We start from the raw sequence: 227,977 nt of genomic DNA, 5'->3' as shown, positions 1-227,977 counted from the left end.
TTGGGGCCAAGACCCTGATCAACGGCTATGGTCCGACCGAGACGATCATGACGCCGATGGTCTGGAAAGTGCCTGCAGGCACACGGTTTACCGGCACCTATGCGCCTTTGGGCCGTGCGGTGGGCGACAGGCGGGCCTATGTGCTTGATGCCGAGATGATGCCCTGTCCTGCGGGCGTGGTGGGCGAGATCTATCTGGGCGGCACGGGGGTCGCACGTGGCTATGTGGGCAAGCCCGATGTCACGGCGGACCGCTTTGTACCCGACCCGTTCGGGCCGGATCTGGATGGCAGTTCGGGCGGGCGGCTTTACCGCACCGGCGATCTGGGGCGCTGGCGCGAGGATGGCACGATCGATTTTCTGGGCCGTGTCGATCTGCAGGTGAAGATCAATGGCTACCGGATCGAACCAGGCGAGATCGAGGCCGCCCTTCTGGCCGAGCCCGAGGTGTCGGAGGCGCTGGTGCTTTTGCGCGAAGACGGCGGGCAGAAACGGCTGATCGGCTATGTGACGGGGCCTGCCACCGGCGCGGCCTCCGAGGAGCGTCTTGCGGCGGCGCTGGCGGCAAAACTCCCCGCCCACATGCTGCCCGAGGTGGTGATGGTGCTGGAACGGATGCCCACCAATCCCAATGCCAAGCTTGACCGCGCCGCCCTCCCGCTGCCCGAGGCGCGGGGACGGCCCTGTCTGGGCGTGGCCGCCGAGACAGAGGCCGAGGCACTGCTGCTGCCGCTCTGGCGCGATCTTCTGGGCCAACCCGAGATGGGCGTTACGGATGATTTCTTTGCGATGGGGGGCAAGTCGCTGCTGGCGCTCAAGGCGTTGGCAGGCATGCGCAGGCTCTGGCCCGAGACGGTGTTGACGATTGCCGATCTGTTCGACGCCCCCACGGTGCGCGCCCTCACCGCGCGGATCGGGGCGCGGGGGACCGGACGGCGGGCGATCGCCCTGCGGGCGGGCGGCACACGTCCGCGGCTCTATTGCTTCCCCGGTCTTCTGGTCTCGACCCGCGAATACCAGCGGCTGACCGATTATCTTGGCCCTGATCAGCCGGTGACGGGCTTCCTGTGCCAGTCGCTCAACGAGGAAAAGCGGCTCAATGTCTCGGTCGAGGAGGTGGTGGCCGAATATGCCGCCCATATCCGTGCCGAGGCACAGGGCCAGCCTGTGGCCTTCCTTGGCTGGTCATGGGGCGGGCTTCTGGCATGGGAGGCCGCGCGGCAATTGCAGGGCGCGGTCGATCTACGGCTGATCGGCATGGTCGATGTCTGCGATCTGGGGCCGGAATTCACTCCCGGCGTCGCGCCGCAATTCGGGGCGGGCGAGCGCGAGGCGCTCGAGGCCGATCTGGCCGCATGGCTCGCGCGCACGAAGATGCGGGCGCAATGGGACCGGCTGATCGGGGCGATGGATGCCGAATGCTACGCCCAGTTCCTGCGCTTTATCGGCAATGAGGCCGAGCCCTTGCCCTTTGACGGGCCTGAAATCTCGAGCCGCGAGCACACCTTCTGGGTGCTGATCGACAATGCGCTGGTATTCCGCAGACACCGCCAGCAACCGCTCGATGTGCCGGTGGCGTCCTTTAGTGCGGGCGACAGCCTCTCGCGCGGGCTGAACCTGCTGGATTGGCGCAGGCTTAGCCCGCAGGCCACGGCGGCGCAGGTGATCGCGGGGACCAACCATCTGCGCATCATCGGCGAGACGGCTTTCCATACGCGCCTCAAGGCGCGGCTGGATCAGGCTTTCGCGGGGCTCTAGCCGCGCGTGTTGCGGGCCGGAGACACTGACGCAAAGGCAGTCCGGTCCGCAATGCTCTCGGGTGGTTGACATACCCGTGAGGCTGGATATGGTCCGCGCATCCTAGGTTGTCCCCAGGCGAGCGCTGACCTCCATGTCAGTTCCGGCGCGGTTGCGCCCTTGCTTTTGGGACATTCTTGATGACTTCTCCTCTCCATACCCCATCGCGCATGGTCCGGCCTATGGCGATTGCAGCCCTCATGGCCAGCACGGCGCTGACCCTTCTGCCGGTGCATCCGGCGATGGCGCAAGACAGCGCCGACGGGCAGAGCGCGGGCAGTGACACCTACGCCCTGCCGCCGATCATCGTGCGCGAGAACCTTGCCTATTCGGGCGCGGTCACAGGCTATCTGGCACCGGCCACCGAGACGGGCGTCAAATCCGGCGTGCCGCTGGCGGAGGTGCCGCAATCGATCACCGTTGTCACCTCGACCGAGCTCGAGGCCCGCAAGCCGCGTCAGGTCGAGGATGCGATCGCCTATTCGGCGGGAGTGAATGCCTCTACATGGGGCACCGATGACCGCTATGACCAGTTCTCGATCCGTGGCTTCGATATGGGGCCGAATGCGCTTTACCGTGACGGGTTGCCGCAGAAGGCGCTGAATTTCTCGGGCTTTACGTCAGACCCCTATATGATCGAGCGGGTCGATGTGCTGCGCGGTCCTGCGGGCGTGCTCTATGGCTCCAACGACGCAGGCGGCATGGTCAATCTGGTAACCAAGCGCCCTGTCTTCGGGCCACTGGCCGAGGTGGAGGCCAGCTATAACAGCAATGACACCGCGTCTGTCGGCTTCGATCTGGGCAATGTGCTCAACGAGAGCGGCACGCTTGCGGGGCGGCTGACGGGGCTTGTGCGTCGGGGCGAAACCGATGTGGAGGACTCGGCCAATGACCGCCAGTTCGTGGCCGGATCGCTGACCTGGGCGCCCACTGACGCCACCTCGCTCACCGTGCTGGGCCATGTACAGCATGACAGTCTGACGCCGATCCTTATGGGGCCGATCAATGGCGAAGATATCGATCCGAGCTGGGGCAGCCTGCCGGATGACTGGCTGTTGCACGAGCCCGATTACAACGAGATGAAGACCACCCAGCAATCCATCGGTTGGGATTTCACCCATGATTTCGGCGGCGGGCTGCGGCTCAACCAGCGCCTGCGCTATGCCCATCAGGACACCGATTACCGTCAGCTCGATTATTCCTACGCGGCAGAGGAAGGGGTCTATTACTACCCGTTCCACAATGTCGAGGACGCGCGCTCGCTGGGCTTCGATACCAATCTCGAATACGGTTCGACCGTGTTTGGCGCCGAGAACAGTCTGACGTTTGGCGCCGATTACCAGCTCAGCCGTTACAAGGTGACCCAATATCTCGATGATAGCACCTATCTCGTGAGCTATGATGATCCGAGCTATGATTTCGATGTGACCGAACCGGGGCTCTCGTCGGTGACGCACTCGCGCTACGAGGAGCGCGGGCTCTATCTGCAGGACCATATGAAGTTCGATCAGGGCACCACGCTGACCTTCGGCCTGCGCCATAGCTGGTTCGAGACCAAGCAGACCGATGATCTTGCAGGCACGAGCGATACCCAGAAAGATCAGGCCACGACCTACATGATCGGGGTGACGCATGAGCTGGCCAACGGGCTGACCCCCTATGCCAGCTATACCGAGGGCTTCACCCAGAATATCGGCAAGACGATCACCGGTGCCGCGCTTGATCCGTCCAAGAGCCGCCAGTTCGAGGCAGGGCTGCGCTATGCACCAAGTGCCGATCTGATGCTGAGCGGCGCGGTGTTCGACCTGCGCAAGACCAATGTGAAGGATTACGACACCACCGATCCGACATGGTCGAGCTTCTCGCAGGCCGGCGAGATCCGCTCGCGCGGGATCGAACTGGAGGCGCGGGGGCGTCTGACCCCGACGCTGCAGGGTGTGGCCAGCTATACCTATCTCGATACCGAGATCACTAAAAATGGCGATGCGAGCCTGATCGGCAATGAAAACGCGATGGCCCCGCATCACCAGATCTCGCTCTGGCTCGATCAGGACCTGTCCTCGTGGGTGGAAGGGCTATCGGTGGGCGCGGGCGCACGCTTCGTATCCTCTTCGTATTCGACGCAGGACAATCTGCGCAAGACGCCCGGACATACGCTGCTCGATCTGGCCGTCCATTACGAGGCGGAGCCGCTTTCGGTCGATTTCGGGGTCACCAACCTTCTGGACCGCGACTATTACGGCGTCTGCTATGACGGTTATGGCTGCGCTTTGGGCGAAGGTCGCGTGGCCACGCTGACCCTGAGCCGCACCTTCTGATCGACGACCGCCCCCAAGCCAGCCCGATTGCCAGCAAGGGACGCCGTAGCGGATATCGCCATGCGTTCTGTCTTACCTCTCCTTTTTTCCCTTTGCGCGGTCCTGATCGTGGCCGCGCTCTCGCTGTCGCTGGGGGCGCGTGTCATTCCCGTGGCCGATATCTGGCGCGCTCTGACCGATTTTGATCCCGCGCGCCCCGCCGATCTTATCGTGCAGGGGCTGCGTCTGGGGCGGACGCTGACAGGGTTCACCTGTGGCGCCGCGCTCGCCGTTGCAGGGCTGCTGATGCAACAGATCAGCCGCAATCCGCTGGCCGATCCGGGGCTTTTGGGCGTCAATGGCGGCGCGTCTCTGGCGGTGGTGCTGTGTCTGTGGACGGGAGTGGCGGGCGGGCCGGTCGCGCTGGGGCTTGTGGCCATGGCAGGGGCGGGGCTGGCGGCGCTTCTTGTCTTTGCCATCGGTGGCGGCAAGGCGGCGGACAGGGCCGCGATCTTGCGGCTGACCCTTGCAGGGGTGGCTATTTCGGCGCTGGCGCTGGCGCTTGTCTCGGCCATCGTGCTGCTTGATCAGGGCACACGCGACCAGTTCCGATTCTGGACCATCGGCTCGTTGGGGGGCGCCAATCCCGAGCGGTTCAATGTCCTGTGCTGGCCAGTGATCGCAGGTGTGGGGCTGGCGCTTTTGCTGTCACGCAAGCTCGATGCGCTGGCTCTTGGACATGCGGGGGCACGGGCCGTGGGCGTGCGGGCAGGGCCTGTCCTGCTGCTGGGTCTTGGGGCCGTAGCCCTTCTGTCGGGGGCCTCGGTGGCAATGATCGGACCGGTGGGCTTTATCGGGCTGGTGGTACCGCATCTGGTGCGCCGGTTGGTGGGGCCGCAGGTCATGGCGGGCGTGCTGGTGGCGGTCCCGCTGGGCGGGGCGGTGCTGCTGGCCTGCGACACGCTGGGGCGGGTGCTGGTCCGGCCCGCCGAGATCCAGACCGGTCTGATCCTCGCGCTGGCGGGTGGACCCTGTTTCCTCCTGCTGATCGGGAGGCTCGCGCGATGAGGGCGAAGGCGGTTTTTTCGCTGGCGCTTCTGGGGCTGGCGCTGGCGGATCTCTCGCTGGGGCGGTTCCTGTTCTCGCCCGGCGATCTGCGGGCCATTCTGGCGGCGGGGCCTGCGGGGGAGATGTGGGTGCTGCTGATCGATCTCCGCCTGCCGCGGGTCATGCTTGCGATCGGGGCGGGTATGGCACTGGGCCTCTCGGGGGCGCTCTGCCAGTCGCTCTTTCGTAATCCGCTGGCCGCGCCCGAGATGCTGGGAGTGACGGCAGGCGCCACATTCGGGGCGGTGCTGGTCATTCTGGCAGGGGCGCAGGGGATGGCGGTGACGCTCGGTGCGGGAGCAGGGGCGTTTGGCGGATTGCTGGGGCTTGTGGTTCTGGCAGGGCGGGCCTGTGGACTGAGCCGCCTGATCCTCACAGGCGTCGGGCTCACGCTGACGCTGGGCGGTCTCACGGGACTTCTGGTGGCGCAGGCCGACGACCGGCTGGCGGGAGATGCGATCTTGTGGATGACCGGATCGCTCAACGGCAGCTACTGGGCCCGCACCGCACTTGTCTGGGCTGTGGTGCTGCCGCTGTGCGGGGCAGCGCTCTGGGCGCGTGGCGTTCTTTTGCGCCTTGAAATGGGTGACGAGCTGGCGCGTGCGCTGGGGCTCAGGGTCGCACCTGCACGGCTGGGGGTGCTTCTGATCGCCGCCATAGCGGTGGCCTCGGCGGTCGCTGTTGTGGGGCCGGTGGGCTTTGTCGGGCTGATGGCCGGACCTCTGTCCCGTGCGCTCTCGCGGCAGATGGGCGTGCGCACGAGCGGCCCCGATCTGGCAGGGGCGGCGCTGTGCGGCGCGCTGGTTCTGGTCGTAGCCGATCTGATGGTCACCGCCACGGCCCCTTGGGCACTGATGCCTGCGGGGGTGTTCACAGGCATCTTGGGCGCGCCGCTTCTGGTGGTGCTGGTCGGGCGATCCGGCCGGAAAGGAGACGGAGCATGGGCATAACTGTCGAAAATCTTGCCATTTCCTATGAGCGGCACCGGGTGCTCGACGGGATCGACCTGACGCTGCCCAAGGGCTGCGTCACCGCGATCATCGGCCCCAATGGCTGCGGGAAATCCACGTTGTTGCGCGCGATCGGCGGCCATTTGCGGCCCGAGCGGGGACGTGTGAGGATCGAGGGCGATGATCTGGTGTCACTGCCGCCCAAGGCTCTGGCGCGGCGGCTGGGGCTTTTGCCGCAGGCCCCGCTTGCGCCCGAGGGGCTGCGCGTGGGGGAGCTGGTCGCGCGCGGTCGTCTGCCGTGGCTCAGGCCGTTCCGCCCGCTTGGTCCGCTCGATCAGGCGGTGATTGCCCGTGCCATGGAGGCCACCGATATTGTCGCGCTGCGCGACAGGCCGGTCGAGGCGCTCTCGGGCGGGCAGCGCCAGCGGGTCTGGATCGCGATGGTGCTGGCGCAGGATACAGGCTGGCAGCTTTTTGACGAGCCGACCACATGGCTCGATCTGCCCCATCAGCTGGAAGTGCTGAAACTGGTGCAGGCGCTCAACCGTGCCGAGGGACGCTCGGTGGTGATGAGCCTGCATGATATCTCGCTCGCGGCCCGTTTTGCCGATCATATCGTGGCTTTGCGCGCGGGAAAGCTTGTGGCCGAAGGGCCTGCGGCGGAGGTAATCACCCCCGACACGCTGAAGCGCGTCTTCGATCTTGAAGCGGATGTGATCCCCGATCCGCGCCATGGCACACCCCTTGTCCTGCCCTATTGAGAGGTGGTTATGCTCCGTCTTGTCCTGACCGTGCTGATCTGCCTGCTGCCCCTATGCGGGCAGGCGCAGGACTATCCGCGCGAGGTGACCCACAGGCTCGGCGTCACCCGCATCGATCACGCCCCCGAGCGCATCGTGACGATCGGCTATCACGAGCAGGATTTTCTCTATGCGCTGGGGATCGCGCCGGTGGGCGTGCATGAATGGTTCGGCAACAAGCCCTATGCCAGCTGGGTCTGGGCCGATGAGCCGCGCCGCGCGCTTGGCGGGCGGCCTGCGGTGCAATATGGCTACGAAATCGATATCGAATGGGTCTATGCCCAGAAACCCGACCTGATCATCGCAAGTTTCTATAACCTGAGCCCCTCGCTCTATCACGCGCTGTCGCAGATCGCGCCGGTCATCACGGGGCCTGCGGGCGAGGATGTGTGGAGCGTGCCATGGACCGACGAACTGCGTCTGATCGCGCGGGCTACAGCGCGCGAGCCGCAGGCGGAGGCGGTGATCGCGCGGATCGAAAACCGGATCAGCCGCATGGCGCAGGCCAATCCCGCCTTCCGTGGGCAGCAGGCCACGACCGGTTTCTATGCCTCCGACCATTTTGTGGGCTATGACGGGCGATCGGGCGCGAATGCCCTTCTCCAGCAGCTCGGCTTCGTGCAGCCGCCTGTTTTCGACGCGCTGGCACAGTCGACCGGCCAGTTCTCGGTGAGCCGCGAGCGTATCGATCTGTTCGATCGTGATGTGGTGCTGTGGCTGGTGGATCCGGCAAGTGCGGACGCGATCCGGCAGATGCCGCTCTACCGTGCGACACGTCTGGCCCGCGACGGGCGCGCGATCTGGGCCGATCCGGATCTGGCAGCGGCGCTCTCGTTCATGACGCCGCTCTCCATACCCTATGCGCTCGATCGGCTGGAACCGCTTTTGCAGGCGGCCACAAGGCAGCGCGACCCGGGGCCTTGAAGGCAAATCCTCCTTGTCCGGCGGCTCCGCCCGGCCGCCCTGCTCTATCTGCTCGATACCGATTCTTTACAGGTGACATATAGAGAGGACTGCAGCGCTTTCGGGAGGCGCGTGCGTGCATTTGGAGGAATGCTATGTCGTTGACGAGGAATCTGAGTATATCGGTCAAGCTGCCACTCATCATAATGGCGCTCGTGTTACTATCGGTTTCCTTTGTCTCAGTGCTTACGGGGCAGATCGTTCTTCAAAGATTGGGGGACGAGGCGACAGAGCGGTTGACCGCGGATGTAAAAGACCGTGCCAACCGTCTCGAGGTGTTTTTCGACCGGGCAGCGCTGGATATCGCCACAGCTGCCGCGGCGAACGAGACCACGCTGAGCCTGACGGATTTCAGTATGGTCTGGGGAATGATGGCCGCGAACGAGGAGATGGATCCGGCGCAGATCCTGACCAAGGCTTTCGTAACCGATAATCCCTATCCGGCGGGTGAGCGTGACAAGCTCGATACACCCACCGAGCGGGTGAATGATTTCAGCTATTCCGGACTTCACGAGCTCCATCATCCCGGTTTCCGCTCGATGATCGAGGTCTATGGCTATTACGATGTTTTCCTGGTCGATATGCAAGGGAATGTCATCTATTCCGTTGCAAAAGAAACCGATTTTGCCACAAACCTCGAAAGCGGGCCCTATAGCGAGACGGGGCTTGCGGAAGTGTTCCGTGCCGCGAGAGATCTCGAACAGGGCAGCGTTGCGTTCTCGGATTATTCCTTCTACGCCCCCTCGAACGGGATGCCTGCCGCTTTTATCGGCTCTCCGGTCATCGATCCGGGCGGAAACAGGCTCGGTGCCATCATATACCAGCTTCCGACGGATCAGATCGAAGCAATTGTAAATAATCCCAACGGGTTGGAGGAGACGGGGCAGGCCTATATCGTCGCGCCTGACGGGATATTGCGCTCGGAGCTGCGGTTCTCGGATACACCTGCATTGCTGACGCGCCGGGTCGATAGCATTCCGGTTCAGGATGCGTTGGCGGGCCAGACGGGCGCGATCGAGAGCGGAGCGCTCGATGGTCATCCAGCCTTTATCGCCTTTACCCCCGTGCAGGTCTTTGGGCAGACATGGGCAATTGTTGTCGAGAAGGGCGCGGACGAGGTTCTGGCAACCCAGCGCTACGCGGAGAAGATCCAGCTCATCCTCGTGCTGTGCGTATTGCTTGTCTCGGTGGTCGTGGCCATGCTCGTCTCCCGTAGCGTGACCAGACCACTTGGCCGTGCCTCCACCGCGATGCAGGCGATCAGCCTGGGGAATTATGCGACCGAAGTCCCCGATACCCGACGCGGCGACGAGATCGGCAAGATGGCCTGCGCGCTCGAGCAGTTCCGCACGGAGCTTGCAGCGGCGCAAGCGGCCAATGTGGAGAACCGGTATCGCAGTGCCGCGTTTCAGGCCTCCGCATCGGCCATGATGGTCGTCGATCATGATCTCAAGGTGTTTTTTGCCAATGCCGAGATCCACAACCTGCTGCGGTGCTCGGCAGGAGCCATCGCCGGGCATGGGGACGCGTTCGACCCCGACGACATTATCGGCACGCCGATCGGGATGTTTTTCTCGGAAGAGGAGCGCAAGACCGTTCTGGCCGCGCTTTCGGATCCATCGCAACTCCCATGCCAGCTGCAAGTAAAGTTGGGCGAGAGCCGTTTGCAGGTCAAGCTGTCGACTGTCGAGGACGGGCAAGGCGAGACGATCGGGTTCATTGTCGAATGGGCGGATGTGACAGAGTCCTATCTGAATGCCGCAGTTCTGGGCGCGCTGGACAAAAGCCAGGTCGTAGCCAGTTTTTCTCCCGATGGTGTGCTGACATCAGGCAACGCGCAAATGTTGCGATCCTATGGCATAACCGAGGCGGATATACCGGCCATGCCGCGATTGCAGGACGCCGCGCCGGAGCTTGCAGAGGCCTACCGGAAGCTACAATCAGGCGAGCCGGTGCTCGATGTCTTCCCCGGTCCGCCCGGACCCAATGGTAAATCGGTCCTGATCGAGGGGATATTTGCGCCGGTGCAGGACGAGACCGGGAATATCATGCGTCTGATGTTGATCGGCAAGGATATCACAGAGGCCCGGCATGCCCTGACGCAGGCGACGGCCGCGCGGGCGCAGATGCAGGCGGCACAGGAGAATGTCGTCCATGCACTCCGTAACGGGTTGAAAACGCTTGCGGATGGCGATCTAACCACCCGTATAGAGCAGTCTTTCGATATGGAATACGAGGGACTGCGTTCGGATTTTAACGAGGCGCTGCGCAAGCTGGAAACCGCCATGCAGGTCGTGCGCGAAAATTCGGTCCGCATCACCGGCGATGCGGCTGAGATCTATTCGGCGGCGAATGATCTTTCGCAACGCAGCGAACGGCAGGCGGCAACGCTCGAAGAGACCGCCACGGCGCTCGACGAGCTGACGATCTCGGTCCGGTCTTCGGCCGAGGGGGCAAAGCACACCAGCCAACTGGTTGAGGGCGCGCGCGATCATGCCGAGAAATCCGGCGCCGTGGTGCAGGAGGCGGTCGAGGCGATGGGCGAGATCGAGCACTCGTCCGAGCAGATCAACAAGATCACCGGAATGATCGACGATATCGCGTTCCAGACAAACCTCCTCGCGCTGAATGCCGGGGTCGAGGCTGCGCGGGCAGGTGATGCCGGTCGAGGTTTTGCGGTGGTGGCCTCGGAAGTCCGGGCACTGGCGCAAAGATCGTCGGAGGCCGCGCGGGATATCAAAGGCTTGATCTCGTCTTCGGAGCTACAGGTGAAACGTGGTGTCGAACTTGTCTCGCAGGCGGGGGCCGCTCTGGAGAAAATCGTGTCGAGCGTGGCGGAGATCAGCGTCAATGTAAGTGCCATCGCAACATCTTCGGGCGAACAATCGGTAGGGCTCGCCGAGGTGAACGAGGCGGTCAACCAGCTGGATCAGGTCACACAGGAAAATGCCGCACGGTTCGAGGAAACAACCGCCGCAACCCATGCGCTGACACAAGAGACCGAAACTCTGTCCCAGACGATCGCGATGTTCAAAGCCGGCCCGAAAACCGCCGCCGGGGGAGTGATGCAGCAGCCTAAACCGGTAGATGCCACACATCGTGAACCCGTCCCGACAGTTCCCCGACGGGTCCGGCCTGCCGAAGCCCGTCGCGCAGCTGCAGCATCCGTCAAGATGGCTGACGGTTGGGATGAGTTCTAGTCCGGTGGCGAGATCGGCAAGGTCCTCTGCACCATTACGAAGCGAGAAGAAACGGAGCACCTATGACCGGTCCACGTGATGGCCGCCCCCAGCCGGAAGCGTCCCGTGCCCTGCATCAAGGCGGGATAGAAGCACAAGCGCTTCGGCGGTATCATGCCAGAACTCGAGATATGTCGGCGCAAAAGCGGAAATATCGGGCTTCCGGCCATCTGTCGCGATGCGCGATTTATGGATTTTTATCGAAGAGCGGAGGATGAGAGGGATCACTCGACAGCCAGCACTTCCCATGAAGGCTTAAACTTTTCGGAAGGTGGGCTTGCGCATGCCGGATCATGATGAGCCCGCGCTGGGGCTCACTGCGCGCCATTCGCCGCATGGGACATGCCGCCAATATCTTCGATATTCACCCTAACGTCATCCAAAGCCTCGAGCAGTGGGGCCGCCCGTGTAGCCCCCCAGGTCACGGGGCGCGGGGGGGGGGCGTAACGGAACGACGTCCCGAATTTGCGTTGATTGATAATCCGGAGAGTTGCGACGGCGGCACCCGATGATCTCGCCAAGCATGCTTGCGGCAAAAGAGCGACGGGTCGGCCCGGACCTTGCGCGGGACACCGATCGCTCGGGCCAGCCTGACAAGAGGAGGTGTTTGGCGAGACCTTTGCTGGCGATTGCCCACCCACGATCAGACCGGGCCGCAGCAGCTCCGGCCCAAATGCGGCAGCAGGGCGGACCGGTATTACCCTGCTCTGGAACAGGGGACAACCTGCACAGGTTGGCCGGAGAAGGCTCCGAGATCTATACATCCAACGCCACATAGGCGCCATGCCGAAGGGGTCTTGCCGGAGGCGGCAAGGACCAGCGCGGGCACCGGTGGCAGATCGGGCGTCCAGACCCACCAGCCCTCCTCGAAATGCCCTCCATCGCCCGGTTCCATGCCGGCGCCCGAGCCTTTGACCGCCGCCTGTGCCAGATGCAGGCGGTGGTCCGCGGTGATCTCCCATGTCTCGCGCCAGTCCTCGCGCTCGACCGAATGGGTCCATTCCAGGGTAAAGCTGCCGCCGGAGCCAAGGGCGATCATCATCGCCCCCGCCATCAGACAGCCGCTCATGCCGACACCGGAGCCTTGCGCCGCCACAGGAGCAGCCCGAAGAGGGCGGCGAGGGCAAAGCCCGCCTCATCGGTCACGGGCAGGGCCGCCACCAGCGTGAAGGCCGCAGCCACCGCGATCAGCCGCTCCCAGAGCGCCAGCCGCCGCCCCAGCCAGCCGATAACGCAGGCCCCCCAGAGCGCCAGCGCGATCAGCGCCTTGAGCACGATATAGGCGACCGCGGGCCAGTAGCCGATGGTTCCCGCCAGCGCACCGCCATCCTGCAGCATCAGCGCGGGCGTATAGACGGCCATGAACGGCACCACGAAGCCCGCAGCCGCCACCTTGATCGCCTCGAAGCTGATCTTCAGCCCGCTTTCCTTGGCAATCGGCGAGGCGGCAAAGCAGGCCAGCGCGACCGGCGGCGTCAGATCGGCCAGAATGCCGAAATAGAAGACGAACATATGGCTCACGATCAGCGGCACGCCCAGATCGAGAAGCGCGGGGCCGGCGATCGAGGAGGTGATGATGTAATTGGGGATCGTAGGGATGCCCATGCCGAGGATGATGCAGGTGATCATGGTCAGCACGAGGCTGAGAAAGAGACTGTTCTGCCCGACCGAGACGATGAACTGGCCGAACGTATTGGCCGCCCCCGTCAGGGTCATCACCCCGATGATCACCCCCACCAGTGCGCAGGCGATCCCTACGGGCAGGGCGGTCTTGGCCCCGTCGGCGAGGCTGTCGCGACAGACCGCCAGCGTCTCGCGCCCGCCCTTGAAGGCCGCGCAGGCCGCGATCAGCACCGCCAGAACCAGCAGGAGCGCATGGATGCCGAAGCTGAAGAAGGCCGAGGCCGCAAGCCCGAGCACGATCCAGAAAATCACCCGGATCCCCGTTGACCCCATGCCCATGGCGATGGCCGCGCCGAGGATCAGCATACCGGTCAGCGCAAGCCCGATGGTGCCCGCAAATAACGGCGTGTAGCCCGAGAAGAGCAGCCACACCAGAACGGCGAGCGGAAGGATCAGATACCAGCCCTCTTTCAGCGCCTTGCGGGCCGAGGGCATCTCCTCGGGCGAGAGGCCGCGCAGGTCGCGCTTTCCGGCCTCCAGATGGACCATCCAGAATGCTCCTGCAAAATAGAGGATGGCAGGCACCAGCGCGGCCTTGACGACCTCGACATATTGCACGCCGAGCGTCTCGGCCATGATGAAGGCCACAGCGCCCATGACCGGTGGCATGATCTGCCCGCCCATCGAAGCGGTGGCCTCGACGCCTCCGGCAAAGGCCGCACGGTAGCCGAAGCGCTTCATCAGCGGGATGGTGAACTGGCCAGTGGTCACCACATTGGCAACGCCCGAGCCCGAGATCGTGCCCATGAGCCCCGAGGACAGCACCGAGACCTTGGCCGCGCCTCCCATCCTGTGGCCGACCAGCCCCAGAGAGACATCGGTGAAGAGTTTGATCATGCCCGCTTTTTCAAGGAACGAACCAAAGAGGATGAAAAGGAAGATATAAGTCGCAGAGACATAGGTGGGGATGCCGTAGATCCCTTCGGTGCCATAGGCGATCTGCTCGACCACCTGCTCGAAGGCATAGCCGCGATGGTTGAAGGGCGAAGGCAGATGCTGGCCGAACAGCGCATAGGCCAAAAATAGCCCGCAGATGACCGGCAGGGCCGGTCCCATCAGCATCCATGCGGCAATGAAAACGGTGAGCACCGCCATGCAGCCGAAGACGAGATCGGCGGGCAGGGGATCGCCCGCGCGCATGAGGAGCGGCGTATATTCGACCCATTGATAGGCTGCGACCGCAACACCGGCTGCGGCAAGAAGCCAGCAGAGCCCGCGAAGCGGCGCGCCCCAGCCGCGCCCGAGCGCCAGAAGCGGAAATCCGAGCGCCATCAGGAAGCCCACATGCACCGCCCGCATCACCTGGCTCGGCAGGTCGATGATATGGGCCGCGATGGAGATCTGGTAGAGCGAGAAGGCCACCGCCAACCAGAAGAGGAAACGTCCCGTCCGCCCCGGCGGAAAGCGAGACGCCAGCGGGTTATGCAATTCGGCCATAGCTTCGGCCCGGCCCTGTTCGGCCGTCATCTGTCCGGTCATGTTGTCCTCCCGTCCTGCGGACAGCCCGACAGGTGTCGGACCGCCGCAAGGGTCCGCTTAGAGCAGGCCCTGTTCCCTGTAGTATTTCTCGGCGCCCGGATGCAGCGGGATCGGGGAGTTCTTGATGGCGTTCTGGATATCGATGCCACCGGCCGCGGCATGTGCCGCCTTCAGCTGGTCGAGATTCTCGAACAGGAGTTTGGTCATCTGATAGGCCAACTCGTCCGACACATTGGTGCTGGTGACGAGAATATTGGTGATCGCCAGCGTCGGAATATCCGCGTCCTGACCCGGATAGGTGCCTGCGGGGATCACACCTGCCGCATAGGGCGCCCCCAGCGTATCGGCCACCTCGGCGGGGATCGAGACATAGGTCACATCCTGCGTCGAAGACAGATCCTTGAGCGCCGCCGAGCCAAGCCCCGAGCTTTGCAGGGTCGCGTCAAGCTGGCGGTTCTTCATCAGTTCTACCGATTCCGCGAAGGGCAGATACTCTACCTTGCCAAGATCGTCATAGCTCATGCCAAGCGCGCCGAGGATCTTGCGGGCATTGACCTCCGTGCCCGATTTGGCCGCGCCCACCGACACGGATTTGCCAGCCAGATCCTTGACCGTGGTCGCGCCGGCTTCCGCCGCTGCGGCGATCTGGATATAGTTGGGATAGATCGCCGCGATGGCGCGCAGCTTGTCGAGCGGCTTGTCAAAGCCGACATCGGCATTGCCGTCATAGGCATCCTTCACGGAATCGCCGAGCGCGAAGCCGATCTCGCCGCGGCCCTGCTGCAGCAGGTTCAGGTTCTCGACCGAGGCTTTGGTCGATTGCACCTGCGCGCGCGCGTCGGGGATGTTCTTGGCGTAGATATCGGCCATGGCCACGCCAAGCGGATAATAGACACCCGAAGTGCCGCCCGTCAGCACATTGATGAATTCCGTGGCCATAACGGCAGGCGCGGAAATAGCGAGGCTCCCGGCGATCAGCGCGCCGAGCCCGAAGGTCTTGATCATGATGGTCCTCCCAAAGACATATCCGCAACAGAGCACCCTCCCGTGATGCCGCGAATGGAGGAACTATGGGCAAGCGATCCGCGCGGGGCAAGTGGCTATGGCCGTTCCTTGGCAAACTAATTCTTCCAGGCTTGTGGCATATCTGTGCCGGGGCGCCCGCAAGGCGGCCTGTGGCCGGTGACGCGCGGAGTTGACAGCGCAGCGTCAATGGCGTCACTCTTTTGCACGACAGTCATGCAAAAGTGGAATGATATGCGACGGCGGCGGTTTCTTCCCTCCCTGAAAACCCTGACCGCCTTTGATGCGGTCCTGCGCCACCGGAGCGTAACCCATGCCGCAGAAGAGCTGAACCTGACGCAAAGCTCGGTCAGCCGGCTTGTCTTCTCGCTCGAGGAGCAGCTCGGCAAGGAATTGTTCACCCGCGAAAGACGCCGCCTGATCCCCAATGCCGTGGCGCTGGCCTATCATAAGGATGTCGCGCGTGTACTCGATATCCTCGAACGTGCCAGTATGGCGGTGGTGGCCAATCCGCATGGCGGCACGCTGTCACTGGCGGTGCTGCCGACCTTCGCGACCCGCTGGCTCGGGCCGCGTCTGGGCGAGTTTCTCGCCGCGCATCCCGGCATATCGGTCAATCTTTCCACGCGGATAGGGCGCGTGGACTTTGCAGGGGAAGCCTTTGATGCAGCTATTTATTTCGGTTCGCCCGAAGGGGCGGGCACGCGCTGTCTGAAGCTTCTGGACGAAAGAATGACGGCCTGTGTCTCGCCCGAATTTGCCGCGCGGCACCCCCTCGTGCGGGCCGAAGATCTTGGCCGCCTGCCGCTTCTCAAACTCGAATCGCGACCCCATGCGTGGGCGGACTGGTTCATGGCGCAGGGCGCCGCCCCGCAGGAAGGCGAGGGAATGCTGATGGACCAGTTCTCGATGATGATCCAGGCCGCGATCTCGGGGCTGGGGGTTGCACTTTTGCCCGACTATCTGGCGCGCGCCGAGATCGAGAGCGGGCGGCTCGAAGCGGTCCTGAAACCGGCGGTTCCGGTCCGGGGCGCCTATTGGCTGACTTGGCCCGAAAGCCGCAACGAAACTCCGCCGCTTACAGCTTTCCGCGCATGGCTCAGCTCTCTTTGAGAGATATTATCATGCAGTGCCTGCATGGATATATGCGCAAATTCCGTTTTGCCAGCAACAGACCGCCTGCTAGCCTCCTCCGGACGTTCCTTCTTGCTTCCATCCGGAGACATCTCATGGCCGCTTCCCACAAGGGTATTCCCTATAACTGGTCCGATCCGTTCCTCTTCGACGAACAGCTGGGTGAGGAGGAACGGATGATCAGCGCGGCCGCACGGGCCTTCTGTCAGGACCGTCTGGCGCCCCGCGTGGAACAGGCCTATCTGGACGAGCACACCGATCCCGAGATCTTCCGCGAGATGGGCGAAAGCGGACTTCTGGGGGTCACGGTGCCTGAGGAATATGGCGGCGTGGGGGCCTCCTATGTGGCCTACGGGCTTGTGGCCCGCGAGGTGGAGCGCATCGATAGTGGCTATCGCTCGATGATGTCGGTGCAATCCTCGCTCGTGATGTTTCCGATCCTTGCCTATGGTTCTGAAGCGCAGAAGCGCAAATACCTGCCGCACCTCGCCGCCGGCACGATGATCGGCTGTTTCGGCCTGACCGAACCCGATGCGGGATCGGACCCGGCAGGCATGAAGACCCGCGCCATCAGGACCGAGGGCGGCTACCGGCTCACCGGCTCCAAGATGTGGATCTCGAACAGTCCGATCGCCGATATCTTCGTGGTCTGGGCCAAATCCGAGGCCCATGGCGGCAAGGTGCGCGGCTTTATTCTCGAAAAAGGCATGAAGGGCCTCTCGGCCCCCAAGATCGCGGGCAAGCTGAGCCTGCGCGCCTCGATCACCGGCGAGATCGTGATGGAGAATGTGGAGGTGGGCGAGGAAGCACTCCTTCCGGGGGTCGAGGGGATGGGCGGGCCGTTTGGCTGCCTCAACCGTGCGCGCTACGGCATTGCATGGGGGGTGATGGGCGCAGCCGAGGACTGTTTCATCCGCGCGCGCCAATACGGGCTCGACCGGCACCAGTTCGGCCGCCCGCTCGCCGCGACCCAGCTCTACCAGAAAAAACTCGCCGATATGCACAGCGAGATCACACTGGGGCTTCAGTCTTGCCTGCGTGTAGGCCAGCTGTTCGACGAGGGCCGTTTTGCCCCCGAGATGATCTCGCTGATCAAACGCAATAATTGCGGCAAGGCGCTGGATATCGCCCGTATGGCCCGCGACATGCATGGCGGCAACGGTATCCAGATCGGCTATCATGTGATGCGCCACGCCCAGAATCTCGAGACGGTGAATACCTATGAGGGAACGCATGACGTGCATGCCCTCATCCTCGGGCGGGCGATCACCGGTCTTCAGGCCTTCAGCTGAGGGGGCGTCATGCCACAGGATGCGCCACTCAAGGGGCTCGAGGTCGTCGAACTGGCGCGGATTCTGGCCGGTCCGTGGATCGGCCAGACGCTTGCCGATCTGGGCGCGGAGGTGATCAAGGTCGAGGCGCCCGAGGGCGATGACACCCGCCGCTGGGGCCCGCCCTTTGTGGAGCGGCCCGACGGGGCAGGGGGCACCGAAGTGACGGCTGCCTATTTCCATGCCGCCAACCGTGGCAAGCGCTCGGTCACCTGCGATTTTACCGATGCGGGGGATCTGGCGCGGCTCAAGGCGCTGATTGCCGGAGCCGACGTCGTGATCGAGAACTTCAAGGTTGGCGGGCTTGCGAAATTCGGGCTTGATTATCCCAGCCTGAGCGCGATGAACCCGCGCCTCGTTTATGCCTCGATAACGGGGTTTGGCCAGACCGGACCACGCGCGGCGCAGCCCGGATATGATTTCCTCGTTCAGGGCATGTGCGGGATCATGGACCTGACCGGCGCGCCCGAGGGCGAGCCGCAAAAGGTAGGGGTGGCTTGGATCGATATCTTTACAGGCCTTTATGGCGTGATCGGCATTCAGGCGGCGCTGGCCGAGCGCGCGCGCTCGGGGCTTGGCCAGCATGTCGATCTGTCGCTTCTCGATTGCGGCGTAGGGGTTCTGGCCAATCAGGCGACGAATTTTCTCCTTGGAGGCGTCACGCCCACACGGCTTGGCAATGCCCATCCCAATATCGTGCCCTATCAGGTCTTTCCCGCATCCGACGGGCATCTGATCATTGCCTGTGGCAATGACCGGCAATTCGCCGCGCTCTGCCGAGCGCTCGATCTCGGGCCGCTCGGGACCGACCCGCGCTATGGCAGCAATGCCCAGAGGGTGGCGCATCGCGAGACGCTCTGTGCGCTGATCGCGGATCGAACGGCACAGGCGGAGAAAGCGCACTGGATCTCGGCTCTCGAAGGGGCCGGCGTGCCTGCTGGCCCGATCAACAGCGTGCCGGAGGCGCTTGATGAGCCGCAGATCCTCCAGCGGGGGATGCGGATTGCGCCCGAGGGCATAGCGGGCCTGCGCACGCCCATCTGCTTCTCGCGCAGCACGCTCTCATTGAGCCATGCGGCCCCGAAGCTCGGGTCGGGCGACGGGGCGTTCGGGTGTGGGCTGACGGAGGTTTCGGAAGACAGCAAATAAGATCCGCCTCGCCCTAACCGGTAGCCGCTCCACCGCCCTGTCTCATTCTGACAGGAGACAAGGGCTCATATATCTCAAACTTTAGATGAAGACTGCCGTCCGTGTGCCTGATCTTCATACTTTATTCGACTTTGCGCCCTTAATCGTGAGCAAGGCGACTATGTATTTGAGAGTGAAATGAGAGATAAGTTCCGGACCGTATCTGGTAAGCTCCTGTTGGCAGCGGGGGCTGCTATCTCCGCTATTTTGTTGGCATATACCGCCTTCAATGGCTGGCAGACCTCCGCACGCGTCAAAAGTCAGGTGATGGATCTTGCAATCCATAAAGCCGCATGGGCGGCAGAGCAGGTCGGAGGCTCCCTCACGCAGGCGACCTCCGCAGCGACAGCCCTCTCGGGGCTGCTCGAGGGCTATTTCGACCATGGCGGGGGCGAGACGACGCAGGTGATCGACATGCTGCAGGACGTCTCGCTACAATATGAAAACCTCTATTCCTCTTGGATGTCGGGGATGCCGGACGGGTCGACAGATGCGTTCGTGACAGGCGGCGAAGGCCGAAACGAGGCGGGGATCTTCACCCCCTACTGGACGAAAAACGAACAGGGCACGGTCGATCTGATCACCTTCCCCGTCGATACGGATGCGGAATGGTTCAAGGCGCCGGTCGAGGAGAACCGCCCCATTGCAACAGAACCCTACAGGGCTGTGGATGGAACTCTGATGACGTCGATTGCCGTGCCGGTCCATCATGATGGCCGGACGATCGGGGTGGCGGGTGTCGATATCACTTTGGGCAAGCTGGATGCGCTTCTACGCCAGATGAAGACCTTCGAGGGCGGCCGGATGATGCTGGTCGATGCCGGTACCAAATGGGTGGTTGGCGAGGACGAGAGCCAGCTGATGTCGGTCTATGACGCGCCGGGCAGTGACCTTGTCCGCGATGCACTCTCGGATGGCCAGCCGCGTGTCATCACGGGGTTCGAGGACGGGCGCACCCGCCTTGTCATGCCTTTTACCGCCCCGGGTATGAACCGGACTTGGGCGACCATCCTCGATGTGCCCAAGGCCGTCTTCGCGGCGCCGGTGATCAGCCAGCTGCTGTCTGCCGCATTGGGTGGGGCGCTTATCTTGCTTCTGGCGTTGGGAGTGATCGGCGCGGCCGCATCGCGTCTGGTGCGCCGGCCGCTTGCCGGGATGCTGGCCTCGGTCGATGATCTGGCGGCGGGGCACTATAGCGCACCCGTTCCGGGCACGCGCGGGCGTGACGAGATCGGCGCGATGGCACGTTCGGTCGAGACCCTGCGACTGGGTCTGATCGAAAAAACGGAGCTGGAGGCCGAGCAGGCCCGCATGCGCGAGGAGGCCGAGGCGGCCCAACAGGCGCGGCTCGCGGAAGAGGCGCGCCAGCGGGAAGAAGCCGAGGCCCTTCGTCTTGCGCAGGCCGAAGCCGAAGCCCGTGCCGAGGCGGAAGCCCGCAAAGCGCGTGAGCGCGCCGAAGCGGAGAAATCCGCCCGTGCACGGGAATTGTCGCAGGTCGTGGATAGTCTGGCAGGCGGGCTGCGTGCCCTCTCCAAGGGCAATCTCGATGTCACCCTTCAGGAGCGCTTTGCCGAGATCTACGACCCGCTGCGGATCGATTTCAATGACACGGTCCGGCATCTGACCGAGCTGGTCTCCTCGATCAGCCATGCGACACAGGAGATCAATGGCGGATCGCACGAGATCGCCCGCGCGACGAGCGATCTGTCCCAACAGACCGAGACGAGCGCCGCCACGCTGGAGCAGACCGCTGCAGCGCTCAACGAACTGACGGTGTCCGTGCGCTCGGCGGCCGAGAGCTCGCATCATGCCGACGGATTGGTGCGCGATGTCTCGCAAAAGGCCAGCGCCTCGATGTCGGTGGTCGAGAATACGGTCCTCGCGATGGAACAGATCAGCGCCTCGTCCTCGCAGGTGTCCAAAATCATCGATGTTATCGACGACATCGCGTTCCAGACCAACCTTCTGGCCCTGAATGCCGGTGTGGAAGCCGCCCGTGCGGGCGATGCCGGACGGGGCTTTGCGGTGGTGGCCTCCGAGGTGCGCGAACTGGCGCAGCGCTCGGCCAATGCGGCCCGCGAGATAAACGATCTGATCATGAAATCAGGCGATCAGGTGACCAACGGCGTGACGCTTGTCAGCCAGACCGGCGAAGCCCTGCGTGACATACTCGAGAGCATCAAGGTCGTCTCGGTCAATGTCGGGGATATCGCGGCGTCGGCAGATGAGCAGTCCTCGACCATTGGCGAGATCAATACCGCAGTCAACCAGCTCGATCGCGCCCAGCAGCGCAATGCCGCAGCCTTCGAGGAAACCACCGCCGCCTGCACCGCGCTGAACCGGCAGGCTCATGATCTGGCAGGGCTGGTCGGCCAGTTCCGCCTGTCCGAGGAGCACCGCCGCGTCGCCTGACGGTGCAGGGGCACAGGGGCGCGGCTGTTGGGACGGCCGCGCCATTATCCCCGCGCTTTCCGCTTCGGGGACCGGATCGCCTTGTTCATGCAGTGCTCGTGCATGATGCTGTCCGAGGGGATCTGGCTATCGGAAGGGGGGCAGGCAAAAGCCCGCCCCAGCTTCTGCTTGCCCTCACAAACCCACGGGCTAGCTGCCGACAAGCGACGGATGCGGGGGGAGATGACACGAGAAGAGATCATGGTGGCCTATCGGGGCTATATCGCGTGCCTGAACGGGCGGGACTGGCAGGATCTCCACCAGTTTGTTGGCAAGGACGTGATCTATAACGGAACCCGCATCGGGCTGGAGGGCTATGCAGGGATGCTCGCTGCGGATGTTCGCGCGATCCCCGACCTTCAGTTCACGATCGCCGCGCTCGTCTGCGACCCACCCGTCATCGCTGTTCGGCTCGCCTTTGACTGCTCTCCGGTGGGGGATCTCTTCGGGCTGGCAGTGAATGGAAAGCAGGTGCGCTTCGACGAGCATGTCTTTTACGAATTTCACGATGGCCGGATCCAGAAAGTCTGGTCGCTGATCGACAAGGCCGCCATCGCCGAACAGATATGACACAGCGCGGGTGGGCCTCCCGCGCGCACCATCCCTGACAGATCGAGGACACCGCCATGACGACAGACGTTCTACACATCCCTGAAGATAACGAGATATTCCAAAACTATCGTGCCGCTTTCGAGACATACGGGTTTTCGCCGGCGGTCAGATCCGGCGGGTTCCTGTTCATCTCGGGACAGGTAGGTGTCCGGCCCGATGGCAGCGCCCCCGCGGACATCGCGGGCCAGACCGAATGCGCCCTGCAAAGGATCGGCGAGCTGTTACGGATCGCGGGCCTCGGGTTTGCCGACCTCGTCGATGTTACCAGTTATCATGTGGATATCGCGGACACATTGCCGGCGTTCATCGAGGTCAAACAGCGCTTCATCAAAAGCCCGTTCCCCGCTTGGTCGATCATCGGCATCTCCGGCCTGAGCCGACCCGAGCTGAAGATCGAGATCAAGGCCGTTGCCGCTTTGCGTGAATGAGCCGCTTCGGGAACGGAAACGTTATGACCGATGCTCTTCGCGCATAGGCCATGCAGGATACGCATTAGACATCCGGCACGAGGCGGAGCTTGGTGGGGTCATCGACCGCCCGCGAGGGGCGGAGAGGCCAGTCACAGGACACCGGATACACCCATGTCGGATCAAAAATTCTTTGCCAATATCGAACGTTTCATCGGTAATACCACGCCGCATCTGGACCTGACCGACGGTCTGGCCGAGCGCATCACCCAGTGCAACTCGACCTACGCCGTGCGTTTCGGGGTCAAGCTGCGCGGGCGGATCTACAGCTTCGAGGGCTGGCGTTCGGTGCATAGCGAGCATATCGAGCCGGCCAAGGGCGGTATCCGCTATGCGCCTGATGCAACGATGGACGAGGTCGAGGCGTTGGCGGCGCTGATGAGCCTGAAATGCGCGCTGGTCAATGTGCCTTTCGGCGGCTCCAAGGGCGCGCTGCGGATCAACCCGTCGGACTGGACCGAGGACGAGCTCGAGCGTATCACTCGCCGCTTCACGCAAGAGCTCGCCCGCCGAGACCTGATCCATCCGGGCCGTAACGTGCCTGCACCCGATATGGGCACGGGCGAGCGCGAGATGGCATGGATCGCCGATGAATACCGCAAGACCGGCCGTGCCGATGCGATCAATGTCAGCGCCTGTGTGACCGGGAAGCCGGTCGCGCGCGGCGGGATCGAGGGGCGGGTCGAGGCCACGGGCCGCGGGGTGCAATATGCCGTGCGCGCCTATCTTGCCCATCCCGACATGCCGGCGGTTTCTGGGCAGAAACAGATCAGGGGGCTCTCGGTGGTGGTGCAGGGTTTTGGCAATGTGGGCTATCACAGCGCCAAATTCCTCGCCGAGGATGGCGCACAGATCGTGGGGATCGTCGAGCATGATGTGGCGATCTTCGATCCGAAGGGCCTCGATATCGAGGCGGTGGCCGCTCATCGCCGCGCGACAGGCTCGATTGGCGGGTTTGCGGGGGCCGAGACAGTGCCGAGCGCCGAGGGCCTGACCCATATGGCCGCCGATATCCTGATCCCAGCCGCCAAGGAGGCCGCGATCACCGAAGGCAATTGCAACGAAATCGACTACCAGCTGATCGTCGAGGCGGCCAATGGTCCGGTGACCGCCGCCGCCGAAGAGGTGCTGGGGGCGCGCGGTATCCGCATCCTGCCCGATCTCTTCGTCAATGCGGGCGGGGTTGTGGTGAGCTATTTCGAATGGGTCAAGAACATCACCCATATCCCCTTCGGCCTGATGGAACGCCGCCAGCAGATCGCCACCGGCATGTCGATGGTGAGCGCGCTCGAGCAGATGTCGGGGCGGTCGATGACCGATGATCTGCGTGCCTCCATCGCGCGTGACACGCAAGAGATCGACCTCGTGCGCTCGGGCCTCGAGGAGATCATGACGCGGGCCTTCGGCGAGATCGCGGCGCAGCATGCCCGTATGCCCCAAGTCAATCTGCGCACCGCCGCCTATGCCGTTTCCATTGCGCGGATTGCGGATTACTATCGCGCGATTGGCCTGTGACGGGCCGCTGGAACGGATGACGTGAATGGATATACGCTGGCTCGAGGACTTCCTTGCCCTCGTCGAGATGCGCAATTTCACCCGCGCGGCGGAGTTCCGCAATGTCTCGCAGGCCGCTTTCAGCCGGCGGATCCAGTCGCTCGAACATTGGGTCGGCACTGCCCTTATCGTCAAGGGGGCGGTGCCGGTCCGGCTGACCGATGCGGGCGAGGATTTCCGCGCCGAGGCCGCGGCTTCGGTCGAGCGGCTTCTGGGGGCGCGCGCCAAGATCCGCTCGAGCCAGTTCGCGCTGATGTCGCAGGTGCGTATCGCCACGCCCAACTGCCTTGCACGATCGGATTTCAAGCGGGTGCTGAAGATGCTCAAGGGGCGGGTCAAGTGCTCCTTCTCCGTCATCGTCGGCAATACGCAGGATGTCACCGCGCGTTATATGGCGGGGGATGCCGATATCCTGCTGTGCCATGACAATCCCGCGCTTCCGAGCCCCATCCATACCGATGCGCAAGAGCGGCTGGTGGTGCGGCGCGACCGCTTCCTGCCCTATGCCGTCCTCAACCGGCACAAACGCGAGGCCTTCGGCTTTCCGGGCACCGAGAAAGCGCCGTTCCCGCTGATCGCCTATTCGCACAAGGCCTATTTCATGCGGCTCTTCGAGCATGTGCTCGAACGCGCGCCCGTCGATCCGGCCTACAGGATCAGCGTGCAATGCGATATGTCGGACGTCCTCAAGGAGATCATCATGGAGGGCCACGGGGTCGGCTGGCTGCCGGTCAGCGCGGTCGATGATGCGGCGGCGGGGGTCATCGGCCCGATCGGCGGGCCGGAATGGGCGCTCGATGTCGAGATCTGCGCCTATCGCCCGATCCGGAAGCTGGCTCCCGAGGTCGAGGCGCTCTGGGCGGCCCTCAAGGAGGAAATCCGTAATGGACATTGATGCGGCAGAGCTTCAGTCCTTTCTGACCGATCTGGATGCCGATATCCGTGCCCGCGCCGATTGGGGCGAGGTGGCCGATTATATCCCCGAGCTGGCCAAGGTGGACCCTGCGCAATTCGGCGTGGCTGTCGCGCTGGCCGACGGGCAGGTGCTGCAAGCGGGAGCCGCCGATACGCGCTTCTCGATCCAGAGCGTCTCGAAGGTCTTCACGCTCGCTTGCGTGCTCGGGCGCAGCGGCGAGCAAATCTGGACACGGGTCGGGCGCGAGCCCTCGGGGACGCGGTTCGACTCGATCCTGCTTCTCGAGCAGGAAAAGGGCCGCCCGCGCAACCCGTTCATCAATGCGGGCGCGCTGGTGACCACCGATGCGCTTCTGGCAGGGCGTGCCCCGCGCGAGGCGCTGAGCGAGGTGCTGGCCTTCTTGCGTCTGGCCGCGGGGGATGAGGATATCCATATCGACCGCGCTGTGGCGCTTTCGGAGGAGCGCACCGGTTTTCGCAATATCGCGCTCGCCAATTATCTGAAGTCCTTCAATAATATGACCAACCCGCCCGAGATGACCTTGGGCACCTACTTTCACCAATGCGCCATCGAGATGACGGCCACGCAGCTTGCACGGGCTGGGCGGATGATTGCGCAGCTGCCACGGGCGCCCGCGATCCTTGCCCCCGAGAAAGCGCGTCGTCTCAATGCCTTGATGATGACCTGTGGCCATTATGACGGCTCGGGCGATTTCGCCTTCCGCGTAGGGCTGCCGGGCAAGAGCGGCGTGGGCGGCGGCATTCTGGTCATCGCGCCAGGAGTGGCCTCGATCGCGGTCTGGTCGCCTGGGCTGAACCTCTATGGCAACTCCCATATGGGAACATTCGCCGCCGAACAGATCGCCCGTTTCACCGGCTGGTCGGTTTTCGGATAAGAGGTCGACGATGGAATGAAGCAGGGGTGAGCGGCCTGCATGGCCTAATGCAGGGCAGTTTCTAAATGTCGATGCCATCCGCCGCCGTGTCGTAACTCACGCTAGCGGGAATGATACTGGGGGGCGCTACGATGTCTGGATATCACCCGAACGCTGTGATGTTCACAGCGATCACGGTTTCTAGCGGAAAGCTGAAACGACCTGCCCATTGCCGGGATGCCGCACCGGCCCAGCGTTTTCCCGCGGACCATCTCACCGATGCCTCGGCACCCGCGACATTTTAAGTGACGAAGGCTGTATGGGCCGCAGCTGCCAAGGCCAACTCGGCAGCAAGCGGACGCAGAGTAATGTGCTGAAGGGTCGCAGATCCGCGTCCGCGCTCTGAAAAACGTCATACAGGCTATAACCTCTCTAGGCCATCAAAGGCTTGTTCGCCAAGCAAATTGGCCCAAGGAAAGCCCGCGCATTTGCGCGATCAGCGACAAAGGATCCAAGCGGCGCTGGAAGATCGGATACAGCCCTTGATAATTTGAAACTGCACCAAACTGCCCACAAGGAAAGTCTACCCGCATTGCAAACTATGCTTTGTATCCTGACCGGGTAGACTGCAGGTTCTTGTACAGGCGTCCAGATCGCAACGCCGCTTAGATTAATGTACGTAGTTTTGTAAAATGGGCGTTACAGAACACATATTCCATTATAGCCATGGTTACATAATGTTGATTATGACGTTAATCGGGCTTAAAAGACATAGACACAATTGGTAAAAATGATGTGGCCCGCGAAACTCGGACAGTGTCGAATCTGGATCTGAACGATCTGGAGTTTGACGTGATGAGTAACTTGTTCTGGCTGACCGAGGCGCAGATGAAGCGTATTGGCCCCTATTTTCCGAAAAGCCGTGGGCGACCTCGCGTCGATGATCTGCGTGTGTTGGGCGGGTTATCTTCATTAATCGCAATGGGTGGAGGTGGCGTGATGCGCCCAAGGAATACGGCCCGCCCAAAACGCTCTACAATCGTGGGAGCCGAATGGGTGTCTTCGCTCGGATCATGGAAGGCCTGGCCTCCGAAAATTCCGACACTCGAACCGTGATGATCGATGCGACATATCTGAAAGCGCATCGCACGGCGTCAAGCCTGCGGGTGAAAAGGGGGGCGTGGACGCCTGATCGGCCGCACGAAGGGCGGGATGAACACGAAGCTCCACGCCATCGCCGACATGAAAGGCTGCCCGATCCGACTGTTCATGACAGCAGGTCAGCTCAGCGACTTCACCGGTGCGCAGGCGTTGCTCGACAGCCTGCCACAGGTGAAATGGATGCTGGGCGATCGGGGATATGATGTGGATTGGTTCAGAGAAGCGTAGAAAGACAAGGGGATGAAAGTGTGAATCCCGAGTCGGAAGTCCCGCAAGGCACCCATCGGATCTGACAGGCGCCGCTACAAGCGACGCAATCGCATCGAGATCATGTTCGGACGACTGACGGACTGAAGGACTGGCAGCGGGTGGCTACTCGATATGACTGATGCCCTATCACCTATCTCTTGACGATCGCACTCGCTGCTACTGGCTTATTCTGGCTCTGGATGGAAATGAGCGCTGACCCTAGATCTTTCCGCATATCCTACCCGCAGGGCTCCCAGCCGAATTGCAGGCCCATACGACCGGCATCGAACGCTACATCGGCGTGCGCTACCGTCTCCTCGACGGAATACTAGAACATATTTGACGAATAGGCCCGCATCCGGTCACAATAGGCCCCGCAGAGCACTTTGCCCTTGATGTCGCAATGTCGCGGTGATGCCCGCATCGATGGAGATCTTTACGATCCGCGCATTCTGCGAGCTATCGGGGCGGGCTTCGATTTCGGGTAGTCGCGAGCAGGTCGCCGCGTGAGAAGACCTCGCCCGCGCGAGCCTGTGTCTCCAGATCAGTTACAGCCTCGCGCAACAGCCCACGCTCGTCAGTGACGTAGAGCATGGGGCGGCTATCCACGTGACCGCTGCCGATGGAGGTCGGCGGCACGTTGAACGAACCGTTCTGGTAGGTGGGCCTCATGGCGAGGGGCTCCACGGGGAAGACATCGAGCACCGCGTCCCCGAATGCGCCCTCACGCTGGGCGGCCACGAGGGCCATATGATCGATTACCCTCGCGCGCCCCACGCTGACCACCCCTGCCCCGCGTGGCAGAAGGCCCAGACGGGAGGCAGAGACGAGGTTCTTGGTCTCGGGGGTCAGCGGCAGGCTGGAGAAGAGGATATCCGTGCGGGGCAGCACATCGTCGAGCGTGCCGACGGGCAGGCAGGCATCGAGAGCGGCGGTGGAGCGGCTACTGCGGGTCACGCCGGTGACCACCGCGCCCAATCCGCGCAAGAGCGGCACCGCAGCCGAGCCGATCCCGCCCACGCACAGAAGTGTCCAAAGACGGATGCCCATGTTCACGCCGTCTTGTAGCTGGCGAATTGCGGGGTGGCATAGTTGGGCATCAAGGCCGCCGTCAGGAGGAACACGCCACCTTTCGCGCCATGCACACCCGAGGCATTGGTCAGCGCCACACCCTCGGGCAGATAGGGGTCAGGGTCTCGATGCCCGCCGAGATCACCTGGATCCAGTCGAGCTTCGGCGCCTTAACACGCAGCTCGCGCAGGTCGGGTTTGCAGCAGGCAAAGAGGATATCGGCCTGTGCCACGGCGGTCTCAAACGCCGCAGAATCGGCGTTTTTGGAGATCTCCATCCCGGTGATCCCCGCCTGATCCAAAGCCGCGCGCAGACGGTCGGCGCAGAGCGACAGGGGACCGCCATCAGTTTCAATATGGATATGCATCACGCCTGACGCTCCATCGCGATCGCATCCATCTCGACCAGAAGGCGCGGATCGTTGAGGCGGATGCCCACCGTGGCGCGCGCCGAGAATGGCGCATCGAAATACTCGGCATAGACAGCGTTCATCGCGGCGAAATCATCGCCATTCACCGGAAAGATCCCGACCTTCATCACATCGGCCATGCTCAGCCCGCCCGCCTCGACGAGCGATTTCATGTTCTCGAGAACCTGCCACGTCTGGCTGGTGATGTCGGCACCCGCCAGTGCCCCGCTCACTGGATCGATCCTGACCTGCCCCGACACAAACAGCATAGGACCGTTGCGCCGCTCGGCAGAGAGCGGCGCGGGCCCCATCGGGCGATCGGATTGGGTGAGACCGGGATGAGCGATTATGATCGTTTACGGTCAGGAACAGTTTTAAATTTGCCGCAGGTTTTCAGGGGGACATTGCCGCTGGCAGTGTCCTTCAGGCGGAGCGCATATAGATTATGACCGCCAGAACGAATAGCATGCTTGTAATGTGATGCAGATCAAGAAAGCCGCAAAGGAACCCAGCGTTCAAATGCAGCCCACGCGGAACCGGAGGCCAATACGCACAGCGGCGCGTATGAAAACTCCCGCCCCTGCGCTGGCACGGGCGGGATGGACGGCACGAACGCCCCGGGTGCTTACGGGGTGGTTTCAGCCTTTACCTGCGCCACCTCTTCGGGCGACATCGTGCCGGTCGTCTCGACAGTTCCATCGGTGATCTTCCACAGGCGGAACGGGCCGGTGATATCGCCATACTGATCGAAGGCGACAGGGCCGATCACCCCCTCGTAACGGATTTTCTTACCTTCCTTGATCAGCTCCAGCGCCTTCTTGAACTCGGCAGGACCTGCATAGATCGGTTCGCCCTCGGTGCCGGTCACCTCGGGGATGGCGGCGCGGATCTTGTCAGGCGTTGGTTCGCCTGCTTCGGCAATCGCCAGCGCCACGATCGCCCCCGCATCATAGGAGCGGTCGGCGGCGGGCGCATCAGGGGCGATCCCGCCCGAGAAGCTCTCGAAATTATCGTAGAAATATTTGGTCGAGGGGCTCTCGGACGTGCCCGAGGAGGTGCCATAGGCCGCCTCGAGATATTGCGCCCCGACAGCTTTGATAAAATCGGAGGAGTTCATCCCGTCATTGAGAAGGAATTTCTGCGGCCCGCCCGAGGAAATCCATGCCCGCGCGATGGTCGCGCCATCGACCGGATAGGAGATCAGGTAAAGCCCCTCGGGATCCCCTTGCAGCGCGGCGGTCGCCTCGGAGGAATAATTGGCCTGTTTCTCGTTATAGGGGGTGACGGAGGTGATCTCGCCGCCGAGCGCGGTATAGGCGGTCGTGAACTCGCGCATCATATTGACGCCGAAATCATTGTTCACATGAATGATGGCAAGCTTTTTCATGCCCTGATCGATGGCATATTTGGCCGCAGCCGTCCCTTGCAGCGCATCCGAGGTAATGGTGCGGAAGAAATAGCCGCCCGTCTTGCCCTCCTGCCCCAGCTGGGTGAGTGTGGGCGAGGAGGAAGCGGGCGAGACCTGCACGACCTTGGCGGGCGCGGTCACCGAGGTGAGGATCGGCAGCGTTACCGAGGAGATGATCCCGCCGATCACGACCGGCACCTTCTTGATATTGACGAGCTGTGTGGCCTGATCGACGGCCACATTGCCCTGGCTCTGGCTGTCGCGGATCTCCGACGCGATCTGGCAGCCCCCCGCGCCACCTGCCTCGTTGAAATCGCGAAACGCCATATCCACGGCCTTGGCACCGGCCTGACCATAGACACCGGCGGGACCAGTCAATTCCATGACCATCCCTACGTCGATCTTGCAATCCTGGGCCATCGCGGCGGAGCCAAAGGCGGCGCTGGCCGCTCCGGCAAGCAGTAATTCCTTCATATCAGTCAACTCCTGTTGGAAATGCCCTTTGTCGGGCGGGGATCGGAGGCTCAGGCCTCTTCTTTATTGAGATTGTATTTCATGATGGCGCCGTGGCGGCCGTGACGGTCCCGCTCGAGTTCGTAGACATCTCCCTTGAGCGGGACGGATTGCGCCAGCACCGCCTCGATCGCGGCCAGATCCTCGGGCAAGAGCGCCAGCGTCCCGATCCGCAGATTGGCCGCCAGATGCGCACGGTTGCGCGCGCCCACGATGACCCCTGCCACCTGCGGGCGGGTCAGCATCACCGCCGAGGCCACGGTCGCGATATCGCTCCGGTGACGGTCGGCAACGGTGCGCAGACATCCGAGCAGGCTCTGGAACAGATCCCAGCCGCCGAAATCCTCGATGATCAGATGGTATTTCGTGAGCGAGCGGTTCTCCATCTCGCCCTTGGGATCGGGCCGGCCCAGCCAGCGGTCCGACAGGAATCCGCCCGCCACGGTGCCATAGCACAAAAACTGCATCCCCTCGCGCGCGGCCAGAGCGGCCATCCGCTTTTCGGGGCGCAGGTCGAGGAGCGAATACTGGGTCTGGAGCGTGGCCAGACGGATCCCCGCCCCGAACATCGCTGCCACCTGATCGGTGCCGAAATTGGTCCCCGATAGAAGATGGATCAGCCCCTCGTCCTGAAACTCCCTGAGCCAAGATGCCGCTTCGAGCCAGTCGCCCTGTGCGTAATCCCACCAATGGAACTGCACCAGGTCGAGTCGCTCGACCCCGAGCCGCTGCGCCGAACGCGCCACAGTTTCCCGCAGCATCGGGCGGGTGAGGCGGGCAAGCTTGTCGAGATCGGGCACGCATTTGGTATGGACGCGGATCTGGCCAAGCGCCTCTGCCCCGAACCGGCTGGCATAGGTGCGGCGGAAGGCGCCGATGATCTCCTCGACGCCGGTATAGATATCGGCGCAATCGAAGGTGGTGATGCCGGCCTGCGCGGTGGCGACCAGATCCTCCACCGCCTCTGCCTGATCGATCGCGCCATGTCCGCCCGCCAGCTGCCAGCCGCCACGGATCACGCGGGAAATCTCGTAGCCTGGGCCGAGTGTGGCGCGGGGGAGGGTCATGTCAGTCATCCTTTGTCAGAGATACGGCGGTGGTCTGGGCATGGCTGAAGCGCCGTTTGCCCAAACGGGTAATCCGGAAACGGGTGGAACAGTTCGGGTCGGGACAGGCCACCTCGGCATCGGTGCTCATCCAGTCATTGGGATGGGTCTGGCGCTGTTTGGCCGCCAGCAGCGGCAGCACGGCAGACAGCGAGTAGATCGAGAACCCCTGTCCGGGCGGCAGATGGAGCATCTCGCCGCGCAGCTCGAAATAATCGCCGCGCTTGGCGTTGCAATAGATCGCGCCGCCCTCGGGAGCCGTCACCTCGACCCGCAGGTCCCAGAGCTCGAATGTATCATCCATCGCCTGCCGCCTTTCGCATATCATCGCGGATCAGCGCGAAGGACTGGGTGATATCGGCATGGAGCGCACGCACCGCGGCCTCGGCATCGCGTGCCTCCAGCGCCTCGATCAGCGCCCAATGGTGATGCACCGCCGTCAACGAGGGGTTGCGCCCGTAAATGATGGCCGAGGCGCGCACACAGGGGCCCGACTGCATCCACAGGCTGCGCACGATCGGCAGCAACACATCGGAGCCCGCCGCCCCGTAAATGGTGAAATGGAACTGGTGATTGAGCTGCGAAGTCTGGCTGGCATGTTCCTCGTCGAGACGGTTGAAGGCGGTCTCGCATTCGGCAGTCTGGGCGCGCAGCACGGCCCAGTCCTCGGGGGTCAGCCTAGGGACGGCCATCCGCACCAGTTCGCCCTCCACCAGACAGCGCGCCCGCGCCAGATCGGTCAACCGCTCCTCGGTGATCAGCGGCACACGCGCCGAGCGGTTGGGCATGATCTCGAGTGCGCGCTCGGTGGCCAGCCGCCCCAACGCCTCGCGCACCGGCATGATCGAGACACCCATCGTGTCGGCCAGCGCCTGCATCCTGAGCACCTGCCCCGCCGCGAAGGCACCATGGGTCAGCGATCGGGTCAGCTCGTCATAGACGCGGGTCTGCAGCGAGGCGCGGCCGACCCGCGCAAGGCCCGGCACGGCGGTGTCGGGTGGCCCCGCAATGGGCGAAGTGCTGTCCATTTAATCTCCCGCATCATCAACCAAGGATATTTCACCTTTTTGACTTGCCATGGCGAAATCTGTCAATGATCTTTGATCAAAGATACAATGAAACCGGAACCCCTGCCTAAATGCGCGGCGATTCCGGCAGCAACAGGGAAGAGGGAATGGACCAGACCCGAGAGGCGGTGCTTGCCGCCCATGGTCTCAGCCGGAGCTTTCAGGGGGTGCGCGCCGTGGACAATATGTCCCTGTCGCTCCATCCCGGCGAGTTGCTCGGCCTGATCGGCCCTAACGGGGCCGGAAAGACCACGATGTTCAATATGCTGGCGGGCGCGCTGCCGCCCTCTTCGGGGCGGATCGAGCTTGCGGGACATGACGTAACCCGCGAAGGGGCCGAGAAGCGGCTGGGCCGCGGCCTGGGCCGCAGCTTCCAGATCCCGCGCCCTTTCCCCGAGATGACGGTGCTGGAAAATGTTCTGTGCGGGGCGCAAAGACAGAGTGGCGAAAGCGTCTGGGGGGCGGCCTTCCGGCTGGGGGCCGCGCGCCGTGACGAGACCCGCGCGCTGGAGAAAGCCCGCCAGATCATCGAGTTCCTGCTGCTGGGCCATCTGGTGGATCAGCCCGCGCGGGTGCTTTCGGGCGGGCAGCGCAAGCTGCTGGAACTCGCGCGCCTGTTGATGGCCGATCCCAAGGTGATCCTGCTCGACGAGCCCGCCGCCGGAGTGAACCCGAGCCTTCTCGAGGAGATCATGGGCCGGATCGTCGTGCTGAATGCGCAGGGCGTCTCGATCCTGCTGATCGAGCACAATATGGATATGGTGGCGCGGCTATGCTCGCGCGTAGTGGTGATGGCGCAGGGTGCCGAGCTGGCACAGGGCGCCCCCGACGCGGTGATCCGCGAGCCACAGGTCATCCGCGCCTATCTGGGAGATGCCGCATGAAAGATGTGTTGCGTATCCGTGGCCTGCACGCCGGCTACCAGCCCGATCTGCCGATCCTCAAAGGCGTGGATCTGGTTGTGGGCGAAGGCGAGTTCGTGGTGCTGCTTGGCCCCAACGGGGCGGGAAAATCGACGCTGGTCAAGACCATCGCGGGGCTGGTGCCCGTCCATGAGGGCGCGATCAAGCTCTACGGCGAGGAGATCTCCAGACTGCCCGCCCATCTGCGGTTGCGCCACGGGCTGGCCTTCGTGCCGCAGACCGAGAACATCTTCGCCCAGATGAGCATACGCGAGAACCTGCAGCTTGCCGCGCAGATCCTTCCAAAGGCAGAGCGGGCGGAACGGATGGCCGCGATGATGGAGACCTTCCCCGATCTGGCCCGTCGCCCCGCCACCCGCGCGGGTAGCCTCTCGGGCGGGCAACGCCAGATGCTGGCCGTGGCGCGCGCGATGATCGTGGACCCGCAGGTGCTGATCCTCGACGAGCCCTCGGCAGGGCTCTCGCCCCTGATGGTGGCGGATGTGTTCGACCGCCTGCGCGCGATCAACCAGACCGGCATCACCATCCTTCTGGTCGAGCAGAATGTCCGCGCGGGGCTGGGAATTGCCAGCCGCGGGGTCATTCTGGTCGAGGGTCGTGTGGCCCATGATGCGCCATCGGCCATCTTGGCCAATGATCCGGTGGTGGCCGATCTTTATCTGGGTGGCCATGCCGCCGCCCCCGCGAGGGAGGGCGCGCTATGATATTGCAACCTGTCATGGACGGCCTCGTGAACGGGGCAATCATCGGCCTTGGCGCGATCGGCGTCACACTCACCTATTCCATCCTGCGCTTTGCCAATTTCGCCCATGGCGAACTCCTCAGCTGGGGTGCCTATCTGGCGCTCACCATCAGCGCGGCGCTTGGCGCGATGCTGCCCGCACTCGGCACGCCTATCGGGCCGTTCAGCTTCGGCTGGTCGGTGCCTATTGCCATGGCCGGATCGATCCTCGCCACCGCCGCGCTGACATTGGCCACCGACTGGCTGCTGTTCGAGCGGCTCCGGCGCTCGGGAGCGGCCACGATCATTCTGGTCATGGCCTCTTTCGGTGCGGCGCTCGCCCTGCGCAACCTCATCGAATTCGCCTATACCTCGAGCCCGCAATATTTCACCAATGCGCTGCAGATCAGCCGCGAGATCCTGCCGGGCCTCAGGGCCACGCCCGACCAGATGCTTGTGGTGGGGCTGGGCGTTGTGCTGGTGATCGCGGTGCACCTGGTGCTCACGCGCAGCGCCGCAGGGCGCGCCATGCGCGCCGTGTCGGAAAATCCGCAGCTGGCCGCTCTTGTCGGCATTGATGCGCGCGGGGTCATCCGCATGGTCTGGATCCTCGGTGCGGGGCTTGCCGCCATCGGGGGGATCATGTCGGGGGTCGTCGTGCAGATCCGGCCCACCATGGGCCATGACCTGCTGCTGCCGCTCTTTGCCGCCGCCATTCTGGGCGGGATAGGCTCTGTGCCAGGCGCCATGCTGGCAGGCCTCATCGTCGGGCTGGCCGAGGCCTTCACCGTGCAGATCATCGGTGCCGAATGGCGGGCGGCGGTCTCCTTTGTCATCCTTGTTGCGGTGCTTCTCCTGCGCCCGCAGGGTATTTTCGGAAAGGCAATGGCCTGATGGATCTTCTGATATACGCCGCCTTCTTCCTGACCATGGCGCTGACCTATGCCGTCATCTGTCTGGGGCTGAACCTGCAATGGGGGCAGACGGGGCTGTTCAACGTGGGGATCGCGGGCTTTGTGGCCGTGGGTGCTTATGTCTCGGCGCTGCTGACCACCCCCGCCATCGACGGACGGCTCGGCGGCTTCGGCCTGCCGATCCTGATCGGCTGGCTGGGCGGCGGGCTGGCAGCGGGTGTTTTATGCTTCCTCCTCGGAGCGCTGACACTGCGTCTGCGGGCCGACTATCTGGCGATTGCCACATTCGGTGCCGCCGTTGTCATCCAGCTGGCGCTTCTCAATCTGGAGGGGGTCACCGGCGGGCCCTTCGGCATCGGCTTCATCCCCCGTCCCTTCAGCATCCTGCAAAGTCACGCCAACCTTTTCACACTGGCCAATCTTGGCGTAATGCTAGCGACGGTGCTTCTGAGCTATCTGGTGCTCGAGCATCTGGTGCGCTCGCCCTGGGGCCGCGTGCTGCGGGCGCTGCGCGAGGACGAGACCGCCGCGCGTGCGCTCGGCAAGGACCCCGTGACCTACCGCCTGCAGGCCTTTGCCATCGGCGGCTTCTTCATGGGGCTAGGCGGTGCGGCACAGGCCCATTTCATCGGCTTCATCGCGCCTGACAACTATCTGCCCATCCTGACCTTCCAGGTCTGGACCATGCTCATCGTAGGTGGCTCCGGCAATATGCGCGGCGCCATTCTGGGCGCAGTGCTCGTCTGGGCGATCTGGGCGCTCTCGGGATCAGCGGTCAGTGCGCTGTTTCCGCCCGAGGCGCAGGCCCGCGCCGCCTCGCTGCAGATCGTCATGATCGGGGTGGCGCTCTGTGCCGTGCTCCTGCTGCGTCCGCGCGGGCTCCTGGGCGAGGCGGGGACTTTGCGCGCGCGTCGTCCTGCCCTGTTTTCCAAAGCCTCGCTCTCCAAAGGCACTCACTCCAAAGGATCCAAAACCAATGCCTGACAGCTCTTTCTCCACCCCCCTGCCACGCATCGATCTGGCGCCGGGATTGAATATTGCGCGGCTTGTCTGCGGCTTATGGCAGGTGGCCGATCTGGAAAAGGACGGCACGACGCTTGACCCGGTGCTGGCGGCCCACCAGCTTGAGGCCTATGCCAAAGCGGGGTTCGACACATTCGATATGGCCGACCATTATGGTAGCGCCGAGATCATCACGGGCGAATTGACCAATCGGGCCGGCATGGGCGGCGTGCGTGCCTTCACCAAATGGTGCCCCGAACCGGGCCCGATGACGCCCGAGATCGTGCGGGCGGGGATTGTCGAACGGCTCGAGCGGATGCGGACCTCGCGTATCGACCTCCTGCAATTCCACTGGTGGAGCTTCGAGGACCCGCGCTGGCTCGATGCGCTGCGCGAGATCGAGGCGCTGCGGCAGGAGGGGCTGATCGGCGCGATCGGTGTGACCAATTTCGATGCGACCCATCTGGAGCTGGCGCTGGCCGAGGGGATCGAGATCGTCTCCAATCAGGTGAGTTTCTCGCTCGTCGACCGCCGTGCGGCAGGGGCACTGACCGATCTTTGCGCCCGCTATGATGTGAAGCTTCTGGCCTATGGCACGCTTTGCGGCGGGTTTATCTCGGAGAAATGGCTGGGCCAGCCCGAACCCACCGAGATCACCGACTGGAGCCGGATGAAATACAAGCGTTTCATCGATGCGGCGGGAGGATGGCCGACATTTCAGGACCTTCTGGCGGCGGCCCACGAGATCGGGCGCAAACACGGGGTCTCTCTTTCGAATGTCGCCTCTGCCTGGGTGCTGGAAACGCCTTCGGTTGCCGCGACCATCATCGGCGCCCGCATTACAGAGGCCGAGCATCGCGCGGATAACCTGCAGATCTTCGGCTTTGCCCTCGATGACGAAGATCGCGCCCGCCTCGAAGCGGTGTTTGCGCGGATGAAGATGGTGCCGGGCGATTGCGGCGACGAATACCGTAAGCCGCCGTTCCTGACTGCGTCCGGCGATCTTTCCCATCATCTCAATTCCATCGCCCCCCTCCATCCGGCGCTGCCCGACCCTATTCTGCCCGACCGTGCGCGGGTCTTCTCGGGGTCCAGATGGGAGCCTATCGCGGGCTATTGCCGCGCGGTGAGGATCGGCGAGCGTATTCTGGTGTCGGGCACTACGGCCACGCATGGCGCCGATCATGCGATCGCGCCCGACAATGCGGGCGCACAGACGACCTATATCCTCGACAAGATCGTCGCGGCGCTGCGCGCGCATGGCGCAGGTCCCGAACATGTAGTGCGCACGCGCATCTATCTGACCGATGCGGAAGATTGCGAGGCGGTCTCGCGCGCCCATGGCCGCTTCTTTGCCCAACACCCTCCCGCCAACACCCTGTTGCAGGTCGCCAGACTCATCGGGCCCTACCGCGTGGAGATCGAAGCCGAGGCCATGCTGTCCGCCTGACCTCCCTATAAGATGCCCAGACGCGCGCCCCCGAACGGGGCGCGTTTTTGCGTTGACAAAGGGCGATGCAGGATACAGCTTCACGTTGTGCCCTTGGGAGGGGGTGCAGGAACAGGTTCGGGGAGGACCCTGTTTCGCTTTCAGATTTCGGCATCCGACGTAAGCGCCGGACAAACCATCTTTATCGCGCGGGGGACCATCCCCTTGCGCAAGAAGCATTTTTACGGGTCCCCCCGACAGGCCACGCCAGATCATGCCCCTACACGGCGATCGGGCCATGTCATTTTCAGGAGGAACCCGATGCAAAATCCGCTCTCACACTGGACCCGTCCGCTCACGATCATGAGCCTGCTCATGGCGTCCTTCCTACCAACCCAGACCATCGCCCAGAGCGTGAGCCCCGCCCCGATCGATTATGGCGCAAAGGCCGGTGCGCCCCTGACCGAGGTCGGGACCTATCCGTGGCTCGCCAATGCCGCGGCGCTCACCAGTGACGGCACGATCTTTCTCGGTCTGCCGCGCTGGCCCGGCTACGAGGCGACACCCGGTATCGCGGTTCTCGACCCGCAGACCGATACGCTACGCGCCTTTCCGGGAGGCGCGTGGAACAGCTGGACCCCCGACGCGCCCACCGGCGAGGCGCTGGTAAATGTCAACACGATCCATATTTTCGATGACGACACGCTCTGGGCGGTCGATCAGGGGACACCGTTCTTCGGGCCGAAGGTCGATGAGGCCGCCGCCAAGGTGCTGCAATTCGACACCAAGACCGGCAAGCTCCTGCGCAAGATCGTGCTCGGCCCCGATATCCTGCCGGAGGGCGGCTCGCTCAATGATCTGCGCCTCGATGCGGAAAATGCCTATTTCACCGATTCCGGTCTGGGCGGCATCGTGATCGTCAACCTCGAGACCGGCAAGGCGCTGCGCAGGCTCGACGGGCATGTCTCGGTCACCGCAAATCCCCAGCGCCCGCCCATCGGCGAGAAAGGCCAGATCCTGACCAATCCGCAGGGCGCGCAGATACAGGTCCATTCCGATCCGATCGAGATCTCCCCGGACGGGCAATGGCTCTATTACCAACCGCTGAGCGGCCCGCTCTACCGTGTGCCCACCAAGGCGCTGCGCGATGAGACCCTGTCCGAGGCGGATCTCGAGAAACAGGTGGAATTTGTCTATGACACGCCACCGCTCGTGGGCACCGCGATGGATAGCAAGGGCAATCTCTATATGGCCGAGATGGACCGCCCCCGGATCACGGTGCTCTCGCCCGACGGAACCTTGCGCGTTCTGGCACAGGATGACCGGCTTTGGGGTCCGGATGCGATGGTAATCAGCGATGACCGCGCGCTTTATGTTCCGATCCCGCAGACCGGACGACTGGCCGCCAATCGCGGGCCCGACGGCAAGAACATGATCGAGCCGCCCTTCCACCTGTTCAGGATGGCCCTGCCCGACTGGGCCGGCGACCGCGAGCGCGTGCCGCCGGTTTTCAGGTAAACGCGGCTAGAACCGAGCCCGTCCCTCCGCCGCTTATACAGGGCATAGGGGCGGCCACTCCTTCCCTAGGGGAAATCCGTGCGACACCCGGAACAACACCAGATCACACATCAAAATGACGTATTTTTTCTGACGTGAGAACAACAACTTGAAGAAATCCGTTCCTATCCTCACGCCCCTGTGAGTTGCGCGACGGAGATGTGGGCATAGCTGGATCTTCATTAGCTTGCTTAGTTAACGTTCCCATTTCGGAACGGGCCAAGCACGCAGCCAGCAATGGAAAGCGAGCCCATGAGCCTGAAGCCCCCCTTATTGACCCGCAGACGGCTGCTTGCCAGCGCCGCCGCGGGCCTCAGCCTGATATCTACCGGCGCCTATGCGCGTGTTCTTGATGGGACCGCACCGTGGCAGCCCTTTGCAGCCAATCCGCCCGAACAGGGTTGGACCGGCACATGGCGGTTTTTCAACGAGGCCGAGGCCCGCACCATTGGCGCGATGGCCGATAGGATGATCCCGGCCGACGATCTGTCGGTCTCGGGGCGCGAGGCGGGCTGCGCCGAGTTCATCGATGGCCAGCTGGCCGGAAGCTATGGCACGGGCGAGAAGCTCTATATGCAGGGCCCGTTCAAGGAAGGCACGCCCGAACAGGGCGACCAGCTCCCCTGGACCATGGCCGAGCGCTACCGGATGGGGCTCGCCTCGCTCTCGGAATATTGCCGCAAGACCTATTCCAACGAGTTCGCCGATCTGGACGGAGAGACGCAGGACGAGGTGCTGAGCGGGCTCGAGACGGGCGATATCGCCCTCAGCCCGATCCCGTCCAAGACTCTGTTCTCCGATATCCTGAACAATGTGATGGAGGGCTTCTTTGCCGATCCGCTTTATGGCGGCAATCGCGATATGGCCTCTTGGAAGATGCTGGGCTTTCCGGGCGCGCGCTATGATTACCGCCCCTACCTTATGAAATACAACGAGAAACTCGACCTAGAGCCGGTCTCCATGGCAGGCCGCGCAGCATGGCAAACGGAGGCGACCCAATGACCGGACCAGCAAAAAGACTTCCCCATACGGATGCCGTTGTCATTGGCCTTGGCTGGGCCGGATCGATTATCGCCAAGGAAATGGTGGATGCGGGGCTCGAGGTCGTGGGGCTCGAACGCGGCGCGTGGATCGAGACGGGGGTGGATTTCAACATCAATACCGCGCCCGACGAGCTGCGCTATGCCCGCCGTCAGGAGCTGATGCTGCAGACTGTGCAAAACACCGTAACCGCGCGCAACAACAGTGCGCAGGAGGCGCTGCCGATGCGCAAATGGGGCTCGTTCCATCCCGGCAATGGCACGGGCGGCGCGGGGCTGCACTGGGCAGGCATCACATGGCGCTTCCAGCCCGAGGAGTTCCGCCTCGCCTCGTATCTGAGCGAGAAATATGGCGATGAGGTCGACCCGAACCTAACGTTACAGGACTGGGGCACGGACTGGTCGGAGATGGAACCGGCCTATGACTATTTCGAGCGCATCGCAGGCGTCTCGGGCAAGGCCGGCAATATCAATGGCGCGATCCTCGCGGGCGGCAACCCGTTCGAGGGCGCGCGCACCCGCGATTATCCCACCGGACCAACGATCCCCACCTATGCGCCCAAGCTCTTCGCGCAGGTGGCCGAGGATCTGGGTTACAAGCCTTTCCACACGCCCTCCTCTATCCTCTCGGAAGCCTATACCAATATCTACGGCATGCAGATGGGCCCCTGCACTTATTGCGGCTTCTGCACCAATTACGGCTGCGCGAACCTGTCCAAAGCCTCGGCCATTACCTGCGTGCTGCCTGCGCTTGTGCGCCAACAGGGCTTCACCGCCCGCACCCGCTCGGAAGTGCTGAAAATCGAGACCGATAGCACCGGCACCAAAGCCACTGGCGTGACTTTCGTCGACTCCGACGGGCAGGAATGGTTCCAGCCCGCCGATATCGTGGTCTCCGCAGCATTCACCTTCGAGAACGTCCGGCTGATGCTCCTGTCGGGGATCGGCACGCCCTATGATCCGGCCACGGGCAAAGGCCAGACAGGGCGCAACTACTGCTACCAGACCGCCAATAATGTGCGGCTCTTTTTCGACGACAAGGAATTCAACAGTTTCATCGGCGGCGGCGCCATCGGCATGGCCATCGACGAGACGAATAATGACAATTTCGACCATTCGGGCTTGGGCTTCGTAGGCGGCGGCTCGACCCGCGTGGGGCCGATCGGCGCGCCGCCCATCGGATCGCGTCCCGTCCCCGAGGGCACACCGAAATGGGGCAGCAAATGGAAACGGGCCACGACCGAGAACTATAACCGCTCCATGTCGATCGGCTGCGAGAGTTCCTCCTATGCGCAGCGCGGCAATTACCTTTCGCTCGATCCCAATTACAAGGACCGGCTGGGCAGACCGTTGCTGCGCGTCACTTTCGACTTCCCCGAGAACGATCTGAAGATGTCGCAATATGTCACCGACAGGATCGAGGAGATCGGGCGCGCGATGAACCCGCGCTCGATCGAGCGTAACGCGATGACGGGCCATTGGAACACCGTGCCCTACCAGTCCTCGCATGTGGTGGGTGGCTTCGTGATGGGGGCCGATCCCGAGACCTCGGGGACCAACAAATACCTCCAGAGCTGGCAGGTGCCCAATCTCTTCGTGGTCGGCGCCAATGCCTTCCCGCAAAACCCGGGCTACAACCCCACGGGCACGGTAGGCGCGCTGGCGGTGAAAGCCGCATGGGCCATCACCCGCGACTATCTGAAAGCCCCCCATCAACCGCTGGTGCAGGCATGAGGAGCGCGCTGATGAAACCCGTTCTGATCGCCGCGCTTCTGGCAGGCACCGCCGCCCACGCGCAGGATTTCAACGCCGTCGAGAAAGGTCGCAAACTGGCGATCACTGCCGATTGCGCCGCCTGCCATACGGGAGATGCGGGAGAATTCGCAGGAGGTGTGCCGCTCGAGACGCCCTTCGGAACGCTTGTGGGCTCGAACATCACCCCCGATCAGGCCACGGGCATCGGGCGCTGGACCAAGGAAGAGTTCCGCCGCGCGGTGAAATCGGGCAAGGCCGCCGACGGACATCTCCTCTATCCGGCCATGCCCTATACCGATTACGCCAATATGACCGATGCCGATGTCGATGCGATCTACGATTATCTGCAGACGGTGCCTGCGGTCCATAACGAGGTCGAGGAGAACCAGCTGCCCTTCCCGCTCAATATGCGGGTGGCGCTATATGGCTGGAACCTCGTCAACCAGACCGATGCGACCTACGAGACAAACCCCGACAAATCTGAGGAGTGGAACAGGGGGCGCTATATCGTCATGGGCCCGGGCCATTGTGCCGCCTGCCACAGCCCGCGCAATCTGACGGGCGGCGAGAAGACGGGCGATGATTTCCTGACCGGCGCGACGCTCGAGAACTGGCATGCGCCCGATATCACTGCCGATCCGCGTCTGGGCGTGGGCGGATGGTCGGAAGACGAGATCATTGCCTATCTCAAGACCGGCCATAACGCCTATGATACCGCGTCGGGACCGATGGCCGAGGAAGTGGCGCTGTCTTCGTCGAAATGGAGCGATAGCGATCTTGCCTCGGTGGCGGCCTATCTCAAGGAAGGCGAGGTGGACGCGCCCGCCTCTGCCAAAGCGCCCGACCCGCTCGATGCGCAAAGCGCCAGTATGCAGGCGGGGGCCGCGATCTATGGTGACCGGTGCTCGGCCTGCCATGCGGCGGATGGCGAAGGTGTGGCGGGGCTCTACCCGAAGCTTTCAGGCGCGCCTCTGGTGATGGCCGATGATCCGACCAGTCTGGGTCGTGTCGTGCTCGCGGGGTCGCAGGCGGGGGCGACGGCTGCGGCGCCTACAGGCCCCGTGATGCCCAGCTTCGGTGCAACGCTCGATAATGCCCAGGTGGCCGCCGTGCTGGATTATATCCGCAACTCGTGGGGCAATGCCGCGCCTGCAGTGGATACGGGCGACATGGCCAGCCTGCGTAAGGATCTGCAAACGCAGTAGCACCGGAGGGCGTGGCCGGTCTGCAGTGCGAGGATGGGGCGCACAGGGGTGAGCAGCGCGACACGCCCGGTCAGCGAGGCGTCATGCAGGTGGAAATCCACCAGCATGGACAGCCCCGTGCCGGTCGGCAGCGCAGTGCCTTCGGTCGCCATCGGACCCGACCTGCCGCCCCTGCCGGTGTTCGGGGTCTGTGCTGCGCTATGGGCCAGCCCCAGCCCCAGCGCAACGCCAAGGGCCTCCTTGCCGTTAATCCCGCCCTCGGCGGGACGCCTATGAAACCGCTAAGGAATTATCCTCGTTCAGCATTTGGATGGCATCATCGGTCAGAGACGGGCTCTGCCGAGAGCCGGCTTTCGCGATGGACCAATCCACATGGCAGCCCTCGGCCCCCATGATCCCCTTGTCAGATGGCTAGACCGGCAGGCTCTGCGGGACGCGCCCTGCCCCCAGATCCGGGGCGGGGGTCACTACCGCGCCTGTGCGGAAGTAGCTCTGCAAATTGCGCAGCACCAGCGCCTCCATATCACGCCGTGTCTCTTTGGTGCCTGACCCGATATGCGGCAGGAGCACCACATTCTCGAGCGCAAGGAATGCCTCGGGCACATGCGGCTCGTCGGCGAAAACATCGAGCGCCGCTCCCGCGATCCCGCCTCCGGCCAGCGCCCCGAGAAGGGCCGCCTCGTCCACCACCGAACCGCGCGCCACATTGATCAGATACCCCCGCGGCCCCAGCGCCTCGAGCACCTCGGCCGAGACCATCCCTTCGGTCGAAGCCCCGCCCGAGACCGTAAGCACCAGCATATCCGCCCATGCCGCCAACTCGACCAGAGAGTCCTCATAAGCCCATGGTTGGCCGATCTTCTCCATCCGTCCGGTATAGCGGATCTCCATGTCGAATGCGGCCGCGCGGCGGGCCACCGCCTGCCCGATCTGCCCGAGCCCCACGATCCCCAGCCGCTGTCCGCTGATCCGCGTGGCGAGCGGGAATTTCTCGCGGCTCCAGCGTCCGGCCCGCACGAAGCGCTCCGCCTCGCTGATCCGGCGCGCGGCGTCGATCATCAGCCCGAGGGCCAGATCGGCCACGCAATCGCTGAGCACACCGAAGGTGCCCGCCACCTGAATGCCGCGTGCACGGCAGCTGGCAAGATCGATCCGGTCAAGCCCGACCCCGCGGCACGAGATCACCTCCAGATCGGGCAAAGCCGCCAGTAGGTCATCGGGGACGCCCACCGGCGCCGAGGTCGCGATCCCGCGAACCGGAGCGCCGGACTCCGCAAGCGCGGCAAGCGGTGTATCGCATTCCCATAGTCTGAGCACATCGAACTCTTCGGCCAGTCGGGCATCAAGACCCGGCGACAGCGCACCGGTCTGCAATATTCTGGGTTTCATAGCGGCTGTTCCGTCTGTGAAGTAAAAGGGGATGGTCGGAAAGCCCGCCCGCATCCAGCGCATGGATGCGGACACGCCCAGGCACTCACGCCTCGCGGCGGCGCGCCTCGGCTGCCGCCTGCGCACGCTTGTGTCGGCGCAGACCCAGCTGTGCCCAGAGCGTGTAGATCACCACGATAAGCGTCATAACAAGGATCGTGCCCGAGATCGGCTCGGTGAGGAAGGGCAGGAAACTGTCCTGGCTTTTCTGCAGGCCACGACGCAGGTTGGTCTCGATGATCGGGGCCAGAATGAAGCCCAGAAGCAACGGGGTCGTGGGTAGCCGCGCCTTTTTCATCGCATAGCCCACCAGACCGAAGGCCAGCATGGTCCAGACATCGAACATGCGGTTGTTGATCTCATAGGCGCCGATCACACAGAGCGAGACGATCACCGGCAACAGGATATTGCGCGGCACCGCCAGCACCTTCACGAAGAAGGGCAGCCCGAAGAACAGCGCCCCCAGCATCGCCACATTGGCCACCACCAGCGCGGTGAAGATGCCATAGACCAGCACCGCATCATTATCGAACAGAAGCGGTCCGGGGGTAATGCCATGGATCATGAACCCCGCCAGAAGGATCGCGGTGGTATTGTCGCCCGGTATGCCCAGCGTCATCAGCGGCACCATCGCCCCGCCCGTCGAGGCATTGTTCGAGCTTTCCGAGGCCACGATGCCGTCGATAATGCCGGTGCCGAATTTCTCGGGCGTTTTCGAAGCTTTCCGCGCCGCACCATAGGCGATGATATTGCAGACGGCGGCGCCCAGACCCGGCAGGATGCCAATGGCCACCCCGATGGCCGAGGAACGCAGCGCGTTCCATGTCTGGCCCAATGTTTCCTGCAGCGACAGCCCGAAACCCCTGATCGGATGGCGTTTGAGATCCTCGGCACTGACCGCGCCATCGGTATCGCCCTCGGCATAATCGAGCACCTGCGAGATCGCGAACAGCCCGATCAGCGCCGGCAGGAGCGAGATCCCCGCATCCAGCTCGCTGATCCCGAAGGTCAGGCGCGGGAAACCGGTGATCGGCGCCATGCCCACCAGCGCGACCGAGACCCCGAGCACGGCGGCAATCGTGCCACGCAGGAGCGAATTGCCCGACAGCCCCGCCACCAGCGTGAGCGAGAAGAGCGCGATGGAGAAATACTCGAAAGGCCCGAATTGCAGCGCCACATCCGCAAGGAAGGGCGAGAGGGTAAAGAGCACCACAAGGCTCAGCATGCCCCCGATGAAGGAGAACACGATCCCGATGCCGAGCGCCCGCCCCGCCTCGCCGCGCGCCGCCATCGGCGCCCCGTCGAAAGTGGTGGCGATCGAGGCGGGCGTGCCGGGGATCTTGAGCAGGATCGCCGAGATCAGCCCCCCCGAGGTGCCGCCGATATAGAGCGCCATGAGCAGGGACAGCCCCTCGACGGGGCTCATTCCGAAGGTGATCGGCAAGAACAGCGCCACGCCCATCGTCACCGTCAGCCCCGGAACGGAGCCCACGATAATGCCGACGATCGTGCCGCCAAGGATCATCAGAAGGGTTTTCAACGTCAGGACGGAAAGAATACCGGTAAGTATCATCGTTGGGTTCCTTTCGGCTCAGCCGAGCAATCCGGCGGGGATGGTGACCTGAAAGACAAGCACGAACAGCGCATAGCTGCCCGCAGCCACCGCCACGGAAATCCCCAGATAGAGCGGCAGACGCGCGCGTCGGAAGGGCGAGATGATCAGGATCTGGACGAAGATATAGAGGGCCGAGCACAGGATATAGCCAAGCACCGGCAGCGCCGCGACATAGGCCAGCATCAGCACCAGCGACACGATCACCGCAAGGCCGCCACCGATGAGCGGGCGGTCCTCTTTGGGGGTAGGCGCATCGCCCTCAATCGGGCGGGGGCGGAATGGCGCTGCTTTCGGCCTGCGGACATCGCCCAGCAGCAAAAGCGCGCCCAAGGCCACGAGAAGCACCGCACAGAGCTTGGGCATGAAGTCAGCGCCCACGGCGGAGCGACCGAATTCCATGATATCGAGGCTCGAAAGATACAGGCCGATCCCGAGCAGGATCATAGCGCCGCCTGTCAGCGCGTTATGGTAACGGAACATGGTGGATCTCTCCCGATCCGTGAACATGCGCTCGCGGCTATGTCACAGCAGGCACCGGCCGGACGCAGAGGCTCCGGCCGGTGGGGCTATCGGGGGCGCTCAGTTGCCCTGCTTGAGAAGGTCAGCGTATTTCGCGTAGATCTCGCGCTGGCCTGCGGCATAGGCCGCGCTGTCTGCGGGGCTCATCCATGTGGGCGTCACGAAGATCTTTTCCGCCTCGGCCTGGTAGTCTGGGTTTTCCACGACACGTTTCATCGCGGCAGAGAAGATCTCGACGGTCTCCTCGGGCGTGCCTTCGGGCATCGCGTAGAAGAAGAACTTGTTGAAGGCGAGCGGATAACCCTCCTCCGCGGTGGTGACCACATCGGGGATCAGCGGATTGCGCTCGGGCGAGAGCAGGCCGAGGCTCACGAAATCACCCGAGGCAAAATAATCGCGCGCAAGACCATACTGGATGTTGATCATATCGGTCTTCTTGCCCTTGAGCGCGACCATCTTTGCCGAGTTGCCGCCAACATCGACCATATTCAGCTTGATCCCCATCGCCTCTTCCAGCGCAAGCCCCACCAGATGCGGATAACCGCCCGTCAGGATCGCGAATTCGACCTCGCCCGGATGGGCTTTGGCATAGGTGGAGAAATCGGCAAGACTTTTGTAGGGCGCGTCGTTACTGACGGCCAGAACTGTCGTATTGTCCAGCACACCGATCCCCGCCATCTCGAAATCCGAGAGCGTGATGTCGGACATGCCCATCAGCTCGGGGATCATCGATTCATTGTGGTAAAACAGAACCGTCTGGCCATCCGGATCGGCATCGCGCACGCGTTTCATGCCGATCGTGCCGCCTGCGCCCTTCACATTGACGATAACGAAGGACTGACCCAGCTCCTTCTCCATATACCGGCTGAAGAGCCGCGCATTGAGATCGGTATCGCCGCCCGCGCCGACCGGCACGATGACTTGGACGGGTTTGGACGGATAGCCTTCCGCGTAGGTGGCCGAAGACAGGGCAAAGCTGCCCGCCAAGCCGATCACCAGCTTGGCAGCGAATGTTTTCAAAGACATGTTTTTCCTCCTCTAACGCGCCGGACCAACCCTCGCCGACAGTTTCCTCCCTCTGTCGGCATGGGCCCGCGCGACGGTAATCTCCGTCGGGCGATACGGCGCTACCCGCAAGACTACCAGCGTCGCGGAGATTTTACCTTCCAAGAATGGATCGACGTGATACATTTTTTGTATCGAATTCATGGAGGGAACAATGGCCTCGGAAAAATTCTAATTCTTCCAGCTGCGCTGCTTCGTGGCGGTGGCGGAGGAGCTGAATTTCCGGCGAGCGGCGGAGCGGCTGAACATGACCCAGCCGCCTTTGTCGCGCCAGATCCGGCTTTTGGAACATGCGATGGGGGTGACGCTGTTCGACCGCAGCAAACGGCAGGTGATGCTGACCCCTGCTGGTGCCAATCTTCTGGTCAGCGCCACCGAGATCCTGCAGCGCGCCGAGTTCGCGCTGCTCTCGGCGCGACAGGCCGAGCGGGGCGAGTTGGGCGCGGTAACGATGGGCTTTGTGCCTTCGGCGGGGGTGGGATTCGTGCCCGACATCGCCGCGGCGCTCACCCGCGAGATGCCCGATGTGCGGTTCCGGCCCGCCGAGATGATGAGTTACGAGATCGTCGAGGCACTGATCAGCGGCCAGCTCGATCTGGGGCTGACCCGAAGCCCCGGGCGTCGCGGCGAACTGAATGCGCAGCTCGCCGTCAGCGAACCTTTTGTCCTTGCCCTGCCTGCAGGACACCGCCTTCTGACGCGTGACGAGATCACGCTGTTCGATCTGGATAGTACCGATTTCATCGCCTATTCCTCCGAGCGCGGTGGCGCGCTGCGCAAGATACAGGATGCGCTCTTCGCCAATGAAGGGATCAGCCCGAGGATCCGCTTCGAGTTGAGCCAGACCCATTCGATCCTGCATTTCGTCAATCGTGGCCTCGGGATTGCACTGGTCCCGCGCAGTTCGATGCAGTTGTCCCTCGACGGGCTGCGCTACCGCCCGATCGCCATCGGAGACAGGTTCCGCTCCAAGATCTACCTGTGCAGCGGCCCGAAAACCCCCTCTGTTCTGCTGGCAAGGGTGGTCGAGGTCATGATGCGGGCCCTGACCCACCCGAATGGACATCTCTGGAGTGATCCACCTGAGTGAGCAGCTCGCGACAGGCGCGCGCCGCATGTCCAGCTTGTGTGATAATAGTTGGAAAAAGACGAGATATTTGCCCTTTTTCGAGGCATATCTGAATATTCACACCTAATTTTCCTGAATTGATCTGTATATGCGTGGAAATGTGTGGAGAACTATTGCAATGAAGGCGGGCAGCAGGACCGCTTATCCCCACCGCTCGCGCCGGAGACACCCGCCATGACCCAGCCCTCCCCGCCCAGATCCGCACTCCCCTCACCTATCCTGATCGTCTGCGCCGCGGCCATGTCGCTGGCACTGGCCATGGGGATCGGGCGCTTTGCTTTTACCGCGATCCTGCCGGTGATGATCGCGCAGAACGCGCTTGATCTGAAGCTGGGCAGCACCCTCGCCTCCGCCAATTATCTGGGCTATCTCGTGGGAGCGTTGGGATGTATGGCCATCCCCTCCCGCCAGTCCAGCGCGCGTATCCTGCGGCTGGGGCTGCTGGCGACCGTGCTGGCATCGCTGGCCATGATCATCCCCTCCCCCACATTATGGATCGCCCTGCGCTTTGCGGCAGGGGTGATCAGCGCGGTAACCATGGTGCAGACGGCGCGCTGGTGCTTCCTGTCGCTTGCCCATCTGCAGCATGCGAAACTCGGCAGTGCGATGTTCACCGGCGTGGGGCTCGGCATCGGGATCTCGGGGCTGATCTGTATGGCGATGATCGCAGCCGATCTCGACTGGCAGAGCCTCTGGGTCAGCTTCGCACTGATCGGCTGTCTGATGGCGGGGTTTGTATGGTCTGTCGCCACGCCCGCGCGCGAGGCCCTGTGCACACCCGCCTCGGCCCGTGCACAGCCCGCCGCACAGGCTACCGCGCCGCGCCCGCAGGCCAGCCGTGCAAGGCTTGCGCTCTTCGTGTTGGCCTACGGGCTTGCAGGCTTTGGCTATATCATCACCGCCACCTATCTACCGCTGATCGCCCGGATCGAACTGCCCGGATCGGCGCTTGTCGATTTCTTCTGGCCGCTCTTCGGTTTTGCCGCAGCCCTCGGCTCGTTCCTGGCTACACGCCTGCATGACAGGCTGCCGCCACAGAACATCCTGATCCTGTGCTACCTGATGCAGAGCGCGGGCGTGATGTGGACCACATTCCGCCCCGATGCGACGGGGCTGGCGGTGGGCGCGCTTCTGGCGGGCCTGCCCTTCACGGCAATCAATTTCTTCGCGATGGATGTGGCACAGCGCCTCTATCCCAACCGCGTCTCCCAACTGATCGGACTGTTGACGGCGGCCTATGCGATCGGGCAGATCCTCGGCCCCGCAACGGTGCAGCTGGTGCTGCACCATGTCAGCGATCTGCAATCGGGGTTCAACCTGTCTCTGCATATCGCGGGTGGAGCGCTGCTGGCGGGGGCTTTGGGCTTTGTGGCTCTGGGCGTTCTGCGCCGCGTCTATGGCCCCGTCAACGCTACGCTCACCCGTAATTGAGCCGATCTGAGGGAAATCCCCACCCGCGCCCTTGCGTTTTGGCGCGCGGGCACCGAGCATCGGCTTGATCCGAGATGTTCGAGTGGAAGGACCGTCCATGCCCCGCAACCGGTATTACAATGGCCCGACCTCCGCCCATTTCGACGGGCTGCGCTTCCACTCCGCGGGCCTGCGCACCGACCGGAGCCTGCGCGAGATCCTTCGATGGAAGCGCAACGGCCAGCGCGCACAATGGCCAGCCCATGTGCCTGTCACCCCGGTGCAGCCTCCCGCGCGCAGCAATCAGGCGCGGATCACCATGGTCGGCCACTCCTCGACCCTGATCCAGATCGCAGGCCTCAATATCCTCACCGATCCGGTCTGGTCGCATCGTGCGAGCCCGGTGCGCTTTGCCGGCCCCAAACGCGTCATCCAGCCCGGCATCCGTTTCGAGGATCTGCCGGAGATCGACATCGTCCTGATCAGCCATAACCATTACGACCATCTCGATATTGCCACGCTGCGCCGTATCGAGGCGGTCCATCAACCTCTTTTCATCCTGCCTCTGGGGACCGATGCAACACTTGCGCCTGTGGTGCCGCGCGCACGCCTGCGCAGTGGCGACTGGCATGACAGGATAGAGGCAACGCCGGAATGCCGCATCATCCTGACCCCCGCCCATCACTGGTCGGCCCGTGGTCTGGGCGACCGGCGTATGGCGCTCTGGTGCGGGTTCTGGATCGAGACGGCAGCGGGCCGAATCTGGTTTGCCGGAGATACGGGCTATGGCGACGGGGCAATCTTCCGCCAGATCCATACCGATCACGGCGCCCCCGACATCGCGCTGATCCCGATCGGAGCCTATGCGCCGCGCTGGTTCATGGCGGAACAGCATGTGGGCCCCGAAGAGGCTGTGCGGATCTTTCAGGATGTGGGCACGGCCCATGGTCTGGGCATCCACTGGGGGACTTTCCAGCTCACCGACGAGCCCCGTGAGGAGCCCGTCACCCTATTGGCGCAGCATATGGATGCCGCAGGCATAGCGCAGGAGCGATTCCGTGCCTTCGCGCCTGCAGATGTCTTCATCAAGCCTTGAACGCGGCAAAGCTCAGCCCAGCACGGCAGTGGCAATCCATAGGCACAGGCCGAAGGACAGATGCGCCGAGAGGGTCTTTGCGAAACTCGCCCAAGGGTCGGGCGCATTGCGCCCGCAGATCCCTCCACCCATTGCGGGCTTCATGAACAGAAGCGGTGCCGCCAGTGTAAGGATACCGTAAATCGCCCCCGCAAGCGCCGAATTGGGCAGACCAGCCAGCGCCAGAATGGCCAGATAAATCACCGCATAGGCGATGCCGATCACATAGTGGAAAGCCCAGCCAAGCGCGTTCTCGTGCCGCACCGCCGGACGTTTACCGATAGCCGCATCGATCACGCGGCCCTCGCGGGCGATGCCCACGACCCAGCGGCCCACCTTGCCCCAATGCGGACGGGAGCCATCGAAATAGCGCAGGAATCCGTATTGCCACAGATCCGCAAGGGCTGTGGCAACAAGGCCGATCAACAGGGTGGTCACAATCATCATCCGCTCTCTCTAGCGCAGGTGCTCACACATGCGCCAGTGCCCATTCCCAATCGGGTGACAGCATCTGCCGCCGTGCGCGCATCAGAAGCGTGCGCGAGTATTTGGCGAAATCAAAGGCGATGGGGGAGTTCAGGCTCTGATGCACGGCCCACAGCCCCCAGCGGGTGATAGCGATCCCGATATAGAGATAGGTGCGTGCCAGAGCCTCGGGACGGACCTTCCCCTCATACATCTCGAGAATGGAGGAAATCCCGTGCAGATCATCGAAGAAGATCTCGAAGCTGAACATCGCCACATCCCAATAGGGATCGTTGGCGGCGGCATATTCCAGATCGATCAGACGGATCTCGCCCGCCTCGTTGCGCATGTAGTTCGAGATATAGGCATCGTTGAGGCAGCCCACGAGATCGATCCCCGAAGCCTTGATCGCAGCGCCCGCGCGGCGCGCCTGCCAGAGCATCTGCTCCAGATCGCGCGGCAGGAGGGGCGAGTCATTCGTGCTCTCGCGGGTCACGGTGCGGGCAAAGCTCTCGAACTGCTCGAGGCCGGTATTGGCCTTCTCGAGCATCAGATCGTCATGGATGTCCTTATAGGCCGTCATGATCTTGGCGCGGATCTCGGCATCCTGCGCATCGAGCACAGAGCAGCTGCGGAAGCCCTGAAGGAACTCGTGGACCTCCAGCCCCTCGTCATCATCATGATAGATGACCTGCGGACCTACCCCTTTGGCGGCGGCGATCTTGGCCGCACTCAGCGCGGTATGACGGTCGATATAGGCACTCGTGCCCGGACCGTGCTGCTTGACAAAGAACATCTCGCCCGAGGTGTTATCGCGCACGCGCCAGTTGATATTGGTGATGCCGCCATTGATGCGGAAGGGCGTGAGATCGCGGCCCTCGAAATGGGGAACCTTGGCAAGCGCCTGAGTGATATCGATCATGCTTGGGCCTCCCGCAGCAATCGGGCCATGTCATTGGCAGAGATCTGGGTGCGCAGCCGGACCAGCCGGTTGGCCGCATATTTGTAAAGCTCGGGGCCCTGACGTTCGGGGAAAACCTCGCCCAGCATCAGCTGCATGGCCCAAAGTGCATCATCGAGCATGCCGTAAAGCTTCAGCCGCGCCATCTGCGGGGCGGTGGCAGGCGCGCCGGTATAGGCCGCGATAAAGGCCTCGCGGTCCTCGTCATCGGCGCAGATCTCCTGCGCCATCGCCCCGAGATCGCGCCAGATATCGCCCATTGTCGCCCGGTCGAAATCGATCAACTGCACCGATTTCTCCGGCCCGATCATGATATTCGAGAGCGCGTTCTCCCCATGGCAGGCGCCCGGCTGCATGGGCGTTTCGCAGGCTTCAATGATCCGCTCGACCCAATCGGTAATCTGGTCCCATCCCATACGGATGGTCACCGGCGGGACAAGAACCGGATGACGGCGGATCTCCTCAAGAAGCCGCGCGAACTCCTCGCGCAGCGGGATCGCACCGGACAGCGTCGCCCCCTCATGGAACCGTTTCTTGGCGGCCAGCACTGCCGAGAAGATTTCGGGATCGAGCATATCGATCAGACCCGCTGGACGCCAGTCTTCGCCCAAGCGGACAAAGCCCATCGTCTGCGAGACATCATCCGCGCCCAGAAGGTCCGGCGTCACCCCGAGGGCCGCCGCGGCCCGAGTGGCCTCCACCGCGCCTGCAAACCCGTGCGGCAGGAAGATCCCCTGATAGAAGCTCTTCACCAGCGCGGCCTGCCCCCCGATGATGGCAGGACGGGTCAGCCCGTCGAGCCCCTGATGCATCGGATTGGCAATGGCCGGCAGGCTGTCACCCGCAGGTTCGGCACGCAGTGCCGCAAGCCCCGCGATTTCCCTGTCTGACAAGGGAGGCAGGGGGGCGCCGTTTTGCGTAAGACTGGCTTGCGTCATGCACGATCACTCCCCGACGGTTTGCGGAAACGGCTTGAGCGGACCGCGGGCTGCCTCATAGGCGAGGCAGGCGCTCAGGATCGCCGCATCCTCGCCTTTCGCCCCGATCACCTGAAGCCCGACGGGCGAGGTGCCGGCAAAGCCGCAGGCGACCGTCGCCGCAGGCTGGCCCGTCTGGTTGAAAAGCGCGGTGAAGCCAACGCCCCGATGCGGAAACTCGGGATCGGCCGATGTAAATTCGGCGGGATAATTGGCGACAGGCATTGTGGGTGCCAGCACCAGATCATAGGCATCGGTTGCCCGATTGACCGCGAGCGCGGCCTTTTCCACTGTCGACAGCGCCTTGGCGAAGTCCCGCGCGCTCATCGCATCCCCCTTGTCGCAGCAGCGCGTCAGGATCGGCAGCATATCGCCGCGACGGTCTTCGGGCAGGCCAGCGCGCTCGGACGCCGCCTTGACCGCGAAATAGCTCGTCAATGCCTCGAGGAACGGGAAAGGCACGGGGTTGTCCATCTCCGTCACATCGGCGCCCAGCCCTTTGAAGACCTCCGCCGCCTTGCGGATCAGCGCCCCCACCTCCGGTGCGGGGGCATCGCTATCGCCGATAGAGAGCATAAGGCCGATACGCTTGCCCTTGAGATCAGCCGGCGTCAGCGTCGCGGGAATGTCCATACCCGGCTCGTAGGCTTCGGCATCGGGTAGACCCAGCACCGACATCATCAGGATCGCGTCACTGACATCGCGGGTGATCGGACCCGCGGCACGGTCACGGCTATAGGGCAGATGCGGGATCGCACCAGCCGTGGGCTTGAGGGCAAACAGGCCGCAATGGGTCGCGGGAAGACGGACCGAACCGCCGACATCCGAACCTACTGAAATCGGGGCAAGCCCTGCGGCCACGGCTGCGGCCGGACCCGCCGAGGACCCGCCGGTATTGAGCGACAGATCCCATGGGTTACGGGTCACCCCATTTGCAGAATTCACACCCGCACCGAGGAAGCCCATATCGGGCATCGTGCCCTTGGCGAAGATGATCGCACCGGCCTCGCGCAAGCGGGCCACGGGCGGGCAGTCCTTGGTGTCGGGAGCTACATCGCGGCGCGCCTTCAACCCGCGCAGCATGACCATACCTTTCACGGCAAAACTGTCTTTGATCACGCAGGGCACGCCGTCGAGCGGTCCCATCGGTGCGCCCGCTTTCCAGCGCGCCTCCGATGCTTCGGCCTGTGCCATCGCGCCTGCCGCATCGACCTCATAGAGCGCGTTGATCTTCGGATTGACCTCATCAATGCGCGTCAGAAGCGCCGTCATGACCTCCACGGGCGAAAGCACGCCGCTTTTATACTGCTCGATAAGTTTGGTGGCGGAGAAATCCCACATAGAGATTGGCCTTTCTTATACGCTCCGGACCGGCCTCTGTGGCGGTCGGCAAACGGCCCACTGGGGGCCGGTGGAATTTGGCGGGGCCTGCCACGGGGACGGGCAGGCCCCATAGGACGCCCTCAGGCGGGTTGGCGACAAGCCGCGATGCGCGCGAGCATGGCCGCGTGCAGCTCGGGCGTGGCCGAAGCCAGCACATCGCCCTTGGACGTAAGGCCCAGCGGCGCGCCGCTCCAATCGGTGATCACACCGCCCGCGCCCTCGATGATCTGCACCGTGGGCAGATAATCATAGGGCTGCAGGCCGATCTCGAGAACCATATCGCAATAGCCCGAGGCAAGCAGGCCGTAATTGTAGCAATCACCACCGAAGCGTAGGAGATGGACCGCCTCGCGCAGCGCCTCGTAGACCGGACGGGTCTCGCCGAAGAACAGCTCGGGATCGGTCGTGTAGGCACGCGCCTCGGCCAGATCGGTGCAGCCGCTGGTCTTACAGACCTGGCCGTTGAACGTGCTGGGCTGGCCTTTCTGCCCCTGCCAGCGATCACCGAGGGCCGGCATGTCGATCTGGCCCAGATAGGGCGCGCCGTCGCGCAGGCGGGCAATCAGGTTGCCGAAGAGCGGGTGACCGGAGACGAAGGATTTGGTGCCGTCGATCGGATCGACAACCCAGATATCGCGGGCATCGAGCTGCGTTGCCGCCTGTTCTTCACCGAAGATACCGTCTTCGGGGAAGCGCTTGGCGATCTCTTGGCGCATGAAGGCCTCGATCTCGCGATCGGCGACGGTCACGGGCGAGCTGTCGGCCTTGTCATCGACCTTGAGGTCACTACGGAAGTAATGCAGCGCCTGCTCGCGCACGGCATCTGCGACAGAGGCGGCAAAGGAGAGTTCGGGCGAGGAGGTCATGGTAAGTGTCTTTCGTTGCGTTCATGTGGAGTTTTTAGGATTATTTGTGGAATCGCAAGAACAGACTTGGAAAAAATGGTGATTTTCCTCATCTGCTAAAATTACAGGCAGTTTATACTGTGCCAGACACTGCTTTATGGGCTGCAGTGATGCAATTTAGGTGAGAACGCCGCCAGAAGACGCTCCTGCCACATGCAATTTGTGGACTTCCTGCGGCAAACGCCCTTATGAGTCGGTTAAGTAAGGAGATGCCAAATGTGGTCCCATGAAAGACACTCGAAAATCCTGCAACTGCTTGAGCAGGAGGGTAAGGTTGCCACCAATCTTCTGGCGGACCGCTTCGATGTCTCGCGCGAGACGGTGCGGCGCGACCTTCTGGAAATGGAACGCAGCGGTGTTCTGAAACGGGTCCATGGCGGGGCTGTCACCCAGGAACAGGTCGAACCCGAGCCCGCCTTCGAATCGCGCGTCTCGCAATTCACCGACCAGAAACAGGCCATCGGCGAGCTGGCGGCGTCTTTGATCCCGCAAGGGTCCACCTGCTTCATCGACGCCGGCAGCACGACCACCGCATTCGCTCAAACCCTTGCCAGAAAAGGCGATTATAGGGTCATAACCAACTCCTTCGACATAGCGCGGCAAATGACGAAGGGGCGCAATTGCGACACGCTTCTGCTGGGCGGCACGCCTCATGTGGATGTGCCCGCCACCTATGGCGAGTTGACACTTTCAGAGATCGACCGCTTCCGTGCCGATTTCGCGATCATCTCGCCGGTGGCCATCGACCAGCTTCGCGGATTGACCAGCTATGAGCTTCATGAAGCTGAGGTCGCCCGCAAGATGATCCGCAACGCGCATAGCTGCATCGTGCTGAGCCATTCGGCCAAGCTGAACACCGAAAGCCGTGTGGGAATCTGCCGCCTCGACGAGGTCGAGCATCTGGTGACCGACAGCCATGCCGCACCGTTCAAACTCCCTCGCGGCGAGACCCATTACGCCGAACTCGGCTGAAATTATCCCGATTTGCACATTTGGCGCGGAATTCTGTTATGAATTCCGCGCCTTTTTCATGCCAGACATCCTCATTCAATAAACTTCTTGATTGAATATTAGACAGAAGCCTCGCAATCGCCTAATTTTCCAACACACAGGGCAATCGGTCTGGCAATTCTCGCACTACGCCCGAGAATCTCTTGACCGTTTTGTGGATCAATGTGGAAATGAAAGGCATCTGGAGTGTGGATTAGCAAATTGCCACAATCCAGCACATCATAAAAAACCGGAGACGACCGCGGTCCGATCTACCCGCGCACACCCATCTCCGGCATGAACAGGGAACGGATCTTATGGCTCTCAATCGCAGAACCTTTCTGAAGTCCACCGCGGCCTTGCCGCTGGTTTATGCCATTCCGGGCACCGCGGCATTTGCGGCCGAACCCGGCCATGTGCGCTGGCTCAGCCCCGAAAACACCACCGGTAACTGGGATCCCTCGGGCAACACGACCCAGGCCAATATCCGTTGCGAATTCCTGACCTATGACTCGCTGCTGCGCTATCCGATGGTGCCGGGCGATGATGTCCTCAAGCCCGAACTGCTTCTGGTCGAGAGCTATGACATGACCGACGGGCACACCGTCGATTTCGTCCTCAAGAAAGGCGTTAAGTTCCACGACGGCTCCGAGCTGACCGCCAATGACGTGAAGGCCTCGCTCGAATATTACAGCCGCCCGGGCATCGCGCGGGCCTTCTATCCGGGACCCGTAGGCGTCACCGTTAAGGATGATTACACCTTCACCGTCTCGGTTCCCGATTTCCCTGCCCACTCCTTCCTCTTCCTGCAGGTATATTCGCCGATCCTGCGCGCCGCCGACATCGCCGAGCCCGCCAAACTGCAATCGGGCATGAACGGCACCGGTGCCTACCGCTATATCGGCAGCTCTGCCGATGGCCACAGCTTCGAGCGCTTCGCCGATTACTGGGGGCCGCTGAACGAGGACGTCCAGAAGATCACCGTGCGCTACGTGCCCGATGGCAACGCCCGCATGCTCGCCCTGATGTCGGGCGAGGCGGAGATCATCGAACGTCTGGAGCCCGAACAGTTCGCGAGCCTCTCGGCGGAATCCAATGTCGCCACCCAGAAAGTGAACTCGGTCGAGAACCGCTACCTGCATTTCCGCTGCAACAAGCCGCCCTTCGATGATTATCGCGTGCGTCGTGCCGCCGCTGCGGCCATCGACCGCGAGGGTCTGCTGTCGCTTGTGGGAGATGCGGGCTATGCCGCAGATAGCGTTCTGCCGCCGATGAAGCTGGGCTATACCCATCAGGAAGATTACGGCAAGTTCGACCCCGAGCTGACCCAGAAGCTGCTGGCCGAGGCGGGCTATCCGAACGGTCAGGGCCTGCCGCCGATCGAATATATCACCTCCACCGGCTTCTACCCCAAGAGCAAGGAAGTCTCCGAGGCGATTGCCGCGATGTTGCAGGCGCAGGGCTTCCCCGTCACGCTGACCGTGATGGAAGTCGCCGCATGGAATGATAAATATTACAACGTCAATGCCGGCAACATGATCGACGGTGGCTGGGCGCCCGACAGCCCCGAGCCGAATATCCAGATCATGCTGCAATACTACTCCAAGATCGGTCTGGTCACGGGCGTAAACGAGCCCGAGCTGGATGCGGTCCTGCTCAAGCAAGTGTCCGAGACCGATATGGACAAGCGCGCCAAGATCATCAGCGACGAAGTGCTGCCGATGGTCGCGGAGAAGATGCCCAATCTGGTGCTCTACAACTCCAACATGATGATCGCCACTTCGGCCGCGCTCAAAGGCGTGCGGATGACCGCGGCAGGCGATCTGGATATGACGCAAGCGACCCTCGCCTGAGGTCCTTTTTCCCCGAGGCCATCCTCCCGCGAGGGTGGCCACTCTGACAGCGACTGCGAGGAGTTCCATGATAGCTATCGTCTCGTTTCTCACCCGACGCCTTTCACAAGGTGTTGCCATCATCCTCCTCGCAGCACTGATCGTTTTCACGCTCCTGCGCATCGGTCCGGGCGATCCCGCACGGATGCTGGCGGGCGGCCTCTCCGATCAGGCCAGCGTCGACGCGCTTGCCAAGGAAATGGGGCTTGATGACCCCTTCCTCGTGCAGTTCGGAAAATATGTCGGTGGCATTGTCCTGCATGGCGATTTCGGAAAATCCTATGTCCGTTCGGAATCCGGTCTGGCAGGAAGTGGCGGCGACAATCCGACCGCCGGTAAGGCCGATGTGATCGGTCTGATCGCGGCACGCCTTCCGCTGAGCCTCGAGCTTGCCGCGCTCGGCATGGGGCTGGCGCTGGTGATCTCGGCTCCAATCGGGATCTGGGCAGGGCTCAACGCGGGCCGCATGCCCGAAGCACTGACCCTGATGGGCTCCTCGATCCTCGTCTCGATGCCCAGCTTCTGGATCGCGGGGCTTCTGGTTCTCCTTGTCTCGATCAAGCTGCAATGGCTTCCACCAGTGGGCTATAACGGCTTCAGCTATATGATCCTTCCGGCCATTGTGCTGGCCATCGAAATGGCCCCCATCTTCATCCGCACATGGTCCTCCGCCATCTCGTCGATGACGCGTCGCGATTTCATTCAGGTAGCGCCTGCCCGCGGTCTCGACCGTCGCACCATCTTCACCCGCCATATCCTCCGCGGCGCGGCCGTGCCTTTCATCAACACGCTCGGCGTAATGCTGACCGGCCTGATCGGCAGCCTTCTGGTGATCGAATTCGTCTTCGACTTCCCCGGACTGGGCAAACTGACCGTCGAGGCTGTGCTGCAGCGCGACTTCCCGCTGGTGCAGGCCATCGCCATCATCATCAGCGCCTTCTTCGTGGCGGTCAATATTGCCGTCGATTTCGTAAGCGGCCTGTTCGACCCGAGGCTTGAATACTGATGACACTCGAAACCACCAATATGACCCCCGCCAAGCCCAAGACCAAAGAACTCGCCATGGGTCGCCGTATCTGGCTGGCCACACGGTCCTCGCCGTGGTTCCTGGGCGGTGCAATCCTCTTCGCTGCCCTGCTGGTTCTCGCCTTCGTTTCGGTCTTCGTCTTCAATGTCGACCCGACCAAGATGAATTTCGTGGCGAAATTCAGCGCGCCTTGGGGCTTCGAGGGCTCAAACCCCGACTTCCCGCTCGGCACCGACCAGCTGGGACGTGACATGCTCTCGCGTGCCCTGGTGGGCCTGCAGATCACCTTCGTGATCGGCGTGGCCGCAACCTTCCTGTCCTTCGTCATCGGTTCGGCCGTAGGGCTCTATGCCGGCTTTGTGGGCGGCAAGATCGACCAGCTCCTGATGCGCGTCGTCGATATCCAGCTCTCGATCCCGCCGATCATCCTGGCGATCACCATCCTGGGTCTGGCTCGGGCCACACCCGCGCTGATCATCTCGGTTCTGGTGCTGGCGACATGGCCTAACTATGCCCGCCTGACCCGTGCCAGCGCGCTGGCCGAGCGCTCGCAGGAATATGTCCGTGCCGCCCGTGTGCTGGGCGCAGGCGATATCCGCATCATCCTGCTGATGGTCGCCCCTGTCGCGCTGCCGCCCATGGCCTTTGCCGCCGTGTTCGACCTTGCCCGCATCATGATTTTCGAATGCGTGCTCGATTTCCTCGGCATCGGCCTGCAGCCGCCAATCCCGACGCTTGGCTCGATCATCGCCGATGGCCGCAAATACCTGATGAACGCATGGTGGGTCACCGTCCTGCCGGGCCTGTTCCTGATGCTGCTCCTGCTGTCGCTCAACATGATGGGTGTCGCGCTTGAACGCGCCCGTAACGCCGTCTTCGAAGGAGAGAAATAATGTCCGATCCCCTTCTCAAAGTCTCCGGTCTGAGCATTACCAACACCGCCAACCCTGCCCTACCGCCGATCCTCGACAACCTCTCGCTCGAAGTCTCCAGAGGTGAGGCCGTGGCCATCGTCGGTCGCTCGGGCGCGGGTAAAAGCGTGCTGGGCCGCGCTTTGGTCGGCTGGATCGAGCGCCCTCTGGGCCTGCAATCGGGCCGTATCGAGATCGCGGGCGAGGACATCCTTGCCGCCCGCGGCGGTGATCTGCAGCGTCTGCGCGGCACCGGCATCGGCTATGTCGGGGCGGACCCGACCCGTGTGTTCGACCCGACGCTGAGCGTCGGCACCCAGATCGCCGAGAAATACCGTATGCTGCGGCCCGATGTCTCGATGAAGGAGGCGCTCGAACGTGTGCATGAACTCTTCGATCTGGTACGGATCCCGGAGGCGCGCCACCGGATGGACGAACTCCCCTCGAAATATTCGGGCGGCATGATCCAGCGCGCGGCGATCGTGGATGCGATCATCGGCGAGACCAAGGTCGTGGTGGCCGACAACGTCACCCAGCCGCTCGATGTGACGGTGGCCGCCCAGATCATCCGGCTCTTCCAGGATCTGCGAGAACGTCTTGGCACGGCATTTGTGTTCATCACCTCCTCTGTGCCGGTCATCAAGGATTTCGCCGACCGGATCATCGTCATGGATGAAGGCCGCGTGGTCGAGGAAGGCCCGACCCAACAGCTGATCGATGCGCCCAAGACCCAGCAGGCAGAAACCATGATCGCGCAGAGCCCGCGTATCTGGGGAGCACAGGCGCCCGAGAGCCTGTCGGCGGCCGATGTGATGAACCGCCCGCCCGCGCTGGCCATTACCGGCCTCAAGCGCAGCTATAAGGTCCGACGCAAGGACAGGCTCTTTGGCAAGGTCGAGGTGCAGGCCGTGCGCGGCGCCGATTTCGATGTCTATCCGGGCGAAAGCCTTGCGATCGTGGGGGAATCCGGTTGCGGAAAATCCACGCTGATGCGGCTTCTGACCTGGCTTGAGGCCCCTGACGAAGGTTCGGTCTCCTTCGAGGGGCGCAATGTCGGAGCCTTCACCACCAAGGAACGGTTTGATCTGCGCGCACAGTTGCAGCTGGTGCTGCAAGACCCCTATGGCTCGATCCCCGCGCATTGGACCATTGGCCGCACGATTTCGGAATCGCTCAGGCTCCACTCAAAGCTCGGGGGTAAAGAGCGCCGCGCCAAGGTCGAGGCCACGATGGCCGAGGTCGGGCTGGACCCGTCACTGCATGACAAACTGCCCAGCGGGTTGTCGGCAGGTCAGCGCCAGCGGATCAACGTGGCCCGTGCCATCGTTCTAGAACCCAAGGTGCTGCTTCTCGACGAGACCTTCTCGGCGCTCGACCCGATGGAACAAACGCCCCTCATCGAGCTCTTCCGCCAGCTGCAACGCGACCGCGCGATCACTTGCATCTTCATCAGCCACGATCTGGCACTGGTGCGGCGCGTGGCTTCACGGGTGGCGGTGATGTATCTCGGGCGGATCGTGGAAGCGGGCCCCAATGACGAGCTGTTCCTGAATCCGCGCCACCCCTATACGCGCGCGCTTCTGTCGGCGGCACCCACGCTTGAGGCCTCGCCCTACGATCCTGCGGAATGTCTGGTCGATGGCGAACCGCCCTCGCCGATCCGCCTGCCCCCCGGATGTGCCTTTGCCGAACGCTGCCCGGCCGCACAGGCGAAATGCCGCGAGAGTGACCCGCACCTGCATACGGCCGGAGAGCGCATCCGCGTGGCGTGCCATTTCCCGCTCGCGCCCGATAAGGTCGTCAAATCCGAGGCTATACCGGCAGAATAATACCACAGGACGCCGCCCGCGGGCGGCGTCCTGACCCCGGAGGATTATACCCAACCGGTGGCGTAGAAGAGCGCGATAACAAGGAAGGAGGCCAACGTCTTCAGAACTGTCATCACGAAGATCGGACCATAAGCCTCGCGGTGGGTCATCCCCGTGACCGCCAGCAATGTAATGATCGCTCCGTTATGCGGAAGGGTATCCATACCCCCCGCAGCCATCGCGGCGACCCGGTGCAGAACCTCCATCGGGATGCCCGAGGCATTGGCCGCCGCCACGAACTGGTCGGCCATCGATCCGAGTGCAATGCTCAGACCCGCCGCTGCAGAGCCCGTGATCCCCGACAGGATATTGATCGTCACCGCCTCGTTCAGAAGCGGATTGGGAATCGCGCCAAGTGCGTTGGCCACCACCACAAAGCCCGGAAGCGCTGCGATGATCGCTCCGAAGCCGAATTCGGACGCCGTGTTCATCGTTGCCAGAAGCGCGCCCGCGATGGCCGGTTTGCTTGTTTCGGTGAAACGCCCCGCAAGCGGGCGGCGGGCGACCACCAGCACGAAGAGGATCGCCACGATCATTCCTGCCATCACCGACCAGATGCCGAGGTTTGACTTGACCGCGACCTCTGTGGCCTTCGCCATACCCGGAAGCTGGAGACTGAAGTTCTCGCCGTAAATCACCGGTAGCCAGCGCGTCAGGACGAAATTCACAACACCCACCAGCACCAGAGGCGCGATCGCGATCAACGGATGGAACAATGCCGTATCGTGAGACGCAGCCGGATCGGCATCGTCATGTGCGCCGTAGCCCTCGCCCGCCGCCTGCGCCTTGCGGCGGAGATGTTCCAGATATTGCCAGCCCAGCAGGAAGATGAACGCAGCTCCCAAGAGCCCCAGCACCGGTGCCGCCCAGCTGGTAGTGCCGAAAAAGGTGGTGGGGATGATGTTCTGGATCTGCGGCGAGCCGGGGAGTGCATCGATGGGATAGGTCATTGCGCCAAGCGCGATGGTTGCGGGCAAAAGCCGCTTGGGGATGCCCGCCGCACGGAAGGCCGCCGCGCCGAACGGGTAGATCGCGAAGACCACCACAAAGACCGATACACCGCCATAGGTCAGCAGTGTCGCCGTCAGCGCGATCACCGCAATCGAACGCTGCGCGCCGAAAAGCCGGATCATTGCCTGCACGATGGAGTGTGCGAAGCCCGATACTTCCATGAGTTTGCCGAAGATCGCGCCGAGCAGGAAGACCGGAAAATAGCTCTGCACGAAGCCCGCCATCTTTGCCATGAAGAGGCTCGAATAGGCGGGGGCCACGGCGGCAGGCAGGGTCAGAACAACCGCCGCCATCGCGAAGATAGGTGCAAACAGGATGACGCTATGGCCGCGATAGGCCGTGATGATCAGTCCGGCCAGGGCCGCCAATACGATCAGGACGCTCATGAGGGGATCCCTTATAGGATGGCTTTACAGGAGAGGCGCCCGGAAATGGCGCGTAAAAATATTCCCTCCGCCCGGAGGCGGCGGAGGGTCAGGGCAAGGTTTGGCCTGCGGCCGCGTAGAAGATCAGAATTCCTCGTAGGCGCGCATCACGTCGATGCTCTTGGTATAGGCGGAGCCGATCCCGATCAGCATGGCGGTGCCGGCAGCTGCCGCAACCTCCTCGGCTGTCGCACCCGCGCGCTTGGCCTGATAGACATGCGAGGCGATGCAGCCCTCGCAATGCAGCGCCACCGCCACGCCGATCGCGATCAGTTCGCGGGTCTTGGCGTCGATCGCGTCATTCTTGTGGCCTGCCTCGCGCACGGCGTTGAAGGCCTCGATGATTGTCGGATTGGCGTCCTTCAGAAGCGCCGAGTCTTTCTGGATGCCCTTGAGCATATCGGTCCATTGCGACATGTCTTGCTCTCTTTTCTATAGGTTATTCGGTTTCGGCCGGAAGATCGGGATGACTGCTCCACTCGCTCCACGAGCCAGGGTAAAGCCGCACGCCCTTCAGGCCCGCAAGTTCCAGCGACAGGAAGTTATGCGCCGCACTCACCCCCGAACCGCAGCTCGCAACCACCTGCGCCATCGGGCGATCGCCCAACACGGCCTGCCATTCCTCCCGCAGCGCCTCGGGCGATTTGAAAAGCCCCGAAGCATCGGTATTTTGCGAGAACGGCCGGTTCAGCGCCCCCGGAATATGCCCGCCACGCGGATCGGTGGTCTCATTGATCCCGTGATATTTCTCGGCCCCGCGCGCATCAACGGTGACAAAATCACCGCTTTCGAGGCTGGCTTTCACCGCCTCAAGATCGACAATGCGGGTGTTATCGGGTTGCGCGCTTACCGTGGTCGGCGCGAATTCCGGCACCTCGGAGGTCAGAGGGAGCCCCGCCGCCTGCCATGCCTGCATCCCGCCATCCAGCACGGCAACCCTCTCGAAGCCGATCCAGCGCAGCATCCACCACATGCGGGCGGCGGCGGCATTGCCGCCACGGTCATAGCAGACCACCTGATCATCGCTGCGCAGCCCCGCCTGCCCCAGCCAATCCGCAAAAACATGCGGGTCGGGCAAAGGGTTGCGGCCATTGCTCCCGCTCCGCGGCCCCGACAGAACGGTCTCCATCTGCGCATGCAGCGCATTGGGGATGTGGCTCTCGAGATAGGCGGCGTGGCCGGCTTGCGGGTCGCTCATCGAATGGGTGCAATCGAAGACGCGCCATTCGGGATGGGCGGCAAGCTCCTCCACCGATACAATCGTATTGCTCATTGCACCTCTCCCTTCACGGCAACCGGCAGATCATGGTTGCGGCCCCATTCGTCCCAGCTGCCGTCATAGACCTGCCAGTCATCGCGGCCCAGACGGTGCAGAGCGAGCGCCAGAATGCAGGCGGTCAACCCCGAGCCGCAGGAAATCGTGACCGGCTGATCCAGATCCAGCCCCGCCTCGCGGAACTTCGCGTCAATCTCTGCGTCAGGCAGGAAAGTGCGCGCCTGCGGGTCCAGAAGATTGGCCCAGTAGAGATTGAGGCTATTGGGGATATGGCCCGCCCGTGCGCCCGGATAGCGGTCGGTCTCGGTGCCGGCCCATCGCCCTGCGGTGCGGGCATCGATGATCTGCTGGCCCGCGTTGGACCGCTCAAGAACATCGGGCGCCAGTGCCAGAAGGTCGCGGCTCTCCCCCGGTGCGAAGACCGTCGCGGAGCGTTCGACCACGTCCGTCTCGAGCGCGCCGCCTGCGGCCTTCCATGCCACCATGCCGCCATCGAGCACCGAGACATTGTCATAGCCGAACTGGCGGAACAGCCACCACACACGCGCTGCGCTATAGAGCCCGGGCACATCGTAGACGACGATATGCTGGCCCGCGGCTATGCCCAGCTTGCCGACCTCGTCGATGAAGCGCGCACGGCTCGGGATCTTGCGCGGGCGCGGATTATCGGGATCGGCAATGATATCGAGATCGAAGAACAGCGCACCGGGAATATGCGCGGCGGCATATTCCTCCTTGGCGTTGCGACCGGTATCGGCCAGATGCACGGTGCCATCGACGATCACCACATTCGGATCGGCAAGATGGTCTTTCAGCCAGTCCGCACTGACCACGGGGCCGGGATATGTCATTGTCAAACCTCTCCTTCCGTGGCGCTTAGCGCAGGGATTTGATGATGGCCGAGAAATCCTCGCCACCAAATCCGGCTTCGACGAATTTCTCGTAGATTTCGGTCACATGCGTCCCCAGCGGGGTGTTGGCCGAGACCGACCCTGCCGCCTCCTGGGCCAGACGCAGATCCTTGAGCAACATGGTCGCCGCAGCCCCAGGTTTGTAATCGTTGTTCGACGGCGCGGTCGGCACGATGCCCGGCACGGGGCAATAGCTCGTCAGCGCCCAGCACTGGCCCGTCGATCCCGAAGCCACATCGAACATCGCCTGTGCCGAAAGACCCAGCTTCTCGGCCAGCGCGAAGGCTTCGGAGACGGCGACGATATTCACACCCAAGATCATGTTGTTGCAGATCTTGGCCGCCTGCCCCGAGCCCGCCTCGCCGCAGCGCACCGATTTCTGGCCCATAACGGCCAGCACCGGCTCGATCCGCGCGAGCGCCTCCTCGGAGCCGCCCAGCATGAAGGTCAGCTTGGCCGCCTGTGCACCGGCAACACCGCCCGAGACCGGCGCATCGACGCTTTGCAGACCCGCCTGAGCCGCCATCTGGTGGATCTCGCGTGCGCTCATCACGTCGATAGTCGAGCTATCGGCGATCAGCGCACCCTTCTTGGCATGGGGCAGGATCTCGGCCCAGACGTCGCGCACGAAAGAGGCATCGGGCAACATGGTCAGGATGATGTCGGCACCAGCCACCGCCTCGACTGCGCTGTCAGCCAGAGCCACGCCATTCGCTTCGGCCTGTGCCCGCGCGCCTTGTGCGGGATCGTAGCCCGTTACCTTGTAGCCGGCCTTCACCAGATTGGATGACATCGCGCCGCCCATATTCCCCAGACCGATGAATGCGATAGTTTGATCTTCCATGATGCCTCCGGTCGTAACCTTTTAAATGCGGGCCTAAGCTGCCCGAACCACCCTTGCGTGGCCTCGCGCGCTGTGCCGTTCTCCCATTCAAGTAAAGTATTGAATGAAGCATGGTCAATGTAATCGGGGCTCGACTTGACCTCGACCGGACAAATTAAGAAAATGCTCCCGTGTTTGGCTCGGAGAGTAGGAGATCGTCATGACGAAGGTCCATCCGCGGAATATGGTGTTCCACCGCATGGCGGAGATTTCCCGTGCCTTGGGCAATCCGCACCGGCTGGTGCTGTTGCAACTGGTCTCGCAAGGAGAGCGCAGCGTGGAAAGGCTGGCCGAACTGACGGGCCTGTCTATCGCCAATACCTCCCAGCATCTGCAATCGCTCAAGCGTAACGCTCTGGTCGTTGGGCAGCGCAAGGGCAAGCATGTGCATTACCGCCTGGCCAGCGACCAGATCCTGACCGTGCTGCAATCGCTCTCGGTGCTGGCCGAGCAAAGCAGCGCGACCCTGCGCGAAGTTTTGTCGGATTACTTCCGCAATCTGGATGCGCTGGAACCCGTCTCGCGCGATGAATTGCAGATGCGGCTGCAGGACGGGGCGGTGACGGTGCTCGATGCCCGTCCGGAAGACGAATACGCCCTCGGTCATCTGCCCGGCGCGCTGAGCGTGCCCGATGAGACAATCGAGGCAATACTGGCAAAGCTGCCCCGCGATCAGGAAATCGTCGCCTATTGCCGCGGCACCTATTGCGTGTCGTCGTTCCGGCTGGTGGCGAAGCTCAGGGCGATGGGGTATAATATCCGCCGTCTCGAGGAAGGCTTTGCCGAATGGCAGGCCGCAGGCTTCGATGTGGAGCGCCACGCCACGTCCTAGGCCCGCTCCGCCGCAGCGGCGACAGGGCAGCCATTCAGACCAGCCCCTTCAGCCGCGCGGTCATCGCCGTGGCGATACTGTCGAGAATGCGAACCGGCACCTCCTCGGGCAGAGCGTCATAGCTGCGCGCGATGGCACCCTCGGCCCTGTCCCGCAGCTCTTCGCATAGCTGCGCGATCATCTCGCGCGAGAGGCCCGAGGCCAGCCCCGTCTCGATGATATGGCGTCCGGCGATATCCTGGACGCGATAATTGTTGGACCCGCCCCAGCGCATGGCCAGCCGGAACTCCTTGCGCTCGATCTGGCGGCTGTCCACACCCGGCTGCACGCTCAACACATCATAGAGCGGGGTCATCCGGAAGCGCCCGCCCGGTGCCAGCGCGAGGCTAAAATTCTTGGCATGCCCATCGGTCGCGCCCATCAGCCAGAAGAGCACATTGGCCCTGAAGAAATCCAGCCGGTCCTGTAGCGGCTGGTCGCTGCCGCGCAAAAGCGCCATGATCTCGGCGATGCCCGGCCCGCCCTCGTTCTGGTATTTGCGCGAGGGCGGGATGGACAGCGCCTGGCACATATCCTCCTGCGGCAGCCGCAACAGCCGCCCGTCCCGCGCCCAACGCCTGTCGAAACGCTCGACCACCAGCACCTTCTGGTCCTCGAACCGCGCGATCCGCGTCTGGGCCACCGACAGCCCGAAAGCCTCCAGAAGGGTCAGGCACAGATGCTCGTTCTCGACGCTGTCCGACAGGTCCATTCCGTTGGGCAGGCGTCCGATCTGGGGCTTGAGGATATGGGTCGTGGGTGTGGTGCCATCGGGCTCGATCCATTGTCCGTTCTGGTACAGGAGCGCCGTCTTTTCCTGCGCACCCGCAATCGAGATGCGGAAGCCGCTTTCAGCGCGCAGCCCCAGTGGGGCGAGATCCAGATCGCGCAGACGGGCGGCGATCTGCGCCTCGTCCAGCACGGTGCCGCTGAGCCGGTCGAGCGCCTGCGGCGCCTCGCCCTCGGGCAGAAACTGCAACGCCCCTACGCAATCGCGCCCGATGGCCGACAAAAGCCCGTAGGTATCGGCGCCCTGCGCCCCCACCCGCTCGGCCACACGGCGACGGATCGGCTCGTAATCGGGCAGCAGGTTGTCGAACACCGCCAGCACCACCGCACCACTATAGCGGCCCTCGCGGAGCGGCAGCGAGAGCGAGACCGGAAAGCTATGCTCCCAATCGAGCCAGTCACGGCCATAGGCAAAATACACCGCTCCGCTTGCGGCGCGGGCAAGCTGACCCACCTGACGCCCGTTGAGATAGACATCGAGCGGCACGAAATGGCGTTTGCGCCCCATCAGAACAGGTCCTCGAGATCGCCCGAGCGGCTACGGGGGGTGACATGCAGCTCCAGATCCAGCACCGCCAGAATATCGAAAACCGTCTCCAGCGTCGGCACCACCGCCCCGCTTTCCAGCTTGGAGATCGTGGCCTGTCCGACATTGCTCAGAGTTGCGAGCTGGGTTTGTGTCAGGCCGCGCGCCTTGCGGGCAGCGCGGATCGCATGACCGATATCGGCGGGCGTGCGGGCCAATAGGGGACCGGGATGGGGCATCAGGCTCTCCTTCGGTCGAGAATATGCCCCAAAAGATATAAAATTTCAATATGTCCTCTAGCGTATAAAATGGAAATATATACCAGAGGCCATATTTTGGAGTCCATTGGCCCGCTTGTTCCCCCTCAGTCGACAAGCGCCTCTTCGACAGGGGCGGGGGCCGCGGCGCAGGCCTGCACAAGGCGGGCCTCGGCGGCCTCGAGTTCCGCCACCCAATGCGCCAGCATCCAGTCCATCCGCCCCGTCGGCGCCTCATCGGCAAAGACCGTCTCGCAGAGCGAGGCCCCGAGCCGGAACCGTGCGGTCACGAGCTTGGCCAACGTCTCGGCTCCGCGCCCGTAATTGTTGGGCGCACCGCCGCGCGGGCTGCACATGCCGGAGAAATAGAGATTGTCCAGATTGGCCGCCAGAAGCCCGCCCACCTTACGGGCCGGGAAATCGCCGATATAGTCCAGAAGCCCTTCGGGCAGGAAGGGCACGGGGGCCAGATAGCCGGTCGCCCAGATCAGCGTGTCGACCTGCAGCGTGCTACCATCGACGAAGGTCACCTGTCTGCCCTCGAACCGCGCGATCTTGGGCACAGGCTTCACCCGCCCACGCTGCGCCCAATAGGGAACCAGCGTGGAGAAGGTCGGGGGCCGCGCGCTCCAGTCCTCGTCGGCGGGCTGCGGGAAGCCGTAGGATTGCGGCTCGCCCACCGACATTTTCACCATCAGATGGTTCATCTCGTCGCCCGAGGCACCGGGGAAATGCGCGGGGAAGGTCAGATCGGCGCGCGGCGTGCCGAAGAAGGATTGCGGCACGAACCATGTGGGCCGGTTGAGCGACATATAGGCCTGCCGCCCCGAGGCGATGGCATCGGTGACCATATCACAGGCCGAATTGCCCGAGCCCACCACCAGCACGCTCTCGCCCTCCATATCCTGCGGGCTGCGATACTGCGAGGTATGCATCATCTTGCCGGTAAAACGGCCCTCTACCTGCGGGATGCGCGGCGACCACAGATGGCCATGCGCCGCCACCACCGCATCGAAATGCTGGCGTGTGCCATCACCCAGCGTGATCTGCCAGCCTTTAGCGCCCTTCTCGACCGGCTCGGCCGAGACGACCTCGCAATTGAAGCGGATATGCGGCAACAGGCCGGCCTTCTTGGCGACCGAGCGGATATAGTCGCGATATTGCTGGCCTGTAGGGAATTGCGCCGTGTCCTCGGGCATCGGATAGCCCTTGAAGGCGGTGGCCTTGCGCGAGGTCAGCAACTGCACAGAGTCGTAGACATTCGCCCAGACCCCTATCACATCGCCCGATTTCTCGAACGCCTGCACCTCGTAGCCCTCGGCCAGCAGCTCGCGGATCGCCACGAGACCGGTCACGCCAGAGCCGATCACACAGATACGTTGCGGTTTCTTGTCCATCATCTTCTCCAATCCGTAAAATGTTGCACCAAGGCTCAGCTCATCAGCTCGCCGCCGGTGACCTTGATCGTTTCGCCCGTGACGAAGGGAGCGCCCTCGCGGCTGGCCAGAGTCCAGACCCATTGGCCGATCTCGTCGGGCTGGGCCACGCGCCCGAGCGGGATATGTTTCTCCGCCCCCACCATCCGACCGGTCGCGGCATTGCCGGGGGTATTGACCCAACCCGGCGCGATCCCGTTGACGGTGATATCCGAGGCCGCCACAGTTGCCGCCAGAACCCGCGTCAGCGACACTACCGCGGCCTTGGAGGCGCTATAGACCAGCTGCCCGGTCGAGGCGGTAAACGCATCCGCCGAACTGATGGTGACGATCGCCCCTTTCGTGCCATGGGACTGCATTACCGAAATCGCTTCGGCCGCCACGTTCAATGTCCCCAATACATTGACACTCATGATCTTTGTGAATTTCTCTTCGGTGTAATCCGCCAGCGTGGTGGGCGGGAAGATCCCGGCGGCGGTCACGGCGGCATGCAGATCGGGCCCGATGCCTGCCTCCTTGATCGCCCGCGCCACTGCGGCACGATCGGCCACATCGACGACGGCGGTGATCAGACCGTCCTGCGGGGAGAGCGCGGCCAGACCCTCGGGTGAGAGGTCCATCGCCAGAACCCCCCAACCCGCCGCGATAAAGCGCCGCGCAAAGGCCTGCCCCATGCCACTGCCCGCGCCTGTGACGATAGTCCACTTCTTACCCATAGGCTTAACTCCGTTTTCCAAGATAGGCTTCGGTCATCATCGGGGCATCCGCCACGACCGAAGGGGCGCCTTCCAGCACGACATTTCCTGCGGCCAGCACATAGGCGTAATCGGCGACCTTCAGCGCCGCGCGGGCATTCTGTTCGACGATAAAGACCGCTACCCCGCGGGCACGGATCTCCTCGATAATCTCGAAGACACGTTTGACCAGCGCGGGCGCCAGCCCCATGGAGGGCTCGTCCATGATCACCAGCTCGGGGTTGCGGATCAGCGCGCGCCCGAAGGCCACCATCTGCTGCTCGCCGCCCGAGAGCACTCCCGAGGGGCGGTGCAGGAGCTTGGCAAGCGGCGGAAACAGCTCGACCACCTTCTCGATATCGCGGGTCGAGGCGCCGCGTTTTGCGCCCGCCCATGCACCCAACTGGAGGTTTTCCAGCACGGTGAGCGAGGCGAACATCCGCCGGCCCTCGGGCACAACGCCGATCCCGCGTGACATACGTTTTGGGGTCTTGTCGGCGGTCACCGCCTCGCCCTTCCACAGGATGCGCCCCTCGGTCACATCGGTGGTGCCCGAGATAGTTTTCATGGAGGTGGATTTTCCGGAGGCATTGCCCCCCAGAAGCGCCACGATCTGACCGGGATAGATGCGGTAGCCGACATTGCTCAGCGCGCGGAAGCGGCCATAATTCACGCTGACATTGTCAAGCTCGAGTAGCGGCACGTCCGAGACGGCCTCTGCAGTCTGGAAATTAGCCAAGGAATGCCTCCACCACGCGTTCATCTGCTTGGATCCGGGCCACCGGCCCATGGGTGATGATCTTGCCGCTGCTGAGCACATAGGTGCTGTCGCAGAGCTCGCTGATCACCTGCATCTTGTGCTCGACGAGGAGCATCGAGATTTTTCGGGTGTCATTGAGCGCACGCAGCTGGTCGGTCAGCTCCTCGGTCTCATGCGGATTCATCCCCGCCATCGGCTCATCGAGCAGGAGAAGTTCGGGCGCCGACATCAGCGCTCGCGCGATCTCGACCCGCCGGCGATTGGCGTAGGAGAGTGACAGAACCTGCTGGCCCGCGCGTGGCAAGAGCCGGTCCCCGAAAAGCGCCATGATCTCGTAGGCGCGCTCGCGCTGGCGGGCCAGTTCGCGCCGTGCCTGCGGGGTGCGCAGGATGCTGCCAGCAAAGCCCGAACCGTAATGGATATGGCCGCCCAGCAGGATATTCTGCTCGATCGTCAGGGTATCGAAGAGCCGGATCCCCTGAAAGATGCGCCCCAGCCCCGCCTTGGCGCGGCGATTGGCGGGGATGCCGCGCATCTCGCGCCCGCCGATCCGCACCTCACCCTCATAGGCGCCCTGATAGGCCCCTGAAATCACGTTGATAAAAGACGATTTCCCCGAGCCGTTCGGTCCGATCAACCCGATGATACGGCCTTCGGGCACCGTCACGCTCACATCCTCGAGCGCCTTCACCCCGCCATAGGAGAGCGAGAGACCGGAGACGCTCAGCGCAGGGGTGTCGGTGGGAGTAGTATCAAACATCACTGCCTCATTTCTTGATCAGATTGGTGATCTTGGTCTTGCCCAGCAGCCCTTCGGGGCGGGTGGCCATGAGGATCACGATGAAGAGCCCCGCCAGAAGCTGGCGATATTCCTGCAAGGGACGCAGCACTTCGGGCACAAGGATGATGATGCACACCCCCAGGATCGAGCCGCTGATGCGCCCGAGCCCGCCGATCACCGCCATCTGGAAGATCAGCAGACTCGCCGAAACGTCAAAGCTCTTGAAGCCGACATAGCCCAGATTATAGCCCAGAAGCGCCCCCGAGAGCCCCGCAAGTGCCGAGCCTATGGCGAAGAAACAGATCTTGGGCGCAGCAGTGTTGATGCCCACCGAGGCGGCGGCCAGCTCGTCATCGCGGATCGCTTCCATCGTCAGGCCGAAACGGCTCGAGACGATCCGCTGCGTGGCCAGCAGGCTCAGAAGCACGATCCCCACCGTCCCGAAATAGAAGGCCGGACCGATCCCCAGATCATAGCCGAAGAGGCGCATGGTCGGCACGCCGGTCAGCCCCGTGGCCCCGCCCGTGACGCTGCCCCATTGCAAGATCACGTCGATGACGATCAGGTTGAAACCCAGCGAGACAATGAAGAGATAGTCACCGCTGATCCGTAGCGCCGGAAAGCCCACCAGCGCACCGACCCCGCCCGAAATGACGATCGCCGCCAGAATGGTGATCGAGGCATCAAGGTTATAACGCACCGCCAGCACCGAGGAAGCGTAGGCGCCCACGCCCACAAAGGCCGCCTGACCCATCGCCAGAAGCCCCGCATTGCCGATGATCAGGTTCTGGCCCACCGCTGCGGGCACATAGATCACCGTCAGAAGCGCGGCCGCCTGCCAGATGGGCGAGAGCCCGAGCAGCGGGATCGCCAGCACGATGGCAAGCCCGATCACCCAGCCCGCGACCAGCGCGATGCGGCCCCTGGGCCAGGGCAGACTCCTCCCCTGCCCGATTGCTCCCGTATTTTCCATATTCGACACATTGCTCATGATGGCCTCCTCAGGGACGTTGCGCGATCTGCACACCCGCGATCCCCGTGGGACGCAGGAGCAGGAACAGGATCAGCAGCGAGAAGGTGACGGTATTGAGGAGCGCCGAGCTGACATAGCCCGTGACCATCGCCTGCACGACGCCCAGCAACAGCCCGCCCGCAAAGGCCCCCCAGACGCTCCCGATGCCGCCGATCACCGTGGCGGTGAAGGCATTGAGTGTGCCGGTAAAGCCCATCGTGATGGAGAGGGTGTTGTAATAGGCGCCATAGAGAATGCCGCCCACCACGCCGAAGATCGCGCCCACCACATAGACGGTGACCACCACCCGATCGACCGGCACCCCCATCAGCTCGGCGGTCGCCAGATCATCCTTCACCGCGCGCATGGCGCGACCCAGATCGGTTTTGGTCGTGAGGAACCACAAGAGCCCGGCCATGGCCAGCCCGACCACTGCGACGACCAGCTGCAGCGGGCTCAGCACCACGGGACCGAGATGGAAGATGTCATCCTGCATCGGGAAGGGCATCGGGCGGATGCGCGAGGACCAGATCAACTGGGCGACATTCTCGATGATGAGCCCGATCCCCACGGCCGTAACCGTGGGCGCCATGCGGTTGCCGCGCACGGGCCGGTAGGCGAAGCGCTCGATGGCAATGGCCATTACCGCCCCCGTCAGGAGCCCAGCCACGATTGCCAGCCACAAGGGCGCGCCCCCCGCAATCAGCGAGGCGGTCACGAAGGTGCCGAACATATAGACATAGCCATGGGCGAAATTGATCTGCTGCAGAATGCCGTAGACCAGCGAATAGCCCACCGCGAGCATCGCATAGACGACACCGGCGGTCAGACCGTTCAGCATCTGGGTTGCAAGGAATTGCATCGGAAAACACCTCTCTGGGATGCGCGTCCATCGCGCATGGCAAAGCCGCTGGCCGGAAGCGGCCCGATTGGGGAAACTGGAGAAGATGCGCGGGACGGCACCCGCGCATATCGGGCGTCAGTCGGCGTGAAGCTCTTCGGTGCGGGTCTCATCGAAATCCCACGACCCGTCCTTGAGCTGCAGCACAACGAGCGCGCCACCGGTATTGTCGCCCGTCTCGTCGAAACGGATCGGACCCATCGCACCGTCATATTTCGAGGCGAGAATTGCCGGCATCAGATCGGAGGTCTCGCCACCATTATCCTCGATCGCCTGTTTGAGCACATAGATATTGTCATAACCGGCCGCCGCCTGAACGCCGGGCGTAGCATCGAAAGTCGCTTCATAGACGCTCACAAAGGCCTGGTTCTGCGGGCTAGGATTGTGGACATCATAGACATTGGTCACCCAAGTGCCCTCGGCGGCCTTGCCTGCCAGATCGACATATTCGGGCACCTGTGTCTGAGCATTGGCCAGAAGCGGGATCTTCTCGCCGCCAAAGGCCCGCACAGACTGGCTGACCGCAGCACCCATATCGGCATAATAGCCCGCAAGGAACAGGGCATCGGGTTTGGCGGCCGCGACATTGGCCAGCAGCGAGGAGAAGTCATTGGTCGAGCCCGAGACATAGGTCTCGGAGGCCACGATCTCGCCGCCCGTTTTGGCCGCCGTATCCTTGGCGATATCAAGCAAGACCTGTCCGTAATCATCGCTGGGATAGAGCACGGCGAGCTTCTTGTATCCCAGCACATCGGTGCCGAGCTCGACACTGCCCGCGCCTTGCAGATCGTCATTGGGAATGATGCGCGCGAAATTGGCGAAGCCCTTTTTCGACAGGGCAGGTGAGCTGGCGGTCGCGGCAATGACCGGTAGCTTGACCCGTCCGAAGATCGGCATCTGTGCCAGCGTCGCCGAGCTGCAGACATTGCCTACCACCGCCACGATGGAGCGGTCCGAGATGATACGATTGGCCGCCGTGGCCGCCTGTGTGGGATCGCATTGGTCATCCAGCTCGGTCAGCTCGATCTGCTTGCCACCGATCCCGCCCGCCTTGTTGATCTCGTCGATGGCCAGATGCAGCCCGTTCATCGTTTCGATCCCGTAGGCCGCGGCCGGTCCGGTCAGGGGGGCGCTCGAGGCGATATGGATCGTGTCGGTATCGGCGGCGAACGCCTGACCCGTTGCCCAGACCACCATGACAGCGCCAAGCGCCGCGCGGGCCGAGGCTGTGGAACTGTGTCGCGTGAGTATCGGCAAAGAAATGTGGGACATCTTGTTTGCTTGCTCCTGTTGGGACATGGGCGGGATTATGACAACCATGTGCAAATTGAATTTTGAATCAGTAAATTGTCAGCCGCCTCATAATTTTATAGGTAACATCAGGCAAATAATGCACGATGCAGGACAAGTAAGCAGAAGCATAAACAGGCCTGTCAATAGTTTTGAAACTGACGAATTACTGGAGAAAATCCGACAATATCTATTTTTCATGCGATTTTTAGTCTTTAAAACAAGGAAATTTTCCAGCTTGCGCCGGATTGATCAGAAGTGTTTTATTCATTGACTAAATATCTTTTGCTGATTTATGGGGCGATACCACCCCGCTCCAGAGAGGGAAGCCCGCAAAATGAGCAAGATGCTTTTTGGTACTGACACCCAACCATCGGCAGAAATGGCCGTCGCGCTGGTCAATTCGTTGCCCGAACGCGGCGGGCAGGAAGGGCTGCCCGATAGCGAGTCGCTGCTGAGAATGGGGCGCGCGCTACAAATCTTCTATCAGCCCGATGGCTCACAGGCCGAGCTACTGGCCATGCGCAATCTGCGCCAGCGGCTCAATGAAATTATCCGCACCCCAGAGCTGCAACCGCGCATGGATATGCTCAACGAACTGTTCTTCTCGGCCTCGGCGATCCCGCAGATCGTGACCCACCCCGAGGATCCGACCCCGCATTTCCATTATACGCTGGAGGATGCGAGCTATATCGACCATATCAAGGCGATCACCACCTACGCACTGTCGCGCCTCATCATCATAGGGGAATGGGGACGGCTGCGCACCTGCGAAGGCCATGATTGCAACCGGCTGTTTCTGGATACGACCCGCAATGGCAAGCGGCTCTATTGCAACAGCAAGACCTGCGGCAACCGTATCCATTCGGCCCGCTATCGCAACCGTGCGGCCTCCTGACAAGGCCGCCAGCGAATAAGCGCGCCACCCCGGAAGGTGGCGCGACACGTCCTAGCGGAAGGGCGCGAAGAACAGATCCTTGACCTGATCGGGATTACAACTGGTGGCCACCTCGATCGGAGGACGCCCTGCCCCACGCCGCGTAGCGCCTGCCTCGGGCCCCTCCAGCGTCACCGCCAGAGGTGTCACTGTCAGCCCCAGAAGATCCGGCATCACCGCCGACATCACTGTCAACGGATCATGAAGCCCGCATCCGATCTGGCCACGGGATTTGTAGAACTCCAGATAGAAATGGCTCATCTCGCGCAGGAAGGCCCCATGGGTGGGGTTGATCCCTTCGAGCGCCGCGAAATCAGCGGCATCGAGCAGCACCTTATTGGTCACATCCAGCCCGACCATGCGGATCTTCGCGCCGCTCTGCACCACGACATCCAGCGCATGGGGATCGTGATAGGTATTGGCCTCGGCCACGGGCGAGACATTGCCCGGCACATCGAGCGCCCCGCCCATGAATACGATCTCCGCCAGATTGCCGGCAAAACCGGGATCGAGCGCGATCGCATGGGCGATATTGGTGATCGGCCCGACAGGGCACAGGACCAGCTCGCCACGATATTCGCGCGCCATCCTGACCAGAAACTCCGGCGCGCTCTCGGAGATCGCTTTGCGCGACACGGTGATATCGGTAATATCGCCAAACCCTTCCGGCCCGTGCACATGGTGACTGGGCTCGATCGGCCCGTTCACCAACGGCTTGGAGGCCCCCTGCGCCACCGGTATATCGAGGCCCGCCCGCTCGACCAGATGCAGCGCGTTGCGGGTGGCCTGCTCGACCGTCACATTGCCAAAGACCGTTGTCAGCCCCAGCAACTCGATCCCGGGGTGCGCAGCGGCGTAAAGGATCGCCATCGCGTCATCAACGCCCGGGTCCGTATCGATAATCATCTTCATGTCTTCAATCCACATCCAGCATGTCGGGCCGAAGCCCGCTGTCATCATCCAGCGCATAGTCTAGGCGATACCGCGGCCATTGGAAATCGCGGCGCGAAAAACGGGTCCTCTGGAGACCGGTGAGCGGGAGCGCAGGCCCGCCACGCACCGGAGTCTACGGTGTTCTGCAGCACGTTACCGGCAAGCGCCCATCTGTTCGCCCCCGTATCGACAGAAGCAACAGGCCTGCGCATCCGCCGCGGGTCGTCGACTGGCCGCACGGCATCACGAGGCATTCGGAGACAACCCTGCGGCTTCGCTCCCGCTCGAACACGGGTTATAGTTGCAATAATGTATACCGAAATGACCAGCACAGCGCATAACCAACCCCGCACAACACGCGCAAAAGACAGGCACAGCACAAATATAACGCTTAAAATTCGGATAACATTGCAAATACTATGTAAATTTTCATATTCGTGAATATCGGATATGGAACGCCTTTTCCAACTAGGTATACTGAAACCAAAAGAGGTTTTCATGACTCCCCAGACCCAGCCCGAAAAACATCAACCACAGACGCGCGGATCGGAAATCTATGAAGGGCTGAAGGCGCGGCTCATCAGCCATGAGTTCCGGATGGGCGATCCCCTGCGCGAGGAGGATGTCGCAACATGGTTCGGCGCGAGCCGGGTTCCGGCACGGGATGCGCTCAAACGGCTCGAGAGCGAAGGGCTGGTCGAGCGCGTGGGGCGCAAATATGCCGTGCGCAACTACAGCTATGACGAGGTCGAGGTGACCTACCGGATCAGGGCGGCGCTCGAACATCTGGCAGTCGACCGGCTGGTGAAATCCGCGCGCGACGAGGACCTTGACCGGATCGCCCATGTTCTGGACCGGCAATCGGGAGCCCTCGCCAGCAGTTCGCGCGCCGAATTCAGTGTACTCGATGCCGATTTCCACATGCTGATTGCGGAGCTTTCGCAAAATAGCATGCTCGTCGCCGAGACCCGCCGCGTGCTCGACAGGGTCCGTCTGATCCGTTCGAACGAGCTCGAACGCGATAACGGTCCGGCTGCAGCCCTTGCCGACCACCAGCGGATCTTTGCAGCACTCGCCCGCCGCGATGGCGCCACCGCCAAGGCCGAGCTCGACTTCCATTATGCAACCACGCTGAGGTTGCACGAAATCACCCCAACTCCCAAGGCCTGACCGGCACCGAGGTATCGAATGTCTTCCCCTTCCACCCCGCAGCCCGCAAACCGGCCGGATTGCAGCGTCAAGTTTCCAGCCTATTGGGGCGATGTCGCGCAGGAATCCGCACTGGGCGCGGCCCCTCTCGCGGGCGAGGTCCGTTGCGATGTGGCGGTGATCGGTGCGGGCTATAGCGGGCTGACGGCTGCGATCGCGCTGGCCGAGCGCGGGCTCGATGTGCGCCTTCTCGAGGCGGGCCATGTCGGCTGGGGCGGATCGGGGCGCAATTCCGGCTCTGTCATCCGCGGCTTCAAGACCAGCCGCACGGGGTTGATCGCCCAATATGGACGTGAGCGCGGTGGCGCGATGGCAGCATTCGGCGACGGGACCGTGCAGCAGGTCTTCGATCTGATCGCGCGCTTCGATATCAGATGCGATCTGCGCAAGAACGGCTGGATCCTGCCCGCCCATAATGCGGCGGGGCTTGCGCGCACCAGGGAACGTTGCGAGAGCTGGACGGCCGATGGCACGAAGGGCCTCGCGATGCTCGACCGCGCCCAGACGGCGGAGCATCTGGGCACCGAGACCTATATGGGGGCGATGATCGACCACGAATGTGGTGCGCTCAACCCGCTGGCCTATGCGCGCGGCCTTGCCCGTGCGGCGCAGGGCCTTGGCGTCATCCTCCATGAAAACAGCCCTGTCACCGGCCTCGAGCATGGTCCGGACGGCACAAGGGTGCGGACCGCACAGGGCGTAGTCCGGGCCGGACAGGTGCTGATCACCACCAATGCCTATGGCAATGGGCTCGACCGTGAAAGCGGCGCGCAGCTGGCCACCATCCACACCCATATGGTCGCCACCGACCCGATCCCCGAGGAGATCGCGGCACGGATCATGCGTCACGGCCAGTCGGCCTCCGACAGCCGCCGCATCCTGCATTACTGGCACATGGAAAGCGACCGGCGGATGCTGTTCGGCACCCGCGGCTTGCTGGACGGGCCGCGCAAGAATGGCGATTTCGCCCATGTCATCGCCTCCCTGCACCGCATCTATCCCGAGCTGAAAAACATCGGCATCAGCCATCGCTGGGCCGGACGGGTCGGGATGACGCGGGACTTCATGCCCCGTATCGACCAGCCCCGCCCCAACATCTGGACGGCCTATGGCTATTGCGGCCGCGGCGTGGCGATGGCCAGCTCCTATGGCACCCTCGTGGGCAAGGTCATGGCCGAAAAAGGAAATCTGGCGCAGATCGAGGTTCCCAACGGTCCCGCACCGAAGCTGCCCGCATTGCCGCTACGCCGGATGGGAATCGTCTCGGTCACCCAGCTCTACCGGATGATGGATATGGTCGCCTGAGGGCGGCCTTCCTTGACAAGCCCATGATGGCAGGTACATCTAGCCGCGATTATACATCCGGCCCCTGATGTGCCTGCGCGCTCGGGGCCCTGCATTTCCAGGACCATCGCCATGACGACAGACAGCCTCCGCAGCTTCGGTGAACGCCTTGCAGAACTTGCCGCCGCACGGGGCGAGGCGCTGGCACTGGTCTATATCGCGGCCGATGATCGCGAGACGCGGTTCTCCTGGGCCGAGATGGATGCGCAGGTCAACCGCTATGCCCGCGTGCTGATGGAAGAGGGCGTGACGCCGCGCGATGTGGTGGCCTTCGGGCTGCGCAACTCGCCCGCCCATCTGTTCACGACGCTGGCGATCTGGCGCCTCGGCGCGACGACGATGGGGTTCGATCCGAACCTGCCCCCCGAGACGCGTGACGCGCTTCTGTCGCGGGTCGAGGGCAAGCTGTGCATTCAGGAAACGCCCGATCCCGATTGTCTGGACCGCGCGACACTCGAGGCACGGGCCGCGGCCCAGAGCGCCGATCCCGTGCCCAATGTCACCTCGCATCCGGGCAAGATCCTGATGTCGGGCGGCTCGACCGGCCTGCCCAAACTGATGGCCGATGACCAGCCCTATCTGCGCGCGCCCGGCAAGACCTGGGGCGATGTGGCGCCGGCGCTCGGGTTCCGCACCGATCAGGTGCAGCTGACCTGTGCGGCGATGTCGCATAACGCGCCCCTGACATGGACCCAGAACGGCATCTTCGAGGGCAACACCACCATCCTGATGGAGCGGTTCGACGCGGCAAAGGTGATCGCGGCCGTCGACCGGTTCAAGGTAGGCTTCCTGCTGACAGTGCCCACCATGCTGGTCAGGATACTCGATCTCTGGCCCACCGCCAATGCCAGCTTCGCCTCGCTCCATGCGCTCTACCACACGGCGGCCCCCTGCCCTGTATGGCTGAAGAAGGCATGGATGGATATTCTTGGCCCCGAGCGTGTCTACGAGATGTATGGCTCGGGCGAGAATACCGGACAGACCGTCATTACCGGCCCCGAATGGCTGGAGCATGTGGGATCTGTCGGGCGGGGCTTCGAGACCCAGATCCGTATCCGCGATGCCCAAGGCGCGCTCCTTGGACCCGACGAGGTGGGCGAGGTCTTCATGCGCCCCGATGATCTTTCGGGCCGCTCGCGCTATCTGGGCAAGGATGCGCCGCAACCGCGTGCGGATGAGGACGGGTTCTATTCGGTGGGCGATGCCGGATGGCTCGACAAGGATGGCTACCTCTACCTGTCCGGACGGCGCGATGACGTGATCAATACCGGCGGCCATAAGGTCCATCCCGAGCGGGTCGAAGCAGCCCTCCTGCGCCATCCGCAGATCAACGACGCCGTCTGTTTCGGGGTGGAGGATCGCGACTGGGGACAATCGGTGATGGCGCTCGTCTCGGGCCCCGATGCGCTGGATCTTGACGAGGTGCGCACCTTCCTGCGCGCGCATCTGGAGCCGGGCGATATTCCGAAAACGCTGCGTCAGGAAGCGGCCCTGCCCCGCGACGGGTTCGGCAAGATTCGCCGCAAGGCGCTGCAGGCGCAGGAAAACGCTGCCCGCGCGCTTATGGAACCCTGATCCCGCGCGAGGCGATCTCGGCCTTGGCATGGCGCAGGAATGACTGGATCATTATGTAATTCAATCGGTTATGCTGGGTGATCGCAGAGAGCGTAATGTTGACCCGCGGCTCTAGCGCCACCGCGCGCAGATGCCGGAAGCGCGAGGATGTGGCCGTCAGCGCATCCATGATCGTAATGCCCAAGCCTTCCTCGACCATATGCCCCGCCACATTCATGAAGCGCACATCCATATCGGGCACCAGCCGCGCACCCTCCTTGCGGAAGGCCGCCTCGATCAGCGAGGCGATCCGGCTGGAGGTGCGCGCATTGATCATCACCTGATCCTCCAGATCGCGCGGGTTGACCGTGATCCGCCGCGCCAGCGGATTGGCCTCGTGCACCGCCACGACCATCTCCATTTCGGCCAGCGGCTCGAAATCGAGCGTGCTGCGCGGATGCGGCTCCATCGCCAGCCCGATATCGACAACGCCCTGCTCGACCTCTTCCATGATCACATCGAGCCGCTGCGTCTCGAGCGAGATCTCCACACCGCGATGCTCGGCCCAGAACCGCGCGAGCACACGCGGCAGGAGTGTTTCCGACAGCTCGGAAGTCGCCACGATCCTCAGGCGCCCTTTCTTGCCCGATTTCAGATGCGCCGCCGTCTGGTTGATCGCCTCGGCCATGCGGAATAGCAGCTCCGCCTCGCCCAGCAGGATCAGCGCCTCCTGCGTGGGGTTCATCCGCTTCTGCGAGCGCTCGAACAGCGCAAAGCCCAACGTTCCTTCCATCGCCTTCACCGCGTTACTGACGGCGGGTTGCGACATGCCCAATGTCTCGGCGGCGGAGACGGTCGAACGGGTGCGCACCACGGCACGCAGAATCTCGAGCTGACGGAGGTTCATGTAAGCCTTTCAGGAGGAACCGGTTAGATGACCGAAGTTTATCCATAAAATTCCGAATCATCAATAATTTTAAGATATCCATGAGCATCAATAAATAATCCATAGTGATATTGCCGGAACCCCGATGCTGCCGGATAGTGGTCCAATGGTCACCAACCCCCTTCAGCACTCCGGTGACGTGGATCGGGCCCGACAAAAGGGCAAGAGTATCAAGGATTAAGAGTATGGATTTGTTGGCAGGCGTTCGCGTCCTCAGCTTCAATCACTATCTAGCAGGGCCGCTTGCAGCCCAGACACTGGGCGATCTTGGCGCTGACGTGATCTGCATCGAACCTCCGGGCGGCGCCTTCCAGCGCAACTGGGCGGTGGCCAATAAATTCGTGGGCTCCGATAGCGTCAACCATCTGGCGACAGGGCGGAACAAACGCTCGATCGTGGTCGATCTGAAATCGCCCGCGGGTGTGGAGGCCGTGAAGAAACTGGCCGCCACCGCCGATGTGGTGATGGAGAATTTCCGCCCCGGCACGATGGAAAAGCTCGGCATCGGCTACGAGACCCTGCGCGAGATCAATCCGCGCCTGATCTATGCGGTCTCGTCGGGCTTCGGCACCACCGGCCCGTGGAAGGACTGTCCCGGACAGGATCTGCTGTTGCAGGCGCTTTCGGGCCTTGCCGCCCGCACGGGTCAGGCCGACGGGGCTCCCACCGCCGTGGGCACCGTGCTCGTTGATCAACATGCCGCCTCGCTCTATGCCATGTCCATTCTGGCGGCGCTCTATGCCCGCACACAAACCGGCAAGGGCCGTCTGGTCGAGGTGAACCTCTATCAGGCCGCCATCGACCTGCAGGGTGAATCGCTCACCGCCTTCCTCAACGGCGCGCAATCGGACAGCCCGCGCGGCCCCTCGGGGATTGCCTCGTGGTTCAGCCCCGGCCCCTATGGCATCCACGCAACCGCCGATGGTTTCCTTGCCATCTCGATGGCGGCCCCTTCGGCGCTGGCCAAAGGGCTCGAGGCGCCCGAGCTCGCGCAATTCGGCGATGACGAGAGCTTCACCAAGCGCGAGGAGATCACCCGCGCGGTGAGTGCGCGTCTGGCGCAGCATCCCACCGCGTATTGGTTGCCGATGCTGGAGGCCGCCAAGGTGTGGCACGCGCCGGTGCAGGATTACCCCGACCTGATGGACGATCCGCAGCTCTCCCATCTGGGCGCTTTTGAAACCACCACGAATGCCTCGGGCGAAGAGATCACCATGGTGATGCACCCTGCCCGCTATGATGGCCAATCCCCCAAAGCCCGCCTGATCCCGCAACCGCTCGGCGCCCAGACCCGCGAGGTTCTGGCCGAGCTGGGGCTGAGCCCCGACGAGATCGAGGCCCTGATCGAAACCGGCGCGGTTCGCGCTGCCTGACTTGACGCGCCGCCTCGCGCGGCCCCTCCGGAAGAAGAACATGATCGATTTCTCCATCCCCGAAGAAACCCGTATGCTGGTCGACACCGTGCGCCGCTTCGTCGAGACCGAAGTGCAGCCGCTCGAGGCCGAGGTCGAGGAAACCGCCCGCGTGCCCGCCGACAAGCTCGCGGTCATCAAGGCCAAAGCACAAGAGCTGGGCCTATATGCCATGAATATGCCCGAGGATGTGGGCGGCGGCGGCCTGAGCTGTGTGGACCACTGCTTTGTCGAGGAAGAGCTGGGCAAGACCTCGGATGCGCTGATCCGCCGCGTCTTCGGTCAGGTCTATCCGATGCTTCTCGAGTGCAAGGGCGAGCAGCGCGAGAAATATCTCCTGCCCACCGTGCGTGGCGAGAAGATCTGCGCCATGGCGATCACCGAACCGGGCGCGGGCTCGGATGCGGCCTCGATCTCGACCAATGCGGTGCTCGAGGGCGACGAATGGCTGATCAACGGCACCAAGCATTTCATCTCGGATGGCGATATCGCCGATTACGTCATCGTCATGGCCCTGACCGATAAGGATAAGCGCGCCCGTGGCGGCATCACGCTGTTCCTTGTGGACAAGGGCACCGCGGGCTTCAAGGTCTCGCGCACCCAGCCGATGATGGGCCATCGCGGCTATGGCCATGCGGAACTGGTATTCGACAATGTACGCATCCCCAAAGACGCGGTGCTGGGCGAGGTCGGTCAGGGCTTCAAGCTGATCATGACCTCGGTCGAGGAAATCCGGTTGGCCCATATCGGCGCGCGCGCCGTGGGCATGGCCACGCGCGCGCTCGATCTGATGCGCGACTATGCCGCCGACCGCAAACAGTTCGGCCAGCCCATCGGCGAGTTCCAGATGGTCCAGAAACTGATCGCAGATAGCGCGACCGAGATCTTCGGCGTGAAGATGATGGTGCTGAACACCGCTTGGGACATCGATCAGGGCCGCGATGTGCGCACCAAGGTTTCGGCGGTCAAGGTTGCTGCCTCCGAGATGCAGGGCCGCGTGGTGGACCGCGCCATCCAGGTCTTCGGCGGGATGGGCTTCACCAAGGAGATGCCGCTCGAACGGATGTATCGCGACGCCCGCGTCACCCGCATCTATGACGGCACCTCCGAGATCCACCGCATGCTGATCGCCCGCGGCGTGATCAAAAAAGGTTTCGATATTCTGGGGGTATGAGCATGAGCACTCTGAAAACCGGCGACAGCTTCGCCTTCCGCAAAACCATTACCGTGGCCGAACAGGCGATGTTCACCGGCATCAGCGGCAACTTGGGCGGTCTTTACGTCGATGCCACCCGCGCCCGCGCCTTGGGGGCCCCAGCACAGGTGGCTTTCGAATTGATCGCTGGCGCCATGGCGTCCACGGCCCTCAATCGCCTGGCCGGTCCCGAGTGGCGCATCATAGGCGTGGCCTTCGACTTCCCCGCGCCCGTCCATATCGGCAATTCGGTTGAGGCCCGCGCCGAGGTCACCGCCCTGACAGAGACCGAAATCACCTGCGCGATCACCTGCACGCTGAACCCCGAGGGCACCGTTGTGGCCACCGGCACAGCACAACTTGTGCCCTACGCAGCCTGAGCGGAGGCCGATATGTATGATCCCAAATCCTTCGACGATCTGGAGGTTGGCGACAAGGTCACCCTGAACAAGACCGTCACCGAAGCCGATGGCGCGCTCTATATTGCCGCAACCGGCGATTTCGGCCCCGTCCATGTCGATGAGGCCTATGCCGCCGACACCCGCTTTGGCAAACGTCTGGCACCGGGCATCATGGTGGCGGGGCTGTGCACCTCGGTGCTGACCGCCGAGCTTGTCGGGACCATTGGCGTCTCCATCGAGGACCGTTTCTGGTTCACCGGCCCCGTTTTCTATGGCGATACGATCTCGTTCTCGGTCTGGATTGCCGAGAAGGTCGAGGAGAACCGGACCATCATCTGGGAAGCCAGCGCCACTAACGAGACCGGACTCGAGGTTCTCAAGGCCCGCGCCACGCTGAAATTCCCCCGCCGCAAACCTGCCGCCTGAGGAGCACATCATGAGCAAACTGACAGGCAAGGATCTGCATGGCCTCACGGTCGCGACCGTTCTGCCGTTCCTTGAGGATATGTCCATCGACTGGGCGGGCTATGACCGCGTGCTGGACCATTGCGCCTGCCCTGCGGGGATCACGGCGGTGCTGGTCAATGGCCATGCGGGCGAGGGCGGCGCGCTCAGCGATGCCGAGCGCGTCGAGGTAATCCACCGCACCCGCGCCAAGATCGGCACCAAACCGCTTCTGGCAGGCGTGATCGCCCATGCGACCGATGTGGCCATCGATCAGGCGCGTCAGGCCGAGGCCGCAGGCGCCGATTGTATCGTGGTCTTTCCCGCCATTCCGCTGGGAGGGGGCGCCTCGCTGACCGCCCGCGCCCCCGGAGCCTATGTCGAGGCCATCGCGCGGGCCGTCTCGCTACCAGTGTCGATCTTCCAGTATCCGCTCGGGTCGGGCATGGGCTATGCGCCAAAGGTGCTGGCCGAGATCGCCTCTGTGCCGGGTGTGATCGCGGTGAAGGAAGGCTGTGACAGCATCCTCGCCTATGACGAGAACCTGCGCGCCCTGCGCGCATCGGCCCCCGATGTGGCGGTGCTCGCCTCGAATTTCAACTGGTTCCTGCCGCAGCTGGCCATCGGGTGCGACGGGATCCTGTCGGGGCTCATCAGCCTTGTGCCGGATCTGTTCATCGATCTGTGGGCCGCCGCAAATACGAATGATCTCGTTGCCTTACGCGCAGCCAATGACCGTCTCTATCCTGTGATCCGTGCCATCTACCATGAGCAGCCGGTTATGGATATGCACACGCGAATGAAGACCGGACTGAAAGAGATGGGCATCATCGCCAATGACGCGCCCCGTGCGCCCCTGATGCCGGTGCTGCCCGAGCAAAGGGCCAAGATCGTCGCCGCCCTGCGCGCGACCGGACAGTTGGCCGAACATGTCTGAGGACCCCATGGACGACGCCCCCTTCACCCATATCGTGCGCGTGGATATCGACCCCGAACACGAGGACGCCTTTGCCGAATGGTATGTCAGCCAGCATTTCCCCGATCTGCTCGCCTGCCCCGGCTGGTTGAGCGCCCAACGCTATATCACTGTGGGCGAGGGCCAGAAATATGCCGCCGTCTACGAGGTCGCAGGCAAATGGGCCTTCGACACGCCGGAATTCCATAAGGTGAAAGGCTTTGGTCCCTTCACCCCCCATGTCAGAAATTTCGCCCGCGTCCAGATCCGCGCGATCACCGAGAAATTCTGATAAGACCGGCCGGGGAGGCATGGTGCCTGCCCGGTTTCTGATAGCGGCCATGAAGACGCCGCGTCGACCAACAAGGGAACTCCCAGATGTTCAAACTCCCCAAGATTGCCGCATTGAGCGTCGCACTCGTGGCGCCGCTGGCCGCCCATGCCCAGTGCACGCCCGCCATTGCCGATGCCGACCTGATCGATGCGGGCAAGCTGCAACTCTCGATCAACCCCACCAACCCGCCGCAGCAATTCGTCGACAAGGACGGCAAGCTGCAGGGTCTGAATGTGGATCTGGCCGACGAGATCTCCAAACGCGTCTGTGTCGATGTGGAGCTCGTGCGCATGGACTTTCCCGCGATGATCCCCGCCATGAAGGGCGGCCGGATCGACGGGATGAACACCGGCATGTTCTGGACCGAGGAGCGCTCCAAGATGATGTGGACCGTTCCCTATTCGGAACAGTCGATCGCGGTCATCGCGAAACCGGGCAGCGATGCGACGCTGGCCTCGGAGACCGATCTCCAGGGCAAGACCGTGGGCGTCGAGACCAACAGCTACCAGCAGAACTGGCTGAAGAAGCTCAACGAGACCAATGTCGCGGCGGGCAAGAAAGAGATCGACATCCGCGGCTTCGCCACCGCCAGCGCCGTTGTGGCCGCGCTACAGGCCGGTCAGGTCGATAACGCGCTGGTCGTCGACAGCGTTGGCGCGGATCTGGTCAAGCGCGAGAAGGCGAAAGAGGTGCTGACGGGCCTTGGCAAGACCCGCACCACGATGGCATTCGCCAACAAGAACGTGGCCGATGCTGTCGTGAAGGCGATGGACGAGATGCAGGATGACGGCACCTATCAGGCGCTCTTCGACAAATGGAAGCTCTCGCCGCTGCCCGAGGGCGAGAAAGTGTCCATCGCGGGTCCCGGCCCCTCGAACTGAGGGCGTAAGCTGAGCCACTGAGTGCATAAAAAAGGATCACGCCAATGACCGTATTCGATCCCGAAGCCTTTTTCGGCTATCTGGTCAACAGCTTCCTGATCGGCGGCGTTGGCGTGACCATCGCCCTGACCGTGGCCTCCGTGATCGGGGGCCTCATCCTTGGGACAGCCATCGCGATGGCGCGTATGTCTCCGCAACGCCTGATCAGCCTGCCCGCCCGCGCCTATATCTGGTTCTTCCGCGGCACGCCTTTGCTGATCCAGCTGGTCGTCATCTATACCGGCCTGCCGCAATTGGGGCTGAAGCTCGATGTGATCACCTGTGCCCTTGTCGGGCTGATCCTGCACGAGGCCGCGTATATGGCCGAAATCGTGCGCTCGGGCTTCATGTCGGTGCCCAAAGGCCAGACCGAGGCAGGCTGGTCGCTCAACCTCTCGCCCTTTACCATCTTCTGGCGGGTGACCCTACCGCAGGCTTTCCGCCTGATGGTGCCGCCTCTGGGCAACTCGATCAACAGCCTCCTCAAGGCCACCTCGCTGGCCTCGGTCATCTCGGTCGAAGAGATCATGCGCCGTTCCGACGAGCTGATGCAGCAGGATTTCCAGACGCTCGAGGTTTATGCCGCGGCCGCCTGCTATTACCTCTTGCTGACCACGCTCTGGGATCTTGCCCAACGCCGGATCGAGGCGCATTTCGCCCGCTCCTTCACCCAGACTGCGGCCAGAAAGCCCAATCCCAAAGCCGCCTGAACCGAGGGAAACGCTATGCCCGATTTCACCCCAGCCAAGACCCATGGCACCCCGATCCCCGCCGTCCGCATGGCCGCTGTCTATAAATACTATGGCGAGTTCCGCGCGCTGACCAATGTGAATATGGTGGTCAGTCCCGGCGAGCGGGTGGTGGTCTGCGGCCCCTCGGGATCCGGCAAATCCACCCTGATCCGCTGCATCAACCATATCGAGAAACATGATGATGGCATGATCTCGGTCAATGGCACCGATCTCAACGGCACCCGCGCCAATATCGCCAAGGTGCGCTCGCTCACGGGGATGGTGTTCCAGGGGTTCAACCTCTTCCCCCATATGACCATTCTCGAGAACTGCGTGCTGGCACCGATGTCTTCGCTCGGGCTCGGGCGACCGGAGGCGGAGGCCCGTGCCATGGCCTATCTGGCGAAGGTCCGCATCGCCGAACAGGCACATAAATATCCCATCCAGCTGTCGGGCGGCCAGCAGCAGCGCGTGGCCATTGCCCGCTCGCTCTGCATGGAACCCGAGATCATGCTCTTTGACGAACCGACCTCGGCGCTTGACCCCGAGATGGTCAAGGAGGTGCTGGAGACGATGGAGGTGCTCGCGAAAGACGGCATGACCATGATCTGCGTGACCCACGAGATGGGCTTTGCGCGTCAGGTCGCGGACCGCGTGGTGTTCATGGATCGTGGCGAGATCATCGAGGAAGGCCCGCCCGCGGAGTTTTTCGACAGGCCGCAAAGCGCGCGCGCCAAGGAGTTCCTGGCCCAGATCCTGCATTGAGCCGGACCCGATTATCCCCGACTGGCCGTATCCTTCCGGATGCGGCCTTCTTTTATGGCTCCTGCGGTTCGGTGCCATACAGGCAGACAGGAAAATGGCGGGCCCCAACACACGGGGCCCGCCATCCACACACGCTACTCGTTATGCAACCAACACACTCGTTACATACATAGGCTGGACCCTATTTCGGGCCCATAACCAGATCGGGCAACCACAGAGTGATCTGCGGGAAGCTTGCGATCAGGATCAGGACGATGATCGGGGGGATCATCAAAGGGAGGATGGCGACCGAAAGGCGCTCGAATTTCACGCCCGAGACCGCCGACATCAGATAGAGGCCGACGCCCAGCGGTGGCGTGGCGATACCCAGCAGCAGGGCCAACGTGATCACCATCCCGAATTGCACGCGGTCGATCCCGAAGGCATCAGCGGCAGGCAGCAGGAGCGGCAACAGAATGATCTTGGCGGGCGAGGCTTCCATGAAACAGCCGATGATCACCAGAAGCACGATGGTGAACACCATGAAGACCCAACGCTGGTTGATCGCCTCGAGAAGCCCCGAGGCGAAGGCCTGCGGCACCTGCTCGAAGGCGAAGAGCCAGCCCATGATCTGCGAGAAACCGATGATCATCATGATCAGCGCCGAGAGCCGTGCCGAGGAGGCCAGCGCGTCCCAAATGCCGCGCGCCGTGAGCGAGCGGTAGAACAGGCCGATCAGGATCGAATAGCCGCAGGCAATGACGCCGGCTTCGGTCGCGGTGGCAAAGCCGAAGACGATGGCGCCAAGGATGATCCCCGGTGCAATCAGCGCGGGAATCCCTTCCATGGCGCTGGTGCCCACCTGCCGCAGGGTGGCGCGGTTTTCACGCGGCATCGGGGTCCATGTCGAGACCACGCGGATATAGAGAATGAACGACAGCGCCACCAGAATGCCCGGCACGATCCCTGCAAGGAAGAGCCGCGCGACCGATTCATTGGCAAGCCACGCATAGACAATGAGCGAGATCGACGGCGGCACGATCGGCCCCACCAGCGAGGTGGCCACGGTCAGTGCTGCCGAGAATTCCGGCGAGTAGCCGCGCTCGCGCATGGCGCGGACCTCGAGCTGTCCGAGCCCCGCGATATCGGCCGTGGCCGCCCCCGACACACCCGCAAAAAGGAGCGAGGCGATGACGTTGACATAGGCCAGACCCGCCCGGAAATGCCCCACCAGCGCGAGGCAGAAATTGAAGATCCGGTCGGTCAGCCCGACCGCATTCATCAGGTTACCGGCCAGAATGAAGAAGGGGATCGACAAGAGCGCGGGCTTGGCCGCCCCATCGAGGATCTGCTGCGGCACAACCAGAGCCATATCGCCGAAACCGGCAAAATAGAGCCCCGCAATGGAGCTGGCGCCGATGGCGATGGTGACCGGAACACCCAGTAGCATAAGCAGGATAAACCCGCCGATGACGATGAACCCAAGTGTCATTCGGGCGCTCCCTCGACTGTGTCATTGCGGACGAAGGCCTCGCCCTGCCCCGTCAGGATACGCAGGAAATCCAGCGCGAAATGCGCAAAAACCAGAATGGACGAGATAAACAGCGGCCCCGAGCGGACATAGATCGGCAGGTCGATGGCCTCCATCGGCTTGGATTGCAGCTTCAGGAGTTCGGGCGCCCCGCGCAGGATTGCGGCCATCGTCAGCATCCCGATCACACAGACCAGAAGCCCGCCCAGCTTGCGCACGGGGCGCGGCAATCGCGTCATGACGATATCCACGACCACGTCATGACGCAGCCGGATATAGACGAAAAGCCCCAAAAGCAGCATCCAGATGAACAGAAGCATCGTCCAGTTGAAGATCCAGCCATAGGCCACCCCGAGGAACGAGCGGGAGAGCACGTTATAGAGGTTGAGCCCGACCATTACCGCAAGGATTACGGCACAGATCACGCCAAACACCATCGCAATGGCATCCAGCACGCTGTCGCAGGCGCGCACCAGCCCCTTCGGGCTGGTAGCTGGGGAATTTCCGCCGGAGACCGCCATGATTACTTGTCACGCGCGGCGTCGACCGCGTCCAGAAGACCTTCGGGCAGTTTGCCCTCCTTGTCATATTCGGCGTAGAAATCTTTCATCTTGGCCACCAGCGGTGCGGTGTCGAACTCGAAATTCACATTCACGCCGTCATGCGCCTCGAGATCGGCCTTGAGCGTGGCCGACTGTTTGGCCAGAAGGTCACGGCCATAGGCTGCTGCTTCCTTATGTGCGCGCAAAAGCGCCTGCTGATCGGCCTCGGGGAGCTTTTCCCATGCCTTCTCGCTCATCATGAATGCCACTGCCTGCGGATATTCATCGGTGCGGATGATATTCGGCGCGACCTCGTAAAAGCGCATCGATTCAATCGATTCAGCAGGTGCGGTCACCGCGTCGACGATCCCGCGATTGATGCCGTCATAGACCTCGCCCCACGGCAATACGCGCACTTCGGCGCCCAGATAGGTCCAGGCATCGATCATCAGGTCGCTCTGGTACTGGCGGATCTTCAGGCCTTTGATGTCATCTGCGGTCTCGATCGGCTTGGTGGTCAAGAGCGTGCGGAACGACCCGCGCGGCATCGCCGGAATATCGCCCAGCACGGAGATGCCCGCCTCGTCCTTGACCTCGTTCAGCCAGCCCTGGAACAGATCGCCATCGATGAAGCGCGCCCAATGGTCATAATCGTCGAACAGGAAGGGGGAGGCCGCGAATTTGATACCCGGCTCCCAGCGCGACATGAAGCCCACAGCCGAAGGCGCCAGCTGGATCACACCTGCCGAAAGCTGTTCGACCACCGAGTCCATCGAGCCGATCTGCTCGTTGGGATAGATCTTGATCGTCAGATCACCATTCGAATACTCGTCGACCAGATCCGCGAATTTCTGATAGGTCTGCCCCTCGAAACTGTCCGGCGTCATCATCGACGACAGCCGCCATGTTTCGGCATGGGCGGGCAGAGCAAGACCGGCGGCCATCAGCGCACCAGCGATACGGAACATCATCGACATCGTGTAACTCCTGTTGATCAGACAGCTCATGAACTGGTCTCACGGCTGATTATAATTTGCAAGCATTCTTGACTTGTCACTATATATAATTCGGATGATAGTAGGGCAATGATGTCAAGCGCGATTGATAAAATGATGGATGTTCGGGCCCTCGAGGCCTTCGAGGCGGCCATGTCCTGCGGCTCGATGACGGCCGCCGCAAAGCAGCTGAATATCGCGCAACCGACGGTGACCCGTCTGGTAAAAGAGCTCGAGGCCGAGGTCGGGTTCGATCTGTTCCACCGTAATGGCCCGCGGATCACGCCTACCGATAAAGGACTGAAATTTCACGAAGAAGCCCGCCGCGTGCTGGGCGGCCTCAAACTGATCCGCGACCGCGCCGAAGCGATCCGCAGCGAACGGCAGGAAGCTCTGGACATTGCCGCCACGCCCACGATGGCGGGCGGTCTGGTGGCGCCTGCGCTGCAGCTTCTGGCCGAAGACCTGCCGCAGGATGTCGATCTGCAGACCATGACTGCCGATCATGTGGTCGAGGCGCTTCGCAACCGCACCGCCGATCTGGGCATCGCGGGCTTTCCGCTCGATGCCACGGGCCTCGTGGCCCATGTGCTGTGCGAGAGCACGCTTGTGGTGGCCCTGTCCGACAGGGCGGCCCGCGCCTATCCCGATGGCCGGTTCCCGCTACGCGATCTTGCAGGCAAGCGGTTGATATCCGCCGGAAACCGCTACCGGCTACGCCCCCTTATCGACGCCGCGATGCAGGCCGCCGGTATCCGCCCCTCGGGCTCGATCACTTCCAATTCCTCGCTCAATGCGATCATGGCCGCGCGGGCCGAACTGGGCGTGGCCATCATCGATCCGGTCACCGCCTACGGCATTCCGGTCAAGGGCACGACGATCCTGCCGCTCGACACACCGATTCCCTATCTCTGGGGCCTGTTCAGCGACAGCCATCGCGTGACCACCCCCGCCCAGACGCGCTTTGCCGAGATGTTCCGGCAGGTATGCGCCGATCTCATCCCCGATTGCCGCTTTCCCGACCCTTCCGAAAACGACGCCATCGCCCAGACCTCCAGGATGTTGCCATGACCTCCCCCATCGGGCTGCCCGCCCTCGAAGCCGATCTTGCCCGCCAGAAGACGCTGCTGAACCTTCCGCCCAGGGCATGGATGCCGCGGACGGATGGCGTTCTGGATGTGGCGATTATCGGGGCGGGGCTTTGCGGGCTGGTGGCCAATCTGGCGCTCTCGATGGAGGGTATTTCCAATGTGCGCCTGTTCGACCGCGCGCCCGCACATCTCGAAGGGCCGTGGATAACCTATGCCCGCATGGAAACCCTGCGCACCGTCAAGGAGGCTGCAGGCCCCGCGATGGGCATTCCGGCGCTGACATTTCGCGCGTGGTTCGAGGCACAATGGGGCTTCGACGCGTGGGAGGCCATGCATCTTGCCCCGCGCGGGATGTGGATGGATTACCTGATCTGGTATCGCAAGATGACCGGCGCGGATGTGCTCAATGACTGCGATGTCACGGCGATCACCCCCGAGGGCGATCTGTTCCGTCTGACCACCTCGCAGGGCACATTCATGGCACGCCGCGTGGTGCTGGCAACAGGGCTCGATGCGCTTGGCGCGCCCCGTCTGCCTGCCGTCGCGCAGGGGCTCCCCAACGGCAAGGTCTATCACTCTGCGGATGTGTTCGACACCAGGAGCCTGAAGGGCAAGCGGGTGATCGTGGTCGGCGCTGGTGCCTCGGCCATGGATAATGCCGCAACCGCTCTCGAGGAAGGCTGTGCAAGGATGGACCTTCTGGTCCGCCGCCCCGCCATTCCGGTGATCGACAAATTTACCGGCACCGGATCGCGTGGCATGACCGCAGGCTATGTCGGCCTGCCCGATGATGTGAAATGGCAGATCATGGACGAGGGAGACCGCTTCCCTGTGCCGCCGCCCAAACATTCGGTCGAGCGGGTCGCGCGCCATCCGAACGCGCATCTGCATGTGGGCGCGGCCGTGCTGGCTGTGGAGGAGACCGCAGAGGGCATCCGTGTCACCACCCCCAATGGTGCGATCGAGGCGGATGTCGCGATCTTTGCCACAGGCTTCACCATCGATCTCGACGCCCGTCCCGAGCTGGCGGCCTTCGCCGGCCGGTATAGGACATGGGGCGATGTGGTGGGGCCCGAGCGCGCCGCTACCAATCAGGGCCTTGCCTCGCATCCCTATCTGGCGCGTGATTTCTCCTTTATCGAGAAGGCTGGGGGCAGCTGCCCCTCGCTCAAGCGCCTGACCTGCTTTGCCTATCCGGCGGTGCCCAGCCACGGCAAGGTCACCTCGGGCGTGCCCTCGGCCTCCGAGGGCGCGCGGCGTCTGGCCTCGGGGCTCGTGCAATCGCTCTTTGCCGAGGATGCCCAGATCCATCTCGACCGTTTCCGCGATTACGACACGCCCGACATGACGGGCGAAGAATGGCTGCCCGCCGATCTTACACCGACTGCCTGAGAGGATACCCAAGTGACCGATACGTCCCTCCATTCCCGTTCCATCGTCATCGACGCCCTGCAATGCTCCGATTTCAATCGCGAGATCCTGCTCGAGGCGCAAAAGGGGGGCGTGACCGCAATCTCGGCCTCTTCCGTTTTGTGGGAAGATTTCCGCGGCGGCATGGACTATGTCATCATGTGGAAGCAGAAACTGGCAGAGAATGCCGATATCGCCATGCCCATCAAGACACTGGCCGATATCGAACGTGCCAAGGCCGACGGCAAGGTCGGCATCATCTTTGGCTGGCAAAACACCTCTCCGGTGGAAGACAGGCTGGACTATTTCGGGATCTTCAAAGATCTCGGCGTCAATATCATGCAGCTGACCTATAACACGCAGAACTTTTTCGGCGCGGGCTATCTGGAAGAGAAAGACAGCGGGCTGACCGGCTTTGGCCGCGAGGCGGTGGATGCGATGAACGAGGCAGGGATCATGATCGATCTCAGCCATGTGGGCATCCAGACGTCGCTTGATACCATCGCCTATTCCAAAAAGCCGGTCGCGGTGACCCATTGCCTGCCGCGCGGCCTGCGTGATGTGCCGCGCAACAAGCCCGACGAGGTCTTCAAGGCCTGCGCCGATAAGGGCGGTGTCATCGGCACCTCGCTCTTTGCGCCGGGTCTGGCCGCGGGCAATGATGCGAGCGTCAAGGATGTGATCGACGCGATGGAATATACGATGGATCTGGTGGGCGAGGACCATGTCGCCATCGGCACCGATTTCAACCATAACCGCGCCCGTCCCGGCCCGTGGCTTCTCTGGGCCAACAAGGACAAGGGCACAGGGCGCACCCTGACCGAATTCGGCTCGGCTAAGATCACCAAGCCCGAAGGCATCCGCCGCAACGACGAGTTCCCCAACCTCACCGCCGAGATGCAATCGCGCGGCTGGTCGGAAGAGCGCATCACCAAGATCCTCGGGGCCAACTGGCTGCGGATGTTCGCCCAGACCTGGGGCTGAGACCCTGAGACAAAAACGGCGGGAGATATCTCCCGCCGTTTGTCATCCCACCTCTGCTCACCCCTCGAGCGGCACGAACCTAGCGGTCGCCGGATCGGCGCTATAGCGCGCGACCATCGAAGCCGCGTCCTTTGACAGCTGCGTCACCGCATCGATGATGCGGGTCAGATCCTCCTCGTCATGGCACCAGCTCAGATCGAGCCGCGTCCAGCCGGGCTTGGCCAGTTCCTCGCCCGCCTGTAGCCGTGCCAGCAGCGCCTCGGAGGCCGCGCGGTCGATCTCCAGCAGACGGTGCGCATAGGGGCCCGCGCAGGCACAGCCGCCCCGCGCCTGAATGCCGAACCGGTCCGACAGCATCCGCGTGATCAGCTGCGGGTGGATCTGCTTGCCAGCCTCATCGAACATCTGGAAAGAGAAGATCGGCAGCGCAGCCGCCTCCGGTTTGCCAAGGATCTTCAGCCCCTTCAGATCGCGCCACGCTTCCAGCGCACGCGCCCGCAGCACCACCTCGCGGTCATGCAGCCGCTCGGTGCCGATGGCCGTTTTCACCATCAGCGCGAGGGCCGCGCGGATATCGCCGATCACATTGGGCGTGCCCGCTTCCTCACGCGCCTCGACGCGCCCCGAATAGACCTGCGTCCAGGGCGAAACGAAAGATACCGTGCCACCCCCCGGCGCGGCAGGCACCTGACGTGCCACGATGGTGTCGCGGATCAGCGCGACGCCGGTGCCGCCCGGACCGCCGGCGAATTTATGCGGCGAGAAGATGATCGCATCGATCGGCGCGCCTTCCAGATCCATCCGCATCGCCAGATGCGGCGCACCACAGGCATAATCCCAGATCGACAGCGCACCATGCGCCTTGAGGAGTTTGGTCACCGCCGTCACATCGGTGAGCTGGCCTGTCACATTCGACGCCGCCGAGAAACTGCCAACGATCAGATCGGTCCCTTTGGCCGCCACAAGACGCGCCTCCAGATCGTCCATATCGACCCCGCCACAGACGGCCTCCCCGATCTCGATCACCTCCGCCCCGCTTTCGCGCCAGGGCAGGATATTCGAGTGATGCTCGTAAGGCCCGATCAGCACCGTCACCTTCTCGCCCGCCGCGCGCCGTGCAGGGATGTCCAACAGCCCGATCACACGGGTGATTGCCCCCGTGGCCCCCGATCCGGCAAAGAGCACATGACAATCGGGGCCACAGCCACAGGTTTGCGCGATGATCTCGCGCGCCTCGGCCCGCATCCGTGTGATCACGCGACCGCAATGCGAGGCCTCGGTATGGGAGTTGGAATAGATCGGCAGGATCTCGGTCATCACAAACGCCTCCACCTGACGCAACGCGCGACCGGACGCGATATGATCGGCATAGAGCATCGATTGCGTGCCAAAGGCCGTCTCGAACGCCATGCCCCGCCCGATCAGCCCCTCACGGAGCCATTCGATGATATCGGGACGGTCGAGTGAGGCCTGGAAACGCTGGAGCGCGGTAAGAGCAGTCATGGGGAGGATCCGTTGTTGATTTCCCTAACCCTACGCCGCGACTTTCGCGGATTTTCACCAAATTGATTGCTTGGCAGTATATAGTTTGGGTCATATGATCGAAAAATGGAAAAGAATCTCGATCATATCGACCGTCGCATCCTTGCCGCGCTCCAGCGTAACTCGAACCGTTCGCAGCGCGAGCTGGCCGATGAGGTCGGTCTGTCGCAAAACGCGCTCTGGCGGCGGCTGAAGCTGCTGGAAGAGGCCGAGGTCATCACCGGATACACCGCCCGCATCGACCGCGCGGCGGTGGGCATGGGGCTGGTGACCTTCTCGATGATCCGCACACGGCACCATTCGGGGGACTGGCTCAAACGCTTCCGCCAGCATCTGCACACCATCCCCGAGGTCGTGGGCTTCTACCGCATCAGCGGCGATTACGACTATATGCTGAAGATCGTGAGCGAGGATATCCGCGCGTTCGACGCCGTCTACCAGCGCATCACCGAGAAAATCGAGCTCGATACCGTCACCTCCTATTTCTCGATGGAGGCAATCATAGATGACGGGCCCCTACCGCTGTAAGGGCCCGTTCTGTCGTGAAAAAATCAGTCGATATCGAAGACGACGCCCTGCGCCAGAGGCAGCTCCTTGGAGTAGTTGATCGTATTGGTGGCGCGGCGCATATAGGCGCGCCACGCATCCGAGCCGCTCTCGCGCCCGCCGCCGGTTTCCTTCTCGCCCCCGAAAGCGCCCCCGATCTCGGCCCCCGAGGTGCCGATATTCACATTGGCGATGCCACAATCCGAGCCCCGTGCCGAGAGGAACATCTCCATCTCGCGCAGATCGGTGGTGAAGATCGACGAGGACAGCCCGCCCCCCACATCGTTATGCGTCTCGAGCACCTCGTCGAAATCGCTGTATTTCATGACATAGAGGATCGGCGCGAAGGTCTCGCGTTTGACCGGACCCGCCTGCTCGGGCATCTCGACCAGCGCGGGTTTCACATAATAGGCCGCATCCGGCCCCACCTGTTCACGCGAGCCGCCATGCACCACGCCGCCCATCTGGCGGGCTTCCTCCAGAGCGGCAACCATACCGTCATAGGCGGCCTTGTCGATCAGAGGCCCGACAAGGGCGGCCGTCTCCAGCGGGTTACCCACGGTGACCGAGGCATAGGCCTTTTTCAGCGCGGGCACGAGCTGGTCATAGATGCTCTCATGCACGAAAAGACGGCGCATCGTGGTGCAGCGCTGGCCTGCCGTGCCCATCGCACCAAAGGCAATCGCGCGCAGCGCCATGTCCAGATCCGCCGAGGGGCAGACGATGCCCGCGTTATTCCCGCCAAGTTCGAGGATACATTTGCCAAAGCGCGCCGCCACTTTCGGCCCCACGATCCGGCCCATACGGGTCGATCCGGTGGCCGAGATCAGCGCGACCTTCTCGTGATCCACGATCACCTCGCCCAGTTCCGGTCCGCCCACCAGCACCTGCGACAGCCCCTCGGGCGCATCGGCGCCGAAGCGGGCCAATGCACGCTCGAATACGGCCTGACAGGCAAGGGCCGTCAGCGGGGTCTTTTCGGAGGGTTTCCAGATGACGGGATCGCCGCAGACAATCGCCAGCGCGGTGTTCCAGCACCACGGCGCACAGGGGAAGTTGAAGGCGGTAATCACACCCACCACGCCCAGCGGATGCCATGTCTCCATCATCCGGTGGCCGGGACGTTCGGTGGCGATGGTCAGACCGTAAAGCTGGCGCGAGAGACCCACGGCGAAATCGCAGATATCGATCATCTCCTGCACTTCGCCCAAGCCTTCGGAAGGCGATTTGCCCGCCTCGATCGAGACCATGCGCCCGAGATCGGCCTTGGCCTTGCGCAGTTCCTCGCCGTAGAGCCGGATCAGCTCGCCACGGCGCGGAGCGGGCACCATGCGCCATTTGCGGAAGGCTGCCTGCGCTCCGGCCACCATCGCCTGCGCCTCGTCCACCGTATGGGCATTCAGGGTGGCCACCACCTCACCCGTCACTGGCGAGATCACATCCATTCCTGCGGCATCGAGCGCGACCTGCGCGCCGCAGGCCTCCATGGTCTCGCGGGTGATGGTCGAAAGGGGTTTGCTCAGCATGGTCATGTCCTTCGCGTTGGCTCCGAAAGCCCGATTTGCCAGAACCCTAGCGGCTTGCCCCAGCCCTGCCCAGCAAACAATCGGACTACCCCCATTCCGCCCGCGCATGGCGCCTTGAGGGAAGACCTTCGCCCGCAGAGCTGCTAGATCTGGCCCGAGACCGGAGGAATCCCCTATGATCGAGCGCCGCAACCTGCCGGATATGAAGATGCTTCAGACCTTCGAGGCCGCCGCCCGCCACGGCAATTTCACCCGTGCCGCCGAGGAGCTTGCCCTGACCCAGAGCGCGGTCAGCCGGCAGATCCGCGAGCTGGAGGCGCAGATCGGGTTCGGGCTCTTCGAGCGGGTGCCCGGACGGGTGGTGACCACACAAGAGGGACGCCGTTTCCTCCATGATGTGGAGCGGCTTCTGGCCATGGCGGAGACCACCATGCGCCACGCGCGCGCGGGCCTTCCCGACCACCAGATCCTTGCCATCAATGCACTGCCCACCTTTGCCGAACGCTGGCTCCTGCCGCGGCTCGACGGCTATCTGGCGACCCATCCGCAGACCCGTTTCGACATCACGACCCGCCGCGGCATTTTCGATTTCACAACCACGCAATGCGATCTGGCCATCCATTACGGCCAGCCGCTCTGGCCTGGGGCGGTCTGCACCTATCTGTGTAGCGAGATCGTTCTGCCTGTCGCGGGCGGGGCGCTGCGCAAGGGCGGCCACGTCACAGTCGGCGATCTGGCCTCCGCGCCCAAGCTGCATGTCAGCGAGCGACCGAGCCTTTGGGCGGACTGGTTTGCCACGATGGGCTCGGACGAAAAACCGCAGAACGGGCACTGGTTCGACCAGTTCTCGCTGACAATCGAGGCGGCAAAAGCCGGTCTGGGCTACGCGCTCCTGCCGCGCTACCTGATCGAGGCCGAGCTTGCCTCGGGCGAATTGACAGTGGTGCTCGAGGCTCCACATTCGACCGACCAGGGCTATTATATCGTGACACCCGAGGGCCGCAGCCAAGCGGTGGAGACCTTCCGCGACTGGCTTCTGTCACAGGTCAGCTTCCGGCCGCTGGCCCGCGATGGTCAATCTTCAATCATAGGATGAACTACGCCCGATATCCCTCTGGTATTATGCACTAACCTTCCCGTCTCAGATCGGCCAGAACCTCTCTCACCGCGGCCCGTCCCGCCCGGGTCGCGCCCACGGTCGAGGCACTCGGACCATAGCCCAGAAGATGCAGGCGCGGATGTCCCTCCACCTGCGTAGCCAGCCGTCCCGTCATGGTAATACCGCCTTGCGCGTTGAACAGCCCGAGCCCAGCCAGATGCCCGAGCGCGTTGCCGAACCCCGTCGACCAGATCACCGCATCCGCCCTATGGGCCGTTCCATCGGGCAGGATCACCGCCTCTTCCGTCATCTCGGTGAACATGGGCTTCGGGTCCAGCACCCCGCGGCTCCGCGCGCGTTCGAGCACCTCCGAGGGCGGCAGGCCGGTAGCCGAGACCAGCGATCCGGGCGGCAGCCCTGCCCGCACCCGTGCCTCGACCCGGGCCACCGCCGCGCGGCCATGTTCGGGCAGGAACGAGCCCTCATGGTAGCGCGGCGCGCTTCGGGTCGCCCAGTAGCAATGTGCTACCTGCGAGACCTCCTCAAGGATCTGGATCGCCGAGATCCCGGCCCCGACCACCACCACCTCCATCCCGCGAAACGGCGCCGCGTCGCGATAGCCCTGCGCATGGATCTGCAGACCCGTAAACCGCTCCGCCCCCGTGATCGCGGGCCTGTAGGGCGCGTCCCATGTGCCTGTCGCATTCAACACCGCCCGCGCTGAAATCCGCCCCCGATCCGTCTCCACGAGATAGCGCCCGCCTCGCAAGCTGACCTGCCGGACAGAGACGGGCCGATGCACCGGCAGGCCGAACCGCGCCTCATACTGGTGGAAATACTGCGGCACGGCATGCGCCGCCTTGATTTCGGGGCTGTTCTCCAGCCCGAGGCTCTCGGCCAGACCGAACCCGCCCGGCAAGTCATGCACCCCGTTGACCGTGCTGAGTGTCAGCGAGGGCCAGCGGAACTGCCACGCCCCGCCCGCTTCCGGTGCATGATCGAGGATCGTGAAATCGCGATCGGGCCGGAGCCCCGCCTCGCGCAGATAATAGCCCGCCGACAGCCCCGCCTGCCCGCCGCCGATCACGACGACGTCGAGTCTGGGAATGGCGCGCGGCTGGGTTGGGCGTATGCTTTCCATATCCGGACTATGGGCCGGATCCGCCGCTGCACCAATCCGGCAGGCAAACAGAGCGTGCTTGGCCCAAACGCACAGGCGCCAGACATTCTGCGGACGCGAACATGCCCCTGTCTTGCCAAAGCCGGTGGCCATCCGCTGCGGTTTTCTCTAGCGTCGCGACTGTCTGATCAGGAGCCCCGTCATGAGTTTTGCCCCCGATGCCTTCCGCCACCATCCGGGATTGGCCGACAAGATCCGCGATCCGGCGGTGAGTTTCTTCCGCGATCTCGATATGGCCGAGATCGACCGGATCTGGGCCGAAGCCGGAGAGCAATCCAACCCGCGCTATGACGATGCGACCCGCGAGGCGATGCGCCACGAGGCACTGGCGCCCTATCGCGGCAAGGATCTGTGGGTCTTTGCCTATGGCTCGTTGATGTGGGATCCGGCGGTCTATTTTGCCGAGGTCCGGCGAGCGCGGCTCGAGGGATACCGGCGCAGCTTCTGTCTGGTGGACCGCTCTGGCGCGCGCGGCACGGCGGAGGCACCGGGTCTGATGGCCGCGCTGGATCACGGGCCCTATTGCGACGGTCTGGTGTTCCGTCTGGCCGCCGAGACGGCGGATCGCGAATCCGAGATCATCTGGCGGCGCGAAATGATGGCGCCATGCTACAAGGCGGTCTTTGCCCCTGTGGAGACCGCGCAGGGTCAGGTGGAGGCGCTTTGTTTTGTGGCCGATCCCGAGGCCGCCATGATCGAGACCGGCATCTCGCATCACGACCAGCTGCGCTATCTGGTAACCGGCACGGGGCGGCTCGGTAGCAGCCGCGAGTATCTGGCCAATGTGCTGGCGGGATGTCACGAGCTGGGCATTGCCGATCCGGCCCTCGAGGCGCTCCTGCGCGAGGTGGACGGACTGCGCGAGATGCGGCCCTAAGGGGCGGCAGATCCCAATCCGGCAGTAGCACCGTGATTTGCCCTATTGGCCACACCCTCTGCGCCTCCGCATCGATGCCAGTATCAACCTAATCCTGAAAGACGATCTGCGGCACCCGATGCGCGGAACGGAAAGGCTGCGTGCAGGTGGCGCCCGCTCCCCACAAGAGCCCGTAGAAAACGCCGACTGAACATTGCCTTGTGACATCAAGCCCGATGAACAGGCCCTCCCGCATCCGGTCTCTCTCCCGTTCCCAAATCTCGGCGCCAGATCATCGGTCGCGCCCCCCGCAAACAGAAATCCGTCGAAAAGACCGCAGGATCAGTCACATGGCAACCCGCTCAGGCGCGTCCGGGCATAGATCGCTCGCCCGTAACGCCGCCATAAGCGCCTCGGCATCGATGGCCTTGCAGGTGCCGCCCCCTTCAGGGCGGGCAATCGCCACATCCTCGGCGGCCAGCATCGCGTTAAGCACCGCCTCCTCCACCGCCTCTACCGCGGCCAGATAGACCGGATCGAGGAGCTCGTCATTGAGGCTCACCATCTGCCGCCACGGGCCCGAGAGCTGCGGCAGATCCATCTCGTTGGCGGTCGAGAAGGCAAGGAAAATATCGCCGGAATTGTTACCCCCCGGGGTGCCGCCGCGCCCGATGCCAATCGACGCCCGCCGCGCGATCCGCTCAAGCTGCCCCGATTGCAGCGGGATATCGGTGGCCAGCACCACGATGATGGAGCCCCGCTCCGCAGTCATTCCGGGGATACGGTGTTCGGAGAACTGTCCCCCCACCTTCTGGCCCGCGACCGTCAGCCACGGGCGTAACCCGTGATTGGCCTGCACCAATGCGCCCAATGTAAAGCTCTGCCCGTCCAGCATGATCCGCCGCGACGAGGTGCCGGTGCCGCCCTTGAATTCGTAGCAGATCATCCCTGCCCCGCCGCCGGTATTGCCCTCGGCCACAGGGCCCGTGCGGGCGGCATCGATTGCCTGACGGGCATGCGCTTCGGTGACGTGCATCCCGTTGATATCGTTGAGAACACCGTCATAGGTCTCGCCCACCACCGGCAGCGCCCAGAGGTGGTTGTGTTCCCAAATATCGGCATAGGTCTCGATCATCCAGCGGGTCGCGGCCTGATGGGCCGCACCCACCGCATGGGAATTGGTGATCAGGATCGGCCCGCAAAGCCAGCCGCCATCGCGCACCCAATGCGCGCCCGTCATCTCGCCATTGCCATTGAGGCTGAACTGCCCCGCCCAGACCGGTTTCGGCTGCGCATCCCGCCCGCGGGGCAGGATCGCGGTAACGCCGGTCTGCACCGGAATGCCGCGCGTGGCCAGCGACGGATCTCGTGACGAAAGGAGCTCCATCGTCCCCACCTCGACCCCTGCCACATCGGTAATAGCATTGAGCGGGCCGGTCTCTCCCCCAAGGGCGATCCCGAGATCGCGGGCGCGTTTCTTGTCAGTCATGGGTCAGGTCTTTCGGGAGCGGATATAGAGGCCGATGCCCGCCACGATCACCGTGAACAGGAGCATCATGGTCGCGATGGCGTTGATCTCGGGTTTGATCCCGCGCCGCAGCATGCCCCAGATATGGATCGGCAGGGTGGTATTACCGGTGCCGGCGATGAAATAGGTGATCACCAGATCATCCATCGAGATGATGAAGGCCAGAAGCCCGCCGCCCATCACACCGGGCGCAATGGCCGGCAAGGTCACCTTGCGGAAGGTCTGGGCGGGGGTGGCGCCCAGATCGGCCGAGGCCTCCTCGATGGCCGGATCATATTGCGCAAGCCGCGCCGAGACGGTCACGAAGACGTAGGAGATCAGGAAGGTGCACTGGCCAAGGATGATCGTCACGACCGAGAGATTGATCCCGATAATGATGAAGAAGATCAAAAGCGCGATGCCCAGCACGATATCGGGCATAACCATCGGCACCATCATCAGCATCCGGTAGAACCCCGCCAGCCGGAACCGGTAGCGCGCCACCGCCAGCGCAAGCGCCGTGCCGAAGACGGTCGAGATCACGGAGGTCGAGAAGGCGACGATCAGCGAGGTGCGAATCGAGGCATAGAGCTGGTCGGTGCTGTCGATATAGGTGGAGCTGTCCGAGAGCGCGGTCTTGATGCCGAAGAGCTCGCGATACCAGTCAAGCGTGAAGCCGCTCCAGATCATCATATTGACCGGATTGGCGTTGAAGGAAAACACCACGACCAGCAGGATCGGCGCATAGATGAAGACGAAGAAGGCGATGCCGTAAAGCGTCAGATAGGGGCGTTTCATGCGCGGCCCTCCCTGCGGCCAAGCCGTAACTGCACGACCAGAAGCACCAGCACGGCGGCCATCACCAGCATTGCCAGCGCCGAGCCGAAAGGCCAGTTGCGCGCCGACAGGAACTGCTGCTCGATCAGGTTGCCGATCATCACGACCTTCGCGCCGCCCAGAACCGAGGGCACGATGAAATTGCCCATGGCAGGGATGAAGACAAGGATCGCCCCGCCCAATATCCCGGGGAATGTGGCAGGCAGGATCACCTTGCGGAAGGTTTGCAGGCGCGTGGCCCCCAGATCGGCAGAAGCCTCGATCTGGGCGGGGTCCAGCCGTTCAAGCGCGCCGTAAAGCGGCAGAAACATGAAGGGGATGAACACATAGGTCATGCCAAGGATCACCGCGAAATCGGTATAGAGCAGCTCGAGGGGCGCATCGATCAGCCCCAGTGCCATCATGCCCTGATTGAGAAATCCGGTAGGTCGCAGGATCAGCACCCATGCAAAGAGTCGCACGATCAGGCTGACGAAAAACGGCAGCGTGACCAGAAACATCGCCAGATTGCGCGTGGTGGGGCGCATTCGCGAGATCCAGAACGCCGCCGGATAACTGACAACCAGTGTCGAGAGCACCGTCAGCGCCGCCAGTTCCAGCGAGCGGGCGAAGATCTGCAGATAGACGGGGTCGAATTTCTCGTATTTCGTATCGGCCCAGCCGAGGATGCGCCCGTAATTGAGATGGAAGAAGCTCCATTCCACCCCGCCATAAAGACCGGGCATCAGGAAACTGTAGACGAGCATGATGACGAGCGGACAGAAGAAGAAAAACAGCAGGAAGGCGGTGGGCACCGACAGGAGCCCGAAAAGCTGGACACGCTTGCGCAGGGCCAGTTTCATCGCGCCACCTCATCGATCAGATGCAGATCGCTCAGAGAAGCATAAAGCCGGATTGTGGCGCCCTGTTCGGGCACCCAACCGCCCGCGCGCAGGAGTGCGTGCAGCGGGCCGAAAGACGCGGTCTCCAGCGTGATCTGGCGATCCTTGCCGGTATAGGCCTCCGCGGTCACAATGCCATCGAAGGTCAGATGCGGGCCCTCGGGCGGGGTCAGATGCAGCGCCTCGGGGCGCAGCATGGCGGTTGCCTCGGCCCCTTTATGCGGGCTGGCAAAGCGCTGGCCATCCGCCAGCTCCGCTTGCCCGCCCGCGACACGCACGGGCATCAGGTTGCTCTCGCCAAGGAAGCGCGCGGTGAAGAGGTTCTCGGGGCGGCGGTAGAGTGCGGCAGGCGTGCCCAGCTGCTGGATCTGCCCGCCTGCCAGAACGGCGATCCGGTCGGACATGGTCAGCGCCTCTTCCTGATCATGGGTGACAAAGATGAACCCGATCCCCAGCTCGCGCTGGATCGATTTCAGCTCCTGCTGCATCTTCTGGCGCAAGTTCTTGTCAAGCGCCGAGAGCGGCTCGTCGAGCAAAAGCAGCTTGGGCTTGCCCGCCAAGGCACGCGCTAGAGCCACCCGCTGCTGCTGGCCGCCCGACAGCTGCGAGATCGACCGTTTCTCCAGCCCCGAAAGGCCTACCAGATCAAGCATCTCGCCCACACGCCTCTTGATCGTGGCGCGGTTTTCACCTGCGATTTCCAGCGCATAGCCAACATTTCGGCCCACCGACATATGCTCGAACAGCGCGTATTTCTGGAACACGGTATTGACGGGGCGCTGATAGGCGGGCCAGTCCGTCATCGCGGTGCCATCGATCAGGATATCGCCCGCATCAAGGCTCTCGAAGCCCGAGACTATCCGCAAAAGCGTGGTCTTGCCACAGCCCGAGGGACCCAGAAGCGTGACAAATTCGGCCGAGGCGAGTTTGAGAGACACCTTGTCAAGCGCGATCAGCGTGCCGCCTTCGGGTGTGCGGAAGCTCTTGCTGGCGTTGAAGATTTCCAGAGGTGCAGCCATGGTCGTCCAGTCTTTCCGGCCCGTAAAAACAAAAAGGGGCCGTCAGGTATTAGGGGGTGGGGGAGGCCCCGAAGGGCCTCCCCCGTCACTCGTTACTGTGCGGTTTTGATCCGCGTCCACTCACTATTATACAGCTGCAGGTCGCGCCCCAGATCCTCGAAGATCTGGAGTTTGTCCAGGACGTCCTGCGGCGGGTAGATGGTCTTGTTATCGGCGATCTCCTTGGGGATCAGCGCCTGTGCCGGTGTGTTGGGCGTGCCGTTCATCTGCTGCTCGACATTGAGCGCGGCAATCTCGGGCTTGAGGTAGAATTTCAGGAATTTCACGGCATTGTCGAAATTGGGCGCCGTTTTCAGCACGCAGATATCTTCCTGATACATGGTCGCGCCTTCTTCGGGGATGATATAGCCCAGCGTGTCGGGATGCTCGTTCACGAAGATATTCGCCCCCACATACCATTGGGCTGCCGCCACATCGCCCGAGGTGACCAGCGGGATCGAGTCATAGGAGAAGGCCGAAATGCCCTTCTTATGCGCAATAATATAATCGGCGGCTTTCTCGACCTCGGCCTCGTCGGTGGAGTTGACCGAGGTGCCGTTCATGATGTGACCGACACCGATCACCTCACGCAGATCGTCGAGCATGATGATCTTCTTGCCCGCATCGCCGAGCGCGAAGAAATCCTTCCAGCCGGTGATATCGCCTGCCAGCGCCTTGTTATAGACGATGCCCACATTGCCAAAGGCATAGGGCAGGCAGAATTTGCCCTCGGGGTCGGTCTTGGCGCGCAGGAATTGCGGATCGATATTGGCGAAGGCGGGATCCTCGTTGATATCGGTCTCGGCCAGAAGATCCAGGTGGGACATGATGTCCTGCATATGGACCGAGGGGAAGACGATGTCATAGCCCGTAGCCCCCGCCTGGATTTTGGCCAGCATCTCCTCGTTCGAGCCATAGGTATCGAGGCTGACCTCGATCCCCGTCTCTTCGGTGAATTTCTCCAGAACCGCCGGATTAATGTAATCGCCCCAGTTATAGAGCGCGAGTTTCCCTTCGGCCTGCGCGCCCAGCGGGGTCAGGGCAAGCACGGCCCCGAGCGCAAGATATTTCATCGTCATTCATTTCTCCCCGTCAGGCATGACGTGTTTTTCTTGTGCTCTCAGGGTGGTTGTTTACTGTCATTTTCGTCAAACGTTAGTTTTCTGTCATGCAGAGGTTCTCCATGCCAATCGGGTTTTCCTCCTTTTCCGATGCCCCTCTCGACGAGTTGGCGCGCAAAATTGAAGCAGGCATGGCCGATCTGCCCAAACAGGAAGCAAAAGTTGCACAATATATCCTCCTGAACCTCGCCTCGATTCCCCTCGAGACGGGGCAATCCATCGCCTCCAAGGCCGGCGTTGCCGAAATTACCGTGGGGCGGATGCTGCGCCGGTTCGATTGCGCGGGGATGAAAGAGTTCAAGGCGCTGTTGCGCCAGCGCTATTCGGTCAGTGGCGAGGTGATGGGCCGCAAGAAGACAGAACTCTCGCGCGACTGGCAGGAGCAGCTGACCGTCGAGATGCACGGGGTGCAGATGGTCTATGACCAGATGGAGACCCCCGCTTTCACGCAGGCGCGCGATCTTCTTGCGGGATCGGGAGAGGTCTATGTGACCGGTTTCCAGACCATCCGCGGTCTGGCCGAGGATTGCGCCCGCAGGCTGGCTCTGGCGCGCGACAATGTACGGTTTCTTTCGGGACATGACTCGATGCTGTCGGAATGGATCGCGCCGGTTCCGGAGGCCGGAAGCTGTCTGATGATGTTCGATGTAATCCCCTATGCCGCCGAGGCCGAAATGATCGCGCGGATTGCCAAGGATCGGGGGGCGGGCGTGGTTCTGATCACCGATGAATACTGCCATTGGGCACAGGGACTAGCCGATGCGGTGATCAATGCGCCCTCGAAAACGGGGCTGTTTCTGGAATCCACGCTCGGGCTGCATGCGGCGGCGAGCCTTCTAGTCCATGCCACCGCCGAGGCGGGAGGGGCGGATGTCGCCGGACGGATGCAGGCATGGAAACGGATGTCGCACCGGCTGAAGCTGTTCTAGCGCCGCGTTCAGGGTTAAAATACAGCGCATTTTACCGATCAGGCCGATTATCCACGCGACAGAAGAGATCCTTAACAGACGCTCCCTAGCATCGGTCCCGATAAATACATGGGTAGGCAAGGGCGCTGTTATGGCAAAACCATCCTCTGGGCGGCATTCGAACGAGCTGCACGACATCTTCGGTCCGGCGCGCTCCGCCTTATGGGTCGTCGGGATTTTCTCGGTGGCCATCAACCTGCTTTTGCTGACCGGACCACTCTTCATGCTGCAAGTCTATGACAGGGTGATCGGGTCGCGCTCCACCTCGACATTGCTGGTGCTGTTCCTGATCGTGGGCTTCCTGTTCACGATGATGGGGCTCCTCGATTATTTCCGCGGTCGCATTCTGTCCCGGATCGGCGCGCAACTTGTGGAACGGCTCGACAGCCGGATCATGCGCGCCACCATGGACCGCACCGCTTCGGGCGGGTTGCGCGGCACACCCGCCACCGGCGCCGCCGAACTCAGCCGGATCAACGCGCTCTTCGGCTCCTCCGCGCTTGGTGCGGTGTTCGATCTGCCGTTCACGCCGCTTTTCGTGGCGCTGCTCTTCCTCTTCCATCCCCTGATGGGATGGTTCGCGATCGCCTCTTCGCTCGTCGTCTTTACGCTCGCGGTGCTCAATCAGCGCCTGACCCATGCCGCCCATGGCGAGGCCAATCGCGCCGCAGCCGAAGCCGAAATGCGCAGCACTACCATGCGGACCGGCATCGAAACCCTGCGCGGATTGGGAATGAGCAACGAGCTGATGGCCCGCTGGCAAGACGCGCGCGAGCGTGCACTGCATCACGCCATGCAAGCCGCCGACCGCAGCGGCGGCTTCACACAAGCCACCAAAGCCTTCCGGATGTTCATACAATCGGCCATACTGGCACTGGGCGCATGGCTGGTGCTGCAAGGTATGCTGACGGCGGGCGCAATGATCGCGGGCTCCGTGCTGCTGGGCCGCGCGCTGGCGCCGGTCGAACAGACGGTGGGTCAGTGGTCGGCCATCCAGAATGCGTGGATGGCGCGGAAATCCCTGACAAAACTGCTCGAGGAGACCCCCGAGAAACCGGTACCGATGGCGCTGCCGCGCCCTGCCGTGGCCTTGAGCGTGAGCGAGATCCTCGTCGCGCCGCCGGGCACCCGCACCCCCACCCTGCACCAGCTGAGCTTCGAGGCCAGTGCGGGCGATGCGATTGCAGTGATCGGTGTGTCTGCCTCCGGAAAATCGACATTGGCGCGGGCGCTTGTCGGGCTCTGGCCTCCACTTCATGGCGAGATCCGGCTTGGCGGGGCAACACTCGGACAGTTCGACCGTGAGGGTCTCGGACGGCTCCTTGGTTACCTGCCGCAGGAAGTGATGCTGTTTGCGGGCACTGTGTCGGAGAATATCGCGCGGTTTACCGAAGGGGCGAATCCGGAAGACGTGGTCCGTGCGGCGCAGACGGCTGCCGCCCATGAGCTGATCCTGTCCCTGCCCCAAGGCTATGACACGCAACTGAGCGATGGCGCCCCCGAACTCTCGGGCGGTCAGCGCCAGCGTATCGGGCTGGCGCGTGCGCTCTTTGGCGATCCGATCCTTCTGGTGCTCGACGAGCCCAATTCCAGCCTTGATGACGCGGGCACCAAGGCGCTCAACCAGTCCATCGCCATGGCCCGCAAACTGGGACAGATCACGCTGGTCATGTCGCACCGCCCCTCGGCACTGGCGCATTGCAACAAGGTGATGCTGCTCGACAAGGGCCAGATCCGCGCCTTCGGCCCACGCGACGAGGTTCTGCGGACACATGTGAAGAATGCGGGCAATTTCACCCGCCCCCGTGCCGTAGGAGAGAACTGAGATGAGCCGCTATTCCACCCGCATGCCTGTCATCGCTGGTCTGACGGTGCTCGCCCTCGGCTGTGGCGGCTTCATGGCCTGGGCGGTTGCGACCGAGATCGATGGGGCCGTGGTTACACAGGGTCGCGTCGAGGTCGAGGCACGGCGCCAGACCCTGCAACATCCCGATGGCGGCCTCGTGTCCGAAATCCTGGTGCGCGACGGCCAGACGGTCGAGGCCAATGCGCCGCTTTTGCGTCTGGATGAGGCCGAATTGCTGGCCCAACGCAGCCTGCTTCAGGCCAACCTCACCGAAACGCTCGCCCGCATCAACCGGTTGCAGGCGGAGGTTGCCGATTTCGCCCAGATCAGCTTCGATCCGGTTCTCCTGGAGGAGGCCGCACGCGATCCGCAGACCGACCGGCTGTTGCGCTCGGAGATCGCACTCTTCGAATCGCGGCGCGACACACAGGCCCGCACCCTTGAACAACTCGTCGAGCGCAAGAAACAGACCCAGGCCCTCATCGGTGGCTATCAGCGGCAGGTACAGGCGGGCGAGCGTCAGCTGAATCTGATCCGGCAGGAACTGGCCGATCAGGCGAGCCTGCTAGATCGGGGGCTGACGCAGGCCAGCCGTGTCTCGGCGCTCTACCGGCAGGAGGCGGAATTGCAGGGCAATATCGGTCAGCTGGAGGCCTCGATTGCCGAAGCCCGCAGCTCTATTGCAGGGTTCGAGATCGAGGGATTGCGCACGCAAGCCTCGCGTCGCGAGGAAAGTCAGGATGCGCTGCGCGCCGAACAGCCGCGCGAACTGGAGATCCGGGAACAACTGGGCGTGGTCGAGACCCGGCTGAGCCGTCTCGTTCTACGCGCGCCGATGTCGGGTCGCGTTCTGGGGCTGAAAATACATACCGTCGGGGGCGTCATCACCCCCGGCCAAGAAGTCGTTTCCATCGTGCCACAAGACGTGCCACTGATCTTTACCGTGCGTATCGATCCGGTCCAGATCGACCGCATTCATGCCGGGCAGCTGGCGATGGTCCGCTTCCCCAATTTCAACAGTCGCACCACGCCAAGCTTTGCCGCGACGCTGCGCACGGTCTCGCCCGACACGATCACCGATCCGGCCACGCAGGCGACTTATTATACGGCCGAACTGGAACTGACGGAGGAGGCGCAAACGGAGTTAGGGGATCTGCCTTTGCAACCTGGCATGCCGCTCGAGGCCTTTATCCGCACCGGCGCGCGCTCGCCCGCATCGGTTCTGGTAAAGCCCCTCGCCGATTATATGGCCTATGCTCTGCGCGAGGACTGAAATATAGAAGTCCGGGCCTTACAGCCCGGACTTCCGGTCGGCCGAGGACCGACTTAATTGGCCGCTTTGGTCTCTTCCAGAGCCCCCGCAGCCGCTTTCGCAATCGGGATATCCAGATTGCCATCAGGCGTGCTGACCCCAACGCCACCAACCACGACACCATCGACTTTGATGGGTGAGCCACCCGGCATCGGTGCCAGATCCGGCACGGCCAGAAGGTTGGTCACGCCGTCCTTATTGAGCATATTCATGAACGTATCGGTATCGGTCTGGAACATCGATGCCGTATGGGCTTTGACCAGCGCGGAAGAATTGCAGTTGGTATAGGCGCCCTGCTCACGTTCGAAATAGATCAACGAGCCCTCGGCATTGGAGATTGCGATGCAGCCTTTGACATCGCGATCTTCCATGCCTTTCTTGGCCGCGGCCACGATTTTCGCAACATCTGCGTCTTCGAGAACCGGCTGCATGGTGACCGCGCCTGCCTGAGTGGCAGCGGCGGCGGCAAAGGCCAGGCTGAGTGCGAACATCTTCATAATCAAAATCCTACTTCTTGTCACGGGCAGACCCGTGGGGAGGTTTGACCGTCACAGGCAGCTGTCTGTGACGGTCGTGAACGCCGCGCGCAAAACCATGCGCGCGGCAGGATGCCGTTGGAGGCGGACACCGGACTTTGCGGTCAGGCCGTTTTACGGCTGCGTTTGACCACCCAGAAAATCAGCGCGATGATCACCAGTGCTCCAATGACAAAGCCGATAATCGCCAGAGCCGCCGCATTCTTCAGCAGGAAGGGCAACGGTGCACCGGCACGGATCGATGCAACCTTGGAACCCGTCAGGCCCGCATCGCCACGGCCGAACTGCGCCGTAACAAAGTTGCTGACCGCGGCGATCTGGTCGTTATCGAGACCCGTATGGATTACCTGCGTTTCGGGCGCGAAGGCGGGCATGACGGCATTGCCATCAGCACTCTCGCGGTGGATCCCGTCGACAATCGCCATCACGAGGTTGTCCGGCGTCTCGGCACCGACGGCGGTGTTATGGGTCAGCGAGGGGAAATGCCCGTCATCGCTGCCTTCGCCATTGATGCCGTGGCAGGCCGCGCAGTTCACGTTATACAGAAGCGGACCATCGGTGGTGCTGGTATCGGTATAATCCTTGGTATCGGACGCCCCCTCGCCCGGCTCGTATTGCGTCCAGTCAACCGGCGAGACCTTGCCATAGGAATAGGCGGGCTGCGCCGTTTTCGAGGTCGCAATTGCAGGGATCGTTTTCAGATAGGCTGCGATCGCATGGGTATCCTCATCGGTCAGATGCTGGAAGCTGTGTTCCACCGCATCCGCCATCGGGCCACCGGCCTGCGCCTTGCCTTCGACATGACCGGTTTTCAGATAGGTCGCGATCTCGTCCTCGGACCAGCCACCAATACCGCTATTCTTGTCGGGCGTGATATTTGAGGCCATCCAGCCATCGACCACGGCGCCCGAAAGGAACTTGTCGCTCTCTTCGGCCATCATCGAGTTGCGCGGCGTGTGGCAGGTCGAGCAATGCGCCAGACCATCCACCAGATATTTCCCGCGGTTCTGCTGGTCATTCAGCTTCGGATCGGGGGTGAAGGGTTTGCCATTGGCATAAAGCAGATCCCATGCCGCCATCTCGCCCGGCAGGTTGAAGGGGAAATCCAGCTCCGTCTTGCGGACAGGATCGGCGTCCACCGGCTTCACAGCCTGTTGGAAATAGGCATAAAGCGCCTTCATGTCGTCATCGGTGATATTCGAATAGGACGTGTAGGGCATCGCCGGATAAAGCCTACGACCATCGGCGCTGACCCCCTCACGCAAGGCACGCGCGAACTGTTCCTCGGTCCAGTTGCCGATACCCTTGGTCTTGGAGGGCGTGATATTGGAGGAGATGATCGTCCCCATCGGCATTTTGAAGACATAGCCACCGGCCATGGCCTCACCGCCTTTGGTGGTGTGGCAGGCCGTGCAATCGCCAGCCTTCGCCAGATATTCGCCCCGTGCCACCAGATCGTCCTGCGCAAGCGCGGGAGCGGCAAAAGCCCCCAGCAGCAGCGCTCCTGCAAGGCCGGCTTTCAAGCGAGCATGCAACATCTCAGACCTCCTTCGCGATGATATCGGCCGAACGGATGCCAAGGGCCACCGCGGTCAGCGTCGGGTTGACAACGCCTGCAGCCGGAATGATCCCGACGGAGGCAATAAAGAGGTTCTCGTGATCGTGGCTGCGGCCCTCATGGTTGACGACCGAGTTTTTCGCATCATCCCCCATGATCATCGTGCCCATCAGGTGGTCGTGGTTCTCGAAGCCGTTGATACGCAGGATTTCTCCGCCCATCTTGTTATTGATGTCGTGATACATCTCGCGCGCCTTCACGGCCCCCGCTTTCACATAATCATCAACGTCGAAATGGATCTTGATCCCCGGCAGGCCGATGCTGTCTTTCCAGTTCGGGTTCGGCTGGATGCGGTTGGCCGGATCGGGCAGCATCTCGAAGAAGGAATAGACATACATATAGCGCGAGGACTGATCCATGATGCGCTCGTCCAGCTCCTTGCCCATCAGGCCCGCCTTGATGGCGGCATCGGCCAGACCGATCTGCGGGTTGCCGTTGGCGAGCGCCGATTTATTGGCCGAATGCTCGGACCGGAAATCGCCATCGCGCCAGTTCATGATGGTGGCCTGCTGCACCGGACCACGGCCGGACCACATGGTATCCTTGGCAAGGAATTCCATCGAGATCCCGATATGGTCCATCAGGTTACGACCCACCATATCGGAAGAGTTGCCGATATCGTTCATCATCATCAGCTTGGCGGTCTCGAAACTATGGGCGGCCAGCACGAAGGCCTTTGCGGTCAGGCGGTGCTCCTCACCCTCGGGGGTCAGGTAGCGCACGGCGGTGATCTTGCCGCCCTCGCCGGTCTCGATCTTGTGGACCACCGCTTCGGTGATCAGTTTCGCGCCCTTCTTGGTGGCGCGGTCGGCATGGATCGAGCCGTTATAAAGCGTGCCGATCGGGCAGACCTGATCGCAGTTATTGTTGCCCTGACAGGCCGGACGGCCATCCCATGGCTTATGGATCCGCACGGTCGGCTCGTGGCAGGTCTTGTAGCCAGCCTCCACCAGACGGTCGTTCAGGACCTGCGCGTTATAGGAATATTTCTCGTTATCGATCGGATAGGGCTTGGAGCGCGGCGGGAAGGCCTCGCCTGCATGGTTGCCCGACTGGTCCTCGGTATCCGAGCCCGCAATCCCCAGCTGGTATTCGGCGCGGGTGTAATAGGGTTCGAGATCGTCATAGCTGATCGGCCAGTCGCGGCCCTTGCCATAAAGCGAGTTCAGCTTGAAATCATTGGGAACATAGCGCCATGTCGCGCCGCCCCAGTGCCAAGTGGTGCCGCCCACCAGCTTGAGCATACCGGGCATCATGTTGAAACTGCCCGAGTTTTCCAGATAACCCGGCTGGTAGCTCGTCGGCGCCCAAGGGTTGTTCGGATAGGGGTCGTTATGGTCGTAATGACGCCCCGAATTGCGGAAATTCATGAGGATTTTCCAGCGCGGCACCGACGGGCCCGCCTCGAGGATGATCACCGATTTGCCTTGATCGACGAGCTCGTTGGCAACGTTGGAACCAACCGCCCCCGAGCCGACCACGATCACATCTGCATCGTATTCTTGAGCCAAAATGGGTATTCCTTATTAGATTTGAAGACGTGGGTGAGCGGTGGCTCAGTTGGTCTTCGGAAGCTCGACCCAATAATCCGTGCCCCAGCGCGAATAGCTCGGGATCGGCGTATAGTCATGGGTCAGCTGGAATGTGAGGGCCTCGGTAAAGGTCACGAATTTCACGTCATCCACGGCGCTCTGCCCCTTGGGCGTGCCGACATAGCCGAGATAGAGTGCCGAGATCATGTCCTGCGCGGTCTGACGGATGCTGCCTTCGAAACCGGGCATATCTTTCAGTGCTTCGATATCGGTCGCACCGCTTTGCGCCACGAATTCCTGCAACGCGTCCATATCCGCGGGGAAGTCGGGGTTGTTCTCGGTGAGTGCTGCCTGCGCGCGCATGGCAAGTGCGGCATTTACGTCCTTGCCGGTCAGCAGGCTGGCCAGATTGGCGACATCGGTCTGCGCGGGTGCGGTCTTTGCAAAGGCGCGGCTGGCAACGGGGGTCACAGCCAGAAGCGCTGCGGTCGTACCAAGAAACTTGCGCCGAGACATCACGCCAGCAGTCTGGCGCGTCGCGGCGCCTCCCGCTTTGATGAAATAATCCATGACTAGGGCTCCAAAAATGTTGCGCGGGACGAATCCCTTCGGATCGAGCGGCGGAATACCGCCGTATACCGAGCCGATTATGCGCGACACTTAGCCTGCGAACATAAATCCGCAATACATCTAAGCATGGCTATTATAACCGAGTTAATTACTCGAAATTACTGATGTATCACAAGTTCGGCAACGATTTGAGCAAATCTGCTACCGCTTCGTGATCATCAAAATCGAGAATACATCTTTGGCGTGTATATCGCATCAGGATGATGCTTTCGCCTCAGCAGCATATACGCCATCTGATGCGCCTCTCGAGAGTCGAAATCACAATGATTTCACTGGAAAGTCAGTGGGCGAGATCCAGCGACAGCCGCACAAGCGCCAGCTCGACCGTCTCGGTCCCGCCGCTGGTGCAGCCGCTTTGCCAGAACTGCGCTCCGGCGGCATAGAGTCCCGGAGCCAGACCGCCCGTCAGGCATTGGCTGACCACACGGATGAGCATGCCTCGCGCCGTGGCATCGGCCACGGCCTGAACCAGATCCGCGCGCTCGGGGAAGGTCCCCGCACCATAGATCCGCAAGACAACCGCGTCGAAACATCCCAGCTGCGCCGCAAGCGCCTTTGCCGATAGACCGGGGGCGAGCGTGAGAACGCCGATATCCACATCCTCGCGGAACCGCTTACCCTGATCGCCCACGCGCGCGGCCGCCTGCGGGACCGAAATGAAAGCTTGGGGCGCATGGCTGTCAGTCTTTGTCACGCCTGCGCCCGCGAGGATGGCGCCATTCACCGCCACCGTCACGCCGGCGGCGCCGGTGACCAGATGCCCCATCGCGACCCGCAGGCTGTCCTCGGCATCCGCCTTCTGACCCAGAGGCTGCATCGCGGCGCAGAGCACGACCGAGCGCTCGGGCGCGATCACCTGCGAGAGCGCCGCCGCCGTATAGCCCAGCGTATCAGTGCCATGAGTGATCAGCACCGGCCCGTCATGGGCCTCGACCAGATCGGCCAGCCGGTTCCAGTCGGAGGGCATGATATTGGCGCTGTCGATCAGCGGATCGAAGGTCACCACATCCAGCGTCACGCCTTCGGGCAGGATTGCGCGCAGATAGGTCTCGACCACCCCCTCACCCGGCACGAGCCCCTGCTCTGAGGGCACCATACCGATCGTGCCGCCGGTGTCGATCAGACGCAGGTTAGTCATGTGGGTCTCCGTTCGCGTGGCCTCCGGTGCATCTGGCAAATGGACCGGCTTTTGACAACCATGTTTAACGTCGCACCAGCCCGTATCGGTGCATCTGGCGGTGGATCGTGGAGCGGTTCACCCCGAGCCTGCGGGCCGCCTCGGAGATATTACCCCCCGTCTGGCGCAAGATATGGGCCAGCAAGGCGGCGTGGCTTTCCTCCGGCGGAGCGGCTTCGGGGAGGGGCAGCGCCAGATCGGCACAGTCAAGACACAGCCTCTGCTCCAGCCCGCGCCGCGACAGATCCACCGTTGTCTGGCGGGCAAAATCGCGCAGTTCCGACATATTGCCCGACCATGGCTGCTGCGTGACCCATCGTGCAGCATCGGGAGCCAGCGTGACGGGCTGGCGCATTGCCTCGGAGAGCGCCATTTCCGCCAACCAGACCAGATCGCGCCGGTCCCTCACCGCAGGGAGCGCCAATGTATTCTGGTGCAAGGAAAAATATAGATCGCGGCGCAACAGCCCCTTGGTGAAGGCCTCCTCTGTGGGCATCCCAAGCGAGGCGAAAATCCGCATCCGCGCCTTGCGGGGCCTCACCGCCCCGACCGGACGCCATTGCCCCTCCGCCACCAGCGATACCAGCCGCGCCTGCGCTTTGGGCGGCAATTCCTCCAGCCGGTCGAGATAGAGCGCGCCCCCTTGCGCCTCCTCGATCAGCCCTGGCTCAAAACCCTGCCGCGTCTCGCGCCCGAAAATCGCGGGCTCCTCCTCGGCCAGAAACTCGCCACAGCGCAGAGGAATGAATTTCGCCACCTGTCCCGCCTCGCAGATCGCCCGCGCCAGATGGCGTTTGCCCGCCCCCTGCGGCCCCGTTAGCAGGACAGGCCCCTGCGCGAAGGCCAGCTCGCTGGCCCGCGCGATCACGCGGGTCATCGCCGGATCGTCGCGCACAAGGGCTCTGAGCGATTGCGGCATGGGCCGCGCGGGGCGGGAATGTCGGGCAGGCTCGCGGCGCGGCTCGATCGCATGGGCAAAGAGGCGGTGGCCGTCGCGGGTTTCGACGATCCGCTCGCGGGCGGGGGTGTGGCGGGTCAGCTCCTCGATCCGCGTGGGGTCCAGATGCAGGATCTCCGAGATCGGACGTCCCAGCAGCAGATCCGGCCTGCGCCAGTCCTGCCCGAGAGCCTGCGCGATCATCCGCGCCGCGCCATGCGTCATGCCGGTCACACGGCCCGCCGCATCCAGACGCAGCGCCGCCTCGGGATCGGTATCCAGAAACTCGGCGCTGGTGCCCAGCCGCAAGACCCAATCGCGGCGGCTCTCGGCCATGATATTGGCCATCTCTATCCGCCGCGCCGTCTGTTTGACCAGATTGAGCGCCAGCGACTGGCTGACCCGCGCCCGCGGTGAGGACAGCAGCGAGATGTCGAGCACCGCGCTCAGCCGCCCCGAGAGATCATGGATCGGCGCAGCCGTGCAGCTGAGACCGGTATGGGTGCTATCGAAATGGTCGCTCTGATGCACGATGATCGGCTCGCCGCCCATGATACAGGCCCCGAGCGCACAGGTCCCCGCCCGTGCCTCGGACCATTCGGCGCCCAGATAGAGCCCCGATTGCTGCAGGTCCGCGCGGCGGTTCTCCTGCCCCAGAAACTCGACCGTGACACCGGCCGCATCGGCCAGAAGCAGAACATAGTCCTGACCCGCCACCAGCTTGTAGAGATCTTCGATCCCCGAGCGCGCGATGGAGATCAGATCGCCCGAGCGCTCGCGATGCTGGCGCAGCACGCGGTTTGGCACGATATAGGCCTCGGAGCGGCGGGCGGGGTCGAGCTTGTGCTCGCTCAGGCAGCGGCGCCAGCTGGCGGCAATCGCCGGATCGCGTCCGATGGCGGCCCCGTGCGAGACGGCCTCGATTTCGCGGATATGCTCCCTGATCCTGTGCATACGTCCCCCATCCCCCTGCCGCGCCCTGTGGCAGAGCAAAGCCTAGTCCACATCTGCCTATCAGGGAACGGGGTCGTCTGCATGGCGCAGCATTTGTGCGGCAATGCAGCGTAACTGTTGCGCAGAGATGCAACAGCTGCCGCGGGGCCTGCAACAGGTTGCCGCAATAACTCCCTGAAAAGACAGCTTAACATAAGCTGAGCTATTTTGTCGCAGCCAGTGGCGCATCATGGGAGACGTAAAAGTTAAGGAGAAGCGTCAATGAAAGCGCTACGGTTTCACGCGGCCAAAGACCTGCGTGTAGAGAATATCGAAGAGATCGCCAAACCCGGCCCCGGCCAAGTGGCGGTGAAGAATCGTTTCGCCGGTATCTGCGGCACCGACCTGCATGAATATGTTGCCGGCCCGATCTTTGTGCCCTCCGAGCCCCATCCCTTCACCAAGGCGGTTCTGCCGCAGGTTCTGGGCCACGAGTTCGGCGGCACGGTCACGGCTGTGGGCGAAGGCGTGACCCATGTGAAAGTGGGCGACCGGATCTCGTGCCAGCCGCTGGTCATGCCGCGCTCGGGCGATTACTTCTCGGATCGCGGGCTGTTCCACCTGTCCGAAGATCTGGCGCTTGTCGGCCTGAGCTGGAATGGCGGCGGCTTTGCCGAAGGCTGCGTGATCAACGACTATAATGCGGTCAAGATCCCCGACAGCATGTCGGATGAGGAAGCAGCCCTTGTGGAACCCACCGCCGTGGCCGTCTATGCCGCAGAGCGTGGCGAGATCACTGCAGGCGATAGCGTGCTGATTACCGGCGCAGGCCCGATCGGGATGCTGGCGCTTCTGGCCGCCAAAGCTTACGGCGCAACCAAGGTTTTCCTGTCGGATGTCAACGAGACGCGCCTGAAAATGGCCCGCGATATCCTGCCCGAGGTGATCACGCTGAACCCGATGAAGGATGATGTCGTGGCCCGCATCCGCGAGGCGACCGAGGGTGGCGTGGGCTGCGACAAGGTGATTGAGGCCTCTGGTAACGAGGCTGCTCTCAACACCGGCCTGCAGGCTGTGCGCAAACAGGGCACCATCGTTCAGGTGGGGCTCCATACCAAGGACAGCAAGCTGCATTGGCATGACGTGACCTTCAAGGATGTCGATGTGCGCGGCGCATGGGCCTATCCCACCTATTACTGGCCCAAGGTCATCGACCTGATCGCCACCGGCGCGGTCCCTGCGGCCAAGATTGTCACCAAGAAGATCAAGCTCGACGATGCGGTCAAGGAAGGCTTTGACGCGCTGCTTGATCCGGCGGGCAACCACCTCAAGATCCTGATCGATCTGGAGGCATAAAATCCCGCATCGGCGCGCATCAGGGGTTTGAGGAGGCCCCGCGCGCCGATGCTTCACCAGAGCTAAGGGAGGAGAAACCTATGCTCGATACGTCCCAACACGGCGCTTTGCAGGCGCTCGTGAATGACCTTGAACGCGCAATGATCGCCTGTGACGCGCAGGCGGTGGCCGATCTGTTTCTGGAAGACAGCTATTGGCGCGATCTGGCGGCCTTCACATGGAACCTGAAGACGCTTGAGGGGCGTCCGGCAATTGCCGATATGGCGGCCGCACAGCTACCGGTGATCCGCGCACAGGCGCTACATCTGGACCCGTCGGAGGCGGTGACAGAGGCCGATGGCGTGACCGAAGGCTGGCTCCGGCTCGAGACCTCGCTGGGGCACGGCGTGGGGTATATCCGGATGAAAGAGGGCAAGATCTGGACCCTGCTGACGACACTTCATGAGCTGAAAGGCCATGAGGAGCCGCGCAAACTGCGCCGTCCGATGGGGGCCGAGCACGGCCATGACCCGAACCGCCTCTCGTGGAAGGAACAGCGCGAGCAGGAGGCCGCCAGCCTTGGCATCGAGACCCAGCCCTATGTGCTGATTATCGGCGGCGGTCAGGGTGGCATCGCCTTGGGTGCGCGGCTGCGGCAGCTGGATGTGCCGACCATCGTGGTGGATGCGCATGAGCGGCCCGGTGACCAATGGCGGCAGCGCTATAAATCGCTCTGCCTGCATGATCCGGTCTGGTATGACCACCTGCCCTATATCCCCTTCCCCGATAACTGGCCGGTCTTTGCGCCCAAAGACAAGATCGGGGACTGGCTCGAGATGTATACCCGCGTGATGGAGCTGAATTACTGGTCCTCCACCCGCGCGACATCGGCGCAATATGACGCGGCCAAGGGCGAATGGACCGTGGTGCTCGACCGCGCGGGCGAAGAGATCACCCTGCACCCCAAGCAATTGGTGATGGCCACCGGCATGTCGGGCAAGGCGAATGTCCCGCAGATCAAGGGGCAGGATGTCTTCAAGGGCGAGCAGCAACATTCCAGCCAGCATCCCGGGCCCGATGCCTATCGCGGCAAAAAGGTGGTGGTGATCGGGGCGAATAACTCGGCCCATGATATCTGCGCCGCCCTTTGGGAAAACGGCGCGGATGTGACGATGGTGCAGCGGTCCTCGACCCATATCGTCAAATCCGACAGCCTGCGCGAGGTCTGTCTGGGCGCGCTTTACTCCGAAGAGGCGGTGGCCAATGGCATTACCACCGATAAGGCCGATATGATCTTCGCCTCATTGCCCTATAAGATCATGCATGAATGGCATGTCCCGCAATATGCCGAGATCAAGGTCCGCGACGCAGATTTCTATGCGGCGCTGGAAAAGGTGGGCTTCATGCTCGATTTCGGCGATGACGAGTCGGGTCTGTTCATGAAATACCTGCGCCGCGGCTCGGGCTATTATATCGATGTGGGCGCCTGCGATCTGGTGATTGACGGTTCGATCAAGCTGCAATCAGGCAAGGGGATCAGCCATCTGACCGAAACTTCCGTGGTGCTGGAGGATGGCACAGACCTCCCCGCCGATCTGGTGGTCTATGCGACGGGCTATGGCTCGATGAATGGCTGGGCCGCCGATCTCATCTCCCAGGAAGTCGCCGACAAGGTCGGTAAATGCTGGGGCCTGGGCTCCGACACCACCAAAGACCCCGGTCCATGGGAGGGCGAGCAGCGCAATATGTGGAAACCCACCATGCAGGACGGCCTATGGTTCCACGGCGGTAACCTGCACCAGTCACGCCATTATTCGCGCTATCTGGCGCTGCAGCTGAAGGCACGTCATGCGGGGATCGACACGCCCGTTTACGGCCTCGCGCCGCCCCATCACCTGAGCTGACAAAAGGGGCGCTACGCGCCCCTTAAATCCCTTCGGTGAGGAAGATCTCGGCGCGGCAAGCGCCTGCGCGGGCCTCTCGGGCCGCGCGATATTCAGGCGAGGTGTAACAGGCTTTGGCTGTGGCCAGATCGGCAAATTCGATCACCACATGGCGCTCCCAGTCGGGGCCCTCCATCGCCTCGGTCACGCCGCCACGCGCCAGAAACACCGCGCCGTATTTCTGGAAGGCCGCAGGTGCCAGCGCCTGATAGCCGCTATAGGCGTCGGGGTCGGTCACCGTCACCCGCGCGATCCAGTAGGCTTTGGGCATGTCAGCTCTCCTCGCGTTTCAGAAGCGTTTCGGCAATCGCGGAGGCGTCTTTCAGATGCGCCTCGACCGCCAGACGGGCCGCCTGCGCATCATGGGCGGCAATCGCCTCGCAGATCGCGCGCATATGGCCCGGGCCGGACACATCCCGGTCGGCGCTGGTCAGCGTCATGATCCGGAGCCGCGAAATCCGGCTGTTCAACCGGCTCACGATTTCCCAAGCGATAGTGTGGCCCGCGCCCTCGAAGATCACCTCGTAGAACCGTGTTGTGGCCTTGAAGAGCGCCGAGCTTTCATGTTGCAGCGCCGCCGATTCCAGCTCGTTCAGGGCCTTGCGCAGGCGGCGCTCCTGTGCGGGCGTCATATTGCGCGCGCAGGCCTCTGCCGCATCACATTCCAGCTTGCGCCGGATGTCGTAAATCTGGCGGGCATCGGCCCATGTCATCCGTGCGACAATCGGCCCGCGATTGGGCACATGCTCCACCAGCCCCTCGGCATCGAGATAGCGCAGGCTCTCGCGCACGACCGTGCGGCTGACGCCTAGCTGTTCGCACAGAACCCGCTCGATCAGCCGCTCGCCGGGCTTGAACACGTCATTGATGATCGCATCACGCAGGCGGTCAAGCACCACCTCGCGCAGGGTGATCGGCTGCTGGTCGATCTTATTGAGGCCAAGAGTTGTCATGTCATTTTCCTATCAGATCCGCCCTCATACGACAAGCTTGATTGTAGGATTGTATTACGGTATTCCATGAGTCCATAATACTAAAAAATAGATCCAACCGGGAGCGTTCAATGCCTGCTGAGATTCGCAAGACATTGCTGCATATCGAAGACACGCTGATCGAAGGCGGCAAAGTGGCCGAGACCCCTTTGCGCATGATCGCGGCCATCGCCGTTATCCGTAACCCTTGGGCGGGAAAGGGCTTTGTAGAAGACCTCCGTCCCGAGATCCTTGATTGCGCACCGGGCCTTGGCGCGCTGCTGACCAAGATGATCCTTGATGCCGCAGGGGGCGGCGACAAGGTCGAGGGCTATGGCAAATCTGCGATTGTGGGTCTCAATGGCGAGGTCGAACATGCCTCGGCCCTTATCCACACCCTGCGCTTTGGCAACCATTACCGCGAAGCGGTCGGTGCCAAATCCTATCTGGCCTTCTGCAACACCCGCGGTCCGGCCAATGCCCCCCTCTATATCCCGCTGATGGACAAGAATGATGGCGGCCGTCGCAGTCATTATCTGACCATGCAGCTATCGGTGGCCGATGCCCCCGCCGCAGATGAAATTGTCATCGCGCTCGGGGCCTCGATCGGTGGGCGCCCGCATCACCGCATCGGTGACCGCTATCAGGATCTGAAGGAGATGGGTGGCGATGTCGACAACCCTGCATCTGTCTGAGCGTCTGGGGACGCTCGGGGGGATTGACGCAGGCAAGGGCGCGCCACTGGTGCTGATCCATGGGGTGGGGATGAACTCCGCCGCATGGGGGCCGCAGATCGAGGCGCTCTCGGACCGCTATCGGGTGATCGCGCTCGATATGCCCGGCCATGGGCAGAGCGCCCCCCTGCCCGAAACCGCTCGCCTGCCCGATTATGTCGGCTGGCTGCATCAGGCGCTCGAGGCGCTCGATCTGGGGCCGGTCAGTCTGGCGGGCCATTCGATGGGGGCGCTGGTGGCCGGCGGCATGGCGGTCGAGCATCCCGATCAGGTCACTCGCGTGGCGCTGCTGAACGGAGTGTTCCGCCGCGATCCCGCCGCCCGCGAGGCGGTCAAGGCCCGTGCGGCCCTCATCGCGCAGGGCGTGTTCGATCTGACCACACCGCTCACGCGCTGGTTTGCAGAGACCCCCGAGGAGCAATCCGCACGCGAGAAAGTGACCGGGTGGCTGAAGGCGGTGGACCCGAATGGCTATGCCACCGCCTATCGGGCCTTTGCCGAAGGGGACGCCACCTATGCTGACAGGTTTGCCCAGATCACCTGCCCGCTTCTGGCACTGACAGGATCGGGTGACCCCAACTCGACCCCCGCAATGGCCGAAGCTATGGCACGAGCCGCTCCTCGCGGCCGCACGCTCATAATCGAAGACCAGCGCCACATGGTGAATCTGACGGCCCCCGCGCGGGTGAATGCCGCGCTGGAGGAATGGCTTGCGATACCGGCGCTTGCACCGGTTACGGGAGGAGGTGCCCCATGACCCAGCTCGATCCACGCGCGCTCCGCGATGCGTTCGGGTCATTCCTGACCGGTGTGACCGTGGTCACCACCCATGACGAGACTGGCAAGCCCGTAGGCTTTACAGCAAATTCCTTTACGTCCGTTTCCCTTGATCCGCCGCTTCTTCTTGTCTGCCTCGCCAATGGCTCGCGCAATTACCGCGCCTTTACCGAGAGCTGCGGCTTTGCAGTGAATATCCTCTCCGAAGACCAGAAAGACATCTCCAATACCTTCGCGCGGCCCTCAGAGGACCGCTTCCGCGACCTGCATTGGTGGCCGGGTCCCCATGGCGCACCGGTGATCGGTGATGTCTCGGCATGGTTCGACTGCGTTCCCCACCAGATCGTCGAGGCGGGTGACCATGTGATCCTGATCGGGCGCGTGGAGGCGTTCGGCACCAGCCCTGCCGCAGGCCTGGGCTATGCACGCGGGGCCTATCTGCGCCCCGCAACCGAGGCCCGTGCGCTTGACCGGATCGATTCAGGCGTGGAGGTCAGGGTCTCGGCCCTGATCCGCCACGAGGACCGCGTCCTTCTGGTGAGCGACCGCAACGGGGGCCTTGCCCTGCCCGAGACGAAGGTCGGGCGTGACGGGGTCTCGGCCGCACTCGACCGGCTTCTGGAGGCCACGGGGCTCGATGCCCGCAAGGGGTTTCTCTATGCCGTCTATGAAGATACGCGCCGCAACTGTCAGCATATTACCTTTCACTGTGATGCCGCAGGTGGGGTGCCGCAAACCGGCGCTTTCACCGAACTCGTCCCGTCGACATTGATGGATCTTGCCGATCCAGCCACCTGCCAGATGCTGAAGCGTTTCATGGAGGAAACGCGCATCGGCAGCTTCGGGGTTTATTACGGAACGCAGACCAGCGGCGAGGTCCGCACGGTCTCTGCCGGGAGTTAACGGTATGAAATTCTCGCTTTTCGCGCATATGGAGCGCATCTCTTCCGAAGATAATCAAAAACAGCTTTACGACGAATTCATCGAATTGTGTAAGATCGCCGATGAAGGCGGCATGCACGCCGTCTGGACGGGCGAGCATCACGGGATGAATTTCACCATCGCGCCCAATCCGCTTCTCAGCCTCGTGGATGTCGCGCGTCACACCAAACATGTGCGCCTTGGCACCGGCACGGTGATCGCGCCCTTCTGGCATCCGATCCGGCTGGCGGGCGAGGCGGCGATGGCCGATATCATCACCGACGGGCGCCTTGATCTCGGCATTGCCCGCGGGGCCTATACGTTCGAATATGACCGGATGATGCCGGGGCTCGACGCATGGGGCGCGGGCCAGCGCCTGCGCGAGCTGGTCCCTGCGGTAAAGGCGCTCTGGAAGGGGGATTACGCCCATGAGGGCGAATTCTACCAGTTCCCCAAAACCACTTCGGCACCGCTACCGCTGCAAGAGAACGGCCCGCCGATCTGGGTCGCCGCCCGCGACCCCAACAGCCATGAATTTGCCGTGGCCAATGGCTGCAACGTGCAGGTCGCGCCGCTGTGGAAGGGCGAGCCAGAGGTGCAGCATCTGATTGACACGTTCAACGATGCCTGCGCCAGACACCCCGAAATCCCGCGCCCCAAGATCATGCTTCTGATGCATAGCTATGTGGCCGAGGACGCGGCGGATGCCAAGGAAGCGGCCCGCGAGTTCAACCGCTTCTACAACTATTTCGGCGCGTGGTTCATGAACAAGCGCGAGATCACCCAAGGTCTGATAGCTCCTCTCTCGGACGAGGAGATCGCGGCCCATCCGTTCTACACGCCCGAGGCCATGCAGCGCGATCTGGTGATCGGCACGCCCGAGGAAGTCATCGCCCGCCTCCGCACCTATGAAACGCAGGGCTATGACGAATATTCCTTCTGGATCGACTCGAGCCAGAGTTTCGAGCGCAAGAAGGCCTCGCTCTTGCGGTTCATCAACGAGGTGATGCCCGCCTTCAAGAAGGAGGATGCCGATGCAGAGCTTTCAGCAGTATATTGACGGCACTTTTGACGCTGGATCGGTGCAGTTCGAAAGCCTCGACCCCGCAACGGGCGCGCCCTGGGCACTGATGCCCGAGGCGAAATCCGCCGATGTGGACCGCGCGGTGGAGGCCGCCCATCGTGCCTTCCTCTCGCCCGAATGGGCGGGGATGACCGCGAGCGCACGCGGCAAACTGCTCTACCGGCTGGCCGACCTGATTGCCGAAAACGCGCAGGCGCTGGCCGAGATCGAGACCCGCGACACCGGCAAGATCATCCGCGAGACCCGCGCCCAGATCGCCTATGTGGCCGAGTATTACCGCTATTATGCGGGGCTTGCCGATAAGATCGAGGGCGCGCATCTGCCCATCGACAAGCCCGATATGGAGGTCTGGCTCCGGCGCGAGCCGATTGGCGTAGTGGCCGCCATCGTGCCGTGGAACTCGCAGCTGTTTCTTTCGGCGGTCAAGATCGGGCCGGCACTGGCGGCGGGCTGCACGGTCGTGCTCAAAGCGTCAGAGGACGGCCCCGCGCCGATGCTGGAATTCGCCAAGATCTTTGATCAGGCGGGCTTCCCCAAAGGGGTCCTCAACATCGTCACGGGCTTCGGGGCGGAATGTGGCGCGGTGCTGACCCGCCATCCCAAAGTGGCGCATGTGGCCTTTACCGGCGGGCCGGAGACCGCGCGCCAGATCATCCGCAATTCGGCCGAGAACCTCGCCTCGACCTCGCTGGAACTGGGGGGCAAATCGCCCTTCATCGTCTTTGACGATGCCGATCTGGACAGCGCGGCCAATGCGCAGGTCTCGGGGATCTTTGCCGCCACCGGCCAGAGCTGTGTGGCGGGCTCGCGGCTACTGGTCCAGAACGGGGTGAAGGACGCATTTCTGGCAAGGCTGAAGGCCAAGGCCGAAGCCTGCATCATCGGCCCGCCCGATGATATGGGCACCGAGATCGGCCCCCTTTGCACCGCCCGCCAGCGCGCGCATGCACAGGAGCTGATCGCTCGCTCGCTGGATCAGGGGGCGACGCTGGTCACGGGTGGCACAGTGCCGGACCGTGCGGGCTACTATTTCCCGCCCACCATCCTCGATTGCACCCATGCCCGCGAGGCCGATTGCATCACGCAGGAATTCTTCGGGCCCGTGCTGTCGGTCGTGGCGTTCGACACCGAGGACGAGGCCATCGCTCTGGCCAATGACACGGCCTTCGGCCTGGCCTCGGGGGTATTCACCCAAAACCTCACCCGCGCGCACCGGATGATCCGCGCGATCCGCGCAGGCATCGTCTGGGTGAACACCTATCGCGCGGTCAGCCCGATGGCGCCTTTCGGCGGGCACGGGATGTCGGGGCATGGGCGCGAGGGCGGGCTGGCCGCCGCACTCGATTACACCACCGTCAAAACGGTCTGGCTGCGCACCAGCGACGATCCCATTCCCGATCCATTCGTGATGCGGTAAGGACAACTGCCCATTCGGGTGGCGCGGGAGTAATCCTGCGCCACTAGCCCGAAAAAACCTGAGCCTGCCTATGGCTAAGCCACTTTTCCAGTGGCATGGTCTGCACGTGTAATCCGTGCATGAGGCCCGCCATGACTTCCCGCCAGACGCTTTCCCATTGGGGCACCTATGATATTGTCGAAGGCCCCAAAGGGGTGCGGCTGAAGAGCAATGCGCTCGATCCCGACCCTAACCCGATCGGGCTGCACCAGCTTTCGCCCGAGGTGGCACGCACGCGGGTCTTGCGGCCCGCCATCCGCAAGAGCTGGCTCGAACAGGGTCCGGGTGCGCGCCCCGATCTGCGCGGACGCGAAGCTTTCGTCGAGGTCAGCTGGGACAAGGCCGCCGAACTGGCAGGGGCCGAGCTGGACCGCATCCGCCAGACCTATGGAAACAAAGCGATTTTCGGCGGCTCCTACGGCTGGGCTTCGGCGGGGCGCTTCCATCACGCGCAATCGCAGGTTCACCGTTTCCTCAACACGATCGGCGGCTATGTCGCCCATCGCGACAGCTATTCCCTCGCCGCCGCACGGGTGGTTCTGCCGCATGTAGTGGCACCAATGGCTTGGCTGATGAACAACCACAACACATGGGACGATCTGGCCGCGCATTGCGATCTCTTCCTGACCCTTGGCGGGGTGCCGCTGAAAAACGCACAGATCTCGCAGGCGGGTGTCGCGCGTCACCGCGTGCGCGAGGGGCTGCGCCAGATGGCGGGTGCCGGGGTCGAATGTATCAATGTCTCGCCGCTGCGCGACAATATGGAGACCGGCGCACCCGTCGAGTGGCTGCCAATCCGCCCCGGAAGTGACACCGCCTTCCTTCTGGCACTGGCCCATGAAATCCGCGCGATGGGCGCGCATGACCGCGCCTTCCTTGACCGCTATTGCACCGGTTGGGAAAAATTCGAGCCCTATCTGACGGGGCGCAACGATGGCCAGCCCAAAGATGCCGACTGGGCCGCCCCCCTGTGCGGGATCGAGGCCCCCACGATCCGCGCCCTTGCGCGCAAGATGGCCGGCAAGCGGGTGATGATCAATATCGCGTGGGCGCTGCAACGGGCCGAACATGGCGAGCAGCCTTTCTGGATGGTCGTTACACTGGCCGCGATGCTGGGCCAGATCGGGCTGCCCGGTGGCGGCTTCGGCGTGGGCTACGGCGCCGAGAACCTGATGGGTAGCCCGCATGCCGAGCTGCGCGGGGCCTCGCTGCCGCAGGGGATCAATCCGGTGAAGGAGTTCATCCCCGTAGCGCGGATCGCGGATATGCTTCTCACTCCGGGCGCGCCTTTCACCTATGATGGCGAAACCTATAGCTACCCCGATATCCGGCTGGTCTACTGGGCCGGCGGCAACCCCTATCACCACCATCAGGACCTCAACCGGCTGGAGCGGGCCTGGCAGAAGCCCGATACGATCATCGTGCATGAGCAGGCATGGACCGCCACCGCGCGACGCGCCGATATCGTGCTACCGGTCTCGATGGCGCATGAGCGCGAGGATCTGGGCTATGCCACGATGGAGGGGGTGGTGATGCATACCCATAAGGCGGCCGAGCCCCCCGGACTGGCCGAGAGCGATTATGCCATCTTCACCCGCATCGCCCGGGTGATGGGCGTTGAGGAGAAATTCACCGAGAACCGCAGCGAGGCCGAATGGATCGAGAGCCTCTACGGCCGTATGCGCAAGATGTGGGCGCGCGAGGGGGTCGACCTGCCCGATTATGCCGCCTTCCGCGAGGCCGGCGTGATCGATCTGCAGCCCCATGATCCGCCCGAGCAACGCGTGATGCTGAGTGCCTTCCGCGCAGATCCCGAAGGCGCACCGCTCGAGACGCCCTCGGGCCGGATCGAGATCTTCAGCGATGCAATCCATGCGATGGGGCTCCCAGATTGTTTCGGCCATCCCACCTGGCTGCCGCCCGGAGAATGGGCGGGAGAGGCCGCCCCCGACCAGTTCCACCTGATCTCGGACCAGCCCGCCCGCAAGCTCCACAGCCAGCTCGATGCCTCGCCCCATAGTCTGGCAGGCAAGATCCACGGGCGCGAGCCCGCCCATCTCAACGACCGCGACGCCGCGCGTCTGGGTCTGGCCTATGGCGATCTGGTCGAGATCCATAATGCGCGCGGGCGCTGTCTGGCCTCTGCGGTGCCCGATGCGGGTGTGGCGCCCAATGTGCTAAGGCTCTCGACGGGCGCTTGGTTCGACCCCTGTCCCGAGACGGGGCTCGAGCGCCATGGCAACCCCAATGTGCTGACACAGGACCGCCCCGCCTCCCAGCTCTCGCAGGGATGTGCGGCCCATAGCTGTCTGGTGCGCATCGTGAAAGCCACACAGGCCTCAGCGCCCGCTCCCTTCACGCCGCCCGAGCTGGCATAGGCCGTTCAATCGCCCAAGGTCAGCAGCGCCTTGCGGAAGCCGGGTTCGCTCAGCACCACCTCGCCCGCGCCCAGATCACGGGCGTGGGCCAAGCCGACAGAGACCAGATCCTGCGCACGGGCCACCGCTTGCTGTAAGGTCATTCCGCGCCCGAGGCAGGCCACGATCAGCCCCGCGAAAAGGTCGCCGGTCCCGGGCAGAGCAATCGGTAGATGGGTGACCGGATGGCGGCTGGGCACGCCCTCGCCCAAGATGATGCTCTCGATCTTGCCCGCAGGCGTATCGTTCAACACACATCCCGTCACCACGAGCCGCGCCCCGGGCGCCAGACGCAGATCGGCCCTCGCGTCCTCCAGACCGGCCAGCGTGTCGATCTTGCGCCCCGTCAGCCATCCCAGCTCGAAAGGGTTGGGCGTGGCCAGATCGGCCATCGGCAAAAGACGCTCGCGCATTACATCGGCAATGGTTTCGGGCACATAGAGACCCGGCCCCTGATCGCCCATCACCGGATCGCACAGATAGATCAGATCGGGATTCTGCGCCTTGGCATCAGCGATAAAATCAGCGGTTTGCTGGGCCACCTCGAGCGAGCCGATATAGCCCGTCACGATGTAGTCGGCCCGCCGTGGCAGATCGCGTTCCTGCGCCCCTAGGAGAAGATCGGCAAAGAAACCGGGCGGCAGCGCCTGGCCCCGGAGCGTCGGATAATCAGGGGTATTGGAGAAGATCACCGTCGGGATCACCGCCACCTCCAGCCCCGCTGCCTGCATCGGGAAAGCAGCCGCCGAATTTCCCACATGGCCGAAGACGACCTGACTCTGGATCGAGATCACGAAGGGCGGTCGGGTCATGGCGGGCTCCGGCGATGGGTGACGATCATAGGCGATACGCCCCGATCGGGGGCGGGTCAATATTTCGGGCCGCCAATTCGGGCATCCGGTTCCGGCATCCAGTTCCCGGCAGCAGTTCTGGCCCCCTCGTCCGGCCAAACCGCGCATAGGAAAAAAGGGCCGATCCGGAGATCGGCCCAGTCTGGGGGAGAGGCAGTCTAAGAGAGACAGGTTATGCCCAAAGGATATCGGTCCCGCCTCATTCGGCGGGGCTGGCAATCGGGCGATCCTTGCCCTGCGCCTTGGCGATCACCAGTCCCAGCGCGATGAGGAGCGCGGGATAGACGAGCCCCTCGCCCCCGCGCCCGATAAAGAGCGCGGCGACCAGCGCCAGACACAGGAGCGACAGCGCACGGTAAAGCGCCTTGCGCTCGAGGCGCAGAAGGCTTGCCGCCGCACCGGTATAGAGCAGGAGAAAATTCTGCCCCGCCGCCGCCAGAAGCTGCGCCATATCGAGGAGACCGCTGCCCACCAGCGTCACCACGCCCAGAAGCACCGCCACCGTCAGCATCACCGCATTGAGCGGCACGTCATTGCGGATACGGGCGATGGGCGCAGGCAGAAGCCCGTCACGGGCTGCCGAATAGACCATGCGCGAGACCGCCCAGACCGCCGCCGAGAGATTGGCGAAGATCAGCAGGACCGCCAGCGCCGAGATTGCGACGCTCCCGCCGATCCCGAAGGACTGGCCGAAGATCTGCGCGAAGGGCGCAGGCCCCGCCCCCAACACACCGGCCTTGGCCACGACCTGCGAGAGCACGAGATAGAGCACGACGGCCACCGCGAAAGACAGCGCCATGGCCCGCGGCAGATCGCGCTTGGGATTGCGGAACTCGCCGCCCAGATTGGCGCTGACCTCCCAGCCGGTAAAGGCGAAGAAGACCATCATGAAGGCCATGCCCATATGGCTCAGGCTCGGCACCTCCTGCAGGGGCGCGGTTACCGGAGCAGGCGCAGGCGCGACCGCAAGATAGCCCACGATTGCCAGCCCGAGGATAAACACCAGCACCAGCGAGGCGATAAAGGTATTGACCCGTCCGGCGGTTTCCGCCGAGAGGAAATTCACGCCCAGTGCGGCCAACAGGATGATGGCGGCATAGAGCGCCGCGGGCCCGCCGAATGTGGCCGCTACATAATGCCCGCCGGTCAGTGCGATGGCCGGAAGCCCCACCGAGACAGCACCCAGAAACAGCAGCGTCGCGCAGATGCGCCCCTGCCGCCCGAACGCATGGCCCATGATCGCCGCTATCCCGCCCGCGTCGGGATAGCGTCTGCCCAGAATGCCGAAGACCCACAGGAGTGGGGCTGCGGCCACGGCACAGGCGATCCAGATCAGCGTGGCGCTCGCGCCCACTTCCTGCAGCGCCAGACCCGGCAGCGTCAGCAGACCGGCGCCGAGGACGATATTGAGCATCATCGCCGTGCCACGGGTGACGCCGAGAGATTTTTTCAGCTCAGCCATTATCCGCTCCAAACTGGGACAGATCGACCGCCTGGAAGGCGATGAGATAGCGCACGCCATCTTCCATCGCGATGGAGCCGTGGCGCACGCCTGCGGGCAGCGAGATCACCGAGCCCGGCCCGCAGATCTGATCGCCGCCCTCCCAGTAGAATTTCGCATGCCCCTCGAGCACCACCAGGGTCTCGTCATTGTCATGCACATGCCAGGCATGCTCCTTGCCGGGCTGGTCCTGCTGTACCTCGATACAGCCCTGCACGGGCATGAGCGCCTCGACGATCGACCAGTAATCGGCTCTGGTTGCGGAGATCTGGCGCACGCTCGGGGATTTGGGGCTCAGGTTAAGGTCTTTCATGGGATCATCCTTCCTTGACGAGTTTGAGAGGCGGCTTGCCCAGCTGGTGGTAGGGGCAGGCGGGGGTCTCGTTGGTGTCGTCGATAAAATACTGCTGGTATTCGCGATTGGCGGGATCGCCGTAATGGCCGAGCGTCGGCGAGGGGGCGAGCATGTCATATTCGGACAGAAGCTCGCGCACACGGTCCAGCGAACGGGTGATGCTGGGGGCCTTGCTATCGGTGATGCCGTTGAACACCCAACGCGGCTGGAAGGTGATCATGAAGCTGCTCGAGCGGCGGCTCTGGCGCAGCACATGGGCGGGGGTATTGCACACGACAAAGATCGGCTCCCCGCCAAAGGAGAATTCCCATGTCGGATCGTCGAGATTGCGCGAGACACCTTCGGGCTGCGGGCTGTCATCAAGGGCCACCAGACCGTCGAGCAGATCCCAGAACTGGTCGCGATAGGCTTCGAGCGTGTCGACCGGCGTGGGGCGCGCGAAGATCACCAGCGAGGTCATTGCCCCGATCCCGCGGGCCTGCGCCAGATAGCTGCGCAGAATCGGCGCCAGCGTCTCGGGGGTCAACGGCTCGGGGAAGGCAAAGCGCAGCCGGTCCGTCTTGAACCCCGCCACGCCGAAGACACAGGGGAAGGGGCGGCTTTTGCTGGTGAGTGCCGCATCGAATTCGGAAAACACGACCCGCTGCCAATCCTGGCCGCCATACCTTCCGGCCACATCGTTCCGCGTGAGGACTAAATCCATGAATCATGATCCTTGACTGAGTGTTTAAGTGAGTTTGGCCGCGCTGACGTCGCGCCGCATACAGTGCAAAATGCAATTCTCTCTTCGATTCGGAGAAAAATCCCCTATCCTTGTCAGGAATTAAGGAATCGCCATGCAATTGAGCCCGACCGATAATCTGATCCTGGAACTCTTGCGCGAAAACAGTCGTCGCTCGCTGACCGAGATTGCGGATATCATCGGGCTGTCGCGGCCTACGGTGAAGTATCATGTCGACAAGCTGATCGAGACGAAAGTGATCAGCCGCTTCACCATCGAGATGGACCAGACCCATGCGGCCTCGGTCACCACAACGCGCGCGATGTTCGATCTGCGGCTCAAGCGCAATACCTGCTCGGTGGTCTATGCTTCGATCCAACGCTGGAGCGAAGTGGTATCTTGCTGGTCGCTGACCGGCGATATCGACATGCGTATCCTGCTGGAGGCGGCCAATCTCGATGTGCTCGAGGAGCTGCGCGACCGGCTTTCGCGCCATCCGGAGGTGATCGATGTGACCACCTCCATCGTGCTGAAATCGTGGCGCGAGAAGGCCTAACGACCAATCGGGCCGCCATATCAGGCCCCTCTGCCAGACCGCCGCCCCTCCCCCTTTGCCGGTATTTTCTCCGTTCCGGAGGATGTCACCTTGCACCCGCGGCGCGCTTGACGCTTTACGAACCCGCCCTGCGGGCTACCTGCCTGTCAGACGTGACACAGTTTATTGATCACCAGTGAGATCCCTGCCCGGGACTCGGCCCCGAGATCACCCCGATGACCGGCAGGACACCCGCTCGATAATTTCGGGGGCGGCAGCCATCCATATTTGCGCCTCCGGAACCCGTTTCCCGCACTGCCCTGTTGCCATCTTGCGAAAGGGTAAGGGGCCTGCCGCATCCAGCCGCTGCGCAAGGCCCGCGACGGGCGATCCGCCCGCCGCATCCAGCCAAAAGGAACCCGTCACATGGAATCCGTCCAGACCCATATCACCACATTGGATATTGCCGTGATCATCGCCTATCTCGTCGTGGTGCTGGCGATCGGGATATGGGTCTCGATGCGAACCAAGACCGGCGATGACCTCTTTCTGGGCGGGCGGTCGCTGGCATGGGGGGCAATCGGCCTGTCGCTTTTCGCTTCCAATATCTCGACCACAACGATCATCGGGCTGACGGGCTCGGCCTATGCGACCGGCATCGCCAGCTCGGCCTTCGAGTGGATGTCGGGGATCCCGTTGATCTTTCTCGCGCTCATTTTCGCGCCGCTTTATCTCAAGGCAAAGGTCACGACGACGCCCGAATGGCTGGATCAGCGCTATTCGCGCAAGGTGCGGCTCTATTTCTCGGCGCTGACCATTTTCTTCACTGTGGTGGTCGAGACAGCGGGCGGGCTCTATGCGGGGGGCGTGGTGCTGACCACCTTCTTCCCCGATCTGCCGCTCTGGCTCAGCTGTATCGCCATCGGGGCCTTCGCGGGTGGCTATGCCGCCACGGGCGGGCTGAAGGCGGTGGTCTATACCGATGTGATCCAGGCGGTGATCCTGCTGGTGGGATGTTCGATCGTCGCCTTCCTGATGTTCCAATCGCTCGATTTCTCGTGGGACCGCGTGCGCGAGGCGTTGCCCGAAGGACATCTCGATATCGTCAAGCCGATCGACGATCCCGGACTGCCATGGCCGGGGCTGTTTCTGGGGGTGTGGATGCTGGGCTTCTGGTACTGGGTGACCAACCAGTATGTGGTTCAGCGGGTGCTTGGCGCGCGCAGCCTGCCCGATGCGCAGCGCGGTGCGCTTTTCGGCGGCATCCTCAAATGCGTACCGCTCTTCATCATGGTCCTGCCGGGGGCGATGGCGGTGCCGCTTCTGCCCGATCTGCCGACGCAGGATATGGTCTTCCCGACGATGATCACCCAGATCCTACCACCCGGACTGACGGGGCTGGTGCTGGCGGGGCTGGTGGCCGCGATCATGTCGACGGTGGATTCCACGCTCAACAGCTCCTCCACGCTTGTCGTGCATGATTTCCTCACCCGCCCCGATCGCGCGGTCGCGCCCGAGGCCGCGCGCAGATATGGCAGCCTGTGCACGGTGCTCTTCATGCTGATCGCCGTGCTGGTGGCGCCGCTGATCCAGTATGCGGACGGGATCTGGTCCTATCTCCAGCAGGCGTTCTCCATCCTCGTGCCGCCAGTGGTGGCCGTATTCTTCCTCGGGGCGGTGTCCTCGCGGGTGGGCGAGACATCAGCGCTTGTCACGCTGGTCTCGATGCATCTCCTTGGGATCATCCTCTTCGTGCTCGGGCAGGTCGGGCTCTGGCCGCTGCACTACACGATCACGGTGGCGCTGATGACGATTGCCTCCTGCCTGCTGCATCTGGGGCTCTCGGCCACTATCCTGCCACAGCATGCGGCTCCCGACGACCATCTGATCTGGACACCCTCCGACCTTGTTACCGAATTCCGCGGCAGCCGGATTGGGCTGATGGATGTGCGGCTCTGGGCCGTTGCTCTGGTGCTCTGTATGGCCGCGATCCTGATCGCATTCTGGTAGGGGCCTCAACGATAGTCCGAGGGGCTCTGCCCGAACTGCCTGCGGAAGGCCGTAGCAAAGGCCGTGGGGCTGGCATAGCCCGCACGCCCTGCCGCCTGCGCGACAGAGTGCCCCTGCCGCAACGCCTGTGCCGCAGCCTCCAGCCGGATCTGGCGCAGACGGTCATGGACGGTGAGGCCATAGCGACGGCGGAACAGCCTGCGCAGGGTCGAGACGCTCACACCTCCCTCTTCGGCCAATGCCCCGAGCGCGGGCAGCGGTCCGGCCGCCTGCGCCATCCGCTCGACCCGCGCAAGACGCGCCTCCTCGACAGGGCTGAGCCTCGCAACTGCATCCCGCCCCCCCGCGAGACCCTGCACCAAAAGGCTATGGGCCAGCCTCTCGGCCTCCAGGAGCGCACGCCCCTGCAGATCCTGTGGCGGACAGGCCAGAAGGGCGCGGACAGCAAGGATATCCTCGGCCAGAGCGGGCCGCACGGCCTGACGATGAGGCTGACCGTTGAGGATCAAGGGCTGCGCAAAGCCGCGCGCCGCGAGCCACTCCCATGACACCAGAAGCGCCAGCTTACGCACCACCTGACCCGCCCTCACCTTGCGCCGGAAGGCCATCGGGACACCCAGAGCGCTCAGATGCAGCTCGGCGCCCTGCCCGTCCTGTGGACCGATGCTCAACGCCTCCTGCCCCAACATGCCCTCGACCCGTCCTTCGAGCACGAGATGCACCATCACGCCGGGTTGGCGGGTAACATAGGTCACAAGATCCCGCGCGATCACGGTATCCTGCAGCTGCAGCTGTATCCCCGAAGGCAGATCGCGCCGCCCGCGCCCGCCCCGCAGAACCACCTGCGTAGCGGGCAGATTCGCGCCAAAGCCCTCACGGTCGCTGCGTAGACCCGCAGCAATGTCATCCAATGTGATCTCGGTCATGGAAGTCTCCCGATTTTGACGCTCTGGAAGAGCCGATTGGCGGTATCGCAAAGCCCGCCTGCTGTCTTTGTGCGTCATTGCGCTCTATTAGTCGAGTGAAATACTCGGTTATTCAAGGATTGCCCGATGTCCGCGCCCCGCCCCGCCTTTGTCAGACCCGCCCCTCTCAGATCCGGCCTTCTCGCCTCCACGGCCCTTGCTGCCATGACCGCGCTGCCTGTCATGGCGCAGGATGTGGTCGACCTCGACCCGATCACCGTCGAGGGCTCGAGCTACGAGACGGAAGGCGCACAGAGCTATGCTACCGACCTCATCTCGGTCGGCGAGAAAGCCGCGATCAGCCCTCGCGAGGTGCCGCAATCGACCTCTGTCGTGACCCATAAACAGATCGAGGACGGCGGGTATAACACGCTCGACGAGGCGATGGCCGATGTGCCGGGCATCATGGTGCTCAACAATGATGCGGGACGCTCGTCGATCTATTCGCGGGGCTACGAGTTCGACTATCTCTATTTTGACGGTCTGCCTGCCCCCGTCAGCTCGATCTATGGCACACAGCCCGATCTTTCGATCGTGGACCATGTGGAGGTGCTCAAGGGCCCCGCGGGCCTGTTCATCTCGACGGGCGAACCGGCGGGCTCGGTCAATATGCGCCTCAAACAGGCCACCGCCACCGAGTTTACCGGCTATGTGGAGGGATCGACCGATAGCAATGGCCAGTATCGTGGCGAGCTGGATGTTTCCAACAAGCTCAATGCCGACGGCACGCTGCGCGGACGGTTCGTGGCGGCCTATGGAGATGGCGACACGTTCATCGACAATGGCTCGAACGGAGTGCAGAGCTATTATGGCACGCTGGCATGGGATGTGGACCCCGACACACAGCTGACCTTCTCGCTCAGCCATATGGAGCGCGATATCGCGCCCTTCAACGGCCTGCCCACCTATGAGGACGGATCGCTGATCTGGACCGATGCAGGCGCGGGCGTTGTGCCTGACTGGAACGATTTCGATAATACCACCACCGATGCGGTGCTCGCGGCCACCCATACATTCGATAATGGCGGGCGGGTGAAATTCTCGCTGCGCAAATCGTGGCAGGATGCGGATTTCCTCTATGGCTATGCCGGATCGACCGCCGATGCCGAGAACAATATCTCTTCCATCGCCTATCTGGGCCGCGATTTCAGTCAGGACAGCACGGCGCTCGATCTCCATGCCGATTTGCCCTTCACGCTGGGCCAGATGGAGGGCAATGCGATCATCGGGGCCGACTGGCAGAAAGTGACCTCGACCACCTATACCGCGCGCGGCAAGATCGCGGGCAGCTGGAACCTGAATGATTTCGACGCGTCATCCGTGGCCAGACCCGATGCGGCCTATTCGACCCGCGAGGACAGCGATACGACCTCGACGGGGATCTATTCGCAACTCCGCCTGAAACCCGTTGACCGGCTGACCCTGATCGGCGGCGCGCGGCTCAGCTGGTATGAGGGCACGATCGATACGACGACCCTTTCGAGCGGTGCCGTGGCCCATGAGGATTATGACGTGGATGCCCATGTCACGCCCTTTGCCGGTACCACCTACGACATCACGCCCGATGCGGCGCTCTACGCCAGCTATTCCGAGATCTTCATCCCGCAATCCGATCTGGACAGTTCGGGCGATCTTCTGGACCCGGTCGAGGGCCGGCAATACGAGCTGGGCGTAAAAGCCCGCGTGGCCGGCACGCTGGATGTGACGGCGGCCTATTTCAACCTGCGCGAGGACAACCGCCCCGTGGCCGTGACGGGGACCGATTACTACGTTGCGCAGGAAGAGGTGCAATCGCAAGGGATCGAACTGACCGTTGCGGGCGAGTTACGGGAGAACCTGCATCTCTCGGCCGGTTACACCTACACCTATACCGAATATCTCAATGGCAGCTCCGAGGGCGAGGCATTTTCCACCTATACGCCCAAGAACATGCTCAAGCTGCAGGCGATGTATGACATCACCGAAGGCGCGCTGCGGGACTGGAGCGTTGGCGGGCGGCTGACCATGATGTCGGGATTCTCCTCCAAGGGTATCGAGGCACCGGGCTATGGCGTGGTCGATCTGATGGCGGTGAAACGGTTCGACAATGACCTGACCCTGCGCATGGGCGTCGATAACGTCTTCGACAAGGACTATTATTCGCGCGTGGGCAGCACAACGGTGTTCAATTTCCGTGGCGCACCGCGGACCTTCAATGTCTCGCTGACCAAACGCTTCTGACAGACGGGACGTGAAAGACCAAAGGGGTCGGTCCACTGGACCGGCCCCTTTCCCATGCGCATCTTCTGCACTGGCCATGAAAAAGGCCGGGACATAAAGTCCCGGCCTTTCGGATACCGGTGCGGGCGCGTATCGCCCCCGCACTCTGCGCTCAGAGCGCCGCGTCGAGCGCTGCGATGATCGCGTCGCCCATTTCGGCGGTCGAGACCGGCGAGCCGCCTTCGGGGCCCAGAAGGTCTGCGGTGCGCACGCCATCGGCAAGCACTTTTTCCACAGCGGCTTCCAGACGGTCGGCTTCCGCGCCCAGATCGAAGCTGTAACGCAGCGCCATCGAGAACGACAGGATACAGGCGATCGGGTTCGCCTTGCCCTGACCCGCGATATCGGGGGCCGAGCCATGCACGGGCTCGTACATCGCTTTCGGGCGGCCATTCGCCATCGGCGCACCGAGCGAGGCCGAAGGCAGCATGCCAAGCGAGCCGGTCAGCATCGCGGCCGCATCCGACAACAGATCGCCGAAGAGGTTATCGGTCACGATCACGTCGAACTGCTTGGGCCAACGGCAGAGCTGCATGGCGCCGGCATCGGCATACATGTGGCTCAGCTCGACATCGGCATAGTCTTCGTCATGCACGCGCTGCACGACTTCGCGCCACAGGATGCCCGATTCCATCACATTGGCCTTCTCCATCGAGCAGACCTTGTTGCCACGGCGGCGGGCCAGCTCGAAGGCCGAACGGGCCACGCGCTCGATCTCGCTCTCGGTGTAACGCTGGGTATTGATGCCCACCCGCTCGTTGTTCTCAGTGATAATGCCGCGCGGCTCGCCGAAATAGATGCCCGAGGTCAGCTCGCGCACGATCATGATATCGAGGCCCGCAACCACGTCTTTTTTCAGCGACGAGAAATCGGCCAGCGCGTCGAAGCACTGGGCCGGACGCAGATTGGAATAAAGGTCCATTTCCTTACGCAGGCGCAGAAGACCACGCTCCGGCTTGACCGAGAAATCGAGCACGTCGTATTTCGGGCCACCCACGGCGCCCAGCAGGACCGCGTCCACCTCTTGGGCCTTGGCCATCGTCGCATCCGACAGCGGCACGCCATGCACGTCATAGGCCGCGCCGCCGACGAGATCCTCGGAGACATCGAAGGCCACATCGCGCTTGGCGCCGAACCAATTGATGACTTTCTTGACCTCGGTCATGACCTCGGGGCCGATACCGTCGCCCGCAAGAATGAGGATCGAAGGGTTTGCCATGGTAATTCCTCCCGCATGTAACGGCCCAACTGGCCAATAAGACAAGGTTGCGCGAGGGCGTAGCCAATGCCCGTGGCGGGGTCAAGTTCTGAACGCAAAAGAAGATGCAAGCAGGCTTTCTAAAAATTGCGCAGACTGCTGTTGAAACTTTCGGCGACCCGCCCATTGACGCAGCGTCATAGGCAATGTTTCGCAGTCGTGAGAATCCGCGCCTCGCGGAATCCCGCCCGTTTCTGCATGATAGCGCAAAAGAGCAGAACGGACATAACGCATGACTCGAAGAATCCTGATTCTCGGGATGGAGGGGCTTTTCGAAGCTGCTGCCGCCCGTGCCTTTCGCGCCGCCGGATGGGATGTCGACCGTTACCAACGCGGCTCGGACATCTCGATTGCAGCGCGTGGCGCGCGCTGGATCCTGAATGCCGCGAACCCGGACCAGACCACAGATCTGGAGCGCGAGCTGCCCGAGCTGACCAAGAAAGTGATTGCGGCGGCGCAGAATTCAGGCGCTGCGGTGATGGTCCCCGGTAATTTCCAAGTCTATGGGCGAAGCGGCAGCGCATGGGGTCCCGATTGCCCACATGCGCCGGTGACCCGCCGCGCCAAGGCACGCTCGGAGGCCGAGAAGCGCTATCGGGAGGCTGCCGATAGCAGCCACAGCATGGTGATGCTGCGGGCCGGCGATTTCATCATGCCGGGCGCACAGTCTACGGTGATGAATTCCGTGATCCTCAACCGGCTGGCCAAACACGAGATTGCAGCCCTCGGTCCCGCCGAGAAAATGCACATCCACGCCGATCTGGAGGATCTGACCCGCGTCACGGTGGCGCTGGCCGAGACCGCGGATATGGGCGGCGGCTTTCTCGATATCCCCTTCCCCGGCACGCGCTTCTCGCCGCGCCAGCTGGCCGAGAGCTTGTCGGCGCAGCTGGATCGCAAGGTGCGGCTGACCGCCTATCCGTGGTGGCGCAAGGGCTTTGGCACTGCAGGCCGCCGGATCGCCCCGACACGCTACATGTATCAGGCCGACCAGATCATCGACGAAGGTCCCTTCCGCATGCTTTTCCCCGATTACGAGACGAAATCGCTGGAGCGGATCGCCTTCGAGCATCTCTATATGCGCGGCATGAAGGTCAAGCCAGAGGGGCGCGCCGCCGCTCAGTCGCCACGGCTGCAGGCACATGGCCAGGCGATGTCGACCCAGACCATCCTGTAACGCGCGCCTTGGGTTGCGGGCAGCACGCCCGCGCCGGTGACCTCCAGCAGATGGTCCGGCAGGATATAATCCAGCCGCAGGTGTTTTCCGCCGAGATCGGCTGTGGGGAGATCGGGCAATGGGTCCTGCAGCCGCGGTGAGGACAGAAGCGTCTCGAGTGCGGCCTTGCGCCCCTCTTTCTGCGCCGGATCAAGATTGGCACGGCCCAGCATAACCAGTGGCGGATCTGCGGGAAGGGTTGCGAGATAGGGCAGCCAGAATGCGGTCTCGTCATGGTTGCGCCGACCGTTACGGTCCTCGGGGCCGTCAAAGATCGGCGGCGTGGCCGACCAGATCAACAGCTCGAGCCCCTCCAGCCGGACGATCCAGTGCACGCTCGAGGACAGACGCTGGACGGCCAGCGCCCCGGGCGAGAGCTCCGCGCCATCTGCCAGCCCTCCGGCCAGATCGCGCCAGAGCATCGCCGACAGATCCTCGACCGCGATCACCGGCAGCTTGGAGAGCAGGAGCACCCCGCCCGCACCCGTGAACCGGCCATAGCCCTGCGCATCGCGGGCCTCGCCATACACCCCGTTCCCGTCCAGATCCTCGCCGGAGGGCAGGCCGCTATTGGGCTGCCGGTGGACGAGATAGGGGTAGTGCGCATCACGCGCGGCCAGCGCCTCGCGCAGGGCATGTGCCGCAGCCTGCTGCCCGTCCCAATCCACGCCGATCAGCAACAGGACATCGGGCGCGAGCTGGACTATCTGCGCAAGGCTCGCGTCGATCCGGGCATTCTTGCCCGACAGAACATCACGATAGAGTAGCCCCGGCCCTTCGCCGCCCAGTTCCGGCCCCCAGATCGCCAGCCGCAAGTCTTGCGCGCCCGCAGCCCCCGCAGCACATAGCAGCCATGCCAGAAACAGGATCAGGCTGTTTGATACTGTCCATCCTCTTCGCCTGCCGCGCGCGCCGACCGGCGGCGCTGTGCGATCAGGGCGGAGACGCGGCCCAGAGCGACACCGCGCATGACAAGAAGTGCAGGCAGGAAAGCCCATGCTGTAACGACCCAGATCAGGGCATGCTGGCTCGCGGGCATCATCGACGGGAAGGCGATCGAGACGAGTTTCAGCGCAACCGGCATGAGGAAAGGACAAACCAGACCGAGACTCGTATTCACCCACGCATCACGGCGCAGGCGCTCCACAACGTCACCGCCCATCGTGGGATCGAAGGTCGGCAGATTGATCCATATATTGAAACGTTCCTGTCCGCCCGGCCAGCCCATAACCCGAAAAACGAGCAGGAAAATGGCCACACCGATCAGGCTGATCCCCAATGCCAGACCGGCAAGCGCGCCCACAAGCCGCTGTGTCTCCGGCGCGGCATGGGCCGGAAGCGACTGCATCATCAGATGGAGCGGGCTATAGGAGAAGTCGAGCTCCCCTGCGATGGCCTGTCCCAGCGCGACCAGCAGCCGGTTGAGAACCGTCGGCTCGAAGGGGGCGATCGCGGCAAGCGAGAGGCTCAGCACCAGCGTGGCCAGCAACAGAAACCGGATACGGTTATAGGGCGCGGCATCCCGGAATTCGACGAGGGAGGGATAGACGGAGCTGTATTCGAACACGGTCAGCGCGGCACAGGCCAGCGCGACGAGGCCGACTATCTGCATCGTGTCGGCCCCTGTTCCGGGCAGGAAGACCGCCGGACTACAGATGATTGCTGCCAACATGAGCGCCCGTAATATGGCGTTTATGAACCGTAAAACCACTGCCCTGCCCTCTGGTCCGCCGGGCGCGATACATGCCGCGCCCTTATACCGGATCTAAGATGTCTGCCTTAATCTTGCCACGATTTTGCCCAGTTTCGCCATCTTTGGCAATCCGGCGCGGGATGGACCGGCGCATTTGGCAGCAAGGGGGCCATTTCTATCACAGGTGACCGGCTGAGGAAGGTCTTTAGTCTAGAAGAAATCCGCTCAATATGTAGTCACATCGCACAACTGAACGGCAGAAAGGAAAGAATGACCCCGCTGGTGCGGCCCTTCCGCGATACATGACGCTCCCCTTGGCTAGGTTTTATGCGCATATCCGCCATGCATTTTATGCAAATATTTTACGCAACAGCCCCGAATTGCGGGTGTTTTTCGATCACCCGATCAAAATATCCCTACGCGCTTTGCTTGACATTCCCGTTATCCCCCTCCGATTTGCGGCAAAGAGTATTGAAAAGAGACAGGTCATGACAGCGGACACATTTGAAAGTTTCCTCGGAACCGTGGGGGGGATCGTCTGGGGCCCCTACCTACTGATCCCCCTTCTGCTGGGCACCGGTATCTACCTGACCCTGCGTTTGGGTGCGCTGCAATTCCTGCGTCTGGGGGCTGCCCTGCGCCTTGGCCTGTGGCGGCGCCATGATGACGGGGCCGAGGGCGATATCTCGCAATTCCAGGCGCTGACCACCGCGATGGCCGCGACCGTCGGCACCGGCAATATCGTGGGGGTGGCCACCGCCATCAGCGTCGGCGGGCCGGGCGCGCTGTTCTGGATGTGGGTGACGGCGCTTCTGGGGATGGCGTCGAAATATTCCGAGGCCTTCTGCGGGGTGCGCTTCCGTGTGACCGACGCGGCGGGCGAGAAATCGGGCGGGCCGCAATACTATCTCGAGCGCGGCATCCCGAACGGGTTCGGCAAATTCCTCGCCATCGCCTTCTCGATCTTCGCCATCTGCGCAAGCTTCGGCATCGGCAACATGACGCAGGGCAATTCGATCGCCTCCAATCTTGAACAGAGCTTCCATGTGCCGGCTGCCGTCTCGGGCGGCATTCTGGCGATCCTGACGCTGATCGTGCTGGTGGGCGGGATCAAATCCATCGGGCGGGTCACCGCAGGCTTGGTGCCGGCTATGATCGTGTTCTATGTGCTGGGCGCGCTCTATATCCTGCTGGCCAATCTCACCGCCATTCCTGCGGCACTGGGCGAGATCTTCTCGGATGCCTTCACCGGCACGGCGGCCTCGGGCGGATTTTTGGGCTCGACCATCATGATCGCGGTTCAGTTCGGTGTGGCGCGCGGGATCTTCTCGAACGAATCCGGCATGGGCTCTGCAGCCATTGCCGCAGCCTCGGCCAAGACCAGCCACCCTGTCCGTCAGGGGCTGGTCTCGATGACCCAGACCTTCATCGACACGATCATCGTGGTCACCTGCACCGGCCTCGTGATCGTCACGACCGGCGTCTGGAACCAGATCGATCCCGAAACGGGCAGCCAGATTTCGGCCGCTATCATGACGGCGCGCGCCTTCTCCTATGGTCTGCCGGGCGCCTGGGGTGACTGGATCGTGACCATCGGTCTCGTGCTCTTTGCCTATTCGACGATCCTCGGCTGGGCCTATTATGGCGAGCGCAACATCGAGCGGCTCTTCGGGCGCGGTCTCGTGATGCCGTTCCGCGTGTTCTTTGCCGCCATCGTCTATATCGGCTGCACGATGCAGCTGGGCGTGGTGTGGAACTTCTCGGATGTGATGAACGGTCTGATGGCGATCCCGAACCTGATCGGCCTCCTGATCTTGTCGGGGCTGATCGCCCGCGAGACGCGCCACTATCTGCTCCACGACCCGAAACTCGAGGCGAATGCGCGCGAGATCGAGGCCTTCATGGACGGCCAGCCCGGCTGGGACGACTGGAAAGCCTCCGACCATACGGTGCATCGCTGAAACGCGCATCACCAAGGAAAAAGGGGGCCAAAGGCCCCCTTTTTCATCTCCGGGTAATACCGCTCATGGGGGCGATCTTCGATCCATCCGAGAAGCGCGAGAGCCGGAAAGGGGTTGGGTCCACGATCGGCGCATGGCCCGTCATCAGATCTGCGGCCAGCCGCCCCGCCCCCGGACCCAGCCCGAACCCGTGCCCCGAGAAACCGGTGGAGACAAACAGCCCCTTCACCCCGTTCTTCACGCTTTCGGTATCGGAGATCACGGGGATCACATCGGGCAGCACATCGATGATCCCCGCCCAGCGTTGCTCGATCTTCAGCCCCTTCATCGCGGGCCAGCGGGCTGCGACCTGATGATAGACCTTCTCGATAAAGCTCGTCTCGGGCTGCGGGTCCATGATGCGGGTCTCCTCGAAGGGCGTCACATCATTGGCAGTCCATTTGCGCTTGGTCTTCAGCCCGTCCACAAAGGCCGAACCGAAACCGAAGCGCAGGCCCCTCCATTCGTTTTTCAGTGCGGGAAGAAAGGCACCAAACAGGCGGAAACTGTCGGGTGTGATCTCGTAGCGGCTATTGGCCGAGGAGGCGATCGTGTAGCCGCCATCCAGCCGCTTGCGCATGGCGAATTCCTTGAACTTGATAGTGCCTTCCGGCCCGCCCTCCAGCGCCGAGGTCCGCAACACGGTGTTCTTGGTGCGCAGCTGCGGCAGGTAGATGCCCATATTATCGAGCATGAGCCGCGACCAGATACCTCCCGCCAAGAGCACCTGCGAACAGGCGATGCGCCCATGTTCGGTGATGACGCCGGTGACCTTGCCACCCTCCACATCGATCATCCGCACAGCGGTATTCTGATGCACCGTGCCGCCGCGTGCCTGCACCGCACGGGCCACGGCAGGCGCGGCCTTTTGCGGTTCGGCGCGCCCATCCATCGGGTTATGGATCGCGCCCTTGATCGGCAGATCCATCCCCGGATAATGGGCCAACGCCTCGTCGCGGTTCAGCATCTTGGCGGGGATCTGGTAGCTTTGCAGCAGATCGACCCATTGCCGCTCCTCCTCCATCATGTCGTCGCTGGTGCAGGTATAGGTCACGCCCGATTGCCGGTAGCCGGTCTCGGCTTCCACGCGCTCGTTGAGGCCTTCCCACATGCGCACGGCTTCCACCATCAGCGGCATCTCGCGCGGGTCGCGATGGGTCAGGCGCACCCAGCCCCAGTTACGGCTCGATTGCTCGGCCCCGATCTGGCCCTTCTCGCAGATCGCGACCTTCAGCCCGCGATCCACCAGTTCCAGCGCCGCGCAGGTGCCTGCGATCCCGCCGCCGATAATCACTACATCCACCGCCCGAGGCAGGGCGGCATCGCTTTCGACCGGGTCTAGCTTCGGTCCTGGCATGGGTCTTCTCCTAAATCGGCGGGACTGTCCCGCCTTATGCGTGAGGCGGCAGGGGCCTACCCTGCCGCAAAGCCTTGAAATTATCGCGCAGCCGGTAGCCAAGAAGCGCCATTTTCGGCGCTACGTCCATATAGCGCGGCTGCGCGGACAGCGGTTCGAGTTTGAGGTCCAGATCGGCATCCGCCACGCCCATCGCCCAATCGGACAGGATACCGCCCAGCATCGAGCCGGTGGGCACGCCGCGCCCCGAAAGGCCCGTCATCGCCACCACTCCGGGGGCCAACTGGTAGAGCCGCGGCACGGTGTGGCGCTGCATGTCCAATTCGCCCGTCCAGAGGAAATCCCAACGGATCTCCTCGCGGATTTCGGGATGCAACCATTTGAGGCGGTCGGTCATGATCTTGGCCGTCAAACTGCGGTCATAGCCGCGCCGGAGCATCGGGAACATCGAGGCGACGATGCGGTTCTGGGCATTGTATTTATAGACATAGATATCGCCGCGCCCGTCCTGAATGGTGGTGCGCTTGGGCAAAAGATGCGCCTGCGTCTCGGGCGACAGGGGTTGGGTCGCCGCTACAAACACCCGCAGGATGCGGAAGGTCTGGTCGAGCTGCGGCCAGCCTGCCACCGTATAGGCGCCGGTGGTATAGATCACCTTCTCGGCCAGCACCTTACCTTGCGGCGTGGTTACAGCCCATTTGCCGCCCTCGCGGGCCGCTCCCGTCACGAGGCTCTCGGTAAAAATCTGTCCGCCTTCCTGCAGCACGGCCCGCGCCAGCCCCCGCGCATAGCCAAGCGCATTCAGCCCGCCCGCCTCCTCATGATACCACCCGCCCATGAAACGCGGCGATCCGGTGATGGCCGCAACTTCCGTGCGGTCCAGCATCCGCGTGCGCGCACCCACCGCGTTATACTCGGCGGCGCGTTTTTCCATCACCTTGATATGACTGGGGAATAACGCGCCCTGCACATAGCCGTTCTGCTCCCATTCGCACTCGATCCCGTAATCACGGATCATCGCGCCCACGCGGTCATTGGCGCGGGTCTGGCGATGGATCAGACGCTCGGCCCAAGGTTCGCCCAGAACGCGCCGCAGATCAGGCAGCGCATAATGGGTGAAGGTCGGGGTGCAATGGCCCGCATTGCGCCCCGAGCCGCCAAAGCCAATCTGGGCGCGCTCGATCACGGCAACCTTCACGCCCTGCTTGGCCAGCTCCAGCGCGGTGGTCAGGCCGGAATAGCCCGCCCCTATGACACAGACATCGGCCTGCACATCGCCCTGCAGGGGCCGCGTTTGCGGTGCGGGCGTGGCCGTGGCATACCAGAGCGTATCCTCGAAGGGGGAAAAGCGGCGGGTCATCGGAGGCTCCTTACAGATCGGTGCGGCTATCAAATGCGTCGCGCAGACCGTCACCTATGAAGTTGAACCCCGCCACGGCGATGGTGATCGCCACGCCCGGCACAATGGCAAGCCAAGGCGCGCTATCGAGATATTGCTGCGCCCCGTTGAGCATATTGCCCCAGCTGGGCAGCGGCGGCTGGATGCCGTAGCCAAGGAAGGAGATATAGGCCTCAAGCAGGATCGCGCGGGCGACCGTGAGCGTCGCGGCCACGATGATCGGGCCGATGGCATTCGGCAACAGCTCGCGGAACATGATCCAGCGCCCCGAAAGACCCAGCATCTGGGCGGCCTGCACGAAATCCTGCCCTTTCAGCGATTTGACCTCCGCCTCGACGATGCGCGCCACTTCCATCCAGCTGGTCGCGGCAATGATCAGCGCGATCATCACGGGGCCGGGCTGGATGAAGGCCGCCAGCGCCAGCAGCAGGAAGACCGACGGGAAGGAGAGGAACGCATCGACGATCCGCATCAGTACCGCCGAAACCTTGCCCCCGTAATAGCCCGAAAGCACGCCGATGACCGAGCCGATGGCGGTGGCGATGATCATCACCGCAAAGCCGATGGCCATGGACACCTGCCCCGCATGGAAGAGCCGTGCGGCAATATCGCGGCCCAGCGGGTCGGTGCCGAAGATATGCGCGCCGGTGCCGGGGGGCGCAAAGCGCGCGCGCAGGTCGATATACAGCTCGTCATAGGGCAGAAGATGCGGCCCGATGAAACAGGCCGCCGTCAGCGCCAGCACCATGAAGAGGCCAAGAAGGGCCAGTTTATGCGAGGCGAAGCGGCGCAGGGCACGCGACTGGAAAAACTTGGCACGCGGCGCGAGATCGGTTGTGGTGGTGGTCATGGGCAAGCCTCCTCAGTCCAGACGGATGCGCGGATCGATCAGCGCAACGATGAGATCGGCGGCCAGATTGCCCACCAGAACCAGAATGGCCGAGGCCATCAAGAGCCCCATCACCACGGGATAGTCGTTATAGCCAAGGCTATCGAGGAACAGACGCCCCATGCCGGGCCAAGTGAAGACAGTCTCGGTCACCAGCGCACCACCCAGCACCATGGGCAGCTGTAGACCCGCTAAAGTGATCATCGGCACCAGCGAATTACCCACGATATGTTTGAAGAGCACACGGCGCGAGGTCAGCCCCTTGGCACGGGCGGTGCGCACGAAATCCTGTTTGATGACATTCAGCGTCGAGGTTCGCATATAACGCGACCAGATCGCCACATCGACCAGCGCCAGCACCATGGCAGGAAGGATCAGATGGCGCAGGTAATCGAGCACCGACCCGTCACCCACCGAATACATATTGCCCGCAGGCAGCCAGCCCAGATGCAGCGAGAACACATAGATCGCCACCAAGCCGAACCAGAAGGTCGGGATCGAGAGCGCGACCATGGCAAAGACCGTCATCGTATAGTCAAAGCCGCTACCGCGTTTGAGCGCGGAGAATATCCCGATGGCCGAGCCGATGGTGACGGACAGAACGGTCGAGGTGCCCATCAGCAAAAGCGTCGCGAAAAGATGGCTGCCGATGACGGCCAGAACGGGCTGGCCATCGCGGTAGCTCTGGCCCCAGTCGCCTACAAACAGATGGCTCAGCCAGTCGATATATTGCACCGGCAGCGGGCGGTTCAGCCCCATCTGCTCGGCGATCTTGGCAAGCTGTTCCTGCGTCATGCCGGGACTGAGGGCGAATTGCGAGAGCGGCCCTCCGGGTGCCAGCGACAGCACGCAGAACCCGATACAGGAGACGATCACGAGAAGGATCAGGCTTTGTCCGAGGCGGGACAGGATGTAGCGCAGCATGTCGTGCCTTTCGGTTGGGGCTTTGGGAAAAACTCGGAAAAGGCCCCACCGCCCTCGGGCGATGGGACAGGTGCCGGAGACAGACGCCTCCGGTCAGGGGGATCAGGTGCGCGACCAGTCGCGGACATTCCAAGTATCGATGCGGTTGTTCACATTGGGCGTGGGGCCCGCCACATCGTCTTTCCAGCCTTTGACAACGGCATATTGGAACATCGGCAGGAAGGGCAGATCATGGCGCATGACGGCCTGCTGTTCCTGATAGATCTTCTTGCGGTCCTCGGGCACAAAGCTCTGCGCACCGGCCTTCAACAGCTCGTCCACCTTCTCGCTCTGATAAGCGAAGGTGTTCTGCCCCGAGCCCCCCAAAGCGGGCGACATCGTGGACATGAAGTAATCCGAGGTATCGGGATCGGCACCGGCCAGGCAGTTGAGCCCAACCACCACGGAGTCGAACTCGGAATTCATCCAGTAATCGCCCCACATCACCGCAGGCGGCAGGTTCTTGATCTGCATATCCACGCCGATTTCCTTGAAGGTCTGCTGGATGAACTGCTGTGCCTGCTCGCGCAGGTGGTTGCCGGCGGTGGTCGAGTTGGTGAAGGACAGCGTCACCCCATCCTTCTCGCGGATGCCATCACCGTTCTTGGTCCAGCCCGCGTCATCAAGGAGCTTGTTGGCCTTATCGATATTGAATTCATGCTTGGGCAGATCGGGGTTATAGTAGAAGCTCTGCTGCGGCATATAGGTCTCGGTGGGCGTCGGCACGCCGTAATACAGCGCATCGATGATCGAGCTCTTGTCGATGGCCGCATAGAGCGCCTGACGCACGGCCAGATCCTTGAATTGCGGGCGCTGCATGTTCAGACCGAAGCTCTCGAAGGTCGCGGTGCCAGCCACCTTGACCACTTTGCCCGGCAGCTTCTCGGCCTCGGCCAGATGATCGGGCGAGATATATTGCAGCCCCACCACATCAATGTCGCCCGATTTGAACTGGGTATACATCACATTGAGATCAGGCACATATTTGATGATCAGCGTCTCGAGATGCGGGCCATCCATATGGTAATCGGTATTGGCCGCCAGTTCGATATGGTCGCCCGCCATACGGGTCTTCCACTTATAGGGGCCGGTGCCGATAGGGCTGTTCATGAAGGGGGTATTGTTGAGATCGGCCTGACCGTCAAAGGCGGCTTTGGGGATCATATAGGTCGAGGCCAGAACACCCGCGAGCGGCGCGAAGGGTTCGGACATGGTCCAGGTGATCTCGGTGGGCGAGACCACGGTGATGTCGCGCATGAACTTATAGCCGGTCGAGCGGAAGGACCGGAAATCGGGGTTCACGGTCAGTTCGAGGCTGAATTTCACGTCCTCGGCGGTGAAGGGCGTGCCATCATGCCATTTGACGCCGTCCTTGAGTTTGACCTTCCAGCTCAGACCGTCTTCCGAGATACCGCCATTGGCCACGGTGGGCACTTCGGCGGCAAGGATCGGGAACAACTGCCCCTCGGGGTCGAAATCGAAGAGCGTGTCGAAAATGGCGTAATAGACACCCTCATCCACCTCGATATGCGGCATCAACGGGTTGAACACGGTGGGCTCTTGCGAAAACGCTAGCACCAGCTGCCCCTCGGGCGACGCACCGGCCGCAAAAGCGGCGTCCTTGCGCAGAAGGCTCGGCCCCATCAGGCCCAGCGATCCGGCCGCCCCCATCATCATCAGGCTCTGGCGGCGGGTGAATGTGGTCTTGTGATCTTGTGTCATCTTACATTCCCTGTTGTTGGTGTCAGGCAAATCTTTTCCGGTCCGCAAAGCGGGGCGCTTGCGGGGAAAGGTCTGTCTGTCGAGAGTGCGGGTTGTTCCCGCTTGGGGTGGAAGTCACGGGGCGATGGGCCGCCCCCTGACGGGTCAGAAACCGCTGATAATCTCTATCTTGGTGCCATCACTAAAGCGGTTGAAACGGAAGGCTTTGGGGTCGACCACCGGCGTGCGGCCGGTGACCAGATCGGCCATCAGTCGGCCCGCACCGGGCCCGATGCCGAAACCATGCCCTGAGAAGCCGGTGGCAATATGGAAACCGGGGATCTGGTCGACGGGCGAGATCACCGGAATGGCGTCGGGCGTTACATCAATAGCGCCTGCCCATCGCTGGGCGATCTGGGCGTCATTGAACACCGGAAACGCCTCGCGCAGATTGGCAAGGGCCTGATCTTGCAGATTGAAGGCGGGCTTGGGGTCGAGGACGCGGTTATACTCAAATGGGCTTGCCTCATCCAGCCGCCAGCGATTGGGGATGCGGGCCTCGTCATAGAAGCGCCCGCCAAAGCGCAGCATCAGCGCCTTCCACTCGGCACCAAGCGCGGGCAGGAAATTCTTCATATAGCGGAAGCTGTCGGGCACGATATCCACGATATTGCGGAAGCCGTCGGCAATCGTATAGCCGCCATCCTGCCGCTTGCGGATCGAGAAGCCTTCCGACCAAATCGCCATTTCGGGGCCACCTTCGAGGGGCTTGGTGCGGATGACCGAGTTCTTCACCTTGAGCTGCGGCAGGCGCAGCCCGTTATTGCGGGCAAACAGGCTCGACCATGCGCCACCGGCCAGCACTACCTGCTCACAGGCAATCGGACCACGCTCGGTCACCACCCCCGAGACATAGCCGCCCGAGGTCTCGATCCCGCGCACGGCGCATTCGGTCAGGATATATGCGCCCTTATCGCGGGCGGCCTCGGCAATGGCGGGGGCGGCCTTTTGCGGTTCGGCGCGGGCATCGGCTGCGGTGAATAACGCGCCCTTCACCTTCATCTTGCACCCCGGATTGAGCTGGGCGAATTCATCCGCCGAGATCATCCGGCTGTCGATCTGGTAATCGCGCAGGTTTTCAAGCCATTTCTCGTGCTCGGCATAGGCTTTGTCATCGACGCAAGCAAAGGCGATGCCCGACCGCTTGAACCCCATATCGCGGCCTGTGCGTTCGGCCATCCCGTCCCAGATGCGCAGCGCCTCGGCCATCAGCGGAACCTCACGCGGGTCGCGTCGCGTAATCCGCACCCAGCCCCAGTTGCGGCTCGATTGCTCGTGCCCGATGCCGCCCTTCTCGCACAGCGCCACCGACAGCCCGCGCTCGACCAGCTCCAGCGCCGTCGAGGTGCCGATGATGCCGCCCCCGATCACCACCACATCCACCTTCTCGGGCAGATCCACATCACCATGAACGGGAACGACAAAGGGACCGGGCATCAGAAGCTCTCCTCGAGCTGACAATTCACATGGAATTCGGCGACACTCGCCGTATTGGGAAGGTTGATCAGCATTTCAATGACCTGCGCAAGATCCTCGGGCTGGGTCATGGTGGCTGTGTCCCGATCGGTCAGGCTTTGCGCCATATCGGTTGCCACAAATCCGGGACAGACGGCCGTGGCGCGGATGCCCTCGTCGAACCCTGCGTGACGCAGCGCATGCGCAAGCCCCACAGCGGCGAATTTCGATACCGAATAGGGGCCGGAGCGCGCCGATTTCACCCGCTTGCCCGACAGCGACCCCAGCAGGATCACTCGTCCCTGCCCCGAGACCTTCAGCCCGTCCCACGCGGCCTTCGCCAAACGTTGCGGGCCCAGCACATTGACCTGCAGGAGCGCGTTCATCTCGTCATCGGAAATGCTCACCACATCCTGCGGATTAGCGATGCCCGCATTGGCCACCACCGCGTCGATCCGGCCAAAGCGCGCCATCACCGCATCCGCCCAAACCTGTGCCGAGGCCGGATCGGTTGCATCATAGGCGCAGACCTGAACGCGCGCCGCATCGGCCCAATCGGGCATGGCAGGGCTGCGCATCCCGAGGCTCAGGCACCAGCCCGCATCAAAGAGACGCTTGGCCAGCACTGCCCCGATACCGCGATTGGCCCCTGAAATCATTACACAGCGCGGGTCACTCATGGGCGGCTTTCCTCAGATTGATATAGGCACTTTTCAGCATGCGCTTGAAGGCATCGCGTTCGGGCGCGGGGATCATCTGGAAGAACTCGGCCTCCTGTTTGCGGATGATCTCGCGCACCTCCAGAGACAGCGCATGGCCCTTTTCGGTGATAAAGAGCGACTGCGCGCGCTGGTCATCAGGCGAAGGCTCGCGCCGGATCACGCCCTGTTCCACCATCCGGTCGAGGATGCGCCCTGTTGCCGGACGGTCGCGCATCAGCACCTCGGCAATCTCGGAGGGGCGGATGCCCGGATAATCGTCAACCAGCAAAAGCGCCGTGATCTTGCCCTTGCCTTTGGCGATCTCCAGATGCGCCATGCGTCTATCGAGATCGCGTGACACAAGGGAATCGATCGAGCGGATATACCAGCTTAGGGTTCCCTCGAGGATATCGATCCGGTGGCCACCGATCACCATCGGCGGATCATCATCGTCATGCTGTGGAAGGAAATCCGCCATGTCGTTCCTTTCGGGGTCTTCCATCATGGTTCCGTCATAAGGACCATCCGGCAAGGGGAAAGTTGTAAAACACAACAATAATGGTTGCACTTTACAACTACTGCACGGATTTCATGCATCCCGACCCGCGACAGCCATGAATGATGCATGGATCCGATGCATCCGGCGAACCGGAATGGAAAAGGCGGTGCAGTGCACCGCCTTCCCTCAAGCCGCCTCCGACGCCGCAAGCCCCGGAATCGCCGAGACCAGATTACGGGTATAGTCATGGCTCGGATTGCGGAAGATCTGCGAGGGCGGGCCATATTCCACCATTTTTCCGCGATGCATCACCAGAATATCGTCGCAGATCTGGCTGGCCACACGCAGGTCATGGGTGATGAAGACCATCGCCAGCTTGCTTTCCTGCTGTAGCCGGTTCAGCAGTTCGAGCACCTGCGCCTGAATGGACACATCCAGCGCCGAGACCGCCTCGTCTGCCACGATCACATCGGGATCGAACATCAGCGCCCGCGCGATACCGACCCGCTGACGCTGACCGCCCGAGAACTCGTGCGGATAGCGGTCAAAGGCCTGCGCATCGAGCCCGACCGTATGCAGAAGACGCTCGGCCTTCTTGCGCGCATCGGCCTGCGTAAGCAACCGGTGCGCCACCGGCCCCACACACATCGCCTGGCCCACGGTGAAGCGCGGGTTAAGCGAGGCATAAGGATCCTGGAAAATCATCTGGATACGGGCGCGCAGCGGTCGGAAGGCTTCCTCGCTCAGGGCGAGCGTATCCTCGCCGCGGAACCGGATCTGGCCACCATCGGCCCCGATCAGCTTCATCAGCACCTTGCCCATCGAGGATTTCCCCGACCCGCTCTCGCCCACGATCCCCAGCGTCTCGCCCTTGCGCAGGGTGAAGCTGATGTCATTGACCGCATGGACCTCGCGCATCTTGCCCAGGAACCCCGAGCGTGTGCGATATGTCTTTTGCAGGTTCTTCACTTCCATCACCACGGAGCGGGTGGTGTCGCGGTCGCGGTCGGCCTCGCGCAGGGTCGGAACGGCGGCGATCAGCTTCTTGGTATAGGGATGGGCGGGCGTCTCCAGCACCGCCTTCGCATCGCCCTGTTCCACCAGATGGCCCTTTTCCATCACAATCACACGGTCCGCGATATCGGCCACCACGCCGAAATCATGGGTAATGAACATCACGGACATATTCTTGCGCCGCTGCACCTTGCGTATCAGATCAAGGATCTGCGCCTGTGTGGTCACATCCAGCGCGGTGGTGGGCTCGTCCGCAATCAGGATATCGGGATCGAGCGCCAGGGCCATGGCGATCATCACCCGCTGGCGCTGCCCGCCCGAAAGCCGGAACGGGTATTGATGCTGGATCAGTTCGGGGTCGGGCAGACCGACTTCGGTCAGCATCTCGACCACCTTTTTCGCACGGCTCGCCTTATCGCCGATCCGGTGGGTATCAAGGACTTCGCGGATCTGGTCGCCGATGGTCATCAGCGGATTGAGCGCCGAGAGCGGATCCTGGAAAATCATCGAGACGGCGCGCCCGCGCAGCTTGCGGAACTCGGATTCGGGCTGGGCCAGCAGGTTCTTGCCACGGAAGGTGATCTCGCCTGCCGCAACCTTCATCACATCGGGCAAAAGCCCCATCACGGTGCTGGCTGTCACCGATTTGCCCGAGCCGGACTCGCCGATGATGCACAGGATCTCGCCCTGCTGGAGATCGAAACTGATATTTTCCACGGCAAAGCGGCGATCAAGCGCCTTGGGCAAGGCCACCGAAAGCCCGCGCACCGAGAGCACGGGCGACGTTTGGGAGGTCATGAGTTTTCCAGTCGTTTGTCATTATTATAGACCTCCAGCCTCAGGGCGAAGCTCGGCCCGAGGCAAGGCCTGTCCGGACAAACACATGGGGGAGGCGAGTATTGCCCGAATAACGGGCAGGTCCATACGGGCCCTGCGCGGAAATTCTCCGCCTTGGGAAAGCCGCAGACCTTCAGAACAGGCTCTGGCCGATCTCGTCTGCGGCATGCCGCGCGCTTGCGGCAAAAGCTTCGAGCAGCGGATCGGTGCGGGAGGCACGACGAATGAACGAGACATCCATCCGGTGACGCGCATCGCTGAGCGGCAACAGACGGAGCCCCGCCCCGATTATCGGGCGCAGCGCCCCCGAGACGATCGCGATCCCCAGCCCCGCCTCGACCAGCGCCAGCATCGACAGCGGGCTTGCTGCCTTCATACCGTGATAGGGCTCGAATGCGAGCGCCGCGCGGGTGGCTTCCATCCCCCCCTGATCCTCCGCGCCCGACAGGCCGATAAAGGTCTCCATCCGCAGGTCCTCGGTTCCGATCGCCGGCCGGTCCGCCAGCGGATGGTCCGCCGCCAGTGCCACCTGATAGGGAAAGCTCACCAAAAGATCGCTCTGGAAGGCGCGATCCTGTCCCAAGCCCAATGTCGCAGGGCCAAGGCAGGCCTCTACCTGCCCCTCGGCAAGCGCCACGACCTGTCCCGCCGGATGCAGCTCTACCGGTTTGACCTGCACCCCCGGCCACGCCTTGCGGTGATGCAGGATGGCCCGCGCCATCAACCCCGAAATGATCGCCGAGGCCGAAACTCCCAACCGGATCGTGCCCGTCAGCCCGTCGCCCGCACGGCGCACAACTTCGCGCGCGGTCTCGCACTGGCTCAGGATCGCGCGCGCTTCGGGCAACAGGGCCTGTCCGGCCTGTGTCAGGGCAATCGGCCTACCGGAGCGGTCGAAAAGCGCATGCCCCAGATCCTCCTCTAATGCCTTGATCTGCATGCTCAGCGCGGGCTGGACGATGTTCAGCTTATCCGCCGCGCGACCGAAATGCAGCTCCTCTGCAAGGGTCACAAAATACCGCAGCTGGCGGGGTTCGAGCATGTTTATCATGTTGGATGATCTTATCCATCAAATACATCTATTTTATTTATCAAGAGAAGCCTCCTAGATCAACTGCCAACAGAAGTATCGTAAAGAGGCCCCATGCATCGTCGCACATTTCTCTGGAGCGGCACCGCCGCCACCTTCGCCGCGGCAGGTGCCGCCAGCGCGGCTCCGGCCAATGCCCCCCCTATGGCCGCGGTCACCGGCGGCCAGATCAGGGGCGAGCGGAAGAACGGACTGAACATTTTCCGTGGCATCCCCTATGCCGCGCCGCCCTCGGGCGAGCGTCGTTGGCACGCGCCGCAGCCGGTGATCGCCTGGGACGGCCTGCGCGATGCGACCCGTTTCGGCGCGGTCTGCCCCCAGCAGGAAGCCCGCAAAGAGCCCGAGAAATCACTGGCAAAGGTCACACAGGACGAGGACTGCCTGACGCTCAACATCTGGGCACCGGAAAGCGCGAAGGATCTGCCGGTGATGGTCTGGCTGCATGGCGGCAGCTTCCGCTTCGGCGCGGGCTCGCTGGCACTCTACCACGGGCAGGATCTCGCACCGCGCGGCGCCGTTGTGGTGACCATCAATTACCGGCTGGGGATCTTGGGGACATTCGCGCATCCGGCTTTGGGCGAAGGCACCGGCAGTGGCGGCAATTTCGGGCTGATGGACCAGATCGCGGCGCTCGAATGGGTGCGCGACAATATCGCGGCCTTCGGGGGCAATCCGGATAATGTGACGCTGTTCGGGGAATCCGCAGGCGCCGTCTCGGTAGGTTATCTGCTGGCGAGCGCAAAGACCAAAGGGCTCATCCACCGCGCGATCATGCAATCGGGCGGCCTGGCCGTGCCGACCGTCATGCGCGATGAGGCGGAAGATATCGGGCAGGATTTCGCGCAAGATTGCGGGCTTGATCGCGACTGTAGCGCCGATGATCTGCGCGCGCTCCCTGTGGCCGATCTGCTGAAGGTGCAGCTGCCGCCCGCCCATACCATGCCCTTTGCCGACGGGATTACGGTAGAGCACTCCCTGACGGACGGGTTCGCCCATGCTGCCCCCGTGCCGCTCCTGATCGGCTGGAACACGGCGGAAGCGGGCTTTTTCGGACCGCGTTACTGGCAAGATCTCCCGCAGGAGTTGGGACAGGACCGTTATGAAGCGGCCAAAGCCGCCTGTTACGGCTATGGCACGCAGTCCGAAGATGCCGCGCGCGAGCAGATTGCCAGCGAATGGTTTGCGGGCATCGGCAGCCGTCAGATCGCACGGACGCAGGCGGCGCGTGCCGAGGTATATGCCTATCGCTTCGGCTGGGTGCCGCCAGAGGCGCGCAAGGAGACCCCGGGCGCAATCCATACCGCCGAGATCCCCTATGCGTTCGGCCATATCAGGCAGGATGGCCCCTCGGGTCGGATCTCGGCCGAGATGGCCGATGACTGGGTGGCGTTCGCACGGGACGGATCTCCGGCCAGCCGCTGGCCTGCCTATAAAACCGACCATCCGCAGATGCAGCTGATCGATGCGCAGACCACCATCGGAACTGATCCGGCCACCGAACTTCTGGATGTGCTGACAGCGATGAACCTGCCGCCCAAGCCCTGACCAGACCAGACCAGACCACATAGACTGAAAGGACTTCATATGCTTGACAAAAATACCCCTCCGGCGGCAAAACAGGGCGGGCCACGCACGCCTCTGGGCCAGTTGCCCCGTCTTCGCGCCGATGGCACCCTCCCCGGTGCGCCGGTGCTTTATGCGATGCGCGATGGTCAGGGGCCACATTACCTGATGGGCGGGCTGGTAGCCACGCTGATCGCGCGCCCGGAAGATACCGCGCAGGCCTATAGCGCCACGATCCTCAGCGGCGGGATGGATGCCGAACTGCCGCTGCATACCCATGCCGAGACCGATGAGGCGATCTATATCCTCGATGGCCGTGTAGAATTGTGGCTGGATGACAGGCTGCATCTGATGACGGCGGGCGATTACGCGTTCGTGCCCGCAGGCACCCTGCATGGTCACCGGATGAAAAGCCACCGTGCGCGCATTCTGACATGGGCGATCGGGGCGAAGCTCGGTGGCATGTGGGAGGCGCTCGGCACCGTGTTCCCGCGCCCTGTCCACCCCGAGACACCCTGCGCCCCCCTCGGCGAGGCACAGATGGACGCGGCCTCGAACGCCGCTGATGTCAGCTTCCGCGGCCCCGTCCCTGCGCAAACTCCGGTTCTGGTCGAGGCGACAGAGATCCCCGAGGGCTATAGCCCCTATGTGCTGCGCGCGGGCGAAGGCGAGCATCTGGTCGCCGCAGACCAGCTGTTTACTTTCCTGCAGACCCGCGCCACCAGTCAGGAGCGCTTCATCACCGTGATGACCGAAGGCCCGACAGGCCCCGCCATCCCGTGGCATTACCACGAGCATCACGCCGAGAATTTCTTCTGTGTCGATGGCCGGATGACAATGTGGGTGAATGGCGAGGAGATCCATCTCAATCCGGGCGACTACATGCAGGTGCCGGCAGGCACGGTGCATTCCTACCGTCTCGACACGCCCTATACGCGCTTCTTGGGCTGGCTGGTGCCGCCGGTCTTTGAACCCTTCTTCCGCTATGTGGGTGACCCGACCGAGATGACCACCTTCCCCGTCGAGCCGCCGCCCTTCCGTTTCGACCGCGTGCTGGCGCATCTTGACGAGCTGGATCTGCAGGTGCTGACCGTTCGCAATCCGGCCTCGGCCTGACGACAGAAGGGCGGCACCCGCAAGGTGCCGCCCTTTTCCGACGGAGATCGGATATCGGGTTCAGTGCTCGAGAATCCGCCCCAGAAAATCGCGGGTGCGCTCGTGCTGCGGGTTCGATAGCAGCTCGCGGGCGGGGCCCTGTTCGATAATCCGCCCGCCATGCATGAAGAGCACACGGTCGGCCACCTCGCGGGCAAAACCCATCTCGTGGGTCACCACCAGCATGGTCATTCCTTCCGCCGCCAGATCGCGCATCGCGTTGAGCACCTCGCCCACCAGCTCGGGGTCGAGCGCCGAGGTCGGCTCGTCGAAGAGGATCGCCTCGGGCCGCATTGCGAGGGCGCGCGCAATCGCCACCCGCTGCTGCTGGCCGCCCGACAGACGGTCGGGATAGGCCCCCGCCTTGTCGGCGAGATTCATGCGCTCGAGCAACTCCATCGCATAGGCTTCGGCCTCGCGGCGGTTCTCGCCCTTCACATGGATCGGTCCTTCGGTGACATTCTCCAGCGCGGTGCGATGGGGGAAGAGATTGAAGCGCTGGAACACCATGGTGACCTTGGTGCGGATATCGCGGATGGATTTGCGCTCGGCCTCGACCAGCTGGCCGTTCACATGGATCGCGCCCGACTGGTAGACCTCGAGCCCGTTCACACAGCGCAGCAATGTCGACTTGCCGGAGCCCGATGCACCGATCAGACAGACGACCTCACCGCGGGCCACTTTGAGGTCGATCCCCTTGAGGACCTCGAAATCGCCATAGCTCTTATGGAGTGCGTTGATATCGATCATTTCTTGCCAAACCTCCGTTCAAGCCAGGATGCGAGGATGAAGAGCGGCACAGAAAGCGCCAGATAGAGGCCCGCGACCAGCGTATAGACGGTCAGGTTTTCGAAGGTCGAAGCGGCCAGCATCTTCGCCTGGAAGGTCATTTCGGCAACCGTGATCACCGAGGCCTGCGAGGTATCCTTCAACAGCATGATCATTGTGTTGCCATAGGGCGGCAGAACGGTGCGCACGGCTTGCGGCAGGATCACCCGCCACATGGTTTTGGTCCAGCCCATGCCAATGGATTGCGCGGCCTCGATCTGGCCCTTGTCCACGGCCTCGAGCCCCGCACGGAAGTTTTCCGCCATATAGCAGGAATAGGCGACGCCCAGACCGATAGAGCCTGCCTGGAAGGCGGTCAGGTCGATCCCCCAACCGGGAAGGACGAAATAGATATAGAACAGTTGCACAAGGATCGGGATGCCGCGCACCACATTGATGAAGGCGCGCGCCGGCCATGCGAGGAACTTGATACCGGAATAGCGCATCAACGCCAGAACCAGACCGAAGACCGTCGCGATCACGAGGGCGGAGAACGCGATGCCAACCGTTGTGGCGGCACCGCGCATCAGGATGGGCAGGTAATCCTGCGCATCTTGGAAGAAGGGAGACATTAGCTTCTCGGATCCGGTCTCAGTTCAGGTTCCATTTCTTGATCAGCTCGTCCAGCTCGCCATCGGCCTTGATCTTGGCCAGACCCGCATTGACCTTGGCGAGGATCTCGGGATGGTCTTTCGACACAGCGATGCCCAGCGGCAGCACGAATTGCGAGGTGTAGCCTTCGGCCATCTTGAGATCGGCAAACTTGCCCTGCCCCATCTGGTAGGCGATGATCGGTTTGTCACCAAAGGCCATATCGATCCGGCCCAGTTCGACATCCTTCAGAAGATCGGCAAGGTTTTCATAGGTCTTGACCTCGCCGATATCGCCCATCTGTGCGAGCTTGGCCTGATAGCTGGTGCCCTGCTGCACGCCGATGGTCTTGCCCTTGGTCTCGTGCAGATCCTCGGAATATTGGGTATCGTCGGTTTTCGGCACGATCAGACCCTCGCCATAGGGGAAGATCGGATCGGAGAAATCGACAACCTTCTTGCGCTCGTCGGTGATCGACATCGCCGCCGAGATCATGTCGATCCGGCCGGCCTGCAGCGCGGGCAGCAACGAGACCCAGTCGGTCGATTGCACATCCGCCTCGAAATCCTCCTTGGCCGCGATGGCTTTGACGACATCGACCATCATGCCGGTGATCTCGCCTGATTTAACATCGAGATAGGTGAAAGGAACGCCGGTCGGCGTCGAGCCGACCTTCAGCGTTTCGGCCATGGCCGGCAAGGCGCCAAGAGCGAGGGCAATAGCGGTGGCGGCAATACGGGGAAACTGCATTCGGTATACCTGGAGATTAGCCAGACGGTCGAGGAGCCAGCGTCGGGCCTGTTTCAGAAGAGATCCTCATCCCCACCTCTATGGTATCTCGGGTATATGGTAAGAAATTAAGGGCAATTTTCTGATGAAAAACTTCAATCTTTCAAAAAATAACATGATCTTGATGCAAACTGCCCGATCGCTATGCAGTTTCGGTATACCGGAATAAGAAGACTTAGATGGGGGGGCCTCTTCGCCTCCGGCACGATCCGCTGGGATCTTTCTCCGATACAGACCTAACTTGCAGGCCCGACAATTGATCAATGCCTGTTGCTAAGCCTTTAATATAATTGATTAACCCCATTTTATACCTCATGTGACTAAACTCTTTGGGAATCATGTTCCTGAGGGTATGTTGCATATGAGGTTTCTGGGTAGAAAGACGGCTGCGGCGAAAACGGCGGCACAGCAGAGGAAGCGGGGACTGTCCTATTTCGACGCAGTTTCATCCTGCTATATGGTGTGCCGGCTCGGCTTCGACCAGATCATCATAGATGTCAATGATCGGTTCGCCCGTGCCGTAGGGTTCACACGCGACGAACTGATCGGCACGGATTATGCACGCCTCCTGCGCGAGAAGGATCGCGCCGATATGGATTACCGCAAGGTCTGGGACGATCTGCGGCAAGGCCACCCGACCCAGTTCATCCGCCCTCGCCTGAACAAGGCCGGCGAGGAGCGATGGTTCGATGTTTCCTATATCCCCGTCGTCAGCGCCGATGGCACAGGTTATGAAGAGGTGCTCATTCTGGCACATGATATCACCGATATGCATTTCCGTCGGCGTGACAACCGCTCAAAGGTCGATGCGCTCTCGCGCAGCATGGCGGTGATCGAATTCGATCTACAGGGCAACATCCTGACGGCGAACCAGCATTTTCTGGATGCGATGGGTTATGGGCTGGACGAGCTTGAGGGACGGCATCACCGGATGTTCATGCTTGACGGAGAGGCGGACACGCCTGCCTATCAGGACTTCTGGCATAAGCTGGCCAAGGGTATGTCCTATAGCGATGCGATCCGTCGTCGTCGCAAATCTGGTAAGACCTGCTGGCTTCAGGCCACCTACGAAACCCTCGTCGACCCTGAAGGCCGTCCGTTCAAGGTCGTGAAATACGCGTTCGACATCACAGCGGTGAAGGAAAAGGAGCTTGAATGCAATGCCAAGCTCGAGGCCGTGGGCGCGGCGCAGGCGGTGATCGAGTTCGACCCGTCAGGCACCATCCTGCACGCAAATCCCCTATTCTGTCAGGCGACCGGCTACCGCGAGGAAGACCTAATCGGCAAGCATCACCGCATTTTTGTCGCGCCGGATTATGCCAATAGCCCCGATTACGCGAAGTTCTGGAAGGATCTGCAGGCGGGAAGCTCCTCTGTCGGGAAATATCAGCGGTTTGGCAAGGACGGTCAGGCGATCTATATCGAGGCCAGCTACAACCCGATCCGTGATGCGTCGGGGACGATCGTCAAAGTGGTGAAATTCGCGATCAATGTGACGGCAATGGAAGTCACCGTCGTCGAACTGGGCAAAGCGCTCGATACATTGGCAGCAGGCGATCTGAACGCTTCCATCGACACTGATCTGGGCCAGCTCGACAGGCTGCGCGCCTCCTTCAACGGCACGGTCGGGCGCTTGCGCGAGATCATCGCGGCCGTCGCGGCCAGCACCGAGGATCTGGTGCATGATGCCCAGTCGATCCGCGTGGGCAGCAACGAACTGGCGCGACGTTCGGAGACGCAGGCCGCAACGTTGGAGGAAACGGCCGCCGCGCTGGAAGAGTTGACGGGTTCGGTCAAGGGAGCCTCCGAACTGACCCAGACGGCCACGGCCCGCGTCCAGTCCACCGCCAAGCAGGCGGAGGCCTCCTCGCAAGTCGTGCAGGAGGCGATCGACGCGATGAAGGCAATCTCGGAGGCCTCGCGCAAGATCTCCTCCATCACTTCGGTCATCGACGATATCGCTTTCCAGACCAACCTCTTGGCGCTCAATGCCGGCGTCGAGGCCGCCCGTGCAGGCGAGGCGGGGCGCGGCTTTGCGGTGGTGGCCTCGGAAGTGCGGGCGCTTGCACAGCGCTCGGCCGATGCGGCAAAGGAAATCTCTTCCCTTCTGGTGGAATCGGAGACCACCGTCGCCAATGGAAGCGCGCTGGTCGACAAGGCCGGGGGAGCCCTGCGCGGCATCCTGACGAGTGTGCAAGAGGTCAACCAGATCATCGCCACGATCGCCTCCTCTGCGGGGGAGCAGGCCAGCGGCATCACCGAAATGAACAATGCCGTCTCGGATCTGGACCGCACGACCCAGCAGAACGCCGCCATGTCGGAGGAAACCAATGCCGCCGTGGCTATCGTCGCCCAGAAATGCGAGGATATCCGCAGCGAGATCGCCTTCTTCTCTCTCGACGCGCCTTTACAGACAGGCCAGACCGCGTATCGCCATGCGGGATAGACAGGCATTGCCAGCCTGAAACGGGCGGCATGGCCCTTTGCCGCCCCCTATCTGTTCTCACGCCGCGCCGGAAAACTGGCGCGGCGGGCCTGTTTTGTTTACCATGATTTACGAGCCGGAGCAGCAAGCGATTAACCGGATTGCGCTATCGTGGAACGGGGCCCAAGGGAGAAGTTCTGATGTCGAGCACCGCCACTATCAACATGATCAACGTGCAGGTCCGCGCCGATGACCAGATGGCCATCGATAAGGCGACGGCCTCAGCCACTGTCGATCCGCGCTATGATGATGGTCGCTTTTTCAATAGCTTATATGACGAGAACCTCTATTCAGATTCCAAATATTACTTCTGGTCCGGCGATCAGGAAGTGTTGCCGATCGGCCTTGGCGATCTGGATGGAAATTACGAGGCACGGATCGCGGGATTCGTCGCCACAATGGCCGAGTCCCTTCCCGAAGTTAACACTCTGCGCCTGTTTTTTAATGAGAATAATTTTACCGAAACCGGCGCGCTCGACCCCCGATACGAGGCCTTTCTGGAGGCCGCCGTTGCCAATGGCTTCGAGCTGGTGATCACCTATGGCTCGGGCGATATTCAGGGTTACGGGCTGTCGGAGACGCTGACCACGGGTGCGGCGTGGTATGACTATCTCTCGACGACCGCCTATTCCAATATGGAAGGGGCCTGGACCGAGATGATGGCATGGATGTCCGCCCATCCCGATGTCGCGGCGGGCGTCTATGGCTACGAGCTGATGAACGAGCCCGACGCTTATGACAAAGGCGCCAATGCGATGGGTGGACAGGCGGGGGAGGAGACCTTTGTCGGGCTCTACGCCCAGCATGTCAGCACGCTTTCGGCCCTGATCTCGGCCCAGCAGGACGGCAAGATCCTCGTGGGCGGCTGGGATTATTCGGCGAATTTCGACATCCTCGCCACGACCCAGATCGATGGCACCAGCGCGCTGGACCTGATCCGGGCGGCGGTGGGCGAGGATCTCGTTTGGTCGGGGCATTACTATGGCAACTGGCACGGCACCGGTAGCGGCACGACCATTGCGCAATACGAGACCAGCTTTGCCGAGACCTTTGCAGCATTGGGGTCCGATGACCTGATCATCACGGAGGTCAATATCCCGGGTGCGGACGCGTTCGACTGGTCCGATCCGACCAATTATCAGTATGATTTCGCGCAGGCGCTGGAGTATTTCTCGGAAAACGGGATCGGCATCGGCTGGTTTCCGGGGATCCAGACAGGCGCATCGAATTTCGCGATCATCCGCAATGACGGCTCGGCCCAATTCCGCCATCCCGACAGTTTCGCCATCGGCCAGCATCTTTATTCGATGGATGAGGCGCCCGAAGACCATGCGGGCGACGAACTGCTCCAGTCACTGCGCATCGACACCCATTCCATCCGCAACGAGGGCTATACCACCGATACAGATGGCGACGGCATTCTCGATGACGGATATGACGGCAGCTATGTCAGCAGCATGGATGTGGCCACGGGCTTCGGCTATGGCGGCAATGACACGATCGACGGCTATGACGATGCCTGGGATTTCCTTTATGGCGGCACCGGCAATGACAGCCTGACAGGGCTCAATGGCAATGACTATCTCTTCGGCCAGGACGGTAATGATACGCTCGATGGCGGCGCAGGAGATGACCATCTTCTGGGCAATGACGGCGATGACCTGCTGGTTGCGGGCCAGGGCAATGACTATCTTTTGGGCGGCGCAGGGGCAGATCTGTTTGTCATTGATGCCCCCGGCACCGGCGATGTGGTGATTGCCGATTTCGATTTCGCATCGGGGGACAGCCTGCGCATCGCAGACCAGCTCTATTCCGCCTCCGGGATTCTGGCTCTGGCAAGTTTCGAGGATGCCGATGGGCGGGGTGGCCTCAACGACGTGCTGGTGCAGCTGGGCAATGACAGCCAACTCCTGATGCTGAACGCCCGCACAGCGCTCGAAGCAGCCGCTGTACCGACCGAACCTGATGGCCGGACCCTGATCGAGGGCACGGCGGGCGATGACAGGGCCGAGGCCACGCTGACGGGCACCGACGGGGATGACCATCTGTTGGGGCTCGGAGGCAACGATGTCCTGTCGGGTGGGGCGGGGGACGATATTCTCGAGGACGGGCTCGGACGCGATATCCTATGGGGTGGCGATGGCGCGGATATCTTCTGCATGGCGGCGGGCGATCATGCGACAGACAAAATCCAGGATTTCTGTGTCGGTCTCGACCTGATCGATCTCTCGGCCTGGGGCGTTCGGTCGGTGGAGGAGGTCTCCATCACACAAAGGTTCAATTCTGCAGGCGACTGGCTCAAGGGGCAGTATATGCTGACCGCGGGCGAAGGGATCACGGCGGAGTCCGTGATCCTGCGCCTATCCGGTTCGGGATATGACATCGTCAGCCCGCTCGATGCAGGCAGCTTCATCTTTTCAGAAAGCGGCCTGATCGATTTCGGCGCCACCGACACGATCACCATCGATACGGTCATTACTGGCACCGCAGGCGATGACAGGAAAGCCTCTGCGCTTTACGGCACTGCAGGCAATGACGAGATCTTTGCCGGCGCAGGGCGCGATCAGGTCTATGGCGGTGCGGGGCGCGATATTCTCCATGACGGTGCGGGCCGGGATATTCTCTTCGGCGGTGAGGAGAGCGACATGTTCTCCATGGCCGCAGGCGACGGTGCGACCGATTACATCAAGGATTTCGAGATCGGCAAGGATATCCTCGATCTGCGCGAATGGGGGCTGAGCGGCCTCGGGGATCTCTCGGTCACATGGCAAACCAAGGGCACCAGCGCCGCGCTCGACCATCTCCTGATCACCACAACCGGCGAGACATCGGAGGCGCTTCTGGTCAAGGTCGCAGGGTTCGAGGCGCTGACCATAGATGACCAGAGCTGGACAGCTACCGATTTTCTGTTCTGAGGCGTTTCCTGCCGGGAGGCGGCGGGCTTCGGTCCGGCGGCCTGCTGATCTGTGACCGGACCAACCAGCCTTCAGATCCGAGGCGGCATCCCACAGCAAGATCCACCGGAGCGGTAAGAACGCATCGGATACGGCACCAACCGCCCGCCCCCGGCCTTGGTCAGGCCATCGATTTCAGCTTCCTTGCGAGGGTTTCCACGTCCTTTTCGCTGGCACGCGGCACGATGCGGTAGAGCGCATTCACAAAACAGAACAGTGCGAAGGCCAGCAGACCGGCACTGATCGCACCGCAGAGCCACTGGCCGAAGGGGTGCGCGCGCAACCATTCGAAGGCGCGGTCCATTCCACCCGCCGCCTCCGGCGCATAGGCATAAGCGGCATAGACGATCAGCCCACCGGCGATCATCAGCACCACACCCTGCGCCACCAGCCCGAGTTGTAGAAGCAGATTGGCATGGGTGGTCACCGCATTCGCCCTGAGCCGCCCGCGATAGCTCGCCCTGATGCCCTTCATCAGGTAATAGACTGCGGCGCCGATGACCGCGACCCCCACAAGCCCGACGGCCAGCCGCCCCATCGGCATACCCATCACGGTGGAGACCATCTGGCCCGAACCACTCCCCGAGCGCGCAAGCAGGGCCAGAACGGCCACCCCACCGATACCCAGATGGATCAGTCCGCTTACGGCAAGCCCTACTCGCGCCGCCAGCCCTTTCAGCTTGGTGCCGTAATCCTCCAGATCCCAGACCGCATCCGTCACCCTCCAGATCGCATAGGCCAGCATGCCGAGCGCGATCAGCACCAGAACCGCATTGCCCAGCATCCCCGAGAGATGCTGCATCGTCTCTTTGGTGCCCTCGGCCTCGCCCCCGTGCAGGATCGACCAGAGCGAGGTCGCCCCTACCGCCAGATAGACAAGCCCGCGGCCTGCATAACCGGCGCGCATCACGGGCACGGACCAAGCAAAATCATCGGGGTCATGGGAGTGGCGTGACATCGGGTTCCTCGCGTTCACAATCAGGATAGCTGGTGGGACAATGCGGATACGGCGGCGGATGTTCCGTGGGTGCAATCCGTGGCAGGCACCGAGCATGGCACTCAACGGCGCTGGCTGCGGACTACGAGGGAACGAATGGCGATGCGCATGGTTGGGTGGCAAAGCCCGATCCGGAGAGGTTTCCCATGTTCGCCAGTCTTACGCTGCCGCTGCTGCTGACCATATTCGCCATTGCAGGTGCGGTGGTTGTTCTGGTCTCGATCAGGGCGACCGCGCTGGCTGATCTCATTGCCGACCGGACCCGTCTGGGCGAGGCGCTGGCGGGCGGGGTGCTTCTGGGCGGCGCGACCTCGCTCTCGGGCGTGGTGGTGTCCGTCTCGACGGCCTACGGGGGCGATGCAAGCTTTGCCGTCTCGAATGCGGTGGGCGGGATTGCCGCCCAGACGCTGTTTCTGGCTATTGCCGATCTGGCCTATCGCAGGGTCAACCTCGAACATGCCGCAGCCGAACCCACAAACCTTTTTCAGGCGGTGATGCTGCTGGTTCTGCTCAGCCTGCCCGTTGCGGCGGCCTCCGGCCCCGACATCGCCTATTTCGGCGTCTCGCCGGTCTCGGTTCTGATGTTTCTGGCCTATCTCTGGGGCGTCAACTGTCGTCCGCCGTGGGCGAGAACCCGATGTGGCAGCCCGTCAAGACCGCCGACACCCGCGAGGATGCGCCCGACGAGGATCACGACCCGCAGGCCTCGGTGACCGGACCGGCCCTTGCCTTTGCGGCGCTGGTCGCTCTCATGGGTGGCGCAGGCTGGATCATCGCCCAGATCGCGGGGGAGTTCATCACCCGCTACCAGCTGTCTTCGAGCCTTGTGGGTGCGCTGATGACCGCAGTCATCACCTCCCTGCCCGAGCTGGTCACGACGATCGTGGCCGTGCGGCGCGGCGCCTTGCAGCTGGCGGTGGGTGGGATCATCGGCGGCAACACTTTCGACACGCTGTTTCTGGTTTTCTCCGATGCCGCCTATCGCGAAGGCGCGATCTATCAGGCCATGAGCCAGACCGACCTCTACTGGCTGGCAACCGGCCTTCTGATGACCGCGATCCTGCTGGGCGGGCTGATCCTGCGCCAGCGCGAGGGACCGGCGCGGATCGGGATCGAATCCGTGCTGCTGATCGGCGTCTATGGCTGCGCGGTCGGTGTCGAGATCTTCGGCTGACGCCTCACCGGACCGCGCTCAGCCCGACCTCATCCGAACATCTGCGCCCCGATATAGCTGCCCTCTGCGGGGGCGGGCGGGATGTAGAAGACCCCCGAGGCCACATGCGAGATATAGTCGTTCAGCCGGTCCGCCGCCCCGAGCCGCGTCTGCAGCCGCTCGAAAGCCTCGGGCGTATTCTGGTAGGACAGGAACAACAGTCCCGCATCCAGCATCCCGAGCGCGTTGATCCCGTCGGTATAGTTGTAGCTGCGGCGCAGGATTTTCAGCCCGTCATTATGCTCGTGGGCAGCAAGGCTGATATGGGAATTGGCAGGAATGACCGGACCATGCGGGCCCTGCGCCGTGAAATCGGGCGTATCGAATTCCTGCGTACCGGTCAGCGGTGCGCCCGAGACCTTGAACCGCCCGAAGACCGCATTCTGGTCATCGATCTGATCGGTATCCCAGCTTTCGATGAACATGCTGATCTTGCGCATGACCTGATAGCTGCCGCCCTTGCCCCAGCCCGGCTCGTCGGCCCAGACAAAGGCCTCGCGATCGGCATCGCTCGTGATGTTGCGGGTGCCATCGCGGAAGCCCAGAAGGTTGCGCGGCGTCGCCTGCCCGTTGCCTGCCGAGGCCCGCCCGAAGCCCATCACCGCATAGCGGGTGGAGGCGGTGCCCGTGGATTTAGCCAGCCGCGCCAGCACGCGGATCGCGTGATAGGCCACCTGCGGATCATCGGCGCAGGCCTGCAGCGAGAGATCGCCCCCCGAGATCTCGGGGGTCAGCGCATCTCCGGGCAGATGTTTGAGCGGGCGCAAGCCGGCGGGCCGATGCGCCTGAAGACCGGTCTTCTCGAACAGATCCGGCCCCAACCCGACCGTCACCGTCAGCGAGGCGGGCCCCAGATCGAGCGCCTCGCCCGTATCGAGTGCGCCCGCATCGGGACGGTCCGGATCGACCTTGCTGATCGGCTCACCCTTCATCATCTGCGCGATCGAGGCGGACCAGCGCGCCAGCAGCACTTGCAGATCGCGCGGATCTCCAGAGGTCAGATCGAAGGTCATATAAACCACATGGCGCTGCGGCGCAGTGGCGATCCCCGCCTGCGGGCCCGGCCCGTAGAACGGATAGGCGTGGCTCAGGTCGATGGCGTTGGACGGCCCAGCCTCTGGGTTGGCCGTCGCCGCCCCCATCAACATCGGGGTCGCCAGAGGCGAGAGGGCGGCGCCAAAAAGCAGGCTGCGGCGTTTGGGATCGGGGGTCATGGGGCTCTCCATGGCAAATCTGGCGAGGAAAGAGGGATGCCGGAGCCCGGAGGGGCTCCGGCCAGCGCATCAGCCAGCGGTCGCGACCTTTTCGGCCACGCGCGACAGCGGTTCCTGTAGCGACTGGATGGCCCGGCTGAGCGTCACCTTGTCGGAGGCTTTCAGCGCATCGGTATAGAGCACATAGCCACCGGGCACCGTATTGTCGCGGTAGCCATCGAGCAGCGCGCGCACCTTGTCGAACTCGTCGCTCACGCGTTTGGTCAGATCGGGATCGATCTGCGCCATCCCCGGCTCCAGATAGGCAAAGGCCTGCTCGGCCCCTTCGACATTGCCCGCGAAATCGGCCAGATCGATATGGCTATAGGCCTCTTCCTCGCCGCTGATCTTGGTGCTCTGGACTTCTTCCAGCAGATCCGCCGCGCCATTGGCCAGATCCTCGGGCCAGAATTCGAGGCTTGGGGCCAGCTGGTCAAGCAGCTTCACGTTCTTCAGCAGCTCATGCGCCGTGGTCTTGGTGTCGTCGGTGATCGCGCCCCGCTCGAAGAGATCGCGCTCGATCGCATGATAGCCCGACCAGCCTACCGCCGGATCCTCGTTCGAGGCCCGCATATCGATAAGATAATCGAGATTGCCGTGATTGTCGGTCGCATCGAACCCGTCCATCACGAAACCGTCCACATCGGATTCGATCCGCTCGTAGAAGGGGCGGGCATGGGCGTAATCGGTCTTGGCAGCCTCCAGATCTCCCGCGGTAATATCGGCATCGAGCTTGGTCACGGCCACGACCATCGCATCGACGGTCTTGTTCACATAGGCGCTGTAATCGGCGGTGCCCTTGTCGAGCAACTCCGAGACGCTGCCCTCGGCACGTTTGGCGGCAGCGCCGGTGACGGTGAAGGCGGTCTTTTGCGGATCGGCACCGGGGCAGTAGATGTCGTAGCTGCCGCCGCCCAGCGTGACAGTAAAGGTGACCGATGGCAGACCGGGCGCAAGGTTTTCCTTCTCGCCGATGATCCGATTACCCGAGAGGAGTTCGACCTCGGTCAGGGCGGTGGCGGTCTGGTTGGTGACAGTAAAGGTCACGGGGCCCGCGGCGGCTTCGGTCGCGCTCAGCTTGCAGCTGCCGCCATTATCGGAGGTCATCGTGATCGCGACCTGAGCGGCGCCAGAGGCGTTGCTTTCGGCGGTCTGGGCCGAAGCGGAGGTGCTTGTGGCAAGCGCTGCCAGAAGCGGGAGGATGATCGGATAGGAGCGGGAGACAGACATCAGTGAGATCCTTTGGGCGCAGGTTCTACCCCTGCGCCATGTGAGGGAGAGACCCGTTCGGGTGCGAGAGAGCGCAATTGCCGCGCCGCACGCAGGGCAATCGCAAGGGCCGCCAGAAGAAGGACAACAGACAGCTGGCGGGCCCAGAACTGCCATTCCTGCAAGGCTGAGCCATAGGCGCGATAGGCGGCCATGGCTTTGGCTGAAAACGTATCGGAGGTGGCCCATGCGAGAGGGCCGGTTTGCGCCGCAACGGCTTGGGGCAGCTTGCGCACGCGCAGGCTGCGCGGGGTCTGCAGACCGCCGCCCGACAGGGTCACCAGAACCTGTGCCCCGCCTCGCGCCTGCACAACCGCGCCCTGCGCCAGACGGGCATGGGCGTCCAGATCGGCCTGCCATTGCGCGGTGTAAGGGCCGGGATAGCGGGTGGGGTTCAACCCGATCGGACGCCGCCCGCCATTCAGCGCCACCAGTTCGGCAAAACTCACCGTCTGTGGAGCGTCATTCAAAGCCACCGTCGCACCGTAATCGGCCTCGCTCAGCGCGAGCCCGTTATGGTCCGAACTCTGCGCCGAAGAATGCGGCAGGTTCAGGGGGACGCCCCCAAAATCGAGGGCCAGCGCGTCCCCGCGCAGCTGCACCTGCCCCGCCCCATCGCCACGCAGCGCCGCGATCGGCGCCTGCGGGCGCAGCCTCGCCCGCGGCTGCGGCAAAAGAAACAGACCCAGCGCCGCAACGGCCAGCATCAGCGCCGCGCCCAGTTTCAACCGCCCCGCATTGCGCGGGCTCGGGCGATAGGCCGTGGGCCAGTAGACAAGCGCGCCAACAATCGCGAGATAGCTCACCCATCCCAGAACCTCGATCAGCCGCGGATCGGAGGGGATGCCCAGCACACCGGTAATCAGCGCGGCCTGAACCGTGCCGGGCGCCACGAGCCAGCCCAGATCCATGACCATCTGCTGACCGCCATTGATCCAACCCGCCTCATGGCCTGTGCGCAGCGCGCTCACACAAAGCCCCGCCGCGACCAGAACGAGGAAACCGCCGGTAATGCGGAAAAAGCGCGACAGGTTCAGCCGCACCCCGCCCTGATAAATACCCCAGCCGATGCCGATCGCCAGCGCCAGTCCGATCAGCGCGCCGATCCCTGCCCAAAGGGCCGATTGCGCCGCCGAGAAGGTTGCCAGAAAGAACACCGCCGTCTCGAAGCCTTCCTTCAGCACCGCCAGAAAGGCCATTGCGGCCAGTGCCGTGGCCCCACGTCCCGAGAGCGCGGCCGCCGCATCCTGCTCAAGGCTCGATTTAAGATCACGCCCGTGGCGGTCCATCCACCAGATCATGCCGGTAACAAAGACAATGGCCACCACGCCGATCAGTGTCTCGAGCGCTTCCTGACGGGCCTGCGGCAGGCTCTGTTCGAGATGGTTGAGGCCAAGCCCCACACCGAGCGACAGAAGAACCGCCAGCCCGACCCCCGCCCACATCGGGCCGAGCCCCGCCCCGTTGCGACGCAGGAAGGCCGCGATGATCCCTACGATCAGCGTCGCCTCAAGCCCTTCACGGAGCGCGATCACCAAAGTTGCCAGCATGACCTGCCTCTTTCGCCTAGCTCTGGATCGGTGGGCGTTTATTCCCGACCAAACAACTCAGCTATGGCTTCTGCGCCCGCAGAACGCGGCTGTCAACGCACGCTGGCGTGAACGGGCGGCGTGAACCGAGGGGTGAACCGACGGGTGCCGCCGGACCACGATATGCTCAACGGATGCCCTGCACGATGGGAAAATCCGCAAAGGGCTGACCGCCCAGACGGTCGAATTGCTGGCGCAGAGACATTTCATCGAGCGCAGTGCCGATGATCACAAGCCGGTTGCCGGCCTGCCCGTCGGGCCAGCCCTCGAGCCGAAGACCGGGATAGAGCCTGTGGCCTACCGCATGCACCACCAGCGGGCGCGACGGGTCATCGCGCAGCGCCATCAGCCCCTTGATCCGCAAAAGCCCGTTCGAGGGCGTGGCTGTCAGCCGCGTCAGGAACTGGCGCAGCGCGGTTTCATCAACCGGTGTATCCGAGGTCAAGGGCACTGCCTGCACCCCTCCATGCCGGTTGAGATCATGGAAATGACCGCCCGTCAGGGGCGGCTGCTGCGCCTCAGCAGCCAGCCATTTGCCGACCTGCTCGCCCTTGCCGAAGGCGCTGTAGCTTCCAGCTCCGATCAGACTGGCGGGCGAGAATCCATCGGCAGCCGCGTCATGCACGATCACCCCCGGATTGAGGCCGCGCAGCGCCTCACCCAGATCTCCCGCAGGGTGGAGGTCTGTCTTGCTTAGGACCACATGATCGGCGAAGGCAATCTGGCGAAGGCTTTCGGGATGGGCCTCGAGCACCGCCCCGATCCCCTCGACATCCACCACCGTGATCACACCCGACAGCCGGAACGCCCGCGCCACCGCATGATCGGCCAGAGCGACCGCCGCCAGCCCGCCGGGAATAAGGCTGTTCACGATGGGGGCCAGATCGGCCAGCCCTGTTGTCTCCACGATAACCCGCGAGAAAGGCGGCAGCGTCCCGTTGCGCCGCAGCACAAGCAGCTCGTCAAGCGAGGCGCGCAGATCGCTGCCCCGCGTGCAGCAGATACAGCCCGTCGTGGTGACGCTGGCCCGCGCCTCGCGGCCCTTGCGCACCAGATCATGATCGACCGCCACCAGACCGAACTCGTTGATCACCAGCGCGGTATCGGCATAGGCGGGATCTTCCAGAAGCCGGTTGAGAAGCGTCGTCTTGCCAGCCCCCAGAAAACCGGTCAGCACGAAGACGGGGATCTGGGTATCGGGTATGGCCATGGGATGCTCCTTTTCCGGCGGGTGCAGGGATATGTCCGGCAGGCCCATCCCGCAAGATGGGATCGGCCTGCCGCGCGATCAACCGGCCCGCGGCAGGCTCGCTGTGAAATGCAGCGCCAGATGTCCGTCCGGATCGCGCACCTGCCGCGCCTCGACCCCGAAACTCTCGCGCAAATTGTCGGGCGAGAGCACCTCGGCAGGGGGACCTATCGCCTTGAGCCGCCCGCCCTCCAAGAGCGCCACCCGATCACAGGAGAACGCATGGTTGAGATCATGGAGCGCGATCACCCGGCTGACGGGCAGGCTCCGCACAAGGGCCAGAAGTGCCAGCTGGTGGCGGATATCAAGATGGTTGGTGGGCTCGTCAAGCAGCAAAAGCGCAGGCGACTGGGCCAATGCGCGGGCGATGTGGACCCGCTGGCGCTCGCCTCCCGAAAGCGTGTGCCACAACCGGTCCTCGCGCCCTGCCATATCGACCGCCGAGAGAGCGCGGGTCACCGCCTCGCTATCGCGCATGCTCCAGCCCCGCAAGGGTGACAGGAAGGGGATACGCCCCAGCTCGACCGCCTCACGCACCCGCAGCCGGTCGGTGGTCTCGGCCTGTTGTTCGACCAGCGCGATCTGGCGGGCCCGCACCTGCGCGCCCAGTTCCACCAGCGGCCTGTCCTGCCAAAGCACCCTGCCCCCAGAAGGCTTTCCCAAACCCGCCATCATCCGCATCAACGTAGACTTTCCCGAGCCGTTCGGCCCGATCAGCCCCAGATATTCACCCTCCCCGACCGTCAGCGAGATCCCGTGCAGGATCTCGACCCGATGCGCCTTAGCCTGCAGGTTTTCCACGCGCAGCACCATCAGCGCGCCCCCCGCATCAGGATCAGCGCGAAAGCGGGCGCCCCGATCAACGCGGTCACCACCCCGATGGGCAGAACCTGCCCCGGCACGATGATGCGCGAGACAATATCGGCGAGAACCAGAAACACCGCCCCCGCCAGCGCCGAGGCCGGCACAAGGCGCTGGTGGCGGGTGCCCACCAGAAAGCGCATCGCATGGGGCACCACCAACCCGACAAAACCGATGGCACCCACTTTCGACACCAAAACCCCTATCATCACTGCGGTCGCGGTGATCAGGATCCCGCGCGTTTTGGGCACATTGATCCCCAACGATGCCGCACTCTCGGCCCCGAAGGTGAAGGCATCGAGCGCATGTCGGTGCCAGAGGCAGACGAGCGCGCCGAGGCAGGTCACCACAACGGCGGGGAGCACATCCTCCCAGCGCACACCCGAGAGGTTGCCCATCAGCCAGAACATGATACCGCGCGCCTGTTCGGCATTTGCCGAGCGCGCGATGATGAAAGCGGTGAGCGCATTGAACATCTGGCTGCCTGCAATCCCGGCAAGGATGATCGCGGCCGCCCCGCTGGTGCCGCGCGCCGTGCCGGGGATGGCATGAGCCAGCGCAACCACGGCAGCAAAGGCCGCAAGCGCCCCGATCAGCGCGCCTGCCGACATGCTGAGCGCCCCCGCCCCGAACCCCGCGATACTTACCAGCACCGCGCCGGTGGAAGCGCCCGCCGAGAGCCCCATCAGATAGGGATCGGCCAGCGGATTACGCAACAGCGCCTGAAGCACGACCCCCGTCAGCGCCAGCCCCGCCCCGCAGCTGGCCGCCACAATCGCGCGGGGCAGCCGGTAGGACCAGATGATACCCGCATCGATCCGGTCCACCGGATAGCCCGCCTGCCAAAGATGGTTGGCGAGCACCCTCGCGACCGAAGCCAGCGGCAGCCGCGTCTCGCCAATGGCCGCCCCGGCCAGCAGGGTCAGCGCGAGAACGATCAGCCCCGCACCCCATAAAAGCGCCTTCCGGCTCATTGGAAAGTCATACCCGCCAGTGCATCGGACAGGCTGTCGAGCCCGTAGATCGTGCGCAGGGTCGCGCTCATGGCATGGGCGTCCATCACCACGATATGCCCTTCGCGCACCGCTTTCATCTGCCGTGTCACCGGATCGCTGCGCAGGAATTTCAGCTTTTCCTCGACATCATCGGCGGGGAAACGGCGGCGGTCCATCTTGGCGATCACCAGCACATCGGGGTCGGCCTTGGCGATACTCTCCCAGCCGACCGTGGGCCATTCCTCGTCGGATTTCACCACGTTGGTAAGGCCGAGCGCGCGCATCATATAGCCCGGCGCACCAAGCTGGCCCGCCATGTAGGGATCGAGCGCGATATCGGCGGAGGAGAACCAGAAGGCCGCTTTCAAGCCCTTCGGCAGATCCAGCGCCTTGGCCCGTGCCACGGCGCGCGCCTCGGTCGCCTGCAGATCGTCGACCAGCGTCTCGCCCCTGTCGGCGACATCGAAGATCTCGGCCAGCTGGCGGATGCCCTTATAGACCTGCACGGGATCAAAGGCGCCTACCCGCGTGCCATCGCCGCCGGTGCTGTTGTCCTTGGTGTCACAATCGGCGGGAAGGATATAGGTATTGATCCCCAGATCTGCGAACTGCTCACGGGTGCCCACCACACCATTGGGACCGACATGCCATTCATATTGCACGGCAACCAGATCGGGTTTACGGGCCACGACGCTCTCGAAGCTCGGATCATTATCGGCCAAACGCGGGATCTGTGCATTGACCTCGGCATAGCGCGGCAGCACCTTGTTGAACCAGACCGAGGTGCCCTTCACCCGATCCGCAAGCCCCAGCGAATAGAGGATCTCGGTGGCCGACTGACCGATCGTCACCGCGCGCTCGGGGGCCGCCTCGAAGCGGACCTTACGACCACAATTTTCTATCTGCAGCGGATAATGCGTCTGCGCGGAGGCCGAGACCGCACCCAGCAATGAGGCCACGGCCAGTATCATGCATTTCATCAGTTCCGTCCTTATCGAAAGGAGCGGAAAGCGCCATAAAGGACAGGGGCCGGAGACCCCGCCTGCCCTACCGACACACCCCGTCCGGTTAACATCTTCAGGCCGGCAGGTCTCCTGACTGGCGCCTCAACGCGTCTTTGCCCTTCCCGGACCGATGGCCCAGTGGTGTTGCAAAGGCGCTCTTCGCCTACAGTTGCGGGGGCAGTTCCGGTTGCCGCCGGAGCGGTGCGGATTCCCTATTATATCCTCGCGGATACCGGTGAGGTGGTTTTGCATCCTCCCCCGCCGAGGTCAAGCGATGCCACGCGACGAATTTCTGGCAGCCAGAGCGCGACGTAGCGTTACCTGTGCCTCGGCAGGTTACCCGAAGGCGCATTGAGCGCCATTCAAGACCGAGCATAATCGACCGTTTTCAAGGATTTTCACACCAGCGGGAGATAATGCGCCATTATAGCTGTTTCCGGAATACACCATTCATAAGCACGCACATGATCAGCGCCAATGGTTTGCATACAAACGCATACAAAAGCCCGACTCGAAATTTGCTTGCCCGAAGCCGCACTGTTTCACGGTCCAGCCATTTCGCGACGCGGCCTATCTGAAATATTAGTGAGGAGTTTCACGTTTTGAACAAGACCAAATGTCGCACCGATAAAGCCGAGGGTCCGGCTGCGTCGAAAGAGCTTTCCGGCATGGACCGACGCAACTTCTTGATCACCTCTGCGGTCGCGGGATTTGTGGCGGCATCGGGCACCGGACTGGGCCTGAGCCGTGCAATGGCGGCCACCGCGGACGGGGCGGCGGGTTTTGGCACGATCAGCGCTTTCGTGACCCGGCAGAAGGGCTTCGACCCCAAGCTGGTCGAGCGCGCCTATGACCAGCTGGTCGAGCTGGATCCGAGCTTCGACACCAAGGTCGTTGCCCTGTCGGATGCGATCAAATCCGCCGATGTCGAGGATATCGACGCCTTCCTTGCAACCAGTCCCGATCAGGATCTGCGCGAGACCATGACCACGATCACCGCCGTCTGGTATCTGGGCTATACCGGCACGCCCGATCCGTCGCAGGAAAAGGATGACGCGAAATTCGTCACCTATCGCGATGCGCTGATGTGGAAGCCCACCGGCAATACCACTCCGATCCCGACCTACTCGCAGCACAAGCAGAATTACTGGGCCGAGCCGCCCACCGCTGACGACATCAAGTGATCGCGCTGTAACTATTTTAGAAATCTGGACTATACCCAATGGCTAATGACTATGATGCCGATGTGATTGTCATCGGTTCCGGCACGGTAGGGGCGAATGCCGCCTACGAGCTGGCCAAGCAAGGCAAATCCGTTCTGATGCTCGAGGCGGGCGTGCGCATTCCGCGCTGGCGTCTGATCGAAGCCTTCCGCAATTCTCCCCGCCGCACCGATTATAACGGCCCCTATCCGGACGAGCCCTGGGCGCATACGTCGGCCTCGCATGACTATGTCGAGAATGATGGCGACTTCCCGATGATCGCCAACTTCCTCAAACTGGTAGGCGGCTCGACATGGCACTGGGGCGGCGCGACATGGCGCTTCATCCCCGATGATTTCAAGATGCAGTCCACCTATGGCGTGGGCCGCGACTGGCCTATCGAATATAGCGATCTCGAGCCGTGGTATGTGAAGGCCGAATACGAGATTGGCGTCGCAGGCAATATGAAGGAAGACCAGTCTGGCGTGCGCAAAGGCGAGACATGGCCTCCGCGCTCCAAAGATTTCCCGATGCCCGCGCAGAAAAACAGCTACATGCTGGACACCTTCAAAAGCCGGATCGAGCCTCTGGGCTTTGATGTGGTGGCCGAGCCCTCGGCCATGATGAGCGGTAATTACCGTGGCCGTCCGGGCTGTGTAGGCAACAACAACTGCGCCCCTGTCTGCCCGATCGGCGCGAATTATTCCGGCGTCTTCCACGCCGATCTCGCCGTCGAGGCGGGCGTCAAGCTGATGACCAACACCACCGTGACCCAGATCGAGAAAGGTCCAGATGGCAAGATTGCCGCCGTCAAATGGAAATCGTCCAAAGGGGACGAAGGCCGCTTGACCGCGAAGGTCTTCGTGCTGGCCGCCCATGGCTATGAAAGCGCCAAGCTGATGATCACCTCCGAGGTCGGCAATTCCAGCGATATGGTCGGGCGCAACCTGATGCCACACCTTGGCCTGGGCTTTGACTTCTTCTCGGAAGATCCGGTCTGGCCGGGCCGTGGCCCGATCCAGCAAGGCGCGATCTTCAGCTATCGCGACGGCCCGACACGTTCGCAGCATTCGGGCATGAAACACGCGGTCAACAACTTCGTCCCGAACGAGGCGATGACCAAACGCCTGCTGAAAAAAGGCGTTCTGGGCTCCGAGCTGGACGCGCGCATCAAACATGACAGCGCCCGCTATATGAGCCTCTATTCGATGTTCGAGACGCTGCCTGATCCGGCCAACCGCGTGCAACCGGGGCCGCATAAGGACGCGCTCGGCCAACCCAATTTGCGCATCACCTATGCGGTGGACGACTACGCCCGTGGCGCGATCGACCCCTGTATCAACGACTATCAGCAGTTTGTCAGCGCGATGAATGGCGAGGTGCTCAACATGTCACGCGATCTGGCCAACCATGACCATATCATGGGCACGGTCATCATGGGCGACAAGGCAACGGACTCGGTCGTGGACAAGGACTGCCGCAGCTGGGATCACGAGAACCTCTTCGTGGTCAGCACCGGTAACCTGCCCTCCTCGTCGGTGGTCAACCCGACGCTGACCGCCGTGGCGCTGGCAATCCGCGCCGCCGACACCATCGCGAAGGAGGTCTGAGCCATGCGTCTGCTTACTCTTGCAACGGTGTTTACGGCTCTGGCCACCAGCGCCTTCGCGCAATCGGATGCCGATCTGGTGAAACAGGGCGAATATATCGCCCGCGCCGCCGACTGCACCGCCTGCCACACCGCGCCCGTCGATGGCAAACCCTTCTCGGGCGGCTACAAGATCTCCTCGCCGATGGGGCCGATCATCGCCACCAATATCACGCCTTCCAGGGACTATGGCATAGGCACCTGGTCCGAGGACGAATTCGCCAAGGCCATCCGTCAGGGTGTGACGCCCGATGGCACCCATCTCTATCCGGCCATGCCCTACCCATCCTATGCCAAGATGACGGATGCGGATGTGAAGGCGCTCTATACCTACCTGATGCAGGGCGTTGATCCGGTGGATGCAGCCCCTGCCGAGAAAACCGACCTGCCCTTCCCCTTCAACCAGCGCGCGCTGATGATCGGCTGGAACATGCTCTTCTCGCCCAAGCCTGGCTGGACGGCACCGGACGGCCTGTCGGATCAGGAAGCACGCGGCGCCTATCTGGTGGATGCGCTCGAACATTGCAGCACCTGCCACACCCCGCGCGGGCTGATGATGAACGAGAAACAGTCCGACTATCTGGGCGGTGGCTCGCTGGGCAGCTGGCGTGCCCCCAATATCACGCCCGACAAGGCCACCGGGATTGGCGACTGGTCGAACGAGGATATCGTCGCCTATCTGAAAAACGGCTTTGCCAAAGGGCATGGATCGGCCGCAGGGCCTATGGCCGAAGCGGTGGAACATTCACTGAGCAAGCTGCAGGAGGATGATCTCGAGGCGATCGCGGCCTATCTCAAGAAAGTGCCTGCGGTGCAATCGGCCATTGATGTGGCGGCCTCCCCCGCCGTGCAGGAAGTGCCGATCACGAGCTACGAGACCGCCGATTGGCAGGGCAATCCCGACCATGCCGATGCACTGGCCGATCACAGCACGACCGATGGGGCGAAGCTCTACAATTCGGCCTGTGCCGCCTGTCACGGTGTCGATGGTCAGGGCGCACCCGACGGACATTTCCCGAGCCTGTCGAAATCGGCCCCTGTGACCTCGAAAGATCCCTCGAACCTCGTGATGACCATTGCCGAAGGCATCAGCCGTCACGATGCGACGGGCTATTCGGTCATGCCGAACTTCAGGAACGATCTTGATGACGGCCAGATCGCGGCCCTTGCCAATTATGTCCAGACGAATTTCGGCGGCACCGATCCGAAGCTGGACAAGGCCGCCGTGGACACCATCCGCTCGGGCGGCGAGGTGCCGTGGATCGTGAAGAACGCCGCATGGATGACATGGGCGGGCATCATCATCGCGGTGATCGTGATCCTTGGATTGATCGGTGTTTTCCGCCGCGCGCGCCGCAGACAGGTCTGATCGCGCTCCTGCTGCACGAAGGCCGCATTCCATCAGGGATGCGGCCTTTGTCATGCGCTGTTGCATCGCGGCCAAAGCCGCAGGGTTCCGGCCGCTTGCGACAGATTGCGGCATTCCCAAACGCGGCTCATGGTCCTAGATCAGGTCCATCCGAGCGAAAGACATAGCCCATGCCCCAGCCCTCCATCCCTGCCGCCCCAGGCTCGTTGATCTACCGCCTCGCGCGGCGGCTCGAGGGATATTCGATCGGCATGGTCCCCGAATTCATAGGCGTCGCCGAGGGCTTGCGCGCCTCGCTGGCCTTTGCCGCAATGGTGCTGACGGCGGTGGCCAGTGGCGAGCCGAAGCTCCTCTGGGCCGCCTTTGCCGCCTTCTGGGTCTGCCTATGCGACCCGGGCGGACGCGACCGCACCCGTTTCCGCGCGATGGGAGCCTTTGTGGCGGCAGGCACATTGGCGGCTTTCCTTGGCGCGGCAAGCGCAGGCCTCGGGCCGATCTATGCCTGCCTGACGCTGATCCCGATCATCTTCCTGCCCGCCCTCGGCGGCACATTCGGCCCCGCAGGCGCGCAGTCGGGCACGCTGATCTGCGTGGTGGGCGGCGTGGCCGTGGGCTTTCCCAGCTCGCCAATCGCCTCCCTGCATCTGGCCGGCGCATTTCTCATAGGCGGCATCTGGGCGCTGGTCTTCAGCTTCTGGATCTGGCGGCTGCGCTCGCAAAGTCCGGCTCGGCGCGCGATCGCCTCGGTCTTTGCCCGGCTTTCCGAGATGAACGCAGCCATGGCCGCGCGGCTGGGCCAGCAGGAGATCTTGGGCGCCGCCGAACCCGAATACCGCCGCGCCCTGCGCGCCGCCATCGAACGGGCGCGCAGCACCATCCTGGGCGTGGGCAATGGCCAGACCCAGTTCATGGCCGAACTGGGCACCGCCGACCGGATCTTTGCCGCGATGATCGCGCTTGACCACATGCTGAGCGAGCCGCTTGCACCCACCGAAGAAGCACCGCTGCGCGAACAGCTTGCGCGGATCGGGGCGCTGCTGTCGGAGGCGCAGATGCAGGCGATGACCCGCCACCCCAATCCCGACCGGCTGGTCTGGGAGGCCGAAGACCTGCGCCGTGCGGCAGAACGCGGCGGCGCACAATCGCAGGCCGTGGTCAGCGCGGTTGCAGAGGCCTTCCTGCGTCTGGCCGAGCATCTGCGCGGCGAGCCCCCCGAGACCCAAGCGCCGCAATCGGACCGCACGCCCCGCCCCAGCTGGCGCAACATTCCTGACCCGATCCTGCGCCACGCCCTGCGGCTGACGGTTGCAGTGGTGGCGACCTACCTGATCTGCGTGACACTCGAGATGCAGTATTTCTACTGGGCCACGATGGCGACTATCGTCGTGCTGCAGCCCGCGCTCTCGACCACATGGCCGCGTATGCTGGAACGGGTTCTGGGCTCGATCGCGGGCGGCCTTCTGGCCGCGGGCCTGCTGGCGCTCGGTCCGGGGCAGCTGACGCTGCTGGCCGTGATTATCCCGACCTCGGCGCTCACCATCGCTTTCAAACGGGTGAATTACACCATTTTCACCATAGGGGTCAGCGCGCTTTTCGTTCTGGTGACAGAGTTGCTGATGCCCGATCACGGCATTGCCCTGTCGCGCGCGCTCGATAATATCCTGGGCTCGGCCATCGCGTTCGTCGTGGGCGCCACCCTCTGGCCGGGCCGCGCCGAGCCCTATTTCCGCGACATTCTGGCGCGTGCCGTGCAGGCCAATATGGACTATGCGGCGGCCTCGGTCGGCAGCACCGGCCTGCCCGAACCCGTGGACCGGCTGCGCCGGCAGGCGGGGCTCGAAAGCACCCATGCCGAGACCGTGCGCCAGCGCAAGATGATGGAGGGGCGGCGTTCGGCCGATCAGCTGGACAAGGCCGCCCGCGTTCTGGGCGCGCTCAGGGTGCTGGCAGGCGCCGTAACCGGCCATGCCCTGCTGGCCCCCGAACCCGATCCGGAGAAAGCCCGTGCGCTCGAAGAAACGGCCAAAAGCTTCGCGCAAGCCATTCGCCATGATGTAGGGGCGGCTTTGCCTCCCCTGCCGCCGCAGACCACCAAGACCGATCTGCGCAAGGCGCTTGAGCTTTTGCATAGCCAGCTCGACGAATATCTGACACGTTAACCACAGCCAAACTTTCGATCGCGGATCCAATCGTGCCCCATCTTCTCTCTTCCCGCCTCGCTCTCCTTGCCGGACTGGTGCTGAGCGCATTTCTGGCAGGCTGCGGCATAGGTCCGCGTGCCACCCCGCAGGAATGCATGGAACGGGCGATGTATTTCGAATCCAACCGCTCCAGCCGCGACGGGATGATCGCCGTCGGTTCGGTGGTGATGAACCGCGTCCGCTCGCCCGATTTCCCGAATACAGTCTGCGGTGTCGTGATGCAGAAAAACCAGTTCGCCCGCGGCATCATGAGCCGCAAGATGAATCTCGACAGCGCGCCCTATATCCGCGCGGCAGCGCGCTCGGTGCTGCGCGGCGAGCGTCACCCCTATATCGGCAACTCGTTGTATTTCCACACCGCAACCTATCGCGCGCGCTACAACAATATCAATTATGTGCTGACCACAGGCGGTAACGCCTTCTACGAGAAGCGCCGCCCCGAAGACGTGACGGCTCCCGTGCCGCTCCCCGCCCTTGAAGGCGTCACCGGCTACTGATCAGGCCTTGCGGGGAACGGCTTTGCGCTGCTCGATCTCACGATAGAGAAGGGCTGCGATATTCTTGCCCGCCACCGCCTCGATCCCCTGAAAACCGGGGGAGGAGTTGACCTCCAGCACCTTCGGACCGTCATAGGCGCGCAGAAGGTCTACCCCTGCCACGCCGAGCCCGAAACTGCGCGCGGCCTTCACCGCCATGCGGCGCTCCTGCTGGGTGATCTTCACCACCTCGCCCGTGCCACCCTGATGCAGGTTCGAGCGGAACTCGCCCTCCGCCCCCTTGCGCTTCATCGCGGCCACGACTTTGCCGCCGATCACCAGACAGCGGATATCCTCGCCCGCCGCCTCTCGCACGAAATGCTGCACGAGGAAATTGGCCTTCAGCCCGCGGAACGCCGAGATCACGCTTTCTGCGGCCTTGCGCGTTTCGGCCAGCACCACACCCTTGCCCTGCGTCGAGGCCAGAAGCTTCACGATCAGCGGTGCATTGCCCACCAGTTCGATCAGGTTGGTGGTATCCTTGGGCGAGGCCGCAAAGGCGGTGTCGGGCATCCCGATCCCTGCGCCCACAAGGATCTGATGCGCCCAGAGCTTGTCACGCGAGGCCATAATCCCGTGCGAGCCGTTCACGCAATAGGTGCCCAGCGTTTCGAACTGGCGCAGCACCGCCGCCCCGTAAGGGGTGATGGATGCGCCGATCCGCGGGATCACCGCATCATAGCGCGGCAGTTTGCGCCCGTCATAATAGATCTCGGGCGCGAGCGTGTTGATCGCCATATAGCAGCGCGTTGTGTCGATCGCATCGACCTTGTGGCCCCGCGCGCGGCCCTCCTCGACCAGACGCTGGGTGGTGAAGTTATCCTCGCGTGTAAGGATGGCGATCCGCAGGCTCGGACGGGCCTGATCATCAGGCGCGGGCACGGTGTAGCCCGTATAATCCAGCTCGGCCTGCAACCGCCGCTCGGCAGGCAGCACCGTTACATGATCTCCCAGAGCCTGCCGGCCCAGCAGCATTCGGCTGGCCATGGTCGAGCGGTCGGTCAGCGTAATCTCGATCGGCCAGCGGGCGCCGCCCACCTCGACATCTGTGCCGATCACATAGCGCTGCTCGGTCTCGCCATTCGACGAGGTCACATCGCGCCGGTCCAGAAGCGGGCATTCACACTGCACTGCAATCGCGTCATTTTCCGGCACGGGCTGCAGGGTGAAACGCACCATCGGCGCCTCGGCCGTGCCGGTAATCTCGATGCCAGACGCATGCAGCGCCGATGTCCGCGCGCCTGTGTCCACCTTGGCCAATATCGCAGGCACCCCGAGCCCGGGCAATGCCAGCCATTCCTCCCACCCCATCTGCAACGGAACCTGTGTCATAGGCGGACCCTCTCTGTGTTCGGGACGAACATGGCATGACGATAAAGACAGATGCGTGACATGCGGAGCCGGTTAGCTCTCGGCACGCGCGCGGCCCCGCCTCTAGCCTTCATGCGGACGGCTGACAAGATGGATAATACGGCCTGTCATTCCCGAGCGTATGCGCCACTCTCAGGGAAGGATCTTACGCGGTGCAGGCGCGGCAGATGCCGGCGTCAAAAACGGTCCAGCGGACGACCCGTGGATCATCTCCTCCACACGGACCCAGAGATCAAGAAGCTCTTCCATCTTGCGCGACAACTCGTCCTTATCGCCGTCCCTTGCGCTGTTCTCGTAACATTTGAGCATGGAATGCAGCTTCTTGTACCCCAATATTCCCGCAGATCCCGCGAACTGATGCGCGATCGAGGCGAAGCTTTCCAGATCGTCATACATGAGGTTCTGTTGGAGGGTCGATAACCGTTTGCGCCCCTCGGCAAGAAAGGCCTGCTCGAGGGCACTAAATTCCTCCGCGCCATACATCTCGCGCAGATCATCGCGGATCAGCGGATCGGCAAAGCCATCCGCCTCTGCATCCAGCTGCGACTGCTGCTGATGCTGGGCCAGAAGCAGACGGTTCAGCGCGGCACGGTTGATCGGCTTGCACACGACATCGTCGCAGCCCGCCGTCTTCAGCTCCGCCGCCGCCTCGGGCGAGATATTGGCGGTGACCGCCACGATCACCGTGTCGCGGTTCGGCCCGTCGCTGGCACGGATGACACGAGTGGCCTGCCGCCCGTCGAGGACCGGCATGTTCAGATCCATGAGAATCAAGTCGAATTTCTGCTTGCGCGCCGCATCCACCCCGTCCTGCCCGTCAATGGCCATCACCACCCGGTGCTGCCCCTGCAGGAGCATCTGGCGCAGAACCTCGCGGTTGAGGGCGTTATCCTCGACGATCAGGATATCGCAAGGTGGAATGACGGCCGCGGCCTTAGGCTGCGGCTCGGCCTGACGCCGCACCAGCGCCGTAGGCGCAGGTAACGAGAACCAGAACACCGTGCCCTCGCCCGGCTCGCTCTCCACGCCGAGCTTTCCGCCCATCGCCTCGAGAAGACGGCGCACGATACCCAGCCCCAGACCCGTCCCCGATATGTCTTGCGCGCCGGTAGGCAGGATCGACACGAAATCCTCGAAGATCCGTTCCTGATCAGCCCGCGAGATCCCAATGCCGCTATCGATGACCCTGATCTCGAGCGATTGCCCCGCCATCGCATATTCCATCTCGATCTGGACAAGCCCGTTGCGGGTGAATTTGACCGCATTGCCGACGATGTTCATCATGACTTGCCGCAGGCGCGCCGGATCGCCGATCACCGCTTTGGGGATCGACGTCATGGGCTCCACTGTCAGCGAATTACCGCGCCCGGACGCAGCAGGGCGCAACGCCTTGGCAATCTCTTCCACCAGCCCGCGCGGATCGAAGTCGACCTTTGCGATATCGAGCTTACCTGCATCCAACCGCTCGACATCAAGCACGTCATTGACATGTTGCAGGAGCGACTGGCCTGCAAATTCCATCGCCTCGACCAAGGAGGTCTGGCGCTGATCGAGATCGGTATCGCGGATCAGCTCCAAAGAGCCGAGCAGACCGTTGAGCGGCGTGCGCAACTCGTGGCTCATGACCGAGACAAAGCGCGATTTCTCGCGCTCGCCAGCCAGTGCCCTGTCACGCGCCGCAATCAGCTCGGCCTTATCCGCGACACGGCGCGAAATGTCGCGCAGATAGATGACATGCAGGCGCCCGGAGCGCAGCTCGGCCTCGCGGATGGACAGTTCTGCGGGGAACACCTCGCCATTGGCGCGCTTGGCTTCAAGCTCGTTCAGACCGCGACGGCTGGCCGCCGTAGTGGGGAGCGTCACGAAGTCCGCCATCTCGCGCCCGATCGCCTCGGCCTTCGGACAAGCAAAGATGGTCTCTGCCGCACCATTGAACTCGACGATGGTCCCTTCGGCATCCACCACGACCACCGCATCGACCGACGCGTTGACCACCGCCGTGATCCGCGTCATCGCATCGCGCAAGGACAGCGCCTTCTGCTGGCCGAACCGCCACAGGCGCCAGAGCGCCACCGCCCCCATCGCAAGGATGGAAAACAGGATCAAGGTCATCAACGCCAGCTTGACCAGCGCCTTGAAGACCAACTCGCGCTGGTCCTTGATCTGTTCGGAAAAGATCGAAAGCCCCATCAGTGCGAGCGCGCGCAGGTCGCCTTCGGCGGCGCGCGCCTCGGCAACCACACGCGCTTTCATCGCTTCGTTGAAAGGTAGATTGCCATCAAGCCGCTCGGCAGTATGGTCGAGAAAATGCCAGACCGAAGCCAGAGGCTTGGCGCCGCCCTGATCGCGCAGGATCTCGCGGAAGCCAGAGCCTTCGGTCACCGTCTGGATACGACTGTAGAATATGTCGAAGCGCTGGCGGAAATCCTCCACCGTTTCGGACACTTCGGGTTTGACGCCAAGTAGCGCCAGCCGCATCCGGTCGAACTCCACCTCGATCTGCGAGAGGGTCCATTGCGGGCTGTCGGTATTGGCGCTGGCCAGAGTATCAATTTCGCGCCCGACGTCCCGCGCGTTCTGGAAGATCCCGTAAAGCGCCACGCCAATGATGAGCACCAGCCCGAGGGCCGCGATGAAGCGGTTACGCTTTCTGGCATCACGAAGGAACTGGTGACTCATGGCGCGGCGGATCTCAGTTCAGGATCTCGATCTTGACGACCTGCCAGATACTGCGCGCATAGACGACCTCGTTGCGCAGCGCCTCGTCGGAATCATAGGGATAGACCACCCAGAGCGGCCCCTTGTCGCGCACCGACATCGTCTCTCCATTGCGTGAATAGGCCAGAAGCGCCTCGTTGGGATGCAGCTCGGACACCGGCACAGTGACCGAGTAATCATTGACCGCCGTCAGTTTCAGATTGCCCTCACTGACACCATATTCGGCAAGGAGATCGGCCAGATAGACCCCTTTGAACTCCTGCGGCCCCTTGGTCCAGGTGGTGGTGGTCGTGAAGCTTCCCGACGGCAGCGCCTCGAGGGCTGCGCGATCGAGTTCGACAGGCGCGGTAAGGCCCGGGGCACCGATAATCGTCAGGACCGGCGACTGGGCCAGAGCCGGCATCATCGAGGCGAGAAAAACGGCGAGAATGGCGAGAGAGGATTTCAGATAGCGCAAGGACCTACTCCGTTGACAAGAATCTGCGCACGGTTTGCGGCGCGGGCATTCTCCCTACACATAAGCGGCAACCCTTAATTCATTGGTAATGCGCATCTCTTGGTGCCGTTTCTGCTTGCCTGTGCGGTGACCAAGGGTCCTCTGCGCTCCGGCATTGGCGGATACGGGGTTTTTCTTGCCAATTGTGCGCCCTAGCTTGCACAGACAGGACTTTCACTCCGACATAGGATCATTTCCGTGGCTCAAACCTATACCCCGCCCAAGATCTGGACCGCCCCCGAAGAGACGGGTGGCCGGTTCGGTGCCATCAACCAGCCCACCGCCGGCCCGCGATTCGACAAGGAGCTGCCCAAAGGCGCGCACCCGCTGCAACTCTACTCGCTGGCCACGCCGAACGGTCAGAAGGTGACGATCCTGCTCGAGGAGCTGCTCGCGGCGGGGATCGATGCCGAATATGACGCATGGCTCATCGAGATCATGAAGCTCGACCAGTTCGGCTCGGGTTTCGTGGAGATCAATCCCAACTCGAAGATCCCCGCATTGGTGGACCATAGCGGAGCCGAACCGGTCAGGGTTTTCGAATCCGGCTCCATCCTGATGTATCTGGCCGAGAAATTCGGGGCCTTCCTGCCGGCCTCGGGGCCCGCGCGCGCCGAGGTGATGAACTGGCTCTTCTGGCAGATGGGCTCGGCACCCTTCCTGGGCGGCGGCTTCGGGCATTTCTATGCCTATGCGCCCGAAAAGCTCGAATATCCGATCAACCGCTACGCGATGGAAACCAAGCGCCAGCTCGATGTTCTGGACCGCACGCTAGCCGAGCGCCCCTATATCGCGGGGGACATGTATTCGATCGCGGATATGGCGATATATCCTTGGTATGGCGGGCTGGTCGAGGGGCGCCAATACGGTGATGCGGCGACCTTCCTGCAGGTGCAGGACTACGAGCATCTGGGCCGCTGGGTGAGCGAGATCTCGGCGCGTCCGGCCGTCCAGCGCGGCCGCCGTGTGAATGCGACCGGCGAGAATGGCGTGCCCAACCGCCACAGCGCCGCCGATCTGGACTGAAGCGGCCCATGGAAACGGCCTGCCCCTTTGTGCAAGGGACAGGCCGCATAGGCGCAAGAGCAGATCTCAGCTGCGTAGACGCAGACGACGCTCGCTGAAATCGGCGAGCTGGGTCACCAGATAGGCGATGACCATATAGATCACCACGGCCACGAGGAACGCTTCGAGATAGTAGAAGTTGAGCGCCGCCGTCAGTTGGGCCTGCGCGAAGATATCCACCACCTCGATGGCAAAACCGAGCGACAATGCCTTCATGATGACCATGACCGAATTGGCCAGATCGGGGATGGCGGCCACTGTGACCTGCGGCAGGAGCACCCTGCGGAAGAGTTGCCAGCCGGTATAGCCGAGCGAATGCGCAGCCTCGGCCTGCCCTTTGTCGAAGGAGTTGAGCGCGCCCTTGATGACCTCGGTCTGGAAGGCGGCCACACAGGAAGTCAGCGCCACGATCAGCGTCACCCAGTTGGGCGTCATATGGCCGTTCACCTTGAGCCCCACCAGCCCGGTGACGAACTCCAGCGCCGCAGGCAGGCCGAAATAGGCGAGGAAGATAACCACCACCATCGGCACGCCCTTGAAGACCACCTTATAGGCCACGACCAACTCGCGCAGAACCGGAAGACGGCGGTATTCGCATAGCGCAAACAGGCTGCCCAGCAATGTCGAGAGGACGAAAACCGCTACGGCCATCGCCAGGGTCCACGGCACTACCGGAAGGATCGACAGAAAATCCGGAATGAGGAGAGATAAATCGAACATGGGTCGTATCCTTTTCCGGCTTTACACGGAGGGGGCGAGTTTGAGGCGGCGCGCGCCCTGCTGGATGTAGCGCCCCGAGCGGCGCTCGAGCAGGCGGATGATAGCCCATGCGACAAGGCAGAGCGCCGAATAGAGCACCGCGAGCACGAGATAGGTCTCGAACTGGTACTGGTTGTAATCGCGCTCCATCACAAGGTGGGCAGTGGCCATCACATCGGCCGCGCCGATATACATCACGAGGGCCACGTTATGGATGAGATAGATGATCGAATTGCCATAGCCGGGCAAGGCGATATGGGCGGCCTGCGGGCCGGCCACACGGGTGAGCTTGCGGAAGAACCCGTAGCCCAGTGAATCCGCCGCCTCGTGCTGACCGCGCTCGACCGCCAGATAGGCCGGGCGCATGACCTCGGAGAGATAGCCGCCGTGATAGAGGCTCAGCCCCACCATTGCCGCCAGATTGGCATCGAAAATATCGGGCAGGCCGAACTGGGCCACAAAGACCGGCAGGCCATAATAGACGACGAAAAGCTGCAACACGACCGGAACGCTGCGCGCATAGGACACATAGAGATCGGCGAGCTGGCTGATGACCGGCACACGGCAGATACGGAAGAAGGTGGTGATGAATGCCAGAACGAACCCCGCAGCCATCGCGACGAACATGATGAACAGCGTAAGCGGCAGGGCCGAGATCAGTTCCGGAACGAGAACGGCAAGATCCAAGGGGAATACTCCTGTGGGCTTAGGGACGGGATCGGGCCATGACAGCCCGATCCGGTTTGGGGACCAGGCTCAGTTGAGCGTCATATAGGCGCCGACTTTCTCGCCGAACCACTTCTCGGAGATCTGGTCGAGCGTGCCATCCTCGCGCAGCTCGCCAAGCGCCTTGCTCACATCTGCAGCCAGCTGCTCGTTCTCGGCGTCGCGATGGATCAGCACATAGGTGTTGTGCACGACGACCGGCTCGGAGGCCACGATATCCAGTTTCTGCTGTTCGATCACGGTGGCCTCACCCAGATTGGAGGGCAGGATCAGGGCGTCATATTTGCCTTGGTTCAGCTCGTTGAGGCGGGTCGGATAGGGCACGCCCGCGCTCGAGGCGGTAAGCTTGAACGTCACATCCGGATGCTCTTCCTGCCAGCCGGTCACGAATTTATACACGCCGCCGCCTGCCGTTACGGGCACGATTTTCTTACCGGCAAGACCGGTCATATCCTTGATCTCGTCGCTTTTGCGCGAATAGATCTTCATCATGCTCGCGCCGATCGGGTTCTCGGGGATCAGGAACTGCTTGGCACGGGTGGGGTTGGAGTAGTAACCGCCTGTGATCATGTCATATTTACCAGTGGCCAGACCGGTCTCCTGCGCGATATCGGCAGCCCCTTCCATCTCGAACTTATATTGCGGCAGCTTGGCATTGATCGCCTTGAGCACATCGGGCTCGTAGCCCTGCGGCTCGTGCCCAATCGCACCCCATGACAGGGGCTTGGATTCTGCCGCCGTTGCGATCTTGATCACGCGCGGTGCATCCTCAGCCTGCGCAAGACCGGAGGTAGCCATCGCAAGGCCTGCGGCCCCCAGAAGGGTCAGCGCAAATCTGCGGCCAATCATCGAAGTCATCATCAGCATTCCCTGTTATCCTTTTATCTGTTGGTCTTAAGCGAATTCGAGTTCCGCGCGCAGGAATTGCGCGAGACGCGGGGTGGCGGGGGCTTCAAAGATCTCGTCGGGACTGCCTTCGGCGGCAACCACACCACCTTCCATGAAGACGATCCGGTTCGAGACCGAACGGGCGAACTGCATCTCGTGGGTCACCAGCAGCGAGGTGATGCCCGAGCCCGTCACATCCTTGATGACTTTCAGCACCTCGTTCACCAGCTCGGGGTCGAGCGAGGAGGTCGGCTCGTCGAAGAGGATGACATCAGGGCGCACCGCCAGCGCGCGGGCGATACCCGTGCGCTGCAACTGACCGCCCGAAAGCTGCGAGGGGTAGTGATCCTGACGCTCGGTCATGCCGACGCGGTCCAGCTCGCGCAGGGCGATCTCGCGGGCTTCCTCGCGCGATTTCTTCTGCACCACCACCAGCGGGTCCATGATGTTCTGGATCACGGTCATGTTGCGGAAGACATTGAACTGCTGGAACACCATCGCCGTGCGCAGGCGAATATCGCGGATCGCCTTCTTGTCGGCGCGGGCATAATCCATCTGCACCCCATCGAGCGAAATGGTCCCCGATTGGGGCTTTGCCAGATAGTTGATACATTTCATAAGCGTCGTCTTGCCGGTGCCGCTCGGCCCGATGATCGAGACGACATCGCCCTTCGCGACATCGAGATTGACGCCATTGAGGATCTGGTTGCTGCCATAGGCAAGCTTCAGGTCTTTGATAGAAAGCATTCGTCGTCTCCTGTTATCAGGCCGCGGGTGCCGCGTGCCCCAGAACATGCATCAGCCGGTTCGCCCAGCCGAAGATCGCGATGGAATGGATGAGATCGATGATCTCCTCATCCGACATGCCCTGCGCCCGAAGGGCGGCCACATCCTCGGGCTGCGCCTCGCTGGGCGTCACCGAAAGCTTGCGGGCAAAGGCATAGATGGCGGCATCGCGCGGACCCAGCGCCTCGGGCTGGCCCACGAACAACGCGCTGACGGCGGTGTCGCTTTTGGCCAGCTGCGCCTGACGGCGGGCATGGACCACGGCGCAATATTTGCAGCCATTCACCATGGAGGCGCCCAAGGCTCCCAGCTCGCGATCGGCACGGTTGAGACCGCCCTCGGCATACATGATCGCGTTGAACAGAACGGTGCGCGCCACATAGCTTTCGGGGTCATGGGCCAGCGTGCGCACATAATCCGAGACCTTGGTGGCCGAGGGCGTGACCTTCATCGCGTCGAGTTGCTCGGGGGTGGCCTCGGACAGTTTGACCGGTTCGATATAGGGATACCATTCGAGCGGTTTGATACGGACGGTGGGGATCATCAGGACCTCAACAGGCGCAGACCGGCGGCAACACGGGTCTGGAAATTCACGAAAGCGATCAGCTCGGACAGCGCGATGATCTGCGGCGAGCTGAGCCCTGCCGCCTCGAGCGCGCGGATATGCTCGGGGCCTGCCTGCCACGGTGTCAGCGTGACCATGTCGACATGGCGCGCGATCGCGGCATGCGGCGCCTCGAGCCCTGTCGCGCCATTCCCGAGCGCGACCAGCGGATCGAGCGGATCAAGATGGGCCAGCGCTTCGGAATATTGCGCCACCAGCGCCTCGTCCTCGTTCAGGCGCGCCATCCGCAAGGCCAGCGCGTGGCGCAGATCGCCATCGAGACCCAGCCCGTGTTCGGGTGCGAGCACGGATGCACGGCAGATCTCGGCCCCTTCCACAAATTCGGGACGGGCCCTGCGGGCACGGTAGACCGGGTCGTGCGGCTTCAGGCCCGCCGCGAGGTCTAGGGCATCACTCATACGGAAGCTCCTTCATGAAGGCTGGGGGTCGCATCGACCCATTCGTCCCCTTGAAGTTCGGGGGTGTCATAGGCTTGCAGGTTCTTGAAATGGGTCTCGACATCTTCGGCAAAGAGCGAGGCGGCAATCCCCTGCACCAACCGCTCGGCACCGGCACTGACTGCCGGAATATCGCCCGAAACCTTACCATGGGTCAGCATCGCAGCGTCATTGAAACAATGGATATGGGCCAGCATCGGACAGCTGCCCGGCTCGCGTTCGCGGAACTCGAAATCCGGCCCCAGATCCGGCGCATCCGACAGGCTTGCGCGCGGGCGGCCCATCTCGGGGGTCTCGCGCCCGTCCTTCCAGCGCCGGATGAAAGGCGCGAAATTCGCGAACTCGGCCCGCCCGTCGAAATCGTTCACGAACCCTGTCGCCGCGATCAGGAAATCGAAGCGCATCTCGCCTTGTGTCGTCTCGATGACCAGTTCGTTCTTCTCGACAGCCATGCTCTCCAGCCCGCAATCGAGGAAGAAGCGCGCATTCTCGTGACGGCTCACACGCAGCGTCGAATTGCGCGGCGGCGGCGTCTGGGTCTGGGCGGTATAATCGAAGAACTTCCATTTCCACAGATCGGGCAGACGGTGCGTGCCCTGCACCACGCCATAGCTTCCGATCCCGGTCATCTTGTTGATCCGCGGCATCTCCTTGCGCCGGATCAGCATATCGACCGACCCCGCGCCCGCCTCGAGCGCCGTCGCCGCATTATCCATCGCCGAGGCCCCGGCGCCGATCACCGCAATCCGTTTGCCCTTGAGGGCGTCAAAATCGATATCATCGGCAGAATGCGCCCAGAAGCGCGGATCGATGGCGCGGATCATTTCGGGCACATAGGTGCCGCCGAGCCCCGAGCGGCCCGTTGCCAGAACCAGCCTGCGGGTCAGGATGCGCCCCGTTTCGGCCCCCTCGACGGTGACGGCGATCAGATCACCCTCCTGTTCGAGAGAGGTCATGCGCACATCGTTTTTCACCGGCAGGTCCAGCGCCTTACGATACCAGACCAGATAGTCCATCCACTGGTTCTTCGGGATCTTGTCGAGCGCGTCCCATGCCGCCTGTCCCCATTGCGCAACAAACCACGCGCGGAAGGTCAGGCGCGGAAGTCCCAGCGCGGGGCCGGTCAGGATCTTGGGCGAGCGCAGCGTTTCCATCCGCGCGAAGGTGACCCATGGGCCTTCCTGACCTTCGGGGGCCGCATCATAGGTCACGATATTGTCGATCCCGCTGAGGACCAGCTTGGCAGTGGCTGTCAGACCGCACATACCCGCGCCGATCACCACGACATCGCGGACCTCCTTGCCCTTGTGCTGACGCCGCGGGACCCATGATTTCGCCGGCAGTTCCAGAAGCGAGAGATCCTCGGCCAGTTGCGCTTCCAGCGCGGCCAATCCCGCATTCTGTGACGGGAGAATGTTATCCATCATGTTTCCGTTCCATAGTTCGAGAATTCGGGCGCCGGAGGCGTGAGCCCGCCGGCAAGCGCCGGGTCAAGCCGCGCAAAACCCGGGATGAGACGTTCGGCATTGGCCTCGACCTGATCGGCAAGCCGCATGGCCGTCGCACTTAGGGGCCGACCCTTTGCCGTCAGCACCCCCCAGTAGAAGGGCACTTCCGCATCGATCGGGCGGATCACAACGCCTGGCACATTCATGCCCCACGCGGAGACCGGATCGATAATCGCCGCAGCCCCTGTGCGGCTGACAATCTGTAGCGCCGCATAGGAAATATTGGTGCGGATTACCTGCCCCACCTGCACGCCGCGCGCGGCCAATACCCGCGCCACATGCATCTGGAACCTGAGTGGATTGAGCATGGTGACCATCAGCCTGTTGGCGAGGCTACCCACAGGCACCACCTCTTGGGCTGCCAGCGGATCATCCTCACGCAGGGCGATGGCATCAGGGGCGCTATAAAGCCGCAAGACCTCGACGCCCGACGTATCAAGCGGCAAGCTGCAATAACCCAGCTCCGCCCGTCCGCTGCGCACTTCCTGCACGACGACCGAAGGTAGGAACTGGCCCACATGGGTCTCCTGCGGCAGACCCGCCGTTCCGAGATCCGCCAGCGCGGCAGGGATCAGACTCGTGCCGATCGCCGAGATACTGGCAACTTGCAGGATACGCCCCCTGCCCGCGGCAATCATCTTGGCCCGTGCGGCCAGCTCGCCAAAGGACATCAGAAGACGCCGGGCCTCATCGCCAAAGGCGAGCCCCTCCTCGGTGATCTGGATCCCCCGCCCCACACGATGCAACAGCGCAAAGCCCAGTTCGGCTTCGAGATCCTGCACCGTGCGCGAGACGGAAGGCTGCGATGTGCCGATCTTGGCCGCCGCTTTGGTGATGCTTCCCTCTTCGATCACGCTCAGGAATATCTGGAGGTCTCTGGTGTCCATCGTTCACAAATACAAAATATGAATTACTAAGTCATCTTCATTCATATTACGTATGAGTCAAAGCTTTTTGGGAACCAGCCTCGCCAAGTCGGATAAAAGGCGAGAAATTAGGCATACACCCATAAAACACCGCAGATTATGCGTGTTTACGCGCCATTCAGGCCAACCTGAACGGCGCGACGAACGTGGCGGCATATGCGCCACGCCAAGGCCTCTTTTGTCGGAAAGACGGGGCCAATACCACCCCGCGTGGCCGAGTGCTCAGAGCAGATCTTCGAGCGGCACGATGCTTTTCTGGATCGGGGACTTGATCACGATATAGCTGAAATATTGCGAGATTCCGAGATTGCGCTCCAGTAGCGCCTCGATAGTCTCGTGATATTCGGACACGTTGCGGGAGGTGAATTTTACCAGATAGTCATAGCCGCCTGAAATCAGATGGCATTCCGATACCTGACGCAACCGCCCGACTTCCTGCTCGAAGCGCGAGAACAGCTCGCGCCGGTGATCGGACAGGGTAAATTCCGTGAAGACGGTAACGGGCTGCGAGACCTTGGTCATATCGACCTGCGCCCCGTAGCCCGCGATCACCCCCGCCGCCTCCATCCGCTTGATCCGCTGGAGGCAGGGAGAGGCCGACAAACCCACATGCTCCGATAGCCGTACATTGGAGATACGGCCATTTTTCATCAGCTCGTTGAGAATACTGATGTCGATACGGTCGAGTTTGATCGTCACGTCGAGGGGATCCGTCTGTTAGGTCTTCAGGAGGCTTTGCGCAGCGCGGCCTGGTGGGCCGCAACCAGATCCGCCATCGAATTGAAGCGGAAATCGTAATTCGGCATCTCGCCCGGGTTCATCGTGGCACCGAAGCCTTTTTTGTCATGGCGGCGGTAGATCCACGCGGAGGTCAGGCCGTGACGGTTGGCGGGCTTGTGATCGTGGAACATGCTTTCGGCGGTGTGCAGGATCTCGTGTTTCTCGATCCCGACACGCGCCAGATGTTCGATCATATAATCGAAGTTCCTGTCGGACGGCTTGTAGCTGCCCACATCCTCGGCGGTATAGACGTGGTCGAAGGTCACACCCAGCTTGTCATTGGAATGTTTGAACGAGGCCGCATCGACATTGGTCAGCACGCAGAGTTTGAAGTATTTCTGCAGATATTGCAGGGCGCCCGCCGAATCCTCGAACGCGGGCCAGTTCTTCACCGACTGGCCATAGGTCTCGCATTCCTCCCAAGTGACCGGAATATCCCATTCCTCGGCGAGGCGGCGATAGACGGTTGCCAGCAGGCGGGAATAGGGCATCGCGGGGGTCCAGCGCTGCTGGGTGCTTTCATGATAGGCATGCGCCTCGAGGATCTGATCGCGCGACAGGGGCGATGCCAGCCGCGCCGTCAGCGGCTTCAGCCCCTCGACCATGCCGCTTTCCCAATCGATGAGCGTGCCATAGACATCGAAGGTCAGGATCTTGTAATCATTAAGGTTCATTGAGGTTTTCCTTCAGGGTTTCACGCCATAGAGGCAGATCTCAACGGGATTTTCACTGATGTCGTCCCATTGCTAGTTGTGCGCCGGATCAAGGCAAGAGGATTTCCCGCAAGGCGGTCATATCCTCGCAGGCTCTGCGCCAGATCCGGCCATATGAGCGGATTTTAGGCGCAGCAACGTGGCTGCGCCGAATTTTTATGCTGCCCATATGGATAAGTACGGACAGCTTCTACCTCCCCTCAGATCACGAGGCAGAGGCGGAAGGCGTCATAGATCGCGGCATGGATCGAGCGCGAGGCAACCGCATCGCCGATGACAAAGAGCGCATAGCCCTCGCCTTTGGCAGGCGTGCCGGGTTGCGGCTTGAGCGCCAGCAACTCGTCGAGCTGTGTCTCGCCATTATTGGCCGAAGCGCTCCGCATCTCCTGATACAGCTCGTCATAGGGCAGCGAGCCGTGATCGACGACCACATCATCCACCTCATAGGCAATCCGCTCGCCCGTCAGCATATGGACCATGGTCACCTTCAGCCCGTTGCCCGAGCGCTCGACCTTGCGGATCTCGAGGTCGATATCGACCTTCGTATGGAGCGCCGCAAGCTTCTTGCGATAGGTGATGCGCGATTGGTATTCCATCTCCTGCGCCATGAATTCATCCATTGTCGTCAGGCTGACATCGCGGCCCATCTCGGCCAGCGTCAGCGCGGTGGACGGTGCCTGATGGCGGCCGGTGCCATCCACGACCAACACTTTCTGGCCGATAGTCTGCGGCTCGTTGAGCGCATCCCATGTGGATTTCACCAGCTCCTCGCCGCCCTCCGGGACGGTGGTATCCGGCAGACCGCCGGTTGCCATAATCACCACATCGGGGGCCTCTGCCGCAATCTCTTCCTCGCCGGCAAAGCAATCGGTCACGACCTTCACGCCCAGATGCTCCAACTCGGCCACACGCCAGTCGACGATCGCGATCAGATCCCGACGCCAGCCCGCAAGTGCCGCGATCAGCACCTGACCGCCCAACTTCGGGCCCGCCTCGAACAGCGTCACCTGATGGCCACGCTCGGCCAGAACACGCGCGGCCTCAAGCCCCGCAGGACCGCCGCCCACAACCACGGCCTTCTTTTGCACCTCCGCCTTCGGCACGATATGGGGAAGTTTATATTCGCGGTTCGATGACGCATTATGGATGCAGTTGCCTAACCGGTAGAGGCAATGCGAGGTGCCGATACAGGGACGGATACGGTCGGCTTCGCCCTGCTCCAACTTTTGCACGATATAGGGGTCGGCGATATGGGCGCGGGTCATCCCCACCAGATCCAGAAGCCCTTCCGAGATCGCATAGCGCGCAGTCTCGAGATCCGGGATGCGCGCGGCATGGAAGACCGGCAGTTTCACCTGTTTCTTGAACTCGCCCACGGTTTTCAGGAAGGGCGCCGAGGGGCGGGCCATATTGGGAATGTTATGCTCGACCAGCGCCAGCCCCGTATCCATCTTGCCAAAGATACAGTTGAAGAAATCAATCGAGGTTTCCTGCTGCAGGATACCCGCAATCTCGAGACATTCATCGAAATTCAGACCGATATTCTCGCCTTCATCAACCACATAGCGCATGCCGACGACGAAATCGTCGCCCACTTCGCGGCGGATGGAGTCATGCAACTCCAGTGCGAAACGCACACGGTTCTGCAGCGAGCCGCCCCATTTATCGGTCCGGAAGTTGGTCAGCGGCGAGAAGAACTGGCCGATCAGGTGGCCGCCTGCCAACGTCTCCAGCCCGTCAAAACCGCCCTCTTTCAATCGGCGCGCAGCCGCGGTGTAATCGCGGATCACGCGGCGGATGTCGTGCTCGTCCATCTCATGGGCAATCGCACGGTGACGCATCTCGCGCAGGCGCGACGGCCCCAGCGCGGGCAACCAGTCGCGCACCGTCGCATCGGCACGGCGCCCCAGATGCGAGATCTGGCACATGATATGGGCACCATGTTTGTGCACACGCGCGGACATCTGTTGCAGATAGGGGATAGCGTCATCATGGCTGACATCCATCTGGTTGCCGCCCCAGTTGCTGTCAGGGCTGACCTGCGAGGAGCCGCCGATCATGGTCATCGCCAGACCGCCCTTGGCCTTTTCCTCGTGATAGGCCTGATACTGTTCACGCGGATAGCCGCCACCGCCTGCGGTCGCCGCATGCGAGGTCGAAATGATGCGGTTGCGCATCGTCAGATGTTTCAGCTTGAACTCGGTCAACAGCGGATCGCGGGTGCGCAGCTGTGCCGGTTTTGCGTGGGTATTCATCTTGCTCTCCGTTGGATTTTTGCGCAGCGGGCCCTCGCGATGCGGCCCGTTCCAATGATCTGGGGCCTCAATAAAGACCTTGCCCCGTCACCTCTTCCAGCCAGCCGCGGCGCAGTTGCGGCACGGCGCGGACGAGATCGCGGGTATAGGAATGCTGGGGGTCGGCGCTCAGGCGGTCGCGAGGGGCACGTTCGACCTCGCGGCCTTTGTAGAGGACCATCACCTCGTTACACATCGCCTCGACCTTCCCGAGATCGTGACTGATGAAGAGATAGGACAGGCCCAGCTCGCGCTGGAGCTCGACGAGCAACTCGATCACCGCATTGGCCACCACCGTATCAAGCGCCGAGGTCACCTCGTCGCAGATCACCAGTGACGGCTCGGCGGCCAGCGCACGCGCCAGATTGATCCGCTGCTTCTGCCCGCCCGACAGCTCGCGCGGCGACAGATCCGCCAGATGCGCCGGAAGCCGCACCATATCCAGCAGTTCCAGCACCCGCTTGCGCCGCGCCTCGCGCCCCAGCCCATGGTAGAATTTCAACGGGCGGCCAAGGATATCGGCATTGCTCAAGCGCGGATTGAGCGCGGTATCGGCCATCTGGAAGGCGATCTGCAACTCGCGCCGGTCCTGTTTCGACCGCTTGCGTGCATTGGTGATATTCAGTTCGCGCCCGTTCAGGAGCCCATAACCATGCGCGGCAGGCAATAGCCCCGCCAGCACCCGCCCCATGGTCGATTTCCCCGAGCCGGATTCCCCGATCAGCCCCAGCGTCTGGCCCTTGCCGATCTTGAAGGAGATATCGCGCAGCACCGGATGTCGGGGCATATTGTTGCGGATCGGGCCGTAACCTGCGGTCAGCATCCCGACCTCCAGCACCGTATCGGGATCAGGGGTGGTATCCAGCTCCAGCCGGCGCGGCTCCGAGGCTTTCAGGAGCGCCGAGGTAAAGCCCGATTGCGGGCGTTCCAGCACGGCACCGGCCTCGTTATTCTCCATCACCTGCCCGTCTTTCAACACGATGATCCGGTCGGCAATCTGCGCGACCACACCCAGATCATGGCTGACATAGATGGCGGTCACGCCCTGCTGGCGGATCATATCCTTGAAGGCCTTCAGCACCTCGACCTGCGTGGTCACATCCAGAGCGGTAGTCGGCTCGTCGAAGATCATCACCTCGGGGGTGTTCATCATCGCCATCGCCGCCATCATCCGTTGCAACTGTCCGCCCGAGACCTGATGGACGTACCGCTCGCCGATCGTCTCGGGATCGGGCAGCGCCATCGTGGCCATCAGCTCTTTCTGGCGGGCAAGAGCCGCGTCCTTGGACATGGTGTTATGCAGCTTCGCGGCCTCGACCACCTGCGAGCGGATACGTTTGACGGGGTTGAACGCGGCTGCCGCCGATTGTGCGACATAGGAAATGTCGCGCCCCCGATAGTCCCGCAGCTGCGCCTTGGACAGGGCGCGCACATCGCGCTGGCCCACACGGATCTGCCCCTTGGAGATCGTGCAGCCCGGACGCGCATAGCCCATGAGCGAAAGCGCGATGGTGGATTTGCCCGAGCCGGACTCGCCGATCAGTGCCACCACCTCACCCTTTCTGGCCGAGAAGGACACATCACGGACAATCTCGCGCCCTGCGGCTTCGATAGTCAGGCCCTGAACCTCGATGAAACTCTGATCGGTCATCTCAGCGCTCCTTCTTCTGTGCGGAGATGGCATCGACCATCAGCGTCATCGACATGGTCAGGGACAAGAGCGCCAGGGCAGGTGCGAAGATCGCAAGCGCCCCATAGCTCAGCCCCATCATATTCTCGGCAATCAGCGCACCCCAATCGGCTTCGGGCGGCTGCACACCCAGCCCGAGGAAGGACAGGCCCGACAGCAGAAGCGCGATATAGATGAACATGATCCCGAAATGGGTGACGAGATTGGGCAGGATATTGGGCAGGATCTCGCGGAAGATGATATAGAGCGGCCCCTCGCCGCGCACATGCGCCGCATCGATGAACTCGAGCCGAGACACATTCATCGCCGCCGCCCGCACATTGCGGTAGGCCGAGGGGATATAGAGCGCGGTGATCACAATCACCAGAACGGGAATCGAGGTGCCGAACCCCGCCACGGCCACCAGAGCGAAAATGGTGGAAGGCAGCGAGTTGACGGTGTCCATCAGCCACGAGAGCGCCGTATCGAGAGGCCCCCGCACCAGCGTCACCCCCACCCCGAGGACCAGCCCGAAAAACAGTGCAAGCCCTGCGGTCAGGAACGGCAGGCCGACAGTATATTTGGCCCCCGTCATGATCCGCGACAACACATCGCGGCCCAGATAGTCGGTGCCAAGCCATGTCTGCGCGGTGGGCGGGCCCAGCACATTCCAGCTGTCGATGAATTCGCCCGGATCATGGGGCGTCAGCCAGTCGCCGAAAATGGCGATGAAGGCCCAGAACAGGAAGACAATAGCACCCATCACCGACAGGATCGGCCAGTTTGGCAGGACGGGGCGGCGCAGGCCGCGCGCGGGGCGCGATACGGAACTGTCCATCATCATGCGCTCCTCAGTTTGGGGTTGGCAAGAATGGCGATCACATCGGCGATCAGCACCAGCACAAGGAAACCGGCACAGAAGATCAGCGCGCAGGCCTGCATGAGCGGCAGATCGCGGTTCGAGACACTATCGACCATCAGCTTGGTCAGTCCCGGATAGGCGAAGATCACCTCGACGAAGACCACACCTGAAATCAACGCGTTCAGCGACAGCGCCGAGGCGTTGACGATCGGTCCCGCCACATTGGGCAGCGCATGGAAGACGGTGGCACGCAGGCTGGTCGAGCCCTTGAGAACGGCTGTCTCCACATAGGGTTCGTTCATCTGCTGCAGCAAGATCGCCCGCGTCATCCGCGCCATCTGTCCGATCACCGACAAAGACAGCGCGATCACCGGCAGGGCCATCGTATGGAGCAGCCTGCCGAAAGAGGTCACACGGTCGATAGAGGAGAGCGCCGGAAACCAGCCCGTCCAGACCGACAGCACCAGAACGATGACGGTGGCAATCAGGAAGGACGGTGTCGAAAGCGCGATAATCGACAGGAAGGTGGTGAGCCGGTCGAAGACCGAATTGGGCCGCATGGCCGAAGCAATACCCAGCACCAGCGACACGGGGATCGCCACCAGCGTCGACAGACCCGCCAGCAGGAGCGAATTGCCCAGACGGGTTGAGATCACCTCGGTCACCGGACGCCCGTCCACCAGCGAAACGCCGAAATCCCCATGGGCAATCCCGCCAAGCCAGTGAAGGTAACGCATGAGTTCCGACTGATCGAGCCCCATCTTGGCGCGCAGTGCGGCCAGCGTCTCGGGCGTCGCATCCTGTCCCAGAAGGCTCGCCGCCGCATCGCCCGGCAGGCTGCCCGACACCAGAAACACCAGCGTCGCAACCAGCCAGAGCGTCAGCAGCCCCAGAACGATACGTTTGAGGATCAGCGCAATCATGCGTCAAGCCAAACGTTTTCGGCGAAGGCATAGCCCATCATATTGCCGGTCGGGATCGGCTCGAGCCCTTTGAGCGAGGAGCTATGCGCATCGATATTGCTGAAGAAGACCGGAATGCCCGAGCCCGCTTCGTTGGAGACCATCTCCTGCATATCGGCATAGAGCGAGGCGCGTTTGTCCTCGTTGGTCTCCACACGCGCGGCCAGGAGCGCCTGATCGAATTTGTCGCTCTTCCATTTCGAGGAATTATAAGCGCCATCAGAGGCATAGCAGAGCGAGAAGATCATATCGGCAGTCGGGCGCTGGGTAATGGTCCCGAAACCGAAGGGCACCTTCATCCAGACATTCGACCAATAGCCGTCAACCGGCACACGCTGCACGTCGATGGTAAGCCCGATCTCCTTGGCCGATTGCTGCAGGATCAGCGCCATATCCAGCGTATTGCCGACGCCTGCCGAAGCCACCAGAGGAATGCTCTGGCCCATGACACCGGCCTTTTGCAGATGGAATTTGGCCTTTTCGGGGTCGAATTCGCGCTGTGCGAGACTTTCGTTGAAATATTTCATCGTCGGCGCGATGGGCTGGTCATTGGCAACGGTGGCGAAATCGCGGTAGATCGAGTTCTGGATCGTCTGACGGTCCAGCAGATATTTCATTCCCAGCGCGAAATCATCGCTGCCGACGGTTGCATCGGTCTTTTGCATGATCAGATCCGAATAGGTGCCGGACTTGGTCACGAACAGCTCGACCCCCTTCGTCGTCTGGATCAGACGCGAGGAACGCGGATTGATACCGGTGGTCAGATGCACCTCGCCCGCACGCAGCGCGTTGAGCCGCGAACTTTCCTCGGGAAGACCGAAATACTCGATCGTATCGACGAATTGCAGACCGTCCTTGAAATACCCGTCATAGCGGCTGACCAGCGAGCGCACGCCCGGCTCGAAACTGTCGAGCTTGTAGGGGCCGGTGCCGATGCCCTTGGCGAAATCCGTCGTGCCTGCGGGCACGATCATCAGGTTGAAGGTGCCCAGAGCCACCGGCAGATCGTAATTGGCGCTGGCAAGGGTAATGGTCACTTCCGACGGGCTGTTCGCCGTCACGCCGGTGATATCCTTGGTATAGCTCGTCGCGCGCGAGGCAGTTGCGGGGTCATTATGGCGCAGGAGAGAGAACACCACGTCATCGGCGGTGAAGGAGCGGCCGTCATGGAAGGTCACGCCCTGACGCAGCTTGAAGACCCAGGTCTTGCCATCATCGCTCGCCCATTCGGTCGCCAGTTCCGGTTGCGGGGTCAACTGCCCGTCAAGCCGCGTCAGACCGTTATAGATCATGAAGCCGCGCGCATAATCGGTGCCGGAGCGGAACCATGCCGGATCGAGGGTCTCGGCGGTCGAGGAGGACGAGCCAGCCACCTTCAGATCTCCCCCGCGCTTGGGCGTCGCGGCAAAGGCGGATGTGGCAGAGCCTGCAACCAGTCCGGCAGAGGCGATGGTCATCCCCGATGCCACCAGCATCTTCATGACATCCCGGCGCGATGCGCCACGACGCATGCGATGGTGCAACTCGTGTCGCGCGCGGGCGGACAGGTAGGGAGTCTCGAAATCACGCATTCTGGGTCTCCTTGTTGGCGGGCTATTCTGGTTCGGGCCATCTGCCCGTGCTCGGGTCCGTTGCAGATCCCCTATGCCCGTTCGATGTCATCAAGACTGCGGCAGACCTTGGCGCAGAATCTGTATGAAATGGCGGCTTCAACCGTGGGATCTGTTTTTTATCGGGGCATTTTCTGCGGAATTATGGCTGGCAGGCGGGTTAGGTTTGGGTCCAGGGCCATACTCTCCTGGCCAATCGACACGACAGGACACGCCATGGATCAGACAAAATTCTATATCGACGGACAATGGGTTAGCCCGGAGTTCCCGCGCTATATCGACATTCTGAATCCCGCGGATGAAACGGTGTGCGGCAAGGTCGCCGCAGGATCGGCGGCCGATGTGGATCGTGCGGTGGATGCGGCCAAAGCTGCCCTCGCCCGCCCGCCTCTGTCCCTGTCAGAGCGTATTGCGCTCCTCTACCGCATCGCGGAGGAGATGGAGAAACGCGAGGAGGATCTCGCGCAGGTAATCACCGACGAGATCGGCGTGCCGCTCTGGTATGCGCGCAAGGGCCATGCTGCGGCAGGCCCCGCCCATATCCGCATCCTGTGCAAAGAGCTCGAGACATTTGCGTTCGAATGGATGCAGGGCGATACGCTCGTCACCCGCGTGCCGATCGGGATTGCGGCACTGATCACGCCGTGGAATGTGCCGATCAACCAGATCATCATCAAGGTCGCCCCCGCGCTGGCTGCAGGCTGTGCCACGATCCTCAAACCTTCGGAGATCGCGCCGGGAAATGCCACGATCATCGCCGAGATCATGGAGGCCGCGGGCGTGCCGGCGGGGCTCTTCAACCTGATCCATGGCGACGGGCCGGAGGTAGGGACGGCCCTGTCCTCGCATCCCGAGATCGACATGATCTCCTTCACCGGTTCGACCCGCGCGGGCGTGGCCGTCAGCCAGAGCGCCGCGCCTACCGTCAAACGCGTGGGCCTCGAGCTTGGCGGTAAATCGGCCAATATCCTTCTTGATGATGTGGATCTGGAAGACGCCGTAACCAAAGGTGTGCGCGCGTGCTTCATGAATTCGGGGCAGGCCTGTTCGGCGCCGACACGGATGCTGGTGCCGCATGCGCTGATGGATCAAGCCGCCGGGATCGCCGCTCGCACCGCCAATTCGCTGACCGTGGGCCCGCCGCGCGCCGAGGGAACCGATCTGGGTCCCGTGGCAAGTGCCGCGCAATGGGCACGCATCCAGTCCTTCATCGAGACGGGCCTCTCCGAGGGCGGCCGTCTTGTCGCGGGCGGTCCGGGCCTGCCCGAGGGGCTCAATTGCGGGGCCTATGTCCGCCCCACCGTGTTTTCCCATATCACCCCCGAAATGACGCTGGCGCAGCAGGAAATCTTCGGTCCGGTTCTGGTGCTGATCGGCTACGGAGACGATGACGAGGCGATCCGCATCGCCAATGACACCGCCTATGGTCTGGCCGCCTATGTGCAGGGCAAGGATCTGGCCCGCGTGCGGGCCATCGGTCGCCGTTTGCGGGCGGGTCGGGTGCTGCTGAACTATCCCGCACTCGATCGCACCGCGCCCTTTGGGGGCTTCAAGCAATCGGGCAACGGGCGCGAGCAGGGCCGCTACGGGCTCGAAGAATTTCTGGAATATAGCGCCCTGATCGGCCATAGAACGGAGTAAGATGATGCGCGACAATCTACGGCCGGACCCGCCCGCGCGCACATTGCGCCCCGCATATATGGAGAGCTACAAGGAAGGCTTTGTCGAGGATACCGCGGGCTATATCCACTCCTACGATATGGCGCATGTGCTGATGCTGGGCGAGCGGGGTATCCTGCCTGCCGAGACAGCGCTTGGCGTGCTGGCGGGCCTGCGCGAGATGGACCGCCTCGGCATGGCCGAGTGCCGTCGCAAGGCGGGCGGCGGCAACCATGCAGGCGAGGCATGGCTGACCGAACATAAGGGCGCGGCCATTGGCGGGGCCATCGGGCTCGCGCGCTCCTCGGGGGATCTGTCGGCGATTTCCTTCCGTATGTATGCCCGCCACACCCTGCTGGAACTGCGCAAGGGGCTCGTGGAGCTGCGCGCCGCGCTGGTGGAATTTGCCAGCCGCCATGTGGATCACGTCCTGCCGGGCAACACCCATGGCCAGCATGCCCAGCCCATCACATTCGCGCTTTGGGCGATGATGTATAATGACGCACTGGCCCGCGATTGTGCCCGCTTGGGCGAGACCATCGCCCGCGCCAATCACAGTCCCGCCGGTGCCGGGATCATGTCGGGGACAGAATTTCCCATAGACCGTAGCCGCATCGCACAGCTTCTGGGTTTTGACTCGGTGCTGACCAACACGCTTGATGCCGCGCTTAGCCATGATCTGGAGATGGAGTTTGCCTCCACGCTGAACATGCTGTGCTACACGCTCTCGCGCATGGCCGAGGATCTGTTCCTGTGGAACACCACCGAATATGACCTGATCACCCTGCCCGACTGGTTCATCGGGATCTCCTCGATGATGCCGCAAAAGCGCAACCCCGACGGGTTGCAGGATCTGCGCCATCTCTCGACACAGGCGCAGGCCACGCTGACCATGGTCATGGGCACCGAACGCGGCCCGACCGGCTTCCCGATCATCGAGCGACGCAATTCCGACCGCTCCCTGCGTCAGCTGGCCCGTGCCTTGGGCGAAAGGCTCGCGATCCTGCCGGACCTGTTGCACGATATGGAGGTCAAATCAGCGCGCGCTGAAAGCCATGCCAATCTCTACTGGGCCAGCGTCACCGATCTGGCCGGTGCACTCGTGCGGCAGAACCGTATCGACTGGCGCAGGGCGCATGGTCTGGTTGCGGGATTTGTGCGGGACTGCATCGCCAAGGGCCAACCGCCCTACGAGATGTCCGCCGATGATTTCAACGCCTATGCAAGCCGTTCCGGCGCGCTGAAGATCACTCTCGACGAGGCCGTCTTCACCCGCGCGCTCGATGCGCGCGCCTTTGTCAGCCGCCGCGATACATTCGGCGGGCCCGGCCCCGAGGCAATGGATCACGCGATCTCGCAGGCCACCAGCGCGCTCGCCCATGAACGACAGGCTCTGCAGGCGCTCGAGACGACCTTGGCCAAAGCACAGGAAAACCTTCTGGCAACGGTCGACACTGCCGTGAAGGGACAGCGCTTCGTATGACCTCTTCTACGGCCGCGCCCGTCAAGGGCTCGAAGAAAGCCATCTGGTCCGTGGGCTATGTCCACGGGCTCAGCCATCTCTATATGCTGGCCTTACCGCCGCTTTTCCCGCTTCTGGGCAAGGGGCTGGATGTCACACTGGGCCAGTTGGCCATCGTGCTGGCAGGGTTCAACCTGATTACCGCGGCCACGCAATATCTGGCCGGCATTCTGGTCGATCGTTTTGGCGGGCTGCGCTGCCTGAGGCTGGGGCTGGCGCTTTCGGCTCTCGGCATGCTCGGTGCCGCACTTGCACCCGATATCTGGACCTTCGGGCTGGCCTATTGGCTGGCGGGGCTGGCCAATGCCATCTACCACCCTGCCGATTTCCGTCTGTTGAACCGCTGCGTCGCCAAGGAGAGGCGCGCCTTCGGCTTTTCGATCCATAGTTTCAGCGGCAATCTGGGCTTTGCACTGGCCCCTGCGCTCCTTGCCCCCTTGGGCTTTGCCTTCGGATGGCGTGCAGCCTTCCTTTTTGCCGCGCTTGTCGCGATCCCAGGATTGATCGCCCTGGCCATGCTGGACCCCGATGCAGCGGAGGCGCGCGGAAGTTACCGTTCCAGACACAGGCTGCATGACGTCATGAACAGCCGCACCGTGATGCAACTGCTGGTCTTTGCGCTCTTCTCTATCGTGTCCGGCGGGGTGCAGGGCTACTCGGTCCTCGCGGGAATACAGCATTTTGGCTATGGAATGCACGAGCTGAACACGATCCTGTCCCTCTATCTGCTGATCGGCACCGCTGGCATTCTGGCGGGGGGCCAATGGCTCCAACGCGGCGGTAGCGAGATCCTTACCTTCGCCATGGGTATCTTTCTGGGGATGGTAGGCTGGTGTATCGCTTGGTCTGGCACGGGTGGCGTGATCGGCTATGGCGCGGGCATGCTGCTTCTGGGCTTTGCCATGGGGGTGATCCTGCCTGCGCGCGATCTGCTGGTGGCGCGTGCCACCCCCGTGCACCTGCAGGGGCGGACCTACGGCTTCGTCACCACCGGCATCAATATCGGCCAGTTTCTGGCCCCGGCGATCATCGCCCCACTCATCCAGCACGGAATGACAAATTTCTTCTACCTGCTGCTTCTCGAAGTCCTGACTCTGGCTCTTGTCATCGGCCTTCTAAGCCGTAATTCTGCCCCCTCGAACAAAAGGATCCTCTCATGACCGCCAAACCCGTTGCCGATTACAGCAATTTCGAGGCTCTCGACCTGCGCATCGGTCGCATCACCGAAGTCAAACCTTTCCCGCGTGCGCGTAACCCTTCTTATAAGGTCGCGGTGGATTTTGGCGAGGAAATCGGCGTCAAATGGTCCTCGGCCCAGATCACCCGCTATTCCGAAGAGGAGCTTCTGGGAAAATCGGTCGTCTGCATCGTGAATTTCGCGCCCCGCAACATCGCCGGTTTCCAGTCCGAGGTGCTGATCATGGGCGCTGCCAATGCCGCCGGTGAAACCGTTATCCTGACCCCCGAAAGCGACGCCACGATCGGCGGCGCGATCTACTGAGGAGAAGCGAATGAAGGTCCTCGTACCCGTCAAGCGCGTGATTGATTATAACGTGAAAGTCCGCGTGAAGGCGGATGGGAGCGGTGTCGATCTTGCGAATGTGAAAATGTCGATGAACCCGTTCGACGAGATTGCCGTGGAAGAGGCGATCCGTCTGAAGGAGAAGGGCGCGGTCTCGGAGATCGTGGTGGTCTCCGTGGGCGTGAAGCAGGCGCAGGACACGCTGCGCACGGCGCTGGCGATGGGGGCCGATCGCGCGATCCTCGTGGAAGCCGCCGATGACGTGCATACCGATATCGAGCCGCTGGCCGTGGCCAAGATCCTTGCCAAGGTGGTGGCCGAAGAGGCTCCGGGTCTGGTGATCGCCGGCAAGCAGGCCATCGATAACGACATGAACGCGACGGGCCAGATGCTTTCGGCCCTGCTGGGCTGGTCTCAGGCGACCTTTGCGTCGTCGGTGGAGATCACCGGTGACGAAGCACAGGTCACGCGCGAGGTCGATGGCGGGTTGCAGACCATCAAGGTCAAGCTGCCGGCGATCATCACCGCCGATCTGCGCCTGAACGAGCCGCGCTATGCCTCGCTGCCCAACATCATGAAAGCCAAGAAAAAACCGCTCGAGGCAAAGACTGCCGCCGATTACGGCGTCGATGTTGCCCCGCGTCTGGAGATCGTGAAGACCGCCGAGCCTGCGGGCCGTGCGGCGGGCGTCAAGGTCGGGTCGGTTGACGAGCTGGTGGCGAAACTCAAAGAAGCGGGAGCTCTGTGATGGCTGTTCTTCTGATCGCGGAAATCGCGGGTAAAGAGGTCGCGCTCGACGCGACCGCCAAAGCGCTGACGGCCTCTGCGGCTCTGGGCGAAGTGACTGTTCTCGTGGCGGGTTCCGGCGTGGACGCGGCCCCTGTGGCGGGCCTGTCGGGCGTGGCGAAAGTGCTCAATGTCGATGATGCGGCCTATGCCCATGGTCTGGCCGAGCCGCTGGCTGATCTGGTCGTCAGCATGGCGGGCGGGTTCAGCCATATCGTGGCGCCCTCGACCGCCTCGGCCAAGAACGTGCTGCCGCGTGTGGCCGCACTTCTGGATGTGATGGTGATCTCGGATGTGACGGCGGTGGTTGATGCCGACACCTTCGAGCGCCCCGTCTATGCCGGCAATGCCATCCAGACGGTGAAATCGAAAGACGCGACCAAGGTGCTGACCGTGCGCACGGCCTCGTTTGACGCAGTCGCAGCCGGTGGCGCGGCGCCGGTCGAGGCAGGTCAAGCCGCTGGCGACAAGGGCCTGTCGTCTTGGGTCGAGGACCGCGTGGCGGCCTCGGACCGCCCCGAGCTGACAAGCGCCAAGATCGTCGTCTCCGGTGGCCGTGGCGTGGGTTCGGAAGAGGACTTCGCCATCATCTCGACGCTGGCGGACAAGCTGGGGGCGGCTGTTGGCGCCTCGCGCGCGGCCGTCGACTCGGGCTTTGCCCCCAACGACTGGCAGGTGGGCCAGACCGGCAAGGTCGTGGCCCCCGATCTCTACATCGCCTGCGGCATCTCGGGCGCGATCCAGCACCTTGCCGGCATGAAGGATTCCAAGGTGATCGTCGCGATCAACAAGGATGAGGAAGCCCCGATCTTCCAGATCGCCGATTACGGCCTCGTGGCAGATCTCTTCGCCGCCGTGCCAGAATTGACCTCCAAGGTCTGAGACAAGAAAGGGGGCCGAAAGGCCCCCTTTTTACTGCGCTGGTCAGTGCTTCAGAACCAGCGCTTTTCGAAACTGCGCCCGCCCAGTTCGGAGAGCATGGGCCGCAGCTGGCGCGACATCATACCGACATCGGAGCCGAGCCCCACCATCCGGAAGCCCTGCTCCAGCCGCGTCACGAGATCCGCATTATCCATCGCCATGATCCCCGATGCGATCCCTTTCCGGCCCGCCTTCTCGAGCACCGTCAGGATCTCTTCGGCAACACCCGGCCCTTCCCATTCGCCCAGAAAGCCGCGCGAGGAGGACAGATCGGCAGGGCCTAGAAAGATCGTCTCCAGTCCCTCGACCTCGAGGATGCTGTCAATATTATCAACCGCATCGCCCAATTCGATCAAGGGAATGACCATGCATTCCTCATTTGCCATCGCCAGATATTCCTGCAGCTTCAGACCCCAACGCAGCGAACGTTCGCCACCGATGCCGCGTTGTCCGCGCGGCGGATAACGCCCGAACTGCATGCCCAGCTCCAGATCCTCCGCCGTGCGCACCAATGGCAAAAGCACGCCGTCCGCGCCCAGGTCGAGCGCGCGTTTGATCGTATCCACGGTAATCGCCGGCACGCGTACCAGCACCGCCAGATCACTGCCGCGCGCCGCCCGCAGATGCTGGGCCACGTCCTTATAGTCGAGGCAGCCATGCTCCATATCGAGCGTCACCCAATCAAGGCCGAGTTCAGCGGCCAGTTCGGTGACGGTTGCGGATTCCATGGTGACCCAGAGCCCCTTGCAGGGCGCATCGCCCTTCAGTTTGGGGCGGAGCGGATTACTAAAGTCTGGTAAGGGCATTTCAATCAATCTTTCAGCGAGACATTATTTGCGTTTGGTCCAGAAGACGACGCGTTTTCCGATCAGGCGCAGGCAGAGGTTCAACACCGCCGAGATTGCGCCCAAGAGCAGCAGGAGAGCGAAGACCGAGGCGAGATCCAGCGAGAAGTTGGCCTGCAGGATCAACACGCCGATGCCTTTGCGCGCGCCCACAAACTCGCCCACGATGGCGCCCGTGACCGACAGCACCAGCGCCGCCGACAGCCCCGCAAAGAGGTAAGGCAATGCCGAGGGGATCAGCACCTGTGTGAGGATCTGCAGACGCGAGGCCGCAAGTGCCCGCATCAGCTCTATACGGTCATGTTCGGTCGCATGCAGACCCGCGAGCATATTCACCAGCACAGGGAAGGCCGCGACCATCGCGACGATGGCGATCTTGGCGCCAAATCCGAAGCCAAACCACACGATCATCAGCGGTGCGATGGCGATCTTGGGCATGGATTGCAGCGCCACGATATAGGGGAAGACCAGCCGGTCGAGCGCGGGCCAAAGCACCATGACCACGGCAATCGACATGCCGATCAGGGTGCCCGCAACAAAGCCTGCCACGATCGAGCTGGTGGTGGCCGCCGCCGCCTCTACATAGGCACCGCTGGCGAGGCCATTGATCAGCGAGTGGACGACAGCCATGGGATGGGGGAGCACATAGCCCGGCACATCGAAAATATCCACACAAAGCCACCAGACCACGATGATAAGCGCCGCCGGGATCAGGTATTGCGCGCGCTCGTAGACCCCGCGCAGAAGAACAGGGCGGACCGTGCGGAATTGCGCGGGGGCAGCAGTTGTTTCGGCAGGCATCAGTTATCTCCCATATCGGAGGCGCCAAGCAGGCGGCGCAATTCGACCGAGATCTCGGCAAAGGTGTCGCTGGCCATATGGGACAGCTGGCGCGGGCGCGGCAGCGGGTTCTCGATAACTTTCAGCACCCGGCCCGGACGGCCCGTCATCACGATGATCTTGGACGAGAGGAAAACCGCCTCCGAGATGCCATGCGTCACGAAGACCACGGTTTTCTGCTGCTTCATCCAGATCTTCTGCAGCTCGAACATCATCTTCTCGCGGGTCAGCGCATCAAGCGCCGCAAAGGGCTCGTCCATAAGCAACACATCGGGGTCATGCAAAAGCGACCGCGCAATGCCCGCACGCTGCTGCATCCCGCCCGAAAGTTCCCACGGATGGCGGTCGCCAAAGCCTTCAAGCCCGACCATCGCCAGCAATTCGTCGGCACGCTTGCGGGCCTGCACCATATTCTCGCGCGCGACACGGGCGGGCATGGCGACATTCTCGCGGATATTGCGCCATGGCAGCAGAACGGGCGCCTGAAACACCATGCCGAACTCGCGCGTGGGATGGGTGATCTGGGTCGCCCCATGACTGACACGGCCCTTGGTGGGGCGTTGCAGCCCCATCAACACCCGCAAAAGGCTGGATTTGCCGCAGCCGGAAGGGCCGACGATGGTAACAAATTCGCCCTGTTTGATCTCGCAGGAAAACTCCTCGATGGCGACCACCTTGGCGTCCCCCTGCCCGTAGGCAAGGGTGATATCGTCAAGGCGGATTGTCGTATCCGCGCGCGTTTCGGAGGCCATGGCGCTATCCAGCGGGGTCATTGCGCAGCCGCCTTGGTCGCAATGGACAGATCGACCGTGTTGACCTGATCGATCAGCTCGTCGGTATAGAGCGATTTGACGAAAGCATCCAGTTTGGCCTTATCGGAGAACTGCTCGGCGACAGAGGCAAATTCCATCAGGCCAGTCCATGTGCTGTCGGACATCTCGCCCCATTTGGTGGAGCTGTCCTTGTAGTCCTTCCAGATCTCGGCAGTGCGGTTGATATAGATCTCGCCCTGTTTGAGCGCTTCCTCTTCGGAGATACCGGCAGGCTTGCTGGTGAAATCCCAGAAATAGCGGGTGGCTTTCTCGGGGTTGATCTCCATGAAGGTCTGGTTCAGCACCACCCCTTCAAGCGTGCGGGCCGCAACATCGGGATGCTCCTTGAGGAATTTGGTATTGGCCACAATCACCCCCGACGGCTCGGGCGGAGCGTAGTAATCGAAGGACGCGCCAAGGATCTCCAGCGCAGCCGACAGCCCGCGCGAGAAGCTGATCGCATCCACGTCGCCCGATTTCAGCAGCGAATAGGCCTGTGCCCCCGAGCCGATGGCCACGATCTCGTATTGATCCGGCGCGACGCCCAGCTTGGACATATAGGCCTTCACCCAGGTGACCGCGCCCGACGACATGCTGAGCACGCCGATACGCTTGCCTTTCAGCCCCTCGGGACCCGAAATGCCGGTGCCTTTGGGGATGGCCACGGAATAGACCGGCGCGATATCTTGCAAGAACACGGCCTCGACCGGGAGGTCGGGCTGCTTGAGCTTGGCATTGATGAGCGCCGAAAGACCCATATAGCCCATATCGGCATCGCCCGACGCGACAAGCTGCAGCGCCGCGGCCGAGCCCTGAATGGTCATCACATCGGCATCGAGACCAAGTTTTTCATAAAACCCCGCGGGAACGCCCAGAAAAACGAATCCGTGATAGGGCAGGACGGTCGAGCTGGGCAGAGCGATGGAGACATCATCAAGCTCTGCGGCCTGGCCCATGCTGGCGGCGAGGCTGGCCACCAGAAGGGCACCGGCCTGAAGGGTTCTCGTGAAACTATGGTTCATAATCTTGCTTCCCTGTTGTGGTTGCTATGGCTGGAGAACCGCATCGCTGCTCTTGCCGGCGGCTGATGCGCGAGAAGACGGGTCAGGCTGCGGGAGCCTCAGACGCGGACATAGATGCCGCCGTCATGTTCGGCGGTCGCAAAGATCGGCAGCGCCTTGTCGGTCGGCGCGTCGATCGGCTCGCCGGTCTTGATGGAGAACAGCGCCTGATGCAGCGGGCATTCGATGCAATCCCCGTCGAGATAGCCCTCTGTCATGATCGCATAGGCATGGCTGCAGATATTGGAGGTGGCATAGATCACGCCCTCGACGCGGTAGAGGGCGATCTCTTCCTCGCCTACATTGACAGAGGTCATCTGGCCTTCGCCGAGCGCGTCACTATCGAGCACGCGGACCATGTCTTGCACATTCTGGGTCATGGGATTTCCTTGGCTAGGTGGGGGCTAGGGTTTCAGGTTGGCAACAAGGCGCCGCGCGGTGCGGCTGCAATGGATGGCGCATAGCTCGCCCGCAAGCTCGCTATCGCCGGAGCGCATGGCCGACAGGATCTCGCGGTGGTCGCGGCTGGCCTCGGTCACGTCACCGGTGACCGACAGTTCGATGCGCATATAGGGTTCCACCTGATCGCGCAGTTGCAACAGAAGACGCCGCAGCCTCGGGCGGTTGCAGCAATCGAGGATGTAGTCATGGAAGCGGCGGTTAAGCAGGCACCATTCGGCCAGACCGGTCGCATGGGCCGTATCGGTTGCCTCCATCCGGTCCAGAAGGTCCTCGAGCACCAGCATATCGCCGGGTTTCTGCGCCTTGGTGGCGATCTGGCCCGCATGGCTTTCGAGCACCATACGAAGATCGAAGATCTCGCGGATCTCGTCCTCGCGCAGGGACACTACGGCAAATCCGCGCCGCGGGCGCAGCACGAGGAACCCTTCGGCCTCGAGCCGCGAGAACGCCTCGCGCAGCGGCACACGGCTGGTGGCATATCGGCGCGCCAGATCCTCCTGGCGCAGCACCACCCCGGGCGCCCAGATACCCGACAGGATCTTCTGCCGGATATCGGTGTAAAGCGTTACGGCGACAGGTGTGACACTCATGGCTTCCTCCTGCCCCCTTACCCGCGTCAGATCGCAACGACCGCTTCGACTTCGAGGATGAACTCGGGCTTCACGAGGCCCTGCACGATCAGCAGGGTGTTCGGCGGGAAGATCCCCGACGGATACCATTCGGGGAAGTGGGCCGCGCGCTTGTCCATGAAAGGCTGGATATAGTCGCGCGAGGTGGTGAAGGTGGTGAACTTCACAACCGACGCCATGGTGCCACCCAGACCCTCGATCACCCCTTTGAGATTGCCGAAGACCTGATCGAACTGGGCGTCGAAATCACCGGTCCCCACGATATCGCCTGCGGCATTCACCGAAAGCTGGCCCGCAACAAAGCGGTACTGGTCGCCCGCGACATGGCCCACCGAGGTATAGAGGCCCTGCGCCGGAACCGAGCCCGGCGGATCGATATAATCGATTTTCATAACTATGTCCTTGAGTTAGTCGATAAAGGTCGGCTCGGGGATATTCAGCACTTCGTAAAGCGACTTCGGTCCCTCGAAGATGGTCAGCCAGTAATCCTCGGTCTTGCGGAATTCCTGCACCTTGGCGAAGATCTCTTCCTCCCATTCGAGCGGCACAACGGTGATCCCGTCCATATCGCCCAGGATCAGATCGCCCGGTTTGACGGCCAGACCGCCACAGGCGATCGGAATATCCATCTCGCCGCCAAAGGCCTTGTGCGGGCCCTTGGGCGTGACGCCCTTGCAGAAGATCGGATAGCCGAGATCGATCGCTTCCTTGATGTCACGCACGGCGCCGTCGATCACCAGACCACCCAGGCCCCGCTTGATCCCTTCGAGCGCGGTAACGCCGCCAAACATCGCGACCTCGCAATTGCCGCCGGCTTCGGCCACCACCACCTCGCCCGGGCGGGCATAGGAATTGGCGTAATGGATGATCGAGTTATCGGCATGGATCGCGCGCACGGTGCGTGCCTGCCCGCAGATCCGCATGGAACGGTCGAGAGGCTTGATGTCATGGCCCATCGCCTGACCACGGTTCATCATATCGGAGGCCGAGGCGGTGTTGACCTTGCTCCATGCTTCAAGCCGTTCGGGGCTAAGCTGGCGGAACTGGGATTTATATATGTTGTAAGCCATTGTCTTTCCTTTCGCTTAAAGCGGCACGGCGATCAGGTTCGGCACCGAGAAGGTATCGAGCACCACGATCCGTTCGCGCAACTTCGCGCCATCGGCGGTGAAGACGATCTTGTCTTCGTAATGGCCGGCCACGAAGAGCTTGGAGAAGCCCTCGAGCGTGGATTGCACGATCATGAAATTGGTATGCGCAATCAGGATACCGTTCTCGTAGCTCTGGAACTGTGTGCCGTTCAGGAAATGGCGGTCCCAATGCGGGTTGTATTTGGAGGACACATCCAGAACCATCAGCCGGTCCTTGATGATATCGAGGCTATCGCAACGGATGATCGCCGACGGGTAGCCGCAGTCGATATTCTCGCGCGGGATCACATGATAGCACGAGCTCTGGTCGAAACAGTCGATCCATGCCTCCAGTTCCATCCGGTCCAGATGCAGCACACTGTCGAGGATCAGCTCGGAGGCCTGCTGGCGGATCTCTGCGGGAATGGTGGGGTTGGAACGCGCAACCACCACGTCTTTCATGTCTTTCATTGTTCTGCTCCTTCCGGCGCAAAGCCCATGAGCTGCGCGTAATAGGCCCAGAAGCCACGGATGGTGACTTCGTTCACACGGGTGTCGCGGTCGCCGATGGAGCCGATACCGCCCATCTCGATCACCGCCATCTCGTCCTCAGCCGCCGATTTGGTGGTGCGGTGCACCATCTCGAGCGCCTCGCCGTCTTCCATGGAGATCAGCCCCGCCGGACCCACCATATTGGCCTGGTTCAACCGGTGCTGGACCATCTCCTCGCTGTCATCGGCATAGGTATAGAGCACCCATGTCAGTTCGAACCCGTCCACACCCAGCGTGCGGATCTTGCGCATGGCCAGCGTGTTGCCGATCTGGTGGAAGAAGCAGTTGGGGAAGACATTCATCACGCGGGTCGACATGCCGAAGGGGTTCTCGTCGATGATATTGACCATCGAGTAATCGTTGAGACCCGCGATCTCGCCCTTCTTCACGCCGTTCTCGATATAGGCTTTGAGCGCCTCTTCATCGCTATCCGAGCCCTTGTATTGGAACAGGATCGAATGGCGGTGCTTCTCGTCCATATAGCCGCCCGCGACCTGCGTCAGGCGCGACAGGCCGAAGGTGCGGTTGAACTCATGCAGGAGCGAGCCGTGATAGGCGTCCTTGATATTCTCGGGATAGAGCTTCCAGTTCGCCGCGATCCGCTGGCGCTGATAGCCGAGGATCTTGATCGGACGGTTGAACATCTCGCCCACATGTTTGGTGAACAGCGGGCCGAGATAGTCCTCGATCGGCTCCATATCATGGTGGAACGTTCCGAAGATCACCCCGTTGAACGACGTCACCCGCACTTTCACCAGATTGTGGTTCTTCATATCAAAACATTCGGGCATGCCGCCCTTGCCATTCGCGCCACGGCGGAAGGGCACGCCCTTCAGGTCGCCCTTACGGTTATAGAGCCATGCGTGATAGATGCAGGTATGCTCTTTCGCGGTGCCCCAGGGCTCGCGCACAATCTCGGCGCCACGGTGGGCACAGCGGTTCACGAAGGCATAAAGCTCCCCGTCATCGTCACGGTTCACAACGACCGGCGTATCTCCCACATGGCAGACGCGGAAATCACCCGGATTGGGAATTTCGGCTTCGAGGCAGAGCACATTCCAGCAGCGGCCACGGAAGATCTTTTCCTGCTCGAGCGCATAGATCTCGGGGTCGTGATAAATCGAGTAAGGCACGCGCGAGTAGTCGTTGCGCGGCCAGTTCACTTGCACTCCGGCAAAATCCTTCATCGGTCTGAATCCTTTGGGGTTACGGCAGCTATGCCAGTTGGCTTTCGTATTCGGGCCTCTTTTGTATTCAAAAGGACAAAGTAAATCTGAGTCAATGGTGTTTATTTAAGCGTAACCCCAAATTTCTTGGGTGTGCTTACATTTTATGCATTCAAAAGGCGGAAATTACCCGCATTATGTATTCAGAATCGAAAAAGGAGAGAATTCATGAGATTCGTTCGCTTCGCTCTGAAATCCGGCAACATCGATCAGGCCCGCATTGGAGCCCTGTCCAAAGACAGCAGCCAGATTCTACCCTTGGATGCGCTGTGCCGGTCAGGCGATCTGCTCGATCTGATCGGGCGCGAGGCCGAGGCCGAGGCGCTGGCCGCCACCGTCACCCCGATTGCCGCCGCCGATGCCACGCTGCTGGCACCGATCCCGCGCCCCGCCCGCAATATCTTCTGTGTCGGAAAAAACTATCACGCCCACGCCGCCGAATTCCACCGCTCGGGCTTTGATGCCTCGGCCGGTCAATCGGCCACGCCCGATTTCCCCATCATCTTCACCAAAGCCTCCAATACCGTCACCGGTCCGGGCTGCGAGATCCCGTCCTGGCTCGATGACAGCCAGAGCACCGATTACGAGGGCGAACTGGCCGTGATCATCGGCAAAGGCGGGCGCGGCATCAGCAAGGAGAACGCGATGGACCATGTCTGGGGCTATACAGTCGCCAATGACGTCACCGCGCGGACCCTGCAAAAGGACCACCGCCAGTGGTTCATCGGAAAATCCATCGATGCCTTCTGCCCGATGGGCCCCTGCATCAGCACCGTCTCCGAGATCGCCGACCTGAATACAATGCGGCTGACCACCCATGTGAACGGAGAGAAACGACAGGATGCGGTGATCGCCGATCTGATCTTCGACATCCCCACCCTGATAGAGACACTGTCGAAACGCCTGACACTCGAGCCGGGCGATATCATCCTGACCGGCACACCCGAGGGTGTGGGCATCGGCATGACCCCTCCCGTCTATCTGGCCAAGGGCGATGTGGTCAGCGTCGAAATCTCGGGTATCGGCCTACTGGAGAACACTGTGGCATGACCCATCACATCATCATCGGCGCGGGCCATGCTGGCATGGCGGCCGCCCGCGAGCTGGCCAAGCACGGGCAGGTGACGGTCATCGATGCCGACCCGTATCTGCCCTATGAACGCCCTGCGCTCTCGAAAGAGTTCCTGCTGGCCGACAGCTTTCCCGATCCCCAGTCGCATGACTGGGGCGCGATCACCTTTGTGGGCGGAACGCGCGTGGCCGAGATCCGGCCTGACGCGCACGAGATCCGGCTCGAGGACGGAAGGGTTCTGGGCTACGACCGGCTCCTGCTGACCACGGGCGGCACCGCGCGTGCCCTGCCGGTTGCGGGGGCGGAAATGATCCTTGGCCTGCGGGATCTCGGGGATGCGCGCAAGCTACACGGGCTGTTGCGCGAGGCGCTCGATATCGCGATCATCGGGGCGGGCGTGATCGGGCTCGAAGTTGCATCGACCGCGCGCAAGCTGGGGCTTGGTGTGCATGTGATCGAACTGGGAGCTCGCGTAATGGCGCGGTCGCTGCCGCCCGAGATCTCCGATCTGCTGATGGCGCGCCATCGCGCCTCGGGCGTGCAGTTCCATATGGGCACGGGGCTCGATCACCTGCGCACCCGCGACGGGCGGCAGATCCTGCATCTGGGCGATGGCAGCGATCTGGAGGTCGATCAGACCTTGGCTGGTGTGGGGTTCACTCCCGATACCGGACTGGCCGAAGCCGCGGGGATTGCCTGTGATCACGGGATTGTCGTGGATGGCGCGGGCCGGACCTCGGCCCCCGATATCTTTGCTGCGGGTGACGTGAGCGTGTTTCCGGATAGTCAGCAGAGCCCCAGCCGCTGGCAGACATGGCAGCATGCGCAGCGTCATGGTTCCCATGTTGCCAAGGCGATGGCGGGACAGAGCAGCGACTACATGCCCCTGCCATGGTTCTGGACCGACCAGCAGGGGATCAACCTGCAGGTTCTTGGCAGCCCGCTCGGGGCCGATCACTGCGTCCTGCGCGGCGCGCCCGAGGGCCCTTCGACCCGCATCTATCTGCGGGATGGTCAGATCGCCGGAGCGGTGATGATCGACCAGGGCCGCGACACGCGCCCGCTGACTGCGCTCATAGAGAGCGGGGCCAGCCCCGATCCGGTCGCGCTGGCAGACCCTGCCACCCCGCTGCGCAATCTGATCCCCGCGCGCTCTGCCGCCTGACCGCCTTGCGCGCGCCACTTCCGGCGCGCGGCTCCCCTAGTTCCGGACGTCCCATGACCCAGACCCGCCATGACTGGACGGTGATCGCTTCTGTCTCGACCGTGCATTTCGTCAGCCATATCCATATCCTCGCTTTGGCGCCGCTCTTTCCCTTGCTCCAGAAGGAGTTCGGCTGCGGATATACGGCGCTCGGTCTGATCGTGATCGGCTACAACCTCGTCACGGCGCTCTTGCAGACACCAATGGGGCGGATCACCGACCGCTTCGGCGGGCGGGCTCTTCTGGTGCTGGCTCAAATCGGCGCGGCGCTGGCCTTTCTGGCCGCCTCCATGGCCCAGTCCCTGACCGGACTGGCTATCTGTGTGACACTGGCCGGCATCGCCAATGCGGTCTACCACCCTGCCGATATGGCACTGCTGAGCCGTCATGTCAGCCATACGCGCCGCGCCCAAGCCTTTGCCACCCATTCGCTGGCAGGTATCGCGGGCTTTGCCGCAGCCCCCCTGTTGATCGGTGCATGGGGGCTCATTGCAGGCTGGCGCGCGGGCTTGATGTTGACCGCCACATTGTCCTGCCTTGGTCTGATCGCCCTGCTTGTGTTGAATACGCTACCGCTCGGAAAGCATATCCCCAACGACACCGGATTCTCTCGACGCGTTCCCGCATGGAAAATCCCCGTCTTCCGGCGCCAGTTCGGGCTGTTTGCGGCCTTCGGAGCGATCTCGGCTGCCTCGCAGGGGTTCATGATCCCCGCGCTTCTGGCCTATAGCGGCATGAAAGTCGGCGCCGCCACGACATTTCTGAGTGCCTATCTCCTCGCCATTACGCTCGGTGTGGCTCTGGGCGGCATGACTGCCCGCCGGCTACTCCCCGCCCGCAGCCTGATGTTCGGAATGGGAGGCTCGGCGCTGTGCTGGGCACTGGCAAGCCTCACCCTCCTGCCACAACCGCTACTCTTCGCACTCATCTGCGTGGCAGGTCTTGCCAACGGCCTGGCGCTTCCCTCGCGCGACACGCTTCTCGCCGGTCTGGCGGAGGGCCCGGATCAGGCGGCGATCTTCGGCTTTGTGACAGCCGGTCTGGGCGTCGGTCAGGTGATCGCCCCGCTGGTCGCGGGACCACTTGTCGATCAGGGGCTCGGGGTCGCGCTTTTTCCGCTGCTGGCGGCGCTCTCACTGGCCTGCCTTCTGGGCCGTGAAGCCGCGCCCAGCTCCGAAACCGCCGGTCATTCCCTGCCCAGATGATCCAGCAGACGGCGCTCGGTCCGACGGCAATGGGCCGAACACAGATCTCCGGCCAACTCGGCATCACCGGCCTGCAATGCCCCGATAATCTCCAGATGGTCCTGCATCGCTTCGGCCACATCCACGCTGAGGGCGACCTCCATACGGACATAGGGCTCGACCTGATCGCGCAGCAGCAATGCGATCCGCTGCAGGCGCGCGCGTCCGCCAATCGCAAGGATCCGCTCGTGGAAAGACCGATTGGCCTGCGCCCAGATCTGCCGACCCTCGGGGGTCGAGGCATCGGCCGTCACCATCTCTTGATGCAGCTCCGTCAGCGCCGCAAGGTCCCCATCACTGCGTTTGCGGGCCGCGATCTGCCCTGCCTGACGCTCGAGCACGCTGCGCAGATCGAAAATCTCGGCCATCTCCTCTGCCTCGAGCGAGACCACCGCATAGCCCCGCCGCGGGCGCGACAGCAAGAACCCTTCGGCCTCGAGCTTCGAGAACACCTCGCGCAACGGCACGCGGCTGACCTCCAGCTGGCGCGCGATATCTTCCTGCCGCAAAACAGAACCGGGCGGGTATGCGCCCGACAGGATCCGCTCGCGCACAGCCGCATAGATCCGGTGCGCAATCAGCTCGCCATCTGCCAGTCCCATCTCGCGCCCCTTCATGCTACTTGCCACAGATAGTCCGCCCCGCGACAAAAGTGAATACAAAAACAGCCCCCGTCCCGGGCACCGCCAGCGGGAGAGCATTTGACGTGAAGACACCGCTTCTATATCCCAAACCCGACGAGACGAGGTCCATATGCCGCCAATCCCATCCCCTGCAGCTCCCTCATTGTCCGAGGGCCGCGAAATCGAGGATATGATCGACCGCGCCCGTGTGATCGCCGCAGTCGAGGCCGGACGGCTGGACGCGAGATCGGCGCGCACCTGCCTCGCACATCTTGCCGCAGGGATCGAGGGAAACCGGCAGGGCGCGCTCCATGATCCACTGGGCGGCCCGTTGCCACAGGCCGAGCGACAGGCGCTGCATTTCCGTATTGGCAGCCGCGAGACCCTGCTGGGCCTGATGCAGGCCAATTACCGTTTGCGCGAGGCGGTCATCGGCTTTGCGGAAACCCACCGGCAGGCGATCTATCTGCATTGCGCCTATGGCGAACCCGCCGAGCCGCGTAATTTCGGACATTGGGCGCTGATGGCCGACAGCGCGCTTGCGCGCGATTCCGAGAGGATGGTGGCTCTTTATAACCGGATCAACCGCTCGCCCGCCGGGGCCGCAAGCGGCAATGGGGCCGAATTCGGGCTCAACCGCTTGATGCTGGCCGATCTGCTGGGCTTTGACGGGTTGGTCGAGAACACGCTCGATGCCGCACAGAGCCGCGATCTGGTGCTCGAATGCGCCGGCGTTCTGGCGATCTGGGCGCAGACGCTGGCG

200 protein-coding genes, 3 pseudogenes and 1 riboswitch (2 of these 204 only partly in view) are annotated in these 227,977 nt (G+C 62.7%); of the genes and pseudogenes, 91 read left to right on the top strand and 112 right to left on the bottom strand.

Annotation, left to right across the window (positions count from 1 at the left end; translation table 11 throughout):
- The 7 genes from ABEB22_RS19595 to ABEB22_RS19565 form a co-directional block, all read left to right on the top strand.
- On the top strand, positions 1-1,757 hold the end of the coding sequence (locus tag ABEB22_RS19595) for an amino acid adenylation domain-containing protein (protein ID WP_349295040.1). 2,089 nt of this gene lie to the left of the window's left edge; 1,757 of the gene's 3,846 nt are visible here — the last part of the coding sequence; its start codon lies beyond the left edge, outside the window; it ends in the stop codon at positions 1,755-1,757.
- Between the two features lie 179 nt (positions 1,758-1,936).
- Positions 1,937-4,114, top strand: a complete 2,178-nt coding sequence (locus ABEB22_RS19590) for a TonB-dependent siderophore receptor (protein ID WP_339115556.1) — start codon at positions 1,937-1,939, stop codon at positions 4,112-4,114.
- A 60-nt stretch (positions 4,115-4,174) separates the two neighbouring features.
- Positions 4,175-5,161 carry an iron ABC transporter permease gene (locus ABEB22_RS19585; protein WP_349295039.1) on the top strand — a complete coding sequence of 329 codons (987 nt, stop codon included), beginning with the start codon at positions 4,175-4,177 and terminating at the stop codon, positions 5,159-5,161.
- Complete coding sequence (locus tag ABEB22_RS19580; RefSeq protein WP_349295038.1) at positions 5,158-6,150, top strand: iron ABC transporter permease; 993 nt, start codon at positions 5,158-5,160, stop codon at positions 6,148-6,150. Before ABEB22_RS19585 ends, ABEB22_RS19580 begins: the two co-directional genes overlap by 4 nt.
- Complete coding sequence (locus tag ABEB22_RS19575) at positions 6,141-6,911, top strand: ABC transporter ATP-binding protein (protein WP_339115553.1); 771 nt, start codon at positions 6,141-6,143, stop codon at positions 6,909-6,911. Before ABEB22_RS19580 ends, ABEB22_RS19575 begins: the two co-directional genes overlap by 10 nt.
- 9 nt (positions 6,912-6,920) lie before the next feature.
- Positions 6,921-7,874: an ABC transporter substrate-binding protein gene (locus tag ABEB22_RS19570; protein ID WP_349295037.1), complete on the top strand. Its 954-nt coding sequence runs from the start codon at positions 6,921-6,923 to the stop codon at positions 7,872-7,874.
- Positions 7,875-8,149: 275 nt separating this feature from the next.
- On the top strand, positions 8,150-11,113 hold the full coding sequence (locus tag ABEB22_RS19565; RefSeq protein WP_349295036.1) for a methyl-accepting chemotaxis protein: 2,964 nt from the start codon (positions 8,150-8,152) through the stop codon (positions 11,111-11,113).
- 736 nt (positions 11,114-11,849) lie between these two features.
- Here ABEB22_RS19565 and ABEB22_RS19560 read toward each other — a convergent pair.
- The 3 genes from ABEB22_RS19560 to ABEB22_RS19550 are packed head-to-tail and all read right to left on the bottom strand — an operon-like array spanning position 11,850 to position 15,319.
- On the bottom strand, positions 11,850-12,221 hold the full coding sequence (locus tag ABEB22_RS19560) for a DUF1850 domain-containing protein (RefSeq protein ID WP_349295035.1): 372 nt from the start codon (positions 12,219-12,221) through the stop codon (positions 11,850-11,852).
- On the bottom strand, positions 12,218-14,314 hold the full coding sequence (locus ABEB22_RS19555; protein ID WP_406871200.1) for a TRAP transporter permease: 2,097 nt from the start codon (positions 14,312-14,314) through the stop codon (positions 12,218-12,220). The genes ABEB22_RS19560 and ABEB22_RS19555 overlap by 4 nt, the downstream gene beginning before the upstream one ends.
- A gap of 57 nt (positions 14,315-14,371) precedes the next feature.
- Positions 14,372-15,319 (bottom strand): TAXI family TRAP transporter solute-binding subunit, encoded by a 948-nt coding sequence (locus ABEB22_RS19550; RefSeq protein ID WP_349295034.1) that lies wholly within the window; start codon positions 15,317-15,319, stop codon positions 14,372-14,374.
- 252 nt (positions 15,320-15,571) lie between these two features.
- Between ABEB22_RS19550 and ABEB22_RS19545 the strand changes: the two genes are divergently transcribed.
- The 10 genes and pseudogenes from ABEB22_RS19545 (at position 15,572) to ABEB22_RS19500 (ending at position 27,414) form a co-directional block, all read left to right on the top strand.
- Entirely contained in the window at positions 15,572-16,450 is an 879-nt protein-coding gene (locus ABEB22_RS19545) for a LysR family transcriptional regulator (protein WP_349295308.1), read from the top strand.
- A gap of 116 nt (positions 16,451-16,566) precedes the next feature.
- Positions 16,567-17,763: an acyl-CoA dehydrogenase gene (locus ABEB22_RS19540; RefSeq protein WP_339115547.1), complete on the top strand. Its 1,197-nt coding sequence runs from the start codon at positions 16,567-16,569 to the stop codon at positions 17,761-17,763.
- A 9-nt stretch (positions 17,764-17,772) separates the two neighbouring features.
- Positions 17,773-18,951: a CaiB/BaiF CoA-transferase family protein gene (locus ABEB22_RS19535; RefSeq protein WP_349295033.1), complete on the top strand. Its 1,179-nt coding sequence runs from the start codon at positions 17,773-17,775 to the stop codon at positions 18,949-18,951.
- 306 nt (positions 18,952-19,257) lie between these two features.
- Positions 19,258-21,402: a methyl-accepting chemotaxis protein gene (locus tag ABEB22_RS19530; RefSeq protein WP_349295032.1), complete on the top strand. Its 2,145-nt coding sequence runs from the start codon at positions 19,258-19,260 to the stop codon at positions 21,400-21,402.
- A gap of 222 nt (positions 21,403-21,624) precedes the next feature.
- The gene (locus ABEB22_RS19525) at positions 21,625-22,011 is read left to right on the top strand and encodes an ester cyclase (RefSeq protein ID WP_349295031.1); all 387 of its coding nucleotides are present in this window, start codon (positions 21,625-21,627) and stop codon (positions 22,009-22,011) included.
- A 56-nt stretch (positions 22,012-22,067) separates the two neighbouring features.
- Positions 22,068-22,481: a RidA family protein gene (locus tag ABEB22_RS19520; RefSeq protein WP_349295030.1), complete on the top strand. Its 414-nt coding sequence runs from the start codon at positions 22,068-22,070 to the stop codon at positions 22,479-22,481.
- Between the two features lie 153 nt (positions 22,482-22,634).
- On the top strand, positions 22,635-24,035 hold the full coding sequence (locus ABEB22_RS19515; RefSeq protein ID WP_349295029.1) for a Glu/Leu/Phe/Val dehydrogenase: 1,401 nt from the start codon (positions 22,635-22,637) through the stop codon (positions 24,033-24,035).
- A 25-nt stretch (positions 24,036-24,060) separates the two neighbouring features.
- Positions 24,061-24,969: a LysR family transcriptional regulator gene (locus ABEB22_RS19510; RefSeq protein WP_349295028.1), complete on the top strand. Its 909-nt coding sequence runs from the start codon at positions 24,061-24,063 to the stop codon at positions 24,967-24,969.
- Positions 24,959-25,885: a glutaminase gene (locus tag ABEB22_RS19505; RefSeq protein WP_349295027.1), complete on the top strand. Its 927-nt coding sequence runs from the start codon at positions 24,959-24,961 to the stop codon at positions 25,883-25,885. The genes ABEB22_RS19510 and ABEB22_RS19505 overlap by 11 nt, the downstream gene beginning before the upstream one ends.
- A gap of 834 nt (positions 25,886-26,719) precedes the next feature.
- Positions 26,720-27,414, top strand: a pseudogene (locus tag ABEB22_RS19500) (IS5 family transposase).
- Between the two features lie 319 nt (positions 27,415-27,733).
- Here ABEB22_RS19500 and ABEB22_RS19495 read toward each other — a convergent pair.
- The 7 genes from ABEB22_RS19495 to ABEB22_RS19465 form a co-directional block, all read right to left on the bottom strand.
- Positions 27,734-28,324: an NAD(P)-dependent oxidoreductase gene (locus tag ABEB22_RS19495; protein WP_349295026.1), complete on the bottom strand. Its 591-nt coding sequence runs from the start codon at positions 28,322-28,324 to the stop codon at positions 27,734-27,736.
- A 109-nt stretch (positions 28,325-28,433) separates the two neighbouring features.
- Complete coding sequence (locus ABEB22_RS19490) at positions 28,434-28,712, bottom strand: hypothetical protein (RefSeq protein WP_339115538.1); 279 nt, start codon at positions 28,710-28,712, stop codon at positions 28,434-28,436.
- Complete coding sequence (locus tag ABEB22_RS19485; RefSeq protein WP_349295025.1) at positions 28,712-29,065, bottom strand: Rid family hydrolase; 354 nt, start codon at positions 29,063-29,065, stop codon at positions 28,712-28,714. Before ABEB22_RS19485 ends, ABEB22_RS19490 begins: the two co-directional genes overlap by 1 nt.
- Positions 29,066-29,379: 314 nt before the next feature.
- Positions 29,380-30,636 (bottom strand): ABC transporter substrate-binding protein, encoded by a 1,257-nt coding sequence (locus ABEB22_RS19480; RefSeq protein WP_349295024.1) that lies wholly within the window; start codon positions 30,634-30,636, stop codon positions 29,380-29,382.
- Positions 30,637-30,686: 50 nt separating this feature from the next.
- The gene (locus ABEB22_RS19475) at positions 30,687-31,742 is read right to left on the bottom strand and encodes an aldo/keto reductase (protein WP_349295023.1); all 1,056 of its coding nucleotides are present in this window, start codon (positions 31,740-31,742) and stop codon (positions 30,687-30,689) included.
- A 1-nt stretch (position 31,743) separates the two neighbouring features.
- The gene (locus ABEB22_RS19470) at positions 31,744-32,085 is read right to left on the bottom strand and encodes a TIGR04076 family protein (protein ID WP_349295022.1); all 342 of its coding nucleotides are present in this window, start codon (positions 32,083-32,085) and stop codon (positions 31,744-31,746) included.
- Complete coding sequence (locus ABEB22_RS19465; protein WP_349295021.1) at positions 32,078-32,809, bottom strand: GntR family transcriptional regulator; 732 nt, start codon at positions 32,807-32,809, stop codon at positions 32,078-32,080. The genes ABEB22_RS19470 and ABEB22_RS19465 overlap by 8 nt, the downstream gene beginning before the upstream one ends.
- 146 nt (positions 32,810-32,955) lie before the next feature.
- Here ABEB22_RS19465 and ABEB22_RS19460 point away from each other — a divergent pair, with 146 nt between their 5' ends.
- The 9 genes from ABEB22_RS19460 to ABEB22_RS19420 all read left to right on the top strand — a co-directional run bounded on the left by ABEB22_RS19460 (position 32,956) and on the right by ABEB22_RS19420 (position 43,394).
- Complete coding sequence (locus ABEB22_RS19460; protein ID WP_349295020.1) at positions 32,956-33,732, top strand: ABC transporter ATP-binding protein; 777 nt, start codon at positions 32,956-32,958, stop codon at positions 33,730-33,732.
- Positions 33,729-34,475, top strand: coding sequence for an ABC transporter ATP-binding protein (locus ABEB22_RS19455; protein WP_349295019.1), 747 nt, complete (start codon positions 33,729-33,731; stop codon positions 34,473-34,475). The genes ABEB22_RS19460 and ABEB22_RS19455 overlap by 4 nt, the downstream gene beginning before the upstream one ends.
- The gene (locus tag ABEB22_RS19450; RefSeq protein ID WP_349295018.1) at positions 34,472-35,386 is read left to right on the top strand and encodes a branched-chain amino acid ABC transporter permease; all 915 of its coding nucleotides are present in this window, start codon (positions 34,472-34,474) and stop codon (positions 35,384-35,386) included. Before ABEB22_RS19455 ends, ABEB22_RS19450 begins: the two co-directional genes overlap by 4 nt.
- Positions 35,386-36,390 carry a branched-chain amino acid ABC transporter permease gene (locus ABEB22_RS19445; RefSeq protein ID WP_349295017.1) on the top strand — a complete coding sequence of 335 codons (1,005 nt, stop codon included), beginning with the start codon at positions 35,386-35,388 and terminating at the stop codon, positions 36,388-36,390. The genes ABEB22_RS19450 and ABEB22_RS19445 overlap by 1 nt, the downstream gene beginning before the upstream one ends.
- Positions 36,383-37,858: an aldo/keto reductase gene (locus ABEB22_RS19440; RefSeq protein ID WP_349295016.1), complete on the top strand. Its 1,476-nt coding sequence runs from the start codon at positions 36,383-36,385 to the stop codon at positions 37,856-37,858. Before ABEB22_RS19445 ends, ABEB22_RS19440 begins: the two co-directional genes overlap by 8 nt.
- A gap of 300 nt (positions 37,859-38,158) precedes the next feature.
- Entirely contained in the window at positions 38,159-39,355 is a 1,197-nt protein-coding gene (locus ABEB22_RS19435; protein WP_349295015.1) for an L-dopachrome tautomerase-related protein, read from the top strand.
- Between the two features lie 291 nt (positions 39,356-39,646).
- Complete coding sequence (locus tag ABEB22_RS19430; protein ID WP_339115526.1) at positions 39,647-40,396, top strand: gluconate 2-dehydrogenase subunit 3 family protein; 750 nt, start codon at positions 39,647-39,649, stop codon at positions 40,394-40,396.
- On the top strand, positions 40,393-42,168 hold the full coding sequence (locus ABEB22_RS19425; protein WP_349295014.1) for a GMC family oxidoreductase: 1,776 nt from the start codon (positions 40,393-40,395) through the stop codon (positions 42,166-42,168). The genes ABEB22_RS19430 and ABEB22_RS19425 overlap by 4 nt, the downstream gene beginning before the upstream one ends.
- An 11-nt stretch (positions 42,169-42,179) precedes the next feature.
- Positions 42,180-43,394 (top strand): cytochrome c, encoded by a 1,215-nt coding sequence (locus tag ABEB22_RS19420; RefSeq protein ID WP_349295013.1) that lies wholly within the window; start codon positions 42,180-42,182, stop codon positions 43,392-43,394.
- Positions 43,395-43,805: 411 nt separating this feature from the next.
- Here the strand turns inward: ABEB22_RS19420 and ABEB22_RS19415 are convergent, their stop codons facing one another.
- From ABEB22_RS19415 to ABEB22_RS19400, 4 genes are all read right to left on the bottom strand, one after another.
- Positions 43,806-44,783 (bottom strand): 2-hydroxyacid dehydrogenase, encoded by a 978-nt coding sequence (locus ABEB22_RS19415; RefSeq protein ID WP_349295012.1) that lies wholly within the window; start codon positions 44,781-44,783, stop codon positions 43,806-43,808.
- Between the two features lie 85 nt (positions 44,784-44,868).
- Entirely contained in the window at positions 44,869-46,395 is a 1,527-nt protein-coding gene (locus tag ABEB22_RS19410; RefSeq protein ID WP_349295011.1) for a tripartite tricarboxylate transporter permease, read from the bottom strand.
- Between the two features lie 18 nt (positions 46,396-46,413).
- On the bottom strand, positions 46,414-46,917 hold the full coding sequence (locus ABEB22_RS19405; protein ID WP_339115521.1) for a tripartite tricarboxylate transporter TctB family protein: 504 nt from the start codon (positions 46,915-46,917) through the stop codon (positions 46,414-46,416).
- A gap of 99 nt (positions 46,918-47,016) precedes the next feature.
- Positions 47,017-47,982 carry a tripartite tricarboxylate transporter substrate binding protein gene (locus tag ABEB22_RS19400; protein WP_349295010.1) on the bottom strand — a complete coding sequence of 322 codons (966 nt, stop codon included), beginning with the start codon at positions 47,980-47,982 and terminating at the stop codon, positions 47,017-47,019.
- Between the two features lie 223 nt (positions 47,983-48,205).
- Here ABEB22_RS19400 and ABEB22_RS19395 point away from each other — a divergent pair, with 223 nt between their 5' ends.
- The 3 genes from ABEB22_RS19395 to ABEB22_RS19385 all read left to right on the top strand — a co-directional run bounded on the left by ABEB22_RS19395 (position 48,206) and on the right by ABEB22_RS19385 (position 51,656).
- On the top strand, positions 48,206-49,111 hold the full coding sequence (locus ABEB22_RS19395; protein ID WP_349295307.1) for a LysR substrate-binding domain-containing protein: 906 nt from the start codon (positions 48,206-48,208) through the stop codon (positions 49,109-49,111).
- Positions 49,112-49,324: 213 nt separating this feature from the next.
- Positions 49,325-50,581 (top strand): YbfB/YjiJ family MFS transporter, encoded by a 1,257-nt coding sequence (locus ABEB22_RS19390; protein ID WP_339115519.1) that lies wholly within the window; start codon positions 49,325-49,327, stop codon positions 50,579-50,581.
- A gap of 97 nt (positions 50,582-50,678) precedes the next feature.
- Complete coding sequence (locus ABEB22_RS19385) at positions 50,679-51,656, top strand: MBL fold metallo-hydrolase (protein ID WP_349295009.1); 978 nt, start codon at positions 50,679-50,681, stop codon at positions 51,654-51,656.
- A gap of 12 nt (positions 51,657-51,668) precedes the next feature.
- On the opposite strand, the gene ABEB22_RS19380 is transcribed toward ABEB22_RS19385, so the two are convergent.
- The 5 genes from ABEB22_RS19380 to ABEB22_RS19360 form a co-directional block, all read right to left on the bottom strand.
- On the bottom strand, positions 51,669-52,142 hold the full coding sequence (locus ABEB22_RS19380; protein WP_339115517.1) for a DUF2938 family protein: 474 nt from the start codon (positions 52,140-52,142) through the stop codon (positions 51,669-51,671).
- Between the two features lie 22 nt (positions 52,143-52,164).
- A complete protein-coding gene (locus ABEB22_RS19375) occupies positions 52,165-53,082 on the bottom strand; it encodes a choline/ethanolamine kinase family protein (RefSeq protein ID WP_349295008.1) in 918 nt (305 codons plus the stop codon).
- On the bottom strand, positions 53,079-54,059 hold the full coding sequence (locus tag ABEB22_RS19370) for a phosphotransferase family protein (protein WP_406871199.1): 981 nt from the start codon (positions 54,057-54,059) through the stop codon (positions 53,079-53,081). The genes ABEB22_RS19375 and ABEB22_RS19370 overlap by 4 nt, the downstream gene beginning before the upstream one ends.
- A 6-nt stretch (positions 54,060-54,065) precedes the next feature.
- Entirely contained in the window at positions 54,066-55,439 is a 1,374-nt protein-coding gene (locus ABEB22_RS19365; RefSeq protein ID WP_349295006.1) for an amidase family protein, read from the bottom strand.
- Between the two features lie 122 nt (positions 55,440-55,561).
- Positions 55,562-56,347 (bottom strand): inositol monophosphatase family protein, encoded by a 786-nt coding sequence (locus ABEB22_RS19360; protein WP_339115513.1) that lies wholly within the window; start codon positions 56,345-56,347, stop codon positions 55,562-55,564.
- Between the two features lie 255 nt (positions 56,348-56,602).
- On the opposite strand from ABEB22_RS19360, the gene ABEB22_RS19355 reads away from it, so the two are divergent.
- From ABEB22_RS19355 to ABEB22_RS19335, 5 genes are all read left to right on the top strand, one after another.
- Entirely contained in the window at positions 56,603-57,358 is a 756-nt protein-coding gene (locus ABEB22_RS19355) for a DeoR/GlpR family DNA-binding transcription regulator (RefSeq protein ID WP_339115512.1), read from the top strand.
- A 335-nt stretch (positions 57,359-57,693) separates the two neighbouring features.
- Entirely contained in the window at positions 57,694-59,229 is a 1,536-nt protein-coding gene (locus ABEB22_RS19350; protein ID WP_339115511.1) for an ABC transporter substrate-binding protein, read from the top strand.
- A 67-nt stretch (positions 59,230-59,296) separates the two neighbouring features.
- Positions 59,297-60,274 (top strand): ABC transporter permease, encoded by a 978-nt coding sequence (locus tag ABEB22_RS19345; RefSeq protein ID WP_339115510.1) that lies wholly within the window; start codon positions 59,297-59,299, stop codon positions 60,272-60,274.
- A complete protein-coding gene (locus tag ABEB22_RS19340; RefSeq protein WP_339115509.1) occupies positions 60,274-61,188 on the top strand; it encodes an ABC transporter permease in 915 nt (304 codons plus the stop codon). Before ABEB22_RS19345 ends, ABEB22_RS19340 begins: the two co-directional genes overlap by 1 nt.
- A complete protein-coding gene (locus ABEB22_RS19335; protein WP_349295005.1) occupies positions 61,188-63,035 on the top strand; it encodes an ABC transporter ATP-binding protein in 1,848 nt (615 codons plus the stop codon). Before ABEB22_RS19340 ends, ABEB22_RS19335 begins: the two co-directional genes overlap by 1 nt.
- Positions 63,036-63,079: 44 nt before the next feature.
- Here the strand turns inward: ABEB22_RS19335 and ABEB22_RS19330 are convergent, their stop codons facing one another.
- The 5 genes from ABEB22_RS19330 to mmsB form a co-directional block, all read right to left on the bottom strand.
- Positions 63,080-64,471 carry a GntP family permease gene (locus tag ABEB22_RS19330; protein ID WP_349295004.1) on the bottom strand — a complete coding sequence of 464 codons (1,392 nt, stop codon included), beginning with the start codon at positions 64,469-64,471 and terminating at the stop codon, positions 63,080-63,082.
- A gap of 123 nt (positions 64,472-64,594) precedes the next feature.
- Positions 64,595-64,927, bottom strand: a complete 333-nt coding sequence (locus tag ABEB22_RS19325; RefSeq protein ID WP_339115506.1) for a carboxymuconolactone decarboxylase family protein — start codon at positions 64,925-64,927, stop codon at positions 64,595-64,597.
- A 22-nt stretch (positions 64,928-64,949) separates the two neighbouring features.
- Positions 64,950-65,783, bottom strand: coding sequence for a sulfurtransferase (locus tag ABEB22_RS19320; RefSeq protein WP_349295003.1), 834 nt, complete (start codon positions 65,781-65,783; stop codon positions 64,950-64,952).
- Positions 65,780-66,637: a sulfurtransferase gene (locus tag ABEB22_RS19315; protein WP_349295002.1), complete on the bottom strand. Its 858-nt coding sequence runs from the start codon at positions 66,635-66,637 to the stop codon at positions 65,780-65,782. Before ABEB22_RS19315 ends, ABEB22_RS19320 begins: the two co-directional genes overlap by 4 nt.
- Before the next feature lie 25 nt (positions 66,638-66,662).
- Positions 66,663-67,541, bottom strand: a complete 879-nt coding sequence (mmsB, locus tag ABEB22_RS19310) for a 3-hydroxyisobutyrate dehydrogenase (RefSeq protein WP_339115503.1) — start codon at positions 67,539-67,541, stop codon at positions 66,663-66,665.
- A gap of 199 nt (positions 67,542-67,740) precedes the next feature.
- Here mmsB and ABEB22_RS19305 point away from each other — a divergent pair, with 199 nt between their 5' ends.
- The gene (locus tag ABEB22_RS19305) at positions 67,741-68,412 is read left to right on the top strand and encodes a metalloregulator ArsR/SmtB family transcription factor (protein ID WP_349295001.1); all 672 of its coding nucleotides are present in this window, start codon (positions 67,741-67,743) and stop codon (positions 68,410-68,412) included.
- A gap of 34 nt (positions 68,413-68,446) precedes the next feature.
- On the opposite strand, the gene ABEB22_RS19300 is transcribed toward ABEB22_RS19305, so the two are convergent.
- From ABEB22_RS19300 to ABEB22_RS19260, 9 genes are all read right to left on the bottom strand, one after another.
- Positions 68,447-69,748, bottom strand: a complete 1,302-nt coding sequence (locus ABEB22_RS19300) for a type II toxin-antitoxin system HipA family toxin (protein ID WP_349295000.1) — start codon at positions 69,746-69,748, stop codon at positions 68,447-68,449.
- Entirely contained in the window at positions 69,748-70,005 is a 258-nt protein-coding gene (locus ABEB22_RS19295) for a helix-turn-helix transcriptional regulator (protein ID WP_339115500.1), read from the bottom strand. Before ABEB22_RS19295 ends, ABEB22_RS19300 begins: the two co-directional genes overlap by 1 nt.
- Before the next feature lie 125 nt (positions 70,006-70,130).
- Positions 70,131-71,423, bottom strand: a complete 1,293-nt coding sequence (locus tag ABEB22_RS19290) for an NAD(P)/FAD-dependent oxidoreductase (protein WP_339115499.1) — start codon at positions 71,421-71,423, stop codon at positions 70,131-70,133.
- A gap of 32 nt (positions 71,424-71,455) precedes the next feature.
- Positions 71,456-72,175 (bottom strand): SDR family oxidoreductase, encoded by a 720-nt coding sequence (locus ABEB22_RS19285; protein ID WP_349294999.1) that lies wholly within the window; start codon positions 72,173-72,175, stop codon positions 71,456-71,458.
- Positions 72,176-72,179: 4 nt separating this feature from the next.
- On the bottom strand, positions 72,180-72,932 hold the full coding sequence (locus ABEB22_RS19280; protein ID WP_339115497.1) for an ABC transporter ATP-binding protein: 753 nt from the start codon (positions 72,930-72,932) through the stop codon (positions 72,180-72,182).
- Positions 72,925-73,713 (bottom strand): ABC transporter ATP-binding protein, encoded by a 789-nt coding sequence (locus tag ABEB22_RS19275; protein ID WP_339115496.1) that lies wholly within the window; start codon positions 73,711-73,713, stop codon positions 72,925-72,927. Before ABEB22_RS19275 ends, ABEB22_RS19280 begins: the two co-directional genes overlap by 8 nt.
- A gap of 7 nt (positions 73,714-73,720) precedes the next feature.
- Positions 73,721-74,725 (bottom strand): branched-chain amino acid ABC transporter permease, encoded by a 1,005-nt coding sequence (locus tag ABEB22_RS19270; protein WP_339115495.1) that lies wholly within the window; start codon positions 74,723-74,725, stop codon positions 73,721-73,723.
- Between the two features lie 10 nt (positions 74,726-74,735).
- A complete protein-coding gene (locus ABEB22_RS19265; protein WP_339115494.1) occupies positions 74,736-75,608 on the bottom strand; it encodes a branched-chain amino acid ABC transporter permease in 873 nt (290 codons plus the stop codon).
- 117 nt (positions 75,609-75,725) lie between these two features.
- On the bottom strand, positions 75,726-76,919 hold the full coding sequence (locus ABEB22_RS19260) for an ABC transporter substrate-binding protein (protein ID WP_349294998.1): 1,194 nt from the start codon (positions 76,917-76,919) through the stop codon (positions 75,726-75,728).
- 355 nt (positions 76,920-77,274) lie between these two features.
- On the opposite strand from ABEB22_RS19260, the gene ABEB22_RS19255 reads away from it, so the two are divergent.
- Complete coding sequence (locus ABEB22_RS19255) at positions 77,275-77,835, top strand: CGNR zinc finger domain-containing protein (protein ID WP_339115492.1); 561 nt, start codon at positions 77,275-77,277, stop codon at positions 77,833-77,835.
- A 51-nt stretch (positions 77,836-77,886) separates the two neighbouring features.
- Here the strand turns inward: ABEB22_RS19255 and ABEB22_RS19250 are convergent, their stop codons facing one another.
- On the bottom strand, positions 77,887-78,786 hold the full coding sequence (locus ABEB22_RS19250; protein WP_349294997.1) for a nucleoside hydrolase: 900 nt from the start codon (positions 78,784-78,786) through the stop codon (positions 77,887-77,889).
- A 519-nt stretch (positions 78,787-79,305) separates the two neighbouring features.
- Here ABEB22_RS19250 and ABEB22_RS19245 point away from each other — a divergent pair.
- The 3 genes from ABEB22_RS19245 (at position 79,306) to ABEB22_RS19235 (ending at position 82,935) form a co-directional block, all read left to right on the top strand.
- Positions 79,306-79,977 carry a GntR family transcriptional regulator gene (locus tag ABEB22_RS19245; protein ID WP_339115490.1) on the top strand — a complete coding sequence of 224 codons (672 nt, stop codon included), beginning with the start codon at positions 79,306-79,308 and terminating at the stop codon, positions 79,975-79,977.
- Positions 79,978-79,995: 18 nt separating this feature from the next.
- On the top strand, positions 79,996-81,321 hold the full coding sequence (locus ABEB22_RS19240) for an FAD-binding oxidoreductase (RefSeq protein WP_349294996.1): 1,326 nt from the start codon (positions 79,996-79,998) through the stop codon (positions 81,319-81,321).
- 111 nt (positions 81,322-81,432) lie between these two features.
- Positions 81,433-82,935, top strand: coding sequence for an AMP-binding protein (locus tag ABEB22_RS19235; RefSeq protein WP_349294995.1), 1,503 nt, complete (start codon positions 81,433-81,435; stop codon positions 82,933-82,935).
- On the opposite strand, the gene ABEB22_RS19230 is transcribed toward ABEB22_RS19235, so the two are convergent.
- The gene (locus tag ABEB22_RS19230) at positions 82,922-83,821 is read right to left on the bottom strand and encodes a LysR substrate-binding domain-containing protein (RefSeq protein WP_349294994.1); all 900 of its coding nucleotides are present in this window, start codon (positions 83,819-83,821) and stop codon (positions 82,922-82,924) included. The two genes, ABEB22_RS19235 and ABEB22_RS19230, sit on opposite strands and share 14 nt — an antisense overlap.
- Before the next feature lie 224 nt (positions 83,822-84,045).
- Here ABEB22_RS19230 and ABEB22_RS19225 point away from each other — a divergent pair, with 224 nt between their 5' ends.
- From ABEB22_RS19225 to ABEB22_RS19185, 9 genes are all read left to right on the top strand, one after another.
- Positions 84,046-85,233, top strand: coding sequence for a CoA transferase (locus ABEB22_RS19225; RefSeq protein WP_349294993.1), 1,188 nt, complete (start codon positions 84,046-84,048; stop codon positions 85,231-85,233).
- Positions 85,234-85,273: 40 nt separating this feature from the next.
- Positions 85,274-86,446, top strand: coding sequence for an acyl-CoA dehydrogenase family protein (locus ABEB22_RS19220; protein ID WP_349294992.1), 1,173 nt, complete (start codon positions 85,274-85,276; stop codon positions 86,444-86,446).
- A gap of 2 nt (positions 86,447-86,448) precedes the next feature.
- Positions 86,449-86,847 carry a hypothetical protein gene (locus ABEB22_RS19215; protein WP_349294991.1) on the top strand — a complete coding sequence of 133 codons (399 nt, stop codon included), beginning with the start codon at positions 86,449-86,451 and terminating at the stop codon, positions 86,845-86,847.
- Positions 86,848-86,859: 12 nt separating this feature from the next.
- Positions 86,860-87,294: a MaoC family dehydratase gene (locus ABEB22_RS19210; protein WP_349294990.1), complete on the top strand. Its 435-nt coding sequence runs from the start codon at positions 86,860-86,862 to the stop codon at positions 87,292-87,294.
- 10 nt (positions 87,295-87,304) lie between these two features.
- Positions 87,305-88,249 (top strand): dihydrodipicolinate synthase family protein, encoded by a 945-nt coding sequence (locus tag ABEB22_RS19205; RefSeq protein ID WP_349294989.1) that lies wholly within the window; start codon positions 87,305-87,307, stop codon positions 88,247-88,249.
- 7 nt (positions 88,250-88,256) lie between these two features.
- Complete coding sequence (locus ABEB22_RS19200) at positions 88,257-88,559, top strand: hypothetical protein (protein ID WP_339115481.1); 303 nt, start codon at positions 88,257-88,259, stop codon at positions 88,557-88,559.
- Positions 88,560-88,645: 86 nt separating this feature from the next.
- Positions 88,646-89,482 (top strand): ABC transporter substrate-binding protein, encoded by an 837-nt coding sequence (locus ABEB22_RS19195; RefSeq protein ID WP_349294988.1) that lies wholly within the window; start codon positions 88,646-88,648, stop codon positions 89,480-89,482.
- A 44-nt stretch (positions 89,483-89,526) separates the two neighbouring features.
- Positions 89,527-90,231, top strand: a complete 705-nt coding sequence (locus ABEB22_RS19190; RefSeq protein WP_349294987.1) for an amino acid ABC transporter permease — start codon at positions 89,527-89,529, stop codon at positions 90,229-90,231.
- Positions 90,232-90,246: 15 nt separating this feature from the next.
- Positions 90,247-91,017: an amino acid ABC transporter ATP-binding protein gene (locus tag ABEB22_RS19185; RefSeq protein ID WP_406871198.1), complete on the top strand. Its 771-nt coding sequence runs from the start codon at positions 90,247-90,249 to the stop codon at positions 91,015-91,017.
- Between the two features lie 181 nt (positions 91,018-91,198).
- Here the strand turns inward: ABEB22_RS19185 and ABEB22_RS19180 are convergent, their stop codons facing one another.
- Genes ABEB22_RS19180 through ABEB22_RS19170 form a run of 3 tightly spaced genes read right to left on the bottom strand, consistent with a single transcriptional unit; the run spans position 91,199 to position 94,046 of the window.
- The gene (locus ABEB22_RS19180; RefSeq protein WP_339115478.1) at positions 91,199-92,488 is read right to left on the bottom strand and encodes a TRAP transporter large permease; all 1,290 of its coding nucleotides are present in this window, start codon (positions 92,486-92,488) and stop codon (positions 91,199-91,201) included.
- Complete coding sequence (locus tag ABEB22_RS19175; RefSeq protein ID WP_349294986.1) at positions 92,485-93,048, bottom strand: TRAP transporter small permease subunit; 564 nt, start codon at positions 93,046-93,048, stop codon at positions 92,485-92,487. The genes ABEB22_RS19180 and ABEB22_RS19175 overlap by 4 nt, the downstream gene beginning before the upstream one ends.
- A 2-nt stretch (positions 93,049-93,050) precedes the next feature.
- Complete coding sequence (locus tag ABEB22_RS19170) at positions 93,051-94,046, bottom strand: TRAP transporter substrate-binding protein (protein ID WP_349294985.1); 996 nt, start codon at positions 94,044-94,046, stop codon at positions 93,051-93,053.
- 132 nt (positions 94,047-94,178) lie between these two features.
- Between ABEB22_RS19170 and ABEB22_RS19165 the strand changes: the two genes are divergently transcribed.
- Genes ABEB22_RS19165 through ABEB22_RS19155 form a run of 3 tightly spaced genes read left to right on the top strand, consistent with a single transcriptional unit; the run spans position 94,179 to position 97,549 of the window.
- Complete coding sequence (locus ABEB22_RS19165; RefSeq protein ID WP_349294984.1) at positions 94,179-95,135, top strand: LysR family transcriptional regulator; 957 nt, start codon at positions 94,179-94,181, stop codon at positions 95,133-95,135.
- Positions 95,132-96,547 carry an NAD(P)/FAD-dependent oxidoreductase gene (locus ABEB22_RS19160; RefSeq protein ID WP_339115474.1) on the top strand — a complete coding sequence of 472 codons (1,416 nt, stop codon included), beginning with the start codon at positions 95,132-95,134 and terminating at the stop codon, positions 96,545-96,547. Before ABEB22_RS19165 ends, ABEB22_RS19160 begins: the two co-directional genes overlap by 4 nt.
- Before the next feature lie 12 nt (positions 96,548-96,559).
- Positions 96,560-97,549 carry a membrane dipeptidase gene (locus tag ABEB22_RS19155; RefSeq protein WP_349294983.1) on the top strand — a complete coding sequence of 330 codons (990 nt, stop codon included), beginning with the start codon at positions 96,560-96,562 and terminating at the stop codon, positions 97,547-97,549.
- A gap of 57 nt (positions 97,550-97,606) precedes the next feature.
- Here the strand turns inward: ABEB22_RS19155 and ABEB22_RS19150 are convergent, their stop codons facing one another.
- A complete protein-coding gene (locus tag ABEB22_RS19150) occupies positions 97,607-99,052 on the bottom strand; it encodes an aminotransferase class V-fold PLP-dependent enzyme (protein ID WP_339115472.1) in 1,446 nt (481 codons plus the stop codon).
- A 105-nt stretch (positions 99,053-99,157) separates the two neighbouring features.
- Here ABEB22_RS19150 and ABEB22_RS19145 point away from each other — a divergent pair, with 105 nt between their 5' ends.
- The gene (locus ABEB22_RS19145; RefSeq protein ID WP_339115471.1) at positions 99,158-99,619 is read left to right on the top strand and encodes an Lrp/AsnC family transcriptional regulator; all 462 of its coding nucleotides are present in this window, start codon (positions 99,158-99,160) and stop codon (positions 99,617-99,619) included.
- Positions 99,620-99,642: 23 nt separating this feature from the next.
- Here ABEB22_RS19145 and ABEB22_RS19140 read toward each other — a convergent pair whose 3' ends face one another.
- Positions 99,643-101,124 (bottom strand): aldehyde dehydrogenase family protein, encoded by a 1,482-nt coding sequence (locus ABEB22_RS19140; protein ID WP_406871218.1) that lies wholly within the window; start codon positions 101,122-101,124, stop codon positions 99,643-99,645.
- A 214-nt stretch (positions 101,125-101,338) separates the two neighbouring features.
- Between ABEB22_RS19140 and ABEB22_RS19135 the strand changes: the two genes are divergently transcribed.
- Positions 101,339-102,259 (top strand): LysR family transcriptional regulator, encoded by a 921-nt coding sequence (locus ABEB22_RS19135; protein ID WP_349294981.1) that lies wholly within the window; start codon positions 101,339-101,341, stop codon positions 102,257-102,259.
- Between the two features lie 31 nt (positions 102,260-102,290).
- On the opposite strand, the gene ABEB22_RS19130 is transcribed toward ABEB22_RS19135, so the two are convergent.
- Complete coding sequence (locus tag ABEB22_RS19130) at positions 102,291-103,403, bottom strand: NAD(P)-binding domain-containing protein (protein ID WP_349294980.1); 1,113 nt, start codon at positions 103,401-103,403, stop codon at positions 102,291-102,293.
- Positions 103,404-103,584: 181 nt separating this feature from the next.
- On the opposite strand from ABEB22_RS19130, the gene ABEB22_RS19125 reads away from it, so the two are divergent.
- Positions 103,585-104,319 (top strand): gamma-glutamylcyclotransferase, encoded by a 735-nt coding sequence (locus ABEB22_RS19125; protein ID WP_339115467.1) that lies wholly within the window; start codon positions 103,585-103,587, stop codon positions 104,317-104,319.
- 325 nt (positions 104,320-104,644) lie between these two features.
- Here the strand turns inward: ABEB22_RS19125 and ABEB22_RS19120 are convergent, their stop codons facing one another.
- From ABEB22_RS19120 to ABEB22_RS19100, 5 genes are all read right to left on the bottom strand, one after another.
- Entirely contained in the window at positions 104,645-105,787 is a 1,143-nt protein-coding gene (locus ABEB22_RS19120) for a P1 family peptidase (protein ID WP_349294979.1), read from the bottom strand.
- 3 nt (positions 105,788-105,790) lie between these two features.
- Positions 105,791-106,603 (bottom strand): ABC transporter permease, encoded by an 813-nt coding sequence (locus tag ABEB22_RS19115; RefSeq protein ID WP_349294978.1) that lies wholly within the window; start codon positions 106,601-106,603, stop codon positions 105,791-105,793.
- Complete coding sequence (locus tag ABEB22_RS19110) at positions 106,600-107,484, bottom strand: ABC transporter permease (RefSeq protein WP_339115464.1); 885 nt, start codon at positions 107,482-107,484, stop codon at positions 106,600-106,602. The genes ABEB22_RS19115 and ABEB22_RS19110 overlap by 4 nt, the downstream gene beginning before the upstream one ends.
- Entirely contained in the window at positions 107,481-108,542 is a 1,062-nt protein-coding gene (locus tag ABEB22_RS19105) for an ABC transporter ATP-binding protein (RefSeq protein ID WP_349294977.1), read from the bottom strand. Before ABEB22_RS19105 ends, ABEB22_RS19110 begins: the two co-directional genes overlap by 4 nt.
- 92 nt (positions 108,543-108,634) lie before the next feature.
- Positions 108,635-109,660 carry a spermidine/putrescine ABC transporter substrate-binding protein gene (locus ABEB22_RS19100; protein WP_350937237.1) on the bottom strand — a complete coding sequence of 342 codons (1,026 nt, stop codon included), beginning with the start codon at positions 109,658-109,660 and terminating at the stop codon, positions 108,635-108,637.
- Positions 109,661-109,764: 104 nt separating this feature from the next.
- Here ABEB22_RS19100 and ABEB22_RS19095 point away from each other — a divergent pair, with 104 nt between their 5' ends.
- The 3 genes from ABEB22_RS19095 (at position 109,765) to ABEB22_RS19085 (ending at position 113,789) form a co-directional block, all read left to right on the top strand.
- Entirely contained in the window at positions 109,765-110,631 is an 867-nt protein-coding gene (locus ABEB22_RS19095; protein WP_349294976.1) for a MurR/RpiR family transcriptional regulator, read from the top strand.
- A gap of 130 nt (positions 110,632-110,761) precedes the next feature.
- Positions 110,762-112,495 (top strand): type I secretion system permease/ATPase, encoded by a 1,734-nt coding sequence (locus ABEB22_RS19090; RefSeq protein WP_349294975.1) that lies wholly within the window; start codon positions 110,762-110,764, stop codon positions 112,493-112,495.
- A 1-nt stretch (position 112,496) separates the two neighbouring features.
- A complete protein-coding gene (locus ABEB22_RS19085; RefSeq protein ID WP_339115460.1) occupies positions 112,497-113,789 on the top strand; it encodes an HlyD family type I secretion periplasmic adaptor subunit in 1,293 nt (430 codons plus the stop codon).
- A 53-nt stretch (positions 113,790-113,842) separates the two neighbouring features.
- Here the strand turns inward: ABEB22_RS19085 and ABEB22_RS19080 are convergent, their stop codons facing one another.
- The 6 genes from ABEB22_RS19080 to ABEB22_RS19055 form a co-directional block, all read right to left on the bottom strand.
- Positions 113,843-114,325, bottom strand: a complete 483-nt coding sequence (locus ABEB22_RS19080; RefSeq protein ID WP_339115459.1) for a heme-binding protein — start codon at positions 114,323-114,325, stop codon at positions 113,843-113,845.
- Positions 114,326-114,468: 143 nt separating this feature from the next.
- On the bottom strand, positions 114,469-115,902 hold the full coding sequence (locus ABEB22_RS19075) for a cytochrome c (protein ID WP_349294974.1): 1,434 nt from the start codon (positions 115,900-115,902) through the stop codon (positions 114,469-114,471).
- A gap of 1 nt (position 115,903) precedes the next feature.
- On the bottom strand, positions 115,904-117,493 hold the full coding sequence (locus ABEB22_RS19070; protein ID WP_339115457.1) for a GMC family oxidoreductase: 1,590 nt from the start codon (positions 117,491-117,493) through the stop codon (positions 115,904-115,906).
- A 45-nt stretch (positions 117,494-117,538) separates the two neighbouring features.
- Positions 117,539-118,084, bottom strand: a complete 546-nt coding sequence (locus tag ABEB22_RS19065) for a sugar dehydrogenase complex small subunit (RefSeq protein ID WP_349294973.1) — start codon at positions 118,082-118,084, stop codon at positions 117,539-117,541.
- Positions 118,085-118,424: 340 nt separating this feature from the next.
- Positions 118,425-119,282: an asparaginase domain-containing protein gene (locus ABEB22_RS19060; protein WP_349294972.1), complete on the bottom strand. Its 858-nt coding sequence runs from the start codon at positions 119,280-119,282 to the stop codon at positions 118,425-118,427.
- A 64-nt stretch (positions 119,283-119,346) separates the two neighbouring features.
- Complete coding sequence (locus ABEB22_RS19055) at positions 119,347-121,212, bottom strand: sigma-54-dependent Fis family transcriptional regulator (protein ID WP_339115454.1); 1,866 nt, start codon at positions 121,210-121,212, stop codon at positions 119,347-119,349.
- Between the two features lie 261 nt (positions 121,213-121,473).
- Between ABEB22_RS19055 and ABEB22_RS19050 the strand changes: the two genes are divergently transcribed.
- Both ABEB22_RS19050 and ABEB22_RS19045 read left to right on the top strand, forming a co-directional pair.
- Positions 121,474-122,547: a 2,3-butanediol dehydrogenase gene (locus ABEB22_RS19050; RefSeq protein WP_339115453.1), complete on the top strand. Its 1,074-nt coding sequence runs from the start codon at positions 121,474-121,476 to the stop codon at positions 122,545-122,547.
- 80 nt (positions 122,548-122,627) lie between these two features.
- Positions 122,628-124,430, top strand: coding sequence for an NAD(P)-binding domain-containing protein (locus tag ABEB22_RS19045; protein ID WP_406871197.1), 1,803 nt, complete (start codon positions 122,628-122,630; stop codon positions 124,428-124,430).
- Positions 124,431-124,452: 22 nt separating this feature from the next.
- On the opposite strand, the gene ABEB22_RS19040 is transcribed toward ABEB22_RS19045, so the two are convergent.
- Positions 124,453-124,740 carry a DUF1330 domain-containing protein gene (locus tag ABEB22_RS19040; protein ID WP_349294971.1) on the bottom strand — a complete coding sequence of 96 codons (288 nt, stop codon included), beginning with the start codon at positions 124,738-124,740 and terminating at the stop codon, positions 124,453-124,455.
- Between the two features lies 1 nt (position 124,741).
- Positions 124,742-125,422 (bottom strand): GntR family transcriptional regulator, encoded by a 681-nt coding sequence (locus ABEB22_RS19035; protein ID WP_349294970.1) that lies wholly within the window; start codon positions 125,420-125,422, stop codon positions 124,742-124,744.
- Positions 125,423-125,532: 110 nt separating this feature from the next.
- On the opposite strand from ABEB22_RS19035, the gene ABEB22_RS19030 reads away from it, so the two are divergent.
- From ABEB22_RS19030 to ABEB22_RS19005, 6 genes are all read left to right on the top strand, one after another.
- On the top strand, positions 125,533-126,135 hold the full coding sequence (locus tag ABEB22_RS19030; RefSeq protein WP_339115450.1) for an amino acid synthesis family protein: 603 nt from the start codon (positions 125,533-125,535) through the stop codon (positions 126,133-126,135).
- Positions 126,110-126,931 (top strand): alpha/beta hydrolase, encoded by an 822-nt coding sequence (locus tag ABEB22_RS19025; RefSeq protein ID WP_349294969.1) that lies wholly within the window; start codon positions 126,110-126,112, stop codon positions 126,929-126,931. The genes ABEB22_RS19030 and ABEB22_RS19025 overlap by 26 nt, the downstream gene beginning before the upstream one ends.
- The gene (locus ABEB22_RS19020) at positions 126,928-127,854 is read left to right on the top strand and encodes a flavin reductase (RefSeq protein WP_349294968.1); all 927 of its coding nucleotides are present in this window, start codon (positions 126,928-126,930) and stop codon (positions 127,852-127,854) included. Before ABEB22_RS19025 ends, ABEB22_RS19020 begins: the two co-directional genes overlap by 4 nt.
- 4 nt (positions 127,855-127,858) lie before the next feature.
- Positions 127,859-128,932, top strand: coding sequence for an LLM class flavin-dependent oxidoreductase (locus ABEB22_RS19015; protein WP_349294967.1), 1,074 nt, complete (start codon positions 127,859-127,861; stop codon positions 128,930-128,932).
- The gene (locus tag ABEB22_RS19010) at positions 128,907-130,373 is read left to right on the top strand and encodes an aldehyde dehydrogenase (RefSeq protein WP_349294966.1); all 1,467 of its coding nucleotides are present in this window, start codon (positions 128,907-128,909) and stop codon (positions 130,371-130,373) included. The genes ABEB22_RS19015 and ABEB22_RS19010 overlap by 26 nt, the downstream gene beginning before the upstream one ends.
- A 131-nt stretch (positions 130,374-130,504) precedes the next feature.
- Positions 130,505-132,790 (top strand): molybdopterin-dependent oxidoreductase, encoded by a 2,286-nt coding sequence (locus ABEB22_RS19005; RefSeq protein WP_349294965.1) that lies wholly within the window; start codon positions 130,505-130,507, stop codon positions 132,788-132,790.
- A 5-nt stretch (positions 132,791-132,795) separates the two neighbouring features.
- Here the strand turns inward: ABEB22_RS19005 and pdxY are convergent, their stop codons facing one another.
- The 4 genes from pdxY to ABEB22_RS18985 form a co-directional block, all read right to left on the bottom strand.
- A complete protein-coding gene (gene pdxY / locus ABEB22_RS19000; protein WP_349294964.1) occupies positions 132,796-133,641 on the bottom strand; it encodes a pyridoxal kinase in 846 nt (281 codons plus the stop codon).
- A 238-nt stretch (positions 133,642-133,879) separates the two neighbouring features.
- Positions 133,880-135,142, bottom strand: a complete 1,263-nt coding sequence (locus tag ABEB22_RS18995; RefSeq protein WP_349294963.1) for an amino acid permease — start codon at positions 135,140-135,142, stop codon at positions 133,880-133,882.
- On the bottom strand, positions 135,135-135,494 hold the full coding sequence (locus tag ABEB22_RS18990) for a cupin domain-containing protein (RefSeq protein ID WP_349294962.1): 360 nt from the start codon (positions 135,492-135,494) through the stop codon (positions 135,135-135,137). The genes ABEB22_RS18995 and ABEB22_RS18990 overlap by 8 nt, the downstream gene beginning before the upstream one ends.
- A gap of 4 nt (positions 135,495-135,498) precedes the next feature.
- Positions 135,499-136,239: a YqcI/YcgG family protein gene (locus tag ABEB22_RS18985; RefSeq protein ID WP_349294961.1), complete on the bottom strand. Its 741-nt coding sequence runs from the start codon at positions 136,237-136,239 to the stop codon at positions 135,499-135,501.
- Between the two features lie 133 nt (positions 136,240-136,372).
- On the opposite strand from ABEB22_RS18985, the gene ABEB22_RS18980 reads away from it, so the two are divergent.
- Both ABEB22_RS18980 and ABEB22_RS18975 read left to right on the top strand, forming a co-directional pair.
- Positions 136,373-136,813, top strand: a complete 441-nt coding sequence (locus ABEB22_RS18980; RefSeq protein WP_339115440.1) for an Lrp/AsnC family transcriptional regulator — start codon at positions 136,373-136,375, stop codon at positions 136,811-136,813.
- Between the two features lie 405 nt (positions 136,814-137,218).
- A complete protein-coding gene (locus tag ABEB22_RS18975) occupies positions 137,219-138,802 on the top strand; it encodes a sodium:solute symporter family transporter (RefSeq protein WP_349294960.1) in 1,584 nt (527 codons plus the stop codon).
- Positions 138,803-138,807: 5 nt separating this feature from the next.
- Here the strand turns inward: ABEB22_RS18975 and ABEB22_RS18970 are convergent, their stop codons facing one another.
- Positions 138,808-139,728: a helix-turn-helix transcriptional regulator gene (locus ABEB22_RS18970; protein ID WP_349294959.1), complete on the bottom strand. Its 921-nt coding sequence runs from the start codon at positions 139,726-139,728 to the stop codon at positions 138,808-138,810.
- A gap of 126 nt (positions 139,729-139,854) precedes the next feature.
- Here ABEB22_RS18970 and ABEB22_RS18965 point away from each other — a divergent pair, with 126 nt between their 5' ends.
- Positions 139,855-141,987: a TonB-dependent siderophore receptor gene (locus ABEB22_RS18965; RefSeq protein WP_349294958.1), complete on the top strand. Its 2,133-nt coding sequence runs from the start codon at positions 139,855-139,857 to the stop codon at positions 141,985-141,987.
- A gap of 151 nt (positions 141,988-142,138) precedes the next feature.
- Here the strand turns inward: ABEB22_RS18965 and leuB are convergent, their stop codons facing one another.
- The gene (leuB, locus tag ABEB22_RS18960) at positions 142,139-143,245 is read right to left on the bottom strand and encodes a 3-isopropylmalate dehydrogenase (RefSeq protein ID WP_339115436.1); all 1,107 of its coding nucleotides are present in this window, start codon (positions 143,243-143,245) and stop codon (positions 142,139-142,141) included.
- Positions 143,246-143,516: 271 nt separating this feature from the next.
- Here leuB and ABEB22_RS18955 point away from each other — a divergent pair, with 271 nt between their 5' ends.
- The gene (locus ABEB22_RS18955; protein ID WP_349294957.1) at positions 143,517-144,461 is read left to right on the top strand and encodes a hypothetical protein; all 945 of its coding nucleotides are present in this window, start codon (positions 143,517-143,519) and stop codon (positions 144,459-144,461) included.
- On the opposite strand, the gene ABEB22_RS18950 is transcribed toward ABEB22_RS18955, so the two are convergent.
- Entirely contained in the window at positions 144,404-145,315 is a 912-nt protein-coding gene (locus tag ABEB22_RS18950; RefSeq protein WP_349294956.1) for an endonuclease/exonuclease/phosphatase family protein, read from the bottom strand. The genes ABEB22_RS18955 and ABEB22_RS18950 overlap by 58 nt on opposite strands.
- Positions 145,316-145,368: 53 nt before the next feature.
- A complete protein-coding gene (locus ABEB22_RS18945) occupies positions 145,369-146,172 on the bottom strand; it encodes a hypothetical protein (RefSeq protein ID WP_339115433.1) in 804 nt (267 codons plus the stop codon).
- 509 nt (positions 146,173-146,681) lie between these two features.
- Here ABEB22_RS18945 and ABEB22_RS18940 point away from each other — a divergent pair.
- Positions 146,682-148,154, top strand: coding sequence for a sodium:alanine symporter family protein (locus tag ABEB22_RS18940; RefSeq protein ID WP_339115432.1), 1,473 nt, complete (start codon positions 146,682-146,684; stop codon positions 148,152-148,154).
- A 43-nt stretch (positions 148,155-148,197) separates the two neighbouring features.
- Here ABEB22_RS18940 and ABEB22_RS18935 read toward each other — a convergent pair whose 3' ends face one another.
- The 10 genes from ABEB22_RS18935 to ABEB22_RS18890 all read right to left on the bottom strand — a co-directional run bounded on the left by ABEB22_RS18935 (position 148,198) and on the right by ABEB22_RS18890 (position 160,110).
- A complete protein-coding gene (locus tag ABEB22_RS18935; protein ID WP_349294955.1) occupies positions 148,198-149,550 on the bottom strand; it encodes an FAD-binding oxidoreductase in 1,353 nt (450 codons plus the stop codon).
- A gap of 34 nt (positions 149,551-149,584) precedes the next feature.
- Positions 149,585-150,910 carry an FAD-binding oxidoreductase gene (locus ABEB22_RS18930; RefSeq protein ID WP_349294954.1) on the bottom strand — a complete coding sequence of 442 codons (1,326 nt, stop codon included), beginning with the start codon at positions 150,908-150,910 and terminating at the stop codon, positions 149,585-149,587.
- A gap of 10 nt (positions 150,911-150,920) precedes the next feature.
- Positions 150,921-151,799, bottom strand: coding sequence for an ABC transporter permease (locus ABEB22_RS18925; RefSeq protein ID WP_339115429.1), 879 nt, complete (start codon positions 151,797-151,799; stop codon positions 150,921-150,923).
- A gap of 12 nt (positions 151,800-151,811) precedes the next feature.
- Positions 151,812-152,762 (bottom strand): ABC transporter permease, encoded by a 951-nt coding sequence (locus ABEB22_RS18920; RefSeq protein ID WP_339115428.1) that lies wholly within the window; start codon positions 152,760-152,762, stop codon positions 151,812-151,814.
- A gap of 102 nt (positions 152,763-152,864) precedes the next feature.
- The gene (locus tag ABEB22_RS18915; RefSeq protein ID WP_349294953.1) at positions 152,865-154,523 is read right to left on the bottom strand and encodes a peptide ABC transporter substrate-binding protein; all 1,659 of its coding nucleotides are present in this window, start codon (positions 154,521-154,523) and stop codon (positions 152,865-152,867) included.
- 144 nt (positions 154,524-154,667) lie between these two features.
- A complete protein-coding gene (locus ABEB22_RS18910; RefSeq protein WP_349294952.1) occupies positions 154,668-155,999 on the bottom strand; it encodes an FAD-binding oxidoreductase in 1,332 nt (443 codons plus the stop codon).
- Complete coding sequence (locus tag ABEB22_RS18905) at positions 155,999-156,697, bottom strand: SDR family NAD(P)-dependent oxidoreductase (RefSeq protein ID WP_349294951.1); 699 nt, start codon at positions 156,695-156,697, stop codon at positions 155,999-156,001. Before ABEB22_RS18905 ends, ABEB22_RS18910 begins: the two co-directional genes overlap by 1 nt.
- Positions 156,690-157,196 carry a MarR family transcriptional regulator gene (locus ABEB22_RS18900; RefSeq protein WP_339115424.1) on the bottom strand — a complete coding sequence of 169 codons (507 nt, stop codon included), beginning with the start codon at positions 157,194-157,196 and terminating at the stop codon, positions 156,690-156,692. Before ABEB22_RS18900 ends, ABEB22_RS18905 begins: the two co-directional genes overlap by 8 nt.
- Before the next feature lie 207 nt (positions 157,197-157,403).
- Positions 157,404-159,029 (bottom strand): ABC transporter ATP-binding protein, encoded by a 1,626-nt coding sequence (locus ABEB22_RS18895; RefSeq protein WP_339115423.1) that lies wholly within the window; start codon positions 159,027-159,029, stop codon positions 157,404-157,406.
- Between the two features lie 172 nt (positions 159,030-159,201).
- Positions 159,202-160,110, bottom strand: coding sequence for a LysR substrate-binding domain-containing protein (locus ABEB22_RS18890; protein WP_349294950.1), 909 nt, complete (start codon positions 160,108-160,110; stop codon positions 159,202-159,204).
- A gap of 102 nt (positions 160,111-160,212) precedes the next feature.
- Between ABEB22_RS18890 and ABEB22_RS18885 the strand changes: the two genes are divergently transcribed.
- Both ABEB22_RS18885 and ABEB22_RS18880 read left to right on the top strand, forming a co-directional pair.
- The gene (locus tag ABEB22_RS18885) at positions 160,213-161,703 is read left to right on the top strand and encodes a carboxylesterase family protein (RefSeq protein ID WP_349294949.1); all 1,491 of its coding nucleotides are present in this window, start codon (positions 160,213-160,215) and stop codon (positions 161,701-161,703) included.
- A gap of 39 nt (positions 161,704-161,742) precedes the next feature.
- Positions 161,743-162,837 (top strand): quercetin 2,3-dioxygenase, encoded by a 1,095-nt coding sequence (locus ABEB22_RS18880; protein ID WP_349294948.1) that lies wholly within the window; start codon positions 161,743-161,745, stop codon positions 162,835-162,837.
- Positions 162,838-162,897: 60 nt separating this feature from the next.
- Here ABEB22_RS18880 and ABEB22_RS18875 read toward each other — a convergent pair whose 3' ends face one another.
- From ABEB22_RS18875 to ABEB22_RS18865, 3 genes are read right to left on the bottom strand one after another with little or no spacing between them, the layout of a single operon-like run.
- Complete coding sequence (locus ABEB22_RS18875; RefSeq protein ID WP_349294947.1) at positions 162,898-163,626, bottom strand: amino acid ABC transporter ATP-binding protein; 729 nt, start codon at positions 163,624-163,626, stop codon at positions 162,898-162,900.
- The gene (locus ABEB22_RS18870; protein WP_339115418.1) at positions 163,623-164,276 is read right to left on the bottom strand and encodes an amino acid ABC transporter permease; all 654 of its coding nucleotides are present in this window, start codon (positions 164,274-164,276) and stop codon (positions 163,623-163,625) included. Before ABEB22_RS18870 ends, ABEB22_RS18875 begins: the two co-directional genes overlap by 4 nt.
- A 19-nt stretch (positions 164,277-164,295) precedes the next feature.
- Positions 164,296-165,045 carry an ABC transporter substrate-binding protein gene (locus ABEB22_RS18865; protein WP_339115417.1) on the bottom strand — a complete coding sequence of 250 codons (750 nt, stop codon included), beginning with the start codon at positions 165,043-165,045 and terminating at the stop codon, positions 164,296-164,298.
- A 400-nt stretch (positions 165,046-165,445) separates the two neighbouring features.
- On the opposite strand from ABEB22_RS18865, the gene ABEB22_RS18860 reads away from it, so the two are divergent.
- The gene (locus ABEB22_RS18860; protein WP_339115416.1) at positions 165,446-167,530 is read left to right on the top strand and encodes a PAS domain-containing methyl-accepting chemotaxis protein; all 2,085 of its coding nucleotides are present in this window, start codon (positions 165,446-165,448) and stop codon (positions 167,528-167,530) included.
- 179 nt (positions 167,531-167,709) lie between these two features.
- On the top strand, positions 167,710-170,484 hold the full coding sequence (locus ABEB22_RS18855) for a calcium-binding protein (RefSeq protein ID WP_349294946.1): 2,775 nt from the start codon (positions 167,710-167,712) through the stop codon (positions 170,482-170,484).
- A 160-nt stretch (positions 170,485-170,644) separates the two neighbouring features.
- Here the strand turns inward: ABEB22_RS18855 and ABEB22_RS18850 are convergent, their stop codons facing one another.
- Positions 170,645-171,481: a DUF1206 domain-containing protein gene (locus ABEB22_RS18850; protein ID WP_349294945.1), complete on the bottom strand. Its 837-nt coding sequence runs from the start codon at positions 171,479-171,481 to the stop codon at positions 170,645-170,647.
- 185 nt (positions 171,482-171,666) lie between these two features.
- Here ABEB22_RS18850 and ABEB22_RS18845 point away from each other — a divergent pair.
- Positions 171,667-172,694, top strand: a pseudogene (locus ABEB22_RS18845) (sodium:calcium antiporter).
- Positions 172,695-172,723: 29 nt separating this feature from the next.
- Here ABEB22_RS18845 and ABEB22_RS18840 read toward each other — a convergent pair.
- The 7 genes and pseudogenes from ABEB22_RS18840 to ABEB22_RS18810 form a co-directional block, all read right to left on the bottom strand.
- A complete protein-coding gene (locus ABEB22_RS18840; protein ID WP_349294944.1) occupies positions 172,724-173,947 on the bottom strand; it encodes a Dyp-type peroxidase in 1,224 nt (407 codons plus the stop codon).
- A gap of 69 nt (positions 173,948-174,016) precedes the next feature.
- Positions 174,017-175,216: an iron uptake system protein EfeO gene (gene efeO, locus ABEB22_RS18835; protein ID WP_349294943.1), complete on the bottom strand. Its 1,200-nt coding sequence runs from the start codon at positions 175,214-175,216 to the stop codon at positions 174,017-174,019.
- Complete coding sequence (gene efeU / locus ABEB22_RS18830; RefSeq protein ID WP_349294942.1) at positions 175,216-176,805, bottom strand: iron uptake transporter permease EfeU; 1,590 nt, start codon at positions 176,803-176,805, stop codon at positions 175,216-175,218. Before efeU ends, efeO begins: the two co-directional genes overlap by 1 nt.
- 166 nt (positions 176,806-176,971) lie before the next feature.
- Positions 176,972-178,054, bottom strand: coding sequence for a GTP-binding protein (locus tag ABEB22_RS18825; protein ID WP_349294941.1), 1,083 nt, complete (start codon positions 178,052-178,054; stop codon positions 176,972-176,974).
- Positions 178,055-178,390: 336 nt separating this feature from the next.
- A pseudogene (locus ABEB22_RS18820) lies at positions 178,391-178,906 on the bottom strand (ABC transporter ATP-binding protein); the annotation flags it as partial.
- Positions 178,906-179,928 (bottom strand): iron chelate uptake ABC transporter family permease subunit, encoded by a 1,023-nt coding sequence (locus ABEB22_RS18815; RefSeq protein WP_339115407.1) that lies wholly within the window; start codon positions 179,926-179,928, stop codon positions 178,906-178,908. The pseudogene ABEB22_RS18820 and the gene ABEB22_RS18815, both read right to left, overlap by 1 nt.
- Positions 179,925-180,929 (bottom strand): ABC transporter substrate-binding protein, encoded by a 1,005-nt coding sequence (locus tag ABEB22_RS18810; protein WP_349294940.1) that lies wholly within the window; start codon positions 180,927-180,929, stop codon positions 179,925-179,927. Before ABEB22_RS18810 ends, ABEB22_RS18815 begins: the two co-directional genes overlap by 4 nt.
- 86 nt (positions 180,930-181,015) lie before the next feature.
- A riboswitch (cobalamin riboswitch) is annotated at positions 181,016-181,205 on the bottom strand.
- Between the two features lie 350 nt (positions 181,206-181,555).
- Between ABEB22_RS18810 and ABEB22_RS18805 the strand changes: the two genes are divergently transcribed.
- The 5 genes from ABEB22_RS18805 (at position 181,556) to ABEB22_RS18785 (ending at position 187,870) form a co-directional block, all read left to right on the top strand.
- Positions 181,556-182,137: a sugar dehydrogenase complex small subunit gene (locus ABEB22_RS18805; protein WP_349294939.1), complete on the top strand. Its 582-nt coding sequence runs from the start codon at positions 181,556-181,558 to the stop codon at positions 182,135-182,137.
- Between the two features lie 38 nt (positions 182,138-182,175).
- Positions 182,176-183,765: a GMC family oxidoreductase gene (locus ABEB22_RS18800; protein ID WP_339115404.1), complete on the top strand. Its 1,590-nt coding sequence runs from the start codon at positions 182,176-182,178 to the stop codon at positions 183,763-183,765.
- Positions 183,766-183,768: 3 nt separating this feature from the next.
- Positions 183,769-185,172, top strand: coding sequence for a c-type cytochrome (locus tag ABEB22_RS18795; RefSeq protein WP_349294938.1), 1,404 nt, complete (start codon positions 183,769-183,771; stop codon positions 185,170-185,172).
- A 170-nt stretch (positions 185,173-185,342) separates the two neighbouring features.
- On the top strand, positions 185,343-187,331 hold the full coding sequence (locus ABEB22_RS18790; RefSeq protein ID WP_349294937.1) for an FUSC family protein: 1,989 nt from the start codon (positions 185,343-185,345) through the stop codon (positions 187,329-187,331).
- Between the two features lie 29 nt (positions 187,332-187,360).
- Positions 187,361-187,870 (top strand): cell wall hydrolase, encoded by a 510-nt coding sequence (locus ABEB22_RS18785; RefSeq protein WP_406871217.1) that lies wholly within the window; start codon positions 187,361-187,363, stop codon positions 187,868-187,870.
- Here the strand turns inward: ABEB22_RS18785 and rimK are convergent, their stop codons facing one another.
- The 3 genes from rimK to ABEB22_RS18770 all read right to left on the bottom strand — a co-directional run bounded on the left by rimK (position 187,871) and on the right by ABEB22_RS18770 (position 192,455).
- On the bottom strand, positions 187,871-189,241 hold the full coding sequence (gene rimK / locus ABEB22_RS18780; protein ID WP_339115401.1) for a 30S ribosomal protein S6--L-glutamate ligase: 1,371 nt from the start codon (positions 189,239-189,241) through the stop codon (positions 187,871-187,873).
- 171 nt (positions 189,242-189,412) lie between these two features.
- Positions 189,413-191,959 carry an ATP-binding protein gene (locus tag ABEB22_RS18775; protein WP_339115400.1) on the bottom strand — a complete coding sequence of 849 codons (2,547 nt, stop codon included), beginning with the start codon at positions 191,957-191,959 and terminating at the stop codon, positions 189,413-189,415.
- Positions 191,960-191,972: 13 nt separating this feature from the next.
- Positions 191,973-192,455, bottom strand: a complete 483-nt coding sequence (locus ABEB22_RS18770; protein ID WP_349295301.1) for a molybdopterin-dependent oxidoreductase — start codon at positions 192,453-192,455, stop codon at positions 191,973-191,975.
- 237 nt (positions 192,456-192,692) lie between these two features.
- Here ABEB22_RS18770 and yghU point away from each other — a divergent pair, with 237 nt between their 5' ends.
- Positions 192,693-193,520, top strand: coding sequence for a glutathione-dependent disulfide-bond oxidoreductase (gene yghU, locus ABEB22_RS18765; protein WP_350937344.1), 828 nt, complete (start codon positions 192,693-192,695; stop codon positions 193,518-193,520).
- Between the two features lie 66 nt (positions 193,521-193,586).
- On the opposite strand, the gene ABEB22_RS18760 is transcribed toward yghU, so the two are convergent.
- The 15 genes from ABEB22_RS18760 to ABEB22_RS18690 all read right to left on the bottom strand — a co-directional run bounded on the left by ABEB22_RS18760 (position 193,587) and on the right by ABEB22_RS18690 (position 209,065).
- Positions 193,587-194,279 carry an amino acid ABC transporter permease gene (locus ABEB22_RS18760; protein ID WP_349295300.1) on the bottom strand — a complete coding sequence of 231 codons (693 nt, stop codon included), beginning with the start codon at positions 194,277-194,279 and terminating at the stop codon, positions 193,587-193,589.
- 21 nt (positions 194,280-194,300) lie between these two features.
- Positions 194,301-195,005 (bottom strand): amino acid ABC transporter permease, encoded by a 705-nt coding sequence (locus ABEB22_RS18755; RefSeq protein ID WP_349295299.1) that lies wholly within the window; start codon positions 195,003-195,005, stop codon positions 194,301-194,303.
- A 69-nt stretch (positions 195,006-195,074) separates the two neighbouring features.
- Positions 195,075-195,902 carry a transporter substrate-binding domain-containing protein gene (locus ABEB22_RS18750; protein WP_406871216.1) on the bottom strand — a complete coding sequence of 276 codons (828 nt, stop codon included), beginning with the start codon at positions 195,900-195,902 and terminating at the stop codon, positions 195,075-195,077.
- Between the two features lie 36 nt (positions 195,903-195,938).
- Positions 195,939-196,679 (bottom strand): amino acid ABC transporter ATP-binding protein, encoded by a 741-nt coding sequence (locus ABEB22_RS18745; RefSeq protein ID WP_349295298.1) that lies wholly within the window; start codon positions 196,677-196,679, stop codon positions 195,939-195,941.
- Positions 196,680-196,695: 16 nt separating this feature from the next.
- Positions 196,696-197,262: a peroxidase-related enzyme gene (locus ABEB22_RS18740; protein WP_349295297.1), complete on the bottom strand. Its 567-nt coding sequence runs from the start codon at positions 197,260-197,262 to the stop codon at positions 196,696-196,698.
- Entirely contained in the window at positions 197,262-197,741 is a 480-nt protein-coding gene (locus tag ABEB22_RS18735) for an esterase (RefSeq protein ID WP_349295296.1), read from the bottom strand. Before ABEB22_RS18735 ends, ABEB22_RS18740 begins: the two co-directional genes overlap by 1 nt.
- Positions 197,738-199,207, bottom strand: coding sequence for an NAD(P)/FAD-dependent oxidoreductase (locus tag ABEB22_RS18730; protein ID WP_349295295.1), 1,470 nt, complete (start codon positions 199,205-199,207; stop codon positions 197,738-197,740). Before ABEB22_RS18730 ends, ABEB22_RS18735 begins: the two co-directional genes overlap by 4 nt.
- On the bottom strand, positions 199,204-200,175 hold the full coding sequence (locus ABEB22_RS18725) for a LysR family transcriptional regulator (RefSeq protein ID WP_349295294.1): 972 nt from the start codon (positions 200,173-200,175) through the stop codon (positions 199,204-199,206). Before ABEB22_RS18725 ends, ABEB22_RS18730 begins: the two co-directional genes overlap by 4 nt.
- Positions 200,176-200,436: 261 nt before the next feature.
- The gene (locus ABEB22_RS18720; RefSeq protein WP_339115391.1) at positions 200,437-200,913 is read right to left on the bottom strand and encodes an Lrp/AsnC family transcriptional regulator; all 477 of its coding nucleotides are present in this window, start codon (positions 200,911-200,913) and stop codon (positions 200,437-200,439) included.
- 26 nt (positions 200,914-200,939) lie between these two features.
- Positions 200,940-201,668 carry a haloacid dehalogenase type II gene (locus tag ABEB22_RS18715; protein ID WP_339115390.1) on the bottom strand — a complete coding sequence of 243 codons (729 nt, stop codon included), beginning with the start codon at positions 201,666-201,668 and terminating at the stop codon, positions 200,940-200,942.
- 239 nt (positions 201,669-201,907) lie between these two features.
- A complete protein-coding gene (locus tag ABEB22_RS18710; RefSeq protein ID WP_349295293.1) occupies positions 201,908-203,962 on the bottom strand; it encodes an NADH:flavin oxidoreductase in 2,055 nt (684 codons plus the stop codon).
- 67 nt (positions 203,963-204,029) lie between these two features.
- Positions 204,030-205,652, bottom strand: a complete 1,623-nt coding sequence (locus ABEB22_RS18705; protein WP_349295292.1) for an ABC transporter ATP-binding protein — start codon at positions 205,650-205,652, stop codon at positions 204,030-204,032.
- 1 nt (position 205,653) lies between these two features.
- Complete coding sequence (locus ABEB22_RS18700; RefSeq protein WP_349295291.1) at positions 205,654-206,511, bottom strand: ABC transporter permease; 858 nt, start codon at positions 206,509-206,511, stop codon at positions 205,654-205,656.
- Positions 206,511-207,455: an ABC transporter permease gene (locus tag ABEB22_RS18695; RefSeq protein WP_349295290.1), complete on the bottom strand. Its 945-nt coding sequence runs from the start codon at positions 207,453-207,455 to the stop codon at positions 206,511-206,513. The genes ABEB22_RS18700 and ABEB22_RS18695 overlap by 1 nt, the downstream gene beginning before the upstream one ends.
- Positions 207,452-209,065 carry an ABC transporter substrate-binding protein gene (locus ABEB22_RS18690; RefSeq protein WP_349295289.1) on the bottom strand — a complete coding sequence of 538 codons (1,614 nt, stop codon included), beginning with the start codon at positions 209,063-209,065 and terminating at the stop codon, positions 207,452-207,454. The genes ABEB22_RS18695 and ABEB22_RS18690 overlap by 4 nt, the downstream gene beginning before the upstream one ends.
- A gap of 255 nt (positions 209,066-209,320) precedes the next feature.
- Between ABEB22_RS18690 and ABEB22_RS18685 the strand changes: the two genes are divergently transcribed.
- From ABEB22_RS18685 to ABEB22_RS18660, 6 genes are read left to right on the top strand one after another with little or no spacing between them, the layout of a single operon-like run.
- Complete coding sequence (locus tag ABEB22_RS18685) at positions 209,321-210,745, top strand: aldehyde dehydrogenase family protein (protein WP_349295288.1); 1,425 nt, start codon at positions 209,321-209,323, stop codon at positions 210,743-210,745.
- A 1-nt stretch (position 210,746) separates the two neighbouring features.
- Entirely contained in the window at positions 210,747-212,246 is a 1,500-nt protein-coding gene (locus tag ABEB22_RS18680; RefSeq protein ID WP_349295287.1) for an argininosuccinate lyase, read from the top strand.
- Positions 212,243-213,445, top strand: a complete 1,203-nt coding sequence (locus tag ABEB22_RS18675; protein WP_339115382.1) for an MFS transporter — start codon at positions 212,243-212,245, stop codon at positions 213,443-213,445. Before ABEB22_RS18680 ends, ABEB22_RS18675 begins: the two co-directional genes overlap by 4 nt.
- Positions 213,442-213,786: a tRNA-binding protein gene (locus tag ABEB22_RS18670; RefSeq protein ID WP_339115381.1), complete on the top strand. Its 345-nt coding sequence runs from the start codon at positions 213,442-213,444 to the stop codon at positions 213,784-213,786. The genes ABEB22_RS18675 and ABEB22_RS18670 overlap by 4 nt, the downstream gene beginning before the upstream one ends.
- Before the next feature lie 10 nt (positions 213,787-213,796).
- Positions 213,797-214,555 carry an electron transfer flavoprotein subunit beta/FixA family protein gene (locus ABEB22_RS18665; RefSeq protein WP_339115380.1) on the top strand — a complete coding sequence of 253 codons (759 nt, stop codon included), beginning with the start codon at positions 213,797-213,799 and terminating at the stop codon, positions 214,553-214,555.
- Positions 214,555-215,475, top strand: a complete 921-nt coding sequence (locus tag ABEB22_RS18660; RefSeq protein ID WP_349295286.1) for an FAD-binding protein — start codon at positions 214,555-214,557, stop codon at positions 215,473-215,475. Before ABEB22_RS18665 ends, ABEB22_RS18660 begins: the two co-directional genes overlap by 1 nt.
- Positions 215,476-215,525: 50 nt before the next feature.
- Here ABEB22_RS18660 and ABEB22_RS18655 read toward each other — a convergent pair whose 3' ends face one another.
- The 10 genes from ABEB22_RS18655 to ABEB22_RS18610 all read right to left on the bottom strand — a co-directional run bounded on the left by ABEB22_RS18655 (position 215,526) and on the right by ABEB22_RS18610 (position 223,032).
- The gene (locus tag ABEB22_RS18655) at positions 215,526-216,320 is read right to left on the bottom strand and encodes an aldolase/citrate lyase family protein (RefSeq protein ID WP_339115378.1); all 795 of its coding nucleotides are present in this window, start codon (positions 216,318-216,320) and stop codon (positions 215,526-215,528) included.
- Between the two features lie 24 nt (positions 216,321-216,344).
- Positions 216,345-217,160 carry an ABC transporter permease gene (locus tag ABEB22_RS18650; RefSeq protein ID WP_339115377.1) on the bottom strand — a complete coding sequence of 272 codons (816 nt, stop codon included), beginning with the start codon at positions 217,158-217,160 and terminating at the stop codon, positions 216,345-216,347.
- A complete protein-coding gene (locus ABEB22_RS18645) occupies positions 217,160-217,972 on the bottom strand; it encodes an ABC transporter ATP-binding protein (RefSeq protein ID WP_339115376.1) in 813 nt (270 codons plus the stop codon). The genes ABEB22_RS18650 and ABEB22_RS18645 overlap by 1 nt, the downstream gene beginning before the upstream one ends.
- A complete protein-coding gene (locus ABEB22_RS18640) occupies positions 217,969-219,033 on the bottom strand; it encodes an ABC transporter substrate-binding protein (protein WP_339115375.1) in 1,065 nt (354 codons plus the stop codon). Before ABEB22_RS18640 ends, ABEB22_RS18645 begins: the two co-directional genes overlap by 4 nt.
- A gap of 98 nt (positions 219,034-219,131) precedes the next feature.
- A complete protein-coding gene (locus ABEB22_RS18635) occupies positions 219,132-219,452 on the bottom strand; it encodes a non-heme iron oxygenase ferredoxin subunit (protein WP_349295285.1) in 321 nt (106 codons plus the stop codon).
- Between the two features lie 24 nt (positions 219,453-219,476).
- Complete coding sequence (locus tag ABEB22_RS18630) at positions 219,477-220,124, bottom strand: GntR family transcriptional regulator (protein ID WP_349295284.1); 648 nt, start codon at positions 220,122-220,124, stop codon at positions 219,477-219,479.
- A gap of 26 nt (positions 220,125-220,150) precedes the next feature.
- Complete coding sequence (locus ABEB22_RS18625) at positions 220,151-220,555, bottom strand: RidA family protein (RefSeq protein WP_349295283.1); 405 nt, start codon at positions 220,553-220,555, stop codon at positions 220,151-220,153.
- Between the two features lie 15 nt (positions 220,556-220,570).
- On the bottom strand, positions 220,571-221,233 hold the full coding sequence (locus ABEB22_RS18620) for an RraA family protein (protein WP_339115371.1): 663 nt from the start codon (positions 221,231-221,233) through the stop codon (positions 220,571-220,573).
- Positions 221,234-221,248: 15 nt separating this feature from the next.
- Positions 221,249-221,764: an aromatic-ring-hydroxylating dioxygenase subunit beta gene (locus ABEB22_RS18615; protein ID WP_349295282.1), complete on the bottom strand. Its 516-nt coding sequence runs from the start codon at positions 221,762-221,764 to the stop codon at positions 221,249-221,251.
- Positions 221,761-223,032 (bottom strand): Rieske 2Fe-2S domain-containing protein, encoded by a 1,272-nt coding sequence (locus ABEB22_RS18610; RefSeq protein WP_339115369.1) that lies wholly within the window; start codon positions 223,030-223,032, stop codon positions 221,761-221,763. The genes ABEB22_RS18615 and ABEB22_RS18610 overlap by 4 nt, the downstream gene beginning before the upstream one ends.
- Positions 223,033-223,239: 207 nt before the next feature.
- On the opposite strand from ABEB22_RS18610, the gene ABEB22_RS18605 reads away from it, so the two are divergent.
- Genes ABEB22_RS18605 through ABEB22_RS18595 form a run of 3 tightly spaced genes read left to right on the top strand, consistent with a single transcriptional unit; the run spans position 223,240 to position 226,552 of the window.
- Positions 223,240-224,121, top strand: a complete 882-nt coding sequence (locus ABEB22_RS18605) for a fumarylacetoacetate hydrolase family protein (protein WP_339115368.1) — start codon at positions 223,240-223,242, stop codon at positions 224,119-224,121.
- Complete coding sequence (locus ABEB22_RS18600) at positions 224,118-225,308, top strand: FAD-dependent oxidoreductase (RefSeq protein WP_349295281.1); 1,191 nt, start codon at positions 224,118-224,120, stop codon at positions 225,306-225,308. The genes ABEB22_RS18605 and ABEB22_RS18600 overlap by 4 nt, the downstream gene beginning before the upstream one ends.
- Before the next feature lie 53 nt (positions 225,309-225,361).
- A complete protein-coding gene (locus ABEB22_RS18595; protein WP_349295280.1) occupies positions 225,362-226,552 on the top strand; it encodes an MFS transporter in 1,191 nt (396 codons plus the stop codon).
- On the opposite strand, the gene ABEB22_RS18590 is transcribed toward ABEB22_RS18595, so the two are convergent.
- On the bottom strand, positions 226,534-227,193 hold the full coding sequence (locus tag ABEB22_RS18590) for a GntR family transcriptional regulator (protein WP_349295279.1): 660 nt from the start codon (positions 227,191-227,193) through the stop codon (positions 226,534-226,536). The two genes, ABEB22_RS18595 and ABEB22_RS18590, sit on opposite strands and share 19 nt — an antisense overlap.
- Before the next feature lie 151 nt (positions 227,194-227,344).
- On the opposite strand from ABEB22_RS18590, the gene ABEB22_RS18585 reads away from it, so the two are divergent.
- Positions 227,345-227,977, top strand: partial view of a lyase family protein gene (locus ABEB22_RS18585; protein ID WP_406871215.1) — the beginning only. Its footprint extends 729 nt past the window's final position; the window shows 633 of its 1,362 coding nt (coding positions 1-633); the start codon lies at positions 227,345-227,347; the stop codon falls past the right edge of the window.

Origin of the sequence: Thioclava sp. 'Guangxiensis', from assembly GCF_045348365.1 — a bacterium.
Taxonomy (GTDB): domain Bacteria; phylum Pseudomonadota; class Alphaproteobacteria; order Rhodobacterales; family Rhodobacteraceae; genus Thioclava; species Thioclava kandeliae.
The sequence above is the reverse complement of the archived record's forward strand: the minus strand, read 5'-3'. Positions and strand labels throughout refer to the sequence as shown.

What these genes read in the sequence shown, in the direction of transcription:
- ABEB22_RS19590 (WP_339115556.1), top strand. Translation starts at nt 1,937, where the DNA reads ATGACTTCTCCTCTCCATACCCCATCGCGCATGGTCCGGCCTATGGCG.
- ABEB22_RS19585 (WP_349295039.1), top strand. Translation starts at nt 4,175, where the DNA reads ATGCGTTCTGTCTTACCTCTCCTTTTTTCCCTTTGCGCGGTCCTGATC.
- ABEB22_RS19580 (WP_349295038.1), top strand. Translation starts at nt 5,158, where the DNA reads ATGAGGGCGAAGGCGGTTTTTTCGCTGGCGCTTCTGGGGCTGGCGCTG.
- ABEB22_RS19575 (WP_339115553.1), top strand. Translation starts at nt 6,141, where the DNA reads ATGGGCATAACTGTCGAAAATCTTGCCATTTCCTATGAGCGGCACCGG.
- ABEB22_RS19570 (WP_349295037.1), top strand. Translation starts at nt 6,921, where the DNA reads ATGCTCCGTCTTGTCCTGACCGTGCTGATCTGCCTGCTGCCCCTATGC.
- ABEB22_RS19560 (WP_349295035.1), bottom strand. Translation starts at nt 12,221, where the DNA reads ATGAGCGGCTGTCTGATGGCGGGGGCGATGATGATCGCCCTTGGCTCC.
- ABEB22_RS19555 (WP_406871200.1), bottom strand. Translation starts at nt 14,314, where the DNA reads ATGACCGGACAGATGACGGCCGAACAGGGCCGGGCCGAAGCTATGGCC.
- ABEB22_RS19550 (WP_349295034.1), bottom strand. Translation starts at nt 15,319, where the DNA reads ATGATCAAGACCTTCGGGCTCGGCGCGCTGATCGCCGGGAGCCTCGCT.
- ABEB22_RS19545 (WP_349295308.1), top strand. Translation starts at nt 15,572, where the DNA reads ATGCGACGGCGGCGGTTTCTTCCCTCCCTGAAAACCCTGACCGCCTTT.
- ABEB22_RS19540 (WP_339115547.1), top strand. Translation starts at nt 16,567, where the DNA reads ATGGCCGCTTCCCACAAGGGTATTCCCTATAACTGGTCCGATCCGTTC.
- ABEB22_RS19535 (WP_349295033.1), top strand. Translation starts at nt 17,773, where the DNA reads ATGCCACAGGATGCGCCACTCAAGGGGCTCGAGGTCGTCGAACTGGCG.
- ABEB22_RS19530 (WP_349295032.1), top strand. Translation starts at nt 19,258, where the DNA reads ATGGATCTTGCAATCCATAAAGCCGCATGGGCGGCAGAGCAGGTCGGA.
- ABEB22_RS19525 (WP_349295031.1), top strand. Translation starts at nt 21,625, where the DNA reads ATGACACGAGAAGAGATCATGGTGGCCTATCGGGGCTATATCGCGTGC.
- ABEB22_RS19520 (WP_349295030.1), top strand. Translation starts at nt 22,068, where the DNA reads ATGACGACAGACGTTCTACACATCCCTGAAGATAACGAGATATTCCAA.
- ABEB22_RS19515 (WP_349295029.1), top strand. Translation starts at nt 22,635, where the DNA reads ATGTCGGATCAAAAATTCTTTGCCAATATCGAACGTTTCATCGGTAAT.
- ABEB22_RS19510 (WP_349295028.1), top strand. Translation starts at nt 24,061, where the DNA reads ATGGATATACGCTGGCTCGAGGACTTCCTTGCCCTCGTCGAGATGCGC.
- ABEB22_RS19505 (WP_349295027.1), top strand. Translation starts at nt 24,959, where the DNA reads ATGGACATTGATGCGGCAGAGCTTCAGTCCTTTCTGACCGATCTGGAT.
- ABEB22_RS19495 (WP_349295026.1), bottom strand. Translation starts at nt 28,324, where the DNA reads ATGGGCATCCGTCTTTGGACACTTCTGTGCGTGGGCGGGATCGGCTCG.
- ABEB22_RS19490 (WP_339115538.1), bottom strand. Translation starts at nt 28,712, where the DNA reads ATGCATATCCATATTGAAACTGATGGCGGTCCCCTGTCGCTCTGCGCC.
- ABEB22_RS19485 (WP_349295025.1), bottom strand. Translation starts at nt 29,065, where the DNA reads ATGGGGCCCGCGCCGCTCTCTGCCGAGCGGCGCAACGGTCCTATGCTG.
- ABEB22_RS19480 (WP_349295024.1), bottom strand. Translation starts at nt 30,636, where the DNA reads ATGAAGGAATTACTGCTTGCCGGAGCGGCCAGCGCCGCCTTTGGCTCC.
- ABEB22_RS19475 (WP_349295023.1), bottom strand. Translation starts at nt 31,742, where the DNA reads ATGACCCTCCCCCGCGCCACACTCGGCCCAGGCTACGAGATTTCCCGC.
- ABEB22_RS19470 (WP_349295022.1), bottom strand. Translation starts at nt 32,085, where the DNA reads ATGGATGATACATTCGAGCTCTGGGACCTGCGGGTCGAGGTGACGGCT.
- ABEB22_RS19465 (WP_349295021.1), bottom strand. Translation starts at nt 32,809, where the DNA reads ATGGACAGCACTTCGCCCATTGCGGGGCCACCCGACACCGCCGTGCCG.
- ABEB22_RS19460 (WP_349295020.1), top strand. Translation starts at nt 32,956, where the DNA reads ATGGACCAGACCCGAGAGGCGGTGCTTGCCGCCCATGGTCTCAGCCGG.
- ABEB22_RS19455 (WP_349295019.1), top strand. Translation starts at nt 33,729, where the DNA reads ATGAAAGATGTGTTGCGTATCCGTGGCCTGCACGCCGGCTACCAGCCC.
- ABEB22_RS19450 (WP_349295018.1), top strand. Translation starts at nt 34,472, where the DNA reads ATGATATTGCAACCTGTCATGGACGGCCTCGTGAACGGGGCAATCATC.
- ABEB22_RS19445 (WP_349295017.1), top strand. Translation starts at nt 35,386, where the DNA reads ATGGATCTTCTGATATACGCCGCCTTCTTCCTGACCATGGCGCTGACC.
- ABEB22_RS19440 (WP_349295016.1), top strand. Translation starts at nt 36,383, where the DNA reads ATGCCTGACAGCTCTTTCTCCACCCCCCTGCCACGCATCGATCTGGCG.
- ABEB22_RS19435 (WP_349295015.1), top strand. Translation starts at nt 38,159, where the DNA reads ATGCAAAATCCGCTCTCACACTGGACCCGTCCGCTCACGATCATGAGC.
- ABEB22_RS19430 (WP_339115526.1), top strand. Translation starts at nt 39,647, where the DNA reads ATGAGCCTGAAGCCCCCCTTATTGACCCGCAGACGGCTGCTTGCCAGC.
- ABEB22_RS19425 (WP_349295014.1), top strand. Translation starts at nt 40,393, where the DNA reads ATGACCGGACCAGCAAAAAGACTTCCCCATACGGATGCCGTTGTCATT.
- ABEB22_RS19420 (WP_349295013.1), top strand. Translation starts at nt 42,180, where the DNA reads ATGAAACCCGTTCTGATCGCCGCGCTTCTGGCAGGCACCGCCGCCCAC.
- ABEB22_RS19415 (WP_349295012.1), bottom strand. Translation starts at nt 44,783, where the DNA reads ATGAAACCCAGAATATTGCAGACCGGTGCGCTGTCGCCGGGTCTTGAT.
- ABEB22_RS19410 (WP_349295011.1), bottom strand. Translation starts at nt 46,395, where the DNA reads ATGATACTTACCGGTATTCTTTCCGTCCTGACGTTGAAAACCCTTCTG.
- ABEB22_RS19405 (WP_339115521.1), bottom strand. Translation starts at nt 46,917, where the DNA reads ATGTTCCGTTACCATAACGCGCTGACAGGCGGCGCTATGATCCTGCTC.
- ABEB22_RS19400 (WP_349295010.1), bottom strand. Translation starts at nt 47,982, where the DNA reads ATGTCTTTGAAAACATTCGCTGCCAAGCTGGTGATCGGCTTGGCGGGC.
- ABEB22_RS19390 (WP_339115519.1), top strand. Translation starts at nt 49,325, where the DNA reads ATGACCCAGCCCTCCCCGCCCAGATCCGCACTCCCCTCACCTATCCTG.
- ABEB22_RS19385 (WP_349295009.1), top strand. Translation starts at nt 50,679, where the DNA reads ATGCCCCGCAACCGGTATTACAATGGCCCGACCTCCGCCCATTTCGAC.
- ABEB22_RS19380 (WP_339115517.1), bottom strand. Translation starts at nt 52,142, where the DNA reads ATGATGATTGTGACCACCCTGTTGATCGGCCTTGTTGCCACAGCCCTT.
- ABEB22_RS19375 (WP_349295008.1), bottom strand. Translation starts at nt 53,082, where the DNA reads ATGATCGATATCACTCAGGCGCTTGCCAAGGTTCCCCATTTCGAGGGC.
- ABEB22_RS19370 (WP_406871199.1), bottom strand. Translation starts at nt 54,059, where the DNA reads ATGACGCAAGCCAGTCTTACGCAAAACGGCGCCCCCCTGCCTCCCTTG.
- ABEB22_RS19365 (WP_349295006.1), bottom strand. Translation starts at nt 55,439, where the DNA reads ATGTGGGATTTCTCCGCCACCAAACTTATCGAGCAGTATAAAAGCGGC.
- ABEB22_RS19360 (WP_339115513.1), bottom strand. Translation starts at nt 56,347, where the DNA reads ATGACCTCCTCGCCCGAACTCTCCTTTGCCGCCTCTGTCGCAGATGCC.
- ABEB22_RS19355 (WP_339115512.1), top strand. Translation starts at nt 56,603, where the DNA reads ATGTGGTCCCATGAAAGACACTCGAAAATCCTGCAACTGCTTGAGCAG.
- ABEB22_RS19350 (WP_339115511.1), top strand. Translation starts at nt 57,694, where the DNA reads ATGGCTCTCAATCGCAGAACCTTTCTGAAGTCCACCGCGGCCTTGCCG.
- ABEB22_RS19345 (WP_339115510.1), top strand. Translation starts at nt 59,297, where the DNA reads ATGATAGCTATCGTCTCGTTTCTCACCCGACGCCTTTCACAAGGTGTT.
- ABEB22_RS19340 (WP_339115509.1), top strand. Translation starts at nt 60,274, where the DNA reads ATGACACTCGAAACCACCAATATGACCCCCGCCAAGCCCAAGACCAAA.
- ABEB22_RS19335 (WP_349295005.1), top strand. Translation starts at nt 61,188, where the DNA reads ATGTCCGATCCCCTTCTCAAAGTCTCCGGTCTGAGCATTACCAACACC.
- ABEB22_RS19330 (WP_349295004.1), bottom strand. Translation starts at nt 64,471, where the DNA reads ATGAGCGTCCTGATCGTATTGGCGGCCCTGGCCGGACTGATCATCACG.
- ABEB22_RS19325 (WP_339115506.1), bottom strand. Translation starts at nt 64,927, where the DNA reads ATGTCGCAATGGACCGATATGCTCAAGGGCATCCAGAAAGACTCGGCG.
- ABEB22_RS19320 (WP_349295003.1), bottom strand. Translation starts at nt 65,783, where the DNA reads ATGAGCAATACGATTGTATCGGTGGAGGAGCTTGCCGCCCATCCCGAA.
- ABEB22_RS19315 (WP_349295002.1), bottom strand. Translation starts at nt 66,637, where the DNA reads ATGACATATCCCGGCCCCGTGGTCAGTGCGGACTGGCTGAAAGACCAT.
- mmsB (WP_339115503.1), bottom strand. Translation starts at nt 67,541, where the DNA reads ATGGAAGATCAAACTATCGCATTCATCGGTCTGGGGAATATGGGCGGC.
- ABEB22_RS19305 (WP_349295001.1), top strand. Translation starts at nt 67,741, where the DNA reads ATGACGAAGGTCCATCCGCGGAATATGGTGTTCCACCGCATGGCGGAG.
- ABEB22_RS19300 (WP_349295000.1), bottom strand. Translation starts at nt 69,748, where the DNA reads ATGGGGCGCAAACGCCATTTCGTGCCGCTCGATGTCTATCTCAACGGG.
- ABEB22_RS19295 (WP_339115500.1), bottom strand. Translation starts at nt 70,005, where the DNA reads ATGCCCCATCCCGGTCCCCTATTGGCCCGCACGCCCGCCGATATCGGT.
- ABEB22_RS19290 (WP_339115499.1), bottom strand. Translation starts at nt 71,423, where the DNA reads ATGATGGACAAGAAACCGCAACGTATCTGTGTGATCGGCTCTGGCGTG.
- ABEB22_RS19285 (WP_349294999.1), bottom strand. Translation starts at nt 72,175, where the DNA reads ATGGGTAAGAAGTGGACTATCGTCACAGGCGCGGGCAGTGGCATGGGG.
- ABEB22_RS19275 (WP_339115496.1), bottom strand. Translation starts at nt 73,713, where the DNA reads ATGTTTGATACTACTCCCACCGACACCCCTGCGCTGAGCGTCTCCGGT.
- ABEB22_RS19270 (WP_339115495.1), bottom strand. Translation starts at nt 74,725, where the DNA reads ATGAGCAATGTGTCGAATATGGAAAATACGGGAGCAATCGGGCAGGGG.
- ABEB22_RS19265 (WP_339115494.1), bottom strand. Translation starts at nt 75,608, where the DNA reads ATGCAATTCCTTGCAACCCAGATGCTGAACGGTCTGACCGCCGGTGTC.
- ABEB22_RS19260 (WP_349294998.1), bottom strand. Translation starts at nt 76,919, where the DNA reads ATGTCCCACATTTCTTTGCCGATACTCACGCGACACAGTTCCACAGCC.
- ABEB22_RS19255 (WP_339115492.1), top strand. Translation starts at nt 77,275, where the DNA reads ATGAGCAAGATGCTTTTTGGTACTGACACCCAACCATCGGCAGAAATG.
- ABEB22_RS19250 (WP_349294997.1), bottom strand. Translation starts at nt 78,786, where the DNA reads ATGAAGATGATTATCGATACGGACCCGGGCGTTGATGACGCGATGGCG.
- ABEB22_RS19245 (WP_339115490.1), top strand. Translation starts at nt 79,306, where the DNA reads ATGACTCCCCAGACCCAGCCCGAAAAACATCAACCACAGACGCGCGGA.
- ABEB22_RS19240 (WP_349294996.1), top strand. Translation starts at nt 79,996, where the DNA reads ATGTCTTCCCCTTCCACCCCGCAGCCCGCAAACCGGCCGGATTGCAGC.
- ABEB22_RS19235 (WP_349294995.1), top strand. Translation starts at nt 81,433, where the DNA reads ATGACGACAGACAGCCTCCGCAGCTTCGGTGAACGCCTTGCAGAACTT.
- ABEB22_RS19230 (WP_349294994.1), bottom strand. Translation starts at nt 83,821, where the DNA reads ATGAACCTCCGTCAGCTCGAGATTCTGCGTGCCGTGGTGCGCACCCGT.
- ABEB22_RS19225 (WP_349294993.1), top strand. Translation starts at nt 84,046, where the DNA reads ATGGATTTGTTGGCAGGCGTTCGCGTCCTCAGCTTCAATCACTATCTA.
- ABEB22_RS19220 (WP_349294992.1), top strand. Translation starts at nt 85,274, where the DNA reads ATGATCGATTTCTCCATCCCCGAAGAAACCCGTATGCTGGTCGACACC.
- ABEB22_RS19215 (WP_349294991.1), top strand. Translation starts at nt 86,449, where the DNA reads ATGAGCACTCTGAAAACCGGCGACAGCTTCGCCTTCCGCAAAACCATT.
- ABEB22_RS19210 (WP_349294990.1), top strand. Translation starts at nt 86,860, where the DNA reads ATGTATGATCCCAAATCCTTCGACGATCTGGAGGTTGGCGACAAGGTC.
- ABEB22_RS19205 (WP_349294989.1), top strand. Translation starts at nt 87,305, where the DNA reads ATGAGCAAACTGACAGGCAAGGATCTGCATGGCCTCACGGTCGCGACC.
- ABEB22_RS19200 (WP_339115481.1), top strand. Translation starts at nt 88,257, where the DNA reads ATGGACGACGCCCCCTTCACCCATATCGTGCGCGTGGATATCGACCCC.
- ABEB22_RS19195 (WP_349294988.1), top strand. Translation starts at nt 88,646, where the DNA reads ATGTTCAAACTCCCCAAGATTGCCGCATTGAGCGTCGCACTCGTGGCG.
- ABEB22_RS19190 (WP_349294987.1), top strand. Translation starts at nt 89,527, where the DNA reads ATGACCGTATTCGATCCCGAAGCCTTTTTCGGCTATCTGGTCAACAGC.
- ABEB22_RS19185 (WP_406871198.1), top strand. Translation starts at nt 90,247, where the DNA reads ATGCCCGATTTCACCCCAGCCAAGACCCATGGCACCCCGATCCCCGCC.
- ABEB22_RS19180 (WP_339115478.1), bottom strand. Translation starts at nt 92,488, where the DNA reads ATGACACTTGGGTTCATCGTCATCGGCGGGTTTATCCTGCTTATGCTA.
- ABEB22_RS19175 (WP_349294986.1), bottom strand. Translation starts at nt 93,048, where the DNA reads ATGGCGGTCTCCGGCGGAAATTCCCCAGCTACCAGCCCGAAGGGGCTG.
- ABEB22_RS19170 (WP_349294985.1), bottom strand. Translation starts at nt 94,046, where the DNA reads ATGTCGATGATGTTCCGTATCGCTGGTGCGCTGATGGCCGCCGGTCTT.
- ABEB22_RS19165 (WP_349294984.1), top strand. Translation starts at nt 94,179, where the DNA reads ATGATGGATGTTCGGGCCCTCGAGGCCTTCGAGGCGGCCATGTCCTGC.
- ABEB22_RS19160 (WP_339115474.1), top strand. Translation starts at nt 95,132, where the DNA reads ATGACCTCCCCCATCGGGCTGCCCGCCCTCGAAGCCGATCTTGCCCGC.
- ABEB22_RS19150 (WP_339115472.1), bottom strand. Translation starts at nt 99,052, where the DNA reads ATGACTGCTCTTACCGCGCTCCAGCGTTTCCAGGCCTCACTCGACCGT.
- ABEB22_RS19145 (WP_339115471.1), top strand. Translation starts at nt 99,158, where the DNA reads ATGGAAAAGAATCTCGATCATATCGACCGTCGCATCCTTGCCGCGCTC.
- ABEB22_RS19140 (WP_406871218.1), bottom strand. Translation starts at nt 101,124, where the DNA reads ATGGAGGCCTGCGGCGCGCAGGTCGCGCTCGATGCCGCAGGAATGGAT.
- ABEB22_RS19135 (WP_349294981.1), top strand. Translation starts at nt 101,339, where the DNA reads ATGATCGAGCGCCGCAACCTGCCGGATATGAAGATGCTTCAGACCTTC.
- ABEB22_RS19130 (WP_349294980.1), bottom strand. Translation starts at nt 103,403, where the DNA reads ATGGAAAGCATACGCCCAACCCAGCCGCGCGCCATTCCCAGACTCGAC.
- ABEB22_RS19125 (WP_339115467.1), top strand. Translation starts at nt 103,585, where the DNA reads ATGAGTTTTGCCCCCGATGCCTTCCGCCACCATCCGGGATTGGCCGAC.
- ABEB22_RS19120 (WP_349294979.1), bottom strand. Translation starts at nt 105,787, where the DNA reads ATGACTGACAAGAAACGCGCCCGCGATCTCGGGATCGCCCTTGGGGGA.
- ABEB22_RS19115 (WP_349294978.1), bottom strand. Translation starts at nt 106,603, where the DNA reads ATGAAACGCCCCTATCTGACGCTTTACGGCATCGCCTTCTTCGTCTTC.
- ABEB22_RS19110 (WP_339115464.1), bottom strand. Translation starts at nt 107,484, where the DNA reads ATGAAACTGGCCCTGCGCAAGCGTGTCCAGCTTTTCGGGCTCCTGTCG.
- ABEB22_RS19105 (WP_349294977.1), bottom strand. Translation starts at nt 108,542, where the DNA reads ATGGCTGCACCTCTGGAAATCTTCAACGCCAGCAAGAGCTTCCGCACA.
- ABEB22_RS19100 (WP_350937237.1), bottom strand. Translation starts at nt 109,660, where the DNA reads ATGACGATGAAATATCTTGCGCTCGGGGCCGTGCTTGCCCTGACCCCG.
- ABEB22_RS19095 (WP_349294976.1), top strand. Translation starts at nt 109,765, where the DNA reads ATGCCAATCGGGTTTTCCTCCTTTTCCGATGCCCCTCTCGACGAGTTG.
- ABEB22_RS19090 (WP_349294975.1), top strand. Translation starts at nt 110,762, where the DNA reads ATGGCAAAACCATCCTCTGGGCGGCATTCGAACGAGCTGCACGACATC.
- ABEB22_RS19085 (WP_339115460.1), top strand. Translation starts at nt 112,497, where the DNA reads ATGAGCCGCTATTCCACCCGCATGCCTGTCATCGCTGGTCTGACGGTG.
- ABEB22_RS19080 (WP_339115459.1), bottom strand. Translation starts at nt 114,325, where the DNA reads ATGAAGATGTTCGCACTCAGCCTGGCCTTTGCCGCCGCCGCTGCCACT.
- ABEB22_RS19075 (WP_349294974.1), bottom strand. Translation starts at nt 115,902, where the DNA reads ATGTTGCATGCTCGCTTGAAAGCCGGCCTTGCAGGAGCGCTGCTGCTG.
- ABEB22_RS19065 (WP_349294973.1), bottom strand. Translation starts at nt 118,084, where the DNA reads ATGGATTATTTCATCAAAGCGGGAGGCGCCGCGACGCGCCAGACTGCT.
- ABEB22_RS19060 (WP_349294972.1), bottom strand. Translation starts at nt 119,282, where the DNA reads ATGACTAACCTGCGTCTGATCGACACCGGCGGCACGATCGGTATGGTG.
- ABEB22_RS19055 (WP_339115454.1), bottom strand. Translation starts at nt 121,212, where the DNA reads ATGCACAGGATCAGGGAGCATATCCGCGAAATCGAGGCCGTCTCGCAC.
- ABEB22_RS19050 (WP_339115453.1), top strand. Translation starts at nt 121,474, where the DNA reads ATGAAAGCGCTACGGTTTCACGCGGCCAAAGACCTGCGTGTAGAGAAT.
- ABEB22_RS19045 (WP_406871197.1), top strand. Translation starts at nt 122,628, where the DNA reads ATGCTCGATACGTCCCAACACGGCGCTTTGCAGGCGCTCGTGAATGAC.
- ABEB22_RS19040 (WP_349294971.1), bottom strand. Translation starts at nt 124,740, where the DNA reads ATGCCCAAAGCCTACTGGATCGCGCGGGTGACGGTGACCGACCCCGAC.
- ABEB22_RS19035 (WP_349294970.1), bottom strand. Translation starts at nt 125,422, where the DNA reads ATGACAACTCTTGGCCTCAATAAGATCGACCAGCAGCCGATCACCCTG.
- ABEB22_RS19030 (WP_339115450.1), top strand. Translation starts at nt 125,533, where the DNA reads ATGCCTGCTGAGATTCGCAAGACATTGCTGCATATCGAAGACACGCTG.
- ABEB22_RS19025 (WP_349294969.1), top strand. Translation starts at nt 126,110, where the DNA reads ATGTCGACAACCCTGCATCTGTCTGAGCGTCTGGGGACGCTCGGGGGG.
- ABEB22_RS19020 (WP_349294968.1), top strand. Translation starts at nt 126,928, where the DNA reads ATGACCCAGCTCGATCCACGCGCGCTCCGCGATGCGTTCGGGTCATTC.
- ABEB22_RS19015 (WP_349294967.1), top strand. Translation starts at nt 127,859, where the DNA reads ATGAAATTCTCGCTTTTCGCGCATATGGAGCGCATCTCTTCCGAAGAT.
- ABEB22_RS19010 (WP_349294966.1), top strand. Translation starts at nt 128,907, where the DNA reads ATGCAGAGCTTTCAGCAGTATATTGACGGCACTTTTGACGCTGGATCG.
- ABEB22_RS19005 (WP_349294965.1), top strand. Translation starts at nt 130,505, where the DNA reads ATGACTTCCCGCCAGACGCTTTCCCATTGGGGCACCTATGATATTGTC.
- pdxY (WP_349294964.1), bottom strand. Translation starts at nt 133,641, where the DNA reads ATGACCCGACCGCCCTTCGTGATCTCGATCCAGAGTCAGGTCGTCTTC.
- ABEB22_RS18995 (WP_349294963.1), bottom strand. Translation starts at nt 135,142, where the DNA reads ATGGCTGAGCTGAAAAAATCTCTCGGCGTCACCCGTGGCACGGCGATG.
- ABEB22_RS18990 (WP_349294962.1), bottom strand. Translation starts at nt 135,494, where the DNA reads ATGAAAGACCTTAACCTGAGCCCCAAATCCCCGAGCGTGCGCCAGATC.
- ABEB22_RS18985 (WP_349294961.1), bottom strand. Translation starts at nt 136,239, where the DNA reads ATGGATTTAGTCCTCACGCGGAACGATGTGGCCGGAAGGTATGGCGGC.
- ABEB22_RS18980 (WP_339115440.1), top strand. Translation starts at nt 136,373, where the DNA reads ATGCAATTGAGCCCGACCGATAATCTGATCCTGGAACTCTTGCGCGAA.
- ABEB22_RS18975 (WP_349294960.1), top strand. Translation starts at nt 137,219, where the DNA reads ATGGAATCCGTCCAGACCCATATCACCACATTGGATATTGCCGTGATC.
- ABEB22_RS18970 (WP_349294959.1), bottom strand. Translation starts at nt 139,728, where the DNA reads ATGACCGAGATCACATTGGATGACATTGCTGCGGGTCTACGCAGCGAC.
- ABEB22_RS18965 (WP_349294958.1), top strand. Translation starts at nt 139,855, where the DNA reads ATGTCCGCGCCCCGCCCCGCCTTTGTCAGACCCGCCCCTCTCAGATCC.
- leuB (WP_339115436.1), bottom strand. Translation starts at nt 143,245, where the DNA reads ATGGCAAACCCTTCGATCCTCATTCTTGCGGGCGACGGTATCGGCCCC.
- ABEB22_RS18955 (WP_349294957.1), top strand. Translation starts at nt 143,517, where the DNA reads ATGACTCGAAGAATCCTGATTCTCGGGATGGAGGGGCTTTTCGAAGCT.
- ABEB22_RS18945 (WP_339115433.1), bottom strand. Translation starts at nt 146,172, where the DNA reads ATGTTGGCAGCAATCATCTGTAGTCCGGCGGTCTTCCTGCCCGGAACA.
- ABEB22_RS18940 (WP_339115432.1), top strand. Translation starts at nt 146,682, where the DNA reads ATGACAGCGGACACATTTGAAAGTTTCCTCGGAACCGTGGGGGGGATC.
- ABEB22_RS18935 (WP_349294955.1), bottom strand. Translation starts at nt 149,550, where the DNA reads ATGCCAGGACCGAAGCTAGACCCGGTCGAAAGCGATGCCGCCCTGCCT.
- ABEB22_RS18930 (WP_349294954.1), bottom strand. Translation starts at nt 150,910, where the DNA reads ATGACCCGCCGCTTTTCCCCCTTCGAGGATACGCTCTGGTATGCCACG.
- ABEB22_RS18925 (WP_339115429.1), bottom strand. Translation starts at nt 151,799, where the DNA reads ATGACCACCACCACAACCGATCTCGCGCCGCGTGCCAAGTTTTTCCAG.
- ABEB22_RS18920 (WP_339115428.1), bottom strand. Translation starts at nt 152,762, where the DNA reads ATGCTGCGCTACATCCTGTCCCGCCTCGGACAAAGCCTGATCCTTCTC.
- ABEB22_RS18915 (WP_349294953.1), bottom strand. Translation starts at nt 154,523, where the DNA reads ATGACACAAGATCACAAGACCACATTCACCCGCCGCCAGAGCCTGATG.
- ABEB22_RS18910 (WP_349294952.1), bottom strand. Translation starts at nt 155,999, where the DNA reads ATGCCCGGTCCCTTTGTCGTTCCCGTTCATGGTGATGTGGATCTGCCC.
- ABEB22_RS18905 (WP_349294951.1), bottom strand. Translation starts at nt 156,697, where the DNA reads ATGAGTGACCCGCGCTGTGTAATGATTTCAGGGGCCAATCGCGGTATC.
- ABEB22_RS18900 (WP_339115424.1), bottom strand. Translation starts at nt 157,196, where the DNA reads ATGGCGGATTTCCTTCCACAGCATGACGATGATGATCCGCCGATGGTG.
- ABEB22_RS18895 (WP_339115423.1), bottom strand. Translation starts at nt 159,029, where the DNA reads ATGACCTCCCAAACGTCGCCCGTGCTCTCGGTGCGCGGGCTTTCGGTG.
- ABEB22_RS18890 (WP_349294950.1), bottom strand. Translation starts at nt 160,110, where the DNA reads ATGCTCGAACCCCGCCAGCTGCGGTATTTTGTGACCCTTGCAGAGGAG.
- ABEB22_RS18885 (WP_349294949.1), top strand. Translation starts at nt 160,213, where the DNA reads ATGCATCGTCGCACATTTCTCTGGAGCGGCACCGCCGCCACCTTCGCC.
- ABEB22_RS18880 (WP_349294948.1), top strand. Translation starts at nt 161,743, where the DNA reads ATGCTTGACAAAAATACCCCTCCGGCGGCAAAACAGGGCGGGCCACGC.
- ABEB22_RS18875 (WP_349294947.1), bottom strand. Translation starts at nt 163,626, where the DNA reads ATGATCGATATCAACGCACTCCATAAGAGCTATGGCGATTTCGAGGTC.
- ABEB22_RS18870 (WP_339115418.1), bottom strand. Translation starts at nt 164,276, where the DNA reads ATGTCTCCCTTCTTCCAAGATGCGCAGGATTACCTGCCCATCCTGATG.
- ABEB22_RS18865 (WP_339115417.1), bottom strand. Translation starts at nt 165,045, where the DNA reads ATGCAGTTTCCCCGTATTGCCGCCACCGCTATTGCCCTCGCTCTTGGC.
- ABEB22_RS18860 (WP_339115416.1), top strand. Translation starts at nt 165,446, where the DNA reads ATGAGGTTTCTGGGTAGAAAGACGGCTGCGGCGAAAACGGCGGCACAG.
- ABEB22_RS18855 (WP_349294946.1), top strand. Translation starts at nt 167,710, where the DNA reads ATGTCGAGCACCGCCACTATCAACATGATCAACGTGCAGGTCCGCGCC.
- ABEB22_RS18850 (WP_349294945.1), bottom strand. Translation starts at nt 171,481, where the DNA reads ATGTCACGCCACTCCCATGACCCCGATGATTTTGCTTGGTCCGTGCCC.
- ABEB22_RS18840 (WP_349294944.1), bottom strand. Translation starts at nt 173,947, where the DNA reads ATGACCCCCGATCCCAAACGCCGCAGCCTGCTTTTTGGCGCCGCCCTC.
- efeO (WP_349294943.1), bottom strand. Translation starts at nt 175,216, where the DNA reads ATGTCTGTCTCCCGCTCCTATCCGATCATCCTCCCGCTTCTGGCAGCG.
- efeU (WP_349294942.1), bottom strand. Translation starts at nt 176,805, where the DNA reads ATGCTGGCAACTTTGGTGATCGCGCTCCGTGAAGGGCTTGAGGCGACG.
- ABEB22_RS18825 (WP_349294941.1), bottom strand. Translation starts at nt 178,054, where the DNA reads ATGGCCATACCCGATACCCAGATCCCCGTCTTCGTGCTGACCGGTTTT.
- ABEB22_RS18815 (WP_339115407.1), bottom strand. Translation starts at nt 179,928, where the DNA reads ATGAGCCGGAAGGCGCTTTTATGGGGTGCGGGGCTGATCGTTCTCGCG.
- ABEB22_RS18810 (WP_349294940.1), bottom strand. Translation starts at nt 180,929, where the DNA reads ATGAAATGCATGATACTGGCCGTGGCCTCATTGCTGGGTGCGGTCTCG.
- ABEB22_RS18800 (WP_339115404.1), top strand. Translation starts at nt 182,176, where the DNA reads ATGGCTAATGACTATGATGCCGATGTGATTGTCATCGGTTCCGGCACG.
- ABEB22_RS18795 (WP_349294938.1), top strand. Translation starts at nt 183,769, where the DNA reads ATGCGTCTGCTTACTCTTGCAACGGTGTTTACGGCTCTGGCCACCAGC.
- ABEB22_RS18790 (WP_349294937.1), top strand. Translation starts at nt 185,343, where the DNA reads ATGCCCCAGCCCTCCATCCCTGCCGCCCCAGGCTCGTTGATCTACCGC.
- rimK (WP_339115401.1), bottom strand. Translation starts at nt 189,241, where the DNA reads ATGACACAGGTTCCGTTGCAGATGGGGTGGGAGGAATGGCTGGCATTG.
- ABEB22_RS18775 (WP_339115400.1), bottom strand. Translation starts at nt 191,959, where the DNA reads ATGAGTCACCAGTTCCTTCGTGATGCCAGAAAGCGTAACCGCTTCATC.
- ABEB22_RS18760 (WP_349295300.1), bottom strand. Translation starts at nt 194,279, where the DNA reads ATGTTCGATTTATCTCTCCTCATTCCGGATTTTCTGTCGATCCTTCCG.
- ABEB22_RS18750 (WP_406871216.1), bottom strand. Translation starts at nt 195,902, where the DNA reads ATGACTTCGATGATTGGCCGCAGATTTGCGCTGACCCTTCTGGGGGCC.
- ABEB22_RS18745 (WP_349295298.1), bottom strand. Translation starts at nt 196,679, where the DNA reads ATGCTTTCTATCAAAGACCTGAAGCTTGCCTATGGCAGCAACCAGATC.
- ABEB22_RS18740 (WP_349295297.1), bottom strand. Translation starts at nt 197,262, where the DNA reads ATGATCCCCACCGTCCGTATCAAACCGCTCGAATGGTATCCCTATATC.
- ABEB22_RS18735 (WP_349295296.1), bottom strand. Translation starts at nt 197,741, where the DNA reads ATGAGTGATGCCCTAGACCTCGCGGCGGGCCTGAAGCCGCACGACCCG.
- ABEB22_RS18730 (WP_349295295.1), bottom strand. Translation starts at nt 199,207, where the DNA reads ATGATGGATAACATTCTCCCGTCACAGAATGCGGGATTGGCCGCGCTG.
- ABEB22_RS18725 (WP_349295294.1), bottom strand. Translation starts at nt 200,175, where the DNA reads ATGGACACCAGAGACCTCCAGATATTCCTGAGCGTGATCGAAGAGGGA.
- ABEB22_RS18715 (WP_339115390.1), bottom strand. Translation starts at nt 201,668, where the DNA reads ATGAACCTTAATGATTACAAGATCCTGACCTTCGATGTCTATGGCACG.
- ABEB22_RS18710 (WP_349295293.1), bottom strand. Translation starts at nt 203,962, where the DNA reads ATGAATACCCACGCAAAACCGGCACAGCTGCGCACCCGCGATCCGCTG.
- ABEB22_RS18705 (WP_349295292.1), bottom strand. Translation starts at nt 205,652, where the DNA reads ATGACCGATCAGAGTTTCATCGAGGTTCAGGGCCTGACTATCGAAGCC.
- ABEB22_RS18700 (WP_349295291.1), bottom strand. Translation starts at nt 206,511, where the DNA reads ATGATGGACAGTTCCGTATCGCGCCCCGCGCGCGGCCTGCGCCGCCCC.
- ABEB22_RS18695 (WP_349295290.1), bottom strand. Translation starts at nt 207,455, where the DNA reads ATGATTGCGCTGATCCTCAAACGTATCGTTCTGGGGCTGCTGACGCTC.
- ABEB22_RS18690 (WP_349295289.1), bottom strand. Translation starts at nt 209,065, where the DNA reads ATGCGTGATTTCGAGACTCCCTACCTGTCCGCCCGCGCGCGACACGAG.
- ABEB22_RS18685 (WP_349295288.1), top strand. Translation starts at nt 209,321, where the DNA reads ATGGATCAGACAAAATTCTATATCGACGGACAATGGGTTAGCCCGGAG.
- ABEB22_RS18680 (WP_349295287.1), top strand. Translation starts at nt 210,747, where the DNA reads ATGATGCGCGACAATCTACGGCCGGACCCGCCCGCGCGCACATTGCGC.
- ABEB22_RS18675 (WP_339115382.1), top strand. Translation starts at nt 212,243, where the DNA reads ATGACCTCTTCTACGGCCGCGCCCGTCAAGGGCTCGAAGAAAGCCATC.
- ABEB22_RS18670 (WP_339115381.1), top strand. Translation starts at nt 213,442, where the DNA reads ATGACCGCCAAACCCGTTGCCGATTACAGCAATTTCGAGGCTCTCGAC.
- ABEB22_RS18665 (WP_339115380.1), top strand. Translation starts at nt 213,797, where the DNA reads ATGAAGGTCCTCGTACCCGTCAAGCGCGTGATTGATTATAACGTGAAA.
- ABEB22_RS18660 (WP_349295286.1), top strand. Translation starts at nt 214,555, where the DNA reads ATGGCTGTTCTTCTGATCGCGGAAATCGCGGGTAAAGAGGTCGCGCTC.
- ABEB22_RS18655 (WP_339115378.1), bottom strand. Translation starts at nt 216,320, where the DNA reads ATGCCCTTACCAGACTTTAGTAATCCGCTCCGCCCCAAACTGAAGGGC.
- ABEB22_RS18650 (WP_339115377.1), bottom strand. Translation starts at nt 217,160, where the DNA reads ATGCCTGCCGAAACAACTGCTGCCCCCGCGCAATTCCGCACGGTCCGC.
- ABEB22_RS18645 (WP_339115376.1), bottom strand. Translation starts at nt 217,972, where the DNA reads ATGACCCCGCTGGATAGCGCCATGGCCTCCGAAACGCGCGCGGATACG.
- ABEB22_RS18640 (WP_339115375.1), bottom strand. Translation starts at nt 219,033, where the DNA reads ATGAACCATAGTTTCACGAGAACCCTTCAGGCCGGTGCCCTTCTGGTG.
- ABEB22_RS18635 (WP_349295285.1), bottom strand. Translation starts at nt 219,452, where the DNA reads ATGACCCAGAATGTGCAAGACATGGTCCGCGTGCTCGATAGTGACGCG.
- ABEB22_RS18630 (WP_349295284.1), bottom strand. Translation starts at nt 220,124, where the DNA reads ATGAGTGTCACACCTGTCGCCGTAACGCTTTACACCGATATCCGGCAG.
- ABEB22_RS18625 (WP_349295283.1), bottom strand. Translation starts at nt 220,555, where the DNA reads ATGAAAATCGATTATATCGATCCGCCGGGCTCGGTTCCGGCGCAGGGC.
- ABEB22_RS18620 (WP_339115371.1), bottom strand. Translation starts at nt 221,233, where the DNA reads ATGGCTTACAACATATATAAATCCCAGTTCCGCCAGCTTAGCCCCGAA.
- ABEB22_RS18615 (WP_349295282.1), bottom strand. Translation starts at nt 221,764, where the DNA reads ATGAAAGACATGAAAGACGTGGTGGTTGCGCGTTCCAACCCCACCATT.
- ABEB22_RS18610 (WP_339115369.1), bottom strand. Translation starts at nt 223,032, where the DNA reads ATGAAGGATTTTGCCGGAGTGCAAGTGAACTGGCCGCGCAACGACTAC.
- ABEB22_RS18605 (WP_339115368.1), top strand. Translation starts at nt 223,240, where the DNA reads ATGAGATTCGTTCGCTTCGCTCTGAAATCCGGCAACATCGATCAGGCC.
- ABEB22_RS18600 (WP_349295281.1), top strand. Translation starts at nt 224,118, where the DNA reads ATGACCCATCACATCATCATCGGCGCGGGCCATGCTGGCATGGCGGCC.
- ABEB22_RS18595 (WP_349295280.1), top strand. Translation starts at nt 225,362, where the DNA reads ATGACCCAGACCCGCCATGACTGGACGGTGATCGCTTCTGTCTCGACC.
- ABEB22_RS18590 (WP_349295279.1), bottom strand. Translation starts at nt 227,193, where the DNA reads ATGGGACTGGCAGATGGCGAGCTGATTGCGCACCGGATCTATGCGGCT.